This window comes from Stenotrophomonas sp. YJH_SMC_40 (genome assembly GCF_059368615.1).
This window is the reverse complement of sequence record NZ_JCAFRX010000007.1, coordinates 57672-274312: the sequence shown is the minus strand read 5'-3', so window position 1 is coordinate 274312 and position 216641 is coordinate 57672. Positions and strand designations below refer to the sequence as shown.

The 216641-nt window shown below is 66.3% G+C and carries 199 protein-coding genes, 1 rRNA gene, 1 pseudogene and 1 riboswitch (1 of these 202 only partly in view); of the genes and pseudogenes, 109 read left to right on the top strand and 92 right to left on the bottom strand.

Going from position 1 to position 216641, the window contains the following annotated elements:
• A 5S ribosomal RNA gene (gene rrf, locus AC5P6X_RS15505) occupies window positions 1-78 on the top strand; the annotation flags it as partial.
• 317 nt (window positions 79-395) lie between these two features.
• Here the strand turns inward: rrf and AC5P6X_RS15500 are convergent.
• A complete protein-coding gene (locus AC5P6X_RS15500; RefSeq protein WP_099605581.1) occupies window positions 396-2111 on the bottom strand; it encodes a M28 family metallopeptidase in 1716 nt (571 codons plus the stop codon).
• A gap of 86 nt (window positions 2112-2197) precedes the next feature.
• Window positions 2198-2860: a DUF4097 family beta strand repeat-containing protein gene (locus tag AC5P6X_RS15495; protein ID WP_005407780.1), complete on the bottom strand. Its 663-nt coding sequence runs from the start codon at window positions 2858-2860 to the stop codon at window positions 2198-2200.
• A 94-nt stretch (window positions 2861-2954) separates the two neighbouring features.
• Between AC5P6X_RS15495 and AC5P6X_RS15490 the strand changes: the two genes are divergently transcribed.
• Window positions 2955-4256 carry a murein hydrolase activator EnvC family protein gene (locus AC5P6X_RS15490; protein WP_099605582.1) on the top strand — a complete coding sequence of 434 codons (1302 nt, stop codon included), beginning with the start codon at window positions 2955-2957 and terminating at the stop codon, window positions 4254-4256.
• Between the two features lie 108 nt (window positions 4257-4364).
• Window positions 4365-5837 carry a S41 family peptidase gene (locus AC5P6X_RS15485; RefSeq protein WP_099605583.1) on the top strand — a complete coding sequence of 491 codons (1473 nt, stop codon included), beginning with the start codon at window positions 4365-4367 and terminating at the stop codon, window positions 5835-5837.
• An 82-nt stretch (window positions 5838-5919) separates the two neighbouring features.
• Here the strand turns inward: AC5P6X_RS15485 and AC5P6X_RS15480 are convergent, their stop codons facing one another.
• A complete protein-coding gene (locus AC5P6X_RS15480) occupies window positions 5920-6612 on the bottom strand; it encodes a rhomboid family intramembrane serine protease (RefSeq protein WP_005407784.1) in 693 nt (230 codons plus the stop codon).
• 228 nt (window positions 6613-6840) lie between these two features.
• Here AC5P6X_RS15480 and AC5P6X_RS15475 point away from each other — a divergent pair, with 228 nt between their 5' ends.
• From AC5P6X_RS15475 to AC5P6X_RS15465, 3 genes are all read left to right on the top strand, one after another.
• Window positions 6841-8268 carry an outer membrane protein transport protein gene (locus AC5P6X_RS15475; protein ID WP_005407785.1) on the top strand — a complete coding sequence of 476 codons (1428 nt, stop codon included), beginning with the start codon at window positions 6841-6843 and terminating at the stop codon, window positions 8266-8268.
• Window positions 8269-8380: 112 nt separating this feature from the next.
• Window positions 8381-8980 (top strand): nicotinamide riboside transporter PnuC, encoded by a 600-nt coding sequence (pnuC, locus tag AC5P6X_RS15470; RefSeq protein WP_088436385.1) that lies wholly within the window; start codon window positions 8381-8383, stop codon window positions 8978-8980.
• Window positions 8967-10040 carry an AAA family ATPase gene (locus AC5P6X_RS15465; protein WP_108270706.1) on the top strand — a complete coding sequence of 358 codons (1074 nt, stop codon included), beginning with the start codon at window positions 8967-8969 and terminating at the stop codon, window positions 10038-10040. The genes pnuC and AC5P6X_RS15465 overlap by 14 nt, the downstream gene beginning before the upstream one ends.
• 117 nt (window positions 10041-10157) lie before the next feature.
• On the opposite strand, the gene putA is transcribed toward AC5P6X_RS15465, so the two are convergent.
• Window positions 10158-13376 carry a bifunctional proline dehydrogenase/L-glutamate gamma-semialdehyde dehydrogenase PutA gene (gene putA, locus AC5P6X_RS15460; RefSeq protein ID WP_237827035.1) on the bottom strand — a complete coding sequence of 1073 codons (3219 nt, stop codon included), beginning with the start codon at window positions 13374-13376 and terminating at the stop codon, window positions 10158-10160.
• A 274-nt stretch (window positions 13377-13650) separates the two neighbouring features.
• On the opposite strand from putA, the gene AC5P6X_RS15455 reads away from it, so the two are divergent.
• Genes AC5P6X_RS15455 through AC5P6X_RS15430 form a run of 6 tightly spaced genes read left to right on the top strand, consistent with a single transcriptional unit; the run spans window position 13651 to window position 18495 of the window.
• Entirely contained in the window at window positions 13651-14127 is a 477-nt protein-coding gene (locus tag AC5P6X_RS15455) for a DUF2244 domain-containing protein (protein ID WP_329757231.1), read from the top strand.
• Window positions 14128-14138: 11 nt separating this feature from the next.
• On the top strand, window positions 14139-15095 hold the full coding sequence (gene coxB, locus AC5P6X_RS15450) for a cytochrome c oxidase subunit II (RefSeq protein ID WP_005407789.1): 957 nt from the start codon (window positions 14139-14141) through the stop codon (window positions 15093-15095).
• A gap of 59 nt (window positions 15096-15154) precedes the next feature.
• Entirely contained in the window at window positions 15155-16762 is a 1608-nt protein-coding gene (ctaD, locus tag AC5P6X_RS15445) for a cytochrome c oxidase subunit I (RefSeq protein ID WP_005407790.1), read from the top strand.
• An 8-nt stretch (window positions 16763-16770) separates the two neighbouring features.
• Entirely contained in the window at window positions 16771-17019 is a 249-nt protein-coding gene (locus AC5P6X_RS15440; RefSeq protein ID WP_111117859.1) for a hypothetical protein, read from the top strand.
• A complete protein-coding gene (locus AC5P6X_RS15435; RefSeq protein ID WP_005412023.1) occupies window positions 17016-17606 on the top strand; it encodes a cytochrome c oxidase assembly protein in 591 nt (196 codons plus the stop codon). The genes AC5P6X_RS15440 and AC5P6X_RS15435 overlap by 4 nt, the downstream gene beginning before the upstream one ends.
• Before the next feature lie 13 nt (window positions 17607-17619).
• The gene (locus tag AC5P6X_RS15430) at window positions 17620-18495 is read left to right on the top strand and encodes a cytochrome c oxidase subunit 3 (protein ID WP_005412024.1); all 876 of its coding nucleotides are present in this window, start codon (window positions 17620-17622) and stop codon (window positions 18493-18495) included.
• Between the two features lie 20 nt (window positions 18496-18515).
• On the opposite strand, the gene AC5P6X_RS15425 is transcribed toward AC5P6X_RS15430, so the two are convergent.
• Window positions 18516-18734, bottom strand: a complete 219-nt coding sequence (locus tag AC5P6X_RS15425) for a twin transmembrane helix small protein (RefSeq protein ID WP_005412025.1) — start codon at window positions 18732-18734, stop codon at window positions 18516-18518.
• A 57-nt stretch (window positions 18735-18791) separates the two neighbouring features.
• On the opposite strand from AC5P6X_RS15425, the gene AC5P6X_RS15420 reads away from it, so the two are divergent.
• From AC5P6X_RS15420 to AC5P6X_RS15400, 5 genes are all read left to right on the top strand, one after another.
• Window positions 18792-19505, top strand: coding sequence for an SURF1 family protein (locus AC5P6X_RS15420; RefSeq protein ID WP_088436388.1), 714 nt, complete (start codon window positions 18792-18794; stop codon window positions 19503-19505).
• Window positions 19506-19613: 108 nt separating this feature from the next.
• Window positions 19614-20183 carry a redox-active disulfide-containing membrane protein gene (locus AC5P6X_RS15415; protein WP_005412027.1) on the top strand — a complete coding sequence of 190 codons (570 nt, stop codon included), beginning with the start codon at window positions 19614-19616 and terminating at the stop codon, window positions 20181-20183.
• A 10-nt stretch (window positions 20184-20193) separates the two neighbouring features.
• Complete coding sequence (locus AC5P6X_RS15410; RefSeq protein ID WP_005407797.1) at window positions 20194-21357, top strand: COX15/CtaA family protein; 1164 nt, start codon at window positions 20194-20196, stop codon at window positions 21355-21357.
• Between the two features lie 4 nt (window positions 21358-21361).
• Window positions 21362-22255, top strand: a complete 894-nt coding sequence (gene cyoE, locus AC5P6X_RS15405; protein ID WP_005412028.1) for a heme o synthase — start codon at window positions 21362-21364, stop codon at window positions 22253-22255.
• A 146-nt stretch (window positions 22256-22401) separates the two neighbouring features.
• Entirely contained in the window at window positions 22402-23208 is an 807-nt protein-coding gene (locus tag AC5P6X_RS15400) for a calcium-binding protein (protein ID WP_099605588.1), read from the top strand.
• Between the two features lie 116 nt (window positions 23209-23324).
• Here AC5P6X_RS15400 and AC5P6X_RS15395 read toward each other — a convergent pair whose 3' ends face one another.
• From AC5P6X_RS15395 to rpsU, 6 genes are all read right to left on the bottom strand, one after another.
• Window positions 23325-24296 carry a bile acid:sodium symporter family protein gene (locus tag AC5P6X_RS15395; RefSeq protein WP_049396182.1) on the bottom strand — a complete coding sequence of 324 codons (972 nt, stop codon included), beginning with the start codon at window positions 24294-24296 and terminating at the stop codon, window positions 23325-23327.
• A 28-nt stretch (window positions 24297-24324) separates the two neighbouring features.
• Window positions 24325-24825 (bottom strand): protein tyrosine phosphatase family protein, encoded by a 501-nt coding sequence (locus AC5P6X_RS15390; RefSeq protein WP_049448265.1) that lies wholly within the window; start codon window positions 24823-24825, stop codon window positions 24325-24327.
• Window positions 24826-24852: 27 nt separating this feature from the next.
• Complete coding sequence (gene dnaG, locus AC5P6X_RS15385; protein ID WP_012478939.1) at window positions 24853-26592, bottom strand: DNA primase; 1740 nt, start codon at window positions 26590-26592, stop codon at window positions 24853-24855.
• Between the two features lie 61 nt (window positions 26593-26653).
• Complete coding sequence (locus AC5P6X_RS15380; protein ID WP_012478940.1) at window positions 26654-27574, bottom strand: YihY/virulence factor BrkB family protein; 921 nt, start codon at window positions 27572-27574, stop codon at window positions 26654-26656.
• A gap of 105 nt (window positions 27575-27679) precedes the next feature.
• Window positions 27680-28123 (bottom strand): GatB/YqeY domain-containing protein, encoded by a 444-nt coding sequence (locus AC5P6X_RS15375; protein ID WP_005412032.1) that lies wholly within the window; start codon window positions 28121-28123, stop codon window positions 27680-27682.
• 134 nt (window positions 28124-28257) lie between these two features.
• A complete protein-coding gene (rpsU, locus tag AC5P6X_RS15370; protein WP_002808376.1) occupies window positions 28258-28473 on the bottom strand; it encodes a 30S ribosomal protein S21 in 216 nt (71 codons plus the stop codon).
• Between the two features lie 166 nt (window positions 28474-28639).
• Here rpsU and tsaD point away from each other — a divergent pair, with 166 nt between their 5' ends.
• The gene (gene tsaD / locus AC5P6X_RS15365; protein WP_049448268.1) at window positions 28640-29665 is read left to right on the top strand and encodes a tRNA (adenosine(37)-N6)-threonylcarbamoyltransferase complex transferase subunit TsaD; all 1026 of its coding nucleotides are present in this window, start codon (window positions 28640-28642) and stop codon (window positions 29663-29665) included.
• Between the two features lie 33 nt (window positions 29666-29698).
• On the opposite strand, the gene AC5P6X_RS15360 is transcribed toward tsaD, so the two are convergent.
• Window positions 29699-30352, bottom strand: coding sequence for a hypothetical protein (locus AC5P6X_RS15360; RefSeq protein ID WP_049448269.1), 654 nt, complete (start codon window positions 30350-30352; stop codon window positions 29699-29701).
• 354 nt (window positions 30353-30706) lie between these two features.
• On the opposite strand from AC5P6X_RS15360, the gene folB reads away from it, so the two are divergent.
• The 4 genes from folB (at window position 30707) to AC5P6X_RS15340 (ending at window position 35402) form a co-directional block, all read left to right on the top strand.
• Window positions 30707-31060, top strand: coding sequence for a dihydroneopterin aldolase (gene folB, locus AC5P6X_RS15355; RefSeq protein WP_005407807.1), 354 nt, complete (start codon window positions 30707-30709; stop codon window positions 31058-31060).
• A gap of 91 nt (window positions 31061-31151) precedes the next feature.
• A complete protein-coding gene (locus tag AC5P6X_RS15350; RefSeq protein WP_088436393.1) occupies window positions 31152-32423 on the top strand; it encodes a mechanosensitive ion channel family protein in 1272 nt (423 codons plus the stop codon).
• Between the two features lie 128 nt (window positions 32424-32551).
• Window positions 32552-34726 (top strand): glycoside hydrolase family 3 N-terminal domain-containing protein, encoded by a 2175-nt coding sequence (locus tag AC5P6X_RS15345; protein ID WP_123958150.1) that lies wholly within the window; start codon window positions 32552-32554, stop codon window positions 34724-34726.
• A 130-nt stretch (window positions 34727-34856) separates the two neighbouring features.
• The gene (locus AC5P6X_RS15340; protein ID WP_329757232.1) at window positions 34857-35402 is read left to right on the top strand and encodes a hypothetical protein; all 546 of its coding nucleotides are present in this window, start codon (window positions 34857-34859) and stop codon (window positions 35400-35402) included.
• 114 nt (window positions 35403-35516) lie between these two features.
• On the opposite strand, the gene AC5P6X_RS15335 is transcribed toward AC5P6X_RS15340, so the two are convergent.
• Window positions 35517-36686 carry a PQQ-dependent sugar dehydrogenase gene (locus AC5P6X_RS15335; protein WP_262091249.1) on the bottom strand — a complete coding sequence of 390 codons (1170 nt, stop codon included), beginning with the start codon at window positions 36684-36686 and terminating at the stop codon, window positions 35517-35519.
• A gap of 168 nt (window positions 36687-36854) precedes the next feature.
• On the opposite strand from AC5P6X_RS15335, the gene yiaA reads away from it, so the two are divergent.
• On the top strand, window positions 36855-37307 hold the full coding sequence (gene yiaA, locus AC5P6X_RS15330) for an inner membrane protein YiaA (protein ID WP_005407812.1): 453 nt from the start codon (window positions 36855-36857) through the stop codon (window positions 37305-37307).
• An 87-nt stretch (window positions 37308-37394) separates the two neighbouring features.
• On the opposite strand, the gene AC5P6X_RS15325 is transcribed toward yiaA, so the two are convergent.
• From AC5P6X_RS15325 to AC5P6X_RS15300, 6 genes are all read right to left on the bottom strand, one after another.
• Window positions 37395-37718 (bottom strand): hypothetical protein, encoded by a 324-nt coding sequence (locus tag AC5P6X_RS15325; RefSeq protein ID WP_005412038.1) that lies wholly within the window; start codon window positions 37716-37718, stop codon window positions 37395-37397.
• A 110-nt stretch (window positions 37719-37828) separates the two neighbouring features.
• The gene (locus AC5P6X_RS15320; protein ID WP_005407814.1) at window positions 37829-39130 is read right to left on the bottom strand and encodes an APC family permease; all 1302 of its coding nucleotides are present in this window, start codon (window positions 39128-39130) and stop codon (window positions 37829-37831) included.
• Window positions 39127-39888 (bottom strand): L,D-transpeptidase family protein, encoded by a 762-nt coding sequence (locus AC5P6X_RS15315; RefSeq protein WP_329757233.1) that lies wholly within the window; start codon window positions 39886-39888, stop codon window positions 39127-39129. Before AC5P6X_RS15315 ends, AC5P6X_RS15320 begins: the two co-directional genes overlap by 4 nt.
• A 15-nt stretch (window positions 39889-39903) precedes the next feature.
• The gene (locus AC5P6X_RS15310; RefSeq protein WP_099605593.1) at window positions 39904-40752 is read right to left on the bottom strand and encodes a MurR/RpiR family transcriptional regulator; all 849 of its coding nucleotides are present in this window, start codon (window positions 40750-40752) and stop codon (window positions 39904-39906) included.
• A gap of 538 nt (window positions 40753-41290) precedes the next feature.
• Window positions 41291-42385 (bottom strand): dipeptide epimerase, encoded by a 1095-nt coding sequence (locus AC5P6X_RS15305; protein ID WP_495215520.1) that lies wholly within the window; start codon window positions 42383-42385, stop codon window positions 41291-41293.
• Window positions 42386-43822: a C40 family peptidase gene (locus AC5P6X_RS15300; protein WP_099605775.1), complete on the bottom strand. Its 1437-nt coding sequence runs from the start codon at window positions 43820-43822 to the stop codon at window positions 42386-42388. It lies immediately after the preceding gene.
• Between the two features lie 132 nt (window positions 43823-43954).
• Between AC5P6X_RS15300 and AC5P6X_RS15295 the strand changes: the two genes are divergently transcribed.
• The 9 genes from AC5P6X_RS15295 to hglS all read left to right on the top strand — a co-directional run bounded on the left by AC5P6X_RS15295 (window position 43955) and on the right by hglS (window position 55052).
• Window positions 43955-45427 carry a transglutaminase-like domain-containing protein gene (locus tag AC5P6X_RS15295; protein WP_329757234.1) on the top strand — a complete coding sequence of 491 codons (1473 nt, stop codon included), beginning with the start codon at window positions 43955-43957 and terminating at the stop codon, window positions 45425-45427.
• A 51-nt stretch (window positions 45428-45478) separates the two neighbouring features.
• Window positions 45479-48481 carry a TonB-dependent receptor gene (locus AC5P6X_RS15290; RefSeq protein WP_329757235.1) on the top strand — a complete coding sequence of 1001 codons (3003 nt, stop codon included), beginning with the start codon at window positions 45479-45481 and terminating at the stop codon, window positions 48479-48481.
• 63 nt (window positions 48482-48544) lie between these two features.
• Window positions 48545-50098: a serine hydrolase domain-containing protein gene (locus AC5P6X_RS15285; protein ID WP_329757236.1), complete on the top strand. Its 1554-nt coding sequence runs from the start codon at window positions 48545-48547 to the stop codon at window positions 50096-50098.
• Window positions 50031-50744 (top strand): M15 family metallopeptidase, encoded by a 714-nt coding sequence (locus tag AC5P6X_RS15280; RefSeq protein ID WP_329757237.1) that lies wholly within the window; start codon window positions 50031-50033, stop codon window positions 50742-50744. Before AC5P6X_RS15285 ends, AC5P6X_RS15280 begins: the two co-directional genes overlap by 68 nt.
• 398 nt (window positions 50745-51142) lie before the next feature.
• Window positions 51143-51514, top strand: a complete 372-nt coding sequence (locus AC5P6X_RS15275) for a hypothetical protein (protein WP_322534231.1) — start codon at window positions 51143-51145, stop codon at window positions 51512-51514.
• Window positions 51515-51746: 232 nt separating this feature from the next.
• Window positions 51747-52163 (top strand): EF-hand domain-containing protein, encoded by a 417-nt coding sequence (locus AC5P6X_RS15270; protein WP_005407824.1) that lies wholly within the window; start codon window positions 51747-51749, stop codon window positions 52161-52163.
• Between the two features lie 85 nt (window positions 52164-52248).
• On the top strand, window positions 52249-53001 hold the full coding sequence (locus AC5P6X_RS15265; RefSeq protein ID WP_012478958.1) for an HAD family hydrolase: 753 nt from the start codon (window positions 52249-52251) through the stop codon (window positions 52999-53001).
• A gap of 31 nt (window positions 53002-53032) precedes the next feature.
• Complete coding sequence (locus AC5P6X_RS15260; RefSeq protein WP_049448574.1) at window positions 53033-53521, top strand: hypothetical protein; 489 nt, start codon at window positions 53033-53035, stop codon at window positions 53519-53521.
• Between the two features lie 166 nt (window positions 53522-53687).
• Window positions 53688-55052, top strand: a complete 1365-nt coding sequence (gene hglS, locus AC5P6X_RS15255; RefSeq protein WP_049418543.1) for a 2-oxoadipate dioxygenase/decarboxylase HglS — start codon at window positions 53688-53690, stop codon at window positions 55050-55052.
• A 173-nt stretch (window positions 55053-55225) separates the two neighbouring features.
• On the opposite strand, the gene scpC is transcribed toward hglS, so the two are convergent.
• The gene (scpC, locus tag AC5P6X_RS15250) at window positions 55226-56740 is read right to left on the bottom strand and encodes a succinyl-CoA:acetate CoA-transferase ScpC (RefSeq protein WP_005407828.1); all 1515 of its coding nucleotides are present in this window, start codon (window positions 56738-56740) and stop codon (window positions 55226-55228) included.
• Window positions 56741-57162: 422 nt separating this feature from the next.
• On the opposite strand from scpC, the gene glnE reads away from it, so the two are divergent.
• A complete protein-coding gene (gene glnE, locus AC5P6X_RS15245) occupies window positions 57163-59958 on the top strand; it encodes a bifunctional [glutamate--ammonia ligase]-adenylyl-L-tyrosine phosphorylase/[glutamate--ammonia-ligase] adenylyltransferase (RefSeq protein ID WP_169448047.1) in 2796 nt (931 codons plus the stop codon).
• A 520-nt stretch (window positions 59959-60478) separates the two neighbouring features.
• On the opposite strand, the gene AC5P6X_RS15240 is transcribed toward glnE, so the two are convergent.
• From AC5P6X_RS15240 to AC5P6X_RS15215, 6 genes and pseudogenes are all read right to left on the bottom strand, one after another.
• On the bottom strand, window positions 60479-61039 hold the full coding sequence (locus AC5P6X_RS15240) for a queuosine precursor transporter (RefSeq protein ID WP_005407830.1): 561 nt from the start codon (window positions 61037-61039) through the stop codon (window positions 60479-60481).
• A gap of 75 nt (window positions 61040-61114) precedes the next feature.
• Complete coding sequence (locus AC5P6X_RS15235; protein ID WP_329757260.1) at window positions 61115-61627, bottom strand: hypothetical protein; 513 nt, start codon at window positions 61625-61627, stop codon at window positions 61115-61117.
• A 32-nt stretch (window positions 61628-61659) separates the two neighbouring features.
• The gene (locus tag AC5P6X_RS15230; RefSeq protein WP_099605784.1) at window positions 61660-62154 is read right to left on the bottom strand and encodes a hypothetical protein; all 495 of its coding nucleotides are present in this window, start codon (window positions 62152-62154) and stop codon (window positions 61660-61662) included.
• A 19-nt stretch (window positions 62155-62173) separates the two neighbouring features.
• Window positions 62174-63025, bottom strand: a pseudogene (locus tag AC5P6X_RS15225) (DUF2145 domain-containing protein).
• A 48-nt stretch (window positions 63026-63073) separates the two neighbouring features.
• Window positions 63074-63304 carry a hypothetical protein gene (locus tag AC5P6X_RS15220; protein ID WP_329757262.1) on the bottom strand — a complete coding sequence of 77 codons (231 nt, stop codon included), beginning with the start codon at window positions 63302-63304 and terminating at the stop codon, window positions 63074-63076.
• Between the two features lie 210 nt (window positions 63305-63514).
• Window positions 63515-64504 carry a mitochondrial fission ELM1 family protein gene (locus AC5P6X_RS15215; RefSeq protein WP_183153734.1) on the bottom strand — a complete coding sequence of 330 codons (990 nt, stop codon included), beginning with the start codon at window positions 64502-64504 and terminating at the stop codon, window positions 63515-63517.
• A gap of 126 nt (window positions 64505-64630) precedes the next feature.
• On the opposite strand from AC5P6X_RS15215, the gene AC5P6X_RS15210 reads away from it, so the two are divergent.
• Window positions 64631-65221, top strand: coding sequence for a malonic semialdehyde reductase (locus tag AC5P6X_RS15210; protein ID WP_005407836.1), 591 nt, complete (start codon window positions 64631-64633; stop codon window positions 65219-65221).
• Between the two features lie 86 nt (window positions 65222-65307).
• Window positions 65308-66015, top strand: coding sequence for a YceI family protein (locus tag AC5P6X_RS15205; RefSeq protein ID WP_005407837.1), 708 nt, complete (start codon window positions 65308-65310; stop codon window positions 66013-66015).
• Between the two features lie 264 nt (window positions 66016-66279).
• Here the strand turns inward: AC5P6X_RS15205 and AC5P6X_RS15200 are convergent, their stop codons facing one another.
• A complete protein-coding gene (locus AC5P6X_RS15200; protein ID WP_099604730.1) occupies window positions 66280-66681 on the bottom strand; it encodes a hypothetical protein in 402 nt (133 codons plus the stop codon).
• Window positions 66682-66890: 209 nt separating this feature from the next.
• Between AC5P6X_RS15200 and AC5P6X_RS15195 the strand changes: the two genes are divergently transcribed.
• Window positions 66891-67712 carry a hypothetical protein gene (locus AC5P6X_RS15195; RefSeq protein WP_329757263.1) on the top strand — a complete coding sequence of 274 codons (822 nt, stop codon included), beginning with the start codon at window positions 66891-66893 and terminating at the stop codon, window positions 67710-67712.
• Window positions 67713-67805: 93 nt separating this feature from the next.
• Here AC5P6X_RS15195 and AC5P6X_RS15190 read toward each other — a convergent pair whose 3' ends face one another.
• Together AC5P6X_RS15190 and AC5P6X_RS15185 are read right to left on the bottom strand one after the other, a co-directional pair.
• The gene (locus AC5P6X_RS15190) at window positions 67806-68603 is read right to left on the bottom strand and encodes a siderophore-interacting protein (RefSeq protein WP_187757538.1); all 798 of its coding nucleotides are present in this window, start codon (window positions 68601-68603) and stop codon (window positions 67806-67808) included.
• Between the two features lie 59 nt (window positions 68604-68662).
• The gene (locus tag AC5P6X_RS15185; RefSeq protein WP_088435697.1) at window positions 68663-69223 is read right to left on the bottom strand and encodes a PadR family transcriptional regulator; all 561 of its coding nucleotides are present in this window, start codon (window positions 69221-69223) and stop codon (window positions 68663-68665) included.
• A gap of 568 nt (window positions 69224-69791) precedes the next feature.
• On the opposite strand from AC5P6X_RS15185, the gene aceE reads away from it, so the two are divergent.
• Window positions 69792-72479 carry a pyruvate dehydrogenase (acetyl-transferring), homodimeric type gene (gene aceE, locus AC5P6X_RS15180; RefSeq protein WP_285311734.1) on the top strand — a complete coding sequence of 896 codons (2688 nt, stop codon included), beginning with the start codon at window positions 69792-69794 and terminating at the stop codon, window positions 72477-72479.
• Between the two features lie 343 nt (window positions 72480-72822).
• Here aceE and AC5P6X_RS15175 read toward each other — a convergent pair whose 3' ends face one another.
• The 6 genes from AC5P6X_RS15175 to AC5P6X_RS15150 all read right to left on the bottom strand — a co-directional run bounded on the left by AC5P6X_RS15175 (window position 72823) and on the right by AC5P6X_RS15150 (window position 79669).
• A complete protein-coding gene (locus AC5P6X_RS15175; RefSeq protein WP_285311735.1) occupies window positions 72823-74562 on the bottom strand; it encodes a retron Ec67 family RNA-directed DNA polymerase/endonuclease in 1740 nt (579 codons plus the stop codon).
• A 188-nt stretch (window positions 74563-74750) separates the two neighbouring features.
• On the bottom strand, window positions 74751-75665 hold the full coding sequence (locus AC5P6X_RS15170; protein ID WP_285311736.1) for an SRA domain-containing endonuclease: 915 nt from the start codon (window positions 75663-75665) through the stop codon (window positions 74751-74753).
• Between the two features lie 624 nt (window positions 75666-76289).
• Window positions 76290-76658, bottom strand: coding sequence for a hypothetical protein (locus AC5P6X_RS15165; RefSeq protein ID WP_071306540.1), 369 nt, complete (start codon window positions 76656-76658; stop codon window positions 76290-76292).
• A 486-nt stretch (window positions 76659-77144) separates the two neighbouring features.
• Entirely contained in the window at window positions 77145-77360 is a 216-nt protein-coding gene (locus AC5P6X_RS15160; RefSeq protein ID WP_204323380.1) for a hypothetical protein, read from the bottom strand.
• A 92-nt stretch (window positions 77361-77452) separates the two neighbouring features.
• Window positions 77453-78778, bottom strand: a complete 1326-nt coding sequence (locus tag AC5P6X_RS15155) for an XVIPCD domain-containing protein (protein ID WP_329757265.1) — start codon at window positions 78776-78778, stop codon at window positions 77453-77455.
• A gap of 21 nt (window positions 78779-78799) precedes the next feature.
• A complete protein-coding gene (locus AC5P6X_RS15150; RefSeq protein WP_285311738.1) occupies window positions 78800-79669 on the bottom strand; it encodes a hypothetical protein in 870 nt (289 codons plus the stop codon).
• Window positions 79670-79883: 214 nt separating this feature from the next.
• On the opposite strand from AC5P6X_RS15150, the gene AC5P6X_RS15145 reads away from it, so the two are divergent.
• Together AC5P6X_RS15145 and AC5P6X_RS15140 are read left to right on the top strand one after the other, a co-directional pair.
• Window positions 79884-80810, top strand: coding sequence for an XVIPCD domain-containing protein (locus tag AC5P6X_RS15145; RefSeq protein ID WP_285311739.1), 927 nt, complete (start codon window positions 79884-79886; stop codon window positions 80808-80810).
• 166 nt (window positions 80811-80976) lie between these two features.
• Window positions 80977-82122 (top strand): YncE family protein, encoded by a 1146-nt coding sequence (locus tag AC5P6X_RS15140; RefSeq protein ID WP_285311740.1) that lies wholly within the window; start codon window positions 80977-80979, stop codon window positions 82120-82122.
• 66 nt (window positions 82123-82188) lie between these two features.
• Here AC5P6X_RS15140 and AC5P6X_RS15135 read toward each other — a convergent pair whose 3' ends face one another.
• Both AC5P6X_RS15135 and AC5P6X_RS15130 read right to left on the bottom strand, forming a co-directional pair.
• Entirely contained in the window at window positions 82189-82581 is a 393-nt protein-coding gene (locus AC5P6X_RS15135; RefSeq protein WP_049448862.1) for an XVIPCD domain-containing protein, read from the bottom strand.
• Between the two features lie 76 nt (window positions 82582-82657).
• A complete protein-coding gene (locus AC5P6X_RS15130; RefSeq protein ID WP_285311741.1) occupies window positions 82658-83137 on the bottom strand; it encodes a DUF4440 domain-containing protein in 480 nt (159 codons plus the stop codon).
• Between the two features lie 227 nt (window positions 83138-83364).
• Here AC5P6X_RS15130 and AC5P6X_RS15125 point away from each other — a divergent pair, with 227 nt between their 5' ends.
• A complete protein-coding gene (locus AC5P6X_RS15125; protein ID WP_285311742.1) occupies window positions 83365-84177 on the top strand; it encodes an alpha/beta fold hydrolase in 813 nt (270 codons plus the stop codon).
• Between the two features lie 9 nt (window positions 84178-84186).
• On the top strand, window positions 84187-84360 hold the full coding sequence (locus AC5P6X_RS15120; protein ID WP_187757522.1) for a hypothetical protein: 174 nt from the start codon (window positions 84187-84189) through the stop codon (window positions 84358-84360).
• A gap of 91 nt (window positions 84361-84451) precedes the next feature.
• Here AC5P6X_RS15120 and AC5P6X_RS15115 read toward each other — a convergent pair whose 3' ends face one another.
• Window positions 84452-85132, bottom strand: coding sequence for a hypothetical protein (locus tag AC5P6X_RS15115; RefSeq protein ID WP_099604894.1), 681 nt, complete (start codon window positions 85130-85132; stop codon window positions 84452-84454).
• A gap of 133 nt (window positions 85133-85265) precedes the next feature.
• On the opposite strand from AC5P6X_RS15115, the gene AC5P6X_RS15110 reads away from it, so the two are divergent.
• The gene (locus AC5P6X_RS15110; protein ID WP_285311743.1) at window positions 85266-85928 is read left to right on the top strand and encodes a hypothetical protein; all 663 of its coding nucleotides are present in this window, start codon (window positions 85266-85268) and stop codon (window positions 85926-85928) included.
• On the opposite strand, the gene AC5P6X_RS15105 is transcribed toward AC5P6X_RS15110, so the two are convergent.
• On the bottom strand, window positions 85925-87067 hold the full coding sequence (locus tag AC5P6X_RS15105; protein WP_329757266.1) for a hypothetical protein: 1143 nt from the start codon (window positions 87065-87067) through the stop codon (window positions 85925-85927). The genes AC5P6X_RS15110 and AC5P6X_RS15105 overlap by 4 nt on opposite strands.
• Window positions 87068-87163: 96 nt before the next feature.
• Here AC5P6X_RS15105 and AC5P6X_RS15100 point away from each other — a divergent pair, with 96 nt between their 5' ends.
• Window positions 87164-88132: a polysaccharide deacetylase family protein gene (locus tag AC5P6X_RS15100; protein ID WP_495215518.1), complete on the top strand. Its 969-nt coding sequence runs from the start codon at window positions 87164-87166 to the stop codon at window positions 88130-88132.
• Between the two features lie 3 nt (window positions 88133-88135).
• Here the strand turns inward: AC5P6X_RS15100 and AC5P6X_RS15095 are convergent, their stop codons facing one another.
• The 3 genes from AC5P6X_RS15095 to AC5P6X_RS15085 all read right to left on the bottom strand — a co-directional run bounded on the left by AC5P6X_RS15095 (window position 88136) and on the right by AC5P6X_RS15085 (window position 89915).
• Entirely contained in the window at window positions 88136-88978 is an 843-nt protein-coding gene (locus tag AC5P6X_RS15095) for a class I SAM-dependent methyltransferase (protein ID WP_322534457.1), read from the bottom strand.
• Window positions 88979-89105: 127 nt separating this feature from the next.
• Complete coding sequence (locus AC5P6X_RS15090; RefSeq protein WP_322534458.1) at window positions 89106-89429, bottom strand: hypothetical protein; 324 nt, start codon at window positions 89427-89429, stop codon at window positions 89106-89108.
• A gap of 69 nt (window positions 89430-89498) precedes the next feature.
• A complete protein-coding gene (locus AC5P6X_RS15085) occupies window positions 89499-89915 on the bottom strand; it encodes a hypothetical protein (protein ID WP_049459186.1) in 417 nt (138 codons plus the stop codon).
• A 90-nt stretch (window positions 89916-90005) separates the two neighbouring features.
• Between AC5P6X_RS15085 and AC5P6X_RS15080 the strand changes: the two genes are divergently transcribed.
• A complete protein-coding gene (locus tag AC5P6X_RS15080; protein ID WP_012478993.1) occupies window positions 90006-90290 on the top strand; it encodes a hypothetical protein in 285 nt (94 codons plus the stop codon).
• 87 nt (window positions 90291-90377) lie between these two features.
• On the opposite strand, the gene dmeF is transcribed toward AC5P6X_RS15080, so the two are convergent.
• Complete coding sequence (gene dmeF, locus AC5P6X_RS15075; protein WP_049448812.1) at window positions 90378-91352, bottom strand: CDF family Co(II)/Ni(II) efflux transporter DmeF; 975 nt, start codon at window positions 91350-91352, stop codon at window positions 90378-90380.
• A gap of 48 nt (window positions 91353-91400) precedes the next feature.
• Between dmeF and AC5P6X_RS15070 the strand changes: the two genes are divergently transcribed.
• A complete protein-coding gene (locus tag AC5P6X_RS15070) occupies window positions 91401-91685 on the top strand; it encodes a metal-sensing transcriptional repressor (protein ID WP_049448809.1) in 285 nt (94 codons plus the stop codon).
• Window positions 91686-91769: 84 nt separating this feature from the next.
• On the opposite strand, the gene AC5P6X_RS15065 is transcribed toward AC5P6X_RS15070, so the two are convergent.
• Window positions 91770-92144: a MerC domain-containing protein gene (locus AC5P6X_RS15065; RefSeq protein WP_049448807.1), complete on the bottom strand. Its 375-nt coding sequence runs from the start codon at window positions 92142-92144 to the stop codon at window positions 91770-91772.
• 69 nt (window positions 92145-92213) lie between these two features.
• On the opposite strand from AC5P6X_RS15065, the gene AC5P6X_RS15060 reads away from it, so the two are divergent.
• Window positions 92214-93539 (top strand): GTP-binding protein, encoded by a 1326-nt coding sequence (locus AC5P6X_RS15060; RefSeq protein WP_495215517.1) that lies wholly within the window; start codon window positions 92214-92216, stop codon window positions 93537-93539.
• Between the two features lie 104 nt (window positions 93540-93643).
• Here the strand turns inward: AC5P6X_RS15060 and AC5P6X_RS15055 are convergent, their stop codons facing one another.
• The gene (locus AC5P6X_RS15055; protein ID WP_322534490.1) at window positions 93644-95251 is read right to left on the bottom strand and encodes an ATP-binding cassette domain-containing protein; all 1608 of its coding nucleotides are present in this window, start codon (window positions 95249-95251) and stop codon (window positions 93644-93646) included.
• Between the two features lie 225 nt (window positions 95252-95476).
• Window positions 95477-96376: a LysR family transcriptional regulator gene (locus tag AC5P6X_RS15050; RefSeq protein ID WP_005407877.1), complete on the bottom strand. Its 900-nt coding sequence runs from the start codon at window positions 96374-96376 to the stop codon at window positions 95477-95479.
• 229 nt (window positions 96377-96605) lie between these two features.
• On the opposite strand from AC5P6X_RS15050, the gene AC5P6X_RS15045 reads away from it, so the two are divergent.
• Together AC5P6X_RS15045 and AC5P6X_RS15040 are read left to right on the top strand one after the other, a co-directional pair.
• A complete protein-coding gene (locus AC5P6X_RS15045; protein WP_099604748.1) occupies window positions 96606-97784 on the top strand; it encodes a serine hydrolase domain-containing protein in 1179 nt (392 codons plus the stop codon).
• Entirely contained in the window at window positions 97781-98965 is a 1185-nt protein-coding gene (locus AC5P6X_RS15040; RefSeq protein WP_099604747.1) for an MFS transporter, read from the top strand. Before AC5P6X_RS15045 ends, AC5P6X_RS15040 begins: the two co-directional genes overlap by 4 nt.
• 321 nt (window positions 98966-99286) lie before the next feature.
• Here the strand turns inward: AC5P6X_RS15040 and AC5P6X_RS15035 are convergent, their stop codons facing one another.
• Window positions 99287-100903, bottom strand: coding sequence for an EAL domain-containing protein (locus tag AC5P6X_RS15035; protein ID WP_005412097.1), 1617 nt, complete (start codon window positions 100901-100903; stop codon window positions 99287-99289).
• A 230-nt stretch (window positions 100904-101133) separates the two neighbouring features.
• Between AC5P6X_RS15035 and cycA the strand changes: the two genes are divergently transcribed.
• Both cycA and AC5P6X_RS15025 read left to right on the top strand, forming a co-directional pair.
• Window positions 101134-102507, top strand: coding sequence for a D-serine/D-alanine/glycine transporter (gene cycA, locus AC5P6X_RS15030; RefSeq protein WP_049448468.1), 1374 nt, complete (start codon window positions 101134-101136; stop codon window positions 102505-102507).
• 218 nt (window positions 102508-102725) lie between these two features.
• Window positions 102726-103502 carry a lytic transglycosylase domain-containing protein gene (locus tag AC5P6X_RS15025; RefSeq protein WP_005407882.1) on the top strand — a complete coding sequence of 259 codons (777 nt, stop codon included), beginning with the start codon at window positions 102726-102728 and terminating at the stop codon, window positions 103500-103502.
• 48 nt (window positions 103503-103550) lie between these two features.
• Here AC5P6X_RS15025 and AC5P6X_RS15020 read toward each other — a convergent pair whose 3' ends face one another.
• Window positions 103551-105071, bottom strand: a complete 1521-nt coding sequence (locus tag AC5P6X_RS15020) for a tetratricopeptide repeat protein (RefSeq protein ID WP_108270576.1) — start codon at window positions 105069-105071, stop codon at window positions 103551-103553.
• Window positions 105072-105236: 165 nt separating this feature from the next.
• On the opposite strand from AC5P6X_RS15020, the gene AC5P6X_RS15015 reads away from it, so the two are divergent.
• Window positions 105237-107318: an NHL repeat-containing protein gene (locus AC5P6X_RS15015; protein ID WP_123958186.1), complete on the top strand. Its 2082-nt coding sequence runs from the start codon at window positions 105237-105239 to the stop codon at window positions 107316-107318.
• Here AC5P6X_RS15015 and AC5P6X_RS15010 read toward each other — a convergent pair.
• Window positions 107296-107703: a YciI family protein gene (locus tag AC5P6X_RS15010; RefSeq protein WP_010484148.1), complete on the bottom strand. Its 408-nt coding sequence runs from the start codon at window positions 107701-107703 to the stop codon at window positions 107296-107298. The two genes, AC5P6X_RS15015 and AC5P6X_RS15010, sit on opposite strands and share 23 nt — an antisense overlap.
• A 750-nt stretch (window positions 107704-108453) precedes the next feature.
• Between AC5P6X_RS15010 and AC5P6X_RS15005 the strand changes: the two genes are divergently transcribed.
• The 13 genes from AC5P6X_RS15005 (at window position 108454) to AC5P6X_RS14945 (ending at window position 120925) form a co-directional block, all read left to right on the top strand.
• A complete protein-coding gene (locus AC5P6X_RS15005) occupies window positions 108454-108867 on the top strand; it encodes a YciI family protein (protein ID WP_049449785.1) in 414 nt (137 codons plus the stop codon).
• Window positions 108868-108934: 67 nt separating this feature from the next.
• On the top strand, window positions 108935-109357 hold the full coding sequence (locus AC5P6X_RS15000; protein WP_005407887.1) for a VOC family protein: 423 nt from the start codon (window positions 108935-108937) through the stop codon (window positions 109355-109357).
• Window positions 109358-109395: 38 nt separating this feature from the next.
• A complete protein-coding gene (locus AC5P6X_RS14995) occupies window positions 109396-109806 on the top strand; it encodes a VOC family protein (protein ID WP_049395630.1) in 411 nt (136 codons plus the stop codon).
• A 24-nt stretch (window positions 109807-109830) separates the two neighbouring features.
• A complete protein-coding gene (locus AC5P6X_RS14990) occupies window positions 109831-110187 on the top strand; it encodes a DUF1428 domain-containing protein (RefSeq protein WP_005407889.1) in 357 nt (118 codons plus the stop codon).
• Between the two features lie 45 nt (window positions 110188-110232).
• Window positions 110233-111495, top strand: a complete 1263-nt coding sequence (locus AC5P6X_RS14985) for an RNA polymerase sigma factor (protein WP_049449783.1) — start codon at window positions 110233-110235, stop codon at window positions 111493-111495.
• Between the two features lie 107 nt (window positions 111496-111602).
• Complete coding sequence (locus AC5P6X_RS14980; protein ID WP_033833696.1) at window positions 111603-112799, top strand: hypothetical protein; 1197 nt, start codon at window positions 111603-111605, stop codon at window positions 112797-112799.
• Window positions 112790-113890 carry a hypothetical protein gene (locus AC5P6X_RS14975; protein WP_005407892.1) on the top strand — a complete coding sequence of 367 codons (1101 nt, stop codon included), beginning with the start codon at window positions 112790-112792 and terminating at the stop codon, window positions 113888-113890. The genes AC5P6X_RS14980 and AC5P6X_RS14975 overlap by 10 nt, the downstream gene beginning before the upstream one ends.
• Before the next feature lie 97 nt (window positions 113891-113987).
• Window positions 113988-114665 (top strand): hypothetical protein, encoded by a 678-nt coding sequence (locus AC5P6X_RS14970; protein WP_012479008.1) that lies wholly within the window; start codon window positions 113988-113990, stop codon window positions 114663-114665.
• A 16-nt stretch (window positions 114666-114681) separates the two neighbouring features.
• Complete coding sequence (locus AC5P6X_RS14965) at window positions 114682-116328, top strand: CsgG/HfaB family protein (protein ID WP_043033936.1); 1647 nt, start codon at window positions 114682-114684, stop codon at window positions 116326-116328.
• Window positions 116329-116664: 336 nt separating this feature from the next.
• The gene (locus AC5P6X_RS14960; protein WP_049449782.1) at window positions 116665-118314 is read left to right on the top strand and encodes a M28 family metallopeptidase; all 1650 of its coding nucleotides are present in this window, start codon (window positions 116665-116667) and stop codon (window positions 118312-118314) included.
• A gap of 212 nt (window positions 118315-118526) precedes the next feature.
• On the top strand, window positions 118527-119786 hold the full coding sequence (locus tag AC5P6X_RS14955) for a sensor histidine kinase (RefSeq protein ID WP_005407896.1): 1260 nt from the start codon (window positions 118527-118529) through the stop codon (window positions 119784-119786).
• On the top strand, window positions 119776-120546 hold the full coding sequence (locus AC5P6X_RS14950) for a LytR/AlgR family response regulator transcription factor (RefSeq protein ID WP_049449781.1): 771 nt from the start codon (window positions 119776-119778) through the stop codon (window positions 120544-120546). Before AC5P6X_RS14955 ends, AC5P6X_RS14950 begins: the two co-directional genes overlap by 11 nt.
• A 34-nt stretch (window positions 120547-120580) precedes the next feature.
• Window positions 120581-120925 (top strand): hypothetical protein, encoded by a 345-nt coding sequence (locus tag AC5P6X_RS14945; protein WP_049449780.1) that lies wholly within the window; start codon window positions 120581-120583, stop codon window positions 120923-120925.
• Between the two features lie 39 nt (window positions 120926-120964).
• On the opposite strand, the gene AC5P6X_RS14940 is transcribed toward AC5P6X_RS14945, so the two are convergent.
• Complete coding sequence (locus tag AC5P6X_RS14940; protein WP_005407899.1) at window positions 120965-121579, bottom strand: hypothetical protein; 615 nt, start codon at window positions 121577-121579, stop codon at window positions 120965-120967.
• Window positions 121580-121888: 309 nt separating this feature from the next.
• Here AC5P6X_RS14940 and AC5P6X_RS14935 point away from each other — a divergent pair, with 309 nt between their 5' ends.
• On the top strand, window positions 121889-122818 hold the full coding sequence (locus tag AC5P6X_RS14935) for an oxygenase MpaB family protein (RefSeq protein ID WP_049449779.1): 930 nt from the start codon (window positions 121889-121891) through the stop codon (window positions 122816-122818).
• Window positions 122819-122996: 178 nt separating this feature from the next.
• On the opposite strand, the gene AC5P6X_RS14930 is transcribed toward AC5P6X_RS14935, so the two are convergent.
• Complete coding sequence (locus AC5P6X_RS14930) at window positions 122997-123584, bottom strand: TetR/AcrR family transcriptional regulator (protein WP_005407901.1); 588 nt, start codon at window positions 123582-123584, stop codon at window positions 122997-122999.
• A 133-nt stretch (window positions 123585-123717) separates the two neighbouring features.
• Here AC5P6X_RS14930 and AC5P6X_RS14925 point away from each other — a divergent pair, with 133 nt between their 5' ends.
• Together AC5P6X_RS14925 and AC5P6X_RS14920 are read left to right on the top strand one after the other, a co-directional pair.
• The gene (locus AC5P6X_RS14925) at window positions 123718-124932 is read left to right on the top strand and encodes an MFS transporter (protein WP_099604741.1); all 1215 of its coding nucleotides are present in this window, start codon (window positions 123718-123720) and stop codon (window positions 124930-124932) included.
• Window positions 124929-126101, top strand: a complete 1173-nt coding sequence (locus tag AC5P6X_RS14920; protein ID WP_164222947.1) for an MFS transporter — start codon at window positions 124929-124931, stop codon at window positions 126099-126101. The genes AC5P6X_RS14925 and AC5P6X_RS14920 overlap by 4 nt, the downstream gene beginning before the upstream one ends.
• Before the next feature lie 150 nt (window positions 126102-126251).
• Here AC5P6X_RS14920 and AC5P6X_RS14915 read toward each other — a convergent pair whose 3' ends face one another.
• Complete coding sequence (locus AC5P6X_RS14915) at window positions 126252-128363, bottom strand: M13 family metallopeptidase (RefSeq protein WP_088435535.1); 2112 nt, start codon at window positions 128361-128363, stop codon at window positions 126252-126254.
• 176 nt (window positions 128364-128539) lie between these two features.
• Between AC5P6X_RS14915 and AC5P6X_RS14910 the strand changes: the two genes are divergently transcribed.
• Window positions 128540-131602 carry a bifunctional diguanylate cyclase/phosphodiesterase gene (locus tag AC5P6X_RS14910; RefSeq protein ID WP_049449774.1) on the top strand — a complete coding sequence of 1021 codons (3063 nt, stop codon included), beginning with the start codon at window positions 128540-128542 and terminating at the stop codon, window positions 131600-131602.
• Window positions 131603-131696: 94 nt separating this feature from the next.
• Here the strand turns inward: AC5P6X_RS14910 and AC5P6X_RS14905 are convergent, their stop codons facing one another.
• Window positions 131697-132578, bottom strand: a complete 882-nt coding sequence (locus AC5P6X_RS14905; RefSeq protein ID WP_049449773.1) for a LysR family transcriptional regulator — start codon at window positions 132576-132578, stop codon at window positions 131697-131699.
• Window positions 132579-132674: 96 nt separating this feature from the next.
• Between AC5P6X_RS14905 and AC5P6X_RS14900 the strand changes: the two genes are divergently transcribed.
• From AC5P6X_RS14900 to AC5P6X_RS14890, 3 genes are all read left to right on the top strand, one after another.
• The gene (locus tag AC5P6X_RS14900) at window positions 132675-133085 is read left to right on the top strand and encodes a DoxX family protein (RefSeq protein ID WP_005412120.1); all 411 of its coding nucleotides are present in this window, start codon (window positions 132675-132677) and stop codon (window positions 133083-133085) included.
• Between the two features lie 31 nt (window positions 133086-133116).
• Window positions 133117-133905 (top strand): dioxygenase family protein, encoded by a 789-nt coding sequence (locus tag AC5P6X_RS14895; RefSeq protein WP_005407908.1) that lies wholly within the window; start codon window positions 133117-133119, stop codon window positions 133903-133905.
• Between the two features lie 117 nt (window positions 133906-134022).
• Entirely contained in the window at window positions 134023-135672 is a 1650-nt protein-coding gene (locus AC5P6X_RS14890; protein ID WP_285309750.1) for a Na+/H+ antiporter, read from the top strand.
• A 99-nt stretch (window positions 135673-135771) separates the two neighbouring features.
• Here AC5P6X_RS14890 and AC5P6X_RS14885 read toward each other — a convergent pair whose 3' ends face one another.
• Entirely contained in the window at window positions 135772-136020 is a 249-nt protein-coding gene (locus AC5P6X_RS14885) for a DUF3297 family protein (RefSeq protein WP_005415112.1), read from the bottom strand.
• A gap of 90 nt (window positions 136021-136110) precedes the next feature.
• Between AC5P6X_RS14885 and AC5P6X_RS14880 the strand changes: the two genes are divergently transcribed.
• A complete protein-coding gene (locus tag AC5P6X_RS14880; RefSeq protein ID WP_005407911.1) occupies window positions 136111-136653 on the top strand; it encodes a DUF6630 family protein in 543 nt (180 codons plus the stop codon).
• Window positions 136654-136872: 219 nt separating this feature from the next.
• On the opposite strand, the gene AC5P6X_RS14875 is transcribed toward AC5P6X_RS14880, so the two are convergent.
• The 5 genes from AC5P6X_RS14875 to msrB (AC5P6X_RS14855) all read right to left on the bottom strand — a co-directional run bounded on the left by AC5P6X_RS14875 (window position 136873) and on the right by msrB (AC5P6X_RS14855) (window position 140133).
• Window positions 136873-137148: a DUF4031 domain-containing protein gene (locus tag AC5P6X_RS14875; RefSeq protein WP_005412122.1), complete on the bottom strand. Its 276-nt coding sequence runs from the start codon at window positions 137146-137148 to the stop codon at window positions 136873-136875.
• A gap of 13 nt (window positions 137149-137161) precedes the next feature.
• On the bottom strand, window positions 137162-137650 hold the full coding sequence (locus AC5P6X_RS14870; RefSeq protein ID WP_322534345.1) for a hypothetical protein: 489 nt from the start codon (window positions 137648-137650) through the stop codon (window positions 137162-137164).
• Between the two features lie 127 nt (window positions 137651-137777).
• Window positions 137778-138716: a flagellar motor protein MotB gene (gene motB, locus AC5P6X_RS14865; protein WP_329757078.1), complete on the bottom strand. Its 939-nt coding sequence runs from the start codon at window positions 138714-138716 to the stop codon at window positions 137778-137780.
• Window positions 138717-138719: 3 nt separating this feature from the next.
• Window positions 138720-139574, bottom strand: coding sequence for a flagellar motor stator protein MotA (gene motA / locus AC5P6X_RS14860; RefSeq protein WP_005407915.1), 855 nt, complete (start codon window positions 139572-139574; stop codon window positions 138720-138722).
• 91 nt (window positions 139575-139665) lie between these two features.
• The gene (msrB, locus tag AC5P6X_RS14855) at window positions 139666-140133 is read right to left on the bottom strand and encodes a peptide-methionine (R)-S-oxide reductase MsrB (protein ID WP_049449768.1); all 468 of its coding nucleotides are present in this window, start codon (window positions 140131-140133) and stop codon (window positions 139666-139668) included.
• A 140-nt stretch (window positions 140134-140273) separates the two neighbouring features.
• On the opposite strand from msrB (AC5P6X_RS14855), the gene AC5P6X_RS14850 reads away from it, so the two are divergent.
• Both AC5P6X_RS14850 and AC5P6X_RS14845 read left to right on the top strand, forming a co-directional pair.
• The gene (locus AC5P6X_RS14850; RefSeq protein ID WP_043033924.1) at window positions 140274-140651 is read left to right on the top strand and encodes a hypothetical protein; all 378 of its coding nucleotides are present in this window, start codon (window positions 140274-140276) and stop codon (window positions 140649-140651) included.
• 144 nt (window positions 140652-140795) lie between these two features.
• Window positions 140796-140972, top strand: a complete 177-nt coding sequence (locus AC5P6X_RS14845; protein WP_033833709.1) for a hypothetical protein — start codon at window positions 140796-140798, stop codon at window positions 140970-140972.
• A gap of 110 nt (window positions 140973-141082) precedes the next feature.
• On the opposite strand, the gene AC5P6X_RS14840 is transcribed toward AC5P6X_RS14845, so the two are convergent.
• Complete coding sequence (locus AC5P6X_RS14840; protein ID WP_005407919.1) at window positions 141083-141562, bottom strand: Lrp/AsnC ligand binding domain-containing protein; 480 nt, start codon at window positions 141560-141562, stop codon at window positions 141083-141085.
• Window positions 141563-141711: 149 nt separating this feature from the next.
• On the opposite strand from AC5P6X_RS14840, the gene AC5P6X_RS14835 reads away from it, so the two are divergent.
• Window positions 141712-143016: a D-amino acid dehydrogenase gene (locus AC5P6X_RS14835; protein ID WP_005412127.1), complete on the top strand. Its 1305-nt coding sequence runs from the start codon at window positions 141712-141714 to the stop codon at window positions 143014-143016.
• Window positions 142995-144062 carry an alanine racemase gene (gene alr, locus AC5P6X_RS14830; RefSeq protein ID WP_005412128.1) on the top strand — a complete coding sequence of 356 codons (1068 nt, stop codon included), beginning with the start codon at window positions 142995-142997 and terminating at the stop codon, window positions 144060-144062. Before AC5P6X_RS14835 ends, alr begins: the two co-directional genes overlap by 22 nt.
• A gap of 180 nt (window positions 144063-144242) precedes the next feature.
• On the opposite strand, the gene AC5P6X_RS14825 is transcribed toward alr, so the two are convergent.
• The gene (locus tag AC5P6X_RS14825; protein WP_043033923.1) at window positions 144243-144806 is read right to left on the bottom strand and encodes a DUF3016 domain-containing protein; all 564 of its coding nucleotides are present in this window, start codon (window positions 144804-144806) and stop codon (window positions 144243-144245) included.
• Window positions 144807-145050: 244 nt separating this feature from the next.
• On the opposite strand from AC5P6X_RS14825, the gene AC5P6X_RS14820 reads away from it, so the two are divergent.
• Complete coding sequence (locus AC5P6X_RS14820) at window positions 145051-147039, top strand: hybrid sensor histidine kinase/response regulator (RefSeq protein ID WP_049442177.1); 1989 nt, start codon at window positions 145051-145053, stop codon at window positions 147037-147039.
• 43 nt (window positions 147040-147082) lie between these two features.
• Window positions 147083-147373, top strand: a complete 291-nt coding sequence (locus tag AC5P6X_RS14815; protein ID WP_049449766.1) for a DUF3247 family protein — start codon at window positions 147083-147085, stop codon at window positions 147371-147373.
• An 82-nt stretch (window positions 147374-147455) separates the two neighbouring features.
• On the opposite strand, the gene AC5P6X_RS14810 is transcribed toward AC5P6X_RS14815, so the two are convergent.
• Window positions 147456-147719: a hypothetical protein gene (locus AC5P6X_RS14810; RefSeq protein ID WP_005407925.1), complete on the bottom strand. Its 264-nt coding sequence runs from the start codon at window positions 147717-147719 to the stop codon at window positions 147456-147458.
• Between the two features lie 156 nt (window positions 147720-147875).
• Between AC5P6X_RS14810 and AC5P6X_RS14805 the strand changes: the two genes are divergently transcribed.
• From AC5P6X_RS14805 to AC5P6X_RS14795, 3 genes are read left to right on the top strand one after another with little or no spacing between them, the layout of a single operon-like run.
• Window positions 147876-148940, top strand: coding sequence for a class I SAM-dependent methyltransferase (locus AC5P6X_RS14805; protein WP_033833714.1), 1065 nt, complete (start codon window positions 147876-147878; stop codon window positions 148938-148940).
• Window positions 148937-149638: a pseudouridine synthase gene (locus AC5P6X_RS14800; RefSeq protein ID WP_005407927.1), complete on the top strand. Its 702-nt coding sequence runs from the start codon at window positions 148937-148939 to the stop codon at window positions 149636-149638. The genes AC5P6X_RS14805 and AC5P6X_RS14800 overlap by 4 nt, the downstream gene beginning before the upstream one ends.
• Window positions 149635-150318: an HAD family hydrolase gene (locus tag AC5P6X_RS14795; protein ID WP_049449764.1), complete on the top strand. Its 684-nt coding sequence runs from the start codon at window positions 149635-149637 to the stop codon at window positions 150316-150318. The genes AC5P6X_RS14800 and AC5P6X_RS14795 overlap by 4 nt, the downstream gene beginning before the upstream one ends.
• A gap of 116 nt (window positions 150319-150434) precedes the next feature.
• Here the strand turns inward: AC5P6X_RS14795 and fabB are convergent, their stop codons facing one another.
• Both fabB and fabA read right to left on the bottom strand, forming a co-directional pair.
• Window positions 150435-151643, bottom strand: coding sequence for a beta-ketoacyl-ACP synthase I (gene fabB / locus AC5P6X_RS14790; RefSeq protein WP_049402681.1), 1209 nt, complete (start codon window positions 151641-151643; stop codon window positions 150435-150437).
• Window positions 151643-152158 carry a 3-hydroxyacyl-[acyl-carrier-protein] dehydratase FabA gene (gene fabA / locus AC5P6X_RS14785; protein WP_005412134.1) on the bottom strand — a complete coding sequence of 172 codons (516 nt, stop codon included), beginning with the start codon at window positions 152156-152158 and terminating at the stop codon, window positions 151643-151645. The genes fabB and fabA overlap by 1 nt, the downstream gene beginning before the upstream one ends.
• A 190-nt stretch (window positions 152159-152348) precedes the next feature.
• Here fabA and dinB point away from each other — a divergent pair, with 190 nt between their 5' ends.
• On the top strand, window positions 152349-153419 hold the full coding sequence (gene dinB, locus AC5P6X_RS14780; RefSeq protein ID WP_187757514.1) for a DNA polymerase IV: 1071 nt from the start codon (window positions 152349-152351) through the stop codon (window positions 153417-153419).
• A 410-nt stretch (window positions 153420-153829) separates the two neighbouring features.
• On the opposite strand, the gene AC5P6X_RS14775 is transcribed toward dinB, so the two are convergent.
• Together AC5P6X_RS14775 and AC5P6X_RS14770 are read right to left on the bottom strand one after the other, a co-directional pair.
• Entirely contained in the window at window positions 153830-154741 is a 912-nt protein-coding gene (locus AC5P6X_RS14775; protein WP_049448880.1) for an MBL fold metallo-hydrolase, read from the bottom strand.
• Between the two features lie 138 nt (window positions 154742-154879).
• Window positions 154880-155518 (bottom strand): NAD(P)-dependent oxidoreductase, encoded by a 639-nt coding sequence (locus AC5P6X_RS14770; protein WP_329757079.1) that lies wholly within the window; start codon window positions 155516-155518, stop codon window positions 154880-154882.
• 107 nt (window positions 155519-155625) lie between these two features.
• On the opposite strand from AC5P6X_RS14770, the gene AC5P6X_RS14765 reads away from it, so the two are divergent.
• From AC5P6X_RS14765 to gph, 3 genes are all read left to right on the top strand, one after another.
• Window positions 155626-156555: a LysR family transcriptional regulator gene (locus tag AC5P6X_RS14765; protein ID WP_005407934.1), complete on the top strand. Its 930-nt coding sequence runs from the start codon at window positions 155626-155628 to the stop codon at window positions 156553-156555.
• Window positions 156552-157343 carry a class I SAM-dependent methyltransferase gene (locus AC5P6X_RS14760; RefSeq protein ID WP_024957093.1) on the top strand — a complete coding sequence of 264 codons (792 nt, stop codon included), beginning with the start codon at window positions 156552-156554 and terminating at the stop codon, window positions 157341-157343. The genes AC5P6X_RS14765 and AC5P6X_RS14760 overlap by 4 nt, the downstream gene beginning before the upstream one ends.
• Window positions 157344-157408: 65 nt before the next feature.
• On the top strand, window positions 157409-158071 hold the full coding sequence (gene gph / locus AC5P6X_RS14755; RefSeq protein ID WP_049402686.1) for a phosphoglycolate phosphatase: 663 nt from the start codon (window positions 157409-157411) through the stop codon (window positions 158069-158071).
• A gap of 108 nt (window positions 158072-158179) precedes the next feature.
• Here gph and btuB read toward each other — a convergent pair whose 3' ends face one another.
• Window positions 158180-160021, bottom strand: coding sequence for a TonB-dependent vitamin B12 receptor (gene btuB / locus AC5P6X_RS14750; protein ID WP_329757081.1), 1842 nt, complete (start codon window positions 160019-160021; stop codon window positions 158180-158182).
• Window positions 160022-160136: 115 nt separating this feature from the next.
• Window positions 160137-160359, bottom strand: a riboswitch (cobalamin riboswitch).
• Between the two features lie 143 nt (window positions 160360-160502).
• On the opposite strand from btuB, the gene AC5P6X_RS14745 reads away from it, so the two are divergent.
• On the top strand, window positions 160503-161081 hold the full coding sequence (locus tag AC5P6X_RS14745) for a histidine phosphatase family protein (RefSeq protein ID WP_049448888.1): 579 nt from the start codon (window positions 160503-160505) through the stop codon (window positions 161079-161081).
• Between the two features lie 91 nt (window positions 161082-161172).
• Here the strand turns inward: AC5P6X_RS14745 and AC5P6X_RS14740 are convergent, their stop codons facing one another.
• Window positions 161173-161535, bottom strand: a complete 363-nt coding sequence (locus AC5P6X_RS14740; RefSeq protein ID WP_088436420.1) for a TfoX/Sxy family protein — start codon at window positions 161533-161535, stop codon at window positions 161173-161175.
• Window positions 161532-162014, bottom strand: coding sequence for a GAF domain-containing protein (locus AC5P6X_RS14735; protein WP_005407940.1), 483 nt, complete (start codon window positions 162012-162014; stop codon window positions 161532-161534). The genes AC5P6X_RS14740 and AC5P6X_RS14735 overlap by 4 nt, the downstream gene beginning before the upstream one ends.
• A 68-nt stretch (window positions 162015-162082) precedes the next feature.
• On the opposite strand from AC5P6X_RS14735, the gene bioD reads away from it, so the two are divergent.
• A complete protein-coding gene (gene bioD, locus AC5P6X_RS14730) occupies window positions 162083-162775 on the top strand; it encodes a dethiobiotin synthase (protein ID WP_111097716.1) in 693 nt (230 codons plus the stop codon).
• A 64-nt stretch (window positions 162776-162839) separates the two neighbouring features.
• On the opposite strand, the gene AC5P6X_RS14725 is transcribed toward bioD, so the two are convergent.
• The 4 genes from AC5P6X_RS14725 to msrB (AC5P6X_RS14710) form a co-directional block, all read right to left on the bottom strand.
• A complete protein-coding gene (locus tag AC5P6X_RS14725) occupies window positions 162840-164288 on the bottom strand; it encodes an aminotransferase-like domain-containing protein (RefSeq protein WP_049417425.1) in 1449 nt (482 codons plus the stop codon).
• A 256-nt stretch (window positions 164289-164544) separates the two neighbouring features.
• A complete protein-coding gene (msrA, locus tag AC5P6X_RS14720) occupies window positions 164545-165282 on the bottom strand; it encodes a peptide-methionine (S)-S-oxide reductase MsrA (protein ID WP_005407944.1) in 738 nt (245 codons plus the stop codon).
• Between the two features lie 14 nt (window positions 165283-165296).
• Window positions 165297-167063: a cytochrome c biogenesis protein DipZ gene (locus AC5P6X_RS14715; protein ID WP_329757083.1), complete on the bottom strand. Its 1767-nt coding sequence runs from the start codon at window positions 167061-167063 to the stop codon at window positions 165297-165299.
• 2 nt (window positions 167064-167065) lie between these two features.
• Complete coding sequence (gene msrB / locus AC5P6X_RS14710; protein WP_005407946.1) at window positions 167066-167641, bottom strand: peptide-methionine (R)-S-oxide reductase MsrB; 576 nt, start codon at window positions 167639-167641, stop codon at window positions 167066-167068.
• 144 nt (window positions 167642-167785) lie between these two features.
• On the opposite strand from msrB (AC5P6X_RS14710), the gene AC5P6X_RS14705 reads away from it, so the two are divergent.
• Window positions 167786-168505: a response regulator transcription factor gene (locus AC5P6X_RS14705; RefSeq protein ID WP_005407947.1), complete on the top strand. Its 720-nt coding sequence runs from the start codon at window positions 167786-167788 to the stop codon at window positions 168503-168505.
• Window positions 168502-169971 (top strand): sensor histidine kinase, encoded by a 1470-nt coding sequence (locus AC5P6X_RS14700; protein ID WP_088436422.1) that lies wholly within the window; start codon window positions 168502-168504, stop codon window positions 169969-169971. Before AC5P6X_RS14705 ends, AC5P6X_RS14700 begins: the two co-directional genes overlap by 4 nt.
• Here AC5P6X_RS14700 and AC5P6X_RS14695 read toward each other — a convergent pair.
• Together AC5P6X_RS14695 and AC5P6X_RS14690 are read right to left on the bottom strand one after the other, a co-directional pair.
• The gene (locus tag AC5P6X_RS14695) at window positions 169968-171314 is read right to left on the bottom strand and encodes an ATP-binding protein (protein ID WP_049432961.1); all 1347 of its coding nucleotides are present in this window, start codon (window positions 171312-171314) and stop codon (window positions 169968-169970) included. The two genes, AC5P6X_RS14700 and AC5P6X_RS14695, sit on opposite strands and share 4 nt — an antisense overlap.
• Window positions 171311-172000, bottom strand: a complete 690-nt coding sequence (locus tag AC5P6X_RS14690; protein ID WP_005407950.1) for a winged helix-turn-helix domain-containing protein — start codon at window positions 171998-172000, stop codon at window positions 171311-171313. The genes AC5P6X_RS14695 and AC5P6X_RS14690 overlap by 4 nt, the downstream gene beginning before the upstream one ends.
• A 350-nt stretch (window positions 172001-172350) precedes the next feature.
• On the opposite strand from AC5P6X_RS14690, the gene asnB reads away from it, so the two are divergent.
• Window positions 172351-174252 carry an asparagine synthase (glutamine-hydrolyzing) gene (gene asnB, locus AC5P6X_RS14685; protein ID WP_088436423.1) on the top strand — a complete coding sequence of 634 codons (1902 nt, stop codon included), beginning with the start codon at window positions 172351-172353 and terminating at the stop codon, window positions 174250-174252.
• Window positions 174253-175018: 766 nt separating this feature from the next.
• Here asnB and AC5P6X_RS14680 read toward each other — a convergent pair.
• Window positions 175019-175366 (bottom strand): phasin family protein, encoded by a 348-nt coding sequence (locus AC5P6X_RS14680; RefSeq protein WP_049450929.1) that lies wholly within the window; start codon window positions 175364-175366, stop codon window positions 175019-175021.
• 117 nt (window positions 175367-175483) lie between these two features.
• The gene (queD, locus tag AC5P6X_RS14675) at window positions 175484-175846 is read right to left on the bottom strand and encodes a 6-carboxytetrahydropterin synthase QueD (RefSeq protein ID WP_005407953.1); all 363 of its coding nucleotides are present in this window, start codon (window positions 175844-175846) and stop codon (window positions 175484-175486) included.
• A gap of 192 nt (window positions 175847-176038) precedes the next feature.
• On the opposite strand from queD, the gene AC5P6X_RS14670 reads away from it, so the two are divergent.
• Window positions 176039-178678 carry a TonB-dependent receptor plug domain-containing protein gene (locus AC5P6X_RS14670; RefSeq protein WP_024957081.1) on the top strand — a complete coding sequence of 880 codons (2640 nt, stop codon included), beginning with the start codon at window positions 176039-176041 and terminating at the stop codon, window positions 178676-178678.
• A 74-nt stretch (window positions 178679-178752) separates the two neighbouring features.
• Window positions 178753-181347 (top strand): M14 family zinc carboxypeptidase, encoded by a 2595-nt coding sequence (locus AC5P6X_RS14665; protein WP_123958197.1) that lies wholly within the window; start codon window positions 178753-178755, stop codon window positions 181345-181347.
• Between the two features lie 530 nt (window positions 181348-181877).
• Here the strand turns inward: AC5P6X_RS14665 and AC5P6X_RS14660 are convergent.
• The gene (locus AC5P6X_RS14660; protein WP_049450933.1) at window positions 181878-183293 is read right to left on the bottom strand and encodes a DEAD/DEAH box helicase; all 1416 of its coding nucleotides are present in this window, start codon (window positions 183291-183293) and stop codon (window positions 181878-181880) included.
• Between the two features lie 858 nt (window positions 183294-184151).
• On the opposite strand from AC5P6X_RS14660, the gene AC5P6X_RS14655 reads away from it, so the two are divergent.
• Both AC5P6X_RS14655 and maiA read left to right on the top strand, forming a co-directional pair.
• The gene (locus AC5P6X_RS14655; RefSeq protein ID WP_043033907.1) at window positions 184152-185141 is read left to right on the top strand and encodes a fumarylacetoacetate hydrolase family protein; all 990 of its coding nucleotides are present in this window, start codon (window positions 184152-184154) and stop codon (window positions 185139-185141) included.
• A 14-nt stretch (window positions 185142-185155) separates the two neighbouring features.
• The gene (gene maiA / locus AC5P6X_RS14650; protein ID WP_005412156.1) at window positions 185156-185824 is read left to right on the top strand and encodes a maleylacetoacetate isomerase; all 669 of its coding nucleotides are present in this window, start codon (window positions 185156-185158) and stop codon (window positions 185822-185824) included.
• 44 nt (window positions 185825-185868) lie between these two features.
• Here maiA and AC5P6X_RS14645 read toward each other — a convergent pair whose 3' ends face one another.
• The 5 genes from AC5P6X_RS14645 to AC5P6X_RS14625 all read right to left on the bottom strand — a co-directional run bounded on the left by AC5P6X_RS14645 (window position 185869) and on the right by AC5P6X_RS14625 (window position 190813).
• Window positions 185869-187329, bottom strand: a complete 1461-nt coding sequence (locus AC5P6X_RS14645) for a UdgX family uracil-DNA binding protein (protein WP_149500695.1) — start codon at window positions 187327-187329, stop codon at window positions 185869-185871.
• On the bottom strand, window positions 187310-188593 hold the full coding sequence (locus AC5P6X_RS14640) for a putative DNA modification/repair radical SAM protein (RefSeq protein ID WP_149500696.1): 1284 nt from the start codon (window positions 188591-188593) through the stop codon (window positions 187310-187312). The genes AC5P6X_RS14645 and AC5P6X_RS14640 overlap by 20 nt, the downstream gene beginning before the upstream one ends.
• Window positions 188594-188679: 86 nt before the next feature.
• Window positions 188680-188802 (bottom strand): hypothetical protein, encoded by a 123-nt coding sequence (locus AC5P6X_RS14635; protein WP_265411826.1) that lies wholly within the window; start codon window positions 188800-188802, stop codon window positions 188680-188682.
• Window positions 188799-189683, bottom strand: coding sequence for a S1 family peptidase (locus AC5P6X_RS14630; protein WP_149500697.1), 885 nt, complete (start codon window positions 189681-189683; stop codon window positions 188799-188801). The genes AC5P6X_RS14635 and AC5P6X_RS14630 overlap by 4 nt, the downstream gene beginning before the upstream one ends.
• Before the next feature lie 2 nt (window positions 189684-189685).
• Window positions 189686-190813: a PilT/PilU family type 4a pilus ATPase gene (locus AC5P6X_RS14625; RefSeq protein ID WP_004141526.1), complete on the bottom strand. Its 1128-nt coding sequence runs from the start codon at window positions 190811-190813 to the stop codon at window positions 189686-189688.
• A gap of 121 nt (window positions 190814-190934) precedes the next feature.
• Between AC5P6X_RS14625 and AC5P6X_RS14620 the strand changes: the two genes are divergently transcribed.
• The 12 genes from AC5P6X_RS14620 to AC5P6X_RS14565 all read left to right on the top strand — a co-directional run bounded on the left by AC5P6X_RS14620 (window position 190935) and on the right by AC5P6X_RS14565 (window position 205239).
• Window positions 190935-191300: a DUF4398 domain-containing protein gene (locus AC5P6X_RS14620; protein ID WP_005407961.1), complete on the top strand. Its 366-nt coding sequence runs from the start codon at window positions 190935-190937 to the stop codon at window positions 191298-191300.
• Window positions 191297-192181: an OmpA family protein gene (locus tag AC5P6X_RS14615; protein ID WP_005407962.1), complete on the top strand. Its 885-nt coding sequence runs from the start codon at window positions 191297-191299 to the stop codon at window positions 192179-192181. The genes AC5P6X_RS14620 and AC5P6X_RS14615 overlap by 4 nt, the downstream gene beginning before the upstream one ends.
• A gap of 324 nt (window positions 192182-192505) precedes the next feature.
• Window positions 192506-192742, top strand: coding sequence for an HP1242/YdcH family protein (locus AC5P6X_RS14610; RefSeq protein ID WP_005407964.1), 237 nt, complete (start codon window positions 192506-192508; stop codon window positions 192740-192742).
• Between the two features lie 300 nt (window positions 192743-193042).
• The gene (locus AC5P6X_RS14605) at window positions 193043-194413 is read left to right on the top strand and encodes a pyridoxal-phosphate dependent enzyme (RefSeq protein WP_005407965.1); all 1371 of its coding nucleotides are present in this window, start codon (window positions 193043-193045) and stop codon (window positions 194411-194413) included.
• A gap of 133 nt (window positions 194414-194546) precedes the next feature.
• The gene (locus AC5P6X_RS14600) at window positions 194547-195719 is read left to right on the top strand and encodes a cystathionine gamma-synthase (RefSeq protein WP_099604979.1); all 1173 of its coding nucleotides are present in this window, start codon (window positions 194547-194549) and stop codon (window positions 195717-195719) included.
• 73 nt (window positions 195720-195792) lie between these two features.
• Window positions 195793-196623: an ABC transporter permease gene (locus AC5P6X_RS14595; protein WP_197605472.1), complete on the top strand. Its 831-nt coding sequence runs from the start codon at window positions 195793-195795 to the stop codon at window positions 196621-196623.
• Window positions 196613-198016 (top strand): ABC transporter ATP-binding protein, encoded by a 1404-nt coding sequence (locus AC5P6X_RS14590; protein ID WP_108270397.1) that lies wholly within the window; start codon window positions 196613-196615, stop codon window positions 198014-198016. Before AC5P6X_RS14595 ends, AC5P6X_RS14590 begins: the two co-directional genes overlap by 11 nt.
• Window positions 198013-198591: a CatB-related O-acetyltransferase gene (locus AC5P6X_RS14585; protein ID WP_099604982.1), complete on the top strand. Its 579-nt coding sequence runs from the start codon at window positions 198013-198015 to the stop codon at window positions 198589-198591. The genes AC5P6X_RS14590 and AC5P6X_RS14585 overlap by 4 nt, the downstream gene beginning before the upstream one ends.
• Window positions 198588-201851, top strand: a complete 3264-nt coding sequence (locus AC5P6X_RS14580) for a class I SAM-dependent methyltransferase (protein ID WP_495215511.1) — start codon at window positions 198588-198590, stop codon at window positions 201849-201851. The genes AC5P6X_RS14585 and AC5P6X_RS14580 overlap by 4 nt, the downstream gene beginning before the upstream one ends.
• Window positions 201852-201973: 122 nt before the next feature.
• Entirely contained in the window at window positions 201974-203149 is a 1176-nt protein-coding gene (locus AC5P6X_RS14575) for a glycosyltransferase family 4 protein (protein ID WP_158230906.1), read from the top strand.
• A 45-nt stretch (window positions 203150-203194) separates the two neighbouring features.
• On the top strand, window positions 203195-203593 hold the full coding sequence (locus AC5P6X_RS14570) for a hypothetical protein (protein WP_099604985.1): 399 nt from the start codon (window positions 203195-203197) through the stop codon (window positions 203591-203593).
• A 26-nt stretch (window positions 203594-203619) separates the two neighbouring features.
• The gene (locus AC5P6X_RS14565) at window positions 203620-205239 is read left to right on the top strand and encodes a hypothetical protein (RefSeq protein ID WP_143572884.1); all 1620 of its coding nucleotides are present in this window, start codon (window positions 203620-203622) and stop codon (window positions 205237-205239) included.
• Window positions 205240-205402: 163 nt separating this feature from the next.
• On the opposite strand, the gene AC5P6X_RS14560 is transcribed toward AC5P6X_RS14565, so the two are convergent.
• The 9 genes from AC5P6X_RS14560 to AC5P6X_RS14520 all read right to left on the bottom strand — a co-directional run bounded on the left by AC5P6X_RS14560 (window position 205403) and on the right by AC5P6X_RS14520 (window position 214324).
• A complete protein-coding gene (locus AC5P6X_RS14560; protein WP_099604987.1) occupies window positions 205403-205801 on the bottom strand; it encodes a GtrA family protein in 399 nt (132 codons plus the stop codon).
• Window positions 205798-207105, bottom strand: a complete 1308-nt coding sequence (locus tag AC5P6X_RS14555; protein WP_099604988.1) for an NAD(P)/FAD-dependent oxidoreductase — start codon at window positions 207103-207105, stop codon at window positions 205798-205800. Before AC5P6X_RS14555 ends, AC5P6X_RS14560 begins: the two co-directional genes overlap by 4 nt.
• Before the next feature lie 28 nt (window positions 207106-207133).
• Entirely contained in the window at window positions 207134-208078 is a 945-nt protein-coding gene (locus AC5P6X_RS14550; protein WP_099604989.1) for an NAD-dependent epimerase/dehydratase family protein, read from the bottom strand.
• 1 nt (window position 208079) lies between these two features.
• A complete protein-coding gene (locus tag AC5P6X_RS14545; protein ID WP_099604990.1) occupies window positions 208080-208811 on the bottom strand; it encodes an SDR family oxidoreductase in 732 nt (243 codons plus the stop codon).
• Window positions 208812-208813: 2 nt separating this feature from the next.
• Window positions 208814-210127, bottom strand: a complete 1314-nt coding sequence (locus tag AC5P6X_RS14540; protein WP_099604991.1) for an FAD-binding oxidoreductase — start codon at window positions 210125-210127, stop codon at window positions 208814-208816.
• Window positions 210124-211542: a UbiA family prenyltransferase gene (locus AC5P6X_RS14535; RefSeq protein ID WP_099604992.1), complete on the bottom strand. Its 1419-nt coding sequence runs from the start codon at window positions 211540-211542 to the stop codon at window positions 210124-210126. The genes AC5P6X_RS14540 and AC5P6X_RS14535 overlap by 4 nt, the downstream gene beginning before the upstream one ends.
• A 113-nt stretch (window positions 211543-211655) precedes the next feature.
• Window positions 211656-212639, bottom strand: a complete 984-nt coding sequence (locus AC5P6X_RS14530) for a lysylphosphatidylglycerol synthase transmembrane domain-containing protein (RefSeq protein WP_099604993.1) — start codon at window positions 212637-212639, stop codon at window positions 211656-211658.
• Complete coding sequence (locus tag AC5P6X_RS14525) at window positions 212640-213578, bottom strand: electron transfer flavoprotein subunit alpha/FixB family protein (protein WP_099604994.1); 939 nt, start codon at window positions 213576-213578, stop codon at window positions 212640-212642. It lies immediately after the preceding gene.
• A complete protein-coding gene (locus tag AC5P6X_RS14520) occupies window positions 213578-214324 on the bottom strand; it encodes an electron transfer flavoprotein subunit beta/FixA family protein (protein ID WP_008267872.1) in 747 nt (248 codons plus the stop codon). Before AC5P6X_RS14520 ends, AC5P6X_RS14525 begins: the two co-directional genes overlap by 1 nt.
• Window positions 214325-214620: 296 nt before the next feature.
• On the opposite strand from AC5P6X_RS14520, the gene rfbB reads away from it, so the two are divergent.
• The 3 genes in view from rfbB to rfbC are tightly spaced (at most 14 nt apart) and all read left to right on the top strand, a layout consistent with a single transcriptional unit that may run on beyond the window.
• Complete coding sequence (gene rfbB, locus AC5P6X_RS14515) at window positions 214621-215676, top strand: dTDP-glucose 4,6-dehydratase (RefSeq protein ID WP_099604995.1); 1056 nt, start codon at window positions 214621-214623, stop codon at window positions 215674-215676.
• Window positions 215677-215690: 14 nt separating this feature from the next.
• Window positions 215691-216578: a glucose-1-phosphate thymidylyltransferase RfbA gene (rfbA, locus tag AC5P6X_RS14510; RefSeq protein ID WP_012479084.1), complete on the top strand. Its 888-nt coding sequence runs from the start codon at window positions 215691-215693 to the stop codon at window positions 216576-216578.
• On the top strand, window positions 216575-216641 hold the 5' portion of the coding sequence (gene rfbC / locus AC5P6X_RS14505; protein ID WP_099604996.1) for a dTDP-4-dehydrorhamnose 3,5-epimerase. It continues 491 nt past the right edge of the window; the window shows 67 of its 558 coding nt (coding positions 1-67); its start codon is at window positions 216575-216577; its stop codon lies off the right edge, out of view. The genes rfbA and rfbC overlap by 4 nt, the downstream gene beginning before the upstream one ends.

Genomic DNA, 216641 nt, shown 5'->3' with positions numbered 1-216641 from the left:
TCCCGAACTCGGAAGTGAAACGCAGCTGCGCCGATGGTAGTGTGGCTCAAGCCATGCGAGAGTAGGTCATCGCCAGGGTTTACACCCAAAACCCCGCTGCTCACGCAGCGGGGTTTTTCTTTGTGCGCAGTAAATGCGGGTCGTGCCGGCCGCTGGCCGGCAACCCGATGGCATTACATGGCCCGGTAGATCCACGCCATGCGTGGAGGCCCACTGCGAGGAAGCATGGCGCCAACCAAGGTTGGCCGCTACCAATCGATTGCCGGCCAGCGGCCGGCACTACCGGCAGATCCACACCAATCGTGGATCTGCCGCCGACGGTACGCAAAAGAAAAGCGGCGCCCCGTGGGGCGCCGCTCTGCTCTCAACGATGTTCAGTCGAGCATGGCCCGGCTTTACTTTGCCGAAGCCTTGTCCTTCATCATCGCGTCGCGGGCTGCCTTGAACGGGTTGCCTTCGTACCAGTTCGGCCAACGATCGCCACCGGCCAGTTCCTTGCCGACGCCGTACATCAGCTGCAGGTCCTCGACAGTCCCGTCCAGCTTCCAGGTGGACGCGTCGAACTCGTCCTTCGGACCGTGGTAGCGGTTGGCGCCGTAGTCCGCTGCGGCCTTGCGGCCGGCGTCCACGCCACCCTCTCGCAGATCCTCGCCACCATCGGCGTACAGGGCCGGCACGCCGGCCTTGGCGAAGTTGAAGTGGTCCGAACGGAAGTAGAAGCCGCTCTGCACCGAGGTCTCACCATGCAGCGTGCGGTCCTGGGCCGCAGCCAGCGGCTTGAGGATGTCCTCCAGCTCCGAGCTGCCGAAGCCGGTGACGGTCACGTCCTTGGCACGGCCGGCCACCGACATCGCGTCGATGTTGATCACACCGGCGATCTTGTCCAGCGGGAAGGTCGGGTGGGAGACGTAGTACTTCGAACCCAGCAGGCCGGACTCTTCCAGGGTCACCGCCAGGAACACCACCGAGCGCTCCGGTTTCGGATCCTGGTGGGCCATGGCTTCGGCCACCTCAAGGATGCCGGCCACGCCGGTCGCGTTGTCGACCGCACCGTTGTAGATGTTGTCGCCGGTTTCACCCTCATGCTTGCCCAGGTGGTCCCAGTGCGCCATGTACAGCACGGCCTCGTCGGCACGCTTGCTGCCCGGCAGCACGCCCACCACGTTGCGCGACTGCTTCTGCGCGATCTGGCTCTTCAGGTCGACCGTAGCGGTGGCCTTCAGCGGCACCGGCTTGAAGCCGCGCTTGCTGGCGTCCTTGTAGGCCTGTGCCAGGTCCAGGCCGGCGCCTGCGAACAGCGCCTTGGCGGCGTCGGCACTCAGCCAGCCCTGCACCGGAATGCGGGCTTCCGGGTCATCCTTGGCCGGCAGGTCGTACTGCGGGCCGGCCCAGGAGTTCTTCACCACGTCCCAGCCATAGGAAGCGCCGGCGGTGTCGTGCACAATCAGCGCCGCGGCGGCGCCCTTGCGCGCGGCCTCTTCGAACTTGTAGGTCCAGCGGCCGTAGTAGGTCATGCGCTTGCCGTCGAACAGCTTCGCGTCGTCAACATGGAAGCCCGGATCGTTGACGAACATCACGACCGTCTTGCCCTTCCAGTCCTGGCCGGCGTAGTCGTTCCACTTCTGCTCCGGCGCATCAACGCCGTAGCCGACGAACACCAGGTCGCTGGCATCGACTTTCACCTCTGCCTGGCCGGTACGGGTGCCGACCACCATGTCGGTACCGAACTTCAGCTCGGTGGTCTTGCCACCCTGGGTGATCTTCAGCACGGTCGATGCGTCGGCCGTGGTCTCGGTCATCGGCACATCCTGGAACCAGCTGTCACCGTTGCCCGGCTGCAGGCCGATGCGCTGCATCTGGTCGCGGATGTAGTTGACCGTCAGTTCCTCGCCCTTGCTGCCCGGCGCGCGGCCTTCGAATTCATCCGAGGCCAGGGTCTTGACCATCTCGGCGAAGTCGCCGGCGTTGATCTCGGGGGAGAACTGATAAGCCGCCGGCTTCGCGGCAGCGGTGTCGGTGGCTGACGCCGGTGCGGTGGCCGGCGTGTCTTCGCCTTTGCAGGCACTGAGCGCGGCCGCGGCGGCCAGGCACAGGAGGAGTTTGCGGGGCATCGTCGATTCCTGGAAAACAAAGGGCGGCCGCACGTCGTGCACGGCCGGTATCAGCGAGTATCACCGAACCAAGCGGTCCGGTGCGCTCAGTCCGCCGGGGCGGTTTCGGTGTCGAACGGGATCGGTTCGGCGCCGGTGACCGGACCGATGCGCGCGGTGCGATGCACGTAAAGCACCACCTCGCGTTCGAACTGCAGGGGGCCGTTGACCACGGCATTCGGGCCGACGATCACGCGCGGCTTGCGGCTGGCGGTGAGCGAGACGCTGAAGTTCGGCTTGCGCACGTGCACACCGCCGTTGACCTGGGAACCGATGCCGACGGTGATATCGCCGTTGACGGTCTCCACGTCCTTGCCGACGCGGCTTTCGACCAGGCCGATGCCACCGTTCACGGTTTCGACGCCGCCTTCGATCTGGCTGCCGCGATCGGTGAAGATGCTGCCGTTGACGGTGCTGACGCTGCCGTGTGCAATCACCTCGCGGCCCAGGCGTACGCCGCCGTTGACCGTTTCAATCTTGCCGGTACGTGCACGGTCGGCCACCTTGACCCCGCCGTTGACGGTGTCGATGCTGCCGGTCTCGACGCCTTCACCAACCCGGATACCGCCGTTGACGGTATCCAGCTTGCCGTAGCGCTGGCCAGGCTCGGCGCTGATGCTGCCGTTGACCTTGCTGATGTTGTCCTGGGCACCGGCGGGGCCGGCAACGAGCAGGACGCCCAACAACAGCGGAATGGAAAGAGTTTTCATGGGACCTCGATGGATGTGCGGCTGGCAGGCCGCGTGCGGAGATGTCACCATTCCCCGGTACCCCCTGCAACTGCCTGAAGTCACTGGAAAGCCCTTGCGCGACAACGCCTTCCCATCACGCCGACATCACATCGCCGCCATCCGCGGCGGGCGCTGCCTGCTGTTGGGGCTGGCCATCGCCTTGGCGCTGCCGTTGCCGGGCGCCGCACAGACCACCCGCGAGACCGAGCGCAAGCTGCAGAAGCTGCGTAGCGAGTTGAAGGGCGTGGCGCAGGAGCGCAGGCAGATCGAGGGCCAGCGGGGCCAGGCCTCGCAGCAGCTGCGTGAGGCGGACGAGAAGGTGGCCCGCACCGGCCGTGCGCTTGCGCAGACTGAAACTGCGCTGCGCGAGCAGGGAAGGGCCCTGGCCGAGGCCGAACAACGCCGCAGCGCGCTGCAGGCCAACCTCGCCCAGCAGCATCGCGAGCTGGCCGGCCTGCTGCGTGCGGCCTACCAGCTGGGCAACCATGCACCTCTGAAGCTGCTGCTGTCGCAGGACACGGTGGCCGATGCCAATCGTGCCCTGGCCTACCACCGCTACCTGCAACGCGAGCGGGCACAGCGCATCACCACGCTGACAGCCGACCTGAAAGAGCTGGAAGTGCTGCAGGCGCAGATCGCCGAGCGCAAGCAGAAGCTGCAGGGTGCGCAGCAGGACCAGAAGCAGCAGGCTGCGGCGCTGGAAGCCGACCGTCGCGATCGCGCCAGGACCGTCGCCTCGCTGGATGAGCGCTTCAAGGACCAGCGCGAGAAGGAACAGGCGCTGGGCCAGGACGCCAAGGCACTGGAAACGCTGCTGGCCAACCTGCGTGCCGCTGCGGCACGGGCCGAAGCCGAGCGCCGCGCCGCGGCACGGCGGGCGGCCGCTGAAAAGGCCGCCGCCGAGCGTGCCGCACGCCAGGCCGCCGCGCAGGGCCGCCCGCCACCGCCGCCCACCAAGGTCCCGCCTGCCGTTGCCTCTGCGCCGGCGCCGAAGGTGGGTGGCCTGGGCTGGCCGTTGTCGGGCAACCTGTTGGCCCGCTACGGCGGAAAGCTGCCCGACGGCCGCACCAGCAGTGGTGTGTTGATCGGCGCGCCCGCCGGCAGCACCGTCACCGCCGTGGCCGACGGCACCGTGGTGTTCTCCGACTGGATGACCGGCTACGGCATGATCCTGATCGTCGATCACGGCAACGGCTACATGAGCCTGTACGCGCACAACGACACCCTGCTGAAGGATGCGGGTGCCCGGGTCAGCCGCGGCGATGCGGTGGCGAAGGTCGGCAATTCCGGTGGCCAGGGCGTGACCGCGCTGTACTTCGAATTGCGCCGGGGCGGGCAGCCGGTCAACCCGGACAGCTGGCTGCAGCGGCGCTGAATCCGGCGCTGTCGCGTGGCGGACGGATTCAACGGGAATTTAGCTGTGCTTCGCGCATAATCGACGCATGTGCCTTGGGCACGATGCCAACGTCGACAGGAGTGATCCATGCGCGCAGCCCGTACCGCCACCCTCTTGCTGGCCCTGTTGCCAGCGCTGTCCTGGGCGCAGCAGACCGCGCCCGCCCCGAGCAAGGAAACCAGCGGGCAGGCAGCGAACAGCGAGGAGGCGGTGACCTCGAAGGTGCCGCTGGAGGACATCCGCCGCTTCGTCGCCGTGTACAACGCGGTGCGCGCGGCCTATGTCGACCCGGTCGATGACAAGAAGCTGATGCAGTCGGCGGTGCGCGGCCTGCTGCTCGACCTCGACCCGCACAGCACGTACTTCAACAAGGAAGACGCGCAGGCCTTCGACGAGCAGGCCAACGGCGCCTACGAGGGCATCGGCGTGGAGTTGCAGCAGCAGCCCGACAACGCCAGCATGAAGGTCATCTCGCCGATCGACGACACGCCGGCGGCCAAGGCCGGCATCCTCGCCGGTGACCTGATCATCGCCATCGACGGCAAGCCGATCAGCGCCATTGATGCGAGCGAACCGTTGCGTGGCCCAGCCGGCAGCAAGGTGGTGCTGACCATCGTGCGCGCGGGCAAGCCGAAGCCGTTCGACGTCAGCCTCACCCGCCAGACCATCCGCGTGACCAGCGTGCGCAGCCGCCTGCTGGAGCCGGGCTACGGCTACATCCGCCTGAGCACCTTCCAGGCCGACACCGGGTCGGACTTCCAGAAGCACCTGCAGCAGCTGCAGAAGCAGTCCGGTGGCCAGCTCAAGGGCCTGGTGCTGGATCTGCGCAGCAACCCGGGCGGCCTTTTGACTGCCGCCGTGCAGGTGGCCGACGACCTGCTCGACAAGGGCAACATCGTCAGCACCCGCGGCCGCATCAGCATCAGCGATGCCCGGTTCGATGCGACGCCGGGCGACCTGCTGAAGGGCGCACCGGTGGTGGTGCTGGTCGATGCCGGTTCGGCCAGCGCCTCGGAAGTGCTGGCTGGGGCGCTGCGCGACAACAAGCGCGCGCGCGTGGTCGGCAGCCGCACCTTCGGCAAAGGCTCGGTGCAGACCGTGCTGCCGCTGGACAACGGCGATTCGGTGAAGCTGACCACCGCGCGTTATTACACGCCCAGCGGCAAGTCGATCCAGGCCACTGGCATCGTGCCGGAGGTCGAACTGAAGCCTGCGGCGCGCCCGGAAGACGAGGCACTGCCGGCCAGCCTGAGCGATTACAGCGAAGCGACCCTGCCGGGCCATCTGCGTGGCGACGACGAAGGCACCGAGGGCTACCACGCCGGTGCGGTGCTGCCGGGCGATGGCCCGATCAACGACGCGCTGGCCGAGCTGAAGAACCCGGGTTCGGTGGCTGCACGCTTGAAGGCCGAAGCGGCGAAGGCGGATGCGGCCAAGGCCGCGAAGGCCGCTGCGGCGAAGACGGAAGCGAAGGTCGAACCTAAGCCGGAAGCACAGCCGGAAGCAAAGCCGGAAGCAAAGCCGGAAGCAAAGCCCGCACCGGCCCCAGCGAAGCCGTGAGGTAGCGCCGGGCCATACCCGGCGTCGGCTCAAGGGCGGAAGAAGAAACCAAATGCCGGCCAGCGGCCGGCACTACCAGGGGTCAGAAGCCGTGGCGCTTGCGTAGGCGGCGGGCGATGGCCGCGCGCACGTAGACCCCGTACACCAGGCCGAACACGAAGCCGCCGATGTGCGCCCACCAGGCCACCATGCCGAAGCTTGGGCCGATATGGGCGAACACCACCTGCAGTGCGGCCCAGACGCCGATCAGCAGGTAGGCCGGGGCCCGCACGAACTCCAGGAACAGGCCGAGCGGGATCACCACGCCCAGCCGGGCGCCCGGGAACAGGGCCAGATAGGCGCCGATCAGCGCCGAGACCGCGCCACTGGCACCGATGATGATCTGGTCCGGGCTGCCCATGGTGTAGATCGCCACCAGGTTCGACACCGCGCCGCCGACCAGGAACAGAAGTAGCAGGCGCCAGGGGCCCAGCACCCGCTCAGCGGGCAGGCCGAAGATCAGCAGGAACACCAGGTTGCCCAGCAGATGCGACCAGTCCGCGTGCAGGAACAGGGCGGTGAACAGGCGCAGCACGCTGCCGTCCTGCAGCGTCGCCCACCAGTCGAGCGGGTGGGTCAGGCCGGTGGACAGGGCGCCCCAGTCCAGCCAGAGGCTGCCGCGGGCATCGTCCGGGCGCGAGATCGACCACAGGAACGCCAGCCACAGTGCCGCAAACAGCACGGGCGTGGCCCAGCGCAGGGCCGCCTTCTTGCGGGACGGGAGGGAGACGAACATGGGCACTAGCCTAGCGTGCGGGCGCTTGCGGCGGGGATTGTCCTGTTCAGCTTTTGAGACGAAAAATCCGCCTGCGTCGTTATTGTTTCATTAACGGCTCTGGGTAATACTCGCATACGGCGTCGTATGTCGGGAGGGGAATCCGGCGCGCTTCGACGGGCCTCTGGGCCTGCCGGGCGCAGGCGCACTCAGAGCACCATCACCGCTTACCGGAGAGAGAGAACTACGATGCAAACCGCTTCCACCATTGCCCGACTGACCCTGCTGGCCGTCGGCGTTGCCGGTGCGCTGGCCGCCGCCGATGCCAATGCTGCCGCCTTCCAGCTGAAGGAAAACAGCGCCAAGGGCCTGGGCCGCGCGTTCGCCGGCTCCACCTCGACCGAAGGTGACGCCTCGGTCATCGCCACCAACCCGGCCTCCATGCGCCTGCTCGACGGCACCCTGATCCAGGGCGACGTCAGCGCCATCAGCTTCGGCGCCAAGTTCCGTGGCCAGGGCCAGTACGGCAACGGCCAGCCGATTTCCGGCGGCAACGGCGGCGACGCGGGCATGATCGCCCCGGTTCCGGCCGCCTACTTCCACCTGCCGTTCGGCGAGAAGGAGAACATGCACTTCGGTGCATCGCTGACCGTGCCGTTCGGCTTCAAGACCGAATACGACCGCGACTGGGTCGGCCGCTACAACGGCGTCAAGACCGAGCTGCAGGCGGTCGACCTGGGCGTGGCGTTCTCCTATGACGTCAATCCGTACCTGTCGTTCGGTGCGTCGGTGTTCGCCGAGCGCCTGAACGTCGACCTGACCAGCGCTGTCGACACCGGCACCGCGATCAACGCCACTGCCCAGCGCACCGCTGCGGCGCGCGTGCTGGCTGCCGGCGGCACCGCCGCCCAGGCTCTGGCGGCGTCGCAGGCGGCTGCACGCCAGGCTGCCCAGCTCGGCTTCTCGCCGGGTACCGCCGATGGCTACCTGCGCATCAAGGGCGATGAAGTGTCGGTCGGCTATACCCTGGGCATGACCGTCACCCCGGTGGAAGGCACCAACATCGCCTTCAGCTACCGCTCGAAGGTCGAGCACAAGATCACCGATGGCAAGGCGGACTTCACCATTCCGCAGAATGCGGCGGCCTTCCTGGCCACCGCTGCCCCGGGTACCTTCATCGACAGCAACGGTCGCGCGACCATCACCCTGCCGGCCAGCGCCACCGTGGGCTTCACCCACCGCGTGAACGACCAGTGGCAGATCATGGCCGAAGTCACGCGCACCGCGTGGAGCAAGTTCGACCAGGTCACCGTCGACTATGACTCCAACCAGCCGGACAGCGTGCTGCCGTTCCACTACCGCGACACCACCTTCGCGTCGATCGGTACCGATTTCCGCGTGAACGACAAGCTGACCCTGCGTGGCGGCCTGGCCTATGACCAGACCCCGACCACCGACGCCCACCGCGACGTGCGCGTGCCGGACACCACCCGCAAGTGGCTGTCGCTGGGCCTGACCTACGCCGCTTCGGACAAGATGGAATACAGCGTGGGCTACACCCACCTGTTCACCAAGGATCCGAACGTGACCTCGACCTCGGCCACCGCCAACACCGTGACCGGCAAGTACAAGGTCAGCGGCGACGTGCTGGCGGCTTCGATGCAGTACAAGTTCTGAATCGGGCGATTGCCTGAAGCAGTACGAAAGGAGGCCCCGCGCAAGCGGGGCCTTTTTTTTTGCGGAGTGGTGTGGGCCATCCACGCACGTGGATCTACGCGACAATAGCGTCATGAACCTGTCCGACCCGAACTTCCAGCTGGAGCTGGCTGCCAACATCGCCGTCGCCGGCTCGATCCTGCTGGCCGGCCGCAACAACGTGCACACCTGGTGGCTGGGCATCGTCGGCTGCGCATTGTTTGCTGCGGTGTTCGAACGATCGCACCTGTATGCGGACATGGTGCTGCAGTTCTTCTTCATCGCCATCAGCGTGCTGGGCTGGTGGCAGTGGCTGCGCGGTGACCATGGCGCGCCGCTGCCGATCACCGCGCTGCGCCCACGTGCCTGGGCCTGGCTGGTGCCGCTGGCGGTAGTGGCCACCTTCGGCTACGGCTGGATGCTGACCCGACTGACCAACGCCTATGCGCCCTACATCGATTCGGCAGTGCTGGTGTTGAGTGTGATCGCGCAGATCCTGATGATGCGACGCAAGCTGGAATCGTGGTGGGTGTGGCTGCTGGTGAACACCGTTGCGGTACCGCTGTACTACAGCCGTGGCCTGCACCTGACCTCGATCCTGTACGTGGGCTTCTGGGTCAATGCGCTGGTGGCCTTGCGCCACTGGCGGCACCTGATGCGTGACGAGGCCAAGACGGCCGATGCTGCTGCCTGAGCGCGTTGCACGCGGCCTGGTGGTGGGCAAGTTCTGCCCGCTGCATCTGGGTCACGAACACCTGATCGACTTCGCCGCCACGCGCTGCCGGCAGCTGCTGGTGATCGGCTGGTCGCAGCCGGGTTTCCCAGGCTACAGCGCCGAGCGTCGCGAGCGCTGGCTGCGAGCGCGCTTCCCGCAGGCGACGGTGGCGGTGCTTGATGACGCGCGCCTGGCGGCATTGTGCACGCAGCACGGTTTGCCCGTGCGCACGCTGCCGCAGGACAGCGACAACGAGCACGTGCAGCGCGAGTTCACCGCCTGGCTGTGCCTGAGCCTGTTCGGCGGGCCGGTGCAGGCGGTCTACACCGGCGAGGACTACGGCGACGGCTTCGCGCAGGCGCTGGCCACGCACTTCGGCGCGCCGGTACGCCATGAGCGGCTCGAACGCGCACTGGACGTCGGGCAGGCGTGTGGCACCCAGCTGCGCGCCGATCCGCATGCGCACCGTCATGGCCTCGCACCGCAGGTCTATGCCGGCTATGTGCAGCGCGTGGCGTTCATTGGTGGCGAGTCCAGCGGAAAGACCACGCTGGCGCGCGTGATGGCCGAGCGACTGCAGACCGCCTGGGTGCCGGAGTATGGCCGCACGCTATGGGAGCAGCAGGGCGGAGAGCTGACGCCAGATGATCTGCTTCGCATCGCAATGGCACAGCCGCAGCACGAAGACGAGACCGCACGGCATGCGCATCGCTGGCTGTTCTGCGATACCACGCCGCTGGTGACGCTGGGCTACAGCGGCTGGATGTCTGGTACGGCGCCGGAGGCACTGCGGCAGGCTGCATTGCGACCGTATGACCTGCTGTTCCTGTGTGCGCCGGATATCCCGTTCGACCAGGACGGCACGCGGGTGGGCGAAGCCTTCCGGGCGCAGCAGCATGCGTGGTACGTGCGCGAGCTGGAGGCGCGGGGAGTCGACTACGTGCTGCTGGAGGGGGGGCTGGAAGCGCGCATCGCGCGCGTGCAGAGCGAGCTGGCGAAGCGGGCGGACAATCGGTTCAGTGTGGCCCAGCCTCTGTAGAGCGAGCCCACGCTCGGCTGTGCGAGGCAAACCGAGCGTGGGCCCGGCTCTACAGGAAGCAGGGCACAAAAAACCCCGCTTTCGCGGGGTTTTTCGTTCACTGCATCAACCGGGCGATCAGTCGCCCAGGGTCAGCAGCGAGGCATTGCCGCCGGCGGCGGTGGTGTTCACCGTCACCGTCTTTTCGGTGGCGAAGCGCAGCAGGTAGTGCGGGCCGCCGGCCTTCGGGCCGGTGCCGGACAGGCCCTGACCGCCGAACGGCTGCACGCCGACCACCGCACCGATCTGGTTGCGGTTGACGTAGACGTTGCCGACATGGACGCCGTTGCTGATGCGGTCGACGGTCTCGTCGATGCGCGAATGCACGCCCAGGGTCAGGCCGTAGCCGGTGGCGTTGATCTGGTCGATCACCGCGTCGAGCTGGTCGCCCTTCCAGCGGATCACGTGCAGCACCGGGCCGAACACTTCCTTCTGCAGCTGGCCCAGGTCCTTCAGTTCGTACGCGCGCGGTGCGAAGAAGGTGCCGTTGGCGGCCTCGGCCGACAGCTCGGCGGCGGCGATCAGGCGCGCTTCGCGGTCCATGCGCTCAGCGTGGTCCTGCAGGATCTTCAGCGCATCTGCGTCGATCACCGGGCCGACGTCGGTGGACAGCAGGCCGGGGTTGCCGACCTTCAGTTCCTTCATCGCACCGGCCAGCATGGTCATCACCTTGTCGGCGATGTCGTCCTGCACGAACAGCACGCGCGCAGCCGAGCAACGCTGGCCGGCGGAGGTGAAGGCCGAACCGATCGCGTCCTTGACCAGCTGTTCCGGCAGCGCCGACGAATCGGCGATGAAGGCGTTCTGGCCACCGGTCTCGGCGATCAGCACACCGATGGCGGCGTCACGCGCCGCCATCGCGCGGTTGATCGCACGGGCGGTGTCGGTGGAGCCGGTGAAGGCCACGCCGGCCACGCGCGGGTCGGCGGTCAGCGCGGCACCGACGGTAGCACCGTCGCCCGGCAGGAACTGCACCACCTCGGCCGGCACGCCGGCGTCGTGCAGCAGCTTCACCGCGTAGTAGCCGATCAGGTTGGTCTGCTCGGCCGGCTTGGCGATGACGCTGTTGCCGGCGGCCAGGGCGGCAGCGACCTGGCCCAGGAAGATCGCCAGCGGGAAGTTCCACGGGCTGATGCAGACGAACACGCCGCGGCCGTGCAGCTGCAGCTCGTTGGACTCACCGGTCGGGCTCGGCAGCTTCTCGGCGTGGCTGAACTGCTCGCGCGCCTGCTTGGCGTAGTAGCGCAGGAAGTCCACCGCTTCGCGCACTTCGGCGATGCTGTCGGGCAGGCTCTTGCCGGCTTCCTTCACGCACAGCGCCATGAATTCCGGCATGCGTGCTTCCAGCTGGTCGGCGGCGTGCTCGAGGATGGCGGCGCGGCTGGCGGCCGGGGTGCGGTTCCAGGCCGGCTGCGCGGCTACGGCATTCGCCAGGGCCTTCTGCACGGTGGCGGCGTCTGCGGCCAGCCACTGGCCAACCACTTCACGGGTGTCGGCCGGGTTGGTCACCGGCAGCGCGGTGCCGGCCGGGTTGGCACCCGGCACCAGCGGCGCGGCCTGCCAGGGCTTCACAGCCGCGTTGATCTGCTCGGCCAGGGCGCGCAGTTCGTTGTCGTTGGCGAGGTTGGCGCCCATGGAGTTCTTCCTGTCGTGGTTCTGGCTGCGCAGCAGGTCAACCGGCAGCGGGATCTTGGGATGCGGAATCGAAGCGAACGAGGCGACCATCTCGACCGGATCGCGGATCAGGTCGGCGATCGGCACGCGCTCGTCAGTGATGCGGTTGACGAAACTGGAGTTGGCGCCGTTTTCCAGCAGGCGACGCACCAGGTACGGCAGCAGGTCTTCATGCGAACCGACCGGTGCATACACGCGGCAGGGCAGGCCCAGGCGGTCAGCCGGCACCACCTCGGCATACAGGTCGTCGCCCATGCCGTGCAGCTTCTGGTGCTCGTACACGCCGCCGTTGGCGATGCTGCGCACGGCCGCGATGGTATGCGCGTTGTGCGTGGCGAACATCGGGTAGATCGCGTCGGCATGGGTGAACAGCCGCTTGGCGCAGGCCAGGTAGGACACGTCGGTGTTCTGCTTGCGGGTGAACACCGGGTAGCCCGGGTAGCCTTCGATCTGCGCGCGCTTGATCTCGGCGTCCCAGTACGCGCCCTTGACCAGGCGCACCTGCAGGCGGCGACCGGAGCGGCGCGCCATGTCGGCCAGGTGGTCGATCGTGTACGGGGTGCGCTTCTGGTAGGCCTGCACGACCACGCCGAAGCCATCCCAGCCAGCCAGCGAGGCGTCGGAGAACACCTGCTCGATGATGTCCAGCGACAGTTCCAGGCGGTCGGACTCTTCGGCGTCGACGGTGCAGCCGATGCCATAGCTCTTGGCCAGCTGCGCCAGTTCCAGCACGCCCGGCACCAGGTCCTTCAGCACGCGCTCGCGCTTGGCGTGCTCGTAGCGCGGGTACAGCGCCGACAGCTTGATCGAGATGCCCGGGGCATTGTTGACGTCGCCATCCGGACGGCCGCCGCGTGCCTTGTGATCGCCGCCGATGGCGTGGATCGCACGACGGTAGTCTTCCAGGTAGCGCAGCGCGTCCTTCATGGTCAGCGCACCTTCGCCGAGCATGTCGAAGGAGTAGCGGTAGCTGGCGTTGTCGCCCTTGTGCGAGCGCGCCAGCGCTTCGCTGATGGTGCGGCCCATGACGAACTGGTGGCCCATGATCTTCATCGCCTGGCGCACGGCCAGGCGCACCACCGGCTCACCGACGCGGCCGACCAGGCGCTTGAACGCGCTGGGCGCATCGGCGCGGGTGGCGTCGTTCATCTGCACCAGCTTGCCGGTCAGCATCAGGCCCCAGGTGGAGGCATTGACCAGCACCGAGTCGCTGCCGCCCAGGTGCTTTTCCCAGTCGGCATCGGCCAGCTTGTCGCGGATCAGCTTGTCGGCGGTGTCCTGGTCCGGAATACGCAGCAGTGCCTCGGCCACGCACATCAGCAGCACGCCTTCCTCGCTGCCCAGGTCGTACTGGCGCATGAAGGCTTCGATGGCGCCCTGGTCCTTGGCGCGCACGCGCACGCGGCCGACCAGGTCGGCGGCCAGTGCCTGCACCCGGGCCTGCTCGTCGGCGGGCAGGCGGGCCTGCGCCAGCAGCTCGCGCACGTGGGTGGCCTCGTCCTTCAACCAGGCGTCGGTGATGGCCTGGCGGAACGGATTGGGGGGCGCCGGCAGTTCCGGCGACAGCAACGCGCCGGGACGCGGGGCGTCGTGGGCTGCAGGGGAGGAGGAAGGTGCGTTCATGCCGGTCCGGCCAGTGGAAAACTTGGCGATTTTAATCATTTTTGCGGGTTGCGGAAGTGCCCAGCAGCCACCTTCGTGAAGCGCTGATAGCCAATAGCTGCGGTGGATTCAGCGTGTTCAGCAAGTGCGGACGAGTTTATGCCGAATTCGTCATTCGTACCGCCGACCTCATGCTGTGTTGCAGCATCGGAAAATGTGTGAATGCACCCTTGCTACCGGCGAGAGGGCGGGGCTACCATCGAGGCGTTTCCCGCGGCAGGAACGCGGTTGCGACATGATCGAGGTGCTTCCAGCTCCGGATGGGTCAGGTACGCAGCTGCGGCTGCGTCCCCCACGGGCGCTCGATGCCCGGCAGTTCGTCCTGTTGTTCACCGTGTTGTGGGGTGCGATGTGGCTGGTGTCCGCCCTCGGGTGGTTGGCCGGCAATGCATTCGCCCCCCTGTTCGCGCTGCTGTACAGCCTGGTGCTGGCGGCCGCGCTGCGTGCCTTGTGGCGCAGCGGTGAACGGCAGGAGGAGATCCGGGTGGTGCCGGCGTACGTGGAGGTCATCCCCGTACCCGGTGGATCGCCGGTGTTCCGGGCCCATCCCCACTGGGTGCGCCTGCTCACCGACGATGAGAGGGTCCGGCTGGCATCCAGCGGCCGGCAGGTGGAGGTGGGGAGTTTCCTCGCGCCGGCCGAACGTCAGACGCTCGCAGAGACACTTGAAAGCTTGCTCGCCGCCAGCGATGGCGGCAACCGACGACGCTAAGGGTCTAGGCAATGAAGCAAAGCAGCAGGTGGGGCACGAAGTGCGTGAACGCGGTCGCCGCGATGCTGGCGACCGGGGGACTGATGCCGGCGTTGGCCTGGGCCCAGGCGGCCGATCCGAAGCCGTGGCAGCTGAACATGGGCAAGGGGGTGACCCAGACCTCGCGCCTGGCCTGGGAATCGAACAACCTGTCGTTGATCATCTGCACGGTGATCGGCGTCATCGTGTTCGGGGCGATGGCCTACGCCATCTTCAAGTTCCGCAAATCCAAGGGCGCGGTCGCGGCCACCTTCAGCCACAACACCAAGGCCGAGATCATCTGGACAGTGATCCCGGTGATCATCCTGATCGTGATGGCATGGCCGGCCACGGCCAACCTGATCAAGATGTACGACACCCGCGATGCCGAGATGACGGTGAAGGTCACCGGCTACCAGTGGATGTGGAAGTACGAATACCTCGGCGAGAACGTCACCTTCACCAGCCGCCTGGACCGCGAGTCCGACCGGGTGCGGCAGAGCGGCATCGTGCCGACCCGCGAAAGCCATCCGCACTACCTGCTGGATGTCGACAACCGCCTGGTGCTGCCGGTCGATACCAAGGTGCGTTTCGTCATCACCTCCGACGACGTGATCCACGCCTGGTGGGTACCGGCGCTGGGCTGGAAGCAGGACGCCATCCCCGGCTTCATCAACGAAGCCTGGACCAGCATCGAGCAGCCCGGTGTCTACCGCGGCCAGTGCGCCGAGCTGTGCGGCAAGGACCACGGCTTCATGCCGATCGTGGTCGAGGCGGTGTCCAAGGAGGACTTCAGGAAGTGGCTGGCGCAGCGCAAGCCGGCGCCGCCCGCCGAGCCCGCCACGCCTGCGGCACCTGCCGAACCGACTGCACCGACGGGCGAGGCACCGGCTGCGCCTGCTGCTGCAGAAGCCGGCAGCGCGCCTGCCACCGCGGCCAGCGGAGCGTGATGTAAAGCCCGCGGCCGTTCGCGGCCGCGGTGACAACCGATTCTGAGAGGTGTTTTGCAATGGCGCACTCGGCAGTTGGGCACGACGATCACCATCACCACCAGAGCTTCTTCGAACGTTGGTTCTTCTCGACCAACCACAAGGACATCGGCACGCTGTACCTCGGTTTCAGCTTCATCATGTTCATCATCGGCGCGGCGATGAGCGTGGTGATCCGCGCAGAGCTGGCGCAGCCGGGCCTGCAGTTCGTCAAGCCCGAGTTCTTCAACCAGATGACCACCGTGCATGCGCTGGTGATGATCTTCGGTGGGGTGATGCCGGCCTTCGTCGGCCTGGCCAACTGGATGATCCCGCTGCAGATCGGCGCGCCGGACATGGCGCTGCCACGCATGAACAACTGGTCGTTCTGGTTGCTGCCGGTGGCTTTCAGCCTGCTGCTGCTGACCCTGTTCCTGCCGGGCGGTGCACCGGCCGGCGGCTGGACGCTGTACCCGCCGCTGTCGCTGCAGGGCGGCTACAACGTTGCTTTCAGCGTGTTCGCCATCCACGTGGCCGGCATCAGTTCGATCATGGGCGCGATCAACATCATCGCCACCGTGCTCAACATGCGTGCGCCGGGCATCGACCTGCTGAAAATGCCGATCTTCTGCTGGGCCTGGCTGATCACCGCCTTCCTGCTGATCGCGGTGATGCCGGTGCTGGCCGGTGCGGTGACCATGCTGCTGACCGACAAGTTCTTCGGCACCAGCTTCTTCAATGCCGCCGGTGGCGGTGACCCGGTGATGTACCAGCACATCTTCTGGTTCTTCGGCCATCCCGAGGTCTACATCATGATCCTGCCCGCCTTCGGCGTGGTCAGCGAGATCATCCCGACCTTCAGCCGCAAGCCGCTGTTCGGCTACCAGGCGATGGTGTACGCCACCGCCGCGATCGCCTTCCTGTCGTTCATCGTCTGGGCCCACCACATGTTCACCGTGGGCATGCCGCTGGGCGGCGAGATCTACTTCATGTTCGCCACCATGCTGATCTCGATCCCGACCGGGGTGAAGGTGTTCAACTGGGTCAGCACCATGTGGCGGGGCTCGTTGACGTTCGAGGCACCGATGCTGTGGTCGGTGGCCTTCGTCATCCTGTTCACCATCGGTGGCTTCTCCGGCCTGATGCTGGCGATCGTCGCCGCCGACTTCCAGTACCACGACACCTACTTCGTGGTCGCCCACTTCCACTACGTGCTGGTGACCGGTGCGGTGTTCGCACTGATCGCCGCGGTGTACTACTGGTGGCCGAAGTGGACCGGGCGGATGTACAGCGAGAAGTGGGCCAAGGTGCACTTCTGGTGGTCGATCGTATTCGTCAACCTGTTGTTCTTCCCGCAGCATTTCCTCGGCCTGGCCGGCATGCCGCGCCGCATTCCCGATTACAGCGTGGCGTTTGCCGACTGGAACCTGATCAGCTCGATCGGTGCGTTCGGCATGTTCGTCACCCCGTTCATGATGGCCGCGATCCTGCTGTCGTCCCTGCGCAACGGCGAGAAGGCCGAGGCCCGTTCCTGGGAAGGCGCGCGCGGCCTGGAGTGGACGCTGCCGTCGCCAGCACCGGCACATACCTTCACCACGCCGCCGACCATCCGTCCGGGAGATCTGGCGCATGACGACATCACGCATTGAGGTGGGGCATGCATAACGAGAGCCCGCTGCCGATCGGTAGAGTCGACTGTCAGTCGACTCGCGAAGTGCAGCCGACTAACAGTCGGCTCTACCAAAGCCAAAGCCAAAGCCAAAGCCAAAGCCAAAGCCAGACCGAAGCCCAACGCCACGGCATCGAACAGCAACGGCAGCGCGCCAGGCGCACGGCGATGTGGGTCGGCGCCATCGCCGTGCTGGTCTACGTCGGCTTCATCCTCAGCGGGGTGATCGGCCGATGAGCGAGGCACCGGCCAGCACACCGTCACGCAGTGCGGGGCTGCCGCGCCTGATCGGTGTGGCGGTGGCGGTGTTCCTGCTCACGTTCTCGCTGGTGCCGCTGTACCGCATCGCCTGCGAGAAGGTGTTCGGTGTGCGCCTGGAACGCGGCCCCGGTGGCGAAGCCAGTGCAGGCGCCGCCACCGGCAAGCGCACCGTGCGCGTGGAGTTCGATGGCGGCGTCAATTCGCGCCTGCCGTGGTCGTTCCATCCCGAACAGCTGACCATGGACGTGGTGCCCGGCGAACTCAACGAGGCGCTGTACTTCGCGCGCAACGACAGCCAGCAGGCGGTGGTCGGCAGTGCGGTGCCTTCGGTGGCGCCGGCGCGTGCCTCGGGCTTCTTCAGCAAGACCGAATGTTTCTGTTTCACCGCGCAGACGCTGCAGGCTGGCGAGAAGCGCGACATGCCGGTGCGTTTCATCGTCGATCCGGACCTGCCGCCGGAGATCAAGACGATCACCTTGTCCTACACCTTCTATCGCAACGACGCGCTGTCCGATCGGCTGGCCCCGGCCGCCACCTCGGAAGGCGCGCACGCCGCACCCTGACCCGGATACCGACATGGCCCAGACACCGACCGACGCCAACGTGTACTTCGTCCCGGCCCAGAGCAAATGGCCGTTCGTGGGTTCCATCGCGATGATGGTGACCATGGTGGGCGTGGCCAGCTGGCTCAACGATGCCAGCTGGGGACGCTGGACCTTCTACATCGGCATCGCGATGCTGGTGCTGACGTTGTTCTGGTGGTTCAGCGACGTGGTGCGCGAGTCGCAGGCGGGCAACTACAACCACCAGGTCGATGGCTCGTTCCGGATGGGGATGATCTGGTTCATCTTCTCCGAAGTGATGTTCTTCGGCGCCTTCTTCGGTGCGCTGTTCTACACCCGCAACCTGGGCCTGTCGTGGCTCAGCGGCGAAGGCCGCGGGGTGATGACCAACGAGCTGCTCTGGCAGGGTTATTCCGCCGGCTGGCCGACCAACGGCCCCGCGGCGATCGGCGGCGCGTTCCAGACCATCCCGGCCTGGGGCCTGCCGCTGATCAACACGCTGATCCTGCTCACCTCCGGCGTGACCCTGACCATCGCCCATCACGCACTGAAGGCCGGCAACCGCCGCCAGCTGCTGATCTGGCTGGGCCTGACCGTGGTGCTCGGCCTGGGCTTCCTGACCCTGCAGGCGGAGGAGTACATCCACGCCTACAAGGAACTGAACCTGACGCTCGGCTCGGGCATCTACGGTTCAACGTTCTTCATGCTGACCGGCTTCCACGGCGCGCACGTGCTGCTGGGCACGATCATGCTGATCGTGATGTGGCTGCGTTCGGCCAAGGGACACTTCACCCGCGACAACCATTTCGGTTTTGAAGCGGCCGCGTGGTACTGGCACTTCGTCGACGTGGTGTGGCTGATGCTCTTCATGTTCGTCTACGTGCTTTGACCGCGCACGCATCGGTGGCCTCAGCCGCCGATGCCGTGCGGTTTGATCCAGCCCATGTAGATGCTCACGATCACCAGCAAGATCAACGCAACCGACACCGCGATGCGGCGCGTCAGTGCGTTGACCGTGCGCTTGGTCTGGCCGCGGTCGACCAGCAGGTAATACAGGCCGGCGCCCAGATTCCAGACGATGACGATCAGAAACGCGATTACCAGCAGGGTCTTCAGCGAATCACTCATGCGCGGCTCGAGGGCAGGGTGGATGCGCCTATCTGACCGCGTTTGCGCGGACTTGTCATGATGCGCCAGCACACACGCGTGATCGGATGGCTGCTGGCGGTGCTGGCAATGGTTGGTTTCACCGCATTGGGGCTGTGGCAGCTGCAGCGCATGCATGCCAAACAGGCAATGTTGGATGCACAAGGTCCAGCTGTGGCACAGGCGCTGCCACTGGCGCAGGCCCTGGCTGCACCTGGCGCATTGCACGGCGTGGCCGACCACGGCCGTTTCCTGCCCGGCGTGGTGCTGCTGGACAACCAGATCCGGGACGGCCGCGCGGGCGTGAAGATCTATCGCCCGTTCCGCAGTGACGAGGGCAGCGTGCTGCTGGTCGATCTGGGCTGGCGCGCGCTGCCGCCCGATCGCAGGCTGCCGGATGTGCCGTCGCCGCCTTCGCCGGTGGCGGTGCGTGGCCTGCTGGCGCCGCCGCCGTCGGCGGGGCTGGCCTTGGGCCCGGCGTTCTCCGCTACCGATGAGGCCGGGCGTTGGCTGGCCAGCCGCTTGCCCGCCGAGGGCCTGGCGGCGGCGCTTGGCCTGCCGGCATTGCCCGATCGCGTCCTGCGGCTGGACCCGGCGCTGCCATTTGGCGACGAACGCGACCTGGACCTGCTGCCGAACACGCTGCCGCCGCAGCGCCACCTGGGCTACGCCGTGCAGTGGTTCGGCCTGGCCCTGACCGTGCTGGTGGTCGCGCTGGTACTGGAGTGGCGCAGGCGACGTGCTGCCCGGTAGTGCCGGCCGCTGGCCGGCAACCCCCGCATTCCTGGGTGCCGGCCAGCGGCCGGCACTACCGCGGCGTCACACCCGCATCCCTCACCCAACCATGAGAAAATGCCCCGCATGAACACTGCTACGTCCCCGCAGGCGCGCGGCTCCGGCCGCCGGACCCTGGTGCTGCTGTTTGCCGTGTTCTTCGGGGCGATGGCGCTGGCCGCCGTGCTGCGCTTCTCTGGCTGGCAGCCCACCGGGCACCGCAATGCCGGCCAGCTGCTGAAGCCGCCTGTGGACCTGCGCCAGCAGGCGCCGACCCTGGCCAACGGCCAGCCGTACCCGTGGAACCCCGAAGCCCGCACCTGGCGCCTGCTGGTGGCGCCGGCCGGTGCCTGCGACGCCCAGTGCGTCACTTTGTCGCAGGGACTGGGCAAGGTGTGGCAGCTGTTCGGCCATAACGCCGATAATGTCGAAATCCTGTGGCTGGGAACGCCACCGGCGTCGATCGCCTCGCTGCCCGCGCTGCGGCCGCTGGCTCCGTCGCCAGCACTGCGCGCGGCCCTGCCCGGCGTCGACGATCCGGCTGGCCTGCCGGTCTACGTGATCGATCCGAACGGCTTCGTGATCATGCGTCATGCCCCGGGCACCGACCTCGGTGGCCTGCGCAAGGACATGGCCACGTTGCTGAAACTGAAGTGAGTCCCGTTTGATGAGCCTTTCCGCGCGTCCGGCGCTGCACCGCAATTTCCACCGCCTGGCGTGGTTCGCCATGATCATGACCGCGAGCACGATCATGTTCGGCGCCTTCGTGCGCCTGTCCGATGCCGGCCTGAGCTGCCCGGACTGGCCGACCTGCTATGGCCAGGCCACCTGGCCGCAGCACGTGGAGGAGACCATCGGCCACCCGGCGGCGGAGATCCGCCCGCTGGAAACCCACAAGGCCTGGCGTGAACAGGTGCACCGCTTCCTGGCCGGCGCACTGGGCATCGAGATCCTGACCCTGGCGCTGCTGGCCACGCGCAAGCGGCGATTCGGAAGCACGGCGGTGGTGACCGCCTGCGTGCTGGTGGCCGCCGGCATACCGCTGTACATGATGGGCTGGCATGGCACCGCCAGTACCTTGGCTCTGATCGGCGAGGCGATCCTGCTGATCGCGGCGCTGCGCTGGAGCAACATCGACCTGGCGCGCGCTGCACTGCTGACCCTGGCCGTGGTGATCTTCCAGGCCCTGCTGGGCATGTGGACGGTGACCCTGCTGCTCAAGCCCATCGTGGTGATGGGGCACCTGCTGGGCGGCATGCTGATGTTCGCGCTGCTGGTCTGGATGGCCTGGCGCGCCACGCACATGCCGATCACCCTGGCCGAAGCACCGAAGCTGAAGTGGGTGCTGCGCATCGGCGTGGCGGTGCTGGTCACCCAGATCGCACTGGGCGGCTGGGTCAGTGCCAACTACGCGGCGCTGGCCTGCGGCGGCGGCAGCGCCTCGCTGGACAACTTCCCGCGCTGTGCCAACCAGTGGTGGCCGCAGCACAACTTCGTCGAAGGCTTCACCCTGTGGCGCGGCATCGGCGTGGATTACGAAGGCGGCGTGCTGGATGGCGCCTCGCGTATCGCCATCCAGATGGCGCACCGGCTGTTCGCGGTGGTGGTGGCCGTCTACCTGCTGTGGCTGGGCGTGCGCCTGTTCCGCTTGCCGAGCATGCGTGGCTGGGCCAGCGCGCTGATCGCGCTGCTGGTGCTGCAGGTCACCCTCGGCATCCTCAACGTGAAGCTGGCGCTGCCGCTGGAAGTGGCGGTGGCCCACAACGGCGTGGCCGTTGCCCTGTTGTTCGTGCTGGTCAGCCTGCTGGCCCGCCTGCGCGCCCCGGACTGACTCCATGTTTTCCAATTACCGCCAGTACTGGGACCTGACCAAGCCCAAGGTCGTTGCCCTGATCGTCTTCACCGCCCTGGTCGGCATGGTCCTGGCCATTCCGGGCGTGCCGAGCTGGGAGCAGGTGCGCGCCGGCGTGCTCGGTTTCCTCGGCATCTGGCTGGCGGCCTCTGCCGCGGCCGCCATCAACCAGCTGCTGGACGCGCACATCGATGCGCAGATGGCGCGCACCTCGTGGCGTCCGCTGGTGGTGGGCAAGGTCAAGCCATGGCAGGTGCTGGTGTTTGCCGGTGTGCTGATCGTGCTGTCGATGACCATCCTGGTGCTGTGGGTGAACCTGATCACCGCCGTGCTCACCTTCGCCTCGCTGATCGGCTACGCGGTGATCTACACCGTGTACCTCAAGCGTGCGACCTCGCAGAACATCGTCATCGGTGGCCTGGCCGGCGCGATGCCGCCGATGCTGGGCTGGGCGGCGGTGACCGGCATGCAGGGCTCGTCGGACTGGGCGTACTCGTCGCTGCTGGTGCTGATCATCTTCATCTGGACCCCGCCGCACTTCTGGGCGCTGGCGATCTTCCGCCGCGAGGACTACGCCAAGGCGGAGATCCCGATGCTGCCGGTGACCCACGGCGTGGTGCATACCCGCAAGCAGATCATGGCGTATTCGGTGGTGCTGGCGCTGGTCTGCCTGCTGCCGTACCTGGTGGGCATGAGCGGTGCGTTCTACCTGGGCGGCGCGATCGTGCTCAACGCGGTGTTCCTCTGGTATGCCTGGCGCATGCTCAACCCGCCGGACGAATTGTTCTCGATGAAGATGTTCTATTACTCCATCGTGTACCTGATGGCGCTGTTCGCCTTCCTGCTGGTGGACCACTGGATCCTGCCCTGGTTGTGAGGGGCTGCCCTTTGTAGAGTCGAGCCACGGTCGACTCAGGCCCGGTCTGATGGCGGGAGCATCCACGCACGGCGTGGATCTACTTGAACCGCGGTTGCTGCGTCGCCATTGCTGTTCCTGACCGCAAAGGAAAGGAAGGCGCAGGGATGCATTCGATCTTCCGTTGGACCACCGCGCTGCTGCTGGCGCTGGGTGTGGCCCTCACCGCGCATGCCGATGACACCGCCGCGCAGATCCGCCAGCATGCCGGTGAGCACCGCCTGCTGGTACTGGGCGAATTCCATGGCACCCGCGAGACCCCGTTGCTGGTACGCCAGCTGGTGGACGACTACAGCCGCAACGGCCCGGTCCTGATGGCGCTGGAACTGCCACGCGCCGAGAACCCTGTGCTGCGCGACTATCTGGAATCCGATGGCGGGGCCAGGGCGCGCCGGCACCTGCACGGCCGCGCGTTCTGGACCGTGCGCGATGACCAGCATGATGGTCGCCGCAGCCGCGACATGCTGGCGATGATCGAAGGCCTGCGTGTGCTGAAGACGCAGGGGCGCGTGATCGAAGTGGTTGGCTATGACGTCAATGCCAGCAGTGGCGGCAACCAGGCGCGCGATGACTTCATGGCAGCCGAGTTGCGACGGCTCTATCGAGAGTTGCCAGACAATGCACGCATGCTGGTGCTGACTGGCAATGTCCACGCCATGCTGCGGCGACCGGAAGGTATGCCGCCGGAAATGCAGAGGCGGCCCATGGCCTCCCAGCTGCGGGACCTGGATATCTACAGCGTGCGGTTGGGTGCGCTGCGTGGCCAGGCGTGGGCGTGCGCGGACCGTTGCATGGCGCGGCCACTTCCAGAGCAGGTGGCCCCGCGGCCGCGGGGCGATACCCATGCGGAACGGGCGTACGACCTGTGGGTGTGGATGCCGGAGCTGAGCGTCGGCACGCTCGTGGATCCGTAGTGTCAGGCAACCCATCCACGCATGGCGTGGATCTACTGGTGGTTCACGCCATCCGTGGTTTGGAGTAGATCCACGCCATGCGTGGATGGTCTACCCGGAACAACCCGCGTGCCCTGTCAGGGCTTGCGCCGCGCATACCGCTGCGCGATCACACCGCAGACGATCAGCTGGATCTGGTGGTAGATCATCACCGGCAGCACGATCGCGCCGAGGCTGCCGCCGGCGAACAGCACCTTGGCGATCGGCACGCCGGTGGCCAGGCTCTTCTTCGAGCCGCAGAACACGATGGCGATCTCGTCCTCGCGGTTGAAGCGCAGCCGGCGGGCGATGAAGGTGATCAGCGGCATGGCGATGCCGAGCAGCACGGCAGCCACCACGGCCACGGCCAGCAACGAGAGCAGCGGTGTCTTGCTCCACAACCCTTCGGTCACCGCTTCGCCGAACGCCGAATACACCACCAGCAGGATCGTGCCCTGGTCGGTGTAGCGCAGCAGCGCGCGCTGCTTCTCAACCCAGCCGGCAATCCACGGCCGCAGCAGGTGGCCGGCCACGAACGGCACCAGCAGCTGCAGCATGATGCCGCCGATCGCGTGCAGTGGGTCATGCACGCCGCCGGAGGTGCCGGCCAGCGCGGTCAGCAGCAGTGGGGTCAGGAACACGCCGAGGATGCTCGACAGCGAGGCGCTGCACACCGCTGCCGGCACGTTGCCGCGGGCCATCGAGGTGAACGCGATGGACGACTGCACGGTGGACGGCAGGGTGCACAGGAACAGCACGCCCAGGTACAGCTCCGGAGTCAGCAGCCAGCCCGACAGTGGCTTGAACATCAGCCCCAGCAGCGGGAACAGGATGAAGGTGCAGGCCAGGATGGTCAGGTGCAGCCGCCAGTGCAGCATGCCGCCGATGATCGACTCGCGCGGCAGGCGCGCGCCATGCAGGAAGAACAGTGCAGCGATGGCGACGGTGGTGACATCGTCGAGGACGATGGCGGCGGCGCCCTTCATCGGCAGCAGCGAGGCCAGGCCGACGGTGCACAGCAGGGCGAGGGTGAAGTTGTCCGGTCGCAGGCGCGACCACCAGCGGGTCATGGTGGGCAGGGTCCTTGGTGCGGAGGGTTCAGGGCGAGGTGACCGGCGTTGCCAGGCGTTGGCGGGTGGCGGCTTCCAGCGACTTCAGGCCAGCACGCTGGCCCAGCTGAAGGGCCTGTTCGGGGCTGGCATGTTCGTACCGTGCATTGACCAGGCCGAGCACGGCGCCGGCGCGGTTGCCGGACGCACAGTGCAGCAGCACCGGCCCCTGGCTCTGCTGCAGGGCCAGGTGCACGGCGCGCACGTTGGCCGTATCCAGGCCATCGGCGCCGGCCACCGGAATGCGCACGTAGCGCAGGCCCAATGATTCGGCGACGCGGGTTTCATCGAAGCCCCGGTCCTCGCCGGGCTGGCGCAGGTCGATCACGGTGCGCACGCCCTGTGCAGCCAAGGCCTGCAGCTGTGCGGCGCTGGGCTGGCCGCCGGCATACAGGCCGGGGCGGACTTCGTTGAGGGGCGCGTCTTCGGCCAGGGCCGTCAGTGGCAGGCAGAGCGACAACAACAGCAGGCAGGTCAGGCGCAGCAGCATGGTCTTCTCCGTGAAAACGTTCTGCCGCTACAGGCGCAGTCCGGCGCGCGCCTTCAGCAGCTCGCGCAGTTCGTACTTGTCAGTATCGTCCAGGCCCTGCTGGCGCTGCTTTGCCAACAACTCCTCCAGACGTTGCACCAGCAGCTGTTTCTCCAGCTGTGCCACTGCGTCGTGCAGTTCCTGGGTCCAGCTGGCCTCGGTGCCGGGCAGCGTCTGTGCGGCCAGGGTATGCAGCGAGGCCTGTTCCTCGCGCCCGTCGAAGTGTTCCAGCAGGGCGCCGGTGCTGATGTCCGGGCGCTGTTCGACCAGCCCCAGCAGCTCCAGCAGCAGTTCCACGCCGGGCAGGCGCAGGCCCTGGAAGTGGTGCTTGCCGCCCAGCGTCAGCGCCAGCGACGGCTGCTGCAGCAGCACGGCGATCGCGCCGCGCACCAGGCTGCGCTTGGCCACCGGCTGGATCGTCCGCTGCGGCTGGCGTTGCGGCATCGGCGCGCGCGTGGCCTGGGCAGTACCGCCCAGGCCGGTCAGCTGCGCCAGCTGCTGCTTCATCAGGTCGCCGAAGGCGCCGTCGGGAATCTGTGCCAGCATCGGCTTGGCGCGTTCGGCCAGGCGTGCCTTGCCATCGAGCGTGCCCAGGTTGATCTCGCGGGTCAGTTCGTCGAAGAAGAACTGCGACAGCGGCGTAGCCTGCTTCAGGCGCTCGTTGAACGCTTCGGCGCCTTCCTTGCGCACGATGGTGTCCGGGTCTTCGCCATCGGGCAGGAACAGGAAGAAGGCCTGGCGGCCATCCTTCATGCGCGGCAGCACCGACTCCAGCGCCTTCCAGCCGGCGCGGCGGCCGGCGGCGTCGCCGTCGAAGCAGAAGAACACGTCCGGTGCGTTGCGGAACAGCAGCTCGGCATGGTCCGGCGTGGTCGCGGTACCCAGCGTTGCCACCGCCTGGGTGACGCCGAACTGGAACAGCGAGACCACGTCCATGTAGCCCTCGACCACGATCAGCCGCTCGATCTTCTGGTTGGCCTGGCGCACCTGCCACAGGCCGTACAGTTCGCGGCCCTTGTGGAACAGCGCGGTTTCGGGCGAGTTGAGGTACTTGGGGCCGTCGTCCTTCTCGAACACGCGGCCGCCGAAGGCGATCACCCGGCCGCGACGATCGAAGATCGGGAACATCACCCGGTCGCGGAACTTGTCGTAGACATGGCCGCGATCGTTCTTGGAGAACAGGCCGGCACGGTCGAGCAGCTTCATGCGCCGCTCGTCCTTGCCCAGCGCATCGCGCAGGCCGCTGTACCCGTCCGGGGCGTAGCCGATCTGGAAGCGCGCGCGGTTCTCTTCGTCCACGCCACGCCCATCGAGGTAACTGCGTGCCTTGTCGCTGCTTTCCAGGTTCTTCTGGAAGAACCGGGCGGCGGCATCCAGTGCCGAATACAGCTCGCGGCTGTCGTCCTGCTGCTGGGGGCTGCGCGGGTTCTCGTTGCGCGGTACTTCCATGCCCGCGCGCTTGGCCAGCTCATCCACCGCGTCGAGGAACTCGAGGCGGTCGTAGTTCATCAGGAAGCTGATCGCGGTGCCGTGCGCGCCGCAGCCGAAGCAGTGATAGAACTGCTTGGTGGGCGAGACGGTGAACGACGCGGAGCGCTCGTCATGGAACGGGCAGCGCGCGGCGTACTCCTTGCCCTGGCGCTTCAACGGCACGCGGCTGCCCACCACCTCGACGATGTCGGTGCGGGCGAGCAGGTCGTCGATGAAAGCGTCGGGGATACGGGCCATGGGCAACAGGGCAGGGCGCGGTGCAGGACCACGCGACGGAACCGGGGGCGGTCGGCCTAGTTTACCCCCTGTCGGGCACCTGGCTGGCGGTTGCCGGATCAATGCCGGCTGCGGCCAGGTGATGACGCGCGCGCAGGCGCTCATCGATCACCGCCGTCATCAGGGCGCCAACGAAGAACACGACGGTGGCGTAGTAGATCCAGACCAGCGAGATCACCAGCGCGCCCATCGAGCCGTAGGCACTGCCGGGGGCCACGGTTGCGATGTAGACGCCGATGCCGTACCGGCCCAGTGCGAACAGTGCCGAGGTGATGACGCCGCCGATGAAGGCCTGGCGCCACGCCACGCGACGGTCGGGCAGGTAGTGGTACATGAAGGCGAAGCCGACTGCGTACAGCAGCAGGCTCGTGACGTACCCCAGCGCGGGCAGGATCGAGGGCAGTTGCGCGAAGGCCACCTGCAGCACCGTGGTGGCGGTCATCGACAGGATCAGCAGGAAGCCCAGCGCCAGCACCACGCCGAACGAGAACACGCGCTTGCGCAGCCAAGCCTTGAGGCCTTCCAGGCGCTCGCCGCTGGTGCGGAAGATCAGGTTCAGTGCGTTCTGCAGCTGGGCGAACACGGCGGTGGCGCCGACGAACAGCAGCAGCGTGCTCCACACACCCGCCAGCGAGCCGACATCCGGCTGGTTGTCGGCGTTCTTCAGAACGGTTTCGGCCACGGTGGCCGCGCTGCTGCCGGCCACCGAGCTGATCTGGTCGATCAGTGCCTGCTGGGCCGGTGGGTACAGTGAGGCGGTCAGCCACAGCAGCAGCACCAGCAACGGTGCCATCGACAGCAGGGCGTAGAAGGAGACGGAAGCTGCCTGGGTCAGCACGTCGACGTCGACGAAGCGCTTGGCCACCGCCATCGGGAAGCTGTCCTGCAGGCGCTTGATGTACTTGCGCAGTGACACGGGAACGTTGGGCTCGGGTTCAACCATGTGTGCGGTTGTAGCAGGCGACCGACGAAGGTGCGGTGAAGCGGGTGCATCAATGGGGTCAGAGCCCTTCCGTGTCGCGGAAGGGATCCGACCGCAAGTGCTGGATTACGCCAGCAGCTGCTTGACCAGCTTGGAGACCAGGCCCATGTCGGCCTGGCCGGCGAGCTTGGGCTTCAGTGCGCCCATCAGCTTGCCCATGTCGGCCGGGCCGGAGGCGCCGGTTTCGGCGATGGCGGCCTGGATGGCGGCCACGATCTCGGCTTCGCCCATCTTGGCCGGCAGGTAGGCTTCGATGACCACGATCTCGGCGCGCTCGATCTCGGCCAGGTCTTCGCGGTTGGCGGCTTCGTACTGGCTGACCGAGTCCTTGCGCTGCTTGACCATCTTGTCGAGCACGGCGATCACGGCGGTGTCGTCCAGTTCGATGCGCTCGTCCACTTCGCGCTGCTTGATGGCGGCATTGATCAGGCGGATCACGCCCAGCTTGTGCTTCTCGCCCGCCTTCATGGCGGCCTTCATGTCTTCGGTGAGCTGCTGCTTCATGCTCATGAGGAACCTCGTGGTGGTAGGTGGGGCGGGGGCGGATGCCCGAACCCGGAAACGCAAAAAGCCGGCGACGCTCGCGCGTGCCGGCTTCGGCTCCATCGCGACAGGCAGGCCCGCCGCAATGAAGATGCGTCCGATCAGTACAGGCGCTGACGCTTGGTGACGTCGCGCGACGAGCGGCGCAGCTGACGCTTCACAGCAGCGGCGGCCTTGCGCTTGCGCTCCTGGGTCGGCTTTTCGTAGAACTCGCGCTTGCGGGTTTCGGCCAGCACACCGGCCTTTTCGCAAGTGCGCTTGAAGCGGCGAAGAGCAAACTCGAAGGGCTCGTTCTCGCGGACTTTGACGCTGGGCATGGAATCTCCGGGACACAGTAGAACCGGGTCACGCCCGGCGAGCCGCACATTATAGCGGCGAATAGACAAACTGCAAGCGGCCAACCCTGAATACGGGCCGGAAGTTCGAAAGCAGTGAGATCTGCACATCCCCCGAGGGGGCGGCAGGGGCGTCATAATAGCAGGCATGCGAGTCCTTGGCATCGAATCTTCCTGTGATGAGACCGGCGTGGCGGTGTATGACACCGGCCTGTCCGGCAGCGCGGCCCTGCGCGCCCATGCGGTCTACAGCCAGATCGCCCTGCACGCCGAATACGGGGGTGTGGTGCCAGAGCTGGCCAGCCGCGACCACGTCCGCAAGCTGCTGCCGCTGGTGCGCCAGACCCTGGCCGAAGCCGGTCTGGGGGTAGGCGATATCGATGGCGTGGCCTATACGGCCGGTCCCGGCCTGGTCGGCGCGCTGCTGGTGGGCGCGGGCGTGGCGCGTTCGCTGGCCTGGGCGCTGGAGGTACCGGCCGTGGGCGTACACCATATGGAAGGCCACCTGCTGGCCCCGCTGATGGAAGACGACCCGCCGGAAGCGCCGTTCGTGGCCCTGCTGGTGTCCGGTGGCCATACCCAGCTGGTGGCGGTGGATGCGATCGGCCAATACCGGCTGCTGGGCGAGACCCTGGATGACGCGGCCGGCGAGGCCTTCGACAAGACCGCCAAGCTGATGGGGCTGCCGTACCCCGGTGGCCCGCAGCTGGCCAGGCTGGCCGAGCAGGGCACGCCGGGCGCGTACCGCTTCGCGCGGCCGATGACCGACCGCCCGGGGCTGGATTTCAGCTTCTCCGGCCTGAAGACCCAGGTCCTGATGGCCTGGCGCGACAGCGACCAGAGCGAGCAGACCCGTGCCGACATCGCCCGGGGCTTTGAAGATGCGGTGGTCGAGACCCTGTCGATCAAGTGCGAGCGCGCGCTGGAAGCGGCGGGGACCAACGTGATCGTGGTGGCCGGCGGCGTCGGCGCCAACACGCGCCTGCGCGCCCGCCTGCAGCAGATGGCCGAGCGCCTCGGCGGCCGCGCCTGCTTCCCGCGGCCGGCACTGTGCACCGACAACGGGGCGATGATTGCCTTCGCCGGCGCGCTGCGCCTGCAGGCCGGCCAGCACAGTCCGCCGAAGGTGGATGTGACCCCGCGCTGGGACATGGCGACCCTGCCGGCGGTGTGAACCGGTAGCGTCGGGCCACGGCCGGCGGACGCATTACCGATGCACTGCCAACGGCGACGCCGCCAGCACGGTTGTCGCCCGCTCATGGCGCTGCAGCCAGCCCAGCGTGTGCGGGCAGCGGGCATGGATCAGCCGCCCGATCGCGGCCAGGTCGGCGCCGATGTCGCGCTCGAGGATGGGCTCGTGATGGGCGATGCGGTTGCGCAGGTGGCGGATGCGGTCGAGGTCAGCATGGATGTTCCTGCGGACCACGCTGAGAGCATCCTGTGGCGCGTTCGGCAACGCAATCTTCAAGCCCCGCGCCCAGATGGCTCCCTCGAAGCGCCGCGTGAAAAGCTGCTGCCAGAAAGCGAAACGAAGACTGGCGATGATCTCCGGAGTGTCCATCCGAGGATCTGCCTGTCTATGGATATCCTGCAAGGCCGACAACGCGCCATCTGCTGGCATCCGCTGCAGCAGTGCAGGATGCCAGGGCCAGCGCGGCCCGAAGGTATGCGCCAGCGCCGCGGCCACCGCATTGCGGATTACGATTTCACAGACGTGCAGGGGAGATAGCAGCGCGCCGCACATCTGCATGTTCCATACGTAAAGTGAGGCGGCGTCCAAACAGTGCCGGTATGCAATGCGTTTGTACGTCGCCCACCGTGGGCGTGACAGCGCTGCCTGCAGGATTCGTTGCTCTCTCATCAAATACGGGACCACATGGCGGATCACTAGCCTGCGCTGGTTGCCGCAGGCGTGATATCGGGCAATGCCGCCGTGTCAGGCAGCAAAATTCCTGTATCGCCTTGGGCTTCCTCCAGTATGTCGTGATTGACTCTGGACCGTAGAGGAAATGAACGTCACGATCTGCATCGTGTGCTCCGGGACTCGCGGCTGGATTCCAGCTCCCCCCGGGGACGTTGAGAGGTACCAAAGGGCCCCGCTAGCAGGGCCCTTTGTTTTTTCCGGACCGCCCCACGCCGGTGGCCCGCCGCCCGTTCCGGGCAGGCTCACCGCCGTGCCGGTACCATGGCCGTCTGTATTCGGCTGGTAACCGCAATGGACAAGGTTTTCATCGAGGGGCTGACGATCGACGCCCTGATCGGCATCTACGATTGGGAGCGGCGGATCCGCCAGGACCTGGTGTTCGACCTGGAAATGGGCTTCGACAACCGTCGCCCCGCAGCCACCGATGACATCGCCCACACCCTGAACTACAAGGCGGTGAGCAAGCGCCTGGAACAGTTCGTGCGCGAGTCGGAGTTTGGCCTGGTCGAGACCCTGGCCGAGCGTTGCGCGCAGATCGTGCTGGACGAATTCGACGTGAAGTGGCTGCGCCTGAAGCTGAGCAAGCCGGGCGCGGTGCGCGGCGCGCGCGCGGTGGGCGTGATCATCGAACGCACGCGGGACTGACCCGGTCGTGCCGGCCATTGGCCAGCAACCCCGGTAGTGCCGGCCGCTGGCCGGCAACCTTGGCAACAACGAAACAGACAGGAGACAACCGATGGTGGACGCGGTGGTGGCGGTACAGTGGCTGGAACGGCTGCAGAACACACTGGAACCCTATCCTGGCGCCTACCTGGCGTTGATGATCTCGGCGCTGCTGATCGCCGCTGGCCTGGCCAACTGGGTGACCAAGCGCATCCTGCTGCGCGGGCTGCGACGCCTGCTCAGCCGCCTGCCGGGCGCTGATACCGGCAGCGGCAGCCACCTGATGCGGGTGATCTCGCGTCTGTCCAATGTGGTGCCCAGCCAGGTGATCGCCTCGGGCATCCGCATCGTGCCGGACCTGCCGCCGGGGCTGGTGAGCTTCATCATCGGCGCCTGCCAGGCGTGGGCGATCCTGACCGTGGTGCTGGCCATCTCGCATGCGCTGGATGCGGCCAATGATCTCTACGAGCGCCGCCCCGAGGCACGCAACAAGCCGATCAAGGGGTACCTGCAGGTCGCCAAGATCGTCATCTTCGTGATCGCCGGCCTGTCGATCGTTGCCACCCTGGCCGGCGTCGACCTCCGCTATCTGGTCACCGGTCTCGGCGCCGCCACCGCAGTGCTGATGCTGATCTTCCAGGACACCATCCTGTCGCTGGTGGCCAGCGTACAGATCAGTGGCGATGGTCGTGTACGCATCGGTGACTGGATCGAGATGCCCAGCCAGAACGCCGATGGCGATGTGATCGACATCGCCCTGCACACCATCACCGTGCAGAACTTCGACAAGACCATCACCACCATCCCGACCAAGAAGCTGGTGACCGAGTCGTTCAAGAACTGGCGCGGCATGCAGGAGGCGGGTGGGCGCCGGATCAAGCGCGCGCTGTACCTGGACCAGCACAGCGTCGGCTTCCTGGATGAGGGCGACCTGGCCTTCCTCGGTGAATTCGCGCTGCTGCGCGACTACCTGCAGGCCAAGGAGCAGGAGCTGGGGCAGTGGAACGGGCGCCTGCGCGAGCAGGGCGTGGCCGAGGTCAACAGCCGCCGGGTGACCAACCTGGGTACCTTCCGGGCCTATGTGGAGCGCTACCTGCGCAGCCACCCGGGCATCCATACCGACATGACCCTGCTGGTCCGTCAGCTGCAGCCGACCACCGAAGGCCTGCCGCTGGAGCTGTACTGCTTCACCCGCAGCACCGCCTGGGGCGAGTACGAGGCGGTGCAGTCGGACATTTTCGACCACCTGCTGGCGATCCTGCCGGCCTTCGGCCTGCGGGTGTTCCAGGCCTCCAGCGACGCCATGTTGATGGCCGGGCAGCGCCAGTTGGCCGGCTCGGAGTAAGCTGCGGTGCCCCCGGCGGGGCCATACGGACCCCGCTGGTGGCTGAAACTGAATGAACAAACCCCTCGCCAAATCGCCCGGGATCGCTAGAATGCCGGGCTTGTAAACGTTTTCATCAAGGACTGCCGGTGGCCTCCGATCGCATCGAATCCCTCATTGCCCAGATGACCGTCGAGGAAAAGGTCGGCCAGCTGGGTGTCTTCGCGGACATGGTCCGCCCGTTCGCCCCGGATGTGAACCCGGAAGCCAACGTGCGCAATGCCGACCAGGTGCTGCAGCAGGTGCGCGAGGGCAAGGTCGGCTCGCTGTTCAATGGTGTGGGCGCCGAACTGGGCCGCCGCATCCAGCAGGTCGCCATCGAGGAAAGCCGCCTGGGCATCCCGGTGATCCTGGCTGCCGACGTCATCCACGGCATGCGTACCGTGTTCCCGATCCCGCTGGGCGAGGCCGCCAGCTTCGAGCCGGACCTGGCCGAGCGCACCGCGCGCGCCACCGCCATCGAAGCCACTGCCGCTGGCCTGCACTGGACCTACGCCCCAGCCGTGGACATCGCCCGCGACCAGCGCTGGGGCCGTGGCGCCGAAGGTGCCGGTGAGGACGTGGTGCTGGGCTGTGCGTTCGCCGCCGCCCGCGTGCGCGGCTTCCAGGGCAGCGACCTGCGCGCCGCCGATTCGCTGCTGGCCACGCCCAAGCACTTCGCCGCCTATGGCGCGGTGATGGCCGGCATGGAATACAACATGGTGGACATCTCGCCGCAGACCCTGCGCGACGTGCACCTGCCGCCGTTCAAGGCCGCCTTCGACGCCGGCGCGATCACCGTGATGTCCTCGTTCAACGACATCAACGGCGTGCCGGCCAGCGCCAACGCCGAACTGCTGACCGACATCCTGCGCGGTGAGTGGAAGTTCCCGGGCGTGGTGATCTCCGATTACACCGCCGACATGGAACTGGTCGCCCACGGCTACGCCGCCGACGACCGCGACGCCACTGCCAAGGCGTTCACCGCCGGCCTGGATCTGAGCATGCAGAGCGGCTTCTATGCCGAACACCTGCCGGGTCTGGTCGAGAGCGGCGACGTGCCGATGAGTGTGCTGGATGAAGGCGTGCGCCGCATCCTGTGGCTGAAGGAAACCATCGGCCTGTTCGACGACCCGTACCGTTCGCTGGACCCGGCGCGCGAAGCCGATACCTCGTACCTCGCCGCGCATGACGAACTGTCGCGCGATGCCGCGCGCCGTTCGATCGTGCTGCTGAACAACCGTGACAACGTGCTGCCGCTGCAGAAGACCGGGCAGAAGATCGCGCTGATCGGCCCGTTCGTGCAGGACCGCGAGAACATTGAAGGCTGCTGGACCCTGTTCGGCGACAAGCAGCGTTACGTGGACCTGGAAACCGGCGTGCGCGCCGCCATCGGCGATGAAGCGCTGCTGGAGATCGTGCCGGGCTGCGAACTGGAAACTGCCATTCCGGGCGGCACCGAAGCAGCGGTGGCTGCCGCGCTGCGCGCCGACGTGGTGGTGCTGGCGCTGGGCGAACCGCAGCGCTACAGCGGTGAAGCGCAGTCGCGCGTGGAGATCACCCTGCCGCCGGCACAGCAGGCACTGGCCGAGGCGGTGGCGATGACCGGCAAGCCGCTGGTGGTGCTGCTGCGCAACGGCCGCGCGCTGGCACTGCAGGGCGCGGTGCGCAACGCGCACGCGGTGGCGGTCACCTGGTACCTGGGCACGCAGACCGGCCATGCCGTGGCTGATGTGCTGTTCGGAGACTACAGCCCGTCCGGCCGCCTGCCGGTCAGCTTCCCGCAGGTGTCCGGCCAGCAGCCGTACTTCTACAACCACCCGCGCACCGGCCGCCCGGAACTGCCGACCATGTCGGAGTTCAAGGCTCGCTGGCGCGAGATTCCGAACGAGCCGCTGTACCCGTTCGGCCACGGCATCGGCTACACCACCTTCGCCTACGGCGTGCCGCAGCTGAGTGCGGCGCAGCTCGGCTGGGACCACACCCTGACCATCACCACCACGCTGACCAACAGCGGCGACGTGGCCGGCGAGGAAGTGGTGCAGCTGTACATCCACGACCGCGTGGCCAGCCGCGTGCGTCCGGTGCGTGAACTGAAGGACTTCCGCAAGGTGGCACTGCAGCCAGGCGAGTCGACCAACGTGGTGTTCACCCTCACCCGCGAGCAACTGGCCTTCACCGGCCGCGACGGCGTGCTGCGTGCCGAACCGGGCCACTTTGACCTGTGGGTCTGCGCGTCCTCGGCGGCCGGCGAAGCCGTGCAGTTCGAGCTGCTGAAGGCCTGATCGAAGAAAAAGGGGACGGAGGGGATTAAGTCGTTTGTGCCACTAACGACTTAATCCCCTCCGTCCCCTTTTTGTTGTCCTCACCGCGGCGGCGCTACCATCGGGCTCCCTGTTTCGATGGAGTGCGCGCATGCGCCGGATGGCTTGTCTGATTCCCGCCCTGATGCTGGCCGCCTGCTCGCAGCCGGCGGCACCGCCGGCCGGGCCTGCGACGGATGCACCGCCGCCGATGGAGGCCAGCGCCCAGGCAACGCCTGCGGCATCTGCCACTGAACCCGCTGCTTCGGCACCGGCCGCGCCCGCAGCGGAAGCGCCCGCCGAAGACGCACGCGCGCGCATCGAAACGCTGCTTGGCGATGCGGCGCAGTTCGAGAAGGTCTTCAATGCGTTCAAGGCCGCCGTGGTTGGCGGCGATCGCGCTGCGGTGGTGGAGGAAGTGCGCTTTCCATTGAACGTCGGTGGCGGAAAGAAGATCACCGGCCCCGGTGAGTTCCAGCGCAACTACGAGAAGATCATCACCCCGGCGGTGGTCAAGGCGGTGTCCGAGCAGGATTTCGGCAAGGTGTTCGTCAACCAGCAGGGCGTGATGATCGGCAGCGGCCAGGTGTGGTTGAACGGGCAGTGCCTGGATCAGGCCTGCACGAAGACCGAGGTGAAGGTCATCACCATCCAATGAACGCAGACGGCCCCGCGTGCGGGGCCGTTTGGCAAGGTGGTGCCGGCCGCTGGCCGGCAACCGCAGGATGTCGGAAGGATCCAGGTGCCGGCCAGCGCCCGGCACCGGCGGGCATCAGGTCTTCGGGGTGAGCTTCAGCAGGCGCGCCTTGCTGCCGTCTTCCAGCAGCCACAGGGCGCCATCCGGGCCCTGTTCCACTTCGCGGATCCGCTCGCCCATGTTGAAGCGTTCGGCTTCGCGCGCGCTGTCGCCGTCGAAAGCCACGCGCACCAGCGAGGTGGAGGACAGGCCGCCGATGAAGCCGCTGCCCTTCCACTGCGGGAACAGGTTGCCGCTGTAGATCACGAAGCCGGCCGGCGAGATCACCGGCGTCCAGGTCACCTTCGGCGCGGCGAATTCCGGGTGGGTGCTGTGGTCGGGAATCGGCCGGCCGTCGTAATGGTCACCATTGGAAACGATCGGGTAGCCGTAGTTGGCGCCGCGCACGATCAGGTTCAGCTCGTCACCGCCGGCCGGGCCCATCTCGTGTGCCCACAGCTTGCCGTTGGCATCGAAGGCCATGCCGAGGATGTTGCGGTGGCCCAGTGACCACACCTGCGCGGCCACGCCGCCCTGCGAGGCGAACGGGTTGTCGGCGGGCAGGCTGCCATCGTCGTTGAGGCGGATGATCTTGCCGAGGTTGCCGCCCATGTCCTGCGCCGGATCGAACTTCTGGCGCTCGCTGGAGCTGATCCACAGCTTGCCGTCCGGGCCGAAAGCAAGGCGATGGCCGTAGTGACCTTCACCACTCACCTTCGGGCTCTGTCGCCAGATCACCTTCAGGTCCTTCAGCTGGCCGGCACCGTTGGCGTCCAGCGCCAGCGTGGCACGGGCCACGGCAGCGCCGCGGGTGTCCAGCGTGCCTTCCTCGGCATAGCTGAGGTAGATCACGTGGTTGCTCGCGAATTGCGGGTGCAGGATCACGTCACCGAAGCCGCCCTGGCCGCCGTAAGCGACCTTCGGAACGCCGGTAATCTCATGCTTCTGGCCGCTGGCCAGGTCCAGGTGCTGCAGCTTGCCGCGCTTTTCGGTGACCAGCAGGCTGCCGTCCGGCAGGAAGGTCATCGCCCACGGCTGGTCGAAGCGGCTGATTTCGGTGGCGGTGAACGGGCGCTGGTCGGCAGTGGTGGAGGCTGCGGGCGCCGCAGTCTGGGCGCCGTTGGCGGCCGGGTCGGCGGCATTGCAGGCGGAGGTGGCAAGGATCGGCACCAGGCCGAGGGCGAGCAGCAGGGGCGTGCGGGTCATGGGTATCTCCAGGGCGGGGATGCGGATGGCCGGGCTGTCCCTTGTATACCACTGGCGTCGTGAGCGTCGTGGCCCGAAGGTCCTGCGACCCCTGTGCGAGCGCGGCGGGATCGTCTAGGGTGGGCACGCCCGGGCAAAGCGTGCCCGTCTGCCTGCCAAGGATCTGCAATGAACACTGCCATGCCCCACAAGCCCTCCACCGCCTTCATCGCCGCCTCATGGGTGGCCCTGCTGCTGGGTGCAGCGGCCTACCTGATCGGTCTGTTCAACGCCACGATGGCGCTCAACGAAAAGGGCTACTACCTGACCCTGCTGCTGTTCGGCCTGTTCGCGGCGGTGTCGCTGCAGAAGAGCGTGCGTGACCGCGTCGAGGGCATTCCGGTGAGTGGCCTGTACTACGCGCTGTGCTGGTTCGCACTGCTGTCGGCGTTGATGCTGCTGCTGGTTGGCCTGTGGAATGCCACGCTGGCACCGAGCGAGAAGGGCTTCTACGGCATGGCGTATGCACTGTCGCTGTTCGGCGCGGTGGCGGTGCAGAAGAACACCCGCGACCTGATCGCCGCCGGTGGCGGTGAGAGCAAGCGCAGCGCGGTCGTGCCGCCGCTGCCGGAACAGGAGTGAATGTGTAGAGCCGGGCCCATGCTCGGCTGTCCCGCGGCGTTTGCGGAGTCGAGCCGAGCGTAGGCTCGGCCCGACAAAAGCGTGGCGCTATCGCTTCAACAGCGGATCCGCCTGCTGCGCGTCCTCCCAGCCACGGCGCACGGCATTTCGTGCCTGCGCCCATTCCAGCCGGCTGCGGCCACGCTCGCTGGCCCAGCGCGACTCCAGTTCAGCTTCGACCTGTTCGTAGGCGCGGATCATGTCCTGTGCACGCGCGGCATGGCCGATGCGGTAGGCCGGTTCATAGTCCTCGAAGAACAGCTGGTCGTCGTAGTACGGTTCGGCGGTGTAGCGTTCGCGCCAGTAGTTGCTGACCGCATCGCGCGGCGTGCTGTCGTCCGGTACGCGGCCGGGGATCTGGTACTCGGTCATGGAAGGCTCCGTTGTGGACGAAGCCTGATCCTGCCTGTGTGGCGGTTAACGGCCCGGTCCGGCAGCGTGATCACCAGATCAATCCGCCGGGCATGGCCCGGCGCTATCGGTCATCCGGCGTCGGCATCTTTTCGCGGCAGCTTGTAGATCACCGCGCCGATGGCGAACGCCACCAGCGCAGCAGCGATGTTCTGCCAGCTGGCACTGGCGAACAGCGCCAGGCACAGCAGCAGCGCCAGTACCGGAATCAGCGGACCACCCGGCAGTTTCAGTGCGCCCGGCCGGTCCGCATAGCGCTTGGCCAGCACCAGTACCGCAGCGGCCGTTCCGATGTAGGCGAACAGGCGCGTGGTCATCGACAGCAGGGCCAGCTGCACGAACGAACCGGACAGGGCCAGGCCCAGCGCGATCAGGCCTTGGCACAGGATCGACGCGGCTGGCGTGTGGAAGCGCGGATGCACCTGCGCCAGGATCTTCGGCCCATAGCCATCGCGGGCCAGTGCGAACAGGAAGCGTGGGCCCATCATCATCGTGTTGCTGTTGGTGCCGAGGATGGAGATGGTCGCGCCTACGGTGAGGATCAGCGCCAGCGCTTCGCCGCCGAAGCCGGCAGCGGCATCGGCCAGCGGCGTGGCCGAGCTGGCCAGGCCGGCCAGCGTGCCCTGTGCCACCACCTGCACCGCGCCGTAGATGACGGTGACGGTGATGATCATGGTGATCAGCGCGAACGGAATATCGCGGCGCGGATTACGGTACTCGCCGGCGGCGGCCGGGATGTTCTCGAAGCCGGCATAGGCGTACAGCAGCAGCAACGCGGCCTCGCCCATGCGCTGCAGGTCGTGCGGGTCGGGGCGCTGGCCGGAGAAGGCCAGCTGCGGGTCGATGTAGAACGCACCGATGGCCACGAACAGCAGCAGCGGCAACATCTTGCCGATCACCAGCACCACGCCGGTGCGCGCGGCCGAGCGCACGCCGATGATGTTGACGCCGGTGAGGAAGCCCAGCGACACCACGATCACCGCGATGCGCCCCATGCCGGCACCGGCCCACGGCCAGAAACGCGCGACCGCATCGGCCAGCGCGTTGCTGAGTGCGGCCGCCGAGCTGATGCGGGTCAGCCAGATCATCCAGCCGATCTCGAACCCGGCGAAGCGCCCGAACGCCTCGCGTGCATACAGGTAGCTGCCACCGGGCTCGTCGAAATAGCTGGCGGCCTGCGCGTAGCACAGCACCAGCAGCGCCACGACGATACCGGCGGCGACCACGCCCCACAGGCTGAAGGGGCCGAGCAGGGCGACGGTGGCGGCCGGCAGCAGGTAGATGCCGCTGCCGATCACATCGTTGATCGAGAGGCCGACGATCTGCCAGCGGCTGACCGCGCGCTGCAGCTGCGGTTCGTCCTGCGCGCTCAACGGGCGTCTCCGCGCAATGCGGGCAGTTGCCACTGGGCCTGCAGGCGCGTGTACTCGGCGCGCGGCAGCAGCACGAAGCGCGGCGCATCCTGCGGCCGCAACCAGTCCAGCAGGGCCTGCATGCGGGCCTGCGGCATGGCGGTGCAGCCGGCCGTGGCCTCACCGGGTTGGCGCCACAGATGGGCGAAGATGCAGCTGCCCTTGCCGGGCTGGTTGTCCGGGTTGTGGGCGATCACGAAGCCTTCCTGGTAACGCACGTCGCCCTTGTTGTGCAGATCCAGCCGCATCGGCTCGGTGGAGCCTTCCACAGCTGCCTTGCCGACCTTCTTCGCGTCGACGATGCGGTTATAGAACGGCGACGCCGGCACATCCATGCAGTAGCTGCTGTCGAGCATCGGCTGGTAGGGCATGGCGGTGCCGGGGCGGGTGACGGCATAGCCGAACGCGCTGCCGAGCGCGAACACGCCTGCCGGGCTGCGGCCGTCGCCTTCCTGCTTCTGCGGGCCATCGGCCTGCGCCGGGTGCAGGCCCAGGCCCCAGGCGCTGCCGGTGCGGCCCAGTGCCACCGGGAACGCCTCTCCATGTGCGTGCCAGCCCTTGCCATCACGCACAAAGGCCTGCAGCTGGCCCTGTGTGCTGTCCCAGCTTTCGCTGGTGACCACGATCAGCTGGCGCGCACCCTGCAGCGGCGCAGCGTGGACGGATGCCGCCGCGGCAAGCAGCAGTGCAGCGGTAGCGAGACGGACCAGCGATTTCATCAACAGGTGCTCCGGTCAGGAATCCAGCAGGTGGTCGATCCGCTCCAGGTTCACCGCCAGCTGCTGCCGGCGGTCCGGATTGGTGTGGCAGAGCAGCACGAACAGGAAATCGAGCAGGGCGTGCATGGCGCTACGGTACAGCAGCTGCGCGACCTGCGGCGTGCGCTCGTGCGCACACACCACCAGCGCTGCGTCAGCATGCGCGCGCAGCGGGTTGGCGGTATGGCGGGTGATGGAAATCACCTTGCCACCCATGTCCTGGAACTGGCGCGACAGCTGCGAAAGCTGAGGCAGGTTGCCGAATTCGGAGAACACCAGCAGCGCATCACCGGGGCGCGCGGCCGACAGGTTGGCCAGCATCAGGATCGGGTCGGTATGCGGCACCACCAGCAGGCCGAGCAGCGACAGCCGCATGGCGAACTCGCGGGCATACAGGCCGTCGTCACCCAGGCCGTACACGAACAGCTTGGGCGCGCCGTCGAGCAGCTGCACGATGCGCTCGATTTCCTTGCGTGGGTTGGCCTGGCGGGTTTCCTCTTCGGCCTGCGCCTTGCTGCGGCGCAGGGTGTCGCCCAGGCGCAGGTAGTCGTCGCCGCTGTCGGGTTCGCTGGGGGCCTGCTGCGGATCGGCGCCAGCACGGGCGACATCCTGGCCGATGGAGTACTTCAGGTCCGGGTAGCCCTTGAAGCCGAGCTTCTGGCTGAACTTCACCACGCTGGACTGGCTGATGCCCAGCGCGCTGGCCAGTTGCTGGGACGAGTAGTCGCGCAGCAGGTGGGCGTTGTCGAGGATGAAGTCGGCGATGCGTCGCTCGATGGCCGACATCTGCCCGCGCTCGGAACGGATCTTCAGCAGGGGCGGCATGCGGGGTGTCCGAGGGGCGTGCGTTGGAGCATAGGGGAACGCGTTGCGGTTGGCAGCGTAGAGCAGGTCATGGAGTGGGTCGGGCGGGTGGGGTTTGCAGGGGACGCCGTGAATCCGTCCATGGAGGCTTGGCCGCGCCATCCTTGGCGCGGACACCCCTGCAAGCCCCACCCGCCCGACCCCGGACAGATCGCGCGCGTGCCAGCCGCGAAGGGGATACGGGGTAGAGCAGAAGCAAGAGCAAAAGCATCCACGCATGGCGTGGATCCACGGGATGCAGTTGTTGCCTTTGACGTTGAGTCCGCCTTCAAGCGAGCCGAGCACCGCAGGTCCGGCGAGGGCGAAGAGGCGCGGGTGTCTGAGCGCAGCGAGTTCCGCGCCGTCCCTCGACGGACCGAGGAGCGCAGGGTACCGGCGTGCGCAGCACGTCGGCTCGCGGCCGGCGGAGCGTTTCTTTTGGTTACTTTTCTTTCCGCGGAAAGAAAAGTAACGCGCGACCCAGGATCAGTTGAGGACCAAGCCAGCCGCAAGGCGCAAATCACCCCAGCATCTCCAGCCCGCGCACTTCGGTAATGCCCAGCCCCGGCACGTCGCTGATGCTGATCTCCGATTCGTTGAAATGCACGCCGCCGCTGGCCGGGTCGAACTGGCCCAGCGAGGGACCGTCGAGGTCAACTTTGGTGATCACATCACTCTTGGCCACGGCCAGGTGCACGGCGGCAGCCACGCTGATGCTCGACTCGATCATGCAGCCGATCATGCACGGCACGCCGTAGATGCCGGCGATGTCGGCGATGCGGATCGCGTTGGACAGGCCGCCGGTCTTCATCAGCTTGATGTTGATGATGTCGGCCGCGCGCTGCTGGATCAGGTCCATCACCTGGCTGGGGCTGAACACGCTTTCATCGGCCATCACCGGCGTGTTGACGCGATCGGTGACGTACTTCAGCCCGCTGATATCGGCGGCTTTCACCGGCTGCTCCAGCAGCTCCAGCACCACGCCGGCCTCTTCCAGCGTACGCATCGCATGCACCGCCTGCTTGGCGGTCCAGCCCTGGTTGGCATCCAGGCGCAGCAGGGCGCGGCCTTCCACGGCGGCATGGATCGCCTTGACCCGTTCGATGTCCAGGCCGATGTCCTTGCCGACCTTGATCTTCAGCGACTCGAAGCCGCGCTCGATGGCCGACAGCGAATCGGCCACCATCTTGTCGATGTAGTCCACGCTGATGGTGATGTCGGTGGTGATCACCGGGTCGCCACCACCGAGCATCTGGTACAGCGGCGCACCGTGCAGCTGCGCCCACAGGTCGTACAGCGCGATCTCCACCGCTGCCTTGGCGCTGGTGTTGCGCTCCATCGCGGTCTGCACCAGCGTGCACAGATGGTTGAGGTTGACCACGTCCTGGCCGATCAGGCGCGGGGCGATGAAGTGGCGGATCGCTTCGATGATCGAGCCGTGCGTATCGCCGGTGATCACCGCGGTGGCCGGGGCTTCACCGTAACCGGTGTTGCCGGTGTCGGTGCGGATCAGCACCACCACGTCCTCCACGGTTTCCACCGTGCGCAGGGCAGTCTTGAACGGCGTCTTCAGCGGCACGCGCAGCATGCCCAGTTCGATGGCAGTGATCTTCATTCAGGGGGTCTTGGCCCGCAGGCGCTGGATGTTGGTGATGCGGTCGATGTAGCGGACGGTATCGCTGGCCATCATCGGCTCCAGCGGCGTGACCGAAACACCATTGAGATGGGCCTGCACACGTCTGCCGTCGGCACCGAACCAGCTGCCGCCCGCCGTATCGTGGATCACCCAGGTGTGGCCGTCGACGTGGCCAATGGCCATCATCACGTGGCCGGGGATGTAGACCAGGTCGCCGACCTGTAGTTCGGTGACCGCACGGTCGCGCGCGGCCTTGCCGACATTGTCGGTGAACGGCAGGCGATCCAGTGCCGGGCTGACCGCCTGTGCACTGGTATTGCGCGGCAGCAGCACGCCGAAGCTGCGGTAGATCTCGGAGACGAACCCGCTGCAGTCACGGGTGTCGTAGTCATGGCCCCAGCCGTAGCGTTCGCCCAGGAACTTGAAGGCCTGCTGCAGCAGCAGGCGCGGGGTCAGTGGCAGGTAGTCGGCGGCGGTGTCCTGCGAGCGCGGCAGCAGCGCCGGTACGAGCTTCAGACGCCCATCGGCCTCGCGCACCGGCAACTGCACCACCCACGAGGCATGCGCCTGCTGGCCGTTCACCGGCTCTGACGCAGGCCAGTCGGCCAGCACCGGCAGGCGCACGCCCATATCCAGCTGCAGGCGCGAGACGCGCGGTTCTTCCGGGGTGTAGACGGTCTGCGCCGTGGCACCGGTGATGATGCGGTACGGTCCCTTCGCGCCGTAGCCGAGCACCGTGGCCTTGTCGCCGCTGGCGATGGCGTCGGCTTCGATCCACGCGCTGTAGCGCTCGCTGTGCACGAACAGCCAGCGGCCGTCGGCACTGCGGTGAACCACCGCGACCTTGTCGCCGGGGAACAGCGCCGATTCCTGGAAGCGGTCGATGTCGGTGTCACCGGCGGTGCTGAAGACGCGCTCGCGGGTGGGGAAGGTACGCAGTGCCGCGCGCTTCACCACCAGCCCATAGGCCGGTGCCACCTGGGCAGGAATCGCATCGAGGCCGAGGTTGGCTTCGATGCCGCTGCGCAGCGCGGGGGCGATGGCCTGGCCCGTCTCGTTGAACAGTGCACGCGTGGGCCAGCTGGACAGCGCGCTGATGCTGGCACGCACCGTCGCCGCATCAAGCTGGGCGGGCAGTGTGGCGATGTCCTGGATATGGCTGTCCTGCGCCCGCATCCGCGCGTTCTGCGCCTCGACCTGCGCGCGATCCAGAATCGGCGCATCAGCGTTGTCCAGGCGCGCGGCCCAGTACTGCGGGGTGAGGTAGGCCTCGTGCAGGCCGATCACATAGGGCAGCGGCGCACCCGGGTCGGGCGGTGGTGCCGCCTGTGCAAAGGCCGGTGCGGCCAGCAGGCACAGGGCCAGGGTCAACCGGCGCGGCCAACGCCGGTGCGGTTCGCGGGAAGCCAGGCTCATGCGGTGCACACCCTCCTCGAATGCCTGTTGGAATATTTATTCCTTTTGGCATCGAAAGCAAGAATAAATTATTGACCGACATCCCGGCCCGTGTTACACAGCCGTTACCACCCGCGCTGGGGAAGTGTCGCTGTGGATCCTGCCGTTCGCAAACCGCGTCTGCCTGCTGCTGCCGGCCTGTGTGCCGCGCTGCTGCTGTGGGCGTCGGCCACGCAGGCGGCAGACGGGCGCAGCAGCCAGCAGCGTGCGCGCGAAACGCAGGTGATCGACCTGATCGACAGCGGCCGCTTCAGCGACGCCGATGCGCTGCTGGCGGCCGGGAGCGATGCTGCCGAAGGCGCGTTCCAGCGTGAGCGCATGCGCCGCATCCGCCAGGATTTTTCCCTCGACGAAACCGCCGCCAAGGCGGCCGTGCGCCGCTGGATTCCCGACCTGACCGACGAGGAGTTCGCGCGCTGGGATCAACTCGGCCTGATCGAGCATCTCGATATCGATGGTACGCGTTGGTATTTCAAGCGCGCACCGTCGAACCTGTTCCTGCTCAGTGACGAAGCACGCGCACGCCGCCGCGCGGATGCACCGATGCCGGCGCCGGGCCCGAACGAAGTGCTCAACGCGCACCACGCGCGCGTGCTTGCCGCAGCCGAACAGAGTGGCCAGGCGTCCGTACTGCCGCAGCGCATTGAGTTCACCCAGTCGCTCACAGTGAAGGCCGACGCCGTGCCAGCCGGCGAAACCGTGCGTGCCTGGATTCCATACCCGCGCGAGATCCCGGGCCAGCAGGAGCAGGTGCAGTGGCTGGGCAGCGCCCCGGGCAAGGCGCGCGTGGCTCCGGCCAGTACCTTGCAGCGCACCGCCTACCTGGAAGCCAAGGCCGTAGCCGGCAAGACGACCCGGTTCGAGATCCGCTATGCGGTAACGGTCTTCGCGCGACACACCGCGATCGATCCCGCGAAGGTGCAGGCCACCCCGAATGATCCCGCATTGAAGCCCTATCTGGCCGAGCAGCTGCCACATGTGCGCTTCACCCCGGCGCTGAAGCTGTTCTCCGACCAGGTGCTGCAGGGCGAGACGCGCCCCTATGAAGTGGTGCGCAAGCTGTTTGCTGCCGTGGACCGCATTCCATGGGCCGGTGCGCGCGAATACTCGACGCTCAGCAACATCAGCGATTACGGGCTGCGCGCCGGCCATGCCGACTGTGGCCAGCAGACCCTGCTGCTGATTGCGCTGCTGCGCATGAACGGCATTCCTGCACGCTGGCAGTCGGGCATGGTGTTCTCCGACGATGGCAGCGGCTACAACAACCTGCATGACTGGGGACAGGTTTACCTGGCGCCATACGGCTGGCTGCCGATGGACGTGACCACCGGCGCGCTTGCCAGCGATGTGCCTGCACTGCGCGATTTCTATCTGGGTGGCCTCGACGGCTACCGCATTGCTTTCAACGACGATTTCGGCCGGCCCTTCGTGCCGGCCAAGCAGCACTTCCGCTCGGAAACGGTCGACTCGCAGCGCGGCGAGGCCGAGTGGGCAGGCGGCAACCTGTACTTCGACCAATGGAGCTACGACTTCCAGTGGCGGGTACTGCCAGCCAGGCAACGCTAGCGCGACACATCGCATTCCACACCATTCAATTCTTGCAGGAGAGAGCAGGGGATGAAGGCTTACAGCATCAAGCGGGCGGCGTTGTGCGTCGCCCTCGGGGCGTGTCTGGGCGTGATCGCGCCCAACGCATTCGCACAGGATGGTTCGGTGGTCGGCCGGTTGGTCACGGATTCGGGCCAGCGCCTGGAGGCCGCTACCGTAACCGTGCGCAATCCTGCCACCGGTTTCTCGCGTTCAGTGAAGGCCGACGCCAGTGGCAGCTACCGCATACCGCAGTTGCCGGTAGGCACCTACACCTTGGAGGTGGCGGTGGCTGGCGGCGCGCCTGCGCAAGTGGGTGAAGTGACGGTGTCACTGGGCAACGCCACCACGGTCAACGTGCCGGTCTCGGGCATCAGCACGCTGGGCGCCGTGCAGGTGCGTGCACCTCAGGTCATCTCGATGGTGGACGTAACTTCCACCGACTCGTCCATGAACCTCAGCCGCCAGGATATCGAGCGGCTACCGGTCGACCAGGATCTGAAATCAGTGGCGATGCTGGCGCCGGGCGTGGTCTCGGGCAAAGGCTCGCTGGGTGCGCAGGGGATCTCCTTCGGTGGTTCGTCGGTGGCCGAGAATGCGGTCTACATCGATGGCCTGAACGTGACCGACTTCTACAACCGTGTCGGCTTCTCGTCGGCACCGTTCGCGTTCTTCCAGGAATTCCAGGTGAAGACCGGCGGTTACTCGGTGGAGTTCGGCCGTACCACCGGCGGCGTGATCAACGCTGCGACCCGCTCGGGCAGCAACGATTTCCACGCTGGCGTCGAGTACACCTTCGAGCCGCGTGCCTGGCAGTCCAGCAAGAACGATCACTACACCGCTGACGGTACGCCGTACATCATCGGCAGCCAGGACAAGCACACCACCAACCGCCTCAACGTATGGGGTTCGGGTGCACTGGTGCAGGACCGCCTGTTCTTCTTCGGCATGTACGAGATCCGCGACAATCGCGCCCAGTACACCAACAACGATGGCAACGTCTTCAACCAGGGCAGCACCAACGACCCGTTCTGGGGCGGCAAGCTGGACTGGCAGATCAACGACAACCACCGCCTGTCGCTGATGGGATTCTCGGACAAGGACAACTGGGCCTACGACGTCTACGGCTTCGACCTGGCCAAGGGCGAGCCCACTGCCAAGACCAACGAGATCTACACAACCAACGGCGGCAAGAACTGGGCCGCGTCCTACAACGGCCAGCTCACCGAAGGCCTGTCGGTGCGTGCGATGTACGGCAAGAACCAGCGCTATGCCTCGCAGCGTAGCATGACCGACCTGGAGTGCAACCGCGTGGTGGCCGAGAGCGGACTGGCTCCGGCAGGCGTACCGCTGGGCTGTACCACCAACTCTACCGTGCAGTCGCGCGTGGATGACCGCGAGCAGGCGCGGCTGGATTTCGAGTGGCAGCTGGGCGCCCATCTGCTGCGCTTCGGTGTGGATCACGAGAAGAACGTGTCCACCTATGACCGCTATTATCCGGGCCCCGGTGCGTTCTACTACAACGTCTACAAGACCACCCCCGGCTCGATCCTGGAGAACGGCGGCGTGGTACCAGCGGGCACTACCGCCTACGTGCGTGCGCGGCGCAATGAAGTGGGGGGTGAGTTCGAAAGCACCAATTCGGCGTACTACCTGGAAGACAACTGGTCGGTCACCGACAACCTGCTGCTGAACCTCGGCATCCGCATGGAGACCTTCGACAACAAGGACGCCGAAGGTCGCAGCTACATCAAGATGGACAACATGTGGGCGCCGCGTGCCGGCTTCGCCTGGGACATCAAGGGCGATGGTGCAATGAAACTGTTCGGCAACATCGGCCGCTACTACCTGCCGGTGGCCAACGTGATCAACATCAAGCAGGCCGGTGGCCTGCTTGATGAACGCACCTACTATGCCTTCAACGGTTGGGACATCCGCGAGATCAATGGCAGCCGCTATGCCGTGCCGCGCACCGGTGCGCAGATCGGGCCGGTGGACAACTCGCAGGGCGATGGCACCGTGGGTGACCTGCGCTCGGAAGTGGACCGTGACATGGATCCGGTCTACCAGGACGAGCTGATCCTGGGCTTCCAGCAGATGCTCAACGAGCGCTGGTCCTATGGGGTGCGTGGCATCTACCGCAAGCTGCACAACGCCATCGATGACATGCATATCACTGCCAGCGCGCAGTGCGGCAACGCCGAAGTGGGCTGGGTGATGGCCAACCCGGGCAGGAAGGTCACCGTGTGGGGGGATACCAACTGCGACGGCACCTCCGATGGCTGGTTGACCGTGGACACCAGCAAGGAAGGCTTTGCCCAGTACGATGACAAGGGCAATTACATCGGCCAGATCGGTTGGGACAAGCCGCGTCGCGACTACAAGGCACTGGAACTGCAGTTGGACCGTGGCTGGGACGGCAAGTGGGCGATGAATGCCTCGTACACATTGGCCTATGGGCGCGGCAACGCCGAGGGGCCGGTCAACTCCGATACCGATTTCGCCGATACCGGCCGCACCGAGAACTTCGATGATCCATGGGTCAACCGTGGAGGCTATGGTTACCTGGCCAATGATCGTCGCCATCAGTTCAAGCTGCGCGGCAGCTATGCGATCACCGAGAGCCTGCTGGTCGGCGCCACGCTTGATGCCCGTTCCGGCGGCCCGGTCACCGGATTCGGTGTGGGCAACCCCAGCGGCAATACCAAACCCTTCCACAGCTACTACATCTGCGTGCAGAACTGCACGTCCAGTGTTCCCTCCGAGCGTGTCTACGAACATTCCCCGCGTGGCGGCTACGGGCGCATGCCGTGGACCTACGAACTGGGTGCGAACATCACCTGGAACAAGCAGTTCGGCGAGGCCGACCTGAAGGTCAAGCTGTCCATCTACAACCTGACCAACCAGCAGAAGAGGATGTCGGTTGACCAGGAGAAGGAAAACGCCATTGGTCACATCAGCGACACTTTCCTGTGGCCGACCAGCTTCCAGTCACCGCGCTATGCGCAGCTGACCGTGAGCCTGAACTACTGAAGCACGATCCGCGCCGTCCCAATGGGCGGCGTGGGTGCCGGGTCGCACCCGTGAGGAACACCCATGCATCATCTGCTGATCCTTGCGGCCGCATTGGCCGCACCCTCGGCATCGGCCATCGACACCGCTTCAATTGATGCCGATGTCGCCACCGTGGTCCGGGTCGAACATCTGCCCGGGCTTGCGATGGCAGTGGTCGACAACGGGCAGGTGGTCTATCGCCATGCGGAGGGCGCGCGCGGCGATGGCGGCCATATCGACGAGGACACGCTGTTCAAGATCGCCTCCAACAGCAAAGCGATGACCGCAGCGCTGCTGGCGCGGTTGGTGCAGCAGGGCACGCTGCACTGGGATGATCCGGTGCAGCGGCACTTGCCCAACTTCCGCATGCACGATGCGTGGGTGGGCCAGCAGATGCAGGTGCGTGACCTGTTGATCCACAACAGCGGCCTTGGCCTGGGCGCCGGTGATCTGATGCTGTGGCCGGAGCCGAACACGTTCACCCGCGCCGACATCATTGCCGGGCTGGCGCACCTGAAGCCGGTCAGTAGTTTTCGCAGCCACTACGCCTACGACAACCTGATGTATGTGGTGGCAGGTGAAGTGGCGGTGGCGGCGGGTGGCAAGCCATATGACCAGCTGATGCGCGAGCAGGTGTTCGAGCCACTGGGCATGACGCGCTGCCAGGTGGGGGTGTGGTCGGTGAAGCGCGAGGGCAACGTGGCGCAGCCGCATGCCCGGCGTGGTGAACGCAACGAGGTGGTGAACGCCGATGCTGCGATCAGCCCGGACCTGCCCTCGATGGCGGCGGGAGGCATCCGTTGTTCGCTGCGCGACATGACACGCTGGATGCAGGTGCTGCTCGATCCCGCGCTGGTGCCGGACTGGCTGGGCAGCGAGCAGCGGCGCACGCTGTGGACCCTGCACATGCCGATGCCGTTGGGTGAACGCCAGAGGCGCTGGGACAACGCGCATTTCTACGGTTATGGATATGGCTGGCGGGTGTCGGACATGGACGGGCAGTGGAAGGTGGCGCATACCGGCACGTTGTCGGGCATGTACTCGTCGCTGGCATTGCTTCCTGACCGCAGGGTCGGCGTGGTGATGCTGATCAACGGCGAAGGCGAGGATGCACGCACGGCGCTGATGCAGGCCACGCTGAAGCGCTTCACCGCACCAGACGATGCGCGCCCTGCGATGGAGTACCTGGCCGAACTGAAGGCTGACCGGGCAGCGCAGGCAGCATCTGGCCATCAACGGCCAGCGACCACCGCCGCACCGCCGGCACGTGGCAATGACCTGCCGCATTGGCAGGGCCGCTACTCCGACCCCTGGCTGGGCCCGGCTTCGCTTTGCCCGGGCAAGGATGGCCTGCGCTTCAGCGTGGACAAGTCGCCCAGGCTGCAAGCGGCCGTGCTGCAACTGCAGGGGCGCTGGCTGCTGCGCTGGGATACGCTGGGTGACGAGGCGCAGGCGTGGCTGCAGCCGGGCGAGGGCCCGGCACCGACACTGGACCTGCGTGCCATCGATCCGGACATCGACTTCAGCTATGACTTCCAGGACCTGCATTTCACTCGTACTGGCGACTGCCCTGGCGGCGACCGCCAACGCCGCTGAGCCACCGCGCGTTTCGCCGGCCACTGATGCGGCCAGCGCCGGATTGGTGGAGATCCGCACGTTGTCGCCAGGCATCGACATGGACATCCGATACGCCAATGCCAACAACTTCACCGGCGCGCGCGTGCCCGGCTATGAGGCGCCATCCTGCTACCTGCTGGCGCCCGTGGCGAAAGCGCTGGCGCAGGTAGAACAGGATCTGCGCGCGCAGGGCTTTGGCCTGCGCCTCTACGACTGCTACCGGCCGGTGCGCTCGGTGCAGGCCTTCATGGCCTGGGTGAACGATCCGCGCGAACTCTCGCGCAAGGCACAGCAGTACCCGGACCTGGACAAGCTACGGCTGCTGGCCGACGGCTACATCGCCGAGCGTTCTGGCCATAGTCGTGGCGCCACGGTTGATCTTGGCCTGCTGGATTGCCGCACTGGCGGCTGCACGCCGCTGGACATGGGCACCGACTTCGATTTCTTTGGCCCGCGCGCGCATACCCGGACGAGCGGGCTGAGCACTGTGCAGCAGGCGAACCGCCAGCAGCTGGTGCAGGCGATGGCGCGCCGTGGCTTCGTCAACTATCCGCAGGAGTGGTGGCACTACACCCTGCAGCCCGAACCGGATCCCGGCACCGCGTACGACGTCCCGGTGCGGTAGGGGTATCGGCAGGGCTGCGCCCTGCACCCGCGGTAGTGCCGGCCGCTGGCCGGCAACATCAGACCCAACAGCAACAGCGTGCGTTCCGTGGGTTGGCTGGGCGGTGCCGGAGTGCGGGGACGCCGTAAATCCGTCCATGGAGGCTTGGCAGCCGCATCCATGCGGCTGACACCCCGCACTCCGGCACCGCCCAGCCTCTGACAGTTTCCCGCGCGGTCCGTTGTAGAGCCGAGCCCATACTCGGCTGCTCTTTGTTCATCGGCTGCTTTTTGTTCAATCGTCGAGATACTCGATTTCGATGGAGATTCATCCACGCATGGCGTGGATCTACTGTGGCTACCGGATTGGGTCCGGGGCAGATCCCTTACACTGGCCGCCTCTTCATCCCTGCCCACCCGATGAACCTTCCCCTGCACTTCGGCCTGCTCGGTACCCTGGAAGCCGGCGCCATCGCCCTGCTGGTCGGGCTGCTGGTGTACTTCCTGTGGTCGCGGCTGTGCCGGCTCCTGCACTGGACAGCGGGTCACGCGATCGGGTGGTCCTGTGTCATCGCCGTGATCATCTCCGCCGGCATCGATGCATGGAAGCTGTTCTACATGGGCATCGTGCGGCTGGAGTCGCCGCTGTACGCGCGCCTGTTCCTCGCCACCATCCACGATCCGAACGAACTCGGCAGTCGCGTGGTGCTGGAAATCGCCGGCGCGCTCGCCGGTGTTGCGCTCGGCTGGGTGTTGTTCAGTTCGCGGTCATCGGAGAAAACCGTCGACTGACGCAGGTTTTTCGTTGGTTGCCGGTTAAATCCGGCAGCGCTGAATGCGCATCTTATGAGCTGCTCACTTGCTGCTAACCACCGTGCTAATGCATGCGCGGGGGCGAGTGGTTAATGGTGCGTGTTGACGCCGGTCGCGGGGCAAAATCGATTCAGAAACGGGGTGGCAGGGTAGGTGCCGTGCGGAGACAACACGCCGCGCAACACCACCCAATTGGCAGGAGACACCCCTGATGACTATTCGCAACCGCAAGCCCCTGATCGCCCTGATCGTCGCCGCTGGCAGCGTGCTGGCCATTCCGGCGATGGCCCAGTCGGCCAAGCAGCAGGCGGCGCATGCGCAGAACGAGGCCGCACAGGCCCAGCAGGCAGCTGCACAGGCCGGCCAGGCCGCCGACCAGGCGACCAACGCTGCCGCAGCCGCATCGGCGCAGGCCAACGGCGGTGGCCAGACCTGGGCCAGCATCGATACCGATGGCAACGGCACCATCAGCAAGACCGAGGCGCAGGTGAACGCGGGCCTGGCCCAGGTGTTCGACCAGGCTGATACCAACAAGGACGGCGAGCTGAGCGCCGATGAGTACAAGGCCTATGTGGCCGCCCAGCAGGCCGGCGCCGGCGGCGCAGCGCAGGGTGCGCAGGGCAGGTAAGACCTGTATCGGGGCGTATGGGAACCCGGGCGGCTTGGGCCGCCCGGGTTTTTTTTCGTCACCACGGCCCCTGTATCCTTGCGCGATGAACACCTCCACGCCTGCGCCGTCGCGCGCCATCGGCCTGGTCGGTTTTGACGGTGACGATACGCTTTGGAAGAGCGAGGACTACTACCGCAAGGCCGAGCAGGACTACCTTGACCTGCTGTCGCGCTACGTCGACGTGCACGACACCCAGACTGCGCGCCACCTGCTGGAAGTGCAGCAGCGCCACCTGGGTACCTTCGGCTATGGCGTGAAGAGCATGACGCTGTCGATGATCGAAGCGGCCATCGACATCACCGGCCAGCGCATCGAAGCGAAGGACATCCAGCGCATCCTGGATATCGGCCACGACACCCTGCGCCACCCGGTCGAACTGATCGACGGTGTGCGCGAAGCGGTGGCGGCCATCGCCGAGCACTACCCGGTGGTGCTGATCACCAAGGGCGACCTGTTCCACCAGGAAGCGAAGATCAAGGTCGCCAACCTGGGCGAGCTGTTCCCGCGCATCGAGATCGTCTCGGAGAAGGACCCGGAAACCTACGCCCGCGTGCTGGCCGAGTTCGATCTGCCCATGCAGCGCTTCGTGATGGTCGGCAACTCGCTGCGTTCGGACATCGAGCCGGTGGTTACCCTGGGTGGCTGGGGCGTGCATACCCCGTACGCGGTGACCTGGGCCCACGAGACCCAGCACGGCGTGGCCGACGATGAACCGCGCATGGTCACCGCCGACACCGCCCACGACTGGCCGGCCGCACTGGCGGCGATCGAAGCCAAGGCCGCTGCGGCGGCCTGACAGGGCCCGGCGGCTGCGGCAGAATCGGGGCATGAATTACCGACTGCGCGTGTTGCTGTTGTCCCTGCTGCTGGCGCCGGCCACCGTGCTGGCCCAGCAGACCGCCGAGCGTTCGGCTGCGTATGAGGTGGCAACCGGCGACAGCTGGGTTGATGCCCAGCTGCAGGACATCAACCATTACGCCGAACGCTACCCGGATGCCTTTCTCGATGAGGTATCGCGCTATGCCGACGTGCCCCGTGGCTACATCAGCGCGCTGTTCACCACCCATGGCTGGCAGGCCGGGGACATCTACTTCGCCTGCTTCTGGGCCAAGGCCAGCGGCCAGACCTGCCGCGACAGCGTGCGCGCCTTCAGCCAGGACCCGGACGGCGGCTGGGAAGCGGTGGTGAAGCGGATGCCCACCAATCCGGACAACCTGCATTACCGTGCCGTGCGCCACGCCATCGTGGCCAGCTACCAGCATTGGGACCGGCCGATCACCCTGGATGCCACCCTGAAGCGCCAGCTCAAGCGGTAGTGCCTGCCGCTGGCCGGTAATTGCACCCTTCCAGGCATCCGGAGATTGCCGGCCAGCGGCCGGCACTACCTGTTTGTTTCATGTTGCTCTGCATATCGCCGCCACCGCGCGCTCCGGCGACAATACGGGTCCGAGCTGTTCCCCCGTTCCCGTAATCGAGTGACTGATGAGCGCCTCTTTGGTTTCGCCTGATGTGATCCGCCGCCTGTTCGCACAGGCCATGTCCCGCATGTACCGCACCGAAGTGCCGCTGTACGGCACGCTGGTGGAACTGGTGGAGCGGATCAACGCGCAGGTGCTGGAGCAGGACCCGGCGCTGGCCGCGCAGCTGCAGCGCAACGACGAGCGCGCACGCCTGGATGAAGAGCGCCACGGCGCGATCCGCGTGGGCACCGTGCAGGAACTGGCCACGCTGCGCCGCCTGTTCGCCGTGATGGGCATGTACCCGGTCGGCTACTACGACCTGTCGGTCGCGGGCGTGCCGGTGCATTCCACCGCGTTCCGCCCGCTCACCGGCGCGGCGCTGGCGCAGAATCCGTTCCGCGTGTTCACCTCGCTGCTGCGCCTGGAGCTGATCGAAGACGAAGCGCTGCGTGCCGAATCGGCGAAGATCCTTGCGCGCCGCCGCATCTTCACCGACGGCGCGCTGGCACTGATCGACCAGGCCGAGCGTGACGGCGGCCTGTCGCAGGCCGATGCCGAACGCTTCGTCGACGAAGCGCTGGAAACCTTCCGCTGGCACGGCGATGCCACCGTCGACCTGCCGACCTACCACGCGCTGCACAACGCGCACCGCCTGGTGGCCGACGTGGTCAGTTTCCGTGGCCCGCACATCAATCACCTGACCCCGCGCACGCTGGACATCGACGCTGCGCAGGCGGCGATGATCGAACACGGCATGGCCGCCAAGGCGGTGATCGAAGGCCCGCCGCGCCGCGCCTGCCCGATCCTGCTGCGCCAGACCAGCTTCAAGGCATTGGAAGAGGCCGTGCATTTCCCGGGCGGCGAAGGCGGCGATGCCGGCACCCATACCGCGCGCTTCGGCGAGATCGAACAACGCGGCCTTGCGCTCACCCCGAAGGGCCGCGCGCTGTACGACCAGCTGTTGTCCCAGGCCCGCGATGCCGGTGGCGAAGGCAGCACCGGTGGCGACTACGGCCAACGCCTGCAGGCGGTGTTCGCCAGCTTCCCGGATGACCATGACACGCTGCGCCAGGAAGGACTGGGCTATTACCGCTACCAGCTGACCGACGCCGGCCGTGCCGCGCCCGAGCGCGTGGCGGATCTGCCGGCTGAAGTGCTGGTGGCCGCCGGCCTGGCCACGGCCGACCCGATCGTCTATGAGGATTTCCTGCCGGTCAGTGCCGCGGGCATCTTCCAGTCGAACCTGGGTGGTGAAGAACAGCGCGCCTATGCCGCACATGCCAACCGCGAGGCCTTCGAGCAGGCGCTGGGCGTGGCGGTGCATGACGAGTTCGAGATCTACGAGCGGCTGCAGGCTGAGTCGCTGGCGAGCCTGCGCATCGCGTGAAGGTAGAGCCGGCCGCTGGCCGGCTGCTGGGGAAGCCGGCCAGCGGCCGGCTCTACCCGATTCCGTAGCTGGGGTCAGAGCCCTTTCCTGTGGAAAGGGATCCGACCCCGACGTTGCGCATGATCGGGGTCAGATCCCTTTTCGGCAGAAAAGGGCTCTGACCCCCTACGCAATCAGCCCTTCATCGTTCCGGTATCCAGCCAGCGCTGGTGCCACGACAGCGCTTCCGGCAGCAGGTGCGGGGTGTGTTTGCCGTAGCTCTCGCGGCTGGCGCGGTCGAAGTAATCCTGCAGCTGCGGACGGAAATCCGGATGCGCGCAGTTGTCGATCAGCACCTGCGCGCGCTTGCGCGGGGTCAGGCCACGCAGGTCGGCCAGGCCCTGTTCGGTGACGATCACCGACACGTCGTGCTCGGTGTGGTCGACATGGCTGGCCATCGGCACGATCGCCGAAATGGTGCCGTTCTTCGCGGTGGACGGGCTCAGGAACGCCGACAGGAAACCGTTGCGGGCGAAGTCGCCGGAACCGCCGATGCCGTTCATGATCCGCGTGCCCATCACGTGCGTCGAATTGACGTTGCCGTAGATGTCCACCTCGATCATGCCGTTCATGCCGATGCAGCCCAGGCGGCGCACCAGTTCCGGATGGTTGGAGATTTCCTGCGTGCGCATGATGATGCGCTCGCGGTAGAAATCGATGTTCTCCTTGAACGTCTCGTTGGCCTGCGGGCTCAGCGCGAAGCCGGTGCACGAAGCGTAGCTCAGCACGCCATCACGCAGCAGGTCGAGCATGCCGTCCTGGATCACTTCGGTGAACGCGGCCAGGTCGCGGAAACCGCTCTTGGCCAGGCCGGCCAGCACCGCGTTGGGAATGTTGCCCACGCCCGACTGCAGCGGCAGCAGGTTCGGCGGCAGGCGGCCCTTCTTCACCTCATGCTTGAGGAACTCGATCAGGTGCGAGGCGATCTGTTCGCTGGTCGCATCGATCGGGCTGAACGGGCTGTTGCGGTCGGGGCCGTTGGTACGCACCACCGCCACGATCTTGTCCGGGTCGCAGCGCAGCGCGGTGTCGCCGATGCGGTCGTTGGCGTTCACCAGCGGAATCGGCTTGCGGTGCGGCGGCAGCGCGGTGCCGTAGTAGATGTCGTGCATGCCGTCGACGCCGGCCGGCTGCCATTCGTTGACCTCGACGATCACCTTCTTGGCCAGGTCCAGCCAGGTCTTGTTGTTGCCGACCGAGGTGGAGGGCACCAGCGAACCGTCCTCGCGGATGGCCGAGACTTCGATCACGGCGGTATCGATCTCGCCGTAGAAGCCGAACCACACGTGCTGGGCAACGTGGCTGAGGTGGATGTCGATGTAGTCCAGCTTGCCCTCGTTGATGCGGTTGCGCGCATCCGGGTCGCTCTGGAACGGCATGCGCATGGCGATGCCATCGGCCTTGGCCAGCGCGCCATCGAGTTCCGGCGCGGTGGAGGCGCCGGTCATCAGCTTGATCTGGAAAGGGTTGCCCTGGGCATGCACCGCTTCGATGCGGCGGGCCAGTTCGACGGGAACGGCCTTGGGATACCCGGAGCCGGTAAAGCCGCTCATGGCCACGGTTTCACCGGGCTGGATCAGCGCGGCTGCGGCCTCTGCGGAGACCACGCGGTCACGGAGACGCGCGTTGGCGATGCGATCAACAGACATGACGACACGTGTTGCTGGGGGGAATTCCGATTATCGGCCATCCTCATCCGTACGGGGGGTTCTACCTTCGTGGAATGGCTTTTCCCCGCAGGGGTCACCCAAACCCGTCGGTTTTGTTTTGCAGTGCAGCGTGCAAAGTGCTTTCGCAGCCCGCACGATGGTCCTGCATCCCGACGTGGGGGAGGGAGCAGAGCCCGCTGGCAGTTCGCTGCAAGCGGGCTTTTTTATTGCCTGTCGCCCAGTATGAATACGCGGCCTCCATTGTTGGTAATGCCGGCCGCTAACCGGCAGATCCGTTGACTTGGTAGTGCCGGCCGCTGGCCGGCAGATCCGATGATGCTGCCGAAGGTTACCGGGGTTGCCGGCCAGCGGCCGGCACTACCGGGTCCGTTGCGCCCCGGCCGGGTCGATACAATCAGTGCATGACCCTCGCCCCCGCTGATCTGCCCGTCTCCCTGCAGCCTCTTGTCGACCGCGCCCTGGCGCGCCTGGCCCAGGTCCTGCCAGAGCCCATCCCGTCCGACCTGCTGCCGTTGCTGACCCGGCTGGCGGTGGCCAGCGACTTCGCGCTGGACACCCTGGTGCGCCAACCCGCGCTGCTGGCGCAGCTGGCCACGCCCGGCTGCCCGCCGATCCCGGCGCCGGTGCTCGATCCGCTGCAGCCCAGCGACTGGCCTGCACAGCTGCGGCGCTGGCGTGCGGCGATGTCCACACGGTTGATCTGGCGCGACCTTGCCGGGCTGGACGACGTGGCGCAGACCCTGGCCGGCGCCACCACCCTGGCCGAAGACTGCCTGCGGCTGGCGCTGGAGGCCCTGCAGCAGGAATTCGTCCAGCGCCATGGCGTCATCGCCGATGACCAAGGCACGCCGCAGCAGCTGGTCGTGTTCGGCCTCGGCAAGCTGGGCGGCGGCGAGCTCAACTTCAGTTCCGATATCGATCTGGTCTACGCCTATCCGCACGGCGGCGAATCCGATGGCCCGCGCGCGCTGGCCGCCGAAGAGTACTTCGCCCGCCTCGGCCAGCGCCTGGCCAAGCTGCTGGACGAAACCACTGTCGATGGCTTCAGCCACCGTGTCGACCTGCGCCTGCGTCCGTTCGGCAGCGCCGGCCGCGTCGCGCTGTCGTTCGCGGCGATGGACCAGTATTTCCAGCGCGAGGGCCGCGACTGGGAACGCTACGCGTGGCTGAAGGCGCGCGCTGTGGCCGGTGATATCGCCGCCGGTGAAGCATGGCTGCAGACCCTGCGCCCGTTCGTGTACCGCCGCTACCTCGATTTCACCGCGCTCGATGGCCTGCGCGAAATGAAGGCGGCGATCACCGCCGAGGTCGCGCGCCGCGAGTTGCACGAGGACATCAAGCGTGGCGCCGGTGGCATCCGCGAAATCGAATTCCTGTGCCAGGCGTTGCAGCTGATCCGCGGTGGCCGTGAGCCGGCACTGCGCGAGCGTCGCCTGCTGGTGGCGCTGGATGCACTGGTCGCCGCCGGTCAGATCGCGCCCGAGGATGGCGCCGCACTGCGCGAGGCTTACCTGTTCCTGCGCCGGCTGGAGAACCGCCTGCAGATGCTGCGCGACGCGCAGACCCACGTACTGCCCAGCGACGCGCTGGACCGCGAACGCATCGCCGTCGGCCTCGGCCATGCGGACTGGAACGTGCTGCGCGCGGCGTTGGCCGAACAGCAGCAGCGCGTCAGTACTGAATTTGCCGCGCTGCTGGCGCCGCGCAAGGGCCAGGCCGCGCCTGACGCGCTGGCCAACTACTGGCGCAGCCTGCCCGAAGGCAGCAACGCACCACTGCTGGCCGAAGCCGGGTTCCTCGATGCCAACGGCGCTGACCAGTCGCTGCGCGATTTCGCCCAGGGCACCGGCGTGAAGTCCTTGTCCGATGCGGCGCGTGCGCGGCTGGATCGCGTGCTGCCGGCACTGCTGCATGCGGCCACGCGCTCGCCACAACCCGACGCCGCGCTCAAGCGTGTGCTTGGCCTGCTGCAGGCGGTGCTGCGCCGGACCAGCTATCTCGCGCTGCTGGACGAGCAGCCCAGCGCGTTGGCGCGGCTGGTCGATGTGCTGGCGCGCAGCGCGCTGCTGGCCGAGCGCCTGGCGGCGTATCCGCTGCTGCTGGACGAACTGCTGGACGTACGCGTGTCCGGTCCGATGCCGGATGCCGCCGGCATGCTGGCCGAGTGCCAGCAGGTATTGGCGGTGGAGGATCCCGAATCCGCGCTGCGCTGGCTCAACGAGACGCGGCTGGCGCTCAGCTTCCGCATGGCGATGGCCACGCTGGATGGCCGCCAGGGCGCGGTGGACAGCACCCGGCAACTGGCCGAGCTGGCGCAGGCGGTGGTGGTCACCGTGCTGGCGATGGCCGAAGCGGACATGCATGCCGCACACGGCGGAATTCCCGGCGGACGTTTCGCGATCATCGGCTACGGCAGCCTGGGTGGGCTTGAACTGGGCTTCGGTTCCGATCTGGACCTGGTGTTCCTGCACGACAACCCGGCCGGCGTGGATGCCAGTGATGGCGCGCGCCCGCTGGAGCCGGGCCGCTGGTATGCACGCTTGGCGCAGAAGGTGATGGCGCTGCTCGGTGCAGTCACGGCTGCCGGGCGCCTGTACGACATCGACGTGCGCCTGCGCCCGGACGGTGGCAAGGGTTCGCTGGTGTCTTCGCTGGCCAGCTACACCGAATACCAGCGCGAACGCGCATGGACCTGGGAACACCAGGCCCTGGTGCGCGCACGCGGCGTGGCCGGTGATGCCAGCCTGCTGGCCGACTTCGAGCAGGTGCGTGCACAGACGCTGGGGCGTGAGCGCGACATGGGTGTGCTGTATGCCGACGTGCTGAAGATGCGCGGCCGTATGCGCACCGAGCTGGACCGCAGCGATGCCGCACGACTGGACCTGAAGCAGGGTGCTGGCGGCGTGGTGGACCTGGAGTTCCTGCTGCAGACCGGCGTGCTGGCGCGCAGTGCGCAGCATGCGGCGCTGCTGCAGCCTCGCGATACGCCGTCGTTGATCGATGCGCTGGCGGTTGCCGGTTTCCTGCCGGATGCCACCGCGCAGGCACTGCATGGAGCGCATGCCACGCTGCTGGACGTGGGCCTGGCCTGCACGCTGGATCGGCGCCCGCGGTTGGCGCCGACCACGCCTGCGATTGAAGACGCGTGTGCCGCGATTACGGCAGCGTGCAGAGCCGCAGGGTTGCCGTTCGCCTGAGCGGGGGCAAATGCTGCAACAACTTTGGGTGGGTGCGGACCGTTGGTCGGCACCCACCGGATCAATGGCCCTGCGATGGCCCGCTTCTGGTAGGTGCCGACCGTTGGTCGGCACAATCTGTCGGCAGCGATGAGTTCTGCAGGGCGTGCCGACCAACGGTCGGCACCCACCGGATCAATGGCCCTGCGATGCCCGCTCCTGGTAGGTGCCGACCGCTGGTCGGCACAATCTGTCGGCAGCGATGAGTTCTGCAGGGCGTGCCGACCAACGGTCGGCACCCACCGAATCAATGGCCCTGCGATGCCCGCTCCTGGTATGTGCCGACCGTTGGTCGGCACAATCTGTCGGCAGCGATGAGTTCTGCAGGGGGTGCCGACCAACGGTCGGCACCCACCGAATCAATGGCCCTGCGATGCCCGCTCCTGGTAGGTGCCGACCGTTGGTCGGCACAATCCGCCAGCGGTAATGAACTCCGATGGAGCGTGCCAACCAAGGTCGGCACCCACCAGAGCATGTGCGGTCAGCTGGTGGCCCGCAGCGGCGCCATCTTCCACAACAACGCGCGGAACGGGGCCAGCAGGCAGACGCCGATCGCCAGCTTCACCGCCAGGTCGCCCGCTGCCCAGCTCACCCACGGCAGGGCGGAACCGGCAAACGCGATCGACCAGAAAATGGTGGTATCCACCGTCGCGCTGCAGGTGGTGGCCACCATCGGTGCGCGCCACCAGCTGCCACGACGCAGGCGGTCGAACACGGTGATGTCCAGCAGCTGCGCCACGATGAAGGCCGAGCACGAGGCAATGGCGATGCGCGGCGTGGCCACCCACACCGACAACACCACCGCCACCAGGAAGCCGATCCACGCCACGCGGCGCGCCGGGCCCGGGCCGAAGCGGCGGTTGATCAGGTTGCTGACCAGGAACGCGACTGGATAGCTGAAGGCACCCCAGGTCAGCCAATCGTTGATCGGGTACTGCACCAGTACGTTGGACAACAGCACCACCGCGCCCATCGCCAGTACCGCCAGCACCAGGGCGCGCGGGGTCAGCGGGGCAAAAAGAGGGGCAGGACGCACGGACATGGCGAGCCAGGGGGACAAAGGGGATCGCCCATTATCCGCCCGGCCCGCGGCAAAGCCAAAACCGGTCGTTCAGCTTTACAGCGCTTCGCTCATCACATCGCCAGCGGCGTAGGCGGTGGGCACGTAAGCCAGTGCCTGGCCCTGCGCGCTTTTCACGGTCCAGCCGGCACCGGCTTCGGTGGGGTCGAAGTGCACCTGCTGGCCGACCACGAAGCCTGCCGCCTGGTCTTCATGCACGCGCGCCAGCCAGCGCAGGGTGGCGGTCTGGTCGGCCTTGTCCGGCACCTGCAGCTGCACCTGGCGCTCGCCCTCCGGCGTGGTCTCCACCTTCTTCACCTCCATCGGCGGCAGCGGCACTGCCTTGGTGCGCGTGGCCCGGCCGTTGCGTTCGCTGGCCTTGAACGGCGCCTTGGACAGTTCGGACAATCCCATCGAGGCCGCCAGTGGCAACGACAGCACCACGAACGACGTCACGATCACGCTGGCCTCGCTGCTGTTCAACTGCGGCGCGGCGCCAGCATGGACAGTGGGCACCAGCAGCGCCGAGAGCAGCAGGGCGGACGCGGGAATGCGCAGGCAACGGAACATGGAGACCTCCTGGTCAACGTGGGGGCGGCGGCTCAGCGCCGGGTATCGAAAATGTCGCGCGGGCCGGTGGCCTCGGGCAGGTATTCCAGTGGGCGGCCCTGGTTGTCCTTCACCTGCCATCCCTGGTCGGTGCCGGTCGGCTCGAAGTTCACGGTCTGTCCCACGGTGAACTGCACGGCGGGATCGCCGGGGCGCTTCGGCCACTGCATCGACGCGGTGTTCTGCGGGTTGTTGGCATCACGCAGCAGTACTTCGCGGCGGCCGTCGACGGTGGTGGCGATGGCGCTCACCTGCATCTGCGGCAGCTTCACCGATGCGCCGTGGCCGGGCGGCAGCCCGGCATCCCGGGCTTCCTTGGCAGCGGCGGCGCGCGCCGAAGCAACCAGGGGCGCGGACATTTCCAGGCTCGGCCCCTGCGGACCCGGGTCCTGCAGGATGATGATGCGGCGTTCGGCATGGGCGGTGTTCGCGCCGAGCAGGCCGGCAATGATCACCATCGACATCAGGGAAACAGGCTGCGGACGCATATCGTTCTCCTCGCGGGATTCAGGGCGTGGCGGCAGCAGCACCGGCCACCGGCACATGGGGGATCACCAGTTCCTGCTGCAGCTGGCTGCGCTGGTGCAGGAAGTCGAACACCGATTCCACCGTCACCACCGAATAGTTGCCGGAGATGCGTTCGCCGGCCGGATGGTCGGTGGTGGTGGCGTTTGCAATGAACAGGCGTGCACCCACGCGCTTGCCCAGGCCGATATGCAGCACGCTGGGCTGGTACTTCTACTGGCGCAGCCACTGCTGCGCCTGTTCGCGCTTGACGATGGCCGGCGCGCCTTCGATCTGTGCCATCGCCGCGGTCAGCACTTCCAGCACCCACTGGTTGGAGTTCTGGTAGTCGGTGGCGAACGGGTAGGCGACCACGTTGTACCTGGTCTCGTGCAGCGCCTTGGGCTGGATCGACGGCGACACCAGCATCGCCTTCAATGCAGCACGCAGCGGCGCCGACGGCACGCCGATGCGCAGGTCGGTATGCCCGCCGCTCTCGCCGACGAAGTTGCCCAGGCCCTCGTGGTACAGCTGCGAGCTGTCGGTCTTGCAGCGGTTGAGCAGGTGCATCGCGCGCCAGCGGCCGTCGTCCTCGCGCAGCAGGAAGGCCAGGTGGCTGTGGCGCAGGCCGTAGCGGCTCAGGTCCTGGCCACCGCGCGCGGCCACCGCCACGTCCACATCGGGCAGCGCATCGAGACGCTCGGCGGTGGTCCAGGCCACGTCCAGCATCGCCGCCTGCGCGGCCACGCTCGGGTAGCGCTCGCGGCATTCGGTGCTGTTGGCCCAGGCCGGTGCAGTCGCCAGCAGGCTGGCGATCAGCAGCGCGGCGCGGGGCAGGCGGGAAAAACGATCCATGTCGATACCTTCAACGGCGGGCAGGCCCGCGCGCTGATCATACGCCGGTCAGCGCAGCGGGCGGTCCAGGCCCTTGCGCTGGAGTTCCTTGTCGCAGGCGTCGCTGATTGGGGTCACCGGCAGCGGCGGGCGCTGGCCAGTCTTCGGATCGCGCAGCGCCGGCTGTTCGCGGTACGCGTCAAGCTGCTGCTGGCATTGATACGAGATCGGATCCAGCTCGGTGGGCGTGGTGGAGCAGGCAGCGAGCAGGGCCAGAGGCAGCAGGAGCAGGGTGCGCATGAAGACGTTCAGCGTGATGGGCGACGCTGGACTCTAACCGTACAGTCGGATCGAAATGTTCAGAAAATGCTGGGCGATCGGGTAACGGCGGGCCAGGGCCGCGTCGCGGGGCTTGGGCCGCTGCGCGGTAGAGTCGACTGGTAGTCGACTATCGCGCGCAGCGCGGGGTTTTCAGCGGTATCGCCAACAGCAGTCGACTAACAGTCGACTCTACAACTCCTTCGCTGTTTTCCCGGGCTCTTGCGAAAAGCCAAGCCGCGCTTTCACTTCCGCGGCCACCCGCGCGGTCTCGCGCAGTGGTTCGATGCGGTCGTACTGCCAGTCCAGCCAATGCGCCTGCAGCCGCCCGCGCTCGCGCAGCTGCTGCTGGAAGCGCGCCAGCCGGCCCTGCGCGGTATCGGCCAGCGCCACCATCACCGGCATGCGCGTGGCGCAGGCTTCAGACAGCAGGTTCACCGAATCGGGCGAGACCACCACGCGGTTGGCCCAGCCGAGCAGGCCGCCATAAGGATTCGTACCGTCGCCGCCGTCGCCCCAGATCACATGCGGCAGGTCGGCGAACGTCGCGCGCAGGATCTCGGCCAACGCCGGCGGCGTGCGTCGCGAGGTGGTCGCCAGCAGGCTGCCGCCTTCGCTGCGGATCTGCCCGGCCAGCGCCTGGAACACGCCCACCATCGCCGTTTCATCCCACGGCGCCAGCGGCGTCGGTCCACCGACAAGCAACGCGGTGCGCGGGCCGGGCAAGGTACTGAAGCCGGCGAACGCGGCGCGGCCCCAGGCCAGCCAGTCGTCGTCCACCGGGTTGAGGCTGCCGAGCAGGGTCAGCACGTTGCTGCCACGCAGGGCATCGTGTTCGGGCACCACCACCACATCCCAGTGGCGTGCGCCGATGCGCGGGTCGAGGATCTGCACCACCTGGCTGCCACGTGCCCGCAGGACGCGCAGTGCGCCGGCGGCCTGGCGGCCACAGCCGATCGCCAGCGCCGGGGCCTCGGCGGCCAGTGACGCGAAAGCCTCGCCATAGCCGTTCACATCACCCGGCAGGCGCCGCGGCGACAGCCAGCGCCAGGGTGCGCGGGGCTGCAGGACCAGCGGTCGGTGGGTGCCCTGGCGCAGCGCCGAGGCCAGCGCGACCGCCTGGCGGACATTGCCCGCACGGCCGTCAGTGACCGTCCATGGCGCGCTCGATCGTTTCACCATTGGCATTAATTCGTTTCAGCCCTGCTGGGTGTTGCAACAGTCGCGACACTCTACACTGCGGCTCGTCGTTTCGCCCCGCGCCGCCCGCGGGCACTGACTTCCCTTAGCCGCCCTGGAGATCCACCGATGTCCCACGCGCTCGACGCTGCTGCCCTCGACCAGCTGTTCCGTACTGCCCGCACCCAGAACGCCTTCCTCGACAAGCCGGTCCCGGCCAGCCTGCTGCAGGAACTGTACGACCTGGTGAAGTGGGGGCCGACCGCCGCCAACACCACGCCGGCCCGCTTCGTCTTCGTCACCTCGAAGGAAGCCAAGGCCAAGCTGGCCCCGGCCCTGTCCGAAGGCAACCACGACAAGACCATGGCCGCTCCGGTGACCGCCATCATCGGCTTCGACCTGGATTTCCACGAGAAGCTGCCGTACCTGTTCCCGCACACCGATGCCAAGGCCTGGTTCGACGGCCCGCAGGAAGGCCGCCACGAAGCCGCCCTCCGCAACGGCAGCCTGCAGGGTGCCTACCTGATCCTGGCTGCGCGCGCGCTGGGCCTGGATGCCGGGCCGATGTCCGGCTTCGACCCGGCCAAGGTCGACGAAGCCTTCTTCGCCGGCACTTCGATCAAGTCGAATTTCCTGGTCAACCTGGGTTACGGTGACCCGGCGGGCCTGTTCCCGCGTCTGCCGCGCCTGTCGTTCGACGAAGCGGCGCGCATCGCGTAAGTCGTTGTATCGGTTTCGGGCCTGCTGTCCCGTGGCAGGCTCTTGCTGCACCGTGTACCCACCCTACGATCCGGAGAGTTCCTCAGATGAGCGCCACCCGTAAACTGCTGCTGCCGCTGGCCCTGACCCTGGCCATCGCCGCCTGCTCCAAGCCGGCCGACACCGCTGCCCCGGCTGCCGATGCCGCCGCCCCGGCCACCACCGAGCAGGCCGCCACCCCGGCCGCCGATGCCGCCGCTGCCGCGCCGGCCGCCGAAGCGATCAAGATCGCCTCGGGCACCTACAAGCTGGACCCGACCCACACCGACGTGCTGGCCCAGTGGAGCCACTTCGGCTTCTCCAACCCGAGCGCGCACTTCGGCAACGTCGAAGGCACCCTGGTGTACAACGCCGAAGACGTGACCAAGTCCACCGTGGAAGTGAAGCTGCCGCTGAGCGGCCTGAACAGCTTCACCGCCAAGTTCGACGAGCACCTGAAGAGCGCCGACTTCTTCGACGCCGCCAAGTTCGCCGATGCCACCTTCAAGAGCACCAAGGTGGAAGCCGCTGGCACCAACAAGCTGACCGTCACCGGTGACCTGACCATCAAGGGCATCACCAAGCCGGTCACCCTGGACGTCACCGTCAACGGCGGCGGCGAGCACCCGATGGCCAAGGTTCCGGCCGCCGGCTTCGATGCCACCACCACCCTGAAGCGCAGCGATTTCGGCGTCGGCGCGTACGCCCCGAACGTCAGCGATGAAGTGAAGATCCGCATCACTACCGAAGCCACCGGCGAAAAGCCGGCGGCTTGATGCACCCCGCTCACTCGTCGTGAGAAGGCAGAAGGCCCGCTGAAAAGCGGGCCTTCTTTTTGCGAATTCGATCCGCGTCGATGGCGCCCGGAAACTCCGCACTGCGCGGAAAACCTGCCTTGGTAGAGTCGACTGTTAGTCGACTATCGCGCGCAGCGCGGGGTTTTCAGGCACCGCGCCGGGAGCAGTCGACTAACAGTCGACTCTACCACTGCTCGGTTCCATCACACGCTGGTCGGTTCCATCACATCGTGGGCGGCGCGCTCAGCGCAACGCGCCCAACCATGCCACGCACGCTTCGCTCGGGCTCTGCTTGGCCTTCACTGCCAGCCCGCTCACGCGCACGAAGGTCTGCGCGGCCTGCGCCACCACCTGGCGTGCGATCAGCGCCGCCTGCTTGGTCGCGGCCTGCTGCTTGCGCAGCTGCACGATGTGCACCGACGGGCGGCCCACCGGCGCGTACTTCTGGTCGCGGCGCAGTACATCGGCCACCTGTGCCACTTCGAATTCGGCCTGCAGGTAACGGTGCTGTGCCGCCACCAGCTCGCGCAGCGGTACGCGCAGTGCAGCGGTGTCGGCAAAGGCGGCCAGGGCCGCATCGCAGGCGGCGTCATCGGCGAAGCGGGTACGCAGCGCATCCACGCTGGCCAGGGTCAGTTTGGCCATGTGGGCCTCGTTGCTGCAGGAAAGGAGCGCGATTGTCGCATTGCTTGGCGTGTTCCGGAGCGGCGGTCTTCCGTTTGGTAGAGTCGACTGTTAGTCGACTGCTCTTGGCGCGATGCCGGAAACCCCCGCGCTGCGCGCGATAGTCGACTAACAGTCGACTCTACCTGGCTGGCGTTTCAGGCGCAGCCGCACCCACGGAAGGAAGACCCATGCAGGACGCGCAGTACTGGTTGAACGAATTCTGGTCGGGCCTGAGCGTGCTCGATCTGGTGGGCGGCAGCGTGCTCGGTACGCTGCTTGGCCTGGTGCTGGGCATTCTCGCCTGGCGCGGGCTGCACCGCCGGGGTTGGTTGCAGCGGCGCAAGCGCTGGCATCACTGGCTGCTGGCCAGCTATGTGGTGGTGCTGCCGCTGGCCACCGCCTTCTTCGGGCTGCAGCTGGGCTTCACCGCCGGTGCGCACCGCGCGCTGTTCAAGCAGCTCGATCATTTCCAGCCGCACCTGCAGACCCTGGTGGAAGGCTGGAGCGAGGGCTTCACCGACTCGCTGGACGACCCGCGCATGCGCGAGGCATTGCGCAGCCAGGGCACGGTGGGTGATGTCGCCGACACCATTGCCTCGGCCTATCTCAGCGAACACCCGTTGCCCGGCCTTGATCGTCTTGGCAACGGCCCGTTGGCGCGCGGCACCGGCTGGGTGATCGGTAAGGTGCGCGAAGGCCTGCTGCGCGGCATGGTGGAAGACACGCTGGTGGACAAGGCCGGCACGGTCGGGCTGGAGCCCGAGGTGGTGCGCGAGGCGCTGACCATGCATGTGGATGAGCTGCTGCACACCCGTGGTGTGCTGCGGCTGGTGAAGGCGCAGATCAACGGCATGATGCCCGGCGTGTACTTCGGGCTGCTGTTGCCGTCGCTGGTCATCGCGCTGCTGGTGGCGCTGGAGATCTGGGCCGCGCAGCGGTTCGGGTGGGCGCAGCAGGTGGTAGTGCCGGCCGCTGGCCGGCAATTTCAGGTTCCTGTCGAAGGTTCATGAGGTTGCCGGCCAGCGGCCGGCACTACCTGTTGCAGGGCGTGCGGACCAACGGTCGGCACCCACCAAGCGGGGGCCGCACCCACCGTCTTGGGATCAATCGCCGTCGGTTTCGTCCGGGTGGGCCTTCCAGTAGCCGGTCGAGCGGATCCAGTCGCGCGGTACGCCCAGGTGGCCTTCGATGAACTTGCGCATCATCCGTGCGCGGCGCGATTCGGTGGCGATCCAGTAGAAGACATCGCCGTCCGGGGCCTCGAAGTCGGTCAGCATGTCTTCCAGCAGCGTGCTGGTGGCCGCCGGGAAGCCATTGCGCTCCAGCCAGTGGATACGCACGTTCTCGTACTGCGGCAGGTCCTGGCGTTCGGCCTCATCGCTCACTTCAATGAAGGCCTGCACCTCGGCACCGTCCGGCAGCACGTCCAGCCAGCGGGCGATGGCCGGCAGCGCGGTTTCATCGCCGATCAGCACATAGGCATCGTAACTGTCGGCCACCACGAAGGAGCCGCGCGGTCCGCCGATCACCAGCATGTCGCCCGGCTGCGCGCGCTCGGCCCACGGCCCGGCAATGCCCTGGTCGTGCAGGACGAAGTCGATGGCCAGCTCGCCGGTTTCGTGGTCCCACCAGCGCGGCGTGTAGTCGCGGGCCGGGGAAGGCTCCTTGCCGGCCGGATAGCTGCGGCCTTCGGCGGTGACCACCGGCAGCACCATCTCGCCCGCAGCGTTGGGGAAGAACAGCTTGATGTGGTCGTCGGCGCCGGGCGAATCGAAACCGGCCAGCTCGGCGCCACCCAGCACGATGCGGCGCATGTGCGGGGTGACCTCTTCGGTGCGCAGCACGGTCAGTTCACGGAAGCGCACATCCAGGCGCAGGCGCGTGTTGTTGTGTTCGGTCATGGGGTTACCTGCAAAGGTGTCGCGCGGGGGCGCGCGGCGTAGGGGAGACCTGGCTGGAGTCAGTCTGGCTGGGTCGTTGAAATGGGTGGGCTCTCGCTACCGGCCGTACCGTTGAGCAGCGCGGATGCCCGCGTCAGCAGCGCCGCTACTTCTTCCGCTTCGCCCTCGGCCCAACGGCCGTGGTGGTGCACCAGCGCCCGCTTGAACTCGCGCAGGGCACCGGCCAGCGGAGGCGGCAGCGAGGCCTTCGTGATCTCGCGGGCGCGGTCGAAGGCACGCCGCTGTGCCAGGCGCACCTGGGTGCGCTGCACCTTCAGCTCGAACTCGCCGGCAGCGGTGATGCGGAAGATCCGCTTGCCGTCCACTTCCTCGGCCTCGATCCAGCCGGCCTGCTCGAAGCTGGCCAGCAGCGGGTACATGGTGCCGGCGCTGGGCGTGTAGGCCTGCATGAACTGGTTGCTGATCAGCTGCATCAGCTCGTAGCCATGGCGGGGTTGCTCGCCGATCAGGGCCAGCACCAGCAGGCGCAGGTCGCCGCGGCTGAGCACCCGCGGCTGGCCGTTGCGGCGCGGCACTTCCGGATTGGTGGAACGGGCTCTGGGAGGAGCGGTACGGCTCATTTCGATATATCGGTAAACGAGTGTGCAAACGATATATCGATATATCGAAGACGACAATCACCGATCCGGCCACAAGCGGGTCAGTTTTGGGCCACGGCCAGCCCCGCGCACAGCAAAAGGGGCGCCCCTTGCGAGGCGCCCCGGGCGACGCTGTGGAAGGGAGCGAGGCAGGGCCAGACGGCGGACCGAAGCGGGCGAGGCCAACACTCGAGGCCTACCCTGAGGGCAGGGTGGGGGCCAATCCAGAGGCAGGTGCGACACGTTGTCGCCGGTTCAGCGCCGGCACGCGCAGCCGATACAGGTGGGCATGGCGCTGCCCTACAACCGTCATCGGTAGCGGTAACACTGCGTCCTGCACATGGGCGCAGCGGCCCGCAAGCGACAGCCCGCGCAGCCGCCAAGGCCCGCCGCAGGGCCTTCAGCGGCCCCGGCAAGCCCCTTGCGGACACTGGCCGGTTGCATCCATACGCCTGCGTAGCCAAGTGACGAAAGCCCTTGGTGCGCTACACTTTGCGGTCTAGAAATCTATACAACAGTCGCGCGCGTGCGTGCGGTTATGGGAGCGCTAATGAACTGGTTGAACGAGGTGCTGAACAACGACCCGAATCCTGTGGAAACCCAGGAGTGGATCGAGTCGTTGAAGGCCGTTATTGATGTCGAGGGCTCCGAGCGCGCGCATCAGCTGCTGGAAGGCATGGTGGAACTGACCCGTCGTTCGGGCGCCTACCTGCCGTTCTCTCCCACCACCGAATACGTCAACACCATCGAGCCGCAGTTCGAGGCCAAGAGCCCGGGCAATGCCGAGCTGGAATGGCGCATCCGTTCGATCATCCGCTGGAACGCGATGGCCACCGTGGTCCGCGCCAACCGCAAGCCGGGTGACCTGGGCGGCCACATCGCCTCGTTCGCCTCCGGCGCCACCCTGTACGACGTGGGCTTCAACCACTTCTGGCGCGCTCCGAGCGAGAACCACCCGGGCGACCTGCTGTTCATCCAGGGCCACAGCGCCCCGGGCATCTACGCGCGTTCCTTCCTGGAAGGCCGCATCAGCGAAGAGCAGCTGGACAAGTTCCGCATGGAAGTGGACGGCGGTGGCCTGTCCTCCTACCCGCACCCGTGGCTGATGCCGGACTACTGGCAGACCCCGACCGTGTCGATGGGCCTGGGCCCGCTGGCCGCCATCTACCAGGCGCAGTTCATGCGCTACCTGGAAAACCGTGGCCTGATCGAGAAGTCCGACCGCAAGGTGTGGTGCTTCATCGGCGACGGCGAGAGCGACGAGCCGGAAACCCTGGGTGCCATCGCGCTGGCCGGCCGTGAAGGCCTGGACAACCTGATCTTCGTGGTGAACTGCAACCTGCAGCGCCTGGACGGTCCGGTGCGCGGCAACGGCAAGATCATCCAAGAACTGGAAGGCGTGTTCCGTGGCGGCGGCTGGAACGTGATCAAGCTGCTGTGGGGCGGTTACTGGGATGCCCTGCTGGCCAAGGACACCAATGGCGTCCTGAAGAAGCTGATGATGGAAACCGTCGACGGCGAATACCAGAACTGCAAGGCCTTCGGCGGCGCGTATACCCGCGAGCATTTCTTCGGCAAGTACCCGGAAACCGCTGCGATGGTGGCCGGCCTGAGCGACGACGACATCTGGCGCCTGAACCGTGGTGGCCACGACCCGCACAAGGTGTACGCCGCCTACCACCAGGCCGTGAACACCAAGGGCATGCCGACCGTCATCCTGGCCAAGACCGTGAAGGGTTACGGCATGGGCAGCGCCGGTGAGGCACTGAACCCGACCCACCAGACCAAGAAGCTGGACGACGAAGCGGTGCGCCACTTCCGCGACCGCTTCAACATTCCGGTGACCGACGCGCAGCTGGCCGACGGCCAGGTGCCGTTCTACCACCCGGGCCCGGATTCGCCGGAAGTGCAGTACCTGCAGGAACGCCGTGCCGCGCTGGGCGGTTACCTGCCGCAGCGCCGCCGCAAGGCCGACAAGACCTTCGTGGCACCGAAGCTGGAAGCGTATGAGCGCCTGCTGAAGAGCAGCGGCGAGCGCAGCTACTCCACCACCATGGCCTTCGTGCAGAGCCTGAACATCACCCTGCGTGACAAGGAACTGGGGCCGCACATCGTGCCGATCGTGGCCGACGAAGCCCGTACCTTCGGCATGGAAGGCCTGTTCCGCCAGATCGGCATCTACGCGCCGTTCGGCCAGAAGTACAAGCCGGTCGACGCCGACCAGCTGATGTTCTACCGCGAAGACCAGAGCGGCCAGGTGCTGCAGCAGGGCATCAGCGAGCCGGGTGCGATCAGCTCGTGGATGGCCGCCGGTACCAGCTACTCGGTCAGCAACGTGCCGATGCTGCCGTTCTACATCTACTACTCGATGTTCGGCTTCCAGCGCGTGGGCGACATCGCCTGGCAGGCCGCCGACATGCGTACCCGCGGCTTCCTGCTGGGTGGTACTGCCGGCCGCACCACGCTGAACGGTGAAGGCCTGCAGCACGAAGATGGCTTCAGCCATCTGGTGGCCGGTGGCATCCCGAACGTGCGCAGCTACGACCCGACCTTCGGCTTCGAAGTGACGGTGATCCTGCAGCACGGCACCAAGGCGATGATGGAAGATCAGATTGACGAGTATTACTACGTCACCCTGATGAACGAGAACTACACCCACCCGGAAATGCCGGAAGGTGCGGCCGAAGGCATCGTCAAGGGCATGTACCTGCTGACCGACGCCGGCAAGCCGAAGAAGGGCGAGCTGCGCGTGCAGCTACTGGGTTCGGGCACCATCCTGCGCGAAGCCATTGCCGCCGCCGAGCTGCTGGACAAGGACTTCGGCGTGACCGCCGACATCTGGAGCTGCCCGAGCTTCAACGAACTGCGTCGCGATGGTTTCGACGTGGAACGTGCCAACCGCCTGCATCCGGAAGGTGAGCAGCGCAAGGCCTATGTGACCGAGCTGCTGGACGGCCGCCAGGGGCCGGCGATTGCCGCCACCGACTATGTGCGTGCGTATGCGGACCAGATCCGTGCGTTCGTGCCGATGTCGTATACGGTGCTGGGTACGGATGGCTTCGGCCGGTCGGATACGCGTGCGAACCTGCGCCGGTTCTTTGAGGTTGATCGGTACTACATCGCGCATGCCGCGATTGCGGCGCTGGCGAAGGAAGGGAAGATGACCGCGAAGGATGTGGCCCGGGCGATCAAGCAGTACAAGATTGATCCGGAGAAGGCTAATCCTGTTGGGGTTTGATTAACTACATCACAATAGGTGAAGAAGTAGGGCGGCCCGTGGGTCGCCCTATTTGCTTTTGACACTATTGGGTGTCTGCGCCGGACTGCTTCTCAAGTAGCTCTCCAAGCGAACTGTCAACCACGCGGGCGAAGTTCGGGGCGTTTGGAGGCTGCCTGAAGATGTGATGATGTTGGTCCAGCGATGGCCAATCTGAGAGCCAATGTGTGCAATTTCGACCTCAGCGAGTGCATTGAGTGAATAATTAAGCGGAGTTTGTGCCGAGGAAACTATAAAAGCGCCGGGTATAAAGAGCTTTTCAGTGGTGGAGCTAAGAATTCGATAGAGTCTTTAGCTATAAATACTAGGGCGACGTGGGGGGCGTAAGGATAGGGAGTGCTGCAAGCTTTGAAACTGTCGATCCGGAGTGCCTTGAAACTATGTCGGTGATAGCTGAGAGGATTTTGTGAAACCCAGAGAAGTCGATGGATGCGGAATTTGGTTTAACTACTTTTTCTGCTAGCCATTCCTTCCCATAATACAGGCTTGCATCAAAGTTGTTGCTTTTGTTGAAAGATTTGGATCCGAGTTTTGTTGCAAGGACCGCGGGATTAAAGCAGTCCTCGATGCAATGCTTTGGACCGCCGAAGGGGCTGCTCAAAAGAATGTACAAGTTATCAAAGACATGAATGTACTGGTCGCCGTTTGCAAACTTCAAATTGTGGCGGTTAAGCAGCATCTTCTTCGTTTCGATGAAACCGTCGTCATTGTCCATGACGATGATGACTGGTCTCCCCCCCTTGGGGCCCTGAATCTTTGAGAATACCGCCTTATAATCCTTGATGAAGTTCTTTAGAGGATCTCCGCCACTAGATAAATTGAATAATTTCTTCATCACCATCGATTCTCGATGCAGCTTCACGTGAAGCCGGAAGCTTGATCCGGAGCCGGTGGAGAGAAGTGGGAATGATGCGCCGCTCCTGCGAATTGCTTCGCGCAGATATACTGAGTCTGTCTTTCCCTCAAATATAATTGCGGGCAGGGTTGGTGCTGCAAATTCCTTGTAATAAAGGAATCGTTTGAGAAGTTTTTCCATTGCGCTGTGAGCGCCTGCTACCGGAGTGTCATGCCGAGATCGCCAGCGTTCAACTTGATATGCATATCCGAGCATGCCTTGCAATTGGGCAGGTGTTCCTGAAATCTTCTTTCCCGTCGATGAATCATACTTTTGAAGTAAAAATTGGCCTGTCGAGCAGAAATGATGGACCATAGAGCGAAGGGTCCTTCGATACTCGATTGGAGTATTCAGATGTTGGTTGACTACTATTCCAGTAACATCCTGCCGCGATCGAGAATATTGTACTCTCGTCTTCAGGCTGTTGATTTTGAAGCCTGAACTGTGAATGGCCTTCTCCAGCTCGCCGCCAGGAAGCCATAAAGGTTCATCTTCTTCTGGTTTGTAGGCGAGCTCTTTCGGGAAAACAACTCTACTAGTTGAGAAGCTCAGGTCGTCCGCATATCTTGTATAAGAACATCCGTGCCTCTTTGCGAGGGCAGACAATCGCATGTCCAGAACGTTGCCAATGAGATTGGATATCACTGGCGAGCAAGGACTCCCTTGGGGTAGTACACCCTCATGACATGCAATTTGGGCAAGCACCAATGCTGTATCTGGGTCCAGTCTAAAATCTCGACTGAACTGAAAGAAGCCCCTAATTCGCCCAAAGTGGATTGTTCCAAAAAAATCGGACAAATCAACATTCAAGACAAAACGTCTACGTCGATGGACATCTGCATTAGTGAGAATTGAGTGGTGCTTGCGGAATCCGTGCGCAACGTGTCGCTTTACTGAGCGTTGCTGTGCGATCTCTTGATCGCACTCAGTCAGTAGATCAGCCAGTCGTGACTGAAGTAGTGACAACTTTTTATTTGGGGCGCAGATGCGGCGCTTCCCACCGGATCTTTTAGGAATGTGAAATTCGCTATAGCGAGCGGCTGGAGGAGTAACCCTTACTATGAAGGAAAGCGCCTTTGGCTTAAATCCAAGAAGGTGCGCTATGTCACTCAAGCCTTTCGCCGATCTGAGCCTTTTTAATGCGGACATTCCATATCCTCAAGAGACGGGGCTGCAGGTACTCATTCGCTATGGCGCGCGACGATCGCTACTACGGCGCCATTCAGAGCAATCCACCCAACAATTGTTTCATATGTCGCAGAATCAACGACAAAAGGATCTACCTGCAGCCCCTGCCTCAGATGCTAACAGCTGTGACGTTGTTTGCAAGGGGCTCGCTACGGTCGGTGCCCTGGTGAATCTGACGGGGGATGACGCCTATCAAAAACAACGTCTCGGTGAAATTCCAAGAAGCCGAGCTGCGTAGAGGAGAAGATTCCATATCGAAGAGATGTATCCAAGTTCAGCCCGAGGCTAGCTTGTACGTTTGTAGGTAGGTCGTTCGAAATTAGTAGGCGACCGCTCGCCGAAAAGCTAATCCACCCTCGATCAAACAGCAGGTCCGCATGCGGAGCCAGCAGAAGACCGTTCTCGCCATCAACGCGCTCGCTGTCAGTACTGTTTGCCCATGGTTTGATATGGCTCGCGCGAAGGAATCTCAGATCTTCAATGCGGGTCAGTCGGCAACCCTTCTCAACGCCGATCAGGCGCTCACGGAACAGGCGTTGTTTTGTCCGCACCTCGGTTTCGCGTCTTGTGCTGGTTGCGCCGACGTCATCGATTGCGGCATCGATCTCAGCCTGGTCCTTCTCACTTGCCGAGAGGCCCAGCGAAGTTTCCAGTGATCTCAAGCGGAACACGATCGCAGATCTAGGCTGTCCTTTTCCATCTGGCATGCCAGGTTGAACGTAGGAGGACAGGCACATGAACCTACCAAGGTATCGGTAAGGCCGCCCCTTGCCCATCATCTGAAACACTACGAGCGTCTTGCCATCCTTGACGTGCTCGCCAATCGCTCGGTTGCCCGCCACATACTTCATGTCTCCGACTTGACCCTCGCCGAAGTAATGAAAGACTTCGCCGTCGTCCCAAAAGTCATGGTAGCCGTGAGACACGCCGGCCTCGCCAGTGAACGCGATGACTAGCGGATGCTCCTTGGGTGTCGAAATGCCGCCTTGCTGTTGCCCGCCAAATACACCGTGGATCTGCTTTTGGCGGTTGTAGAGCGCGCCCACCTCGAATGGGAGTTCCATCCTAGATCCCTGTCCCAGAAGCTAAGTGCCCAGGATTTTAGCCAGAACCAGGTTCCTTGTGTCATTGGTTGACGCGCTTGGCCGCCAGGAGAGGGTGCAGATGGCGGGCTATTGGGACGTAGACCTAGAGCAGCTGTTCTCAGGTGCGCTCAAGTTCCTCCTGCGTCTCTCTGGTGAGCCCCAACCATCTTTCCAGCGCTGTAGCTCTATTGCATCGCTTGCGCCCGTAGACATATTGACTATCAGAAGACTCGGCCCAGAGTTGTCCACGAACAGAACGGCATCGCCGCGTACGCTGATATCAAAGAAGCGTCTACTGGAATCATGCTTTCCGATGATGACGCCTTGGCAAGCCAATGCTTCGGCGAAGCTCTCGGCTTCGGCCTGAAACAGGGCAAACTCCGAGTCAGTGAGTCTTGGGTAGTTCTCAAGACTCATTGTGGTGGCTGGCGCGTACGTCCCTCCAATGATCAATCCCGATAGCGCTGCCGTCGTCAGGGCAAGCAAAGTCCGGCTCGGCATAGTGAGGCCAGTGTTGGAGGCTAAAGGCTCAGACAGCGGAGAATGCTTCGGACCGTGCATACGATCCGCGCATTGCATTCGATGTGCGCAGCGAGGCGCGCTCTACTCCCGCACATGCAACCGCTCAGCAACCTGTGCAGTCAGCGCCACACACGCCATCTTCAATCCTTCCATCACCCGATCCCCCAGGTACTCCTCGGGCGCGCCGTTTTGCCGCGTGCGCTCCGCAGCCAGCATCAGCTCCGCCACCACGCGCAGCCCGGCCAACGCGCAATCCGCATCCGCCAGCTGAAGGCAACGCCCAGGCAGTTGATGCCGCTCCGGCCAAGGCTGGCCGTCCGCAGCCGCACCAGTGCCGATGCGATGCAACGTGGCGACGAAGGCGTTGGGATCGATGGACCGTTCGCGGTCGGGTTCGGCGTTGTCCGGATCGTACTGCGCGTGCAGGGAACGGAAGTCCGATGTGTTCATGGCAATGCTCCGTACAGGACAGACAGCAGCGCCACCGATAAAAGTGGCGGACGATGCGAGGCTCGAAAACCGGTCAACAACCAATCCGGCGGGTCCGAAGACCCCCACGCACCGCCCGCCATGGACCGCGAACGGATTGCCAGCCGGCGTCACACGAACGTGACGCCGGCTGACAAGCGCAAACACATGGTTGTTGACCGGGTTTTCGACGCCCGTGCCACCCTGTGTGAGGTGGCATGCCAAGGTGTACTCGCATGGCTGCGAGATGCCAAGAAACCGTAGGCCGCAGAGGCCGCAAATGCTGACGCTTACAGCATTGTTGCATGGGGCGCGCGTGGCAGAACCCTTGCGGTGCAGTGGTTTCGGCCGGTGTTAAGTTACCGCCCGAATGCGCATTGAAAAGCACGGTTTGCAGCTGTTCGGGATCCCAAAAGCGACACGTAGCCCACAGGGCCCATTCGCGCAGCGTGCCGATTGCGACACAACTTAACTTTGCAGCGCCACGCCCGGCCGAGGCCACAGCGCATCGTCGCGCTCTAGGTCGTAGTCGCTGCCGAACGCCAGCGCCGCGTCGTGTGGAGGAAGGTCTGCGTAGCAGCCCAGCAGGTACTCATCCATGCCTGCGTCACCATGATCGATGGCGAACAGGTAGAGAAGCTCCTTGTCGAAAGCTTCCAGCCATGCAGGGTCGATCTTGGTCATGGTCATCCTCCCGAAGCAGGGGAGGATGACCTGGGAAGGTCTCAGGGACTGAGATCTCTGGCGCCGAGGGAGGCCGCCTCAACCTGGGGCGCTCAGCCCATGCGCATGGCGTGGCTCTGCTGTTCCTGCGTACGTGCATCCAGCGCCTGCTGCTCATTTTGACGGGCGAGCTCGCGCTGATCGCCAACCACAGCCAGTTGCTGCAGCGACTCAGCCACCGGCGTTTGTGCAGCCACGGCAGTGGGCATTCCTGCACGCAGGTGCGCAGGGTCAGATAGGTCGCCTTGTACAACAAAGATGGTGTGACCCGCCGCCTGATTGGCTGTGGCGTTGCTCAGCACCACATGGTCCACCTGTTCCAGACCCTGCTCGCGTGCCCTCACTGTCAGGCTGGCGGCGAGGTTCTCACTGGTCGCGTCGAAGGGGCGGCCGTGCTTCTCGTCCAGTGCAGCGACGCCCTGGCGAATCTGCTGATGGAGGGCATAGTCCGGGCTGCCTGGCTCTATCGCCGCGATGCGGCGTCCTTCCGCAAAGAGAGGCTCGGGCTCCTGCGTAGACACCACGCGCGGGCTCTTGGCGATCTCTCTGTAGGGATCTTCAGGATGAAACTGCTTCGCCTTGACCTCGCGTTCCAGGCGAACCTCGCGGGTCTCGTTCAACGCGGAAATCTCGGCGGGATCGGTCTCTTTGGTTGTTCTATCGAGCGGGGGAACGCCCACTGTGCGGTTCCAGCTGCCGTCTTTGGCGTCGTAGCTGTGATAGTCGAACTTGGTACCAATCACGTTCGGATCTACGGCGTCGCGCTGCAGGAGCGCTGCGCCCTCGAACTTGCTCAGCTCAACGAAGTAGAAATGCCCAGCGGGCTGCGGCATATCCAGGTGCACGCTGACGGCCGTCTTGCCAGCACGGAATGCGCCGGCAGCGCTGTTGTCGAGCATGTTCTGCCAGACCTTTTCGGCTGCCTGCTCGCCGCGTTTGTGCTCCGTGGACACCAGCAGCAAGCGTGGCGTCCAGCAGTTCACATTGAGGTCGTTCTTTTCGAACGAAACATCGTGGGATTTGAGCGTGCTGGTGTAGGGCAGGTTGAGTGCCAGATCGGGCCTGCCGGCCTCCATCCAACTTCTGCGCTCCGCCAGGTCGTTCCTGATCAGATCCTGGCCGAAGGCTTCTTGCCTGCGCTCGGTGAACGCTACGTTCTTCTCGTTGCCGAACAGCGTGGCCTGTTGCTCGGCAACGGCGGTTGCAAAGCTGTTGGCCACCCGGCCGGGGAGGCTGTCGTTGCGCACAACACCCAACGCAAGCAGGCCGTAGCCATCATTGTCGGGAAGCTGCGCGAGATAGTTCCAATACAGCTCGCGATTTCCCTCCTTCGCGTAGGAGGACAGGACACGAATATCCTTATCGGTAAGTCCGCTCATGATTCATCCTTGAGATGCGGTTTACGGCTGAACGCGATAGCGGCTCAGAAGATCACGCACGCTGGTTTCCAGACGCTGCCAGTCGCTCAGCATTACGCGTGCATAGTTCATCTCGATGGCTATGCTGTCGCCCACATCCACGATGGAATGGCGGCACATTGCGATCTGGCCTTCTCCGACGCGTTCAAGTGTCTTTCCCTGAGCTACAAGTCCGTCAGGAATGCGATCTGCCGGGTCGCAGCTGATGAACGTTGTCAGTTGCCCCTCCGCCGAGCGGGCCACATACCAGTCTGGCTCCATCCCCGGGTTGTGCACGTAAGGCCTGCCCAGCGCAGCCTCTGACTCCTTCGCATAGGCTTCCATCAACGATGGGTCGATCGAATAGGGCGTCAGGCCCCATCGCTCGGGTTCTGCAACGCGTAGCGCAAGATTCTCTACCGGGTCTCTTCGCTCCAGCGACCCCGGCGCGCTGGTGGCCTCACTGCTGGACCGACGTGCCAGATAGTTCTGGATGGGAACGCGATCGATGTACCTAAGCTCGACCAGTACCTGCCGCCGGCTGTCCTGCGTGCTGCGCACCGGGCGATCACCAGGAGGCGCTGCATCGAAATCAGGCCAGAACACAGTGAGCATGACGCCCCCATCGGCCAAGGGGCCCGTCTGGTTGTAGTAGAGGTTGGCCGGGAACATGAAGCGGTGCGGGCCAAGCCGAGCTTCCACCGGCTGCATTGTGTAGGTCTGTCCGCCCACCGTACGTGGGCTGGTTGCGGTTTCGGACATGGGGGTTCCGTTCGGGTCCTTTTCCGTGGATGGGGCCTTCGCGCAGGCGGTGGTGCTCAGCACGGCCACCAGGGCGAAGGAGGCAAGCCGGCAAGCCGGTGCTCTGCTCATGGGCGATTCCCTTGCATGATCGAAACGACTATAGAACGGTGGGATGGCAAGCTCCAGTCGCAGCCGGGACCGCGGCCACCGCGGGGTCATTACTGCATGCTGGCTCACATATTCGGCAAGTCGCGATCGGCGTCCTCTATTCCTCCACCTGCCCCCCATACCACCTATGCCATCATCCGGCCAGGACCGCAGCACCCATCAAGGCTGAACAGGCATGGAGCAGGCAACACGCTACACCGCAACGCTGTACCTGGCCGCGCCCGGCACCCCGCTGAAAAGTGGTGGCATCTCGCCGCGCGGCCATATGTACCTGCAGGTGGCCGCGGGCGACGAGACCCACAGCTACGGCTTCGCGCCACCGCGCCACGCGCCGGGCGAAGCCCGCACCGGCGTGCAGTACGCGCAGGTGCGCCACGATGATGCCGACGAACATCTGGACCCGTACTACAGCCGCACCCTGGAAATATCCGAGGAGCATTACGGCTGCCTGCGTGATTTCGCCGAGGAGCCGGCCGAGTTCGAATTCGATGTGGATCGCCCGGCCACCATCAACCGCTGCAGCGATTTCGTCTGGGCCGCGCTGCACTACGCCGGGCTGCATCCGCTGCCGGCGCCGCTGGATGGCGGCAGCAACCTGGGCGAGTTCGCGGTGCTGTTCAACCTGCCGGAAATCCAGTGCATTGCCGCGCCGTTCCCGGGCAGCGATCTGAATGCCGAAACCCACCACGCGATGCCCGAGCGCGAGGCCGAGCATCATCGCCAGGGCGACCGCGCGATCGATGAACCGCCACCGACGCCGATCGAAGTGGCCGGCACGCTGCTGGACCCCTCACATCCGGACCATCGCCTGTTCTCGCAGCTGATCCAGAAAGTGGCCGAACTGGATGCCGCGCACGGCCGCCCGTTCGATGCGGCCAGCCAGCGCATCAGCGCGAGCCTGCTGGTGCTGGCCAAGCAGAACAATCTCTCGCGCGTGGACCACGTGCTGCTCAGCCGGCCGACCCAAAGCAGCCATGCGGCAGAGAGCATCTTCATCGTGCAGGGCGACCGCAACGACCCCGGGCACCGCCGCGCCAGCATCGCCACTGAAGTGGCGGCCAAGACGGATGTGGCCGATTCGCTGCGGTTGAAGGAGCAGTAATCCGCGCGCCTGCCATACGCGCGCCGGCGCACGCCACGCCCCCCACCTGCTACCATTCCCCCGCAAACCCAGCCAGCCCACCCCGCGCAGACAGATGCAGGTCGGGCCGTCGTAGAGCGGCCCAGCGAGCCAGGACACCCTCCCGTGCCCATTCAAGGACGCTCGCATGTTCCGTAATCCTCTCTTCCGCTCGGCCGCCCTGGCCGTGGCCGTTTCGCTCAGCCTCGGCGCGGCCTCCGCATTCGCCGACAACGCACCCGCCGCCAGCGCCACCACTGCCGTGCAGCGCCAGGCCGTGGCCAAGGGCCTGTACGAGCTGGCCTACAGCCCGAAGCAGAACGCCGTGTTCGTAGCCTCGTCCGGTGGCTTCGGTGATGACGCCGGCCCGGCCCAGGTGCTGCGTCTGAACCCGGCCACGCTGGCCGTGGAAACCCGCATTCCGCTGGAGCGCAAAGCCTTCGGTGTGGTCCTCGATGACGCCCACAACCGCCTGTACGTGGGCAACACCGTGGACCTGTCGGTGACCGTGGTCGACACCGCGCAGAACAAGGCGGTCGGCACCATCCAGCTGATGGAAAAGAAGACCGGCAAGGACGGCAAGGCCGCTTACACCCACGACCTGCGCGAGCTGGTGGTCGACAGCGCCGCCAACCGCCTATACGTGACCGGCCACAGCAGCCAGCCGGACGTGAGCAGCGTGCTGTTCGTGATCGATACCACCACGCTGAAGGTGATCAACACCATTGATGGCCTGGGCAATGCCAAGGCGCCGGGCCTGGCGCTGGATGCGGCCAACAAGCGCGTCTACACCAGCAACCTGCTGGCCAACCTGGTGGTGGTGGGCACCGATTCGAACAAGGTGGTGGCGCAGCACAGGATCGCCGCCGAGCAGCCGATGAACATCGCGCTGGACCCGGCCGGCAAGCGCCTGTTCGTGACCGACCAGGGCTCGGAATTCCTGCGTGGCTACCAGGCCAAGAGCAGCGGCCTGGTCAGCAAGCATCCGGGCCAGCGCGTGCTGGTGCTGGACCGCAGTACCGGCAAGGAACTGGCCAGCATCCCGACCGGTGCCGGCCCGCTGGGCATCCTGCTGGATGCACCGCGCAAGCGCCTGTACGTGACCAATCGCGAAGCGGGTACGGTGACGGCGTACAACAGTGACACCTACCAGAAGGTGGCGACCTACAAGGTGCCGACCCACCCGAACAGCCTGGCGCTGGATGCGAAGAACAACGTGCTGTTCGTGAGCATCAAGAACGGCGAGAAGGATGACAAGGGCGCTGACGAGAGCGTCGCGCGCATCCAGCTGTAAGCGGTGCCCAGGCTGTAGACGCGGGGGCAGGGCGCGATGCGCTGCCCCCTTTTCAAGCTGCAGCGCTTATCCCATCCGCGGCGCAGGATTCTGCATTTCCTGCGCCTGCACCTCGACCTGCGGCTGCACACCCAGCCCCAGCTTCTGCATCGATTGCTCCACCGGCGTCTGCGCCGCCATAGCCGTCGGCATCATCGCGCGCAGGTGCGCCGGATTGGCCGGGTCGCCCTGCACGACGAAGACGTTGTGCCCGGCCGGATGATTGGCCGTGGCGTTGCTGACCAGCACGTGGTCGACCTGCTGCAGGCCCTGCTCGCGGGCCAGCACGGTCAGGCTGGCGGTGAGGCGTTCGCTGGTCTGGTCGAACGCACGGCCGTGCTGGGCATCCAGTGCGGCCACGCCCTGGCGGATCTGCTGGTTGAGGCCGTAGTCGGGGTGGTTGGGGGTGATCTCTGCCATGGCCATCGAACGGTAGCGGTGGGTCGTGGGTGAACCCCCCAAGTATAGATCCGACCCGTGAAGCGCGCCCGAGGGGTCAGTCTGCCGGCCGATGGTCGTAGCTGATCACCCGCTCGGCCAACCAGCGCCCGTCCACGCGACGCCAGACTTGGATGAAGCGGGCCTGGCCCACCCAGCGCTCCACGCCGTCCTTGCCGCGTTCATGGAAGCGGTGGTCGCCGATCTCCAGCGCCCGCTCCTCGTGTAGCGGGAACACCTGCAACGAAGGCTCCACCCGCTCGCGGCGCAGGCTCCAGCCGCCCTTGCGCGCATTGCCGCACATGGTGGCCACGCTGCGGCGGAAGTCTTCGCGGCTGCTGGCCGACTTGCCATCCTTGTCATGGAAGAACTCCATGTCCTGGGTGGTCATCGCGGCGGCCTTGTCGGCATCGCAGGCCTCGAAGGCGGCGGCAAACAGCTGGGTGTCGGCCTGGCGGATCTGCCCGCGCAGGTCATCGGAGGGCGCGGGGGCGGCGGCGAGGCCGGCGGCCAGCAGGGGCAGGGTGAGCAGCAGCATGGCGAGTCTCCAGGGAGGGTTCACGCAGGCTCGCATGGCGTTCGGGGCGCTGCAGGCGGCGTCCGACGAAACGGCCCTTCCACGGAGTGAATGCCCGCATTGGCGGCTCGGCTCCAGCGCCAGGGCTGCCGTCTGTGCAGGGGATGTCATGGCAACCGGCGATTCCATCACGGTCGCGATAGGGGCCGGCCCGTAGCCTGAAATCCTCCCCTTCCACAGGAGGTTCCATGCCTGCTTCCCGCATCCGCCTGCACGTTGAAGACACCGGTGGCGACGGCCGCCCGGTCATTCTGATTCACGGTTGGCCGCTGTCCGCCGATGCATGGAAGACGCAGGTGTCGATCCTCCGCGACGCCCAACACCGGGTGATCAGCTACGACCGGCGCGGCTTCGGCCGTTCCGACAAGCCGGCCGAGGGCTACGACTACGACACGCTGGCGGCGGATCTGGCCGGGGTGATCGAGGAACGTGACCTGCGCGACGTCACCCTGGTCGGCTTCTCGATGGGCGGTGGCGAGGTGGCCCGATACGTGGCCAACCATGGACAGGATCGTCTGCACAGCGTGGTGTTCGCTGCGGCGGTGCCGCCGTTCCTGCTACGCAGCGACGACAACCCGGAAGGCCCGCTGACCCAGGACAAGGCTGACGAAATGCGCAGCGGTCTGGAGAAAGATCGCGAGGCGTTCTTCGATGGCTTCACCCGCGATTTCTTCAGCGCCAATGGCCAGCTGATGGTGACCGAAGAGACGCGTCAGGCGGCCATCGCGCTGTGCCATCAATCCGACCAGACGGCGGCGCTGGGTTGCATGCAGGCGTTTGCCACTACCGACTTCCGCGACGATCTGAAGAAGATCACAGTGCCAACCCTGATCCTGCACGGTGACAGCGATGCCATCGTGCCGTTTGAAGGCTCGGGCCAGCGCACGCACCGGGCCATTCCGGGCAGCGAAGTGGCGATCCTGGAAGGCGCACCACATGGGTGCAATACCAGCCATGCGGACCGCTTCAATCTGGCGCTGCTGAACTTCCTGAAGCGGTAAGCTGCAGCCATGCGCCAGACCAAGACACCCCCGTGGAAGAAGCCCAACCCCAAGGGCCAGACCTCGCAGCCGCTGTCGCCTGCGCAGAAAGAGGCGGCGCGGCAGCGGGCGGAAGAGAATGGGCGGCGTTATCCGAATCTGGTGGACAACATGTGGGCCACGAAGCTGCCGCGCGGGTCCTGATCTGTAGGATCGAGCCGTGCTCGACCCCGCACGGTGCCCATCCACGCATGGCGTGGATCTACTGCAACAGCAGCCTGGCCTGGTCCGGCATCTATATGCCGTCCAGCGGCTTCCAGCCGGGTTCCAGCCAGGGTGAGATCTCGCGCTGGCGGACGTTGATTGCCGCCGTCGGCAGCCCAGCCAAGCGCGCTAGGTCTGAACGCAGCAGTTCGGAATCCACCGGCACGGCCGTAGCCACCTGCAGCCGATTACCCTGATGTCTCACCTGCACCGGTAGCGTGGCGTGCGCGTCATGCTGGCCGCCGGTGCGCCCGATCGGGTAGCGCATTGTTACCGGCCGTGACAGCTGCGCCAGTGCGGGCTGCCACGCCTGCAGCACGAGGGGCTGCCCGGCAGCGGGAACATGTACTTCAGCAATCGTGGCCGGGTAGCCTGTAAGGCTCTCGACCAGCACCTGGAAGCGCGCGCCATCCGGCATGACCAGCACGGCGGCGATCAACGCAGAGAACGAAACGAACACCGCCGCGAGGTTCCAGCTGCGCGGCGCGGTGGCCGGGCGCGTTGCGGTGCGCAGGCCCGGTTTGCGCCGCAGCTTGCGCGCATAGATGCGCCGGTCCTTCCTGCGTGGGCTGCTGCTGTGCTCGGGCAGGTTCAAGGGCACCCGTGGAAGGCGCGCCACGCGGGCCTTGATCAGGCGCGACAGCAGCATCCACGCGATCACGAACGCCAGCAGCGGAAGCAGCGTTCGCACCCATAGATACAGCGTGACCATCCACAACACCTCTACATACGACCATCCATGCTCATCCACATCCTACCGGGACCAGGCGGCGGTTGTCGTATCCGCCCGCCGACAAGCACAGGGCGCTTGGTTAGGATGGTCCTTTGTTGTCACGGATGAACCGATGGTCTCTGCTGCTACCCGCTTCTGTCGTATCTGTGGTCCTGGCCCGATTCTGCTGGCACTGCAGGTGGTGGCGCTGCTGGCGGTAGCCCTTGCGGCCGGTTTCTTCCACTACCGCGTGGGATTGCTGCTGGAGCCGGTGGATGACGCATGCGGTGGGCCCGATCCTGTCGCACGCATGCAGGTGGCCGAACAGCTGCTGGCGCGGTCCGCTGCGCTTGCACCATGGCAACCGTTGCAGTGGATTCCGATGGCAGGCGTGGTACTGGCGTTGCTGGGCGCGATGTCGATCAGCGTCTACCGTCTGGGGCGTCTGTCCGAACGCCTGCGACGCGCCAACTGGGGGGTGATGGCCCTGCACGCCGCGATCCTGGCGCTGGCGCTCAGGGCATTGCACCTGTACGACATGGCGTGGACCAGCGTGGCCAAGCTGTCCCCAGCGGCGTGCCTGGTGGAACTGGGCGAACAGGGCCGGCTGCCGCTGGCACAGGCGCAGCAAGTGGTGTTCGAGATCCTCACCCATGAGCATGCGCCGCTGCTGCGCAATCCCGATGACCTTGCCCTGGTGCTGGTCGCGTTGATGCTGGTGGCAATGGCTGCAGGATTCATGCTGTGGCGGGCGATCGTGAGGGCCAAGTCTCGAGATGCGCCAGGAGAATGCTAGGGCCTGGAATGCCTGGCATCCGCCTTGATCATGTCATCGGCCTCTCTGCACGACAGGCTCTGACGCAGATCCTTCCGATCGAGCATATAGACAGGAGAAGACTCTCCCGCAAGCTTCAACTGCAGTGATTCACCGAATGGAATGACCCGACCCAAGGGTTTCGTCCAGACGACGGGCGCGTCGCGCTGTAGCGTTCGGTCAATTAGCGATGCCATTGGCTTGGCCTGAGCATCGATCGCAAGGCGAACACATCCCGCTGTTCCAGTGCTGCCCATGCTCAGGATTGCGCGCGTGATGGGGGCGGACGTAGTGGGAAAGATGCACGCCAGTGAGACCGTCAGTAGTCCTCCCCAGAATGCTTGCCTGACTACACCAAAGTGGCTGCTGCGCACGATTGCCAGAACGGTAGCGAATTGCAGAAGCGCAACAAGCAACGTACTCAGGGCAATAGTCAGGAGAACCATGACTGTGCCGTACCCAGCTCCATCAGCGGCATTGGCGGCTACAAAAGCAACCAGAAACATGGCGAGAACTTGCAGGATGCCCGAAGGAAGATTCGAGAGGATTGAGGAATGCTTGAAGCGATGCCGGTGAGGTCGGCGTATCAGTCGGACACACAGCGTTAGTACCGAAAGACTGGTGAGCGCCCATAGGATCATGATGATTGCGGACGCCGTATCATCTGTATTGAAAAGGAGCATCCCTGTGGCCGCGGCGGGGAAGAGCAGCCCTGGCGACCAGAGGAGAAGAAGCCATTGGGGCGAGTTACTTTTCACGAAATTCTGAACTGGCCTTCGAAAGAAAGAGCCGCGGTCCGGAATGATGGCGACGGCCATGAGCCGGCCTCTCTTGCTCTTGGCAGCGCCTTCCATTACCAATGTGCAGATGTAGCCAAGGAATGCGCCGATCACGGCAATCAGTACAATGATGATTGCAAAGAAGAGCGGTATGAATGCTACGAAGTCAGAGGAAAGGACATTGATGGCAATTCGTTCCTGCATGCAGAAGTTCGCGATGGATGCGCCGCAGAGAAATACAATGCCTCCGACAAAGAACGACGTATTCTCGCGGATTGTAGCCGCGATTTCCTTTAGGTCAGTCTGCCAGGAAGATTCGTTTGTTCTGCTTGTTTTGTCCATGAAAACCCTGGTCTGGTTGGCTGAGCATGAATCGTCGTCCAAACAGCCTGTCACGGGAATCAGGGTAATCCCTACAGTTTAGGTGAGGAGAAGCCAATGCGTTGGTTGCTGCGCGCTGTACCGCTACTGCTCTGCTCGTTGGCGGTACACGCCGCTGAAGTGGATCGCCGAATCGCGGTGACCATCGACGACCTGCCCTGGGCGCGGGTGGACGAGATCGTTCCGCCGGATCTTCAGTCGCGGCACGAAGCGCTGATGGCGCAGCTGCATCAGGCAGACGTGCCGGTGGTCGGCTTCGTCAACGAGAACAAGCTTGAGATCGATGGGCAGGTGCAGCCGGCGCGGGTGCAGATGCTGCGCGACTGGCTGGACGCCGGTTATGTGCTGGGCAACCACACCTACTCGCACATGGACCTGAACGCCAAGGGCGTACCTGCGTTCCAGCAGGATTTCCTGCGTGGCGAGGCGGTGCTGCGGCCGTTGCTGGCCGAGCGCGGGCTGAAGCCGCAGTGGATGCGTCACCCCTATCTGCGTGCCGGGCGCACGCCGGAAGAACGCGCGCAGATGGACGTGTTCTTCAAGCAGCATGGCTACCGCGTGGCACCCGTGACGGTCGACAACGGCGAGTGGGTGTGGGCGTTCGCTTATGCCAACGTAATGAACGAGCAGCCGGATTCCCCGGCGCGCGAGGCGACGCTGGCGCAGCTGCGCAAGGGCTATGTGCCGTACATGCTGAACAAGCTGGACTACTACGAGAAGCAGTCCCAGGCGCTGCTGGGCTACGCGCTGCCGCAGGTCTGGCTGATGCACGCGAACGAACTCAATGCAGCCACGTTCGCCGAACTGGTGGCGGCGACGAAGCGGCGCGGCTATCGCTTCATTTCGCTGGACGAAGCGATGCGTGACCCGGCCTATGCGCGGGGCGCCGAGGGCTACAGCGGTCGCTACGGCCCGAGCCGGCTGCACCGCTGGGCGATGGCGGAGAAGAAACCGAAGGACTTCTACGCCGGTGAACCGGAAGTGCCGAAGTGGGTGATGAAGCTGGCGAAGGTGGACTCGGAATGAGGCTCAGCGCTTGACGGCCAGCACGCCGTCAAGCGCCAGTTCGGCCTTGAACCCCGCCTTTTCCAGGCGCTTGGCCACTTCACGCGGCACGTCGCGGCCGCTGGTCAGCTTGTTCGGCGCGCCGGTGTAGTGGAACAGGCGCCCGCCCTTGCGGATGACGCGGGCGAGGTGGTCGTAGAACACCTGCGAGTACAGTTCGCCGGCGATGCCGAAGCGCGGCGGGTCGTGCAGGATCGCGTCGACGCTGTTGCTGGCCACCTGTTCGATCTGCTGCGAGACATCGCCGTGGCTGAACTGCAGCCGGCCACCAGCCGCAGCCGATTCCGGATCCGGCGACCACGGGTTGAGCGTGCGCAGCCACATCACGTCGGCATTCTTCTCGAACGAGCGGATCTGGCCGACGCCGGCCTCCAGCGCGCAGGCGGCGAAGTAGCCCAGGCCACCGCAGGTATCGAGGATCACCTTGCCGGCCGGGGCGACCAGCTCGACCTTGCGGCGCGCGTCCTCGAACGGTGACAGCTTGGAGGTCGGCAGCATCTTGATGCCGTCGATCTCGAAGGTCGGTGCGCCCCATTCGGTCGGCACCAGCTTGATCAGCGAGCCGCTGTAGCGCGAGATCGGTGCGAAGTCCTCGCCGTCCCAGTAGTACAGCGTGCGGTCCTTCAGCTTGCCCGGCCACGGGTAGGGCTGGCCACGGAAGCGGAAGCCGTCGGCATCCAGCACCACGCTGTCCTCGCTGCGGCCGAGGTCGAGCGAGCCCTGCCAGTCGGCAGCGCCCTTGTCATGGGCACGGCGCAGGGTATCGGCGCTGTCGCGGGTCAGCAGGGGGCCGGTGTAATGGGGCACGGCGGGTACCGGGGCGGTTCGGGGGAGGGCATGGTACCGCAGCTGTTACCGGGGCCACGTGTGGCTGCTGCAGTAGATCCACGCCATGCGTGGATGTAGACGGGAGGAGCCGAGCGTGGGCTCGGCGCTACCGCTGGCGGGTGCAGCTGTAGCCGTGTGTGGTCCCTTCCCCCGAGAGCATGCCGACGCCACGCGACGGCTGCATGCCTACACGGGCGCACGACCGACGATGGGCGTCCTGGGTTTCTGGTGGCTGCCGATCAAAGTCGTAGCGCAGGCTGCCGTCTTCCTGCAGCAGCCAATGCACGGTAACGCGCTCGTGGCGACCATCACCGAGATCCCAGTCCAGGGTGCGCATGATCAGGGTCTGGCCATCGGGCAGCTGCCGGACTTCGTCATAGGCCCCCTGGGTCTTCGGCGAGCTTACCGCAAGCAGCAGAAACAGCAGCATTGGCATCGCTCCTCAAAGAAGACAGGATGCGCCCATAGTGCCCTGAGCCGCCATCAGAATCATTGCGTCTTACGGGCACTTCACCGCATACACCGGCCCAGCACCGATCAGCATCAACGCCATGTAGTCACTATCGCTGGCCTTGCCCTTCAACGTCGCGTCCTTGTTGAAGTGGAAGATGCCGAAGCCGCCCGCCATGCGGATCAACGCGCTGTCGATCTGCTCGGCGTCATCGCGGAAGTAGCGGCTGATCTCGCTGCGGGTGGCCTTGTGCAGGGCATTCGGCTCGCGCTGCCACTGGTCGCCGCGGCTGAAGGAGACGAAGTACTGGCCGCCTTCCCTGTCGATGCGGAAGTCGGCCGGTTTGCGCGCGCCGGTGGCGAAGCAGCCCTGCAACGGGTCGGCGCTGAAAGGAAGCCCGGCATCGCCACTGCAGGCGGTGAGCAGCAGGACGGCACCGGGCAGCAGCAGGCGAAGCATGCGCATGGGATGTCCCTACAGGGCAGGTGCGGCTAGTGTAGGCGGCACTCGGGCGTCGCCCGTACAGAAATTCGGCAAGAACAAAGGGGTTTTCGGATGGCGCAGGGCAAGGCACCGTGGTGCGGTATGGCCAGTTGGCTGGGGATCGCTGTGGGTTGGGGAGCCGGCACATTGGCGGCGCAGGCGGCGGTGGCCGCAGGCGGCAATGGCATGGCTGCGGGATTGGGCGTGGGCGTGCTGGGCGCGGCACTGGTGGGCTGCGGCCTGGCGGTGGCCTCGCGCGTGCGCGGCGAGCGCTGGCCGTGGATCGGCATCGGTGGTGCGGTGCTGAGCGCGCTGCCGCTGCTGATGTACCTGCTGCGGATGATGTTGAAGCTCTAGGGTAGTGCCGGCCGCTGGCCGGCAACGCTGGATTGTTTCCGAAGCCCATGAGGTTGCCGGCCAGCGGCCGGCACTACCGGATGCGGGTCAGGTGCTGCGGTGGATTTCCACGGTGACATGCACCAGCTCTTCATGGATCGCCAGTGCATTGCGCACGGTATCGGCATCCAGACGGGCGTCGCTGGTAACCACACTGGCGCTGACCGCGTACTTGCCGCGACCGACCTGCCAGACGTGCAGGTCGGCCAGGCGCGCCGGCCAGGGGCCCTGTTCGATCACTTCGCGAACTTCGGCCACCACCGGTGCGTCCATCTGCGCGTCGAGCAGGATGCGGCCACTGTCGCGCAGCAGGCCCACCGCCCACACCGTCACCAGCACGGCGCCGACCAGGCCCATCACCGGGTCCAGCCAGGTCAGGCCCAGCAGCTTGCCGCCGAGCAGGGCGACGATGGCCAGCACCGAGGTGGCGGCGTCGGCCAGCACGTGCACGTAGGCCGAGCGCAGATTGAGGTCGTGACCGTGCGCATGGCCGTGATCGTGGTGTTGGTGGTCATGCCCGTGATGATCGCCATGGTCATGCCCGTGGTGGTGATGCGCGTGGCCCGGGCTGTCGTGCAGCCACCATGCGCAGAGCAGGTTCACGCCCAGGCCGACCGCAGCGATGGCGATGGCTTCGTTGTAGTGGATCGGCGCCGGTACCCACAGCCGCTGCAGTGACTGCACGGCCATCAGCGCGGCGACGCCGAGCAGGGCGATGGCGCTGGTGTAGCCGGCCAGGATCTCGATCTTCCAGGTGCCGAAGGCGAAGCGCGGGTCGTGCGCGTAGCGGCGCGCGCAGCGGTAGGCGAACACCGCCAGGCCCAGCGCCAGCGCGTGCGAACTCATGTGCCAGCCGTCGGCGAGCACGGCCATGGAGTTGAACCACCAGCCGCCGACGATCTCCACCAGCATCATGCCGACGGTCAGCCACAGGGCGCGGCGGGTATTGCGTTCGGCCAGCGGGTTGCCGTCGTCGAAGCGGTGTTCGTGGCGACGGGCGGCGGCGAGGGCGTCCAAGTGCATGGTGGCGGGAGCTGGAGTGGATACCCCCATAGGGTATATGATCCGGCCATGGCGCATGTACACAGGAATCGAAAGCAGCTGCTGACCCGGGTGCGCCGCATGGCGGGCCAGGTGGCGGCGTTGGAGCAGGCGCTGGACCAGCCCGAGGGTGAAGCCGGCGACTGTGCGGACGTGCTGGTGCAGGTTGCCGCCGTGCGCGGCGCCGCCCACAGCCTGCTGATGGAGCTGCTGCACGAGCACCTGCAGGAACACGTGGTGGGTGCCGATGACCCGCAGCAGCGGGCGGACGAGGCCGAAGTGCTGGTGGAGCTGCTGCGCCGCTACGGCAAATAGGCCGGGGGGCGGTAGAGTCGACTATCGCGCGAAGCGCGGGGTTCTATGCAGCCCGAGCGAAGAGCAGTCGACTAACAGTCGACTCTACCCCGCGTGCCGGTGCCGCGCGTTCCAGATATGCGTTGCGGCCAGCAGCAGGCTGCCGGTGACCGTCATCGGCGTTTCCCAGTCATGTGAGGGCAGCGCAAGCGCGCCGGCCAGCAACAGGCCCAGACCGACGCCAGCGGCGGCCCAGGCCAGCACCGGCAGCGGGTGACGGCGCTCGGCGCGCCATAGCGCGTAGCCGGTCAGTGGCAGGGCGATGGCCACGAACAGCAGGTGCACCCATTCCGCCTCGGCCCAGGTGCCGAACAGGGGAAGCGCGGCGGCCAGCAGGGGCAGCGCCAGGCAATGCAGCAGGCACAGGCTGGACAGGGCGACCGCGCCGGCATCAAGCAGGGCGGCAGAAGGCGACTTCATCGGGGGAGGTTCCTTGCGCAACAATTGTTATATAGTAACATTTCCGTTCCGCAGCCAACCCGCTCCGACATGAACACTGTTTCCCGCGCCGACCGTCGCCTGCCGGTCACCGTGCTGTCCGGCTTCATGGGGGCCGGCAAGACCACCCTGCTCAACCAGATCCTGCGCAACCGCGAGGGCCTGCGCGTGGCGGTCATCGTCAACGACATGAGCGAGGTCAACATCGATGCGCAGCTGGTGCGCGAAGGTGGCGCCGAGCTGCGCCGCACCGAAGAGACGCTGGTGGAATTCAGCAACGGCTGCATCTGCTGCACGCTGCGCGACGACCTGCTGCAGGAAGTGCGGCGCCTGGCCGATGCCGGTCGCTATGACTATCTGCTGATCGAATCCACGGGCATCGGCGAGCCGATGCCGGTGGCGGCCACCTTCGCGGTGCGCGACGAACATGGCTTCAGCCTGAGTGATATCGCGCGGCTGGACACGATGGTGACGGTGGTCGACGGCAGCGCGTTCCTTGCCGACTTCGGCTCGACGTCGCGACTGGCCGAGCGCGGCCAACAGGCCGGCCCGGAGGATGATCGAGGTGTGGTTGACCTGCTATGCGAGCAGGTCGAGTTCGCCGACGTGATCGTGATCAGCAAGGTGGACCAGGTGGATGACGAAGCGTTGCAGGACACGCTGGCCGTGTTGCGTGGCCTGAACCGCGACGCGAAGCTGCTGCTGTCCAGCTTCGGCGATGTGCCGCTGGCCGAGCTGCTGGATACTGGCCGCTTCGACATGGAGCGTGCGCAACGTGCGCCGGGCTGGGTGAAGGAACTGCGGGGCGAGCACACACCGGAAACCGAGGAGTACGGCATCGGCAGCTTCGTCTACCGCTCGCGACGTCCGTTCCACCCGGCGCGCTTCGCCCGCGCGCTGCAGTCCGGCATGCCCGGCGTGATCCGCAGCAAAGGCTGGTTCTGGCTGGCCAACCGCATGGACTGGGTGGGTGAGCTGAACACCGTGGGTGCCGCGACGCGGACGCAGGCGGCGGGCTTCTGGTACGCCGCGCGCGATCGCGTGCGTGCGGGCATCGAGGACACCACACCGCTGTTGCCGCCGACACCGCTGCCTTACAGCGACCTGGGATGGGCGCGGCAGCAGGCCGACTGCTGGAGCGCGCCGCCGCCGGGGCCGGAAGAATTCCCGGATTCGGCCGCGCACGCGGCGATGCAACGGCTGTGGCATCCCTTGTGGGGCGACCGTCGCCAGGAACTGGTGGTGATTGGCGTGCACATGGATGAGCGCGCGGTGCGTGCGGAGTTGGATGCGTGCCTGCTCAACGACCAGGAGCTGCGTGCGGGGCCATTGCTGTGGCAGCAGTTGCCGCAGGCGTTCCCGGTGTGGAAGCGTTGACGGTGCATTGAGGATCCATGGGTTGCCGGCCAGCGGCCGGCACTACCCCTGGTCGATACGTCATGCGTGGATGGATGCATGGCGGAGTCGAGCATGGCTTGACTCTACGGACTGTCGCGCCATTGCCAGTGGTTGGCGGTGACCTGCAACACCTGCGTCGGTCGCAATGCCTGCAGCAGGTGCCGGTCGTGGCTCACCATCACCAGCGCGCCCGGCCACGCCGCAAGCAGTTCCTCCAATGCCTGCAATGCGCTCAGATCCAGCGCATTGCCGGGTTCGTCCAACAGCAACAGCTGGGGCGCGGGATCGGCGTACAGCACGCTGGCCAGCGCACCTTTCACGCGTTCGCCATCGCTGAGGCTGTGGGCTGCCCGCTGGATGCGCTGTGCATCCAGCCCGAGCAGGGCCAGCCGCGTGCGCAGCTCGCCTGGGTCCGCGCCCGGGTTGGCGGCCTGCACGGTGTCGAGGATGCTGCGCTCGCCGGACAGCCCCAGCAGCTGCTGGTCGAGCAGGGCCAGTGGCGCATGCCGTTGCACGGCGCCACTGCGTGCAGGCAGCTGGCCGGCCAGCACACGCAGCAGGGTCGATTTGCCGCTGCCGTTGTCACCGACCACGGCGATGCGCTGGCCGCGGCGGATCTCCAGCTGCAACGGTGCACTGCAGCCATGTGGCAGCACCAGCGCCTCGGCCTGTAGCAGGCGCATGCTGCCACGGTCACCCGCACCGGCGAACAGTGCCAGTTCCGGCGCCGCGTGCACCGCCGATGCCGCTGCGCGCAGATGCTCTGCGCTGGCCTGCAGGCGTTCGGCCTGCACCTGTTGTGCGCGGCCGTGGCTGGCCTCGGCGCGCTGCTTCTGCCGGCCGAGCAGGATCGGGGCCTGGTTGGCCTGCTTCGCATCGCGGTTGCCACGCGCCTGGCGTTGTTGTTGCCGTTCGTGCTGTTCGCGCGCGCTGCGTTGCTGCTGGCGGTGCTGGGCGCGCGCATGATCGAGCTGGGCGGCGGCAGCTTCGCGCTCGGCGGCGCGCGCATCGGCATAGTGCTGCCACGGTCCGCCGTAACGATGCAGCCCGCGCCCACCGAGTTCGACGATCTGCTGCATGTGCGCCAGCAGCTCGCGATCATGACTGATCACCAGCAGGCCACCGCGCCACTGCTGCAACTGCTCGTACAGCTGTTGGCGATGGCGTGCATCGAGGTGGTTGCTGGGTTCGTCCAGGATCAGCCAATCGGCACCGCTGGCCCAGGCACCGGACAGCGCGACCTGCATGGCCTGGCCACCACTGAGGCGCGCGGCCGGCTGGGCGGGATCGAGATCGTCGGGCAGTCGAAGCGCCTGCCATTGCTGCTGCAGGCGTTCGCGCAGATCCCAGCGGTCGCCGACGCAGGCGAAGTCGGCCTCGTCCACGCTGCCGGCTTCGATGCGTTGCAGTGCAGCCAGTTCCGCGCCGACGCCGGCCAGTTCACCGACCGTGCCGGCGGGCGGATAGCCGGGCGTCGGCAACAGGAACACGCGGCCACTGCCGCGCACCTGGCCAGTGTCGGGCAGCAACCGTCCGACCAGCAGGCGTGCGAGCACGCTCTTGCCGGCGCCATTGGCACCGACCAGGCCGGTGGCGACCGGTTCGAAGGAAAACGTCAGATCGGAAAACAGCGGGCGGCCGTCGGCCAATCGATACGACACGCGATCGAGCGTGAGGGAATGCGGGGTCATGCGACCTCCATGGATGCCGGGTTCTCCCCTGCGCGCAGGGGCGGGAAGAGTCAGGCCGTCTGGTGGGAAGACGGCGGCATCAATGGCGCATTGGTCGCGAGCCTCTGGGAGGAATGAGCGGCCAGTATAGCGGGGCTGGCTGAATGGTTTGATGGCGCGACTCTACAAAGGCATCCACGCATGGCGTGGAACTACTGTGGGCCGGGCATGGGGTGGATCGATCTCCTACGGCACGGTTTCCAGGCGCGCGCTGACGAAGTCGATGAACACCCGCAGCTTCGGAAGCACGTGGCGGCCGGAGGGCCACAGCAGGTGGAAGATGCCGCAGGAGTGCACGTGCTCGTCCAGAACGGTGACCAGGCGGCCATCGGCCAACGCATCGCGCACCGAGTGCACGGGCACGAAGGCCAGGCCGATGTCACGCAGGGCCAATGCCACGCGCGCTTCGATGGTGTTGGCCACCATGTGCACCGGCAGCTCCTGCGGTGTTTCATGGTCGGGCCAGTGGATCGGCCACAGTTCCAGCTTGCCGGTACTGGGGAAGCGATAGTGCAGCAGCGTGTGCTGCATCAGATCGGCCGGTGTGCGCGGCGTGCCGCGCCGCTGCAGGTAGGCGGGTGAGGCGACGATGCGGCGTGGAAACACACCCAGGCGTCGTGCGTTCATGCGTGAGTCGCTGGGCTCGCCGACGCGCAGCACGGCATCGAATCCTTCCTCGATGACGTCGACCAGCCGATCGCTGAAATCGAGGTCGAGGCGGATATCGGGATAGGCCGCCATGAACTCGGCCATCAGCGGCAGGGTCAGGTCGCCCACCAACGGCAGGCCGATGCGCAGCGTGCCGCGAGGCGTGGCGTGCGGCTGTGCCAGCTCGGTGCGTGCGGCATCGCGCTCGTCGAGGATGCGCCGGCAACGCGCCAGGAACAGCTGGCCTTCGGCGGTGAGGGTGATGCTGCGCGTGCTGCGGTGGAACAGGCGCACGCCCAGCGCATGCTCCAGGCGGGCAACGCATTTGCCAGCGGCCGAGGCCGAGATGCCCTGCAGGCGCCCGGTCTCGACGAAGCTGCGGGTATCGGCCGCGTGCACGAAGGTCTGCAGGTTGGCGAGGTTGTCCAGGACTGACATGGGCGTGTGGGCGATGAAAGCGGCAGGGTAGGTCGGCGCGGCCGTAGTGGACGGCTCCGCCATCGCAACACTGTGGTGCGGGGTGGCGTTGGGACCGTTGCGGCCTTGCAGTTCCGGCCATCATGCCGATTGCGGACTGCACGGTCCATGATGCCCGGAGCGGCAACCGGCTTTTTGCGCTGCGCCGTGCTGCCTAACGTGGCGGGCCTCTCCCCCACGGATTCCCGCGATGAATGCCGCTCCTTCCCTTGAACCCACGCCGACACTGCCATCGGTGCAGCGGCTGCTGCAGCAGGTGCACCCGCAGCGCCTGGTCGGTGCGGTGGTGCTGGTGCGCGAGCACGGTGTGCTGCGCCACGCCAGCGCGACCGGGCTGGCCGATCGCGAGACGGCCACGCCGATGCAGCGCGACCAGTTGTTCCGGCTGGCATCGGTGAGCAAGCCGCTGCTGACCACGGTGATCCTGCGCCTGGTAGCAGAGGGCGTGCTCGACCTCGATATGCCGGTGCAGCGCTGGCTGCCGGACTTCCGCCCGGCACTGGCCGACGGCAGCACGCCGCCGATCAGCCTGCGCCAACTGCTCAGCCACAGTAGCGGGTTGGGCTATCGCTTCCTCGAAGCAGATGCCGACGGCCCGTATGCGCGCGCTGGGGTCAGCGATGGCCTGGATGCGAACCCGCTCTCCCTGGCCGACAACGTGCGCCGCATCGCGCAGGCGCCACTGCTGTTCGCACCGGGCAGCCAATGGCTCTACTCGCTGGGCGTGGACGTTGCCGGTGCCGTTGCCGAAGCAGCGACGGGTGAAACGCTGCAGGCACTGTACGAGCGCTTGCTGGCCGCACCGCTGGGCCTGCGCGACACCGCCTTTGCTGCGCGCAACGCGGCACGCTTGGCCACGCCCTATGTAAGCGACGCGCCGCAGCCGCATCGCCTGCAGGAAGGCGAGGTGGTCGCTCCGTTCGAGGGTACGGTCGGCATCGAATACAGCCTCGCGCGCGCCACCGATGCCAGCCGTTTCCCCTCGGCCGGGGCCGGCCTGGTCGGTACCGCCGATGACGTGATGGCGGTGCTGGAAGCCTTGCGTGATGTGCAGCGTTCAGGCCTCCTGCCGTCCGCACTGGCAGCGGAGATGGCCAGCCCGCAGGTCGGCGAGCAGGGACCGCCGGAACCGGCCGGCTGGGGCTTCGGCCTGGGCTTTGCGGTGCTGCGCGATGCGGCCGCAAGCGGCACGCCGCAGAACGCAGGGACATGGCGTTGGGGCGGTGCCTACGGGCACAGCTGGTTTGTCGATCCTGTGCGCGGGCTGAGCGTGGTGGCGCTGACCAACACCCTGTACGAAGGCATGGACGGTGCCTTCGTCGATCAACTGCGCGATGCTGTGTATACCGATGTGGGGACCGTGCGATGAGCGGCCATGCCATCGATGCAGCCAGTCCCGCCGGTGAAGCCACGCGCCTGCCATGGGCCGGCCTGCTGGCGTTGGCCGGTGGCGGCTTCATCACTCTGCTGACCGAGACCCTGCCGGCCGGTGTACTGCGGCCGATGGGCGACAGCCTCGGTGTGAGTGATGCGGCGGTCGGCCAGCTGGTCAGCGTGTACGCACTGGGCTCGGTGATGGCCGCCTTGCCGATGACCGCACTGACCCAGCGCCTGCCGCGACGCCCCTTGCTGCTCGCTGCGATTGCCGGCTTCGTGCTGGTCAACACGCTGACCGCACTGAGCAGCAGCTATCCGCTGATCCTGGCCGCGCGTTTCCTGGCCGGCGTGAGTGGTGGCCTGCTGTGGTCGCTGGTGGCCGGTTACGCCGCGCGCATGGTGGTGCCGTCGCTGCAGGGCAGGGCAATCGCGGTGGCGATGGTCGGATCGCCGTTGGCGCTGTCACTGGGCGTACCGGCGGGCACCTTGCTGGGCCAGCAGATCGGCTGGCGTTGGGCGTTCGCGCTGATGAGCGTGCTGGGCGTGGGGCTGCTGGCGTATGCGCGTTGGGCACTGCCGGCCTTGCCCGCCGCCGGTGCTGGCCGGCGCATAACGCTGGGCACGGTGTGGCGCATGCCGGGCGTGCGCAGTGCACTGCTGGTGATGGTGCTGTACGTGCTGGCGCACAACGTGCTCTACACCTACATCGAACCGCTGGCGGTGGAGGCCGGCGCCGGCCCGTGGCTGGACCGCCTGCTGTTGGCCTTTGGCGTGGCCGCCATCGCCGGCATCGGCATTGCCGGCTGGGGCGTGGACCGTCATCTGCGCACGCTGGTGTGGGCGGCGGTGATCGGCTTCATCGTGCCGGTGCTGGCGCTGCTGCTGTGGCCGGGCGACGCGACCGCGCTGCTGCTGGCGACGATCCTGTGGGGCGTGGCCTTCGGTGCGGTGCCTACGTTGTTCCAGACCGCATTGGCACGGCGCGCGGGTGCCGCCGCGGATCTGGCGCAGTCGATGCTGGTGACCGGCTGGAACCTCGCCATCGCCGCCGGAGGCGTTGCAGGGGGTGTGCTGCTGCAGGCGGGCGGCCCGAACCAGTTGGGATGGCTGCCGTTGCTGCTGCTGGCGGTGAGCGTGGCGTGGCTGCTGGCACGGCCGAAGGCCTGGGTGTAGGCCCAGAGCAAACGTTACGGAGGTGCCGGCCAGCGGCCGGCACTACCGTGGTCCCCGCCATCCACGCATGGCGTGGATCCACCGAGCACAGCGACCCGCGTTTGCCTTTGCTTTTGCCTTCTTCCGTTGATTCCGTGGCGGGACGCCGCCGGAACCTGTCAGAGGCCGGGACGGTCGGGTTCGCGGGGGTGTCCGCGGCATGGATGCCGCGGCCAAGCCCCCACGGACGGGTTTACGGCGTCCCCCGCGAACCCGACCGTCCCGGCCAGCCCTGGGATAGCAATACGCGACCCGCCACGAGGGGCTCCGCCGTTCGCCGTCCTACTCCACTCCCTCACGCTCGATCGGCACGCTGCGCGGATTCTGCATGTGCTCCCGCGCCGCGCCATAGCGCTGCTGCCGCTTGTGATGGAACGCCACGAACTCATCCCGTGGCAGCGGCCGCGAGAACAGCCAGCCCTGCGCGAACTCGACCTTCCGGGTATGCAGGTACGCCAGCTGTGCCTCGGTTTCCACGCCCTCGGCCACCACCCACAGGCCCAGCTCCTTGGCCATGTCGATGATGTGCGGCGTCACCGGGCTGGTCGCGCTCTCGGTGCCGATCGCATCGATGAACGACTTGTCGATCTTCAGCGCATCCAGTGGCAGCTGCTCCAGGTACTGCAGGCTGGAGAAGCCGACGCCGAAATCATCAATGGCCACGCTGTGCCCGGCCCGACGTGCCTGTGCCAGCATCGTGCGGGCGCGGTCCAGATCGAGGAAACCGCGTTCGGTGGCTTCCATCCAGATCTGCTGCGGCAGGATGCCGCTGCCGGCCATGTGCTTGGAGATCATCTTCAGCGCACGGCCGCTGCTGATGTCTTCGGCGGCCAGGTTGATCGCAATGTGCGCGCTGCGGTCGGCCACCAGCAGTTCGCGCATGTCGCGCACCACGTTCTCGATCACCAGATCGGTGACTGCGGCGATCATGCCGGCCTCTTCGGCCAGCGGAATGAACAGGTCCGGCCGCACCTGGGTGCCATCCGGGCGCTGCCAGCGTACCAGCGCCTCGGCGCCGACGCAGATGCCGGTATCCAGTTCGATGATGGGTTGATAGTGCAGGTACAGCTCGCGGCGGCGGATCGCCGTGGCCAGCTCGCCGCGCAGGGACAGGCGGCGACGCGACAGCCAGATCACCAGGCCGGCACCGATGGCGGCCAGCAGAACGCCGATCGGCACGAACAGCCAGGCCTGCTGGCGGAAGGTCGCGGCAAGCGCGGTACGCGGCGTGGTTGCGATCGCCAGCCACTCTTCGTTGCGCGCGGTGGCGTACAGGGTGTTGTGGTCCAGGCCCTCACCGGGCGCGCGCAGCAGGGTCTCCAGCAATGCCGGATCCATGCCGTCCTGCCTGGCCAGGAGGCGGCCGTCCGGGCTGGCCAGGGCAAGGCGCACGTTCGGGTCGGCGATGACATCGACGAAGCGGCGCGGATCGACCAGCACGTCGTAGTTGCCATACAGGATCGACAGGACCTGGCGCCGTCCGCTTGCCTCGGGGCGCACATCCACGGCGATGCCGGCGCCATCACTGGTGACGTGGTCGGACCTGGGCTGGTTGACGTCGGACAGGAACGGGCCCCACGACGTGCAGCGCAGCTTGCCACCCTCGAAGTAGCCCATCTGGTCGACCGACGGCGAGGTCATCACCAGCGTCTGCATGCGCCGGATGTGGTCCGGCCCGCACGGATCGTAGGCGCCGGCCTCGGCGGACTTCAACGCGGCCAGCGCTTCCAGGTAGGACTGGTCGGCGCGGCGCAGGGTGCGGCCGGCGATGTCGCGCAGGCGCTGCTGCTCGACACTGACCGCACGGTCCCAGGTTGCATAGGCCATCACCGCGATCGGCACGGCTGCGGCCAGCAGCGCCAGTGCGGTGCCGCCGATGATCACGCGCAGCCGGCTCATGGCCGGGGCTCCAGCGGGGCGGGCAGGGCAGGGCGCATGGTCGGGCCGATCCTTGGGCAGGTGCGGCTATCTGAGCATGGCGCCGGGCCGGGCGGAATGGGATGAATCCGGTATTCGGTCACATTGTGATGAAAGCGGCCAAGTTTGACGGGATTGGCCCATCCGACGCTGGCGCTCCGGCCTGCGGAGGACTACCGTCGAACGCTTCGCCCGCCCTTTTGCCCGCGCCCATGACCGAGCCCGCAACGCCCCCCGAGCACCTGCGCCGCAGCCTGTCCAACCGCCACCTGCAACTGATCGCCATCGGCGGTGCCATCGGTACCGGCCTGTTCATGGGGTCGGGCAAGACCATCAGCCTGGCCGGCCCGTCCATCGTCTTCGTTTACCTGATCATCGGCGCGATGCTGTTCTTCGTGATGCGCGCGATGGGCGAGCTGCTGCTGTCCAACCTGCAGTACAAATCCTTCATCGATTTCTCCACCGACCTGCTCGGCCCCTGGGCCGGCTTCTTCTGTGGATGGACGTACTGGTTCTGCTGGATCGTCACCGCCATCGCCGATGTGATCGCCATTGCCGCCTACGCGCAGTTCTGGTTCCCCGGGCTTGAAGCCTGGAAACCGGCGCTCGCGTGCGTGATGCTGCTGCTGTCGCTGAACCTGGTGACGGTGAAGCTGTTCGGCGAGATGGAATTCTGGTTCGCGCTGATCAAGATCGTGGCGATCTGCGCGCTGATCATTACCGGCGCCGGGCTGGTGGCGTGGGGCTTCACTTCACCCAGCGGCCACACCGCGTCGCTGTCGAACCTGTGGAATGACGGCGGCATGTTCCCGATGGGCCTGGTCGGTTTCTTCGCCGGCTTCCAGATTGCGGTGTTCGCCTTCGTCGGCATCGAGCTGGTCGGCACCACCGCCGCCGAAACCGCCGACCCCGAGCGCAACCTGCCCAAGGCGATCAACTCGATCCCGGTGCGCATCATCATCTTCTACGTGCTGGCGCTGATCGCGATCATGGCCGTCACCCCGTGGCGCCAGGTGGTGCCGGACAAGAGCCCGTTCGTGCAGCTGTTCGTGCTCGCCGGCATCCCTGCCGCCGCCAGCCTGATCAATTTCGTGGTGCTGACCTCGGCCACGTCCTCGGCCAACAGCGGCATCTTCTCCACCAGCCGCATGCTGTACGGCCTGGCCGAAGAGGGCCACGCCCCGCGCGGGTTGTCGAAGTTGTCACGCGCCGCCGTGCCCGCCCGTGGCCTGCTGTTCTCGTGCCTGTGCCTGCTCGGTGGCACGCTGCTGATCTACCTGATTCCGAACCTGGTGACCGCCTTCACCCTGGTGACGACGCTGGCCACGGTGCTGTTCATCTTCGTCTGGTCGCTGATTCTGGTGGCCTACATGGCCTATCGCCGTCGCTACCCGGAGCGTCACGCTGCCTCGATCTTCAAGATGCCCGGCGGTGTTGCCATGTGCTGGGCCTGCCTGGTGTTCTTCGCCGCCGTGCTGGTGCTGCTGAGCCTGCAGGACGACACCCGCCAGGCGTTGATCGCCAGCCCGGCGTGGTTCGTGCTGCTGGGCGTGGGGTATTGGGTGCGCCGCAGGACCGCGAAATGACCGGGGATGCGGGGGCGGCAAGGCCGAAATCGGGAACGTCGGAAGCGTCGACTGTTAGTCGACTGCTCTCCCGTGGGCTTCCGGAAAACCCCGCGCTGCGCGCGATAGTCGACTGACAGTCGACTCTACCGGCGCCGGCGCCGGCGCCGGCGCGGGTGCAGCCCTGCCGGCCCCCATTCACCCAACATTAGCGGGCGCGGCCGGATGATCCGGCCGCCATGCCCCGTCACCCTCTCCTGCTTGCGCTGTTGCTGCTGCCCAGCCTGTGGCCCGGGCTGGCCGCCGCGCGCACCGTCTACCGCTGCGTGCAGGGCAACACCGTCAGCCTGGCCACCGCGCCGGAACCCGGTTCACGCTGCACCCCGAAGGAAATCGACGACAACGCCATCCAGACCCCGAACCTGTGGGGCAACATGGGCGTGTTCAGCGGCGTGCTGTACGAGCGCGAGCAGGATGGCGCGCTGGTCTACTCCACCCGCAACCTGCCCGGCTCGCGGGTGTTCCTGAAGTTCACAGTGGCCACGCCGCCGGGCGAACCTGCCCACGAAGGCCTGGGCAAGGTCGGCAAGCCGCAGTTGGCGCAGCACGCCAAGCAGTTCAAGGCCGCGGCCAAGGCCACGGGTGTCGATGACGCATGGCTGCGCGCGATTGCCCATGCCGAAAGCAACTTCGATGCGCTGGCGGTCTCGACCAAGGGCGCACAGGGCGTGATGCAGTTGATGCCGGAGACCGCACAGGAATATGGCGTGCGCGATCCGTTCTCGCCGCAGCAGTCGATCGAGGGCGGCGCGCGCTACATGCGCGCGCTGCTGCGCCGCTACAACGGCGATCGCCCGTTGGCGGCGGCCGCCTACAACGCGGGCATCGGTGCAGTCACCCGCTACAAGGGCGTGCCGCCCTACGCCGAAACCCTGGCCTATGTGGACAAGGTGATGGCCCTGTATGCACGCTACCGCGAAGCGATGGGCATCCGTACCGAGGTGCCAGCCCGCTAGGCGGAAGGTGTAGTGCCGAGCCCACGCTCGGCGCCACAGAAAATCGGCTCAGCGCGAAGTGGAAGCGCTGACCAGGTCGTAGCGCTCAATGCGGCCGACGCGTGCCACCTCGGCCTGCACGTCGGCGCGCTGCTTCAGCGCACGCCAGGCCGCATCGATCTTCACGTCACCGGGCAGCGAGGGGTAGGTGCGCATGTCCTGCAGGGAGGCCAGCGCCTCGCCACGGTCGGTGGGGGAGCGCAGCTGTTCGATCAGCACTGCGGCTGCGCCGTCCAGGTTGCCTTCGTCCAGCAGCATCTCGCGATGGAATAGGCGTGCGTCGTCGCGCTGGGCAAGGATCACCGAGCGGGCGGCTTCCACTGCCTGGGCATCGCCGCGTTCGCGGGCGGCAGCGAACTGCAGCAGTGCCTGGGCCGCCTTGCCGTAACCGGCCAGGCCTGGCATGTCATTCACTGCGGCAGCAGCGTCCTGCATGCGGCCCAGCGAACTGAGCACGAAGCCGACGTTGAACTGGTGCTCGGCACCATCCGGGCCCAGCGCACCGATGCGTGCGGCCAGCCTGGCTGTGGCCAGCGCATCGTCGGTACGGCCCAACCGGCGCAGCGCCGTAAGCCGGCTGTTGAGCAGCCATGCCACCCATTCGGCTTCCGTCGCCGAGGGCGACTCACCTTCGGCCGCCGCACCGGCCATGCCATCGGTCAGTGCCAGCACTTCCTCGTTGCGGTCCAGCATCAGCAGCGTACTGCTGAACTCGGCCATGCGTGCGTCCAGCGCCCGGTCGAGCAGGCCGGAGACCCGCAGTTCGTCGAGGTGTTTCTGTGCAGCCTGCACCGGATCGAAGCGGGCATCGGCGCGGTCGACATAGCGATCAAACCGCTTGTCACTGCGCAGGCGGATGATCTCGGCGGGGCCGGTGATGCGCGCCAGCGTGGCGGGAATCCTGTCGCCACGGCCGTTGTCGGCCTGCAGCGTGGCCAGCGCCAGCCACAGCCCGGTGGGTTCCAGGCCGCCGCTCTTCCAGCCGTTGTCGAACAGCGCCTGCAGCAGTTCCATGCGCTGCTGGGGCTGGTCCCGCAGGCGGAACTGCAGGTAGTTGATCGCGTGGTGGTCCACCGGCAACGGCGCGTCGGCATGCTTCAGCGCCTGCACCAGGTGCTTCGTGGCAGGTGCCGGTTGGTTCTCGGACAGTTCCACCGAGACCAGGGTCAGCAGGATCTGCGCGTCGTCCGGCAGTGCTTCCTGTGCGCGCTGCAGGTAGCGGCGCGCCTGGTCCGGCTTCTTCTGCACCATTGCGGTCCAGCCGGCCACCTGCGCGGCGCGGCCGCGGTGTTCGGCATCGAAGTCATCCAGCATCGGATCTTCCATCAGCCGTTCCATCGCGATCAGCGCACCCAGCGTGTTGCCACTGCGCGACTGCTGGATGGCTTCATCCCATCGCGTGGCATAGGCCTGGTGCATCGCATCGGCGGTGACGGACGGCTTCTGCGGCACCACCGTGATCGAAGCAGTGGCGGATGTGCTGGCCAATGCGGCAAACAGCAGGGCGGCGACGGTGAGGATGCGGGGCATGGAGGATTTCCATCCGTGGGAACCGCATTGAACCCGCTGCAGCCAGCGAGAACAAGCGCGATGGATGGAACTCTGGCGTTTGACCGCACGATTGGCCATGGCGGATCGTGCGTTCAGCGACTATTGTCGGTGCCTCTTCAGACAGCAGGCAGGCAGCGCAGCACGATGGCACGGTGGCAATGGATGGCGGCAGGCGTAGCATTGGCGACGGTAGTGGCATTGGCCGCAACCTGGTGGGAGACACCGCTGCATACGCTGGGTGAACCGGCGGGTCCGGTTCCAACGCCGCTGGCGTGGACCGCGCAGATCGAACCGCTGGCCGGCGATGGCCACCCGGGTGACCGCGATGGCGCGTCCGCGCAGGCACGTTTCGCCGATCCGTACGCGTTGCTGCGCAGTGCCGATGGCAGCGTCTATTTCACCGATGCCGGTGACAACAACCGGATCCGCCGCCGCTTGCCCGATGGCCGCGTTGAAACGGTGGCCGGGCAGGGCGAGGGACGCGTTGATGGCCCGGCACTGCAGGCCAGTTTCAATACGCCTTCGGGCATTGCCGCCGACGCGCAGGGCAACCTGTATGTGGCCGACACCGGCAACCATGCCATCCGCCGCATCGGCATCGATGGCCAGGTGACCACGCTGGCCGGTGGTGAACAGGGCCACGCCGATGGCCCTGCCGCGCAGGCACGCTTCGATGCGCCGATGGGCATCGCAGTGGATGCGCAGGGCCAGGTCTACGTGGCCGATACCTTCAATGACCGCATCCGGGTGATCGGTACTGATGGCAACGTGCGCACCCTGGCCGGCGGCGATCGGCCCGGCCTGGCCGATGGCACGGGCGCCACTGCGCGCTTCGATACGCCGGTGGCGCTGGCCTTCGATGCGCAGGGCGCGCTGCTGGTGGCCGACCTTTTCAACAACGCGGTGCGCCGCGTAGGCGCCGACGGCACGGTGAGCACCGTGGTCGCCGCCGGTGGCGTGATCAATGGGCCGCTGTCGCTGGCCACCACGCACGACGGTGTGCTGTACGTGGGCGATCTTGATGGCCGCATCGTGCAGGTGACGCCGCAGGGCCACCAGATCGCGCTGGTCGGCAATGGCCGCCTGCCGCGCCTGGCCCGCCCGAGCGGGTTGGCGCTGGATGCCGATGGCAGCGTGCTGGTGGCCGACGCCGCCAGCTACCGCCTGCATCGCCTGCGCCCGCTGCCGGTGGGCGAACTGCCGGCACCGGCACTGGTCGGCCCGGCTGCCGATGCGGCGTTGCCGGAGACGGGCGGTCGCTGGCCGCTGGCACCGCAGGACGGTTGGCATGAAGTGGTCGGTACGTTGGGTGAGGTGCGCGGCAACTTCACCGGCGAGAGCCGCCACCACCTGCATGGCGGTTTCGACGTGCGCGGTGATGTGGGCCAGACCGTACTGGCGATTGCCGAGGGCAAGATCAGCAGCCCGGTGGCCGCCTGGAACCTGGGCGAGCAGGCCGAGGGCCTGGCCGTGGACCGCCTCAAGTACATCCACATGCGGGTCGGCCGCACCCCGCGCGATGAGCCCTACGATGCGCGCTGGCAGGCGTTGTATGACGAGCAGGGCAAGCTGGAGCGGATGCGCGTGCGCCGCGGCATGCGCATCCACGTCGGCGACCGCCTGGGCAGCATCAACAACCAGGCGCACGTGCACCTGGCCGTGGGCACCGGTGGTTTCGAGACCAATGCCGTGGCGCTGGGCTTCCACAACTACGCCGACCACTTCGCACCGCGCATCACCGATGTGGCGCTGCTGGACGACAACGACCAGCCGATGGCCGCCGGCAGCGATGGCGTGGTGATGGTGGCGCGCCAGGGCCGCGGCGTGCAGATCGTGATCGAGGCCTGGGACCAGGTCGACAACAACCTGCCGCGTCGTCGCCTGGGCATGTACCAGGTGGGCTACCAGATCCTCGATGCCGGCGGACAGCCGCTGCAGGGTTACGAGCAGCCGCGCTGGAACATCGTGTTCAACCGCATGCCGCCGCAGAAGGAAGCGGTGCGCGTGGCCTACGCACCGGACAGCGGTATCACGGTGCATGGCAGTGCGGTGACCCGGTTCCGTTACCTGGCCACCAACACCGTGCGTGATGGCCTGATGGAGACCGGGCGCTGGCAGCCGGCGGCGCTGCCGCCGGGCGAGTACATCGTGCGCGCCAGCGTGCGCGACTACAGCGGTAACGAAGGCGTGGGCCCGCGCGAGCTCAGGGTACGGCTGCTGCCATAGCCGCAGCCGGGGCGCCGCAGCGCTCGCGCTCGGCGTCCATGTCTTCCAGCGGCCGCACCTCGATGCTGCCGAAGCGCGCCCACGGGAAGTCGCGGGCGATGCGCATGGCTTCGTCGCGGTCGCGGGCGACGATCAGGTTGAAGCCGGCCAGCAGTTCACGGGTTTCGGCGAACGGGCCATCCAGTACACGGCTGTGGCCATCACGCACGCGCAGGGTCTGCGCGGTGTCGACCGGCTGCAGTTTCTGCGCGGCCAGCAGCGTGCCCTCGGCCTGCAGTTTGTCTGCGTGGGCCAGGCAGTCGCGCATCAGCGCATTGAATTCTTCGATGGGTAGGGCCTGCAGCAGGGCAGGCTCGATGTAGATCAGAAGCAGGTACTGCTGCATGGCACGGTCCTGGCGGGGGCGGGGGCGGGGGCGGGGGTCCATGATGGCGCAGGATTGCGCACGGGCATGTTGCAGCGCGGGAGGCGGCGCCTTCGGCGGGGATCGGCGAACGGCGGAGCCCCTCCGTGGTGGGTTGGGTTGGTCGCTGAAAGCGGGTTTCCTGAGGGTGGGCCGGGCGGGTGGGATTGGCGGGGACGCCGTGAATCCGTCCTTGGAGGCTTAGCCGCGCCATCCATGGCGCGGATACCCCGCCAATCCCACCCGCCCGGCCCCAGACAGATTCCGGCGGCCGATCCACCACGGGAAATCAACAACAAGAGCAAAAGCGGGTCGCTTCGCTCGCAAAGCCGAGGCCGCCAGCCAACCGCCGTTGCCGTTGCTTTCGCTGTTGCTGTTGCTTTTGCCTTTTCTCTTGATCTTCCCGTGGTGGGTACCGGAGGCAGGAAACTGTCCAGGGCCGGGTGGGTAGGCGGGGCGGGGGTGTCCGCGGCATGGATGCCGCGGCCAAGCCCCCATGGATGGGTTTACGGCGTCCCCCGACCCGCCTACCCACCCGGCCAAACCCATGAACCCGAGCTTTCAGCGACCAAACCCACCCCACCACGGAGGGGCTCCGCCGTTCGCCGACCCTCGCCGAAGGCACGCTTTCCGCGCAAGAAAAAAATTTCCAACAGACGTGTCGATTCCCAGCCCCCTGGTTCGTTGTACCCAGTGAAGGGCACGCACCACGCGTCCCCACGGGAGACCGCAATGAAAGTGATGGTGATCGTGAAGGCCAACGCCGACTCCGAAGCCGGCCGCATGCCCAGCGAACAGGAACTGTCCGAAATGGGCGCCTTCAACGAGCAACTCGTGGCCGCCGGCATCATGCTCGCCGGTGAAGGCCTGCACGCCACCCAGCGCGGTCGCCGCATTCACTTCGGCAGCGGCGCACCCAGGGTCGAGGCCGGTCCGTTCGGCCCCGCCGGCGACCAGATCGCCGGCTTCTGGCTGTGGGACGTGCGCTCGCTGGAGGAGGCCGTTGAATGGGCCAGCCGTGCGCCGTTCAACAGTGGCGGCACGCTGGAGCTGCGTCCGCTGATTTCAGCCGAAGACTTCGGTGAAGCCTTCACCCCCGACTTACAGCAGCAGGAACAGCGTCTGCGTGCACAGCTGGAAGGTTGACCCGATTCATCTCCCTGCCGGGCCCGACCCGGCACTACTGCCCTGAACCGCACAACGGAGTATTGCCATGAAACTGATTCCCTTCCTCGGCTTCAGCGGCCAGGCCCATGAGGCGATGGCGTTCTACGCCAAGGCACTGGGTGGCCAGGTCACCTCGGAAATGAAGTACCGCGACATGCCGCCCTCCGATGGGTCGCCCGGCTGCAACGAGATGCCGCCGGAAACCCTGGACCACGTCGCGCACAGCCAGCTGGAAATCGGCAGCGCCATCGTGATGGCGGCCGACGGTCCCGGCGGTGGCGAGGGTGGTTCGACCACCATCAATGTCGACGTCGACAGCATCGAGGAAGCCGAGCGCGTGTTCGCGGCGCTGGCCGAAGGTGGCCAGGTGCAGATGCCGATCGCTGAAACGTTCTGGGCGCACCGCTGGGGCATGCTGATCGACCGCTACGGCAAGCCGTGGATGGTCAACTGCATGAAGCAACCCTGATTCCTCTCTCTCTCTTTCATCCACAAGGAGCTTCACCGATGAGTGCACCGCAACCGCAGATGATCTTCGTCAACCTGCCTGTGCAGGATCTCAACGCATCCAAGGCCTTCTTCGCCGCGCTGGGCTACAGCTTCAACCCGACCTTCACCAATGACGATGCGGCCTGCATGGTCATCAGCGAGAGCATCTTCGTGATGCTGCTGACCCAGCCGTTCTTCAAGCAGTTCACCAACAAGGCGATTGCCGATGCGCACAGCCACACCGAGGTGATCACCTGCCTGTCGGCCGACAGCCGCAAGGCGGTGGACGTGATGGTGGACAAGGCGCTTGCGGCGGGGGCCAGCGAACCGCAGCCGGCGCGCGACTACGGCTTCATGTACCAGCGCGGCTTCCAGGACCTGGATGGCCATCTCTGGGAAATCGCACACATGGACGGCGAGCCGGGCTGACGGCCGCCGCAAGGGAGAACCCTCATGGCTTACGTGGATGCTTACGTGCTGCCGTGCCCACAGGACAAGGTGGCGGCCTACCGCCGCCTTGCCCGCAAGGCCGGTGCGGTGTGGAAGGACCATGGCGCGCTGCAGTACATGGAATGCGTGGCTGACGATGTGGAACCGGGCAAGAGCACCTCGTTCCCGCGTGCGGTCAAGGCAAAGCCCGGCGAAACGGTGATCGTCGCCTTCGTGGTGTTCCGTTCGCGCGCGGCGCGCGACCGCATCAACGCCAGGGTAATGGCCGACCCGCGGCTGGCGTCGCTGGGCCCGAAGGACATGCCGTTCGATACCAGGCGCATGTTCTGGGGTGGCTTCAAGCCGATTGTTGAAGCGTGAGCTGCGGCGCTTGTGCGGGCCGGGCGTGCGTGCTGTGATCGGCGCATGCCCGATCCCGCACTGACGCAGCGTCTGGAAACCCTCTGGCGGATGGAATCGCCGGTGTTGATCGCGCGCCTGGCGCGGCTGCTTGGGGGCGATGTCGGCCGTGCCGAGGAGCTGGCCCAGGACACCTGGCTGGCCGCGCTGGAGCGCTGGCCGGAACAGGGCATCCCGGACAACCCCGGAGCCTGGCTGATGACCACTGCGCGCAACCGTGCCATTGATGTGCTGCGCCAGCACCAGCGGGTGGCGCAGCAGCATGCGCAGTGGGGCGAGGAACTGCACCCAGCGGCGCTGCCGGCACCGGATGACAGCCAGGCGCTGGAGGATGACCTGGGTGACGATCTGCTGCGGTTGATGTTCGTGGCCTGCCATCCGGTGCTGCCGGCCGATGCGCGGGTGGCACTGACCCTGCGCCTGCTCGGTGGCCTGACCACCGTCGAGATCGCACGTGCGTTCCTGCAGCCCGAGCCGACCATCGCCCAGCGCATCGTGCGCGCCAAGCGCACCTTGGCGCAGAAGCAGGTGCCCTATGAGGTGCCGCGCGCGGACGCGATGCCCGAGCGACTGGCTTCGGTGCTGGAGGCGATCTACCTGGTCTTCAATGAAGGTTACGCGGCCAGCGCCGGCGATGACTGGATGCGTCCGGCGCTGTGCGAGGAGGCACTGCGGCTCGCGCGCATCCTGGCGCACCGGCTGCCGGTGCCGCCGGTGCTGGGTCTGCTGGCACTGATGGAACTGCAGGCATCGCGTGCTGCGGCACGGACCGACGCGCAGGGCGCGCCGGTGCTGCTGGACCAGCAGAACCGCGCGCGCTGGGACTGGCTGCAGATCGAACGCGGGCAGCAGGTGCTGGCCCGCGCGCTGGCCGCCGGTGGTGCTGATGATCCCTATGTACTGCAGGCGCGCATCGCCGCCTGCCATGCGGCTGCGCGTCGGGCTGAAGCCACCGACTGGCCACGTATCGCTTCGCTCTATACCCGGTTGCTGCAGGTGATGCCTTCGCCGGTTGTCGCTTTGAATCGGGTCGTGGCGGTGCTGCGCAGCGAGGGCGCGTTCGCTGCGTGGGCACAACTGCAGCCGCTGCTGGTGGATGCACGCCTGCGCGACTATGCCCCTCTGGAGGTCGTCCGCGCGGAGATACTACAGGCGCTGGGGCGCGACCTCGACGCACGTCAGGCTTTTGCCGAAGCCGCCAGACTCAGCCAGAACCAGGCGGAGCGGGGCCTGCTGCGCCAACGGGCCGGACTGCCGCCCCAGGAGTGACTGCGACGAACGCAGCACTTGTCGGCAGGCGCCTGAGCGGCTATGTTTCGCGCCCAGCGGACGCATCAGCGTCCGCATTCCGTGCGTATTGACCGAGGAGCGGTTGGATGTATTCAAGGACGAAGAGCGCATCGCGCGCTTTTGCGCGCCTGCTTGCCTGTGCCCTGTGCCTGGCCGTGTGGCCGATGGCTGCGCAGGCGGCTGACAAATCGCAGCAGGCCTACTGGGCCGGTTTTGCCTATACCGCGGATGCCGCTGCCGTGCAGGCGACCACGCCGCATGCGCATGCCGTGCTGGAAAAGCGCGGCCTGATCCCGCTGAACCAGACCCTGGCGCAGGCGCTCAAGCGCCGGCCGCCGGCGAACCTGGAGCTGATCGACCAGCCGGTGGCGATGCTCGACGGCACCACCAGCGCGACGGTGCTGGCCGCCGCACTGGACCGCGAACTGGTCTCGGTCGAGCCGATCGGCAACCAGTACAAAGTGCTGGTGGAAGTGGCCCTGCAGGCACTGTTCTTCGATTTCCGCGAGCGCCAGGTGATCGCGTCCTATCCGCTGACCCTGCAGCGCATCGACGTGCAGGATTACCGGCCGGACAACGACGATATCGACGCGATCGTCGCCGATCTGCTGTACGGCAGCGCCGATACCAGCCTGTCGCAGGTGCTGGCCGCCAGTCTCGCCCAGGCCAAGCTGCCCGATGCCGCCGTGCGTCGCCTGCAGGTCGGTGGCGTAACCCTGTCCGACGCGGTCCGCGCCAAGCTGCCCGACCCGAAGTGGGAAACCCCGCTGCGCGCCACGCTGGCCCATGAACTGTCCAAGACGCTGTCGTCCAATACCGGCGTCGGCCTGCTGCCGCCGGCCTCGGGCCAGGCGATCGGTGGTGCGATGGCCGCCCGCTTTGCCGACGGCAAGGTCTACCAGCTGAAGATCCCCGAGCCGGACTACGTCATCACTGTGCAGGTCGATGCGCTGAAGAATGGCGTCATCAATGAAACCCCGGCGATGAAGACGATGCTGTTCGGCGCATTCTTCACCGCCAAAGTGACCGAACCGTTCTCCGGCAAGGTCTATTTCGAACAGCCGCTGCGCAAGGGCGCCACCAAGGTGGTGCCGGTGACGCAGTGGCAGGTCGACCAGTGGTCGGCCAGCTACGAAACCCTGCTGGCCGGCTTCGATGCCTTCGCCGGCGCCGCCGCCAAGCGTGCCGATTCGCGCGCATGGCTGGACGAACAGAAGCCGGGCGGCCGCCCGTTGCAGCAGCAGACCCAAGCCCTCCAGGAGTTGATCAAGTCATGTCGTTGATGCGTACCATCCTGCTCATCCTCATCGCGCTGGTGGTGGCCTCGCCGGTCGCCGCGCAGACCGCGAGTTCGCGCGGTACCGGTTCGGCCAGCTACGGCCTGCGCCTGAGCGCCGACACCCGCGCCCAGGCCCTGAACAAGGCCAAGGTCAATGCACTGGAGGCGTACATCGCTGAAACCGGTGCGGCGAAGCTGCGCCTGTTCGAAGCCCGCCGCGCCGAGTTCATCGGCGAGATCGACCGTTATGTGCTCAGCGCCGTGCCGCTGTCGGACACCGAAGACAAGAAGGCCAAGACCTACACCGTCACCGTCCGCGCCGAGATCAACACCACGCTGCTGCAGACCAAGCTGGATGCAGGTTCGGCCGTGGCCGGTGCCACCGCCGCGCAGCGTTCGCTGCTGACCTTCCTGTTCATGGCACGCTCGCAGGACACCGTGCAGTCGTTCCAGGACAAGGAATACCGCCGCGTCGACGCCAGCAGCAGCTACAGCGAGAACACCCGTGAAGGCGACAGCTTCCGCGGCAACTCGGTCAGCACCAACGGCAGCATCAACCAGAACGGTTCGGTGTCGGTCACCAGCGGTGGCAGCACCACCCAGCGCAGCGACAACATCAGCTGGAAGGTGGCCAACGCCGCTGAAGTGAACACCGCGATGACCGGTGCCTTCAGCGCCGCCGGCTACGAAGTGGTTGAAGCCGAGTACGTGGAAGGCGAATCGCGCGGCCTGCTGAGCATCGAGCGCATCCGCAAGGACTTCAGCACCGGCAACGACCTGTCTGCCGCCACCCTGCGCGATACCGCCAACGGCATCCGTGCGGCCAACATCCCTTACATCGCCGTCGGTACCCTCGACGTCGGCATGCGCGACCGCGATCCGGCCAGCGGCAACACCCGCGTGTTCGTCACGGTCACCGGCAAGGTGCTGGACGTGACCGGTCGTTTCCCGCGCACCGTGTCGTCGGTGGGCCCGGTGCAGTTCTCCGGCACCGGCCCGAATGAAACCGTGGCCCGTACCAATGCCCTGCAGCTGGCTGCCGAGAAGGCCGCCCAGCAGATGATCAACGAACTGAACGTCAAGGCAGTCCGCTGATCCGCCACCCGGTGGGTGCCGAGCTCGCTCGGCATCGCGCTGGGGTTGCCGATTCCCACGTGCCGCTTCGCGGCCGTCTCTCCCAAAGGACACTCATATGATCCGCAATACCGCTCTTGTCGTGGCCATCGCTGCCGCCACCCTGTCGATGCCGGCCCACGCGGGCCTGGGCAAGCTGAAGGACCTGGCCGGTGCCGCCACCGGCACCTCCAGCAGCAGCGCCTCCAGCGCCGCCGCTCCGGACGAAGCCGCGCAGGAAGCGCTGGTGCGTCGTTTCGTCAGCTCGCAGTCGCACTCGCTGCAGGCACAGACCTCGTTCGCCCGTGCCTTCGGCCTGGCCGAGCAGGTGCAGCTGCTGGAAGCCGAGCGCCAGGCGCTGTCGTCGGGTTCGGTCAGCGTCGATGCGATGAAGAAGTCGGTGTCGGTCAGCGAAGCTGCGCAGGCCGCGATCAACGAGCGCCAGGCCGCTCAGCCGGAACTGAACGCTGAATCCAAGCAGCACTACGCCGAAGGCCTGGTCTCGCTGCTGGCGTCGGCAGCCGAAGCACAGAAGCTGGGCGGCGAAGCCAGCAGCTTCACCGCCGGCATGAAGAACCTGGGCGCGACCCAGCTGGCCACCGTTGGCCGCAAGCTGGCAGCGGGCGCATGGGTGGCCAAGGAATCGCCGGGCTTCATCCAGGGCTTGTACGGTTCGACCAAGTCGGCCGTGACCTTCGCCAGGAAGAGCAAGGTGAAGGTGCCGTCCAACGCCGACTCGATGCTCGACTCGATCTGATCCGAGGCGAATCTCCATGCGTATGACAACCCGTTTGATCGGCCTGGGCCTGGCCGCCGCGCTGCTTGCAGCCTGCGGCAAGCAGGACACCCCGGCCGCCGCGCCCGCCAAGGACAAGGCAACCAGTGCACTGGCCAGCAATGCGCCAGTGGAAGCAGCGCCCCTGCGTGGCACGCCGGATTTCGGCGGCACCACCCAGGTCGCGCGCGAAGCCGACGGCATCGGCAGCACCCCGGAACTGGCGGTGCTGGCGGCGCTGCAGTCGGCCGTGGCGCAGGTCAACGGCGTACGCGTGGCCAGCCAGATGCAGGGCCTGCGCGCAGGCCTGCATGTGGATGTGGATGGCGAACACGTCGGCGATATCCGCGCCGACGCGTTCACCCAGCAGATGATCGCCGGCTCGCAGGGCGCGGTGCTGGGCTATGAAATCCTGTCGCAGGATGAAGTGCGGCAGCTGGACGAGGAAACCATCGCCCGCGTGCGCGCCAGCGATGAAGGCTGGAGCTTCAAGGGCTCGGCGTCGGCCACTGCGTCCGGCGAAGCCTCGGCCAAGAGCGGTTCGGCCTCGGCCAGCGTCAGGGAAAGCTACGACGAGAAGGTCAGCGTCGATGCCAAGCGTGGTGCAAGCTCGTTCGATTCCGACGTGACCCACCGCAGCATGCGCAGCTACTGGAAGGTGCGCGTGCGTGCACAGATCGCCCAGTACCGCGCACCGGACGAGCAGGGCAAGCCGAAGATCGTGGTTGCACTGCCGCGCACCAAGGCCGGCAGCTACGCCGTAGGCGATGGCCGCGTGGATGCCGATGAAGTGGCCGACGCGATCCGTGCGCGCCTGTCCGACACGCTGACCCAGACCCAGCGCTTCATCGTGCTGGACCGCGAGTTCGGCGACGAACTGCAGGCCGAGATCGACCACATCAACAGCGGCAACGTGCGCCTGCAGGACACCGCGCGCGTGGGCCAGCAGCTGGCGACCGATCTGATCCTGATACCGACCATCGAACGCTTCGAGTACCCGCGCAGCGTGCGCAACCTGCGCATGTCCGACCGCCAGGTGACCTCGTACTCCGGTGGCGGCCGCATCACCCTGCGCCTGATCAACGCCACCACCGGCCAGGTGGTGATGTCCGACAGCTTCGACCACCAGCTGGCCTCGACCGGCCCCAGCACCCTGCCGCGCGTGGTCAACGGCCGCAACATGGCCGCGGCGATGATGGAATCGCTGTCGGGCCAGATCGGCACCAGCATCGTCACCACGCTGTTTCCGGTGTCGGTGGTCTCGGTGGACGGTGACCAGGTGGTGCTGAGCCAGGGCGGTGACACCGTGCAGGCCGGCCAGCGCTGGCAGGCCGTGCGCCTGGGCGAAGAACTGAAGGACCCGCAGACCGGCCGCTCGCTGGGCCGCAGCGAACACCCGTGCTGCACCATCCGCATCGACCGCGTCGCTGCACAGACCTCGTACGGCACCATCGAAGACGGCGTCGACGCGATGCGCGGCGGTTTCCGTCCGGGCCAGATCGAGCTGCGCCAGAAGCTGGGCAGCAAGCCGGCTGCCGCCGCCGCAGGCGCGACTGCCTCGGCCGCTCCCGCAGCTGCCGCACGCCCGGCCGCCAAGCCGAAGCCCAAGCCCGCTGCCGCGCCGGCCGAAGACCCGAACTGGTAACAGGCTCAAGCAACACACCGATGGGGTCAGAGCCCTTTCCCGCCGGGAAAGGGATCTGACCCCTTCGTGTTTTCCATGCGTGTCGACCAAGGTCGACACCTACCAACAGCACCGGGAAGCTGTCGAAGGCGGGGTGGGTCCGGTTGCGGGGGTGTCCGCGGCATGGATGCCGCGGCCAAGCCCCCAAGGACGGGTTTACGGCGTCCCCCGCAACCGGACCCACCCCCCCGTCCCACCGAATGCCTGCTTCTGCTGTTGCTCTGGCATCGGCAGGTGCAGGGCGCAGCCCTGCCGAATCCCATTACACTCCAGAAGGATTTCCTGCTGGAGAGAGCAATGAAACGAGTAGCACTGGGCCTGCTGGCCCTGTCGGTGTCGAGCGCACTGATGGCGGCGACCCCGAAATTCGATGGCGCGCGGATCTCCGCCGACGTCAAGGAACTGGCCTCCGACGCCTACGAAGGCCGCTCCCCGGCCACCGCCGGCGAAGAAAAGACCATCGCCTTCCTCAGCAAGCAGTTCGCCGACGCCGGCCTGCAGCCGGGCGGTGACCTCAAGGACGGCAAGCGCCTGTGGACCCAGGCCGTGCCGCTGCGCAAGGGGGACATCGTCGGCGCGCCGCAGTTGGCATTGCACCAGGGCGGCAAGACCCTGCCGCTGGAACAGGGCAAGCAGATTGCCGTGCGCGCCGCCATGAACGGGGCCAGCAACGTCGACATCAGCAAGGCCCCGCTGGTGTTCCTCGGTTACGGCGTGAAGGCCCCGGAGCGCAACTGGGACGACTTCAAGGGCGTGGACCTGAAGGGCAAGATCGCCGTCGTGCTGATCAACGACCCGGACTTCGAGACCGGCCAGGGTGACTTCGACGGCAAGGGCATGACCTACTACGGCCGTTGGACCTACAAGTACGAAGAAGGCGCCCGCCAGGGCGCGCTGGGCGTGCTGATCGTGCACGAGACTGCACCGGCGTCGTATGGCTGGGCCACCGTGGCCGGCTCCAACACCAACACCATGTTCGATGTGGTGCGCGACAACCCGGCCGACAGCCACCCGCTGCTGGAAGGCTGGATCCAGCGCGACCTGGCCGTGGAGCTGTTCCGCTCGGCCGGGCAGGATTTCGAGGCGCTGAAGAAGAAGGCGCAGCAGCGCGACTTCACCCCGGTGCCGCTGACCGGCGCCAGCCTGGACGCGAAGTACGCGGTGAAGACCGAAGTGATCACCTCGCACAACGTGGCCGCACGCCTGGAAGGCAGCCGCCACCCGGACGAGACCATCGTCTACAGCGCGCACTGGGACCACATCGGCGTGGGCGAGCCCGACGCACGTGGCGACCGCATCTTCAATGGCGCACTGGACAACGCCAGCGGCACCGCCTCGCTGATCGAACTGGCCCGCGGCTTCGCCAAGGCCAAGCGTCCGGAGAGGTCAGTGCTGTTCCTGGCGGTCACCGCCGAGGAAAAGGGCTTGCTGGGTTCGGAGTACTACGCCACCCATCCGCTGTATCCGCTGGAAAAGACCGTGGCGGTGATCAACATGGACGGCATGGCGCCGTTCGGGCCGTCGCGTGACTTCGGCATCTACGGTGCCGCGCGTTTCGAGCTGCTGGACCAGCTGAAGGACGTGGCCAAAGGCTGGGATATCCGCTACACGCCGGACCCGAAGCCGGAAGCCGGCCTGTTCTTCCGCTCCGATCACTTCCCATTCGCCAAGCGTGGCGTTCCGGCACTGTCGTGGTCGGCCGGCCAGGACTGGGTGGACGGTGGCGTGGCCGCAGGCAAGAAGGCCTCCGAGGACTACACCGCCAAGCGCTACCACCAGCAGGGCGACGAATGGCAGCCGGACTGGGTGTTCGCCGGTGCCGCCCGCGACCTGGAAGTGCTGTACACGCTGGGCAACCAGCTGGCCAACACGCGCAGCTGGCCGAACTGGAGCAAGGACGAATCGTTCCGCGCCGTGCGTGACGCCAGCGCCGACCAGCGCAAGTAAGGGCATGCGCCGGGTTCGCCCGGCGCCTCCCGGGTAGTGCCGGCCGCTGGCCGGCATCCCTGTGATGCATGCGGAGATGGTGGGGAGCCGGCCAGCGGCCGGCACTACCAGATGGCTTTCCATCCCCACTTTTCCGGCCTTCGTCGCAGCCCGCTTGTTTGCCCGGCGGGCCGCCCTATGCTCGGCTCACCCCCTTCCTCCAAGGCGCCGCCGTGTTCGCCAGCCTCTCTCTCCTGATCCGCCACCTGCTGGCCTGGGCCGCCGCGCTGGTTGTCGCCGGCATGGTCTGGAGCGGCATCTTCAGCGGCATGAACGATGGCCCGGGCTGGGTGTTCGGCCTGCTGGCGATGTTCCTGATGATCTCCGCGCTGGGCAGCGCGATCACCCATGTGCGCCGGGTCTGGCTGGTGGCCGGCCGATTGGATTCGACCACGTTGTCCGGGCGCCAGCGCCGCCAGGTGGAACTGCCGATGGATGCCGGCCAGGCCTATGCCGTGGTGGAAGCGGCGATTGCCGAACTTCCGCGCGTGGAAGATGTGGAAAGCTCGGCCGGCAGCCTGCAGGTGCGCGCCTACGTGCGCCGGGTCGACCTCTGGAATGGCCGCCAGCCCTCGCGCTGGAACCTGCCGGCGCGGCTGGCGATCAAGCGCAACAGCGTGCTGGCGACGGTCACGCCGGGGCAGGGCACCAGTACCGTCACTCTGCTGTTCGAACCGGATGCCGGCTGGTGGGCCGATCTGCTGGCGCTGGATGAGGGCAGCAACTTCGAGAACGCCGAAGCGGTCACCCGCGCGATCAGCCGCCGCGTGGCCGACCAGCGCCGCGATGAGCAGGCCGCCGCCGAACAGACCCAGGTGGAAAAGGAACTGTCGGTCGCGCGCTTGAACCTGCTGCATGCGCAGGTGGAGCCGCACTTCCTGTACAACACGCTGGCCAATGCGCAGGTGTTGACCCGCACCGACCCGGCACGTGCCGAGCAGATGCTCGGCCACCTTATCCAGTACCTGCGCAGCTCGTTGCCGCAGGTGGACGAGTCGGTGTCGACACTGGGCGTGGAGCTGGAACGCACGCGCGCCTACCTGGAGATCCTGCGTATCCGCATGGGCGCACGGTTGGCGGTGGAAGTGCAGGTACCGAATGAGCTGCATGGCGTGCACCTGCCGGCGATGGCACTGCAGACGCTGGTGGAGAACGCGATCAAGCACGGCCTGGAACCCAAGCCCGGCGGTGGCACGATCTGGATCCTGGCGCGTGGCTTCGATGACCATGTGACCGTGACCGTCGCCGACGACGGGCTCGGCTTCGGCCAGGGCACCAGCGGCACCGGCATCGGCCTGAAGAACCTGCGCGAACGCCTGCGCCTGACCTGTGGCGAGCAGGCCGGCGTGGCGATCGTTGCCAACTTCCCCAGCGGTGTGGCCGCGACCATGACCTTGCCGCAGACACACAAGGAGCGCAGCCATGCCGCTTGAAGCCCTCATTGCCGAAGACGAGGAACTGCTGCGGCAGTCACTGGTGGAACAGCTGCACCGGTTGTGGCCGGAGCTGAAGCTGGTGGCCGAGTGCGAGGACGGCGCCAGTGCGCTGGAGCAGCTGGCCGAGACGCAGCCGGACATCGCGTTCCTCGACATCCGCATGCCCGGCATCAGTGGCATCGAAGTTGCGCGCTCGCTGTCCGAGCTGAGCCCGCGCACCCAGGTGGTGTTCGTCACCGCCTATGACCAGTACGCCATCGACGCGTTCGAGCAGGGCGCGATGGATTACCTGCTGAAGCCGGTCAGTGACGAACGCCTGCTGGCGACGCGTGAGCGCATCCTGTCGCGGCTGCCATCGACGCGCCAGGATGACGCCGTGCTTGAACGCCTGCTGCAGCGGCTGGGTCCATCGCAGGGTGCTGCCGAGCGCCCGCCGCTGGCCTGGATCACCGCCAGCAACGGCCGCGAGACGCAGCTGATCATGCTGGAAGATGTCGCCTACTTCCGTGCCGACAACAAGTACACCACCGTGGTCACCGCTGCCGGCGAGAGCCTGTTGCGCACACCATTGCGCGAACTGCTGGAAGTACTCGACCCGCAGCACTTCCGCCAGATCCACCGCTCGACCATCGTCAACATGAAGGCGGTGGCGGCGGTCAGCCGCGACGATACCGGGCGCGGCGTGCTGCGGCTGCGGGGTCGGACGGAAACACTGGTGGTCAGCCAACCATTCATGAGCCTGTTCCGCGGCATGTAGCCGCACCGCACCTTTCCGCTACCAGGAGCATTGCATGCGTCCTTTCCTGCTTGCAGGCCTCGCTGCACTGGCGCTTGCCGGTTGCCAGAAGTCCACCGAAACCGCGATCACCCGCACCACTGCCAATGGCGTGGACACGCTGTACAGCAAGCGCACGATAGTGGACGGCGTGGCGCGTTTTGAGTGCATGGCCAGCCGCAGCGGTCAGTGCCATTACCTGCTGCTGGACCCGGCCTGTCGTCCTGACGCCGCGTGTGCGAAAGCGCCGATACGGTCGTTTGCGTTGGCGGTCGGCACCACCCAGGAGTTCAGGGACCTGCCGAAGGGCTTCGCCCAGTGCGTCAGCGAGGATCGGAAAGAACAATGCCACCGTGAGTGATCACGGTGGCATTGTGGGTCCCCCCGCTTCCCTGAAGGGTCAGTAGGCAGGCTGCAGTGTCAGGTCGTGGTGGTGCTCGTTCTCGCCCACGTGGTTGAGGCGGCCGACCAGTTCGGAGTGCTGCTTCATGCGCCCGATCTCGGTCATGATGCGGATGTCCTCGTGGCGCAGCTCGCGCTTGGCGGTGACCGCCTGCTTGTAATCGAGCACTTCCGGGTAATGCTCCGCCAGTTCCAGGGCCTCGGCCACGTGCTCGACGCTGTCGGCCTTGGAGCTGATGCGTGCGCGACTGTTGAACGCCTTCATCCAGCGCTCGAAACCGGCCTGCTGATCGAACATGTTGGCCATGAACCAGATCACGAACAGGATCGAGACCCACGAGCCGAACACGACTACCACGCGGGTGAACGTGATATGGAAGTCGTCACGCCACAGGTAGTTGGCGATCAGGCCAAGAATCAGCAGCGAGGCTGCCTGCCAGCCGACGATCGAGGCGATCAGCCATTGGCACTTGGCCTGCGCCAGCACGGCTACTTCATCGCGGATCTGCTGCTCGCTGAGATTGCGCCAATGCGCAACCTGTTTATCGAACGGGCTGCTGTAGAGCTCGTTGTCGCGAAGCAGAATTCCCAAACCCTTGAACAAAGCAATCATGGCTGGCTCCTTGTGGAACGTGCGTCGATCAGCATTGGACGGTGTGGCGAGTCCAGTTCTAGCACTTCCAGCGAGCCGTGCAATGGGCGCAATGCCAAGCCGCGTAAGGGCCTTCTCTGAATCGGTGAATGTTGCTGCATCGCAGCATCGAGGCCGGAGCCTGCGACAGGATGTCGCAGGGTGAAATGTGCTGCGGCCGCACATGAAACCGTGGCTGAGTGCGAAGACTCGCCGCCGGCGTCGTGATCGCCCAGAATCGGGGCCGACCGCGCAACTCGCGGCCACTCTTTCGCTTTTCCTGGACCTGTGATGCCGGCTCTGCTGCAGCGACTCTCCCGCCCCGTCACCGCGCCGATCCGGCGCTGGGTACTGGAGGCCTTCCCGCGTGGCCAGAGCGGCATCGATTACGACCAGCCGCTGGGTGACCCGGGCTGGTTTGGACCTGACAGCGTGACCTGGCGCCTGCACGCGGAGTTCCCCTCGATGCTGGCCGGGGGCCTGTGTGCGCTGATGCTGCAGACCCTGCATCCGCGCGCGCTGGCCGGGGTCTACGACCACTCCAATTTCCGTCAGGACCTGGTGGGTCGCCTGCGTCGCACCACCGCGTTTGTCGCCGGTACCAGCTATGCACCCAGCGGGGAGGTAGAGGCGCTGGTGGCCAAGGTGCGCCGCATCCATGCACTGATCCGCGGCCAGACCGCGCAGGGCGAGCCCTACGCGGCGGACGATCCACAACTGCTGACATGGGTGCACGTGACTGAGGCGTTTGGTTTCCTGCAGGGCTTTCGTCGCTACGGGCGCGAGGTGCCGGCGCACATCGCCGACCGCTACTACGACGAGTACCGCCACGTGGCCGAAGCACTGGGTGCGGTGGATGTGCCGCGCAGTGAAGCCGAGGTGGCAGCGTACTTCTGCGCGCGGCAACCGGAGCTGCGTGTGGACGAGCGCTCGCGTGAAGTGCTGGAGGTGTTGTCCGGCGTGCGCCTGCCGGTACCGGTGCCGGGGCTGTCGCGCGAGGTATTCCTTGGCGCCGGTGCGGCACTGCTGCCGGACTGGGCCGAAGGCATGCTTGAACGCAGCGGCCGCCAGCGTGCGCAGGCGGCCGCTTCAGCGAAGCTGATGCAGGGCATGGCGCCGCTGTTCCGCCGTGCGCTGCCCGATGGCCTCGCCAGCCGCGCCTGTGCGCGCATGGGCGTGCCGGTGTCGGTGCTGCGCGAGTGGCCCACCGTTCCCCGGTAGGTGCCAACCTTGGTTGGCACGCGCTGCGCGATAAAGCTTCATCCACGCATGGCGTGGATCTACTGATGCCATGGTTCTGGTTGGCACGCGTTGCGCGCGATGCCGCAGAAGGGCCAACCAAGGTTGGCCTCCACCAGAGCGGATGCCGCAGTAGATCCACGCCATGCGTGGATGGGCCTCACCCGGCCGACTTCAAGCCACGCAACAGCATTTCCAGCGCCGTCGTCGCCTGCCGCAGGCGCGCGTCGCCATCCTCGCCCTCTGCAATCCAGAACGCGGCCTCGGCCAGGCTACCGTAGATCAGCGATGCCAGCGCCTGCGCATCCACCGGCATCGCTACGCCCTGCGCGATCAACTGTTCGATCAGGCGCTGCATCGAGTGCACGCAGTGGCGCTGCGATTCCGGTGAGGCGCCACCCAGCACCGCGCGCGCGTCACGCAGCACGATGCGCTGGATCTCCGGTTCCAGCGCCATCTCCAGATAGGCACGGCAGCGCTGTACGAAACCGTCCCAGGCATCATCCGCGCCATCGCTGATCGCCTGCAGGCGCAGGTCGGTCTCGGCATCGAGCTGGGCGACCACCGCGGCCAGCAGGCCCTTCTTGTCGCCGAAGTGGTGGTAGAGCGCACCCCGGGTCAGGCCGGCCTGGGCGGTCAGGTCATCCATCGAGGTGGCGGCATAGCCATGCTCGCTGAACACGCGGCGGGCGGTGGCCAGCAGGCTGGCACGGGTTTCTTCCATCTCGGCGCGGGTGCGACGGACCATCCGGAACTCCTTACATACGCAGTGCATGATTATTTACATACGACGCGTATGAATGTAGGCTCTTATTCATACGCTCTGTATGTATTGTCGTGGCGCCGGTAGCGCCAGGCAAGCCGCTGCCTTGGAGATCCCGATGGCCACCCCCTACCGCGACCTGTTCGCCGCCCCTGGCACCGCCGGCCTCGCCCTGGCCGGCCTGCTGGCCCGCCTGCCGCTGCCGATGACCGGCATCGGCATCATCACACTGCTGTCGCAGCTGCGCGGCAGCTATGCCTTGGCCGGTGCGGTGTCTGCCACCTTCGTGCTGACCTATGCGCTGCTGTCGCCGCAGGTATCGCGCTGGGTCGACCGGCGCGGGCAGGGCAGGGTGCTGCCATGGGCTACTGCGGCCAGTGCGGCAGGGTTGCTGCTGCTGCTCGCGTGCACGCTGCTGGCTGCGCCAGACTGGGCGCTTTTCGTCGCCGCCATGCTGGCTGGATGCATGCCCAGCGTGTCCGCAATGGTGCGCGCACGCTGGACTGCGATCCATCGCGGTCGCCCGCAGCTGCAGACCGCGTATTCGCTGGAAACCGTGTTCGATGAGGTGACCTTCATCGTCGGTCCACCGTTGTCAGTGGGGCTGTCGGTGGCGGTATGGCCACAGGCCGGCGTACTGGCGGCCGCCCTGTTGCTGGTGGTCGGCGTCGCCGCATTGGTGCTGCAGCGGGGCACCGAGCCGCCGCTGCAGCAGCACGAAGGTGCAACTCCCTCGGGCTCGCTGCTCCGGCACACGGAGATCCGCCTGCTGGCGTTGCTGATGCTGGCGATGGGCGTGATTGTCGGTACGGTCGACATCACCAGCGTGGCCTTCGCCGAACAGCGGGGGCAGCCGCTTGCCGCCAGCGTGGTGCTGTCGGCCTATGCGCTGGGCAGCTGCGCGGCGGGCCTGCTGTTCGGGGCACTGAAGCTGCAGGCACCGTTGCGGCGCCTGTTGCTGGCCGGCGCAGTGGCCACCGCACTGACCACGTTGCCGCTGCCGTGGGTCGGCAGCCTGCCCGGGCTGGTCGTGGCGGTGCTGCTGGCCGGGGTGTTCTTCGCGCCGACGATGATCGTGGCGATGTCGCTGGTCGAACAACGCGTGCCCGAATCGCGCCTGACCGAGGGCATGACCTGGCTGCTGGCCGGATTGAACATCGGCGTGGCGCTGGGCGCGGCGCTGTCCGGGCAGAGCGTCGATGCGGGGGGCGTGCGTAGCGGCTTTGTCGTTGCACTGGTGGCAGGCGGGGGCGTGCTGCTGTTGGCCGTACTCGCGCGACGTGCCTTGCGCCCGTCTGCTGCATCCACCTCCCCTGAAGGGATCATCCCGTGAGCGCTTCATCGCCTGCGCATGCAGCGCCTGTGCATCGCCATCCGTGGTGGGCGGTTTCTGCGGTTGGCCTCGCCATCTTCTCGGTGGTCACCACCGAAATGCTGCCGGTGGGCCTGCTGACCCCTGTCGCCGAAGATCTCGGCGCGTCCACCGGCACCGCCGGCCTGATGATCTCGCTGCCGGCCCTGCTGGCGGCCCTGTTCGCACCGCTGGTGGTGATCGCAGCCGGCGGCATCGATCGTCGTCGCATCCTGTGCGTGCTGCTGGGGCTGCTGCTGGTCGCCAACGTTGCTTCGGCGCTGGCACCGGGCATCGGCTGGCTGCTGGCCGCGCGCGTGCTGGTGGGGTTCTGCATGGGCGGGATCTGGGCCATCGCTGGTGGGCTGGCAGCACGCTTGGTGCCGGCGCATCGCATCGGCATGGCCACCTCGATCATCTTCGGGGGCGTGGCCGCAGCATCGGTTCTGGGGGTGCCGCTGGGTGCACTGATCGGCGACGCCCTGGGCTGGCGCTTCGCGTTCGCAGCGATGGCGCTGTTCAGTGCGGCGGTGATGCTGCTGCATCTGTGGGTGGTTCCCGCGTTGCCGGTGGTGGCGTCGGTGCGCCCGGCGCAGTTCGTGCAGCTGCTCGGCCACCGTGGCCTGCAGCGCGGCCTATGCCTGACGCTGCTGCTGGTAGCGGGTCACTTCATTGCGTTCACCTATGTGCGCCCGTTGCTGACCCTGCGATCGGGCGTGGATGCCGCTTGGATCAGCGCGCTGCTGTTCGCCTATGGCATGGCGGGCATCGCGGGCAACTTCATCGCCGGACCACTGGCCGCTCGTCATCCGCGCGGAATGCTGCTGGCGATCTCTTGCGGCCTGCTGCTGACGCCGTTGTTGTTCCTGTGGCTGGGCGGCACACCCTCCGGCGGCATTGTGGTGCTGTTGCTGTGGGGCCTGGCCTATGGCGGCGTGTCGGTCGGCCTGATGAGCTGGATGATGAAGGCAGTGCCGCACGCGGTGGAGATCGCCACCGCGCTGTATGTCGGTGTGTTCAATATCGGCATCGCAATGGGCGCGTGGGGCGGTGGACGGCTGCTGGATGGCGTGGGCCTGCATGCGAATCTGTGGGTCGCGGCCGGGCTTGCCATGGTCGCCACGCTGGTGATCGCCACAACGCGCCGGTAGATCCACGCCATGCGTGGATGGCTTGTAGTCCTGTAGATCTGTAGATATGCCGACCAACGTCGGCATCCACCCGAGCGGGGCATTTGCCAACCAAGGTTGGCAGCTACCGGGAAATGAAACGGGCGCCTCGCGGCGCCCGTTCCGGTTACATCACCACACCTTGACCCGCTTGTCCGGGGCCAGGTACAGCTTCTGGCCTTCCTTTACTTCGAACGCCGGATACCAGGCGTCGATGTTGCGCACGGTGAGTGCGCGGAACTGGCCTGGCGCATGCACATCGGTCAGCAGCGAGTTGCGCAGCGCCTGCTCGCGGCTCTTGCTGCGCCACGCCTGGGCGAAGCCGAGGAAGAAGCGCTGGTCCGGCGTGAAGCCTTCCAGGGTCTGGCCCGGCTTGCCCTGCAGCGAAAGCTGGTAGGCATCGTAGGCAGTGCCCAGGCCGGCCACGTCGGCGATGTTCTCGCCCAGGGTCAGCTTGCCGTTCACATGCACGCCCGGGAACGGCTCGTAGCTGCTGAACTGCGCGGCCAGCGCATCACCGGCGGCGTTGAACTGCTTCAGGTCCTCGGCGGTCCACCAGTTGTGCAGCTTGCCGGTCTCGTCGAACAGCGCGCCGGCATTGTCGAAGCCGTGGCTGATCTCATGGCCGATCACCGCGCCGATCGCACCATAGTTCACCGCGTCGTCGGCGGCACCGTCGAAGAACGGCGGCTGCAGGATCGCGGCCGGGAACACCAGGCGGTTTTCCAGCGGCACGTTCATCGCATTGATGGTCTGCGGCAGCATCGCCCACTCGCTGTGGTCGACCGGCTTGCCCAGCTTGGCGATGTTGCGCTGGTATTCGAACAGCTCGGCGCGCTGTGCGTTGCCGAGCGCGTCATCGCGGCGGATCTCCAGGCCGGTGTAATCACGCCACTTCTCCGGGTAGCCCATCCCCACGGTCAGGCCGGCGACCTTGGCCTTGGCATGCGCCTTGGTCTGCGGCGACATCCACGACAGTGCGTCAATGCGCTTGGCGAAGGCGGCGATGATGTTCTTCGCCATTTCGTCCGCACGCTCCTTGGTCCTGGCGTCGAAGTGCTTCTCGACATAGCGCTTGCCGATGGCCTCGCCGACAGCGTGGTTGGCATCATCCACGGCGCGCTTCCAGCGGTCGCTCTGTTGCGGCGTGCCGCTCAGCGCGGTGCCATGGAAGGCGAAGCGGGCGTCGGCGAACTTCTTCGGCAGGTAGGCGGCGGCACGGTCCAGTGCGTGGAAGGCCAGGTAGTCCTTCCACACCTCCAGCGGCTCGGTGGCGACCAGCCTGGACAGGCCGGCCACGGCCTTGGGCTGCCACACGATGAAGTCCTGCTGCTCGCCCAGCGCGGCCGCATCAAGGAAGGCGTTCCAGTCCATGCCCGGTGCCTTGGCGTTGAAATCGGCCTGGGTCCACGGATTGGCACCCTTGGTCACGTCGTTGGTTTCTTCCTGGGTGGCATGCGCCTGCGCGATCTTCGTCTCCAGCGCAAGGATGCGCTGTGCCTTGCCGGCCGGGTCGGCCACGCCGGCCAGCTGCAGCATCTGCGCGATGTAGCCCTGGTACTGCTTGCGCAGTTCGGCCATGCGGCCGCCGCCCAGGTAGAAGTCGCGGTCGGGCATGCCCAGGCCGCCCTGCACGAGGTACGGCGCGGTGCGGTCCGGCTGCAGCATGTCGACCGAGACCCACAGGCCGAACAGGCGGTCGGTGTAGAAGTTGGTGGCATTGAGCAGGTCGACGTCGGCGCGCATGTCGCCGCCGAGGGCACGTGCCAGGCCAGCCTTGTCGGCGATGGTCTCGATGGCCTTCAGCTGCGGCTGCACCGGGGCGATGCCGTGCTGCTCGATGCCGGCTTCGTCCATGTAGGCAGCGTAGTAGTCGCCGATCAGCTTGTCGTCACCGCTGGCCTGCGCATTGCCGGCCGCACCCTCGAGGATGGCGCGGGTGTCGGCCAGGGTCTTTTCAGCGATGACGTTGAAGCTGCCGAAACGCGAACGGTCGGCCGGAATCTCGGTGTTCTTCACCCAGGTGCCGTTGGCGAAGCCGAAGAAGTCATCGCCGGCCGCGATGCTGCGGTCCATGCCGCTGGCATCGAAGCCGAAGCTGCCCAGCATCGGCTTGGCGGCAGCGGGTGCAGCCTCGGCGGGTTTGGCGGTGCCAGCGGCCGGATCGGCCGGACGGTCGCAGGCAGCCAGGGACAGGCTGGCAACGATGGCCAGTGCCAGGGTGGGACGGCGCAGCTTGGACATGGACTTCTCTTGCAGCGGAAAACCCCAAGTCTAATCCGCCGCAGCCCGGCTGGCCGTCCCTGTGGCTGGCCGGTCCTGTGCAGGATCTGGCTGAACGCGCCGAAGCGATCTTCACGCCGTCACCGGGGTGGTGCATGCTGGGCCCTGGAGCCGTGCGCGGACACGGGGAGGTGGCCATGCAGGACGGGGTCAGGCGTCAAGAATGGCGTCCGCCGGCCGTTGAGGTCGGGGATGTGGAGGATTCGTTCGCGCATGAAGCCAGCCGACTGCACAAGGAAGATCGACCGATGCCCGCGTTGAAGCGGGCGTTGGCCCGTCCGTTGCGCGCCATCACCTGGGGCGGCGTGCTGCTGGGCCTGTTGCTGGTGGCCGGATTGGCCACCATGCTGGCCAACGACCATCACCGCCGCCTGGAGGCGGCGCAGCGGCAGAGCCGTGCGCTGGCGGTGGGGAGCGAGCGCCTGCTGGCGCTGGAACTGCGCAATCTGGAGCGGGCGATGACCGGCATCGCCGGCGATGCCGGTGAGTTGTTCCGCAGCGTGCCGTCACAGGCCCCGGTACTGCTGGATGCGGCCATCGGTGGCGTGCTGCGCCGCCACGCTGAACTGCACAGCATCGTGGTGCTGGACCGCCACGGGCGCGCGCTGACCGGCGGGCGCGGCGACCTGCAGCTGCCGCTGTGGACCGACCCGCTGCGCCGGGGGCAGGGCAGTGCCCTGTACATCGGCCCGCCGCAGCGGGCCAGCGATGGCGACTGGGTGGTGCCGCTGGCACTGCCGATGGCCGGTGAACGCTGGCTGTTGGCGCGGCTGCGCTGTGGTGAACTGCAGCGCATCGCCGGCGGCCTGGATGTTGGTCCCAACGGGCTGGTCTCGATCACCGACGCCGAGGGTTACATGCTGGCGCGCGTGCCCGATCCGCATGGCACGGTCGGTCGCCGCTACGACCTGCCGCGGCGTGACCTGCTCGGCAAGCAGGCGGTGGTCGAGCTCGGCAGCCTGCCCGGCGTGGTCGATGGTGTGCCGCGCATCACGACCATCAGTACGCTCGACCGCAGCCCGCTGGCGGTGCAGATCGGCCTGGCCGATGAAGACGTGCTGGCACCCTGGTGGCCGTACCTGCAGGCATCGGTGGCGATCGTGCTGGCCTACATCGTGGTGCTGCTGGTGCTGCTGTATGCGGTGCGCCGCAGTACCCGCAGCCAGCAGGCGATGGCCGAGGAACTGAAGGCGGGCCATGCCGAGCTGCGTCTGGCCCATCAGGTCGGGCGTGTCTGCACGTGGTACGTGGATGAGGACGCCGCGCTGCTGCGCTGGTCCCCCCTGGCGCGCGAGATCTTCGGCGTGCAGACCGATGCGCTGCCGGTAGCCGACTTCTTCGCTCGCGTGCATCGCGATGATGCCGCGCGCCTGCAGCAGGCTTTCGACCAGGCCTTTGCCGGCGGCGCAGTGCTCGACCAGGTGTTCCGCCTGGTGCTGCCCGGTGGTGAAGTGCGCTGGGTGGGCGCGCGCGGACAGCGGGTGGAGGTGGCCGACAGCGAACGACGCATGATCGGCGCGTTGACCGACCTGAGCGAACGCTACCAGGCGCGCGAGCAGATGAGCGAAGTGGAACGCCGCTTCCGCCTGCTGTTCGACCGCAACCCGGCGCCATTCTGGGTGTTCGACCCGGACACGCTGCGCTTCATCGAGGTCAATGACGCGGCGGTGCGCCAGTACGGCTACAGCCGCGAGGAGTTCCTGGCGATGAGCATCCTCGACATCCGCCCGCGCGAAGGCTGGGACGAGGTGCGTGGTGCCATCCAGCGCGCGCAGGTGGGCGATCCCCCCGACGCAACCGTGCGCCTGCACCGGCGCAAGGACGGCAGTGTGTTCGAGGTGCGCGCACACCTGTCCAAACTCGATTTCGACGGACAGCCCGCGTGCCTGGTGCTGGCCGAGGATGTGAGCGAACGGCTGGCCTACGAGCGCGACCTGGCCTACCAGGCACGGCACAACCCGGCCACCGGCCTGCTCAACGTGCGTGCATTGACCGACCAGCTGGATGAGCAGGGCGAGGGCTATACCATCGCCTTCGTGCAACTGCGCGGACTGCAGCTGGTGGCCGATACGCTGGGCCGTGAGATCGGTGATGCCGTGCTGCAGTCGATGGCGACCCGCCTGGGCGGGTTGGGCGCACGCTGCGGCACGCTGGCGTTCCAGCCGGCGGAGGACTTCGTGTTCGCCATCGGTTCGGAGCACGATACCCAGCGCGTGCTGGACGACCTGCTGCAGATCGTGTCGGCGCCGATGCGTGGCAAGGATTCACTGCACCAGTTCGAGCCGCGCATCGGCGTGGCGGTGCATGTGGCCGGTGACGGCCACAGCGCCGAACAGGTGATCGGCATGGCCGCGCAGGCGGCGCACGCGGCGCGTGCCGAGGGCAACGTGGTGGTCTGGTTCGACGCAGCGGTGACCACGCGGCTGGCCGACCGGTTGCGCCTGGCCGGGCGCATCCATGCGGCCATCGACAACGAGTTCCAGCTGTACTTCCAGCCGATCCGGCATGCCAGCGATGGCAGCCCGGCGGCATTGGAGGCATTGCTGCGCTGGCCGCAGGCTGATGGCAGCTTCATTCCGCCCAATGAGTTCATCCAGCTGTGCGAGGACACCGGGCTGATCCTGGCACTTGGCCGCTGGGTGATCCGAGCGGCAGCGAAGGCGCAGCGGCGGTTGGTCGAGGCCGGGTGGGGCGAGCTGCCGATTGCGGTCAACGTCTCGGCCGTGCAGTTCTTCAACAGCGACCTGGTGGCCGAGTTCACCCGCGCCCAGCAGGAGTTCGGGTTGGCGCGGGGTGCGCTGCATGTGGAACTGACCGAGAGCAGCCTGATGCGCAAGCCGGGGCAGGCGATGCAGACCATGCAGCGCCTGCACGAGCAGGGCATCAGCGTGTCGCTGGATGACTTCGGCACCGGCTATTCCAGCATGTCCTACCTGCAGCACCTGCCGCTGGACATCCTGAAGATCGACCGCAGCTTCGTGGCGGACGTGGAAACCAATCCACGCAACGCCTCGATCTGCCGCGCACTGCTGTCGCTGGGCCACAGCATGGGCCTGACCATCATCGCCGAAGGCGTGGAGACGCCGGGACAGCTGGACTGGCTGGCTGCGCACGGCTGTGACCAGGTGCAGGGCTACCTGCTGGGACGGCCGGCACCGCTGGAACGGATCATCGACGCGCTGGATGAGGTCGCCGCCTAAGTGGTAGTGCCGGCCGCTGGCCGGCATTCGCCCAGGACCGGGAGGTGTCTGATTGCCGGCCAGCGGCCGGCACTACCGCAAACGCCAGGCTCGGCTACACCCCGGTTTCCACCAGGTGGTCGATGAAGCTGCGCACCTTCGGTGCCAGGTGGCTGCGGCTGGTGTAGACCGCGAAGATGCCGATCGGCTCGGCTTCCCACTCGGGCAGGACGCGCACCAGACGGCCATCGGCCAGTGCGTCTTCCAGCAGGAAGTCCGGTTGCAGGATCACACCCATGCCGGCGATCGCCGCTTCGCGCAGCACGTCGCCGTTGTTGGCGTGCAGCAGGCTGCTTACCGCCACCTTCACTTCACCGCCGGGCCCCTGCAGCGGCCAGTGATCACCGGCGGCCCAGTAGCTGTAGCTCAGGCATGCGTGTGCCTGCAGCTCCTGCGGGGTCTGCGGGGTGCCGTGTGCGGCCAGGTAGGCCGGCGCGGCGCACAGGCTCACCCGCGATTCGCCCAGGCGACGTGCGATCAGCGTGGGACCTGGCTCGCGGGTGATGCGGATGGCCACGTCGTAGCCTTCCTCGACCATGTCCACCAGCCGGTCGGACAGCGCCAGGTCCAGCTCCACCTGCGGGAAGCGCTGGCGATAACTGGCCAGCAGCGGGCCGAGGCGGGCAATACCCCAGCTCACCGGTGCGTTGATGCGCAGCGTGCCCGAAGGCTCCAGCGCCTGCGCGCCGATACTGGCTTCCAGCGCGTCGAATTCGGCCAGCAGGCGCACGCACTGGGCGTAGTAGGCGGCGCCGGCACTGGTCGGGCTGACCCGGCGCGTGGTGCGGTGGAGCAGGCGGGTGGACAGGCGCTTTTCCAGCGCCGCGACCTGGCGCGTGACGCCGGCGGTGGACATGTCCAGGGCCTGGGCGGCGGCACTGAAGCCGTTGCGCTCGACCACCGCCACGAACACGCGCATCGCTTCCAGGGTGTCCATTGTTGCGCCTTATGAAATAAATACGGTCAAACGATCGTATTTATCGTCCCGTGAAGGCGCAATAACCTGTGTCCACTCCCTTCAAGGTGCTTTCCGATGCACACCACCGCTGCTCCTGTTTCGCCGCTGGCGCCGTATGGCGCCACCCTGCTGCGCCTGGCTCTGGGCGTGCTGTTCCTGGTCCACGCACTGACCAAGCTGCTGGTGTTCACCCCGGCCGGTACGGCGGCGTTCTTCGAGTCTCTGGGCCTGCCCGGTGTGCTCGGCTACCTCACCATCGGCGTCGAGCTGGTGATCACCGTCGCGCTGCTGCTGGGCATCTACGCACGCTGGGTGGGCCTGGTCGGCGTGCCGCTGCTGCTGGGCACCATCGTCACCGTGCACGGCGCCAACGGCTTCGGTTTCGCCAATGCCGGCGGCGGCTGGGAATACCCGGCGTTCTGGGCATTGGCGCTGGTGGTGCTGTTCCTGCTCGGCGATGGCAAGTGGACCCTGCGTTCGCGCTGATCGCCGCCTGATCCTGCAACTGGAGAATTCCATGTCCCGCCTGCCTTCGCTGTACATCTCCCATGGTTCGCCGATGACTGCCCTGCAGCCGGGCCAGGTTGGCGTGCGCCTGGCCGAGCTGGCGCGCGATCTGCCGACGCCGCGCGCCATCGTGATGGCTTCGGCGCACTGGCTGGGCCGGCAGCCGCTGGTTGGCGCGCATCCACAGCCGCCGACCATCCACGACTTCGGTGGCTTCCCGCGCGCGCTGTTCGAACTGCAGTACCCGGCACCGGGTGATCCGGCACTGGCCGAAGAAGTGGCCGGCCGCATCGCCGCCGCAGGCCTGCCAGTGGCCATCGACCCGCAGCGTGGCCTCGACCACGGCGCGTGGGTACCGCTGCGGCTGTTGCGCCCTCAGGCGGACATCCCGGTGGTGCCGGTGTCGATCCAGCCGCTGCTCGGCCCCGAGCATCAGTTCGCGCTGGGCCGTGCGCTGGCGCCGCTGCGCGAACAGGGCGTGCTGCTGGTCGGCTCCGGCAGCATCACCCACAACCTGCACGACTGGGGCGACTACCAGGACGGCAAGGAAGCGCCGTACGTGCGGCCCTTCATCGAATGGGTGGAGCAGCGCCTGGCCGCTGATGACCGCCAGGCCCTGCTGGATTACCGCCGGCAGGCGCCGTTCGCCGAACGCGCGCACCCGACCGACGAGCACCTGCTGCCGCTGTTCTTTGCAATGGGCGCGGCCGGCGAGGGCGGTTTCGGTGCGCGTCGCATTGATGCCGGCATCGATGCCGGCTTCCTCGCCATGGATCTGTACCGCTTCGACGGGGCATGAGCCGGGGCTGACGCGCGGCGGCCCCGGCCGTCGCGGCCATGGCCGCATGTGGTAGTTTTTTCCGGGTTTCCGGCGCTGGCCTCCAAGCCTCCCCACGCGCCGCTTCCTGGAAGAAGCATGCATACCATTGAAGTCGTCCTGGCGATGCTGGTGGCCGTTGTCGCCAGCGGCTACCTGGTTCGCGTCCTGCCGTTCTCGTTGCCGCTGCCGCTGGTGCAGATCGCCCTGGGTGCGGTCATCGCCGGGGTGTTCAACCGTGGCCACGCGCTGGAGCCGGAAGTGTTCTTCCTGCTGTTCCTGCCGCCACTGCTGTTCCTCGATGGCTGGCGCATTCCCAAGCAGGGCCTGTTCCGCGACAAGGGCGCGATCCTCGAACTGGCGTTCGGCCTGGTGGTGTTCACCGTCATCGGCGCCGGCTTCCTGATCCACTGGTTGATTCCGGTGATGCCGCTGGCGGTGTGCTTCGCGCTGGCGGCCATCGTCTCGCCGACCGACCCGGTGGCGGTGGGCGCGATTGCTTCGAAGGCGCCGATTCCCAAGCGCCTGATGCACATCCTGGAAGGCGAGTCGCTGCTGAACGATGCCTCGGGCCTGGTCTGCTTCCGCTTCGCGGTGGCGGCGGTGATGACCGGCACCTTCTCGCTGGCCACGGCCTCGCTGACCTTCGTGTGGGTGGCGGTGGCGGGATTGGCGGTGGGCGTGGCGGTGACGCTGGGTGTGTCCACCTTCCAGCGCTGGCTGTGGCGCCGCTTCGGCGAAGAGCCCGGCGCGGCGATGCTGGTCAACCTGCTCATTCCGTTCGCGGCCTACCTGCTGGCCGAAGAGATCCATGCCTCGGGCATCCTCGCCGCGGTCGCCGCCGGTATCGCGATGAGCTATGTCGAGCTGACCGGTCGCGTCTCCGGCAGCATGCGCGTGCAGCGCGCCGGGGTCTGGAACATGCTGCAGTTCAGCTTCAACGGCATCATGTTCGTGCTGCTGGGCGAGCAGCTGCCGGGCATCGTCGAACGCGCCACCACCACCATGAACGAGACCGGCCACCAGAGTGCGTGGTGGCTGCTGGTGTATGTGGTGGTGATCAATCTGGCACTGGTCGTGCTGCGCCTGTTGTGGGTGTGGTTGTCGCTGCGCTGGAACCTGCTGCGCGCGCGCCGTCGCGGCCTGGAGCGGGGCGAGGCACCGAACTGGCGCATCGTGGTGGCGACCTCGGTGGCCGGCGTGCGCGGTGCGATCACCCTGGCCGGTGTGTTGACCCTGCCGCTGTTCCTGCCCGACGGCAGTGCGTTCCCGGCGCGTGACCTGGTGATCTTCCTGGCCGCATCGGTGATCCTGTTCTCGCTGCTGGGCGCCAGCATCGCGCTGCCACAGCTGCTGAAGGGCCTGCAGCTGCCGGCTGACTCGGGCGAGCGCAAGGAAGAGGACCTGGCACGCCGGCTGTCGTCGAAGGCCGCGCTGGCCGGGGTCGAGCGCATGCGCCAGCAGCTGGTGATGAACCAGAACACCGAGAACGTGCAGCTGTACAACGACGCCGCCTCGCGGGTGAGCCTGCTCTACCAGCGGCACCTGGAGCGCGACAGTGAGGGGCCCGACGTGGACCCGGAGAAGGTACGGCGCATGGAAATGGGCTACCGCCAGCTGCGCAGCGCCGGCCTCAATGCCGAGCGCGAGGAGCTGTTCCGGTTGACCCGGCGCGGGGTGATCTCCGATGAGATCTCGCGGCGCCTGATCCGCAACCTTGATCTGCTGGAATCGCGCAAGCGCGAATGACCGTGTACCCCGGGTGGGTGCGGACCTTGGCCCGCGTTGATCGGGGTCAGATCCCTTTCCGCAGGAAAGGGATCTGACCCCAGGATCCGGGAGCCGTGCTTATTCCGGCTTCTGGTCCAGGAAATACACCTCGACCTTGCCCTTGACCTTGATGGTCATCGGGTTGCCGCGGCGGTCGCGGGCCTTGCCGGCCTGCACGCGGATCCAGCCTTCGCTGACCGAGTATTCCTCGACGTTGTCACGCTCGACGTCGTTGAAACGCACGCCGACGCCGCGCTCCAGCGCCTGCGCATCATGGAAGGGGCTGGCCGGGTTGATCGCCAGGTGGTCGGGAGGGGTATCGCTCATCGCTTCATTCACAGTGACGGCCACCAAGGCCGGCTTCAGCGGCACAGGATAAACCGTAGAATGCCGGCCTGCCCCAGAGGAAGTTCCGCCATGCCCGACAACAGCGACTATTTCGACTTCGAGGAAGACATCCACGACTTCGACGAAGATGGCTTCGAGGCACGGGTCTGGAACCTGCTGGTGCTGATCAACCCAGGCGACGAGGAACTGGCCCTGCAGCAGTTCAACCGCTGGCGCGAGCACCTGGCCGAGGACGGGCAGCCGCTGGAAGCGGACAGCGACTGGCTGCCGGCCCTGTTCACGGCCATCGCCTGGCAGTCCGGTTTCGAGGTCGAGCGTGATGATCTGGAATCGCTGCAGTCGGCAGTGAACGAGCTGTCGGCGCGCTTCAACCTGCAGCTGGACTGGGGCGGCGACCTGGATGACGAGGACTTCGCCGAAGACCTGGACGGCGTGCAGCTGATGTCCACCGCCTTCGACCGCCTGCGCGAGCACAACTACACGCTGTGGAGCGTGGATGCCGGCAGCGACGGCTTCACCGGCGTGATGGCGCTGACCCGCGACGACGACGCAATGTTGGCGCTGTGCTCGCTGCTGAACGTGGAAATCCGCCTGGGCAGCGACCCGTTCTGAGCGATGGGCCGATCCGCCCGGCACGACCCGGCGGGGACGTTCTGCTGGGCGCGGCCTGATGGGTTGATCCGCTGGAGACGACCCGACGGGGTAGAGTCGACTGTTAGTCGACTATCGCGCGCAGCGCGGGGTTCTCGCGGCCGGATGGGAGAGCAGTCGACTGACAGTCGACTCTACCCGGTCGGTGCCGGTTGGTGTCCGGCGAACCCGCGACGTGGCCTACGGCCGGTACTGCGCCCTGGCGTTGGCAATCACCGTTTTGACCAGTTCACGGTCGGTGTGCCGTGAGATCGCCCGCGCACCGAGCGCGATCGCCTGTGCGCGCAGCTCGGAAGTGACATCGTAGTGGGCACCGCTGGCCTTGTTCTGGAAGGCCCGCGGGGGAATGCCGAGCTGCGCCGCCATCGCGTGCAGCTCGGCCAGGGTGTCGGCCATCAGGTGCGCCCAGCGCTGTCCGCGCCAGGGATGCACCGCGTCATCGACGTAGACCGTCACCGCCGCGGCCGGTTCAGGCCTGCGGCTTGCTGTCGCTGTCAGCGGCCGGAGCGGCCTCGGCAGCGGCTTCTTCGGCCACGTTGCCCTCGGCGGCTTCGCCTTCCTCGCCTTCAGCAACGTCGACGCCTTCGAACTCGGCGACCAGCTTGTCCAGGTACTCGTCAGCGGTCTGCTCGGATTCGGCCGCCAGGGTGTCCAGCAGCTTCTGCAGCAGTTCGGAGTACTCCAGGTTGACCTTGCGGCCTTCCTTCTCCTGCACGTTGGACAGGTGCTTGAGCATGGCCAGCATCGGTACCGGATTCTCGGCGTTGCCCATGGTCTGGCCGCCGATGGCCAGCAGCCACTCACGGCCCTGCAGGCCGATGGCCGCGACCACCTGGCCGTCTTCGTTGGTCAGCACGGCATGGTTCTGCACCTGCTGCTGTGCGTTCAGGCGCAGGAACGGGCGCTTGGCCTGCTGCTTCTTGCGCTTGTCGCGCTTGGCCTTGGAGTTCTGGGACATGGGGTGGGATCACCTGGAAACGGAAAGACCGCCATTGTAGCGGGTGCGCCGGGTGATGCCCCTGGTGGGTGCGGGCCCTGGTCCGCACGCTTTCCCGGATGTGCGGACCAGGGTCCGCACCCACCGTCTACTTTGCCTCAGCCTGCGCGGCCTGCACGTCCGGGTCGGCGGTGGGCGCCGACAGCCCCACCTGCGGGCCGGCACCGGCCAGGGCGGCCTCCTCCGCGGCCTTGGTCATTACCACGATGCTGATGCGGCGGTTGATCGGGTTCTGCGGGTCGGTCTTGTCGAACAGTACCGACGAGGACAGGCCGACCACGCGGGTGATCTTGCTGTCCTCCAGGCCGCCGTCCACCAGTGCGCGCCGTGCGGCGTTGGCACGATCGGCGCTCAGTTCCCAGTTGCCATAGCCGCGTGCGGCCGAATAGGCGGTGATGTCGGTGTGGCCGGTCAGGCTGATCCGGTTCGGCACATGGTTCAGGTACTCGGCCAGTTCGTGCAGGATCTGCTGCGTGTACGGCTTCAGCGTGGCGCTGCCAAGGTCGAACATGGGCCGGTTCTGCTTGTCCACGATCTGGATGCGCAGGCCTTCCGGGGTCAGGTCCAGCAGCAGCTGGTCCTTGAACGGCTCCAGCGCCTGGCTCCTGCTGATCGCCTCCTGCAGCTCCTTCATCAGCGCTTCCAGCTGCTGCTTGTCGCGCTGCTGCTGGTCCACCGGCTGCGGCACAGCCTCCTTCTGGTTCTGGAAGGGATCGTTGCTGTTGCCGCGCGAGATGTCGGTGGCACCGCCCAGCTTGATCATCGAGGTGCTGGCGCCGCCCGGGCCTGCCATGCCGGGCGCCGGCGTGGCGTTCTGCCCACTCAGCGGGCTGGGGTTGCGGAAGTACTCGGAAATGGCCGCACGGTCGTTCTTGTTGGTGGTGGCCATCAGCCACAGCACCAGGAAGAACGCCATCATCGCGGTCACGAAGTCGGCGTAGGCCACCTTCCACGAGCCGCCGTGGTGGGCGGCGTGGCCGGCCTTCTTGACCCGGCGGACGATGACGGTGGGCTTGTTCTCGGCCATGGCTTACTTGACCGTCTTCAGGTGCTGCTCGAAATCGGAGAAGGCCGGGCGCACGTTCGACGGCAGCGTCTTGCGGGCAAACTCCAGCGCGATCTTCGGGTTGTAGCCGCGCAGGCAGGCCAGCAGGGCGGTCTTGACCGATTCGTAGATGCGGCTGTCCTGTTCGGCGCGGGCTTCCATCGCCGCCGCCATCGGGCCGACGAAGCCGTAGCCCAGCAGGATGCCGAGGAAGGTACCGACCAGCGCACCGGCCACATGGCCGCCCACTTCGACGATGTCGCCGCCGATCGAACCCATGGTGATGACGATGCCCAGCACCGCCGCCACGATGCCGAAACCGGGCAATCCGTCGGCGACCTTGGTCAACACCTGCGACGGCGCCATGGCTTCGGCATGGTGCTTTTCCAGCTCCAGTTCCAGCAGCGGTTCCAGCTCGTGCGGCTCGATGTTGCTGCCGATCATCAGGCGCAGGCAGTCGGTGATGAAGTCGATCAGGTGGTGGTCGGCCTGCACCTTGGGGTAGTTGCCGAACAGCGCGCTCTCGGCCGGCCGCTCGACATGGTCTTCCAGCGCCATGAAGCCTTCGCGGCGCGCCTTGTTGAGCAGTTCATAGAGCAGGCTGAGCACATCGATGTAGTCCTGCTGCTTGTAGCGCGGGCCCTTGAACACGCCCACCATGGCCTGCAGGGTCTGCTTGACGGTCTTGGCCGGGGTACCGACCAGGAAGGCGCCGAGCGCCGCGCCGCCGATGATGACCAGCTCGTAGGGCTGCCAGAGGGCACCCAGGCGGCCGTGGGCACCGAGGTAGCCCCCGATCACGCTGATGATGACGACCAGGAATCCAACGATGATGAGCATGGGGCGACGCAGGGAGAGGGGATATCTCCTTGTCGGCCCGTCGCCCGGTTTTCTGAAGAGGGAATTCTGTGAAATCGGTCAGCGGGGTGTTTCAGCCCGCCACACCGCTTTCTGCGCCGCCACGCTGCAGTGGATCGGGCCACGGGTCACCATTGCCAGTGAATGAAAGTGAGACGGAATTCAGGCAGTGACGCTCGTAGGTGGGCGGCGGACCGTCCGGGAATACGTGGCCGAGGTGGCTGCCGCAGCGCGCGCAGGTGATCTCGGTGCGCACCATGCCGTGGCTGGTATCGCGGATCTCGCGTACGTGTGCGGGGTCGAACGGAGCAAAGAAGCTGGGCCAGCCGGTGCCGGAATCGAACTTGGTGCTGGAGCGGAACAGTGGCAGCGCGCACAGGCGGCAGCAGTAGACACCCTCGCGCTTGTTGTCGAGGAATACCCCGCAGAACGGTGCTTCGGTGCCGTGCTGCAGCAGCACGCGGCGTTCCTCGCTGCTGAGACCGGCGACCAGCGCCTCGGTCTGGGTGGCAGTGGGGGGCGTCAGATCGAAGGCGGTCATGGCGGCACTCCGTGGGGTCGATGGCCTGGGGATGCCGGAAAACGTGGGGGTGCTGGCGCCCGCTTGCAAGTGTGATGGCCGTTCATGGGCGGCACACAGGCGCTGGCGCATGGTGAAGACGATCCACGTCGGAGCGTGCCATGAAACCGATCCCTCCCCTGTTGTTGATGGCCCTGCTGCCGCTGGTCGCGCAGGCCCAGGTACCGACGTCGTCGAGCCCGACCGCCACCCGCAGTGCCACCACCGTGGCACCGCAGCCGGTGGTGCCGCCGCCACAGGCCGCGCGCCCGCAGCCGCAGGTACTGCCCTCGCCACAGCCGACGCAGCCGATCAAGTCCACCGGTCCGGCCCAGGTCGCGCCGGCGCCGGTCCCGAAGCCTGCCGACAAGGTCTATGACCGCAATGGCCGCATCGTTCCCGGGGTGCGCCCGGCCGGCCCGAACCGCGTGTTCGACTCGCGCACCGGCCGCTATTACGACAGCGTGCCGGCCGGCGATGGCCAGCAGATCAAGCGCTGACCTCCAATGCCAACCGAGGTTGGCGGCTAGCGCACGCCGTTCGGCCTGAACGCACGAAAACAACCTGCTACAGATCACTGCTTTTTCGCCTGCGATTAACCGTTCCGGGACCAACGTGACCGTGCGCCGGCATTTCGCCGCCGCATGTCCTTTGTCCACTGGATCGCGATCATGAAAAACCAGCAGAACCGTCATCCCGGCAAGGAACCGCAGGGCCGCAACCCGCAGCAGCAACAGCAACAGCAGATGGACCCGCAGCAGCCGCACAAGGGCGGCAAGCAGCAGGAACAGCGCTCGCAGAAACATCCACAGCAGCGTTGACTGTCACCATGGTCGGGGGTCAGAGCCCGCTGCGCGGGATCCGACCCCTTGCCGAATCCTGACCGGGGTCGGATCCCGCAACGCGGGCTCTGACCCCGATCGCAACTGCCTCAATCGGGAATCGGCAAGCTCAGCGTTTCCTTCACTTCTTCCATCACGATGTAGCTTTTCGACTCGCGCACGTGCGGCAGTGTCAGCAACGTGCTGCCGAGCAGCTTGCGGTAGGAGGCCATTTCGCTGATCCGCGCTTTCAGCAGGTAATCGAAGTCGCCCGACACCAGATGGCACTCCAGCACGTTGGGCAGCTTCAGCGCCGCGCGCCGGAACTCCTCGAAAATGTCGCCGGACTTGTAGGCCAGGCTGATTTCCACAAACACCAGCAGGCTGGCCTTCACTGCGGCCGGGTCGAGGTGGGCGTGGTAGCCGGTGATCACCCCTTCGCGTTCCAACCGGCGCACGCGCTCCGTGCACGGCGTGGTCGACAGGCCGACCCGCTCGCCCAGTTCGGTGAAGGAAATACGGCCCTCGGCCTGCAGGATGCGCAGGATCTTGCGGTCGATCTTGTCCAGTTCGCGGGTACGGGTGGCCATGGTCGTCAACCTTGGGGAATGAATTGCAGGAGAACATCCTGCCGGTTGATTTCAAAACAGGCAAATCAACTGGGAATGGCTGTCTATACTTCCCCAATTATGGTCCCTGTGCGCTCCAGTGCAGGGAATGATCGGGTTGGAGAAGTCCCATGCGAGTCCTAGTTCTCGGCAGCGGCGTGATTGGTACCACCAGTGCCTGGTACCTGCGACAGGCCGGGTTTGAAGTCACGGTCATCGACCGCCAACCCGGCCCGGCGCTGGAAACCAGCTTCGCCAATGCCGGCCAGCTGTCATTCGGCTACACCTCGCCGTGGGCGGCCCCGGGCGTGCCGAAGAAGGCCATCGGCTGGCTGTTCGAGAAGCACGCGCCGCTGGCGATCAAACCGGGCATGGACCTGGCCCAGTACCGCTGGCTGTGGCAGATGCTGCGCAACTGCACCCACGAGCGTTATGCGATCAACAAGGCGCGCATGGTGCGCATGTCCGAGTACAGCCGCGACTGTCTGAACGAGCTGCGCGCGCAGATCGGCATCGAATTCGAAGGCCGCGACCTGGGCACCACCCAGCTGTTCCGCACCCAGCAGCAGCTGGATGCCTCGGCGCAGGACATCGAGATCCTGGCCCAGTACGGCGTGCCGTACGAGGTGCTGGACCGCGCCGGCATCATCCAGGCGGAACCGGCCCTGGCGCATGTCGATGGCCTGGTCGGCGCGCTGCGCCTGCCGCGTGACCAGACCGGCGACTGCCAGCTGTTCACCCGTCGCCTGGCGCAGATGTGCGTGGATGCCGGTGTCGAGTTCCGCTTCGACCAGGACATCACCGGCCTGGAGTTCGATGGCGACCGCATCACCGGCGTGCGCATCGACGGCAAGCTGGAAACCGCCGACCGCTTCGTGGTCGCGCTCGGCAGCTATTCGCCGGCGCTGGTCGCACCGCTGGGCATGCGCCTGCCGGTGTACCCGCTGAAGGGCTATTCGCTGACCCTGCCGATCACCGACCCGGCGATGGCGCCGACCTCGACCATCCTCGACGAGAGCTACAAGGTGGCGGTCACCCGCTTCGACGACCGCATCCGCGTCGGTGGCATGGCCGAAGTGGCCGGCTTCGACCTGTCGCTGTCGCAGCGCCGCCGCGAGACCCTGGAGCTGGTGGTCAGCGACCTCTACCCGAAGGGCGGCGACCTGTCGCGCGCGCAGTTCTGGACCGGCCTGCGCCCGGCCACGCCGGACGGTACGCCGGTGATCGGCGCCACGCCGTTCCGCAACCTGTACCTCAACACCGGCCACGGCACCCTGGGCTGGACCATGGCCTGCGGCTCGGGCCGCTACCTGGCTGACCTGATGAGCGCGCGCCAGCCGCAGATCAGCACCGAAGGCCTGGATATTTTCCGCTACGGCCAGTACGGTCACGCGCCGCAACAAGAGAACCGCACATGCGTCCTGCCCGCGCGCTGATCGATCTGGGCGCCCTGCGCAGCAATTACCGGCTCGCCCGTGAACTGGGCGGTGGCAAGGCCCTGGCGATCATCAAGGCTGATGCCTATGGGCATGGCGCGGTGCGCTGTGCGCAGGCGCTTGAAGGCGAGGCCGATGGCTTCGGCGTGGCCACCATCGAAGAGGCGCTGGAACTGCGCCAGGCCGGCATCCGTGCGCCGATCCTGCTGCTGGAAGGCATCTTCGAACCCAGCGACATGGCGTTGGTGGCCGAGCATGATTTCTGGTTCGCCGTGGGTTCGCCGTGGCAGCTGGAGGCCGTCGCCGCCTTCGACAGCCCGCGCCCGTTGACGGTGTGGCTGAAGCTGGACAGCGGCATGCATCGCCTCGGCCTGGACGTGGACAGCTTCCGCGCGGCGCACGCGCGCCTGTCAGCGCTGCCGCAGGTCGAGCGCATCGTGCTGATGACCCACCTGGCGCGCGCCGACGAGCTGGACAGCGAACGCACCCACGAACAGGCGGCGACCTTCGCGCGCGCCATCGACGGCCTGCACGGCGAGACCAGCGTCTGCAACTCGCCGGCGCTGCTGGGCTGGCCGGACGTGCGCAGTGACTGGGTGCGCCCGGGCCTGATGCTGTATGGCGCGAACCCGCTGCCGGACGACACCACGCTGACCGAGCGCCTGCGCCCGGTGATGACGATGCAGTCGAAAGTGATCGCCGAACGCTGGATCGAAGCGGGTGAGCCGGTGGGTTATGGCGCGCGCTTCGTGGCCAAGGCGCGCACCCGCGTGGGTGTGGTTGCACTGGGCTATGCCGACGGTTATCCGCAGTTCGCCCCGAATGGCACGCCGGTATTGATCGATGGCCAGCCCGGCGCACTGATCGGGCGCGTGTCGATGGACATGCTGACGGTGGACCTGACGGCGCATCCGCAGGCCGCGGTGGGCAGCGTGGTGGAACTGTGGGGCAGTGCGCCGACGTTGGCGGAACTGGCGCCGCGATGCGGCGTGAGCGCGTACCAGCTGCCGTGCGCGGTCAAGCGCGTGGCGAAGGTGTACGTGTAACGCCGAGCCCACGCTCGGCTTCGGTGGCGGCCGACCTTGGTCGGCTAATGCGTGTCGACCAAGGTCGACACCTACCGGGGGGCCTGGCGCGCAGCGGTCGCCATGCGCGGCTCTGGTCGCGGCCGACCTTGGTCGGCGCGGTGAATGCGTGTCGACCAGGGTCGACACCTGCCGAGGGGCCTAGCGCGCAGCGGTGGCCTGGCTGGCCAGCTGGCGCTTCACCCAGTCATCAATCAGGCGCTTCTCGTAGCGCAGCGGATCGCTGTTGGTCAGCAACCCACTGCCCTGCAGGTAGCCGGAGTCGCTCAGGCGGGCGTCGCCTTCGCTCACAATACGGCCGTCGGCGTCCTTCAACGTGTACTGCAGGGTGATGCGGGGCGGGTAGATATCACGCATCACGCGGATGTCGCGCGCACGCGGGCCGTGCCACGGCTCGTAGTCACCGGCACGCTTGATGTCCACCAGAGTGACATCGAGGGTCTGCCCAGGCTGCAGCGGCTTGGCAGCGGTGGTCTGCAGGTAGCGGGCCAGCTGCTGTACCCAGTCACCGCGTTCGGCCTCGAAGCGGTTGGTGCTCTGGCGGATCTCGGTGAACGTGGCCGGATCCTCCCATTTCACGCTGACCGGGCCATTGGCCTGCAACGCACGCGGCGCGTCCGTACCGGTTACGTTGCGCGCTGCAGCGTTGGCGCCGCTCACCACCAGGGCGCCTGCCAGCAGGGCAATCACGAGTGCGCGTTTCATGACGGTCTCCTGCGTCCCCGCGCTGGGGACGATGTTGATCACGGATCGAGTGTGATCCTGTGGCCGGGTCACTGCAATGGCCGGCTGCGTCGTATGCAAGGGGGGTTACCGCCAATTCATCGTCGTCAACCCTGACTGACGGCGCTTGACGCTGTGAATACGCTCTCTGGAACATGCTGTGTCTCCAATCCGGCCCGTCCAGACGCCCTTGTCCACACTGCCGCCCCTAGTGGAGCGCCCACCGATGATGGTGCCGGCGCCCGAACCCGACCTGCATCATGGCGTGCTTGAGCGCATCAACGCCGGTTTCTGCGTGATCCAGGTGCTGTTCGAAGGCGACCGCGCGGTGGACTATCGTTTCATCGAGGTCAACGACGCCTTCGAGCGCCATACCGGCCTGAAGGACGCACGCGGTCAGCGCATGAGTGCGCTGGAACCGAACCACGAGGAAGACTGGTTCCGCATCTACGGTGAAGTGGCCCGCAGTGGTCGCCCCGCCCAGTTCGAGATGGAAGCGCGCGCCCTGGGCCGCTCGTTCGCGGTTGATGCGGTGCGCGTTGGTCGTCCGGGCGAAGACAAGGTCGGCATCCTGTTCTTCGACATCACCGCGCGCAAGCAGATGGAAGTGGAGCTGGGCGAAAGCGAAGCCCGCTTCAGCGCACTGGCCGATGGCCTGCCGATGCCGGTATGGGTGCTCGACGAGCGCGGCCACGCCCGCTTCGTCAACAGCGCCTTCAGCGAGTTTTTCGGTGGCGACGAAACGCGCGTTCCGGAAGATGTCTGGCGCGGCCTGGTACATCCAGACGATGCGTCCGTATTCGAGTACGAGCTGCAGGAAGCACTGAAGGCGCAGCGTTCGATGCATGCGCTGGTACGTGCGCGGCGCGCCGACGGCCAGTGGCGCTGGCTGGAGATGAACGCGCGGCCGCGCTTCTCGCGCATGGGCCGCTTCATCGGCCTGGCTGGCAGCAGTCCGGACGTGACCGAGCGCCGCGAGATCGAACTGGCACGCGAGGAACTGCTGCAGTCCGAGCGCGCCGCGCGCAGCGCCGCCGAGAACATGGCGCGGCTGAAGGACGAGTTCCTGGCCACGCTGTCGCACGAGCTGCGCACGCCGCTGACCACCATCCTCGGTTGGAGCGAGCTGCTGCTGCAGCGCGTGGACAACACCAGCCCGCTGTACAAGGGCCTGAACGTGATCGCCAACAGCGCCGGTGCGCAGAAGCGGCTGATCTCGGACATGCTCGACCTCAGCAGCATGCTGCTGGGCAAGGTACAGCTGGAGGTGGAAGTGCTGGACCTGCGCACGCTGCTTGGCGAAGCCATCGGCGCGCAGGAACTGGTGGCCGAAGGCAAGGCGCTGGACGTGAACCTGCAGCTGCCCGAGCAGCCCAGCCTGGTATTGGGCGATGCCACGCGCCTCCAGCAGGTGTTCTGGAACCTGCTCTCGAATGCGATCAAGTTCACCCCGGCCGAGGGCCGCATCGACGTTCAGCTGCAGGCCGACGGCACCCACTGGGTGATTACGGTGCGCGATACCGGCGATGGCATCGCACCGGAGTTCCTCAACCACCTGTTCAGCCGCTTCCGCCAGGCCGATGGCACCACCACGCGCCGCCATGGCGGCCTCGGCCTGGGCCTGGCGATCGTGCAGCAGCTGGTCGAACTGCACGGCGGCACCGTCGCCGCCGCCAGCGAAGGCCATGGCCACGGCGCCACGTTCACCGTGCGCCTGCCCCAGCACCTGCCGGATGCCGAGCGCCGGCCGCTGCGCGAAGTCATCAGCGGGCCGATCCTGGAGCCGGTGATCGTCGAACCGTATCCGCTGCGGGGCATGCATGTGCTGGCGGTGGAAGACCAGCCGGAGGTGCTGGAGTACCTGCGGCGCATGCTGGAAGAGCAGGGCGCCAGCGTGTCGGCGGCCAGCTCGGCCGGCGAGGCACTGGCACTGCTGGCCGACACCGGCCATCTGCAGTACCACGTGATGCTGACCGACATCGGCATGCCGGGCATGGATGGCTATGGGCTGGTGCGCACGCTGCGCGAGGACATGGGCGTGGACGCGGCAACCTTGCCTGCGGTGGCGGTGACTGCACTGGCGCGTGCCGATGACCGCCGCCGCGCGCTGGCGTCGGGCTTCCAGGAGCATGTGGCCAAGCCATACTCGGTGGCGCAGCTGGTGGCTGCCGTACGCAAGGTGCAGGTGCCGCGCGCGGACAGCGCGCTGCACTGAACATTCACGGCCGATCGGCGACCCTGCAATCAGGAGGTCGCCGATGTCCCGTATAGCTCCACGTATCCACACCGATCCGGCGCAGATCGCGCGCCTGGAAGCCCTGCTGCCGCAGCTGGATGGCGAAACGCAGGTGGAACTGAATCTGCGCGATGGCCGCCGCCTGCTCGGCACGGTGGCCGTGAGGCCAACCGTGCAGCAATACCGCAACGTCGCTGGCGATGAAGGCAGCAACGGCCAGCTGCGCCTGGATGACTACGACACGCCGGTGCAGCAGCACCATGTGTGGCTGGATGAAATCGCCAGCATCCGCAGGTTGCCGCCGAGGGTTTGACGGCAACCTGCCGGGCCCATCCCCGCTTGGCGTGGATCTACCAGAGGTTGCAGTAGAGCCACGCCATGCGTGGCTGCTGCGCTCAGTGCTCGAACAGAGTCGGCGTCGCCTCGAACCGGCGTGCATACGCCCGCTCCTCCGCAACCCTCGCCACCTCGTCATCGGCCAGGTCCGGCGCGCCATACACCGCATAGGCCACGCTGCCGTCGGCACCATGACCGACCTGGTGCAGCCGGTAGCGCGAGTGGCCGCCGCCGGTGTCCTCGGGGTAATGCACGGGCGGATGGCTGCCTTCCAGGTCCATTTCACTGTTGTCGACCACGCCACCGACGAACAAGGCTCGCATGCAGGTTCTCCTGGGTTTCCGGGGGAGCCTCTACCCTGAACGTTCCAATGTTGCTGGCAGATCAAGGCCCCGTTCGGGTTTCGCAAAGCGGCTGCCGGGGCCGGCCCGGTCAAGCCGGTACAATGGACGGCCCTCACGCTTGAAGTACCCGCGCCGATGGCCTCCAGCGACGACGCCCCCCTGCAGACCCTGTTCCTGCCGTTCTCCCAAGGCGCCCTGCGCTGGCCGGAAGGCCCCGTGGCTTTCCTGCGGGCCCGCGACGGCTGGCCGCTGCGCGAAGTGGCCGGCAACCGCGAGGTGCATTGCGAGCAGAGCTTCGCCCCGTTCGCGCAGCCGCTGCAGCAGGCCACCGGCTGGACCGTCAGCGGCCAGCTGGATGATGTGGCCGGCAAGGGCCGCTACCCGCTGGTGCTGGTGCTGCCGCCGCGCCAGCGTGAAGAAGCCCGCGCGCTGTTCGCCCGCGCGCTGGCGCTGGTCGCCGACGGCGGCCGCATCGTTGCCTGCCAGTCCAACAACGAAGGCGCACGCTCGGGCGAGGGTGACCTCAAGCAGCTGACCGGCCTCGGCGGCAGCCTGACCAAGAATCACTGCCGCGTGTACTGGACCGCGCCGATGCAGGGCCAGCACGACGCCGACCTGGCCAAGCGCTGGTCGGCACTGGATGCGGTGCGGCCAATCGTCGGCGGCCGTTTCCTCAGCCGCCCGGGCGTGTTCGCCTGGGATCGCATCGACCCGGCGTCGGCGCTGTTGGCCGAACACCTGCCGGCCGACCTGGCCGGGCGTGCCGCCGACCTCGGCGCGGGTTACGGCTACCTGTCGCGCGAGCTGCTGGAACGCTGCCCGAAGATCACCGCGCTGGACCTGTACGAAGCCGAGCAGCGCGCGCTGGCACTGGCCGAACTCAATCTGGCGCCGCCGCCGCGCCCGCTGCCGCTGCGCTTCCTGTGGCAGGACGTCACCGCGGGTATCGAACCGGGCTACGACGTCATCATCAGCAACCCGCCGTTCCACACGCCGTCGCGCGCCGATCGCCCGGACATCGGCCAGCGCTTCATCGCCGTGGCCGCGCAGGCGCTGCGCCCGGGCGGGCGCCTGTACGTGGTGGCCAACCGCCACCTGCCGTACGAGTACACGCTCAACGAGAGCTTTGGCGCGGTGCGCGTGATCGCCGAGCGTGATGGCTTCAAGCTGGTGGAAGCGGTGAAGGGGAAGGGCAAGTGAAGCTGGTCAAGCTCATCGCCAACCTGGGCTATGGCAGCCGCAAGCAGGTGCAGTGGATGTTCCGCGAAGGCCGCGTCACCGACGCCGACGGCGAGGTGCTGTATGCCGACGACCAGGTGCCGCACGAGGCGATCCGTGTCGACGGCGAGCCGCTGGACCCGCCGGTGGGCCTGTCAATCGCGCTGCACAAGCCGGCCGGCTACACCTGCTCGACCAAGGACACCGGCCGCCTGATCTACGATCTGCTGCCGCCGCGCTTCCGCGATCGCGATCCGGTGCTGTCCACGGTGGGCCGCCTCGACCGCGAGACCAGTGGCCTGCTGCTGCTGACCGACGATGGCGGCCTGCTGCACCGGATCATCTCGCCGAAGTCGAAGCTGCCGAAAGTCTATGAGGTCGAGTTGAGCGACGACCTGCGCGGCGACGAGGTAGCGTTGTTCGCCAGCGGTACGCTGATGCTGGAGTCCGAGAAGACGCCCCTGCTGCCGGCTGAACTGGAAGTGCTGGATGCGCGCCGCGCGCGCCTGGTGCTGCACGAAGGCCGCTACCATCAGGTACGCCGCATGTTCGCCGCCACCGGCAACCACGTGCAGGCCCTGCACCGCAGCCGCGTCGGCGGGCTGGATCTGCAGGGGCTGGACGAAGGGCAATGGCGGCAGCTCACCTCCACCGACCTGGATACGCTGTTCGCTCCATGACCACCATCGCTGCGCTGCCGTTCCTCCCCGACGCCGTCATCTTCGACATGGACGGCCTGATGATCGACAGCGAGCGGGTCTCGCTGGCCTGCTGGAGCGAGGCGGCCGACGCGTTCGGGCTGGGCCTGGACGAGGCGGTGTTCCTGCGCATGGTCGGCCTCGGTGACCGCGACACGCACGCGCTGCTGCGTGCGCAGGGGATCGAGGACAGCGTGATCGAGGCGGTGGCTGCACGCTGCCATGAGCTGTACGAGGCACGCACACAGACCGGCCTGCCGCTGCGTCCGGGCATCCTGGAGCTGCTGGAGCTGTTGAAGGCGCACGCGGTACCGCGTGCGGTGGCAACCACCACGCGGCAGCCGCGCGCCAACCGCAAGCTGGCCGCTGCCGGCCTGCTGCCGTACTTCGATGCGGTGATCACCAGTGGCGACGTCGCGCGACCGAAGCCGGCGCCGGATATCTACCTGCTGGCCGCGCAGCGGCTGGGCCAGGCGCCGGAACGCTGCCTGGCGCTGGAAGACTCACCGGCCGGTACGCGTGCGGCGCTGGCGGCCGGCATGACCGTGATCCAGGTGCCTGACCTGGTGCATCCTGACGAAGAACTGCGCGCACTGGGCCACCGCATCGTCGGCTCGCTGGTGGACGCGCACGCGCTCCTGCTGCCGTTGTTGCCGAGGTAACCGGTAGGTGCCGACCGTTGGTCGGCAGACCCCAACGCCCCGGTGGGTGCCAACCTTGGTTGGCACTCTTTACTGCCCTGGTGGGTGCCGACCGTTGGTCGGCACACCTGTCCCCCTCACACCCGCCCGAACACCAGCGCGGCGTTGGTGCCACCGAAGCCGAAGCTGTTGGACATCACCGTATCCAGCTTCTGCTCGCGGCTTTCGCGCAGGATCGGGAAGCTCTTCACCTTCGGGTCCAGCTCGCCGATGTTGGCCGAACCGGCAACGAAGCCATCGCGCATCATCAGCAGGCAGTAGATCGCCTCGTGCACGCTCGCCGCACCGAGCGAATGGCCGGACAGCGCCTTGGTCGAGGACAGCGGCGGCACCGCATCGCCGAACACTTCGCGGATCGCGTTGAGCTCGGTGACGTCGCCCAGCGGCGTGGAGGTGCCGTGGGTATTGAGGTAGTCCAGCGGGCGGTCGACGCCCTGCAGCGCCATCTTCATGCAGCGCACCGCGCCTTCGCCGGACGGAGCGACCATGTCGGCGCCGTCGGAGGTCACGCCATAGCCGATCAGTTCGGCGTGGATGTGCGCGCCGCGCGCAACGGCGTGGTCGTAGTCCTCCAGCACCAGCATGCCGCCACCACCGGCGATGACGAAGCCGTCGCGGTCCTTGTCGTACGGACGCGAGGCGCTGGCCGGGGTTTCGTTGAAGCTGGTCGACAGCGCGCCCATCGCATCGAACATCACGCTCATCGACCAGTGCAGGTCTTCACCGCCACCGGCGAACATGATGTCCTGCGCGCCATGGCGGATCATGTCCGCGGCCGCGCCGATGCAGTGCGCCGAGGTCGCGCAGGCGGCCGACAGCGAATAGCTGACGCCCTTGATCTGGTAGGCCGTGGCCAGGCAGGCCGAGACCGTCGAGCACATCGTGCGCGGCACCATGTACGGGCCGACCTTGCGCACACCACGTTCGCGCAGCAGGTCGACCGCGCCGATCTGCCATTCGCTGGAGCCGCCACCGGAACCGGCGATCAGGCCGGTGCGCAGGCTGCTGACCTGCTCGGCGCTGAGCCCGGCATCGGCGATGGCATCGCGCATGGCCAGATAGGCGAAGGCCGCTGCATCGCTCATGAAGCGCTTCTGCTTGCGGTCGATCAGCGCCTCCAGATCGAGGTCGACACGACCGCCGACCTGGCTGCGCAGGCCCGCTTCGGCGTGGTCGGCCAGGGCGGTGATGCCCGAGCGCCCTTCGCGCAGCGCGGCCGAAACGGTATCCAGATCATTGCCGAGGCAGGACGTGATGCCCATGCCGGTGATGACGACGCGACGCATCAGAAGCTCCCGGTTTCGGTGAACAGGCCGACGCGCAGGTCGCGCGCGCTGTAGATTTCGCGGTCATCCACATACATGCGGGCGTCCGACTGGGCCATCACCAGCTTGCGGTTGATGACGCGGCTGATGTCGATCTCGTAACGCACGAGCCTGGCTTCCGGCAGCACCTGGCCGGTGAACTTCACTTCGCCACAGCCCAGCGCGCGGCCCTTGCCGGGGGCGCCCAGCCAGGTCAGGAAGAAGCCGGTCAGCTGCCACATGGCGTCCAGGCCCAGGCAGCCGGGCATCACCGGGTCGCCGATGAAATGGCAGCCGAAGAACCACAGGTCCGGGCGGATATCCAGTTCGGCGCGTACCATGCCTTTGCCATGCGGTCCGCCGTCCTCGCGGATGTCGGTGATGCGGTCGAACATCAGCATCGGGTCGTTGGGCAGACGGCCGGCAGCGGTGCCGAACAGTTCACCGCGTGCGCTGGCCAGCAGCTGTTCGCGGTTGAACGCGTGGAGACGGGTCATGAAGCACAATCCTGGAAGCGAAGAACAGGGAAACAAGCGCCCGAGAATGCCCGTGGAAACTGCGCCGATCAAACATTTCAACCGTACGCAACCGTAGTGTTTTCAAGGGAATACGCGCATCCTGTTGATGTGCAACGACCATACTTCGGCGTGTGGCCCACCCGGCCCGGCCCCGCCTTTCCCACCTGACATGACCCGACTGCGCAAGATCATCCACGTTGACATGGACGCGTTCTACGCGTCGGTGGAGCAGCGCGACGATCCGTCACTGCGCGGCAAGCCGGTCGTCGTGGCATGGCGTGGCGCCCGCTCGGTGGTGTGTGCGGCGTCCTACGAGGCGCGCGTGTTCGGCGTGCGTTCGGCGATGCCCGCCGTGCGTGCCGAGCGCCTGTGCCCGGACGCGATCTTCGTGCCGCCGGACTTCGCGCGTTACAAGGCGGTGTCACAGCAGGTACGCGCGATCTTCCTGCGCCATACCGACCTGGTCGAGCCGCTGTCGCTGGACGAGGCCTACCTGGACGTGACCGAGCCGAAGAGTGGCATCGAACTGGCCACCGACATCGCCCGCACCATCCGCGCGCAGATCCGCGAGGAAACGAACCTGACTGCTTCAGCCGGGATCGCGCCGAACAAGTTCCTGGCCAAGATCGCCTCGGACTGGCGCAAGCCCGACGGCCAGTTCGTGATTCCGCCGCAGCGCGTGGATGCGTTCCTGGCGCCGCTGCCGGTGAACCGCGTGCCCGGCGTCGGCAAGGTCATGGAAGGCAAGCTGGCCGCGCGCGGCATCGCCACCTGCGGCGACCTGCGGCAGTGGGCCTTGATCGATCTGGAAGAGGCATTCGGCAGCTTCGGCCGCAGCCTGTACAACCGCGCACGTGGCATCGACGAGCGGCCGGTGGAACCGGACCAGCAGGTGCAGTCGATCTCCTCGGAGGACACCTTCGCCGAAGACCTGCTGCTGGAAGACCTGACCGAGGCGATCGTGCAGCTGGCCGGGAAGACCTGGAACGCCACGCGCAAGACCGAGCGCATCGGCCACACCGTGGTGCTGAAACTGAAGACCGCGCAGTTCCGCATCCTCACCCGCAGCTTCACGCCAGAGCGCCCGCCGGAATCGATGGAAGAACTGCGTGACATCGCCCTGTTGCTGCGCGCGAGGGTCGATCTGCCGGCCGAGACGCGTTACCGCCTGGTCGGCGTCGGGCTGGGTGGCTTCCGCGAAAAGGAGCCGGTGGTGCAGGGGGAACTGTTCGAGCACTGATCATTGCCGTGTCGACCAACGGTCGGCACCCACCAACAGCAGCAGGTTCCATCAGCAGCAGGAAACTGTCGAAGGCGGGGTGGGTCCGGTTGCGGGGGCGTGAGCCGCATGGGCCCGAGGCATGCCTCGGGCGGGTTGGGCAGGACGCCCAACCCCGGTCTTGCCGTGTGCGCAGGACAGCGCACACGAGCAAGCCGCGATCGAGCTTACATGGGTGAGGGCGCTTTGCTTGCGAAGCACTGCTTCGCAAGCGCCCGAACGCACAGCCGCCAGCGGCTGGGCCGGACCCCGGAGGGGGACTTGCAGCGTCCCCCGCAACCGGACCCACCCCGCCATCCCACGGATAGCCAGCTGTTGCTGTTGCCTCTGCGGGTGCAGGGCGCAGCCCTGCAAAAAGAAAACTCCCTACCTCACGGCCAGTGCATCTCGCCCTTGGCCACCTTCGCACTCAGCTCCAGCGACGCCACGCCCGCCAGCTTCGGATAGCGCGCCTGCATCGCCTTCACCAGCGCCGCACTGTCCTTGGCCTTGGCTGTCTCGGCATCGAACGCGCGGATGTAGTCCGCCGTGAACACCAGCGCACTGGCATCCAGTGCGGCACCCGGCGCGTAATGCCCCGGCACCACCACCTTCGGCTTCAGCGCCTGCAACCGCTGCAGGGTCTGCAGCCAGTCGGCATGCGACTTCGGCGTCTGCGTGTCGGCCATCCACACGTGTTCACCGGCCACCACCGGAATGCCGCCGACGATCGCGCGCAGCGACGGCACCCACAGCACCGTGCGGTCCGGGGTCGGGCCATCCAGGCCGATCAGCGGCAGGCGCTGGCCTTCCAGCTGCAGGGCATCGCCATCCAGCACCTGCGGCACCACGATGCGCGACGGCACGTCGGCACCCATCTTCGGCCCCCAGTAGGCCAGCTTGCCGGCCTGGGTCTGCTGGATGTGGGCAACGGTCTGCGCAGTGGCAACGATGCGTGCCTGCGGGAACGCGTCCTGCAGGGTTGCCAGGCCGAAGTAGTAGTCCGGATCACCGTGGCTGATGTAGATCGTTGTCAGCTGCTTGCCGCTGGCGCGGATCAGCTCGACCAGCTTGCGCGCATCGCTGGCGCCGAACTGCGCGTTGACCAGGATCGCATCGCGGCGGCCTTCGATCAGCACCGAGGACACCGAGAACATCGCCTGCGGACCGGGATGGAAGGTCTGCAGGTGCAGCTGGGATTTTGTCGCTGCCGCGGGCGCCGCGGTGGCCGGTGCGGCCAGCAGCGGCGCACTGGTGAAGCTGGCGGCCAGGGCGAGGGGAAGCAGCAGGGCAGCGGTGCGCATGGGAAATTCCTTGTGTCGAATGGGGAGCCGAACGTGGGCTATGCCGGGCGTCCTTGCCCGGGCCCCTGCGGGCCGTCGCAAGCGACGTTGGCAACGGCTCCTGCCGTTGCCTTCGGCTCTACAGGGCACGCGCGTCGATCAGTACGCCGCGGTGATGATCTGCTTCGGGTACTGGTGCGCTTCCAGCTCGGCGACGAACGCGGCGCCGTAGTCGGCATAGCTGATGCGGCTGTGGCCGCTGGCGTCGGCCAGGAAGGCCTTGGGCTGCACGCGGTACTGGCCGCGCTCTTCACCCGGGCCGATTTCGGCCGCCGGCGAGAAGAAGGTCCAGTCCAGATCGTCCGCCGCCTGCAGTCGATTGAAGGCTTCACGATGGGCCAGCGCGTACGGCTTGTAGGCCTCCGGGAAGGTGGGGGTATCGACCAGCTGCACGCCGGGCGCGACTTCCAGGCTGCCGGCGCCACCGACCACCACCAGGCGCGGTACACCGGCCTTGCGCACGGCGGCGGCCAGCTGTGCAGCCACGTCGCCGACGCGGCCGATGTCATCGCCCGGGCGCGGGCCATAGGCGCTGGCCAGCACGTCGTGGCCGGCGATGGCGGCGACCAGCGCGTCCTGGTCATCCAGCGGGGCGACCACCGGATGGGCGCCGTCCAGTTCGGCCGGAAGATCCTGCGCGTTGCGCACGATGACAGTGAGTTCGTGGCCGTTGGCCAGCGCGTGGCGGGCGATCTGGCGGCCGATGTTGCCGGTGGAACCAACGAGGGCGATCTTCATGGCAGGACTCCGTGGGGTGGTATGGGTGGGAATGGGGCCACTCTAGGCCGCTGCAGTCGCTCGAAAAACAGCGTATAACGCGCTTGTTTGTTGCATGGATCGAGCATATGGACCGACTGACCGCCATGACCGTATTCGTCGAGGTGGCCGAGCGCGGCAGCCTCACCGCCGCCGCCGAGGTGCTGGACATGTCGCGGGCGATGGTCAGCCGCTACCTGGCCGAGGTCGAGGCTTGGCTGGGCGCGCGCCTGCTGCACCGGACCACGCGCCGGGTCAGCCTGACCGGCCCCGGCGAGGCGGCGCTGGCGCGCTTCCGGCAGATGCTGGCCATCGGCGAGGAACTGCAGGGTGAGCTGGCCAGCGATGATCCGGAGCCGCATGGCACGCTGCGGGTGACTGCCAGCGTGTCGTTCGGGCAGAGCCACCTGGCGCGGGCGGTGGCCGGCTTTGTTGCGCGCCATCCGGCGGCACGCATCGAGCTGCTGCTGGTCGACCGCATGGTGAACCTGGTGGAAGAGCGGGTGGACCTTGCCGTGCGCATCGCCCGCCAGATCGATCCCAGCCTGATCGCACGACGGCTGGCCACCTGCCGCTCGGTGCTGTGCGCGACGCCGTCGTACCTGCAGGCGCGCGGTACGCCTACCGCCCCGGAACACCTGGCCGGGCACAACTGCCTGACCCATCACTACGTGGGCAAGAGCCTGTGGCAGCTGCACCGCGATGGCCGTTCGCTGTCGGTGGCGGTGGGCGGCAACATCAGCGCCAACGAAGCGTCGCTGTTGCTGGAAGCGGTGCGTGCGGGCGCCGGCATCGCGATGCTGCCGACCTACCAGGTGGCGCCACTGCTGCGCAGTGGCGAGCTGATCGAGTTGTTGCCCGAGTTCAGTCTGGACGAACTCGGCATTCATGCCGTGTACGCATCACGGCGCCAGCAGCCCGCTATCATGCGGCGATTCCTGGACTTCCTGGCCGAGTGTTTCGCCAGCCCGGCCTTCCAGGATCTGGATTGGCGCCCACCGGGCAAGGAGAACACATGAACCACGGACAGGCCTTGATCGACCACAACCGTGCTGCCTGGGACCGCCAGGCCAGCGAAGTGCGCGAATGGTCGCGCCCGGTGGAAAGTTCAACCGTTGCCGCCGCGCGCGAAGGACGTTGGCAGGTGCACCTGACGCCCCGCGCCCTGCCGCTGGACTGGCTGGGTGATGTGCGCGGCCGCCGGGTCCTGTGCCTGGCCTCGGGCGGTGGCCAGCAGGCACCGGTGCTGGCGGCGGCCGGGGCCGACGTCACTGTGTTCGATCTGTCCGATGGGCAGCTGGAACAGGACCGCAGCGTGGCGGCGCGCGACGGCCTGCGGCTGCGCACGGTGCAGGGCGACATGCGCGACCTGCACGCCTTCGCCAACGACAGCTTCGATGTGGTGTTCCACCCGATCTCCAACCTGTATGTGCCCGACGTGCGCCCGGTGTGGACCGAATGCCGCCGCGTGCTGGCGCGCGATGGCATGCTGATGGCCAGCTTCTACAACCCGGTGCTGTTCGTCGGCGCGCGCGATCCGCAGCTTGATGCACAGGGCCTGATCCGGCCGCAGTACGCCATTCCCTATTCGGACCTGGAAGACCTGCCACCGGCCGAGCGCGAGGCGAAGCTGGCGCGGGGCGATGCGCTGACCTTCGGCCACAGCCTGACAGAACTGATCGGTGGACAGCTGGATGCCGGCTTCGTGATCGATCGCTTCATGGAAGACTGGCAGCCGCAGCCGCGCTTCCTGATCGACCGTTACCTGCCCACGTTCCTGGCTACCCGCGCGCGCCGGATCGGCTGAGGCGGATCGGTGCAAAAACCAGCGGCGTACAATGGACGGTCCCACGTCGCACAGGTGCCGTTCCCTTGTCGTATCCCTATCCGCTGGTCGTGTTCGACCTCGATGGCACGCTGGTCGACAGCGCTGCCGATATTGCCGAAGCACTGAACCGCACGCTGGAAGACATCGGCCTGGCGCGCGTGCCGGAAGCCACGGTTCTGGGCTGGATCGGCGACGGCGTGCGTCGTCTGGTCGAACAGGCGGTGCAGGCCGCCGGCAGCGAGGTGGACCTGGCCGAGGTGATGCCGGTGTTCATGGTGCACTACCGTGAGTGCCTGCTGCGTAGCCCGCGCCTGTTCGACGGCGTGGGCGAAGCGCTGGCGCAACTGCGTGCGCGCAACGTGCCGCTGGCGATCTGCACCAACAAGCCCGAAGCACTGGTGCCGCCGCTGCTGCAGCACCTGGGTATCGGTGATGCATTCGCGCTGGTACTGGGGGGGGATTCGCTGCCGCAGCGCAAGCCCAGTGGCGAGCCACTGCGGCACATCGCCGCGCACTTCGGGCTGCCGGTGGAGTCCTGCCTGATGGTGGGTGATTCGTTGACCGACTACCGCGCCGCCGAAGAGGCCGGCATGCCGATCGCGCTGGTGCGCTACGGCTATCCGCGCGGCCTGGACCTGGCCACCGCGCACGCGGTGGCGGTGATCGACGACCTGCGTGAACTGCCGGGGTTGGCCGCCGGCCGGTAACCCGGTCAACGCAATGGGTAGTGCCGGCCGCTGGCCGGCAACCCGGGATGCGTTGCCGAAGGTCATGATGTTGCCGGCCAGCGGCCGGCACTACCATGAACGTTGCGCTCACTTCGGCTGGTAACGCACGCTCAACTGGTACTCGCGGCCGGGCTGGTTGAACCATGCCACCGTTTCGTAGCGACGGTCGAAGACGTTGGCGGCACGTGCCAGCAGCGACCACGATGGCGTCAGTGCGTACTCAGCGCGCAGGTCCAGCGTGCCGTAACCTCCCACCTTCACCGCGTTGGCGGCATCGTCGTAGCGCTTGCCGGCACCCTGCACAGTCAGGCCTGCGCGGAAATCGCCGAAGCGACGGTCGATGTCCAGGCGCGCGGTCTGCTGCGCGCGGCGTGGCAGCCAGTTGTCGAACTGGGTGCTGCCGCCGGTGCGGTTGCGCGGGTCGGTGTAGCTCAGCTGCGCGTTGATGTCGAAGCCGGCCAGCAGCACGCCACCGGTCAGCTCGGCACCGCGGATGCGGGCCTTCTCCACCTGCTGCATCTTGAAGGTTGCCGCATCGTAGGTGATCAGGTCATCGATGCGGGTTTCATACACGTCCAGGCCCCAGTGCCAGCCCTGGCCCTGCTGCGAAACGCCGAGGTTGGCGCTCTTGGACTTCTCCGGCTTCAACGTCGGCACGCCGCTCCACGGGTCGTACAGATCGCTGAAGGTCGGTGCCTTGAACGCCGTGCCATAGCTGGCGTTGAGGCGCAGGCCGTGGCCCAGCTCCATCGCCCAGCCAACGCTGCCGGTGGCGTGGTTGCCGAACTGCTGGTTGTCGTCGTTGCGTGCGCTGGCCTGCAACTGGTGGCGGCCGAAGCGGCCCTGGTACTGCACGAACACGCCGGTGTTGCGGCGGCTGTCGACCAGGTAACCCGCGCTGCTGCCATCCAGGTTGTCTTCGCTCCAGTCCACGCCTGCGCTCAGCAGCTGGCCCTCGGCCACGCCGAAATCGCCCTGCAGGGAGGCGCTGTCGCGGTGGGTCTGTGCGCTGCCACGTGCACCGAAGTCGCCGAAGTTGTCCGACTCGTTGTCACTGCGGCCGACGTTGGCGGTGAATGCCAGGCGCTCGGAGGGGGTGTAGCGCACCTTGCCGGCCAGCACCTGCTGGCGGGTTTCCGAATAGTTGTAGTAACCGTCGTAATGGTTCTTGCCGTCGGCGCGCAGGGCGCTGCCTTCCACGTTCCACTGCTCGTTGAAGGTGTAGCCACCGCGCAGGCTCTTGGACAGGTTGCGGTAGCCGTCGCGGTCGGGCTCGTCGGCGAAGCAGCCGGTGAACAGCGTGGCCGAGCCGCGGCAGGCATCGATGCCATCGGAATGCTGGTAGGCGATATCCGCACCGAACCAGCCGCGTTCGGTACCGCCGCCAATGCCACCGCTGGCTTCACGCAGGCCGTTGCTGCCACCGCCAAGCTGGAAGTGCGGGGCGAAATCGCCCTGGTTGCGGCGGGTGAAGATCTGGATCACGCCACCGATGGCGTCGGCGCCGTACAGGCTCGACTGCGGGCCGCGCACGATTTCGACGCGCTCGATCTGCGCCAGCGGCAGGTCCTGGTACATGGCCAGGCCGAGGTCGGCGCTGTTGATGCGCACGCCGTCCACCAGCACTACGGTGTGGCCGGAATTGGTACCGCGCAGGAACAGCGAGCTCTGCTTGCCGAGGCCGCCGGCATTGGCCAGGTTGATGCCGGCGCGACCGCGCAGCAGTTCCTGCAGCGAAGTGGCCTGGCTGGATTCGATCTGGGCGCGGTCGATCACCTGCGCCGGCGCGATGCTGTCCTGCAGGGCGATCGGGGTGCGGGTGGCAGTGACCAGGATCTGGTCGAGCGCGGTGGTGTCATTGGCGGCCTGGGCCAGCGCGGGCAGGGCGGCCAGCACGGCCAGGGACAGCATTCGGGACTGCAGCTTCATGGGGGACTCCGGGTGCCACGCACGCCCGCGTGGCGAAGGGGAGGAGCCGCGAAGGCAGGCGTGCGCCGATGCCGCAGCGCACGCCACGGTCATCCAGCGCCATGCCCACCGCATCGCGACCTGAGGCTTCCGGGCCGGTCTCCGGGCTTGCCGCCGGGTGGCGCGAGGCCACCGTCCAGGCGCCTTCCCATGCCTGCGGCACAGTGGCGGTGTTGCCTGGAACTGACGTGCTTACCGTTGCGGGGGCAGCGCCGGCCTGGCGTGGAATCACGCGTCACCGGCTTCCCGTTTCAACCTGCCGGCCATGGCCGCAGGTCACCTGGAAGTGGGCGCAGTCTACGGCATCGCAGGCCGTCCCGTTGCGTCGCGCCTGCGCGACTGCCTTTGCTGTGCCTTTAGAATGGTTGCTCGATCCCGTGGTGCCGTTGCCGATGTCCGCCCGTTTTCCGCTGTACCTGCGTCGCCCGTCCGGGACGCGCGCATGATCCTCGACCTGGTCCGCCATGCCGGCAACGGTCGCGATGAGTTCCTCGATGGCCGCAGCGATCCACCGCAGCTGGCCCGCCTGCCGCAGGAACTGGTCGAGGCCTATGCCGGGCAACGCTGGGAGCGGGTGATCAGTTCGCCGCGGCTGCGTTCGCTGCACACGGCAATGGCCCTGGCCACCCCGCGCGGACTGGACGTGGAAGCGGACGAGGAATGGGAAGAACTGGACTTCGGCGATTGGGACGGGCGGTCGCTGTTCGACCTGCCGGAGGATGCACTGGCGGCCTTCCATGCCGACCCGCACGCGTTCCCGCCGCCCAATGGCGAGAGCTGGGGCCACTTCGAGCGGCGCATCGCGCGCGCGCTGGATCGCCTGCTCGATGATGACGATCCGGTGCCGACGCTGGTGGTCAGCCATGGCGGCCCGTTGCGCATGGTGCTGTCGCAGGTCTGCGGCCTGCCCATGTCGCTGTGCTGGGCGCTGCGCATCGACCACGGCACGCGCCTGCGGGTGTGGCTGGAGCGCGGCGAGATCGGGCTGGTGGGTGAGCTGCTGGAGCTGCAGCAGCCCTGAGCGCACTCGCCGGGCATGGCCCGGCGCTACCGATCCAGCATCACACTGGTAGTGCCGGCCGCTGGCCGGCATCCCCATGAACGCGGAGGCCTCAATCCTCGTCCGCGCCCTCGGCCACGCTGTCCTCAGCGTCATCGTCGGCATCGAAGCGCTGCTCATGCACCGGGCCCGACGCCGGGCCGGCCGCCTTCAGCGGATGCGCGGCGATGCGTGCTTCGTAATCCTGCACCAGCGCCTCACGCTGCGGCTCGCTCAGTTCCTGCCAGTGGCAGTCCAGCAGCGCGCCTTCCAGAGAGTACAGCAGGTTCAGGCTGGGCTTGAAGCCGGCACGCTTGACCTTGACGAAGGCACCGACCGCTCCGATCGCGACCAGGTCGTCGCGGCTGCGCAGGCCGACCTGGCGCAGCCAGGCCGCGCTCTTGGGGCCGATGTTGCGCAGCTTGGGTGCGTTCATCCCAGCGCCTCGACGAACACGCGGGCGATGGCTTCCAGGCCGGCTTGGTCGTCGGCATCGAAGCGGCCGACCTTCGGGCTGTCGATATCGAACACGCCGATCAGTTCATCACCGCGCAGCAGCGGTACCACCAGCTCCGAACGCGAGGCCGAATCACAGGCGATGTGGCCGGGGAAGGCGTCGACATCCTCCACGCGCTGGGTGACCCGCTGGCTGGCGGCGGCACCGCACACGCCCTTGTCCAGCGGGATGCGCACGCAGGCCGGCAGGCCCTGGAACGGGCCGACCACCAGTTCCTTGCCATCGTACAGGTAGAAACCCACCCAGTTCAGGTCGGGCAGGGCGTGGTAGACCAGTGCGGAGAGGTTGGCCGCGTTGGCGATGCGGTCGGACTCGGCGTAGACCAGGCCACGGGCCTGTTCCAGCAGCTGGGCGTATTGTTCCGGCTTGCTGCCGGTGAGCGAGGCATTGGCGAACATGCCCGCAGTCTAGCAAGCGCGACGGGCCGGCGATAATGCACGCTCTGTTGCCCTGTTGGAGCCAATCGATGCCGTTGCCTGCCACGCTGCCGCCCGCCCTGTTCGTTACCGGCACCGACACCGAAATCGGCAAGACCGCGGCCAGCACTGCGCTGCTGCATGCGCTGCGCCGGCGCGGCCTGCGTGCAGTCGGCATGAAGCCGGTGGCCAGTGGCAGCGAAGACCTGGGGCAGGGCCTGCGCAACGAGGACGCGCTGGCACTGCAGGCGGCCAGCTGGCCGGTGCCGGACTATGCCGACCTGAACCCATATGCGCTGCGGCAGCCGCTGGCACCGGAGCTGGCGGCGGCCGAGGACGGCGTGCAGGTGGAACTGGCGCCGATCGTGGCCGCGTTCGCGCGACTGCGCGCGCAGGCCGATATCGTGGTGGTGGAGGGGGTTGGCGGTTGGCTGGCGCCGGTTTCGGCCACGCTGGACCAGCTCGACCTGGTGCGTGCGCTGCAGCTGCCGGTGCTGCTGGTGGTGGGCATGCGGCTTGGCTGCGTCAACCATGCGCGGTTGACTGCGCAATCACTGCAGGCCAGCGGCGTGGACCGCCTGGGCTGGATCGGCAACCACATTGATCCTGCGATGCAGCGCCAGGACGAGAACATCGCCACGCTGCAGCAGCGCCTGCCGATGCCGTGCTGGGGACGGCTGCCGCATCTGCCGGGGGCGGATGGTGAAGCGTTGAGCGCGCATCTGTTCGACGACCTGGGGTAGTGCCGGCCGCTGGCCGGCAACCTCGATGAATCACGTCCATGCAGTTGCCGGCCAGCGGCCGGCACTACCGTGCTGCGGCCGCCAGCTCCCGCGCGATCGCACCCAACCGCTCCACCGCGCCGATGAAGCGTGCATCCAGCGTCTGGCAGCACGACAGCCGCAGGCAATGGCGATACCGCGCGCCGCGTGAATACACCTGGCCGGGCATGAAAACGATGTCCTCCTGCAGGGCACGCTCGAACAGCTCGCGCGTGTCCACGCCGGGCAGTTCCAGCCACAGCAGGAAGCCACCCTGCGGTTCGGTGGCGCGGGTGCCGGCCGGGAAGTGTTCGGCCACTAGCTGGCGCAGCCGTCCGACCTGTTCGCGGTACAGCCGGCGCATGCGATGCAGGTGGTGCTCGTAGCTGCCCGCCTCCAGATAGGCCGCCACCGCGTCGCCCAGCAGCTGCGGCTCGCCGCCGGTGGACTGGAATTTCAGCAGCGCGATGCGCTCGGCGAAGCGGCCGCCATCGAGCCAGCCGATGCGGTAATCCGGCGCCAGCGTCTTGGAAAAGCCGCCGACCACCATCACCCAGCCATCGCGATCGAAGGCCTTCAGGAGCGGTGCCGGCGGTTCGCAGAACTGCAGCTCGGCATACACCGCATCTTCGATCAGCGGCAGCTGGCGTGCGTTGACCAGTTCGGCCAGGCGTTGCTTGGCGGCGGTCGGCATGGTGCAGCCGAGCGGGTTGTGCACGGTCGGCATCACCACCAGTGCGGCCAGCGGCGTGTGCTCCAGCAGCGCGTCCAGCGCATCCACATCCAGGCCGAGCTGCGGATGGGTGGGCAGTTCGATGGCCTGCAGGCCGAGGTTGGCCAGCAACGGGTAGAGGTTGAAGTAGGACGGCGCCTCGATGCCGACCGCATCACCGGGCTGGGTGACCGCGCGTAGCGCCAGCTGCAGCCCTTCCATCGCACCGTGGGTCAGCAGCAGGCGTTCGCTGTGGGTATGCAGGCCCATGCGCGGGCCGCGGCGCACGATCTGCGCCAGCAGCCGTGGCGAGCCGTTGGGGCGAGCGTAGGTCTCCACGGTCTGCTGGCCATGGCGCAGTACCTGCGCCGTGTGCTTGGCCAGCTGCGCGCCGGGGTAGAACTGGCGACCGCGCGGGCCGGCAAAGGCCAGGTCGATCACGCCGGGGCGGCGCTGTGCTTCCAGCACGCGGGCCATCAGTACCTGCTGCAGCGGCGCAGTGGGCGCAGAAGGTGTGTCGCGCAGCGAACGTTCCGGCACCGACAGCCGCGGCGCGACCTCGAAGCCGGCCTTGGGCCGCGGAATGACCAGACCAGCGTCTTCCAGCTGGCGGTAGGCGGCGATCACCGTGTTCAGGCTGAGCCGGCGCTGCGACGCCATCTGCCGCAGCGAGGGCAGGCGGCTGCCTACCGGAAGCCGGCCGCCATGGATGGCCTCGGCCAGTTCGTCGGACAGCCGTTGGTAGCGGGGGGGGATCATTGCGCTCTGATCATCTGTATCCATCGAGTTTCCCGCCATCTGGTGCTGTACCCATGATGACGGCGAGCCTAGCATGTCGTTGTCGGCCGGGCCTGATCGGGGCACGGCCGGTACTTTCCAAGCGCACGGCTGGATGGCCGTGCGTCCTTTTTTTGGTAGTGCCGGCCGCTGGCCGGCAATCCTTGGAACCGCAGGAGCCGGCCAGCGGCCGGCACTACCCGGGGCGTTACCGCATTGGCAGGAGCGTCACCGAGCGCCAGCCGGCCCCACGGAAATGCCGTCAGCGCATCGGCACCAGCACCGCATCGCGCCGGTACAACGCCGGGAACTGCCTGCCCAGCGCGGCCAGCTTCGGCGCGTCGTAGTAGCGGATGTAGGCGGCCTGCGGGTAGTTGGTCATGTAGTTCTGGTGGTAGCTCTCGGCCGGGTAGAAGCGCTGGCCGCTGACCAGCTGGGTGACGATCGGTGCGCGGTAGCTGCCGGCCTGGCCGAGCTGGGCGATGTAGGCGCGGCTGGCTGCCTGCTGGCGGGCGTCATCAGTGAAGATCGCCGACCGGTACTGGCTGCCGTGGTCGGGCCCCTGGCGGTTGAGTTGGGTCGGGTCGTGCACCACCGAGAAGAACACCTGCATCAACTGCCCATAGCTGACCTGGCGTGGGTCGTAGTCGACCTTCACCGCTTCGGCATGACCGGTCTGACCGCTGCTGACCCGCTCATAGCGGGCATTGGCAGCGCTGCCACCGATGTAGCCGGACACCGCATTACTCACGCCTTTGACATGCTGGAACACGCCCTGCACGCCCCAGAAGCAACCGCCGGCAAACACCACGCTGGCGTGGGTGGCGTCATCGCGGAACGCAGCGTCGCCCGTGGGTACAGGGAGTGCCTGGGTCTGCGCGCTGGCTTCGACCGGTGCCGCGATGGCGCCATGGTCAACGAGCAGCACGCCGGCGATGAGTGCCGTGGCCACCAGTCCGGCAACGCCAGCGGCAATGCCCTGTTCAAAGGAGAATTTCATCGTGTCCTCCCGGTTCAACCGAAGGTGAAGGCATAGGCCTGCACGCCCGCATCGAGGAATTCGATCTCGAAGCGGTGCGGGCTGACCGTGCCGCGTTGGCGCACCAGCTGGTAGAGGCGGTGCTCGTCGACCACGCCGCTGCCATCGACGCCGACATCAGTGCCGGCATCGGTGGCGGGCAATGGCTTGCCATCCAGCAGGACGCGGAAGCGCACCGGCTTTCCTTCCTGGCCCGGTGCCAGCACCAGGTGCAGGTCGCGCGCATGGAACTGGAAGGCGATGCGGCCACCGGCCTGCTGCAGCTGCGCAGCCTCGTCGGTAACGGTCCAGCGTCCGGACAGGCCCCACTGGTTCAACGCCAGGGTGGCCGGCAACGTGTAGTCGAACGCGGCGTCGCTGCGCTGCCCACCGGGCGAGGCGAACTGCTCGGCACGGGCGTGGCCCAGATAGGTTTCCGGCGAGCGCAGATTGCCCATGTCGGCCTGCGCAGCCACGCCCTTCAGATCGGCGGCGGCCGGATCGGCCGGCGGTGGCAGGTTCGTCTGGCCGGCCTCGGTCAGCAAGCGGCGGATCACCTGTTCCGAACGCGCATAGTTGCCCTCGCCGAACTGGTGGCCGCGGATGTTGCCCTGCGCATCGACGAAGTACTGCGCCGGCCAGTAGCGGTTGTTGAACGCGCGCCAGATCGTGTACTGGTTGTCCAGCGCCACCGGGTACTCGACCTTCAGCTGCTGCACCGCCTTCATGACGTTGCGCGGGTCACGCTCGAAGGCGAACTCCGGGGTGTGCACGCCGATCACCACCAGGCCGTGGTCGCGATAACGGCGCTCCCATTCGTGCACGAACGGCATCGCGCGCAGGCAGTTGATGCACGAGTACGTCCAGAAATCGACCAGCACCACCTTGCCGCGCAGCTGCTGGGCCGTCAGCGGCGGGCTGTTGAGCCAGCCGGTGGCACCATCCAGCGCGGGCAGGGTGCCTTCCACTGGCAGCGGTGCATTGGCATTCGCATCGGGGCCCGCCATCATCATCGACGGTGCTGCCGGCTGCGCACCGGGAACGGCATCCAGCAGGCCCTGCTCGATGCGCGCGGTGCTGACCGTAGACAGGCGGGTCAGCAGGCCGGTATCCCAGCCCAGCCCGATCGCCACCACCGCCAGCAAGGCGGCCACGCCCAGCACCTTGCGCAGCACATCGCCCAGGCCGAGCCGCGCCTGCAGCGCGCGGAACACGCGGCCACCTACCCATACCGCCAGCGCCAGTGCGGTAATCGCGCCCAGTGCGTAGGCCAGCAGCAGCGTGCTGGTGCCGGCGCTGGCCCCGTGCAGCGCGGCACCGGTCAGCACCAGGCCGAGGATCGGCCCGGCGCAGGGCGCCCACAGCAGGCCGGTGGCGATGCCGATCAGCAGCGAGGTCCACGCACCGCCACGCCCCGCTGCGTCGGTCGCATCGGCACGCGCGCTCAAGCGGGCACCCACGCGCTGGAACGGCGCCAGCAGATGGTCGGCCAGTCGAGGCCAGAGCAATGCCAGTGCGAACAGCGCCATCAGCAGCAGGGCGATCCAGCGTCCGACCTGGTTGGCCTGTGCCACCCATTGGCTGCCCACCGCAGCCAGGCTGGCGACCACGGTGAAGGTGAGTGCCATGCCCAGCAGCAGCGGCAGCGTGCTGCGCAGGAAGGGGCGGTCGGCACGGGCGAACACGAACGGCAGCACCGGCAGGATGCAGGGACTGAGCAGGGTCAGCGCGCCCCCCAGGTAGGCAAGCAGCAACAGCAGCATCGTCAGGCTCCGGAAGCAGGGGAAGAACCGACCGGCACCCGCCAGCCATCGGCAGTACCGCCCTCAGCGGCACCGGGAACGAACACCATCGCTGCGCCGTTCATGCAGTAGCGAAGTCCGGTTGGGCGAGGCCCGTCGTTGAACACATGACCGAGGTGGCCACCGCAGCGGCGGCAGTGCACCTCCACCCGCAGCATGCCGAAGGTGACGTCGCGGTCTTCGCCGATGGCGTTGTGCAGCGGCGCCCAGAAGCTGGGCCAGCCGGTGCCGCTCTCGAACTTGGTGGAGGAGGAGAACAGCGGCAGCGCACAGCCGGCGCAGGCAAACGTGCCCTGCCGGTGTTCCTTGTTGAGCGGGCTGCTGTACGGGCGCTCGGTCGCCTGCTGGCGCAGCACTGCGTACTGCGCCGGGGTCAGGCGCTGGCGCCAGTCGGCATCGCTGCGCATGACCTCGAACTGTCGCGACGGGCGCGCTTCAGCGGCGGCCGGGGCGGCACGGCTGCAGGCCCCCAGGCCGAGCAGGCCGGCGGCGGTGGCAACACCGCCCAGGCCCAGCAGATGGCGTCGGGTAAGGGACATGGCGGACTCCGGGAAGGGGCGACGGGGCCATGCTGCGCCCGCCCGGGTCAACGAATCCTCACGCAGGATTCAATTTTTCGTGAGGTATCGGCGTCCATCCCGCGCCACAATGCAGCCAGCCTCCCCACTGGCCCCGAGCTGCCGATGTCCACCAAACGCGTGCTGATCGTTGAAGACGATGCCCACATCGCCGACCTGCTGCGCATGCATCTGGGCGATGAGGGCTACGACGTCGCCCATGCCGCCAGCGGCGATGCCGGCCTGCGCCTGCTGGAGCAGGAAGGGCCATGGGATGCGCTGGTGCTGGACGTGATGCTGCCCGGCGTGGACGGCCTGCAGGTGTGCCAGCGTGCACGCGCGATGGCGCGCTATGTGCCGATCATCATCATCAGTGCGCGTGGCAGCGAAACGCAGCGCATCGTCGGCCTGGAACTGGGTGCGGATGATTACCTGGCCAAGCCCTTCTCGATGCCGGAACTGGTGGCCCGCGTGCGTGCGCTGCTGCGCCGGGCCGAGGCGATGGCGCAGAGCGCGCGCATCGATGCCGGCGCGATCGAGCTGGGCGGCCTGCAGCTGGACCCGGTCGCGCGTACCGCCTCGGTGGATGGCAACGCACTGGAGCTGACCCCGCGCGAGTTCGACCTGCTGCTGTTCTTCGCCCGTCATCCGGACCAGGTGTTCGCGCGCATGGAACTGCTCAACCAGGTCTGGGGCTACCAGCACGATGGCTACGAGCACACGGTCAACACTCACATCAATCGCCTGCGCAGCAAGATCGAGCCGGACCCGGCCAATCCACGGCGGCTGCTGACGGTGTGGGGCCGTGGCTACAAGCTGGTCGATCCTGCCGGGGCGGCGGCATGATCAAGCCGAACCTGTGGCAGAAGCTGGCGGCGGTGATCGCTGCGCTGATGCTGATGTGCTGCATGGCGTTGCTGGCGCTGCAGATGCGCGCCAACACTCGCCACGAGCAGGAAGTGGTGCAGCGGTTGTCGCTGGGCCTGGCCGAGCACATTGCCCAGCGCAGCGAACTGATGGATACCAGCGGCATGCGTGATGCCGCGGTGCGCGCGCTGTTCGGCCAATTGATGGCGGTCAACCCCAGCGTCGAGGTCTACCTGCTGGACGACCAGGGCCGCATCCTCGGCCACGATGCGCCGACAGGCCATCTGGTGCGCAACCGGGTGGACGTGGCACCGCTGCGCCGGCTGCTGGCCGGTGCGCCGTTGCCGATCCTGGGCGATGACCCGCGCAGCACGGACGGCCGCAAGGTGTTCAGTGCCGCGCCGCTGATCGTGCAGGGTCGCCAGGCCGGTTATGTGTACGTGGTGCTGGTCGGCGAACACCGTCAGATGCTGTCCGACGACCTTGCCGCCGGCAGCCAGTGGAACACCACGCTGTGGTCGGTGATGCTGGTCGGCAGCCTGGGCCTGCTGGCCGGGCTGGTGGCCTTCTACTGGGTGACGCGCCCGCTGCGGCGGCTGACCCGGCGCATCCAGGCCTTCGACATCGACGCACCCACGCCGTTGCCGCCGCCGGAGCCGCTGCGCCCCGGTGAGCGCGACGAGCTGGTGATCCTCGAGCACGCACACGCGCAGATGGCGCAGCGGCTGGGCGAGCAGTGGCAGCAGCTGCGCCAGCAGGACCTGCAGCGCCGCGAGCTGGTCGCCAACATCTCGCACGACCTGCGCACGCCGTTGTCGTCGCTGCACGGCTATCTGGAAACGCTGGCGCTGAAGGACGCCACGCTGTCGCCGGACGAGCGCCGCCGCTACCTCGGTATCGCGCTGGCGCAGAGCGCCAAGGTTGGCCGGCTTGCGCGTGCGCTGTTCGAGCTGGCGCGGCTGGAACATGGCGAAGTGCGCCTGGAGTGGGAGGTGTTCGCATTGCCGGAGCTGCTGCAGGACGTGCTGCAGAAATTCGAGCTGGCGGCGCAGGCTCGCAACCAGTACCTGCACGCGGACTTCCCGCCCGGCCTGCCGCTGGTGCGCGCCGATCTGGGCCTGGTCGAGCGGGTGCTGACCAACCTGCTCGACAACGCGCTGCGGCATGCGCCCGACGGCGGGCGGATCGATGTGCGCCTGCGTGCGACGCCGGACAGCGTGGAGGTGAGCGTGGCCGATGATGGACCTGGTGTTGCCCCTGCACTGCGCACGCAGCTGTTCCAGGCACCGGCCGCGCTGGGCGCGCGACGTGGAGAGAACGGCGGGTTGGGCCTGCTGATCGTGCAGCGCATCGTGCAGTTGCACGGCCGTCGCATCGAACTGCGTGACAGCGAGCGCGGCGCGTTGTTCGCGTTTGCGTTGCCGCGTGCGGAACCAGCGGCCTAGCAGGCCGCATCGCACTCCACGGCAGCGCCACTTTCCAGCGGCAGGTGCAGTCGGATGCAGGCACCACCCAGCTCCGAATCGGTTACTTCGACCTGGCCGCCATGCTTGTCGGCCACCACCTGCACCAGCGCCAGTCCGAGGCCGAAACCGGGGCTACCCGGATCCAGCCGCACATAGGGTTGCAGCACCTGGCCGCGCAGTTCGGGTGCGATGCCGGGGCCATCGTCCTCCACCTGCAGGCACAGCCAGCCGTCGTTGACCGTGCTGGCGATACGGATCTGCCGCCGCGCATAGCGCAGGGCATTGCCGAGCAGGTTGCGCAATGCCAGTTCCAGCATGTGCCGGTTGACGTTGACCAGGCCCGCTGGCGACAGCACCTGCTGTACCGGCATCGGCAGCGGTGCGAACTGGGCCACCACGCCACGTACCAGTGCCGCCAGCTGCAGGCGCTGGCGGGTCAGCTGATGGCAGCGGCCCAGTGCGGCGTACTCGACGCCGGCATCGGTGAGGTGCTGCAGCCGATCGACATCAGTGCGCAGGCCGCCCAAGGCATCGCGCTGGATCTCGTCCAGCGCGGTGTCCTCCAGGTCGGCCAGGCCGAAACGCATCCGCGCCAGCGGCGTGCGGACTTCGTGCGCCACTGCCTGCGCCAGCACGCGCTGGCTTTCCAGCAGCTGCTGCAGCTGCTCGGCCATGTGATTGAAGGCATTGGCCAGCGGCCGCACCAGCGCTGTGCCGGCGCGCGGGGCGCGCGTGTCCAGCTGTCCGTCGCGCATCTGCCGGGCGGCCTGTGCCAGCTGCGAGACGTCGCGCCACAGGCGGTAGACCATCACGTACATCGGCAGCGCCACGGCCACCATCAGGATCAGCAGCAGGATCGCCACGCCTGACACTTCGCTGTCCTGCCAGCCCTCGTCAGGCAGCGCTTCGTCCAACGGCCCAAGCATCACCGCGTAGTCGCTGTCGCCGATCCGCTGCAGGCTGCGCATGTGCTCTAGGTCGATCTGCACCCGGCCGTTGCTGAAGGGGGGGCGCTGGCTGGCCGGCAGCGCCTTCATCGCCTCTGCCAACGGCACCATGCGCAGGGCATAGGCGAAGTCGGCGTCCAGTTCGCGCGCCAGCGTCGGCCACTGCTCGCGCGGGGTTTCGGCGAAGCGGTGCTGCAGCAGGGCATGGGTGCCACGCATTTCGGCCTGCAGTCCGGCTTCGGTGCGGTCTTCCAGCAGCGCATCCCAGGCCCATAGTCCCAGCACGATCAGCAACAGATGGGCAACCAGGAAGCCGATGCCGTAGCGCAGGAAGTGGAAGGCGTGGCCGCGCATCGCCGAGGGCGTGCGCTTCATCCCCATGCCGAGCGGCTGAACAGGTAGCCGCGGCCCCGCACGGTCTTGATCCGTTCCGGCTGCTCCGGGTTGTCGCCCAGCTTGCGGCGCAGGCGTGAGATGCGGGCATCGATCGAACGGTCCAGGCCGTCGAAGGCGATCCCGCGCAGGCCGCGCAGCAGCGCATCGCGGTCCAGGATCTGGCCGGCATTGCTGGCCAGCAGGAACAGCAGGTCGAACTCGGCAGTGGTGAGCTCCAGCAGCGCGCCCTGCAGGTGCACATTGCGGGTGGACGGGTCGATGCTCAGCTCGCCGAAGCGGAGGCTGCCGTCGCGTGGTTCGACCCGGCGGTGGCGGCGCAGGTGGGCGCGCAGGCGGGCCAGCAGCACCCGTGGTTCGATCGGCTTGCCGATGTAATCATCGGCGCCCAGTTCCAGTCCCAGCACCTGGTCGATGTTGTCGGTGCGGGCGGTCAGCACGCAGATGATGCCGTCATAGTGGGGGCGGATCTGCCGACACACTTCGAAACCATCCTGGTCGGGCAGGCCGACATCGAGCAGGACCAGGGCGGGCTTGTCGGCCAGGATCCGGGCCACCGCACGCTCACCGCTGCGCTCGTGGGCCACCTGGTAGCCATGCCGCTGCAGATAGTCGCTGACCATCGTACCCAGGCGGGCATCGTCTTCGACCAGTACGATATCCAGCATTTTCAAGGCCTCCGTGGACGCACACGTACCGCCACGGCACGAGCGCGGCGATGCTATCCCAGCCTTCGGGCCGCCCGGGTCCCGGGGGCGGGCGCCATTCAGCCGGGGTTGCTGGCGCACGGGCCGGGCCTCAGGCCTGGCAACAACTTGGCGTCCAGCATAGCCTGATGCTGTTACAAAACGTTACCTTCGTGATACGCACGGTGACCATCGCTGACAGCAAAGCGACTGACGCAGGGCCGAGGGCGGGCCGAGCATGGAGTCTCCTCCGCTCCGCGTGTCGCTCCCATGTCGCCCGCCGCCGCCTGCCTGCTGAACCCGTCCCGCCGCTGCCGCTGCGGAGGTGCCCGATGAGCGGCGTGGTCGGGGCCTGGCTGCCGCCCGCCGAGGACGAACACCTGCTGCAGCAGCTGGCGCCAATGCTGCGCGCCCTTCAGCAGCGCGGCCGGGGGCGCATCGGCTACTGGACCGACGCCGAGGCCGGCCTGGCGCTGGGCCACTGCCGGGCGCCAACCGATACGCCGTTGCAGCCCCTGAGTTCGGACTGTGGCCGTTACGTGCTGTGCCTGGATGGCCGGTTGTACAACCGGGCCGACCTGCAGTCGCAGCTGCGCGATCTGCCACGCAGCTGCAGCGATGCGCGGCTGCTGCTGCAGGCGATCATCGAATGGGGCGTGGAACGGGCGCTTTCCCGCATCGAGGGCGCGTTCGGTTTCAGCGTATGGGACCGCGAGTCGCGCGAACTGTGGCTGGCCCGCGACCCGGTTGGCGAGCGGCCGCTGTACTACGGCTGGTACCAGGGCCGGTTCCTGTTCGCCTCGGAAATGAAGGCACTCCAGGCCTTTGCCGGTTTCGCCCCGAGCATCGACCAGGATGCGCTGAGCCTGCTGCTGCGCCATGACTACGTGCCGGCACCGCACACCATCTACCGCGGCATCCACAAGCTGGTGGCAGGCGCGATGCTGCGCATCGATCTGAATGACCATGCGGCTGGCGGCTCCAGCCAGGCCGCACAGGGTGGTTCACGCTACTGGTGCGCACGCGATGCGATGCAGAGCGCACTGCAGGAACCGCTGCAGCCGGCGCCGAGCCTCGAGCAGGCGACCGACCAGCTGGAAGCTGTGCTGCAGAAGGCCATCGCCGCACGCATGCATTCGCCGCTGGCCTGCGGCGCGTTCCTGTCCGGCGGCACCGATTCCTCGCTGGTGACGGCGATGATGCAGGCACAGTCGACGCTTCCGATCGAAGCGTGGACGGTTGGCTTCGACGATCCCGGCCATGACGAGAGCGATTGGGCCTCGCAGGTCGCGCGGCATCTGGGCGTGCAACACCACCTGCACCGGATGGACGCGCGACAAGGCCTGGATCTGCTGCAGCGGCTGCCGCAGGTCTGGTGCGAACCGTTCGCCGATGCCTCGCAGCTGCCGACCCTGCTGGCCAGTGAACTGCTGGGCGCGCGCAAGCCGGTGGCCCTCACCGGCGACGGTGGCGATGAACTGTTCTTCGGCCACCCCAGCTATGGCCGCGCGCTGCGCAATGCGCGCCTGTGCGGTGGCCTGCCGGACTGGGTGCGTGATCTGGCGCGGCGCAGCGGCAACCGCATGAATGTCGAGCGCGGCCGCCTGGGCGGCTGGCGCGCACTGGTGGCGGAAGTCGCCGCCAACGACGTGGAAGGTCACTACCTGCAGCGCGTGACGCGCTGGCGGCAGCCGGCGCAGGTGGTGCTGGGTGCACGCGAGCCGATGACGATCTTCCAGCAGCAGGACACGGCGCTGCCGGCCGAGGCCCGCATCCAGCTGCTGGATTTCCGCATGGACCTGGCCGAAGGCATTCTCGCCAAGGTCGATCGTGCGGGCATGGCGGCGGGCGTGGAGACGCGCGCGCCGCTGCTGGACATGGAGGTGGTGCGGTTGGCCTGGCGCCTGCCGCAGCACCTGAAGTACCACGATGGGGAGCACAAGCGGATCCTCAAGCATCTGCTGGCACGCTATCTGCCGGAGCCGCTGGTGTATCGCCCCAAGCGCGGCTTCGGACCGCCGATGGCGCGCTGGTTGGCGGGCCCGCTGCGCGATTGGGCGGAGGCACTGCTGGACCCGCAGCTGCTGCGCAACCAGGGCTGCTTCGATGCGGCACGCGTGCGCGGCATCTGGGAAGCGTTCCTGCGTGGCGAACGCAAGTGGCACACGCACCTGTGGAACGTGCTGATGTTCCAGGCGTGGCACCAGCACTGGCACGTCAATCGCGGGCGTTGAGATTCCTTCGCGGTTTGTTCTGCGTGGCGCAGGGCGTAGGCCCTTGCGTACGAATGTCCTCCGGCGCCGGCCGTTGGCCGTCACCTCCCCCTTTACTTCGTACGCAAGGGCCTACGCCCTGCGTTCGGAGTTCGTCGACGCCTCGTTGAAAGGCGCCGCGAGCGCTGCGCTTTTCCTTTCCTGCCGCAAGCCGAGCCTCGTCGGGGCGGGCAGGGGTTTGGGCAAAGTAAAGGAGGAGGTGACGGCCAACGGCCGGCGCCGGGGGACATTTGCCCAGGCCCATGCCTGTCTCGGCGGGGCCCGTCAGTTCGCGGGGAATCGGACGAAGACACGCGTGTGGCGGATTCATTCTGCGTGGCGCCGGGCGGATGCCCTTGCGTACGAATGTCCTCCGGCGCCGGTCGTTGGCCGTCACCTCCCCCTTTACTTCGTACGCAAGGGCCTACGCCCGGCGTTCGGAGTTTGTCGGCGCTTCCTTGAAAGGCGGCCGCGCGTGCTGCGCTTTCCTCACCGCACGCCGAGCCTCGTCGGGGCGGGCAGGGGTTTGGGCAAAGTAAAGGAGGAGGTGACGGCCAACGGCCGGCGCCGGGGGACATTTGCCCAAACCCCTGCCTGCCCCGACGGGGCCCTTCAGCTCGCAGAGACGTCGGGCGAAGACGCACTTCGGTAGCCAAACGCGAGGCAAAAAAAGACCCGGCAGAGGGAGGGATCTGCCGGGTCCGGATTGCGTGGGGGGAGGGACCCACGCAATGAGCGTTGCGTCGCGTCAGTGGTTGTTCGCGTCCGCCGTTGATTCGTTGTAGCCCTGCACCAGTTCGGACCAGGCCTTGCCGGCCTGCAGGCCGAGACCGACCACGTCCTGATGGGCCTGGCCCAGCCGCTGCAGGTTGTCCTGCCACAGCAGTGCGCCCTTGTTGAGCATCCCGGCCGTGTCGTCACTACGGGCCAGTTCACCCAACCAGCCGCCGGTCGCGGTCAGGTTGCGCTCCATCGCCTTCAGCTGCACGCCGAACATGCTTTCCGCGTTCTCCAACGCCAACCGGTTCGCGCGCGTTGCCGCGGCGGCGAGCTGGCGGGTGGCATCACTGAAGCGATCGCTGAAGGCGGCGGCCATGGGGGCATCAGGGAGTGGCTTGATGCATTGCAGCATACGCCGTTGATGCGGCAATGCAACAAAAATAACAAAGGCGCCCAAGGCGCCTTTGAAACACCTTTCAGATCAATGGGTTGATCAGGCCGTCGGGCCGCGGTAGCGGCAGCCGGAGGTGCAGGTTTCGTGCACGGTGATCTCGCTCAGCGCCGGCAGGCTGGGCTTGAGTTCGTTCCAGATCCACACCGCCAGGTTCTCGCTGGTCGGGTTCTCCAGGCCGGGGATGTCATTGAGGTAGTGATGGTCCAGGCGGTCGTAGATCGGCTGGAAGGCCGCCTTCACGTCGCCGAAGTCCATGATCCAGCCGGTCTGCGCCCCCGGCTCGCCCTCGACCTTCAGTTCCACCCGGAACGAGTGGCCATGCAGGCGCGCGCACTTGTGCCCCGGCGGCACGTTGGGGAGGCGGTGCGCCGCCTCGAGCATGAAGACTTTGAAGATTTCCATGGCGCGATTGTACGCCGCAGGTGGCCGGCCATCCTGAGCGGATGTTGGGCTTTCGTGAAGTAACTCTTTCCATCCGGATGAAGAGATGATAGTTTCTCTTATATCCGTATGAAGAGATGTTATTGGCCGGACCCCGGCCAGACATGGACTACTGCGGAACTACGTCGCCCTTTCCACCTCCCCCACATCGTCATGCCCAAGCACACCCTGCTCGTGGCGGCCCTGGCCGTCGCTCTGGCCGCGCCTTTGTCCGCCGCCGCCGAAACCTCCGCCGATGCCAGTGGCGAAGCCAGTACCCTGGCCGCCGTGCGCGTCACCGGTTCCAACATCAAGCGCACCGATACCGAGGCCTCCAACCCGGTGCAGGTGATCGGCCGCCAACAGTTGGAACAGACCGGCAAGGCCACCGTGGCCGATGTGCTGCGTTCGATCTCGGCCAACACCGGCAACGCCAGCAACGAAACCACCAACAATGGTTGGGCGTCCGGCTCGGCCGGCATCGGCCTGCGTGGCCTGTCGCAGAAAAACACGCTGGTGCTGCTCAACGGCCGTCGCCTGGCCAACTACGGCTTCCCGGCCGGTGGCCTGTCCGACACCTTCGTCGATCTCAATGCGCTGCCGCTGGTCGCGGTCGAGCGCATTGAGGTGCTCAAGGACGGCGCCTCGGCGGTGTACGGCTCCGACGCCGTGGCCGGTGTGGTCAACATCATCACCCGGCAGAACTTCGAAGGCGCCGAGATCGGCGGCAGCTTCGGCGGTGCCGACCAGGGCGGCCTGCACGAGCAGAACCTGAAGTTCGTCGGCGGCCTGGGTGATCTCGACACCGATGGCTACAACATCCTCTTCAGCCTGCAGGGGTACAACCGCGAGCGCCTGGACCAGGACGAACGCAACCTGACCAGGAGCGGCATCTACACCGACAAGCCGGGTGGCCGCTGGAACGGCTGGTCGGCCAAGGGCGCGCGCTACCTGGTCAACGGCGTCTCGGTGCCGATGCTCGATGCCAACGGTAACTGCCCGACCGGCACCACCCGCGTGGCCAGCGCACCGATCGACGGCCTGGCCGGCGACACCTGCGGCTTCAACCAGGCACCGTTCACCACGCTGATCCCCTCGACCAAGCGCTACCAGGCCTACGCCAACGGTACCTTCCGCCTGAACGACAACGTCGAAGCGTTCGGCGAAGTGCTGTACAGCCAGATCAAGAGTGCTGCGTGGTTCGGCAGCAGCCCGTTCTTCACCCTGGAGAGCGGCCGCTTCGCACTGAACGCGAACAGCGGACTGGCCGAGCCGGTGTCGTCGCTGCTGCCGGCCAACAATCCGTACAACCCGTACGGCCGCGCGATCCCGATCGAGTACACCTTCTTCGACCTGGGCGGCACGATCAAGACCAACCGTTCCACCGCCTACCGCGGCGTGTTCGGCCTGCGTGGCACCACCGCGTCGTGGGACTGGGAAGTGGCCGCGTTCGGTGCACGCAGCAGCGAGCGCGAGAGCGTGTCCGGTGGCTTCGCCAACCGCTGGGCGCTGGCCGATGCGCTGGCCACGGGCAGCTACAACCTGCTCAACCCGGCAGCCACGCCGCAGTCGGTGCGTGATTCGATCAACATCGCCACGCTGCGTCCGGCCGAATCCAAGCTGCAGGGCATCGATGCGAAGATTTCCGGCAGCCTGGGCCATACCTGGGCCGGCGAGATCGGCTTCGCTGCGGGTGCCGAGTGGCGCCGCGAAAAGCTCGACTCCAACAACCCGTGGCAGATCGATGCCGGCCTGCAGGTGCGCCCGGCCATTGCTGAAGTGCACGGCAAGCGCCAGGTCAGCGCGGCCTACGCCGAAGTGAACGTGCCGCTGGCCTCGACGCTGGAGCTGTCCGCCGCCGCGCGCGCTGATCACTACGATGATTTCGGCGATGCGTTCTCGCCGAAGATCGGCCTGCGCTGGCAGCCGCTGGATGTCCTGCTGGTGCGTGCGTCGGCGTCGAAGGGCTTCCGTGCACCGTCGCTGTCGGAAAACTCCAACAGCACCAGCATCGCCTACGGCAGCGTGGTCGACCCGCGTGATCCGGACGTGCCGGGCTCGCGCCAGAACCCCACCTTCTTCACCGTCGGCAACAACGAACTGAAGCCGGAGCGCACCAGGAGCGTCAACTTCGGTGTGGTGCTGTCGCCGTGGGCCAACACCAACCTGAGCGTGGACTACTACCGCATCCAGCTGGACAACCTGGTCGGCACCAACAACACCCAGACCCTGGTCAACGACAACGTGGCCGGCGCCGTGCAGCGCGATGAGCGCGGCAAGCTGCAGGCGGTCTACAACCGCTACCAGAACCTGAGCGAGCTGAAGACCTCGGGCATCGATGTCGAGCTGCGCCAGCGCATCCCGACCGCGGCGCTGGGTGACTTCACCGTGTCCTCGGCCTACACCCACGTGCGCGACTACCGTCGCCCCACCGTGGTCGGTGGGCCGCTGGTCGACTACGCCGGCAGCAACCTGGGCGCGACCCTGCCCAAGGACAAGGCCACCACCACGCTGGACTGGAAGTACGGTGATTTCAACGCAGCCGTGACCTGGTACTACACCAGCAGCTACCGCCAGGAGGCCAGCACCGCCGCCAAAGCCGTGCAGCAGCGCGTCGGCAGCTACAGCCAGTACGACCTGTACCTGGCCTACACCGGCATCGACAAGCTGACCGTGTATGCCAAGGTGCAGAACCTGGCCGACAAGACGCCGCCGTACGACGCCTCGTTCCCGGGCATCCGCGCGCCGTACGACTTCAGCCAGTACGACCTGCGTGGCCGCTACTTCACGCTGGGGTTCGATTACCGCTTCTGATCCATCCGCCGCGGCCGGTCACCTGAGGGGACCGGTCGCGCGATCGTCTGCCGTTGTGTTCCAGGGGAGTCACCGTGTCCTTGCATCGCCGTGCCGTTCTTCCGTTGCTGCTTGCCACCGCTACCGCACTGTCCTCGCCGCAGCCGGCGCAGGCACAGAGCGCGTACTTCTTTCCGCAGGTCACCGACGCAGCGGCGTTCGATGCAGCGGTGCCGACGCCGGAGCAGTTCCTCGGCTACCCGATCGGCAGCCGTTACACACGGCACGACCAGCTGGTGGCGTACTTCCAGGAACTGGCGAAACGCTCGGACAAGATCAGCGTGCGCGAGATCGGCCGCAGCTATGAAGGCCGCCCACTGTTGATCGCCACCGTCACCGCTGCAGGCAATCATGCGCGGCTGGAACAGATCCGCCAGCAGCACGCGACCCTGGCCGATCCGGCGCAGCCGCGCAGCGCCGCCGGTGACAGCCCGGTGGTGGTGTGGCTGGGCTACAGCGTCCACGGCAACGAGACCTCCAGTGCCGAGGCAGCGATGCTGACGGCGTACTACCTGGTGGCCAACCACAGCGCAGAAACCCAGCAATGGCTGCAGCAGGCGGTGGTGCTGTTCGATCCGGCGCAGAATCCGGATGGTCGTGACCGTGCTGCCAACTGGCACAACGCCTGGGCCTCCGACCCAGCTTCTGCCGACCCCGCCGACAAGGAACACGTCGAGCCGTTCCCGCAGGGTCGTACCAACCACTACTTCACCGATCTCAACCGCGACTGGCTGGCCCTCACCCAGCAGGACTCACGGCCGAAGGTGGAGGTGTTCCACCAGTGGTACCCGAACGTGCAGATCGACTTCCACGAAATGGGCAAGGACAGCACCTACTACTTCGAGCCCTCGCCGAAGAGCATGCACAGTCCGCTGATTCCGGCGGCGTCGTATGAATTCAACAAGACCCTCGCCAAGTACCACGCGCAGGCGCTGGATGCGCTGGGGTCGCTGTACTACACCGGCGAGAATTTCGACAACTTCTCGCCGGTGTACGGTTCCACCTATCCGGACTTCCATGGCGCTGTCGGCGTTACCGTCGAGCAGGCCAGCTCGCGCGGCCGCGTGCAGGAATCGGTGAATGGCCTGCTGACCTTCCCCTTCACCATCCGCAACCAGGTCGCCACCGGGCTGGGCACGGTGCGTGGCGCGGTGACCGAGCGCAGCGGCCTGTTCGACCTGCAGAAGCAGTTCTTCCAGAGCGCGCTGAAGCAGGCTGCGCAGCAGCCGGTGAAGAGCTTCGTGTTCGGCGATGCGCATGACCCGGCCCTGACCCGTCGCCTGCTGGAACTGCTGCTGTTGCACCGGATCGAGGTGCGCGCACTGGACCGTGCCGTCACTGTCGATGGGCAGCGCTTCGATGCCGGCAGCGCCTACGTGGTGCCGGTGCAGCAGGCGCAGTTCCGCCTGGTGCATTCGATCTTTGCCGAGACGCCGCCGATCAAGGGTGATGTGTTCTACGGCAGCACCAGCTATGCGATCGCACCGGCCTACGGCGTGGCCTTTGCGGGCAGCCGCAGCCGTATCGAAGGCGGCGCACGCGTGGCCGCGCTGCCGGTGGAGCAGGGCGCGGTGCTGGGCGGCGAGGCCGGATTCGCCTACGCCATCGACTGGCGCGACTACAACGCCGGGCGTGCGCTGGCCGCGCTGCAGGGCAAGGGCGTGAATGCACGCGCGGCATTCCAGCCGTTCACCACCGCGACCGCGCAGGGCGACATCAGCTTCGCCGCCGGCAGCCTGGTCATTCCGGTTGCCGGGCAATCGCTGCAGGGCGCGGCGCTGCTCGAGACAGTGACATCCGCCGCGCGCGAGGCGGGCGTACAGGTCCACGCGCTGTCCAGCGGCCGCAGCCGCGAAGGCATCGACCTCGGCAGTGACGGCGTCAAGGCGCTGCGCAAGCCTGCGGTGGCACTGGTGATGGGCGAGGGCGTGGCCGCCACCGAAATCGGATCGGCGTGGTTCCTGCTCGACCAGCAGCTGCAGTTGCCAGCCAGCAAGCTGGATCCGCAGCAGCTGGGCAAGGTACCGCTGGACCGCTACACCACGATCGTGCTGTCCGGTGGCACCTACACGGGCGTCGATGCCACGACGGTGGCTGCACTGAAGCGCTGGGTGCAGGCCGGAGGTTCACTGGTGACCTACGGCAGTGCCTCGAAGTGGGCGATCGAGCAGAAGCTGGCCGACGGCGAAAAGCTCGGCAAGGAAGAAGACGCTGCTGATGCAAGCCGCCGCGCGTTTGGCGACCAGCGCGACATCGCTGCGATCGAGCGGGTCAGCGGCAACATTCTCAGTGCCGACGTGGATACCAGCCATCCGCTGGCATTCGGCGTGCCGCGCCGGCAGCTGGCGATCAACAAGGAGAACACGGTGACGCTGCAGCCGAGCGCGAACCCGTTTTCCACGGTGGTGCGCATCGACACGCCGCCGCGGGTGAACGGTTACTTGTCCGAGCGCAACCGCACGCGGGTGGCGGGTAGTGCGTGGCTGCTGGTGTCGGCGCAGGGGCAGGGCAACGTGGTGCTGTTTGCCGATGACCCGGCACACCGCAAGTACTGGCACGGAACGGACCGACTGCTGATCAACGCGATCTTCTTCGGGAATCTGGTGAATCCGAGTAAAGCGCGGGGTTGAGGGTTTGCGCGCCTTGATTGATGCGTGTGGGGGAGGCCGGGTGGGCTGCGCAGGACACGCCGTAAACCCGTCCTTGGGGGCTCGATGGCGCCATCCATGGCGCCAACGGTCCTGCGCAGCCCGCCCGGCCTCCCCAAGACAGTTTCCAGCGGGCGCGGACGCGTCAGACCCCAAGGCGGGAGCGAGGGCAAAAGCAAAAGCAAAGCCAGGAATTGCGACTTCGGCTTTTGCCTTTGAATTTGAATTTGATTTTTCTTCTCCCGGCTACCCGGCGGGAGAAGAAGGCGCAGGCAATGCTTGAAGCGGATGGGCATGGGGGCAGCGCAGAACCGTTGGCGCCATGGATGGCGCCATCGAGCTTACATGGACGTATTTACAGCGTGTTCTGCGCTGCCCCCATGCCCATTCGCCCTCGGTACTGCCACCGCGTGCTTTATCACCCGGTAGCCCGCAACAAAAAAGGACGGCGCGTCAGCGCCGTCCCTCGATAGCCCCCGCGCAGCGGGAAGCACCCTCCATGTCAGCTGGGATCAGCCGGCGCGACCGCCACCGTTGCCACCCTGGCCACGACCGCGGCCGCCACCATTGCCGCCACCACCACGGCGCTGGCCCTGGCCGGCACCTGCACGCTGCTGGCCATTGCCACCGCCTTCGCGGCGGCCACCGCCGGCCTTCTTCGGGCCTGCGTGCGCGTGGCGCGGCGTATCACCGTGCGGACGGCGCGCATGGCTCTTGCGCGGTGCGCGCTCGCCAGTATCGTGCTCGGCCTTGCCCGGTGCACTGTTGCCCCAGCGGATCGGCACCTGCAGCTCGAAGCCCGGTACATCGCGGATGTCCATGTCGCGGCCCAGCAGGCGCACGATGGCACGCAGCAGCTTCACTTCATCCTGTGCCACCAGCGAAATCGCCTGGCCGGTCGCGCCGTTGCGGCCGGTACGGCCGATGCGGTGCACGTAGTCCTCGGCCACCATCGGCAGGTCGAAGTTGATCACCTTCGGCAGCTCGTTGATGTCGATGCCGCGCGCAGCGATATCGGTCGCCACCAGCACGGTCACGCGGCCGGCCTTGAAGTCACCCAGTGCACGCAGGCGCTGCCCCTGGCTCTTGTTGCCGTGGATCGCCGCGGTCTTGATGCCCGACTTTTCCAGGAACGAGGCCAGCTTGTCGCTGCCGTGCTTGGTGCGGGCGAACACCAGGGTCTGCTCGCGGCTGTCCTGCGCCAGCAGGTGCAGCAGCAGGTCGCGCTTGCGACCGGCATCGACCGGGTGCACGCGGTGGGTGATGGTTTCGGCCACGGTGTTCTTCGGCGTCACCTGGATCTGTTCCGGGTTGCGCATGAACTCCAGCGCCAGCTGGCGGATGTTGTCCTCGAAGGTGGCCGAGAACAGCAGGGTCTGCCGGTTCTGCTTCGGCAGCTTGGCCAGGATGCGCTTGATCGACGGCAGGAAGCCCATGTCGAGCATGCGGTCGGCTTCGTCCAGCACCAGCAGTTCAATGCCGGACAGGTCGATGCTGCGGCGCTCCAGGTGGTCGATCAGGCGGCCCGGGCAGGCCACCAGCAGGTCCACGCCACGGCGCAGGATGTCCAGCTGGTTGCCCATGCCGACGCCGCCGTAGATACAGGCGCTGGGAATGCGCAGGTACTTGCTGTAGCCGCGCAGGCTGTCGTGCACCTGGGTGGCCAGTTCGCGGGTCGGGGCCAGGATCAGCGCGCGCGGCTTGCGCGGGCCGCTGCGCACTTCCTGCGAGGCGGTGCCCAGGTGCTGCAGCAGCGGCAGGCCGAAGGCGGCGGTCTTGCCGGTGCCGGTCTGTGCGCCGGCCAGCAGGTCACGACCGGCCAGTGCCAGCGGGATCGCCTGCTGCTGGATCGGGGTCGGGTTTTCGTAGCCCTGCTCGGCAAGCGCACGCAGCAGGAAGGGCGCCAGGCCCAGCGATTCAAAAGACATTGAGTTTGCTCCAAGTACAAGAAACGCCTGTCCGAACGGACAGACGGGGGCAGATCAAACTGATCGGCTGACTCGGAGCGTTCCCGTGAACCGCGCTGCGAGAATTGGGTGCAGCCGGCACGAAGCGCAGGCTGGAATGCGTGACGAACGGCGTCGGAGTGGGGGCGGGCGAAGAGGGCGGACCCTGGTCGCCGGCGATCCCGGAGGGAAACGGACGGCCGCTGCAGACCGTGCAAGTCTAAACGATGTTTGAGACTTCACGCAAAAAGACCTGTTCAGGTAGGGGTTCTCTCTGCAGGGCTGCGCCCTGCACCCGCAGAGGCTGAAGCAACGTCAAAGGCCGGGTTCCTGTGGGAGGCGGGGTGGGTCCGGTGGCAGGGGGCGCTGCAAGTACGTCCATGTAAGCTCGGTCGCCGCATCCATGCGGCTCACGCCCCTGTCACCGGACCCACCCCGCCTTCGACAGTTTTCCGCGATCTGTCGAATCTCATTCGATCAATTTCGGTGTCTGACGGATCTCGACGATGAATGATGTGGATGTTCGATCAGTCATTGGGAACCTGTCGGGGGTGGGGCGGTGTGGGTGGGCAGGACCGTTGGCGCCATGGATGGCGCCATCGAGCCCCCATGGACGGGTTTACGGCGTGTCCTGCCGGCCCACACCGCCCCGCCCAACCAGCAGAAAGCCAGAGCCGCTTTTGACGTTGCCGTTGCTGTTGCATTGAGCAGGTGCAGGGCTGCAAGCCCTGCCGAACCCCCCACTACGGTAGGGTGGGCCGATGCCGCGCTGCAGCTTGGCGTCGCCGCAGATTTGATTACACTTGAAACTTGTTTGCCCACGACTCCGGACACCCACCCATGAAGCTTGGTTCTTTGAAGGAAGGCGGCCGCGACGGCACCCTGATCGTCGTCTCGCGTGACCTGCGCCACGGCGTGCGCGCCACCGGCATTGCCGCCACCCTGCAGCAGGCTCTGGAAGACTGGAGCCACATCGCGCCGCGCCTGAACGCCCTGTACGAATCGCTCAATGCCGGCGACGCCGACGGCGTGTTCGACCTCGACCCGCAGGCCCTGGCCGCGCCGATGCCGCGCGCCTATGAATTCGTCGACGGCAGTGCCTACCTGCCGCACGTCGAGCGCGTGCGCCGCGCCCGTGGCGCCGAGGTGCCGGAGAGCTTCTACACCGATCCGCTGATGTACCAGGCCACCAGTGCCGGCTTCTACGGCCCGCGCGATGCGGTCAAGGTGGTCAGCGAGGAGTACGGTATCGACCTGGAAGCGGAGATCGTGGTGATCACCGACGACGTGCCGATGGCGGCCACCCCGGAACAGGCGGCGGGCCACATCCAGCTGGTCGGCCTGGTCAACGATGTCTCGCTGCGCAACCTGATTCCGGGCGAGCTGGCCAAGGGCTTCGGCTTCCTGCAGTCCAAGCCGCGCTCGGCGCTGTCGCCGGTGTTCGTCACCCCCGACGAACTGGGCGCTGCGTGGCAGGACAGCAAGGTGCACCTGCCGCTGCTGACCCACATCAACGGCAAGTGGTTCGGTGCACCGGAAGCGGGCGTGGACATGCAGTTCAATTTCGCCCAGCTGGTCGCGCATGCGGCCAAGACCCGTCCGTTGGGCGCCGGCACCATCGTCGGCTCGGGCACCATCGCCAATGAAGACACCAGCAAGGGTGCGTCGTGCTTCGCCGAGCAGCGCGTGGTCGAAACCCTGCGCGACGGCAAGCCGAGCACGCCCTTCATGTCGTTCGGCGACGTGGTCCGCATCGAGATGCTCGATGCCGCCGGTAACAGCATCTTCGGTGCGATCGAGCAGCGCATCGAACAGGCCGCCAAGCCCTGAGCATGGAGGCGGCCATGGAGATTCCGGTCGACGACGGCATCGTGCTGTACACCTACTGGCGATCCAGCGCCGCCTACCGCGTGCGCATCGGTCTGGAGCTGAAGGGCTTGGCCTGGGAGGCGCGGCCGGTGCATCTGGTGCGCGACGGCGGCGAACAACACCTGGACGCCTATCGCAGGCTCAATCCGCAGCAGCTGGTGCCGACGCTGCTGCACGAAGGGCATGCGCTGACGCAGTCGCTGGCGATCGTCGAGTACCTGGACGAGCGCTTCCCGCAGGTGCCGCTGCTGCCGGCCGATGCCGCCGGCCGTGCGCGGGTGCGGGCACTGGCCCAGCTGGTGGCCTGCGACATCCACCCGATCAACAACCTGCGGGTGATGCAGTACCTGGAGCGCAGTCTGCAGCTGCCGGCCGATGCACGCACGCAGTGGACGCTGCACTGGATTGCCGAGGGCTTTGCGGCGATGGAAGCGCTGTTGGCCAACAGCCGTGACACCGGCACCTTCTGCCACGGTGACCGCCCCGGGCTGGCCGACCTCTGCCTGCTGCCGCAGCTGTACAACGCCCATCGTTTCGGCCTCGACCTTGCGCCGTACCCGACCCTTCGCCGCATCGAGGCCGCCTGTCAGGCGCTGGACGCTTTCGACCGCGCGCGCCCGGAAAACCAGCCCGACGCAGCCTGAAAGTAGAGGGACGGAGGGGATCAAGTCGCAAGTGCATTCACGACTTAATCCCCTCCGTCCCCTTTTTGCAGCAGTTGCGCGAGATCATCGCGGAACAGTGCATAGGCCCGTTCGCGGCGCGCGCCATCGCCTTGCCGCAGCACCCACGCCGGGTGCACGGTGGCGTAGCCGCGGGTGCCTTCCTCCAGCGTGTGCCAGCGTCCACGGTCGCGCGACAGATTGAAATCACGGCCAAATACCGAGGCTGCCGCGGTTGCGCCCAGGCAGGCGATGAGCTGCGGCCGCACGCGCGCGATCTCGCCCATCAGCCACGGCCGGCAGGCCTGGATGTGGCGGCTTTCCGGCCGCTTGTGCAGCCGCACCTTGCCACGCCGCTCATGGTGAAAGTGCTTCACCGCGTTGGTCAGGTACAGCGTGGCGCGATCGATTCCCAGCTCGGCCAATGCGCGGTCCAGCAACTGGCCGGCAGGGCCGGCGAACGGCTGGCCGCGCAGATCCTCGGTATCGCCAGGCTGCTCGCCGATCACCATCACCCGCGCATCGGCCGGCCCCTGGCCGAACACCGTCTGCGTGGCGGTCTCCCACAGCGGGCACTGGCGGCAGGCGCTGGCCTGCTGTCGCAGCGTCTGCAGGCTGGCGGTATCTGGGCGCGCTGTCGCAGCGTCCCCTCGCATGGGAATTCTGCGCTGGGGTGCCTGCGCGGGCCGGTCATGCATTTCCTGCACGCGATCGCCCGCATCGCGCACCAGGCGCGGCAGCAGCTGCGCCTCGGGCAGGTGGCGCCAGTATCTGGCCGGCATCTCCTGCATCATCATCCGGGTGTTGAGCCGGGCCGGATTGAAGATGCTGGCGTAATAGGTTTGCCACAGGGCCTCGCGCGCATCCTCGGCCGGAGCGTCCTCGCGGCGTGCGCCGGGGCCGAAGGCCAGCGCCTGTCCATCCCAGGCGACGCTGCGCGAAGGAGTGAGGATCGCCCAGCGCATGCCGGTGAAGCGGCGTGCGAAGAACGGCGCGACCCGGTCGACGATGTGGTGCTGTGGCTCGAACCAGGCGATGAACGCATCAGGTTGGCCGGGCAGCTCGCGGAAGCGCACGAATGCCTTCATCTTGTGCGTGTCACGGCGGACGGCCTGGGCCAATGTCATCGCACGCAGCACATCGGCATCGGCGGGATTGGTCAGCACCGTGCGTTCGCCATGGGTGATCCGCCACAGCAGCCGGTACAGCAGTGACAGGCGCTGCGGTTCGCCATGGCACAGGCAGGTGGCGGCCAGCTCCAGGAATTCGCGCGGGACGCCGGGAACGCTTGCCTGTGCCGCCACCGGTGCCTGCTGCACCGGCGGCGCATCCAGCAGCGATGCCTCGCCGCCTTCGAGCCAGTCCAATTGCTCGGGCCGCACGCCCCGCAGCAGCGCATCACGCGCGCCGTCGCGCCAGGCCTGCAGCGACCACGGCGGATCCACCCGCTGCGACCAGCGCGGCGCGTCAGGCTGCCGGCGGTGCATCGAACAGTGATCCCTGGCGCGGCGGCGGGGCCAGTTGTGCTCGCAGCGCGGCCGGGTCATCCAGTGCCTTGCGCGGGTGATGGTCGGCCAACAGCACGAACGGTAGCAGTTTGCTCATCGGCGCCTTCAGGCGGGCGATATCCGCCACGCGCAGGCGCCCGTGCCGGCGCGCCATCAGCAAGCGCTCTGCATTGCGCACGCCCAGGCCGGGCACCCGCAGCAGCATTTCCTTCGGTGCACGGTTCAGATCGACCGGGAAGCGTTCGGGATGGCGGATCGCCCAGGCCATCTTCGGATCGATCTCCAGATCGAGCATTCCGCCCTGGGTGGTGTCGGTGATCTCGTCCACGCCGTAGCCATAGAAACGCAACAGCCAGTCGGCCTGGTACAGCCGGTGCTCGCGTTGCAGGGGTGGGGGCTGCAGCGGCAGCTGCCGGCTGGCATCGGGAATCGGGCTGAACGCAGAGTAGTAGACCCGGCGCATCCGGTAACTGCCGTACAGGCTGTCGGCGCTGGCCAGGATCTGCTGGTCGTTGGCCCCGTCCGCGCCGACGATCATCTGCGTGCTCTGCCCGGCCGGGGCGAAACGGGGAGGGCGCGGGCGTGCGCTGCGGCTGGCCGTCGGCGCCACCGCTGCGGGGGCCTTGCGCGCCTCCTTGGCTTCCTCGATGCGCCAACGCAGTTCGCCCATCGCGCCGCGTATCGAATGCACCGTCTTCTCCGGCGCCAAGGCGCTCAGCCCGGCTTCGGTCGGCAGTTCGACGTTGATCGACAGGCGGTCGGCGTAACGCCCGGCGCTGGCCAGCAGTTCCGGCGAGGCCTCGGGAATGGTCTTGAGGTGGATGTAGCCGGCGTAGCGGTGTTCTTCGCGCAGTTGCCGCGCTACTTCCACCATCTGCTCCATGGTGTAGTCCGCATTGCGGATGATGCCGCTGGACAGGAACAGGCCCTCGATGTAGTTGCGCTTGTAGAAGTCCAGCGTCAGCGCGACCACCTCGTCCACGCTGAAGCGCGCGCGGGGCACATTGCTGGACACCCGGTTCACGCAGTACGCGCAGTCGTAGACGCAGAAGTTGGTCAGCAGGATCTTCAGCAACGAAACGCAACGGCCATCCGGCGTATAGCTGTGGCAGATGCCCATGCCTTCGGTGCTGCCGATGCCGCCGCTGGTGCGTGAGTCGCGCTTGCCCGAGCCGCTGGAGGCGCAGGAGGCATCGTACTTGGCGGCGTCAGCCAGGATGGCAAGCTTGCGGATGGTTTCCATTGCGGAAACCTACGGATCAGCGGTCTCATTGGATGAGACCGCCGCTGAATCCTTCAGGCTTTCGCCGGGCATGGCCCGGCGCGCGGTCAAAACCCGTGGGTGATGCTCGGCGCGCCGGCCGAGAAATCGGCGTACGGGTCGTGCTCGCCGCTGCTGCCTTCGGACAGGCGGAACTTCAGTGCACGGCTGTCGCGCGAATCGTATGTCAAGCGAGGGTTCCGCCAACGGTAATCTTGGGTTGGCCATAGGGCCGCCAGCCTTGTGGCTTGATGGCTTCGTCGATAAGCGCCCTCAGCTGTCGGATTGAGATGGCGACACCGAGGTTGTTGGGAATGCCTGTGACTGGAAGAAGTGAATGTCCGCTTGGAGACGGGGATTGCACCAGTCGTCCCTCTGTATTGTGAACGTATACTGCGCGGTTGACCCCGATAAGTAACAGTCGGCTCCCTATGACAATGCCTTCAGGGCTTGAGTATGACCCCTCGTTGAAGATGAAAACAGGCGACCCACTCGATCCGCCGAAGATGGCGGCGTCGATCAGGAATTCATCTCTCCCTTGCCATTTTACATGTGGAGTTGTCGCCGTTATGCCTCTTCGAAAAATTGGCCGATTATTTGTGTGATCCCATAGCCCGGTGGGATATCCAACTAGGACGATATCCGAAATGGGTGACAGCGCCTTAAATTGATCTGAGCTGGGGATTATTGAGGCGTCCAACCAAGTGAACGCGGGCTTCAGTTGATTGCGGCTGAAGAAGTTAAGCACCACCCCAATGTTTAGACACGCGAGGTCTACGCCGTTTGGGTGAGTGGTGAGTCGCAGTTCGGCTGTCGTGTGCGAAAACTGGTGATGACTAACTTTACCCGCTGAATCAGTTGCTGAAATGACAAAGCGAATTGTGGTGCTGCTGCCGATGACGTGCTGATTGGTAATGATTAACGGTACAAATGGCTCGCCATCTTGTGGGATCTTTCCGGATTGCCCAACGGCGAAGAAGAATCCCGTTCCAACCCCAGAGTCGCACTCAATTCGCACGGTGCACTGATCCAGGTGCTGAACAATGCTCATCTCTTTCTCGGGCGTGTTCATTGTCAGAACCCGTGGGTGATGCTGGGTGCGCCGGCCGAGAAATCCGCGTATGGGTCATGCTCGCCGCTGCTGCCTTCGGACAAGCGGAACTTCAGTGCCAGGCCATCGCGCGAGTCGGCCGCGCGCAGCGCTTCCTCCTGCTCGATGGTGCCGGCCTTGGCCAGCCGGAACAGGCACTGGTCGAAACTCTCCATGCCCTCTTCCAGCGATGCTTCCATCGCCGCCTTGATCTCGTGCACCTGGCCGCGACGCAGCAGGTCGCGGATCATCGGCGTGTTGAGCAGCACTTCGGTGGCCGGCAGGCGACGGCCTTCCTTGTTCTTCACCAGGCGCTGGCTGATCACCGCACGCAGGTTCAGCGCCAGGTTCATCAGCACGTTCTTGTGCGCGCTTTCCGGGAAGAAGTTGAGGATGCGCTCGATGGTCTGGTCGGCGTTGTTGGAGTGCAGGGTGGCCAGGCACAGGTGACCGGTTTCGGCGAAGGCGATCGCCGCTTCCATCGTCTCTGCGTCCAGGATCTCGCCGATCAGGATCACGTCCGGCGCCTCACGCATCGCGTTCTTCAGCGCGTTGTGGAAGGCATGGGTATCCAGCCCGACCTCGCGCTGGTTGACGATCGACATCTTGTGCTTGTGCAGGTACTCGATCGGGTCTTCGATGGTGAGGATGTGACCGGTGGTGGTGCTGTTGCGGTGGTCGATCATCGACGCCAGCGAGGTGGACTTGCCGGAACCGGTGGACCCCACCACCAGTACCAGCCCGCGTGGGGTCATGATGACGTCCTTCAGCACCTGCGGCAGGTTCAGCTCCTCGATGCTCGGAATCCGGCTGCGGATGGCACGGATGACCATGCCCACTTCGCCGCGCTGCTTGAACACATTGACGCGGAAGCGACCGGCATCGGGCAGGGCGATGGCCATGTTGAGTTCCAGCTCGCGCTCGAACTGCGGCACCTGGCCTTCGTCCATCAGCGAGTAGGCGATCTTCTTGACCATGCCCGGCGGCAGGCCGGTGTTGCCCAGCGGATAGAGCTTCCCCTCGATCTTGATGTAGACCGGTGCCCCGGTGGTCAGAAACATGTCCGAAGCGTTCTTTTCGGTCATCAGCTTCAGGAAGTAGCCGATATCCATTGCGAATTTTCCCCAACGAAACGGCCGACGCCCGTTGCCAGCACGGTGTCGGCTTGACGACAATGGCCGTGAACCGACAACCGGTACGGCCTCCCCAATGAAACGACTTAGCTTCGCACGAATGCGCCACAGCCTGTATGTGATGGCGTTTGCATTCGCACTGTCTGCCCCCGCCTGGGCGCAGGATGGCGCGATGGAACTGGCCCAGGCCCGGCAGGCGGTCGACAAGGCCACCCAGGCCGATGCCGACCAGTACGCCCCGGACCTGATCGGGCTGGCCCGGCAGGGGCTGGAGCAGGCCCAGCGCGCCGCCGGCGACCGCCGCGAGCGCAAGAATGCCCCGGCCATGGCCCTGCGTGCCGCCGCCGATGCCGACCTGGCCCGCGTGCGCAGCGAGGAAGCCACCGTGACCGCCCAGCTGCAGCTGCGCCGCAACGAGGTCAACCAGCTGCAACGCCAGCTGTCGACCGGGGAGGATCGCCGGTGAAGCCGATGACTGCCGCAACCCTGGCCGCGCTGCTGGCGCTGCCGACCCTGGCCGTGGCCGCCGACAACCCGATGGTGGCGCAGCTGAGCCAGCGCCTGATGGCCATCCAGGCCAACCCGGATACCGCTGAGCTGGGCGCCTTCGAGCGCATGCAGGCCCAGCAGGCCATCGCCACCCTGGACAAGGCCAAGCGCCGCGACCAGGAGCTGGCCACCTACCTGGCCGAGCGCCGGGTGGAGATCGCCGAGACGGCGGTGCGTACCGCGCTGGCCGCCCGCGAGGTCGACCGCCTGGAGCGGACCCGCAGCGACCTGCTGATCGAGGCCAGCCGCCGCGATGCCGCGCGTGCCCGGCAGGAAGCCGAACAGCTGCGCATGCAGGCGCAGATGCAGGCCGAGGAGGCTGAACGCCTGCGCCAGGCCGCCGAGGCCGAGACCCTGGCCCGCCAGGACGCCGAGAACGCCCTGACCAGCGTCGCCGGCAAGCAGCAGCAGCGCCTCAGCGCCGCCCAGCAGAACGCCGCCAAGCTCGCCCGCGAGGAAGCCGAGCTGGTGTCCGGTCAGAAGCTGCCGGGCTCGAAGTTCGATGGCCGCGGCGAGGTCTTCACCTTCCGTGGCGATGCGTTTGCCGCCGGCGCCTCCAGCCTGTCCGGCGGCGCCCGCAACCAGGCCAAGGCGTTGGCCGAATACCTGAACATCGGCAAGAAGGGCCGCCTGCGCATCGAGGCTTACGACAGTGCCAACGGCGTAGGCCAGAAGCGTGCCGAGGCCCTGCGCGATGCCCTGGTTGCGGCGGGTGTCGCGAGCAACCGGATCCAGCTTGCCGGCAAGAAGGCGGCCTCCACCCAGGCACGTTCGGCCGAGGTCATCATCGCCCCGTAATTGCTTGATATTGTTTGTTTTTCGTTGTGATGAGCATTCAGCCTGAACCCCGCCTCGGCGGGGTTCGGTCTTTTTGACGCAGGGGTCTTGTACCCCGCCTTTAGCAGGCGTAGGGTCAATCGTCCGGGACGCAATGCCGCGGACCGGACGATGGGAGGGCCGGGCCGATGCAAGCAGGGCGCGAACCGCAGCAGATCGACGTGCGCAGGCCAGTGCTGCAGGTCGTTGCAGGCGTCCAGGTGGCCATCGACCGGCGCTCCTCCATGAACAACGCCCCGTGCCTTGCGGCCGGGGCGTTCGTGTATCTGTCGAAGGAGGTCCATCATGTTTGAAGATCAGCCCCAGAGCGAGATCGACGCACGTCGCGCGCGTGATCCGGAGTTCAGGGCACTCCATGACCAGCACCGCAAGTTGAACAAGAAGTGCATGGACGCGGAGTTGGGTGTACTCCCGATCGATGATGTCACCCTGGGTCGCATGAAGCGCGAGAAGCTGCTGGCCAAGCAACGACTTCTGCGAATGTACGAAACACCGCTCCCAACGACGTCCCCCACGCTTTGACGCACCCCGTCACGCCTGGAACGGCGTGACCCGGCCATCGATGGCCCCGCCGGGCGCTCCTGCCCCGGCATCGCGGCACCGCCGATGAGGCGGCCGCGCCAAGGCACCACAGGCGGTGGTGCCTTGGCCTGCAGGCACAACTCACCGATGCGGGCGGTACCGGTCTCCTCGTCGATCCGGGGCCGTCCGCATCTCTTTCTGCGGGCTTGCGGCCCGTCTCCGCGCCGACCTGACATTCATCGCCATCCGACGGATAATCATCGGTCCGGCCCCCTGCGGCGCGAACCGAAAGTCCTCCGAATGCCCATTCATTCTTCCGTCCTCGAACTCATCGGCCAGACCCCGATCGTCAAGGCCCAGCGCCTGGACACCGGCGTCTGCGAGCTCTACCTGAAGCTCGAAAGCGCCAACCCGGGTGGATCGATCAAGGATCGCATCGGCCTGTCGATGATCGAGGCGGCGGAGCAGCGCGGCGACCTGAAGCCGGGTGCGACCCTGGTCGAGGGTACCGCCGGCAACACCGGGCTGGGCCTGGCCCTGGTCGCGCAGCAGAAGGGTTACAAGCTGATCCTGGTCGTTCCCGACAAGATGAGCCGCGAGAAGATCTTCAACCTGAAGGCGATGGGCGCCGAAGTCCGCCTGACCCGCTCGGACGTGGCCAAGGGCCATCCGGAGTACTACCAGGACCTGGCCAAGACCATCGCCGAGCAGACCCCGGGCGCCTACTTCATCAACCAGTTCGGCAACCCGGACAACCCGGCCGCGCATGAATTCGGTACCGGCCCGGAGATCTTGGAGCAGATGGGCGGCGACCTCGACGCCATCGTGTTCGGCTGCGGCAGCTCCGGCACCATGACCGGCCTGTCGCGTGCCTTCGCCAAGCTGTCGCCGAAGACCGAGCTGGTGCTGGCCGATCCGGTCGGCTCGATCCTGGCCGAATACATCAATGACGGCGTGCTCAACGACAAGTCGGGCAGCTGGCTGGTGGAGGGCATCGGCGAGGACTTCCTGCCGTCGATCTCCGACTTCAGCCGCGTCAAGAAGGCCTATGCCATCAGCGACGCCGAGAGCTTCCACACCGCGCGTGAACTGCTGGGCAAGGAAGGTATCCTCGGCGGCTCGTCCACCGGCACCCTGCTGGCCGCTGCGCTGAAGTACTGCAAGGAGCAGACCACGCCGAAGAAGGTGCTGGTGCTGGTCTGCGATACCGGCAACAAGTACCTGTCGAAGATGTACAACGACTACTGGATGCTGGACAACGGCTTCCTGGAGCGCCCGCAGCACGGTGACCTCCGCGACCTGATCCTGCGCCCGTACGGCCAGCGCGACACCGTGGTGATCGGCCCGAACGACCTGCTGACCACCGCCTACCAGCGCATGAAGCTGTACGACGTGTCGCAGCTGCCGGTGATGGACGGTGACCAGCTGGTCGGCATCGTCGACGAAAGCGACGTGCTGCTGCACGTCTATGGTGACGAAGCGCGTTTCCGCGACACCGTCGCCACGGCGATGGTCAGCAAGCTGGACCGGCTGGACGTGAAGTCGCCGATCGAGGCGCTGCTGCCGGTGTTCGACCGCGGCCAGGTGGCGATCGTGATGGACGGCAACGCCTTCCTGGGCCTGATCACCCGTATCGACCTGCTGAACTATCTGCGCCGTCGCGTGCAGTAGACCGAAGATACATGCAGATCGTCACAGATCGCTGCTGAATTCAGGTTTATCTGCGTCAAAGGTCATTAAGGCCCCGCTGGTAGACTCCCGATCCTTTGACGGCGCCGCAGGTCGGCGCCATTCAGGAAACGACATGTCCAACTCCTCTTCGACCGACCGTGCGCTGGCCCTGGCTACCCTGGCCATCCACGGCGGCCAGTCGCCCGATCCGAGCACCGGCGCAGTGATGCCGCCGATCTATGCCACCTCGACCTACGCCCAGTCCAGCCCGGGCGAGCACCAGGGTTTCGAGTACTCGCGTACCCACAACCCGACCCGCTTCGCCTACGAGCGCTGCGTGGCATCGCTGGAAGGCGGCACCCGCGGCTTCGCGTTCGCGTCCGGGATGGCGGCCAGCTCGACGGTGATCGAGCTGCTGGATGCCGGCAGCCACGTGGTGGCGATGGATGACATCTACGGTGGCAGCTTCCGCCTGTTCGAGCGCGTGCGTCGCCGCACCGCCGGGCTGGATTTCAGTTTCGTCGATCTGACCGATCTGGCTGCGTTCGAGGCATCGATCACGTCGAAGACGAAGATGGTCTGGATTGAGACCCCGACCAACCCGATGCTGAAGATCGTCGACATCGCCGCGGTCGCTGCCATCGCCAAGCGCCATGGCCTGATCGTGGTGGTGGACAACACCTTTGCTTCGCCGATGCTGCAGCGCCCGCTGGAACTGGGGGCCGATCTGGTCCTGCATTCGGCCACCAAGTACCTCAATGGCCACTCGGACATGGTCGGTGGCATGGTGGTGGTGGGCGACAACGCCGAACTGGCCGAGCAGATGGCCTTCCTGCAGAACTCGGTGGGGGGCGTGCAGGGCCCGTTCGACAGCTTCCTGGCCCTGCGTGGCCTGAAGACCCTGCCGCTGCGCATGAGGGCGCACTGCGCCAACGCGATGGCCCTCGCCCAGTGGCTGGAGAAGCACCCGGCGGTGGAGAAGGTGATCTATCCGGGCCTGCCGTCGCACCCGCAGCATGCGCTGGCCGGCAAGCAGATGGCCGGCTATGGCGGCATCGTCTCGATCGTGCTCAAGGGCGGTTTCGAGGCGGCCAAGCGCTTCTGCGAGAAGACCGAGCTGTTCACCCTGGCCGAGTCGCTGGGCGGCGTGGAAAGCCTGGTCAACCACCCGGCGGTGATGACCCACGCCTCGATCCCGGTGGCGCGCCGCGAACAGCTGGGCATCAGTGATGCGCTGGTGCGGTTGAGCGTGGGTGTGGAGGAACTGGGGGACCTGCAGGTGGATCTGGAGCGGGCACTGGCGTGAGCGCGCTTTCCTCGGCAACTGCAACGCCCGCCTTCTCTGCTCAAGTCGGCCGCCCGAACCCCAAGACGAACTCATGACTGACATGCATACCCATTCAGCAGGGCCTGCCGCTCTTCTGACCTCGCTGTTGAAGCACGGTTCGCTGATCTATCAATTGGCCAAGCGTGAAATTGCCGCCCGCTACCGTGGCTCCCTGGCTGGACTTGCCTGGTCGTTCTTTACGCCGCTTCTGATGCTCGCGGTCTACACGCTGGTGTTCTCTTCGATCTTCAAGGTTCGTTGGGCAAGTGGTGCGGCACAATCCACGGGTGAGTTTGCCTTGATCCTTTTCGTTGGCTTGATGATCCATGGGTTCTTTGCCGATTGCATCAATCGCGCCCCGGCCCTGGTTCTGTCCAATGTCAGCTACGTGAAGAAGGTAGTCTTCCCGCTGGAAATCCTTCCGTGGGTTTCCGTTGCATCGGCGCTGTTCCATCTGTGCATCAGCGTGGTGGTGCTGCTGGTGGTGCAGTTCGCCATGGTCCAGTACCTGCCCTGGACTGCGCTGTTGCTGCCGGTACTGTTGCTCCCTCTGTTGTTGATGACGGTGGCATTCACCTATCTCTTCGCTGCCGTCGGCGTCTACCTTCGCGATATCGGCCAGCTGACCGTGATGATCACCACGGTGCTCTTTTTCCTGTCACCCATCGTGTATCCCACCTCCAGCCTCCCGGAGCAGTTCCGTGGCTGGATTCAGTTCAGTCCCATCACCTATCCGGTGGAGCAGGCACGCAGGATTCTGATCTTCGGCGAACTCCCGGAAATCTCAGGGTGGTTCCTGTCCATGGCGGTTGCGTTGGTACTGCTGAGCTTTGCTTTCTATGTCTACCAGAAGACCCGCCGAGGATTTGCTGATGTCCTCTGATACCAATGCAGCCGGCAGCGTGCAGGCGTTGCAGGAGCGGCCCGTGGCCATCCACGTGGAATCGCTGTCCAAGCTTTACCAGATCTATGAGCATCCGCGTGACCGGCTGAAGCAGTTCGTGCTGCCCCGCGTATCCGGGCTCATGGGGCGGCCACGACGCGACTATTTCCGTGAGTACTGGGCATTGCAGGATGTCAGCTTCGACGTGCGCCGCGGAGAGGCTGTCGGCATCGTCGGCCGCAACGGCGCGGGCAAATCGACGCTCCTGCAGCTTATCTGTGGAACGCTGACACCAACGGCAGGCAGCGCGCATATCCACGGGCGCGTGGCGGCACTGCTTGAGCTCGGCGCAGGCTTCAACCCTGAATTCACCGGGCGCGAAAACGTCTACATGAGTGCCACTCTGTTGGGCCTGACCCGGCAGGAGATCGACGAACGTTACGAAGATATCGTTGCCTTCGCTGATATCGGTGATTTCGTCAATCAGCCGGTGAAGGTGTATTCGAGCGGTATGTATGTGCGGCTCGCCTTCGCCGTGATTGCTCACGTCGACGCCGATATCATGATCGTGGACGAAGCCCTGGCTGTCGGCGACAGCGTATTCGTGCAGAAATGCATGCGATTCCTGCGCTCGTTCCGCGAGCGCGGAACCCTGCTGTTTGTAAGCCACGATACCGGCTCGGTCCTGAATTTCTGCGACCGCGCAATCTGGCTCGACAAGGGCCACGTTCGCATGCACGCATCGGCACAGGACGTGGTCACCGAGTACATCGAGTACTGTGCTCAGGAAGTGTACGGCGAAGCAGTCAAGCTCAAGAGCATCAAGAACGAGCGACGCAAGGACGACGCGTCTCCGGAGCGCCGGAAGGAAAGCCAGGTTGAGGAAGAAACCAAGCTCACGCTGTTCTCCAACATCCACAATTCCGACGGCTGGACATCCGAGGCTGCCCGGATCGAATCGGTCGAGCTGTTGGATCGCGACCTGCGGCCCCTGAACGTGTTCCGTGGCGGCGAACAGGTAACGCTGAGGATTCGTGCGTCGGCCGTTCGCGCCCTCGAAAGCACCATCATCGGCTTCTTCGTCAAGGACCGCCTGGGGCAGTCCCTTTTCGGTGAGCACACCTATACCTATGTCCCGCAGCCCTGTTCGATGGCGGCGGGGGAGACGCTGGAAGCCGAGTTCGATTTCAGCATTCCACTGCTGCCTGACGGTGACTATTCGATGACGGTTTCCATTGCAGAGGGCAACCCCTGGGATAATGTCCAGCATCATTGGCTGCATGACGCCGTATTGATCAAGGTCGCATCGACCAAGCTGCGCTATGGCCTGGTCGGGATCCCGTTCGAGCGTGTTGCGGTGAAGTCGCTGGGCGTCGGTGGGGAGTCCGCATGACCACTTCCCATATTCCTGAAACCATCGTGCATGACCCGCGCATCCAGGTAGGTCGGTTCACCTACGGAAGCCCGAACTTCCGCATCTGGGCAGAGCATGAATCCATCACCATCGGTGCGTTCTGCTCCATCGCTGACGAAGTTGCCATTTTCGGCGGCGGTGAGCACAACGCGCAGTGGGTCACGACGTTCCCCTTGCGGATCGCGCTTGGCCACCCGGATGCGCTGGCCGACGGTCACCCTGCCACGCGTGGCCCAACCCGCATTGGCAACGATGTGTGGATAGGGCATGGCGCGACGATCATGTCAGGGGTGACCGTGGGTAACGGTGCCATCATTGGCGCACGGGCGGTCGTGGCCAAGGACGTTCCGCCCTACGCGGTCGTGGTAGGCAATCCCGCCCGTGTGGTTCGCTACCGCTTTGATGACGAGCAGATCCAGGCTCTGCAGCGGATCCAGTGGTGGAACTGGCCGATTGAGAGAATATCCGAGATGGTCCCATTGCTTTGCGGTGGGGCGGTAGAGCAGTTCATTGCCAGTGCGCAGGCCAAAGAAGAACAGGAAAACGGACGATGATCGAACTGAACAATTCTGCCTTCATCAGGCCGTTGAAGCTGCCGCCGAGTGCCTGGCATGGCCATATCCCGTTTGCGGGCTGGATAACCGAGGCGCTGCGTCCGGCGATGTTTGTTGAGCTGGGAACCCACTACGGTGCGTCCTATCTCAGCTTCTGCCAGACGATCCAGGAACTGGGCCTCGACTCGCGCGCCTATGCCGTGGATACCTGGGAGGGGGATGAACATGCCGCTTTCTATGGGAACTCTGTCTACGCAGGACTGAGCGAATACCATGACAGCAAGTACGATGATTTCTCGAAGCTGCTGCGCTGCACGTTTGATCAGGCGTTGGGGAAGTTCGAAGATGGCAGTGTCGATCTCCTGCACATTGACGGTCTCCATACCTACGAGGCCGTTCGCCACGATTTTGAAAGCTGGAAGCCCAAGCTTTCCAGTCGCGCGGTAGTCCTGTTCCATGACACGCAGGAGCGTCAGGGTGACTTCGGGGTCTGGCGCCTGTGGGCCGAGCTCTCTTCCCAGTATCCGTCCTTTGAATTCAGGCACTCGCATGGGCTTGGTGTCCTGGTGGTCGGTGAGAATGCTCCGGACGCTGTAAAGGCGCTGGGAACACTTGATGGTCACCAGCGCAATCTCGTTACCCATCTGTTCGCAGCACTGGGCCACGCCGTTGCGATGGCCTACGCACGAGACTGGTGGCGGAACGAAGTGCACGCGCTTGGCGGCAAGGTTGCAAACCTTGAAGGCGAGCTGGCGTATGTGCGCGCCGAACACGAGCGCAGCATCGCCGCGGTGAACGAGAAAACCCAGCAGTTGCATCACGCAGGTGAGCAGCTGGCAGCATTGCAGGGTGCCGCCGATGACTCGCACGGGCGGCATGAACTTGCAACGGCCATTGCCGCGCTGGAAGCGGAGCTGGAGAGCGCCGAGGCAGAGCGGGACGTCTTGCTGCGCAAGGTCGAGGAGATCTCGCACAACCTTGGCAAGGAACGCGAACAGGCGGTTGCCGCCCAGGCCGAGTGCCGCGCCAAGGTGCTGGCACTGGCTGCTCTAGAGGCGGAAAAGGCCTCGGCACTGGCTGCGCTGGAGGCGGAAAAGGCCTCGGCGCTGGCTGCATTGGAGGCGGACAAGTCTTCGGCGTTGGCTGCGCTGGAAGCGGACAAGGCGTCTGCGCTTGCCGCGCTGGAAGGGAAGATTGCCCAGGAGCGTGAGGCGCACGCTGCTGTCGCTGCCAGTCTTGAGGCAGAGCGGGCCGCCCACCAGCGTTCCATCGCGGCCCATGAAAGCGAATCGGCCTTGCGGCTGCGGGAACGCGAGCAGGGACTGCAGGAGGTCGGCATGCGGCGCAAGCGACTCCTCAGTGACATCAAGGACCGTGATGATCTCATTGCATCGCTCACGCGGGATCTTCATCAGGCGCAGCAACGTTCCGAGACAATTGGCGCCAAAGTCGGGCGCGCGTTCGAGCGCATCCACCAGCGCTGGAATGCGCAGGGCGGGTTGCGGGCGCGGGCGCTGAACTGGGGCATCCGCAAGGCCGAGGCACGTTATGCCCGTTCATTGGGCCGTGAGCAGCAGTCTGCCGGGGGCGTTGCATTGACCCGGGCGCAGGCAGGGTTCAACCCTGCGCTGCGTGCGGATTGTCAGGATCTCGCGGATTACATCGGTGCCACCGAATTGTCTCCGCAGGCATTGGCCGAGCAGGCGGTCGCCGCGAAGGCGTTCACCTATCGCCCGCGGGTGTCGCTGATCATTCCCATCTACAAGGTTCCGCGCCAGGTGCTGGACGAAACACTGCAGAGTGTCGAGTTGCAGACCTATGGGGAATGGGAGACCTGCCTGGCGTGGGCCGATGTGGACGACCTGGATGGTTGGGAATGGTTGAAGCAGCGCTGCGCGTCCGAGCCGCGGCACAAAGCGATACTGCTGGCCGCCAACGGCGGTATTTCAGAGAACTCCAATGCCGCCCTCGAACATGCGGAAGGGGAGTTCGTCGCGCTGCTCGATCATGACGACACCATCACGCCCTGGGCGTTGTACGACATGGTGGCCGCACTGCAGCAGGGTGGGACCGACGTCGACTTCCTGTACTCGGACAAGGATTCCATCAACGCCGACGGCACCTGCCGGATGAATGCACTGTACAAGCCGCAGTGGAGTCCGGAAATGCTGCACTCGGTGAACTACCTGACCCATTTGAACCTCATGCGAACCTCGGTGGTCCGCCAGGTAGGTGCCTGGGACAAGGAGACCGATGGTGCCCAGGATTGGGACATCTTCTTCCGCGTGACCTCTGCCGCGCGCAGGATCGTGCACGTGCCGTCGATTCATTACCACTGGCGCATCCTGCCGACGTCCACGGCATCCGGGTTGCAGACCAAACCGTACGCGATCATGGGCCAGCTGCGTACGCAGAAGAACTATTTCGCCAGCCGTGGTCTGCCTGCGCAGGTGAAGCGGACCGATCAGGGGTTGTTCCACATTACTTGGCCGAAGCTTGCCTCGGCTTCCGAGGTGGTGGTCATCCAGCACGGTACCGCAGAGCAGCTGGTACATACTCTGAACCTTCTGCTGGTGTCCGATCTTTCCAGCATCAGCCGCATTCATGCTGTTCACGTGGGCGAGGCCGGTGCCGAACTGCAGGCATTTGCGAATCTGCCCGACAGCCGTTTCGTGCTTCGCCGGCAGGATGCGTTCACCTGGTCGGCGGTGGCCGATTGGCTGGACGCTTCCTCGGCAGGCGTCGTGCTGATTGATGGCCGGGCTGTGGGTCTGTCGGAGGGGTTGCTGAACGAGCTGCTGGGTTGGGTTCATCACCACCCGGACATTGCATGGACGTCTGCCCTGGCGGTGAGCGAGGACGGCCGGGTGGTCGAGGCTGGTCGCGTCGTAGCGGCCGACGGGAGCAGTGCCCCGCTGTTCAATGGGGCACATCCCCATGAATATGGCTGGTTTGGTGGCGCCCAGTGGTATCGGAACATGAGAGCGGCGTCCCCATTTGCGATTGCGTTTAAGATGACGAAGTTCCAAACTGTGTCACGTTTTCTGGGCGGAGACGGCGAAATGCGACACGCATTCACGCGCATCTGTACCGGGAGCATCGAATCGGGCGGCGGAAGAGGCTTGATCGATCCATTTGCTGTGGTCTACATGCCTCCCGGCACGCAGGCTGCCTGGTCCAACGACGGCGAACAGTATCGAGATGACCCTTATTTCAACCCGGCGTTCCGACAGGTCAGTCCGCTGAGGCTCAACAAATGAAAAAAAGGATTCTTTCGGCCGTTCGCGCGCTGCGTGGTGATCGTGTCGTTCCTGCAAACGCGTCGATCTGGGCGGGTTATACCAATGATGCACTGGCCCTGGCGCAGATCATCGATCTGGATGTGGCCAATCTGTCGCAGCAGCAGCAGCATCCCGAGCGCGTTGCCGCAGATCCTTCCAGTCGCGTGTGCGCCTGGTATCTGCCTTATTTCGACAATCCGTTCTACGGCGGGGTGATGACCATTCTTCGCCTTGCTGAAAGCCTGCACCGCCGTTCCGGGATGAAGCAGCGCTTTCTCATCTGCGGGCAGGCCGAGCCTTTGGCGATGCAGGCCAGCATTGGCAAGGCGTTCCCCGGATTGGCAGGCTCGGAAGTGATCGTGCTGGACAGTGCCGAGAAGATCCGCCAGATTCCGCCCTCGGACTACTCCGTGGCCACCCTGTGGACCACTGCCTATGTGTTGGTTGGAGTGCAGAACACCGGTCTGAAGTTCTACATGATGCAGGACTTTGAACCCGCGTTCTATCCGGCAGGCAGTACCTACGCGCAGGCGGAATTCACCTACAGCTTTGGATTCCTGGGTATCTGCAACACGCAGACGCTCAAGGAAATCTATGAACAGCAGTACGGCGGTTCCGCAGTGCTGCTGCAACCCAGCGTTGATACCACGGTGTTCCACCCTGGTAATGGCGAGCGTGATGACCATGCATCGGTCAAGCGCCTGTTCTACTACGCCCGCCCCGGCACCCCGCGCAATGCATTCGAGTTGGCCGCAGCCGCGTTGCGCAAGGTCAAGGCGCAGATGGGCGATCGTGTGCAGATCATCTGCGCCGGTACCGGCTGGGATCCGGCAGAATTCAATCTGGTCGGAGTGGTCGAAAGCGTGGGGCTGTTGCCCTATCGCGAGACGGGCAATCTCTACCGCAGCTGCCATGCCGGCTTTGTCATGATGATGACCAAGCATCCGTCGTACCTGCCGTTCGAGCTGATGGCATGTGGGACGACGGTGGTGACCAATCACAATGAAGCCAATACCTGGCTGTTGCGCGACGGCAGCAACTGCTTGCTGTCGCCGCCTACGGCCAACTGCCTGGCACAGACCCTGGTCTACGCCTTGGAGAACCACGTGGAGCTGGAGGGTATGCGCCAGACCGCCGCAGAGGAAATGAAGCAGCGCTCGGGTTGGGAGGAAAGCCTTTCCCGCGTCGCCAGCTTCATGGATGCACCGGTGTTCGCTCCACCGACAGCCTCGATTGGTACCCGTTTCCATGCTTTGGCCAATCGCAAAGCTGGTTGATTCAGACGCGTTGCAAAAACCACTCACTTAAGGGGAATTAGTTCGATGAACCACATCAGGAATGGCGCGGTAGTGCTGGTTGTTGCCTTGGGCCTGGCCGCCTGCGGCAAGTCGCCGGACGAACGCGCGGCGGATGCTGCCCAGCAGGCTCCGGCATCCCAGGCTCCGGCCGCGGCGGCCGCGGCGGCCGCACCGGCAGCGGCAAATCCCGTTGCCCAGAAGTACGAAGGCAAGGTCGTGCGTCGCCCTGCAAGCGACGGTAGCAAGGAAGATGGCTGGTTCTATGTCGAGCAGGGCCAGCGCCACTGGATCGTCGACGCCAACTGGTTGCAGGTCAAGAATCTGAAGCCCGAGGATGTCATCGAGATCACCGCTGAGGAACTGAGCCAGATTCCGGAATCGCCGGACGCTCTGGGCGGTGCTGCGGCCAATCCGTCGAACTGAAGCAACGTTCCTTTCCCACTCAGTCCGTGTCCAAAAGCGTGCAACGATCAATTCCGGCCCTTGCTGAACGAATTTCCCGCCATTCGCGCAGTGGCATTGGCCTGACTGCTCTTGCATTTGGAATTGCAATTGTTGCCGTTCTGGTCCGCATCACGGATTGGAATGGCATCGCCGGACGGATGCTGTGGGGCGAAGACGGTCATGTGTTCATTCGCGGAGCAATGGAGGGGGGCTGGCGTACGCTGGCCTCGCCTTACGCCGGCTATCTTCATCTGTACCCGCGCGCCGTCTCGTTGATCGCAACGGCGTTCGGTGCCCACGCGTTGGCACCGATCATGGCAGGCAGTTGGTTCCTCGCTTACGGGGCTGCCGTGGTCGTTTGCGTCCAACGGCTACGGGCCTTGGACGTTCGTCTGCTTCCCGCACTTTGTTTCGTGGTGTTGTTGGGAGTATTGCCGACAACCTCCGAGACGCTGTTCACCGTCACCAATGCACAGTGGTACCTGGCGATCGGGTTGGCGGCGTGCGCGCTTCTCCCGCCCCGGGAGAGCGACAGCTGGCCTCATCTGGCCTTTGCTGCGCTTGCCTCCGTTACCGGGCCTTTCTGCATCATCGTTCTTCCCGTGGCAGTGCTGCAGGCCATTATTCTGAGGCAGTTGGGGCGCCGGCAGTGGATGCTGCTCATCCTGCTGGTTGCGTCGCTCGTCCAACTTTCCTTCTTCGTTGAATCCGACCGGCTTGCCGCGTCGGCAAACCATGATGCAGGTGCTTGGCTGCAAGGGCTGCAGTCCTTCCTGGCATTCGGATCGCTGTCTGCGGTGAGCAAGGTTGTTGCTCTGATCTTTTGGCTTTGCCTTGTGGCGGCGCTTTCAATTGTCGGACGCGAACGAGGATGGCTGGGGCGCGAATTCCTGACCACGCTCTCGGTGCTCGCTGGCGCTGGCATGTTCGCGCTGGCCGGATTCTACGCAATGCGTGACCAGCCAGAGATTGCTTCGCCCCTGGGATTTGGTGCTCGATACTTCGTCATCCCATATGGGATTGTGTTGATGGCGCTGCTGACAACCATTCCGTACGCGCGCCGAACTGCATGGGTGGCCATTGCCGCCTATCTGGCCATCTCGCTGCTGAACTATCGCAGCTTTGATCGCCCTGATCTTGGTTACGACCGCTACCTGAGATTCTCCGAGGTTCATCGGAGTGTGTTCGTTCCAATCAATCCGCAGTTCGATAATTTCCGCGGCGGCTTCTGGTTGAACGCGGAGATTCGGCCTGATCGGGGCATTGCCCCGGTGCAGCTTGATCTGGTGGGCACGCCGACGACATCCAGAACTCCCGCAGGAGGACTGGTCAGGTCCTATGTCGTAGCGCCTGACGCATCCCGTTGTGGCCCAGGAACTGAAGTTCTCGGAGTGGATCTCGCCCTGGATGGGAATTCGGGCCCCGCGAAGATCCAGGCGTCGTGGGCCGCCACGCCTACGGCCCCGCCGGCCACAGGCCCGGTCCTGTCCATCTATCCCGGCGAGAGGCATGCGCAGCTTGCGCTGCCAGCCCCTGCAATTACTGGGAAGACCCTGCATTTTGCACTTGAATCTGCAGAGCAGGCGCAGGTGACCGGCATTTCGCTTTTCTGCATCGGTCGTTGACCACTGCGGTGCTGCGCTGACTCCGGCGAGCGAGACGCTGAATGAACAAGGCCGCCGCGCGGGTGTTCGGGTTCACACAGCGCGGTGGCATGGCGATGAACGGCAAAGGGACCGGGTGCCGTTCAAGCAATGGCTGGTAGGGGAAAGGGCAATGAACTCGGTTTCAATTGTCCTGGCGGAACGACAGATACTTGTGACCGAAGTAGCTGGTCAGCACCGGTACTGCCACACCGACCGCATGTGCCAGGGTTTCATTGTGGTAATTGACATTCAGCAAGGGCAATAGCCAACGTGCCAACACCAGGCTGATGACGATCGTCTGCAATACCGCGGCGAGATTGACGATGACAAACCAGAACGCCTGGCTGCGAACGCCGTTGGTTGCCGATTGGAAAACCAGGGCACGGTTCAGAAGGAACGCGGTGGTCATGCCCAGGCAGTAGGCGATGACGATCGCTGGCACGTAGTGGAGCCACTGGCTGAGGACAATCCTGGAGCCGAAGTTGACGCAGGCGGCAAGGCCGCCTGCGATCAGGAACAGCAGGAACTGGCGGGAAATCACCTGTTGGGCGCTCCAGTGCCGGCAACGCGTGCGAGCTCGCTACCCACAGCGATGCTCTCATTGATCGAACGGTCTTCAGGGTAGTAGTACGCCGTATCAGCCATGTAGAAGCCCTCGACCGGGGTCTTCATTGGCGGCAGCATGTCCTGGAAACCAGGCGGACAGATGGTCTGGGCAAACTCATAGCGATGGCAATGCGTAGCCCGGATCCACTCAGGCTTGAATGCAGGGTTGATCATCGGGAGGTAGCTGATGACCTCATCGATCAACTGCTGATTGCTCCACTGCCACTTGGGATGCGTCTTGGGCATGTAGTACGGCGCATACACGATATGCTCGCCGGGACCCTTGCCTGTATTGAGGTTGCTGTACTCGATCAGGCCCGGGATGGTGATCCGATCGTCGCTGATGTTCATCCAGAAGTTCTCGCTGACCGGCTTGGACAGCTTCAGGATCACGCAGGCGACGGGGATGTTCTCGATTGCGCCAACCTTGTCAGCGAAGGCCTTCGGAAGCCCCGGGACCATCTTCGGTACATACTGGATCGGAGCGGTGGATACGACCGCGTCATACGCCTGGTGGCCATCGGCGGTGCGGATGCCGGTCACCTTGCCGCTCACCGACACCACTTCCTCGATCGGTTTGGACAGCAGGATGCGCCCACCGAGACGCTCGACCTCGGCAGCCATCTTCTGCAGCAGCACGGCCGAGCCGCCTTCCAGGTAGCCCATGCTCTCATTGAGCAGGTTGCGGCGCGACAGCGCCACGCGCTTGATGCGCGTGCCAATCCAGGAAGCCGACAGCTTGTCCTGGTACTCGAAGAACTTCAGCGCGAACGCTTTCTCCCACATCACCTTGTACGCCTTGGGGCCGATCCAGCGGGTGATCCAGTCGCGCGCATTCTCCTTGTCCAGGGCCGTCCAGTCCTGGATGCCCTTGGTGTGCATGACATGCAGGGCATAGCGGATCTTGTCGATGATCCCCAGGTGCGGGAACCCCAGCAGCGCAAACGGCGTGCCCCATTTGTGCAGCTTGCCCTGGTAGTAGTAGCCCATCTTCGTATCCGTCCAGTGCAGGCGATCGGACATCTTCAGCTGTTCTAGCAGCTTGAACAGGGGGTAGTCGGTCTTGCAGATGAAGTGGTAGTAGCGCTCGATGCGCAGACCGTCGAAGTCAAAATCAGCCGACATCCCGCCAATGCGATCGTCGCGCTCGTAGATGTCGACCTTGTGCCCCTGATTGAGCAGCTCCATGGCTGCCATAAGGCCCATGGGGCCGCTACCGATGATCGCAAAATTTCGCATGTGAGAAGTCTTCTTCAGTTCCAGGGGATCAGCGCTGCAGAACGATCTTGCAGTAGCGCGGGTCGGTGTAGCTTTCGCGGATGGCCTCTTCAAACGGCGTCTGCTTGACGCCGAACACAGCTTCGGTGTCGATGCCCTTGAAGTCATCGCCCGCACTCAGCGCCTTGAGCTGGTCCGCGGTGAAGGGCGGTTTGCTGCTGAACAGGCTGTAGACCTTCAGCAGGAAGGCGAAGAAGCCGATCGGGATGTGCACGATGACGGTGCGCAGCTTTTTCACCCGCTTGATGGTGCGGATGATATCCACGTAGTCCACCCGGGTGTCGCCAACGATGTCGAACACTTCGCCGTTGGGCTCGGTCGCGATGCATTCTGCGATGCAGCGGCAGAAATCACGCTCGTACAGGGGCTGCCGCATGAATTTTCCATCGCCGGGGATCGGGAACACCGGCGTGCGTGCCATGAAGCGTGACAGCCAGCCGAGGTGCTTGGGATCGAACCAGCCGAACATCAGTGTCGGGCGCAGCACGCAATGGCGTTGACCGCTTGCGACTACCATCTCCTCCTGCTCGCGCTTGGTGTTGGTGTAGTCATCCTTGGCCACCGAGTTCACCACCGAGGAACTGATGTGGACCATGTAGGGCACGGCAGCATCCTGGGTTGCCTTCAGTACATGGCTGGTAGCGGTGATGTTGTTGCGCACGAACAGGTCGGTGGTCTTGCCGGTGATCTGCGCATGCAGCTGCACCACACAGGCCGCGCCGTTGAACTCATTGGCCCAGGCACCTGGCTCGGCCAGGTCGGCCAGCACCACGCGGACATCCGGGTGCAGATTCTTCAGGATGTCCAGGTTGTGCGCGTGCTTGTCGATGGCCACCAGCTGGCTGTAGCCCTGCTGCTTGAGCTCGACGATCAGGTTCTGCCCGACCAGTCCGGCGGCCCCGGTGATGACGATCTTCGAGTGCTTGTCGGTCATGTCAGAGCTTGATCCTGCGGAAGACGAATTCGGGAATGTTCTTGATGATCATCATGATCGCCCACCAGAAGCCGGGCAGATAGACGACGGCCTTGCGCTTGCCGATGGCCTTGAGGATGCCGGTGGCCACCTTGTCCGGTGTCGCCCACAGCGCTCCCTTCTTGAAGGCAGCCGTCATCGGGGTGTCCACGAAGCCGGGCTTGATGACCAGCACGTTGATGCCGACCGGACGCAGGCGCTGGCCCAGCCCGCTGAGGTAGGCGGTCACTGCGGCCTTGGCGCTGCCGTAAAGGTAGTTGCTGGCGCGGCCACGGTCACCTGCCACCGAGGAGATGACCGCCAGGCTGGCGCCGGACTGCAGGCGCTGGGCCAGGGCGGCCGCCAGAGCGATGGTGGACGTGCCATTGGTGGCGAATTCGCGCAGCGAAAGCGCTACCGATGCATCACAGGCCGCCTGGTCAGGCAGCGTGCCATGGGCGATGAGCACCGTATCCACGCTGCCCAGGGCCGACCAGGCCTCGTCCAGCAGCGCGCTGTGTGCGGACAGGTCGTTCACGTCCAGCACGCCGGTATGCACGTGCTGGGCGCCACGCACGCGCAGGTCGGCGGCGATGGCGTCCAGCTTGTCGGCACTGCGGCCCACCAGGTAAAGCGCGGCGGCACGCCCGGCGTACAGGCGCGCGACGGATTCGGCGATGGCCGAGGTGGCGCCGATGATCAGGATCTTCTGCATGCTTACTCCATCACCCGGCGCCAGAAGCCGGATGAGAATCGGGGGTCGATGAAGCGGGAGAATGCTTCCCAGGCCGGGTAGGCCTGGCGGAACAGCGCGCCGGACATCCGCGCGTCCTTGGCCGGATAGACGGCACCACCGGCCTCGCTGACGATGCGGTCCAGGCGGTCGAGCATCTTCAGCAGTTCCGGCCCGTCATTGGGGAAATCAAGAGCCAGGGTGGTACCTGGCCGCGGGAACGACAGCAGCCCTGGCGAAGGGCGGTCTCCAAACTCCTTCAGTACCGCCAGGAACGAACCGCGTCCGCTGCGCGCGATCTCCGCCAGCAGGGCGGCGGTGGCATCGCGGGCGACTTCGGGCGGCAGGACGCACTGGTGCTGAAGGAAGCCGCGTGGACCATACATGCGGTTCCAGTGATTGATGCCGTCCAGGGGATAGAAATAGCTCTGGTAGTGCGACAGATGGCGGGTGCGACGCGCGGGCTGGCGCCAGTAGTACAACGTATTGAACGGGCGCAGGGTGAGCGGATTGACCAGCGATACCGGCGGTACGACGGGCATGCTGCGACGAGGAGCCGAACTGGGCGTGGCCGCCTGTGCATTGCCCGGCGCATGATCGCCACGCAGGAAGTGGCCGCGGCCGAGTTTCGCTCCACTGGCCAGACAGTCGATCCAGGCGACGGTGTATTCGAAGTCGCTGGCAGAGTCACGCGACAGCTCGAAGAAGGCATCCAGGTTGTCGAAGCGGATCGACTCGGTTTCGATCCAGGGCCCTGGCACACGCCGCAGCTGCAGCTCGACCCAGGTGATGAACCCGGTCAGGCCGAGCCCGCCCAGCGTTGCGGCGAACAGGCCGCTGTCATCGGCAGGCGTGAGCTGCTGGCGTGAACCATCGCTGCGCAGCAGCTCCAGGCAGCGCACGTGATGGCCAAAGGTACCGGCGCGATGGTGGTTCTTGCCGTGTACATCGTTGCCGATGGCCCCGCCCACGGTGGCATATCGGGTGCCAGGCGTGACCGGCAGGAACCAGCCGCTGGGCAGGGCGATGTCGAGGATGTCGGCGAGGGTGACGCCAGCCTCGCAGCGCACGACGCCTGTGGCTGGATCGAAGCCGATGAACCGGTCCAGTGCGCGGCTGGTCAACAGCACGGCACCCGGGTTGAGGCAGCTGTCGCCATAGCTGCGGCCATTGCCACGCGGCAGTACCGTGCCGCCTTCAGGCGGCATCGGCAGCACCGACGCGCGGTCGAGCACCGGAATGATGTGCTGCTCGACGCGTGGGTAGCGCCCCCAGGATTGGCCGGGTGCTGCACTCATATCGCTAGAAGCACGATCAGCACACACAGGCCGATCACGATCTGGCTGCCGCGGTCGGTGGCAGCGAACACGATCGGATCGTCATGCATGTCACCACGGTGGGAGACGATCCACATGCGGCTGATCCAGTAGAGCAGGATCGGGCACAGCAGCCATAGCAGTTTGGGGTTGCCGTACAACGCGAGGCTTTCCGGGCTGTTGATGTACAGGGCGAACACCAGTACGCCAATGTAGCCGGCAGCCGCACCCAGCGACTGCACCAGCGGCAGGTCAGCCACCGAGTAGCCGCGGCCGATCGCCATTTCCTTGCCGTTGGCCAGCGCCGACGCCAGTTCCGTATAGCGCTTTAGCATGGCCAGGCTGAGGAACACGAACATGGAGAACGCCAGCAGCCAGAACGACAGTTCGGAGTTGATGGCTACCGCGCCGCCGATGATGCGTACGGTGTAGAGCGCAGCCAGCAGCACGACGTCGATCATCACGATGCGCTTGAGCTTGAGCGAATAGCTCAGGGTCATCACGTAGTAGCACAGCAGCACGCCGGCGAAGGCCGGGCTGCAGGCCAGGGCGAGGGCGAAACCGGCCAGGGTGATCAGTGGAGCCATCAGCAGGCCATGCAGCAGCGGCAACGTGCCGGCCGCGAATGGCCGCTTGCGCTTGCGTGGATGCATGCGATCCGGGGTCAGGTCGAGCAGATCGTTGAGCAGGTATACGCCGGACGCACACAGGCCGAAGGCGAGGAACGCCGCGCCTGCATCGATGATTGAATCGAGATCGAAGAAGCGGTGCGCCGTCAGCAACGGGACCAGTACCAGCAGGTTCTTCAGCCACTGGTAGACGCGAAGCGCCTTGATCCAGGTGATCAGGCCGCCGTTCTGCGAGGGCAGGTGGGCCAGTACTTCGGTCTGCTTTGCAGCGGCGTTGGCCAGCGCGGCGCCGTTGTTGACCACGATCGCACCACCGGCATGGGCCCAGACCTTCAGGTCGACCTGACCATTGCCCATGTAATCAAAGCTGCGTTCGCCGAAGCGGGCGGCCAGTGCCTGGCCCTTGTGGCTGCCTGACAGGTTGGTGTGGCCATCGCTGGCCATCACTTCTTCGAACAGCCCAAGATGATCGGCGATGGGCTGGACCAGCAGGCGGTCGGAGGCAGTGCACAACACGCGCGGGCGCTGCGTGGTGGTGCGCAGGATCTCCAGCACACGCTCGTCGTAGGGCAGTGTCTCGGCCGGCAGTTTCACGCGGGAGGCCAGCTGCCGCTTCACATGGGCCTTGCCTTTGAGCAGCCAGAAGGGAAGCAGGAAGACGTACAGCGGGTTGTGGGCCAGCAGGGCCAGCAGTGACTCGTACAGGATGTCCGAGCGCAGCAGTGTGCCATCGAGGTCAACGCAGAGCGGGCGATTGGACACCGTCACAGCGCGCCGGCTCCATTGTTGGTTGCATCCAGATTTCGCATTGAAGTGATCTTCATGTCCCTGATAACCCGACGATGATAAGTGATGGAAGCGTCGCGGGCAGCAGCGAGGCTTCAGTGGCTCTGCCGGGCCGAAGAACCGGAGGACTCGAGGATGGCCATCGCCAGCACCCCGACCAGGACGGCCAACCACAGACTGACCAGGCGGATGCCGATGGCGATGGCCAGCGCCGCGTTGGTGTCGACACCGCCCGCGTTCAGCATCACCACGATGGATGCCTCGGTTGTGCCAACCCCGCCTGGTACGAAGGAAAGTGCGCCCACCAGCATTGCCAGGGGATAGATGCCAAGTGCGAGTGGCCATGGCAGGTCGATGCCGGAGGCATGGCACAGCCATGCGAAGGCCATCGCGGTAAGTCCCCAGGCGCCCGCACCCCAGCCGCAACTGGTGGTCAGCAGGCCGGGACGCATCAGCAAACCCAGGGCGCCAGCGCCGTCAACCAGGAAGTGGCCCAACCGGCGCAGGGGGCTGCCCGGCACCAGATCGATCGCACGTCGTGAGGCGCGCGCCAGCGGTGGCCAGCAGGCAAATGCAACCAGCCCAAGCAGGACCAGCAGGATGATCATGGCCAGGACGCCGAAGATGGGCACCAGAGCGGCCGCCCCGACTGCCAGCAGGGTAATGATCAGCAGGTCGATGGCCCGTTCGAAGATGAACGAGCTGAGCGTGGATCTGGCGGGGACGTCCAGCCATCCGAAGTAGCGGATTCGCAGCAGTTCGCCGGCCTTGCCGGGCGAGGCCGTGAAAGCAAAGCCTGCGAGGTAGGCCAGCAGCCCCTGCCGCCACTGCGGAAGCAGGAAGCCTTGGGCGCGCAGAATACTGCGCCATCGCAGGTAACGCAGGAGATAGCTCAGAAGTACCAGCAGCGTGCAGACGCCGAGAGGCGCTGCCATGTCAGCGAGGCGGGACAGAACATTTCTGTCGCGATCGACGTAACACAGCGCGACGACATAGATCGCCGCGATGACGATGACCCAACGGGCTGCCCGTCCCCGGCGGTCCGGCGACGCCGGTACCGGGGACGCGCTTCCACTCATTTACAGTGCCTTTTCCAGCTCCGGCAGGATCGTGAACAGGTCCCCGACCAGGCCGATATCTGCGATCTCGAAGATCGGTGCGTCGCCGTCCTTGTTGATCGCCACGATGGTGCCGGCGTCCTTGATGCCGGTCAGGTGCTGGATCGCGCCGCTGATACCGACGGCCACGTACAGCTCCGGCGCGATGATCTTGCCGGTCTGGCCGACCTGCAGGTCACTGGGCACATAGCCGGCATCGACCGCGGCGCGCGAGGCACCGACGGCAGCGCCGAGCTTGTCGGCCAGCTGGAAGATGACCTTGAAGTTCTCCTCCGAGCCGACGCCACGGCCACCGGAGACCACGCGCTTGGCGCTCTGCAGGTCCGGGCGGTCGCTGGCACCGGCGGCCAGGCCGACGAAGCGGGTGTGGGTCGGCAGCGGGGCGTCGACGCTGGCCGCTTCGATGGCGGCACTGCCACCCTGGGCGGCTTCCGGCCACGACGCGGCACGCACGGTGGCGACCACGACCTGGTCGGCCGGGGCTTCGACGGTGATGATCGCGTTGCCGGCGTAGATCGGGCGCTTGAAGGTATGGCTGCCTTCCACGCTCATCAGGTCGGAGACCTGGTTGACGCCGAGCAGGGCGGCCACGCATGGCATCAGGTCCTTGCCGAAGGTGGTCGACGGGCCGAACACGTGCGTGTAGCCCTTGGCCAGCTGTGCGATCTGCGGCGCCAGTACCTGGGCGATGGCCTGTGCATTGGCGGCGTTGGCCACGGTCAGGACCTTGGCGACGCCGGCGATCTTCGCCGCTTCCGCAGCGACGGCGGCCGGATCGGCGGCCAGCACCACCACGTCGATGCTGGCGCCACTGATGGCGGCGGCGGCGCTGACGGTCTTGGCGGTGGCGGCATTGAGCTTGCCGTCGTGGTGCTCGGCGATGACGAGAATCTTGCTCATTACAGCAGCCCCTTCTGCTTGAGTGCGGCAACCAGTTCGGCTGCGTCCTTGACCATCACACCCTTGCTGCGCTTGGACGGCGCGGCGTAGTGGGTGGTCTTGAAGGTGTCGGCGGCTTCAACGCCGAGGTCGGCCAGCTGCAGGGTCTCCAGCGGCTTGGCCTTGGCCTTCATGATGTCCGGCAGCTTGATGAAGCGCGGCTCGTTCAGGCGCAGGTCGGTGGTGACCACCGCCGGCAGGTCCACTTCGAGGGTTTCCAAGCCGGCATCGACCTCGCGGGTGACCGTGGCCTTGCCGTCAGCGATCTCAAGCTTGCTGGCGAAGGTTGCCTGCGGACGGCCCCAGAGCGTGGCCAGCATCTGGCCGGTCTGGTTGGCGTCGTCGTCGATCGCCTGCTTGCCCAAGATCACCAGGTCCGGCTGTTCCTTCTCGATCAGCTTGAGCAGGGTGCGGGCTGCGGTCAGCGGCTGGATGGCCTGGTCGGTGACCACATGGATGGCACGGTTCGCGCCCATGGCCAGGCCGTTGCGCAGGTGCGCCTGGGCGTCGGCCGGTGCAATGGTGGCAACCACCACTTCGCTGGCGATGCCCTTGTCGCGCAGGCGCAGGGCTTCTTCCAGCGCGATTTCGTCGAAGGGGTTGGGGGACAGCTTGACGCCGTCGGTGACCACGCCGGAACCGTCCGGCTTGACCTGAATGCGGACGTTGTAGTCCACCACGCGCTTGTACGCGACGAGGATTTTCATCTGGTACGGGGTCCTTGTAGTGCCAGCCGCAGGCCGGCTCACATTTGCTGGGGGAACATCCGGTCCTGCAGCAGCAACCGGTTCGGGGGTGGGATCCCGATTCTAGCTGGCCCGGCACGACCATGCGAATGCGTATGGTCTGCTGCATCGCAGCATGACGCGGGATGAATGCGTGGCTGAACGTGTCATTTTCACGTAACTCGAGCAGTCTGGGCGAAGTCTGCGATGTATCCTGTGTCGCTCTATCGGGCGCAGGGTGCGCTCCGGTAATGGAATATCGAAAAGGAGAACAGGTAGTGCCCACATGGCTTGTCACCGGCGGCGCCGGTTTCATTGGCGGAAATTTCGTTCTCGAGGCGGTTGCTCGCGGCGTCAAGATCGTCAATCTCGACGTATTGACCTACGCCGGCAATCTGAAAACCCTGTCCAGCCTGGATGGCAACCCCGACCATGTGTTCGTACAGGGTGACATCGGTGACCGTGCTCTGGTGGCCCGCCTGCTGTCCGAGCACCAGCCCGACGCGGTGCTCAACTTTGCTGCTGAAAGCCATGTCGACCGTTCCATCGACGGCCCCGGCGCGTTCATCCAGACCAATGTGGTTGGCACGCTGGGTCTGCTGGAAGCGGTGCGCGACTACTGGAAGGCGCTGCCGGCCGAGCAGGGCGCGGCGTTCCGCTTCCTGCATGTGTCCACCGACGAGGTGTACGGCACCCTGGGCGAGACCGGCAAGTTCAGCGAAACCACGCCGTATGCCCCGAATTCGCCGTACTCGGCGTCCAAGGCCGCCTCGGACCACCTGGTGCGCGCCTTCCACCACACCTACGGGTTGCCGGTACTGACCACCAACTGCTCCAACAACTATGGCCCGTACCATTTCCCGGAGAAGCTGATCCCGCTGGTGATCGCCAAGGCGCTGGCCGGCGAGCCGCTGCCGGTGTACGGCGATGGCAAGCAGGTGCGCGACTGGCTGTTCGTGTCCGACCACTGCGAAGCGATCCGCACCGTGCTGGCCAAGGGCCAGGTTGGCGAGACCTACAACGTCGGCGGCAATTCGGAAAAGCAGAACATCGAAGTGGTGCAGGCCATCTGCGCACTGCTGGACCAGCGCCGCCCGCGCGCGGATGGCCAGCCGCGCAGCAGCCAGATCACCTACGTCACCGACCGCCCCGGCCATGACCGCCGTTACGCGATCGATGCCTCCAAGCTGAAGAACGACCTGGGCTGGGAACCGGCCTACACCTTCGAGCAGGGCATCACCTTTACCGTTGACTGGTACCTGGACAATCAGGAATGGGTCAACGGCGTGCTCGACGGCAGCTACCGTCTGCAGCGCATCGGCACCGCGGCCTGAACCCAGGAGACACCATGACCCAGCGCAAGGGCATCATCCTCGCCGGTGGCTCCGGCACCCGGCTGTATCCGATCACCAAGGGCGTCAGCAAGCAGCTGTTGCCGGTGTATGACAAGCCAATGATCTACTATCCGCTCAGCGTGCTGATGCTGGCGGGCATCCGTGAAGTGCTCATCATCAATACCCCGCACGAACAGGCGTTGTTCCAGCAGTTGCTGGGCGATGGCTCGCAGTGGGGCATGGACATCCAGTACGCGGTGCAGCCCAGCCCCGATGGGCTGGCCCAGGCGTATCTGATCGGCAAGGAGTTCGTCGCCGGCAAGCCGAGCTGCCTGGTGCTGGGTGACAACATCTTCCATGGCCATGGCCTGCGTGAAGTCCTCAAGCGTGCCGATGAGCGCGTGGACGGTGCCACCGTGTTTGGCTATTGGGTGAATGATCCGGAACGCTATGGCGTGGCCGAGTTCGACAAGAGCGGCAAGGTCATCGACCTGGTGGAGAAGCCGGAGAATCCGCGTTCGAACTATGCAGTGACCGGCCTGTACTTCTACGACGGCAACGCCAGCGCGCATGCCGCTGAACTGAAGCCGTCGCCGCGTGGCGAACTGGAGATCACCGATCTCAACAAGCGCTATCTGGGCGAGAGCAACCTGCACCTGGAAGCGCTCGGCCGTGGCTATGCCTGGCTCGATACCGGCACCCACCAGTCGCTGCTGGAAGCCTCCAACTTCATCGAGACCATCCAGACCCGGCAGGGCCTGCAGGTCTGCTGCCCGGAAGAAATCGCGTTTGGCCAGGGCTGGATCACCGCCGAACAGCTGGAGGCACTCGCCGCGCCGCTGATCAAGAATGGCTACGGCCAGTACCTGCACAAGCTCGCCCTGCGTGGAGTTGTTCCGTGAAAGTGATTGAAACCAAGTTGCCTGGCTGCGTGGTGATCGAGCCGGCGGTGTTCGGCGATGCCC

Coding starts and splice junctions, on each gene's coding strand:
- AC5P6X_RS14740 (WP_088436420.1), bottom strand. CDS start 161,535: ATGAACGCACCCAAGCTGCGCAACATCGGCCCCAAGAGCGCGGCCTGG.
- AC5P6X_RS15395 (WP_049396182.1), bottom strand. CDS start 24,296: ATGACCCGCTGGTGGTCGCGCCTGCGACCGGACAACTTCACCCTCGCC.
- AC5P6X_RS15435 (WP_005412023.1), top strand. CDS start 17,016: ATGAGCGAGGCACCGGCCAGCACACCGTCACGCAGTGCGGGGCTGCCG.
- aceE (WP_285311734.1), top strand. CDS start 69,792: ATGAACTGGTTGAACGAGGTGCTGAACAACGACCCGAATCCTGTGGAA.
- AC5P6X_RS15290 (WP_329757235.1), top strand. CDS start 45,479: ATGAAGGCTTACAGCATCAAGCGGGCGGCGTTGTGCGTCGCCCTCGGG.
- AC5P6X_RS14985 (WP_049449783.1), top strand. CDS start 110,233: ATGCCCGATCCCGCACTGACGCAGCGTCTGGAAACCCTCTGGCGGATG.
- AC5P6X_RS15340 (WP_329757232.1), top strand. CDS start 34,857: ATGCGCCGGATGGCTTGTCTGATTCCCGCCCTGATGCTGGCCGCCTGC.
- AC5P6X_RS15000 (WP_005407887.1), top strand. CDS start 108,935: ATGAAACTGATTCCCTTCCTCGGCTTCAGCGGCCAGGCCCATGAGGCG.
- coxB (WP_005407789.1), top strand. CDS start 14,139: ATGAAGCAAAGCAGCAGGTGGGGCACGAAGTGCGTGAACGCGGTCGCC.
- msrA (WP_005407944.1), bottom strand. CDS start 165,282: ATGAAATTCTCCTTTGAACAGGGCATTGCCGCTGGCGTTGCCGGACTG.
- AC5P6X_RS15080 (WP_012478993.1), top strand. CDS start 90,006: ATGGCGCAGGGCAAGGCACCGTGGTGCGGTATGGCCAGTTGGCTGGGG.
- glnE (WP_169448047.1), top strand. CDS start 57,163: ATGACCCTCGCCCCCGCTGATCTGCCCGTCTCCCTGCAGCCTCTTGTC.
- AC5P6X_RS14705 (WP_005407947.1), top strand. CDS start 167,786: ATGTCCACCAAACGCGTGCTGATCGTTGAAGACGATGCCCACATCGCC.
- AC5P6X_RS15335 (WP_262091249.1), bottom strand. CDS start 36,686: ATGACCCGCACGCCCCTGCTGCTCGCCCTCGGCCTGGTGCCGATCCTT.
- AC5P6X_RS15305 (WP_495215520.1), bottom strand. CDS start 42,385: ATGAAGATCACTGCCATCGAACTGGGCATGCTGCGCGTGCCGCTGAAG.
- AC5P6X_RS15045 (WP_099604748.1), top strand. CDS start 96,606: ATGAATGCCGCTCCTTCCCTTGAACCCACGCCGACACTGCCATCGGTG.
- AC5P6X_RS15380 (WP_012478940.1), bottom strand. CDS start 27,574: ATGGTTGAACCCGAGCCCAACGTTCCCGTGTCACTGCGCAAGTACATC.
- AC5P6X_RS15420 (WP_088436388.1), top strand. CDS start 18,792: ATGATGCGCCAGCACACACGCGTGATCGGATGGCTGCTGGCGGTGCTG.
- AC5P6X_RS14520 (WP_008267872.1), bottom strand. CDS start 214,324: ATGAAAATCCTCGTCGCGTACAAGCGCGTGGTGGACTACAACGTCCGC.
- AC5P6X_RS14595 (WP_197605472.1), top strand. CDS start 195,793: ATGACTGACATGCATACCCATTCAGCAGGGCCTGCCGCTCTTCTGACC.
- AC5P6X_RS14805 (WP_033833714.1), top strand. CDS start 147,876: ATGGCCTCCAGCGACGACGCCCCCCTGCAGACCCTGTTCCTGCCGTTC.
- motB (WP_329757078.1), bottom strand. CDS start 138,716: ATGGCCGAGAACAAGCCCACCGTCATCGTCCGCCGGGTCAAGAAGGCC.
- AC5P6X_RS14590 (WP_108270397.1), top strand. CDS start 196,613: ATGTCCTCTGATACCAATGCAGCCGGCAGCGTGCAGGCGTTGCAGGAG.
- AC5P6X_RS14925 (WP_099604741.1), top strand. CDS start 123,718: ATGGCCACCCCCTACCGCGACCTGTTCGCCGCCCCTGGCACCGCCGGC.
- AC5P6X_RS14680 (WP_049450929.1), bottom strand. CDS start 175,366: ATGGCCGCCGCCTTCAGCGATCGCTTCAGTGATGCCACCCGCCAGCTC.
- ctaD (WP_005407790.1), top strand. CDS start 15,155: ATGGCGCACTCGGCAGTTGGGCACGACGATCACCATCACCACCAGAGC.
- dnaG (WP_012478939.1), bottom strand. CDS start 26,592: ATGGCCCGTATCCCCGACGCTTTCATCGACGACCTGCTCGCCCGCACC.
- AC5P6X_RS15315 (WP_329757233.1), bottom strand. CDS start 39,888: ATGAAATCGCTGGTCCGTCTCGCTACCGCTGCACTGCTGCTTGCCGCG.
- AC5P6X_RS14965 (WP_043033936.1), top strand. CDS start 114,682: ATGCGTATGACAACCCGTTTGATCGGCCTGGGCCTGGCCGCCGCGCTG.
- AC5P6X_RS15120 (WP_187757522.1), top strand. CDS start 84,187: ATGCGCCAGACCAAGACACCCCCGTGGAAGAAGCCCAACCCCAAGGGC.
- AC5P6X_RS15475 (WP_005407785.1), top strand. CDS start 6,841: ATGCAAACCGCTTCCACCATTGCCCGACTGACCCTGCTGGCCGTCGGC.
- AC5P6X_RS14760 (WP_024957093.1), top strand. CDS start 156,552: ATGAACCACGGACAGGCCTTGATCGACCACAACCGTGCTGCCTGGGAC.
- AC5P6X_RS15200 (WP_099604730.1), bottom strand. CDS start 66,681: ATGGCCAAACTGACCCTGGCCAGCGTGGATGCGCTGCGTACCCGCTTC.
- bioD (WP_111097716.1), top strand. CDS start 162,083: ATGCCGTTGCCTGCCACGCTGCCGCCCGCCCTGTTCGTTACCGGCACC.
- AC5P6X_RS15035 (WP_005412097.1), bottom strand. CDS start 100,903: ATGAGCCGGCTGCGCGTGATCATCGGCGGCACCGCACTGGCGCTGCTG.
- AC5P6X_RS14975 (WP_005407892.1), top strand. CDS start 112,790: ATGTCGTTGATGCGTACCATCCTGCTCATCCTCATCGCGCTGGTGGTG.
- AC5P6X_RS15265 (WP_012478958.1), top strand. CDS start 52,249: ATGAACACCTCCACGCCTGCGCCGTCGCGCGCCATCGGCCTGGTCGGT.
- fabA (WP_005412134.1), bottom strand. CDS start 152,158: ATGACCCGTCTCCACGCGTTCAACCGCGAACAGCTGCTGGCCAGCGCA.
- AC5P6X_RS15230 (WP_099605784.1), bottom strand. CDS start 62,154: ATGCGTCCGCAGCCTGTTTCCCTGATGTCGATGGTGATCATTGCCGGC.
- AC5P6X_RS15195 (WP_329757263.1), top strand. CDS start 66,891: ATGCAGGACGCGCAGTACTGGTTGAACGAATTCTGGTCGGGCCTGAGC.
- cycA (WP_049448468.1), top strand. CDS start 101,134: ATGACCGAGCCCGCAACGCCCCCCGAGCACCTGCGCCGCAGCCTGTCC.
- msrB (WP_049449768.1), bottom strand. CDS start 140,133: ATGACCGCCTTCGATCTGACGCCCCCCACTGCCACCCAGACCGAGGCG.
- AC5P6X_RS14940 (WP_005407899.1), bottom strand. CDS start 121,579: ATGATTGCTTTGTTCAAGGGTTTGGGAATTCTGCTTCGCGACAACGAG.
- AC5P6X_RS14945 (WP_049449780.1), top strand. CDS start 120,581: ATGCGTCCTTTCCTGCTTGCAGGCCTCGCTGCACTGGCGCTTGCCGGT.
- AC5P6X_RS15160 (WP_204323380.1), bottom strand. CDS start 77,360: ATGACCAAGATCGACCCTGCATGGCTGGAAGCTTTCGACAAGGAGCTT.
- fabB (WP_049402681.1), bottom strand. CDS start 151,643: ATGCGTCGCGTCGTCATCACCGGCATGGGCATCACGTCCTGCCTCGGC.
- AC5P6X_RS15140 (WP_285311740.1), top strand. CDS start 80,977: ATGTTCCGTAATCCTCTCTTCCGCTCGGCCGCCCTGGCCGTGGCCGTT.
- AC5P6X_RS14725 (WP_049417425.1), bottom strand. CDS start 164,288: ATGGATACAGATGATCAGAGCGCAATGATCCCCCCCCGCTACCAACGG.
- AC5P6X_RS14735 (WP_005407940.1), bottom strand. CDS start 162,014: ATGTTCGCCAATGCCTCGCTCACCGGCAGCAAGCCGGAACAATACGCC.
- AC5P6X_RS14825 (WP_043033923.1), bottom strand. CDS start 144,806: ATGAAACGCGCACTCGTGATTGCCCTGCTGGCAGGCGCCCTGGTGGTG.
- AC5P6X_RS15125 (WP_285311742.1), top strand. CDS start 83,365: ATGCCTGCTTCCCGCATCCGCCTGCACGTTGAAGACACCGGTGGCGAC.
- AC5P6X_RS15210 (WP_005407836.1), top strand. CDS start 64,631: ATGTCCCACGCGCTCGACGCTGCTGCCCTCGACCAGCTGTTCCGTACT.
- AC5P6X_RS14850 (WP_043033924.1), top strand. CDS start 140,274: ATGAAACCGATCCCTCCCCTGTTGTTGATGGCCCTGCTGCCGCTGGTC.
- folB (WP_005407807.1), top strand. CDS start 30,707: ATGGACAAGGTTTTCATCGAGGGGCTGACGATCGACGCCCTGATCGGC.
- AC5P6X_RS15110 (WP_285311743.1), top strand. CDS start 85,266: ATGGTCTCTGCTGCTACCCGCTTCTGTCGTATCTGTGGTCCTGGCCCG.
- AC5P6X_RS14885 (WP_005415112.1), bottom strand. CDS start 136,020: ATGAGCGATACCCCTCCCGACCACCTGGCGATCAACCCGGCCAGCCCC.
- maiA (WP_005412156.1), top strand. CDS start 185,156: ATGGAGATTCCGGTCGACGACGGCATCGTGCTGTACACCTACTGGCGA.
- AC5P6X_RS14765 (WP_005407934.1), top strand. CDS start 155,626: ATGGACCGACTGACCGCCATGACCGTATTCGTCGAGGTGGCCGAGCGC.
- AC5P6X_RS15280 (WP_329757237.1), top strand. CDS start 50,031: ATGACTTCCAGGACCTGCATTTCACTCGTACTGGCGACTGCCCTGGCG.
- AC5P6X_RS15220 (WP_329757262.1), bottom strand. CDS start 63,304: ATGCGCACCCTGCTCCTGCTGCCTCTGGCCCTGCTCGCTGCCTGCTCC.
- AC5P6X_RS15100 (WP_495215518.1), top strand. CDS start 87,164: ATGCGTTGGTTGCTGCGCGCTGTACCGCTACTGCTCTGCTCGTTGGCG.
- AC5P6X_RS15165 (WP_071306540.1), bottom strand. CDS start 76,658: ATGAACACATCGGACTTCCGTTCCCTGCACGCGCAGTACGATCCGGAC.
- AC5P6X_RS14600 (WP_099604979.1), top strand. CDS start 194,547: ATGTCCAACTCCTCTTCGACCGACCGTGCGCTGGCCCTGGCTACCCTG.
- AC5P6X_RS14655 (WP_043033907.1), top strand. CDS start 184,152: ATGAAGCTTGGTTCTTTGAAGGAAGGCGGCCGCGACGGCACCCTGATC.
- AC5P6X_RS15070 (WP_049448809.1), top strand. CDS start 91,401: ATGGCGCATGTACACAGGAATCGAAAGCAGCTGCTGACCCGGGTGCGC.
- AC5P6X_RS14910 (WP_049449774.1), top strand. CDS start 128,540: ATGCAGGACGGGGTCAGGCGTCAAGAATGGCGTCCGCCGGCCGTTGAG.
- AC5P6X_RS14570 (WP_099604985.1), top strand. CDS start 203,195: ATGAACCACATCAGGAATGGCGCGGTAGTGCTGGTTGTTGCCTTGGGC.
- AC5P6X_RS15270 (WP_005407824.1), top strand. CDS start 51,747: ATGACTATTCGCAACCGCAAGCCCCTGATCGCCCTGATCGTCGCCGCT.
- tsaD (WP_049448268.1), top strand. CDS start 28,640: ATGCGAGTCCTTGGCATCGAATCTTCCTGTGATGAGACCGGCGTGGCG.
- asnB (WP_088436423.1), top strand. CDS start 172,351: ATGAGCGGCGTGGTCGGGGCCTGGCTGCCGCCCGCCGAGGACGAACAC.
- AC5P6X_RS14960 (WP_049449782.1), top strand. CDS start 116,665: ATGAAACGAGTAGCACTGGGCCTGCTGGCCCTGTCGGTGTCGAGCGCA.
- AC5P6X_RS14845 (WP_033833709.1), top strand. CDS start 140,796: ATGTCCTTTGTCCACTGGATCGCGATCATGAAAAACCAGCAGAACCGT.
- AC5P6X_RS15135 (WP_049448862.1), bottom strand. CDS start 82,581: ATGGCAGAGATCACCCCCAACCACCCCGACTACGGCCTCAACCAGCAG.
- btuB (WP_329757081.1), bottom strand. CDS start 160,021: ATGAAGCTGCAGTCCCGAATGCTGTCCCTGGCCGTGCTGGCCGCCCTG.
- AC5P6X_RS15020 (WP_108270576.1), bottom strand. CDS start 105,071: ATGCCCCGCATCCTCACCGTCGCCGCCCTGCTGTTTGCCGCATTGGCC.
- AC5P6X_RS15360 (WP_049448269.1), bottom strand. CDS start 30,352: ATGAGAGAGCAACGAATCCTGCAGGCAGCGCTGTCACGCCCACGGTGG.
- AC5P6X_RS15485 (WP_099605583.1), top strand. CDS start 4,365: ATGCGCGCAGCCCGTACCGCCACCCTCTTGCTGGCCCTGTTGCCAGCG.
- AC5P6X_RS15040 (WP_099604747.1), top strand. CDS start 97,781: ATGAGCGGCCATGCCATCGATGCAGCCAGTCCCGCCGGTGAAGCCACG.
- AC5P6X_RS14905 (WP_049449773.1), bottom strand. CDS start 132,578: ATGGACACCCTGGAAGCGATGCGCGTGTTCGTGGCGGTGGTCGAGCGC.
- AC5P6X_RS14715 (WP_329757083.1), bottom strand. CDS start 167,063: ATGCTGCTGTTGCTGCTTGCCTACCTGGGGGGCGCGCTGACCCTGCTC.
- AC5P6X_RS15085 (WP_049459186.1), bottom strand. CDS start 89,915: ATGCGCATGCTTCGCCTGCTGCTGCCCGGTGCCGTCCTGCTGCTCACC.
- AC5P6X_RS15060 (WP_495215517.1), top strand. CDS start 92,214: ATGAACACTGTTTCCCGCGCCGACCGTCGCCTGCCGGTCACCGTGCTG.
- AC5P6X_RS15480 (WP_005407784.1), bottom strand. CDS start 6,612: ATGTTCGTCTCCCTCCCGTCCCGCAAGAAGGCGGCCCTGCGCTGGGCC.
- AC5P6X_RS15185 (WP_088435697.1), bottom strand. CDS start 69,223: ATGAGCCGTACCGCTCCTCCCAGAGCCCGTTCCACCAATCCGGAAGTG.
- AC5P6X_RS15190 (WP_187757538.1), bottom strand. CDS start 68,603: ATGACCGAACACAACAACACGCGCCTGCGCCTGGATGTGCGCTTCCGT.
- AC5P6X_RS15155 (WP_329757265.1), bottom strand. CDS start 78,778: ATGAGCGGACTTACCGATAAGGATATTCGTGTCCTGTCCTCCTACGCG.
- AC5P6X_RS14775 (WP_049448880.1), bottom strand. CDS start 154,741: ATGCGCACCGCTGCCCTGCTGCTTCCCCTCGCCCTGGCCGCCAGCTTC.
- AC5P6X_RS14915 (WP_088435535.1), bottom strand. CDS start 128,363: ATGTCCAAGCTGCGCCGTCCCACCCTGGCACTGGCCATCGTTGCCAGC.
- AC5P6X_RS15235 (WP_329757260.1), bottom strand. CDS start 61,627: ATGTTCCGTTGCCTGCGCATTCCCGCGTCCGCCCTGCTGCTCTCGGCG.
- AC5P6X_RS14935 (WP_049449779.1), top strand. CDS start 121,889: ATGCCGGCTCTGCTGCAGCGACTCTCCCGCCCCGTCACCGCGCCGATC.
- AC5P6X_RS15455 (WP_329757231.1), top strand. CDS start 13,651: ATGATCGAGGTGCTTCCAGCTCCGGATGGGTCAGGTACGCAGCTGCGG.
- AC5P6X_RS14900 (WP_005412120.1), top strand. CDS start 132,675: ATGCACACCACCGCTGCTCCTGTTTCGCCGCTGGCGCCGTATGGCGCC.
- queD (WP_005407953.1), bottom strand. CDS start 175,846: ATGGAAATCTTCAAAGTCTTCATGCTCGAGGCGGCGCACCGCCTCCCC.
- AC5P6X_RS15170 (WP_285311736.1), bottom strand. CDS start 75,665: ATGGAACTCCCATTCGAGGTGGGCGCGCTCTACAACCGCCAAAAGCAG.
- AC5P6X_RS15240 (WP_005407830.1), bottom strand. CDS start 61,039: ATGTCCGTGCGTCCTGCCCCTCTTTTTGCCCCGCTGACCCCGCGCGCC.
- AC5P6X_RS14645 (WP_149500695.1), bottom strand. CDS start 187,329: ATGCACCGCCGGCAGCCTGACGCGCCGCGCTGGTCGCAGCGGGTGGAT.
- AC5P6X_RS14620 (WP_005407961.1), top strand. CDS start 190,935: ATGCGCCACAGCCTGTATGTGATGGCGTTTGCATTCGCACTGTCTGCC.
- motA (WP_005407915.1), bottom strand. CDS start 139,574: ATGCTCATCATCGTTGGATTCCTGGTCGTCATCATCAGCGTGATCGGG.
- AC5P6X_RS14840 (WP_005407919.1), bottom strand. CDS start 141,562: ATGGCCACCCGTACCCGCGAACTGGACAAGATCGACCGCAAGATCCTG.
- AC5P6X_RS15050 (WP_005407877.1), bottom strand. CDS start 96,376: ATGTCAGTCCTGGACAACCTCGCCAACCTGCAGACCTTCGTGCACGCG.
- AC5P6X_RS14770 (WP_329757079.1), bottom strand. CDS start 155,518: ATGAAGATCGCCCTCGTTGGTTCCACCGGCAACATCGGCCGCCAGATC.
- AC5P6X_RS15410 (WP_005407797.1), top strand. CDS start 20,194: ATGAGCCTTTCCGCGCGTCCGGCGCTGCACCGCAATTTCCACCGCCTG.
- AC5P6X_RS15065 (WP_049448807.1), bottom strand. CDS start 92,144: ATGAAGTCGCCTTCTGCCGCCCTGCTTGATGCCGGCGCGGTCGCCCTG.
- rfbA (WP_012479084.1), top strand. CDS start 215,691: ATGACCCAGCGCAAGGGCATCATCCTCGCCGGTGGCTCCGGCACCCGG.
- AC5P6X_RS14585 (WP_099604982.1), top strand. CDS start 198,013: ATGACCACTTCCCATATTCCTGAAACCATCGTGCATGACCCGCGCATC.
- AC5P6X_RS14580 (WP_495215511.1), top strand. CDS start 198,588: ATGATCGAACTGAACAATTCTGCCTTCATCAGGCCGTTGAAGCTGCCG.
- AC5P6X_RS15130 (WP_285311741.1), bottom strand. CDS start 83,137: ATGCTGCTGCTCACCCTGCCCCTGCTGGCCGCCGGCCTCGCCGCCGCC.
- AC5P6X_RS14640 (WP_149500696.1), bottom strand. CDS start 188,593: ATGGAAACCATCCGCAAGCTTGCCATCCTGGCTGACGCCGCCAAGTAC.
- AC5P6X_RS15005 (WP_049449785.1), top strand. CDS start 108,454: ATGAAAGTGATGGTGATCGTGAAGGCCAACGCCGACTCCGAAGCCGGC.
- AC5P6X_RS15375 (WP_005412032.1), bottom strand. CDS start 28,123: ATGAGCATGAAGCAGCAGCTCACCGAAGACATGAAGGCCGCCATGAAG.
- AC5P6X_RS15400 (WP_099605588.1), top strand. CDS start 22,402: ATGCATTCGATCTTCCGTTGGACCACCGCGCTGCTGCTGGCGCTGGGT.
- AC5P6X_RS14540 (WP_099604991.1), bottom strand. CDS start 210,127: ATGAGTGCAGCACCCGGCCAATCCTGGGGGCGCTACCCACGCGTCGAG.
- putA (WP_237827035.1), bottom strand. CDS start 13,376: ATGAACGCACCTTCCTCCTCCCCTGCAGCCCACGACGCCCCGCGTCCC.
- alr (WP_005412128.1), top strand. CDS start 142,995: ATGCGTCCTGCCCGCGCGCTGATCGATCTGGGCGCCCTGCGCAGCAAT.
- AC5P6X_RS14880 (WP_005407911.1), top strand. CDS start 136,111: ATGCCCGACAACAGCGACTATTTCGACTTCGAGGAAGACATCCACGAC.
- AC5P6X_RS14700 (WP_088436422.1), top strand. CDS start 168,502: ATGATCAAGCCGAACCTGTGGCAGAAGCTGGCGGCGGTGATCGCTGCG.
- AC5P6X_RS15300 (WP_099605775.1), bottom strand. CDS start 43,822: ATGAGCCTGGCTTCCCGCGAACCGCACCGGCGTTGGCCGCGCCGGTTG.
- AC5P6X_RS15415 (WP_005412027.1), top strand. CDS start 19,614: ATGAACACTGCTACGTCCCCGCAGGCGCGCGGCTCCGGCCGCCGGACC.
- AC5P6X_RS14990 (WP_005407889.1), top strand. CDS start 109,831: ATGGCTTACGTGGATGCTTACGTGCTGCCGTGCCCACAGGACAAGGTG.
- scpC (WP_005407828.1), bottom strand. CDS start 56,740: ATGTCTGTTGATCGCATCGCCAACGCGCGTCTCCGTGACCGCGTGGTC.
- AC5P6X_RS15145 (WP_285311739.1), top strand. CDS start 79,884: ATGGAGCAGGCAACACGCTACACCGCAACGCTGTACCTGGCCGCGCCC.
- AC5P6X_RS15025 (WP_005407882.1), top strand. CDS start 102,726: ATGCCCCGTCACCCTCTCCTGCTTGCGCTGTTGCTGCTGCCCAGCCTG.
- AC5P6X_RS15015 (WP_123958186.1), top strand. CDS start 105,237: ATGGCACGGTGGCAATGGATGGCGGCAGGCGTAGCATTGGCGACGGTA.
- AC5P6X_RS15425 (WP_005412025.1), bottom strand. CDS start 18,734: ATGAGTGATTCGCTGAAGACCCTGCTGGTAATCGCGTTTCTGATCGTC.
- AC5P6X_RS15055 (WP_322534490.1), bottom strand. CDS start 95,251: ATGACCCCGCATTCCCTCACGCTCGATCGCGTGTCGTATCGATTGGCC.
- AC5P6X_RS15105 (WP_329757266.1), bottom strand. CDS start 87,067: ATGGACAAAACAAGCAGAACAAACGAATCTTCCTGGCAGACTGACCTA.
- AC5P6X_RS14815 (WP_049449766.1), top strand. CDS start 147,083: ATGTCCCGTATAGCTCCACGTATCCACACCGATCCGGCGCAGATCGCG.
- AC5P6X_RS15350 (WP_088436393.1), top strand. CDS start 31,152: ATGGTGGACGCGGTGGTGGCGGTACAGTGGCTGGAACGGCTGCAGAAC.
- rpsU (WP_002808376.1), bottom strand. CDS start 28,473: ATGCCCAGCGTCAAAGTCCGCGAGAACGAGCCCTTCGAGTTTGCTCTT.
- AC5P6X_RS14930 (WP_005407901.1), bottom strand. CDS start 123,584: ATGGTCCGTCGCACCCGCGCCGAGATGGAAGAAACCCGTGCCAGCCTG.
- AC5P6X_RS14550 (WP_099604989.1), bottom strand. CDS start 208,078: ATGACCGACAAGCACTCGAAGATCGTCATCACCGGGGCCGCCGGACTG.
- AC5P6X_RS14545 (WP_099604990.1), bottom strand. CDS start 208,811: ATGCAGAAGATCCTGATCATCGGCGCCACCTCGGCCATCGCCGAATCC.
- dmeF (WP_049448812.1), bottom strand. CDS start 91,352: ATGCACTTGGACGCCCTCGCCGCCGCCCGTCGCCACGAACACCGCTTC.
- AC5P6X_RS15500 (WP_099605581.1), bottom strand. CDS start 2,111: ATGCCCCGCAAACTCCTCCTGTGCCTGGCCGCCGCGGCCGCGCTCAGT.
- AC5P6X_RS14995 (WP_049395630.1), top strand. CDS start 109,396: ATGAGTGCACCGCAACCGCAGATGATCTTCGTCAACCTGCCTGTGCAG.
- AC5P6X_RS15495 (WP_005407780.1), bottom strand. CDS start 2,860: ATGAAAACTCTTTCCATTCCGCTGTTGTTGGGCGTCCTGCTCGTTGCC.
- AC5P6X_RS14690 (WP_005407950.1), bottom strand. CDS start 172,000: ATGCTGGATATCGTACTGGTCGAAGACGATGCCCGCCTGGGTACGATG.
- AC5P6X_RS15325 (WP_005412038.1), bottom strand. CDS start 37,718: ATGACCGAGTACCAGATCCCCGGCCGCGTACCGGACGACAGCACGCCG.
- AC5P6X_RS15465 (WP_108270706.1), top strand. CDS start 8,967: ATGCTGCTGCCTGAGCGCGTTGCACGCGGCCTGGTGGTGGGCAAGTTC.
- AC5P6X_RS14555 (WP_099604988.1), bottom strand. CDS start 207,105: ATGCGAAATTTTGCGATCATCGGTAGCGGCCCCATGGGCCTTATGGCA.
- AC5P6X_RS15090 (WP_322534458.1), bottom strand. CDS start 89,429: ATGCTGCTGTTTCTGCTGCTTGCGGTAAGCTCGCCGAAGACCCAGGGG.
- cyoE (WP_005412028.1), top strand. CDS start 21,362: ATGTTTTCCAATTACCGCCAGTACTGGGACCTGACCAAGCCCAAGGTC.
- AC5P6X_RS15175 (WP_285311735.1), bottom strand. CDS start 74,562: ATGTCCGCATTAAAAAGGCTCAGATCGGCGAAAGGCTTGAGTGACATA.
- AC5P6X_RS14870 (WP_322534345.1), bottom strand. CDS start 137,650: ATGTCCCAGAACTCCAAGGCCAAGCGCGACAAGCGCAAGAAGCAGCAG.
- AC5P6X_RS14745 (WP_049448888.1), top strand. CDS start 160,503: ATGATCCTCGACCTGGTCCGCCATGCCGGCAACGGTCGCGATGAGTTC.
- AC5P6X_RS14890 (WP_285309750.1), top strand. CDS start 134,023: ATGCATACCATTGAAGTCGTCCTGGCGATGCTGGTGGCCGTTGTCGCC.
- yiaA (WP_005407812.1), top strand. CDS start 36,855: ATGAACACTGCCATGCCCCACAAGCCCTCCACCGCCTTCATCGCCGCC.
- AC5P6X_RS15205 (WP_005407837.1), top strand. CDS start 65,308: ATGAGCGCCACCCGTAAACTGCTGCTGCCGCTGGCCCTGACCCTGGCC.
- AC5P6X_RS14605 (WP_005407965.1), top strand. CDS start 193,043: ATGCCCATTCATTCTTCCGTCCTCGAACTCATCGGCCAGACCCCGATC.
- AC5P6X_RS14950 (WP_049449781.1), top strand. CDS start 119,776: ATGCCGCTTGAAGCCCTCATTGCCGAAGACGAGGAACTGCTGCGGCAG.
- AC5P6X_RS14625 (WP_004141526.1), bottom strand. CDS start 190,813: ATGGATATCGGCTACTTCCTGAAGCTGATGACCGAAAAGAACGCTTCG.
- AC5P6X_RS14895 (WP_005407908.1), top strand. CDS start 133,117: ATGTCCCGCCTGCCTTCGCTGTACATCTCCCATGGTTCGCCGATGACT.
- AC5P6X_RS14530 (WP_099604993.1), bottom strand. CDS start 212,639: ATGAGTGGAAGCGCGTCCCCGGTACCGGCGTCGCCGGACCGCCGGGGA.
- AC5P6X_RS14980 (WP_033833696.1), top strand. CDS start 111,603: ATGTATTCAAGGACGAAGAGCGCATCGCGCGCTTTTGCGCGCCTGCTT.
- AC5P6X_RS15390 (WP_049448265.1), bottom strand. CDS start 24,825: ATGCTGCTGCGCCTGACCTGCCTGCTGTTGTTGTCGCTCTGCCTGCCA.
- AC5P6X_RS15010 (WP_010484148.1), bottom strand. CDS start 107,703: ATGCAGCAGTACCTGCTTCTGATCTACATCGAGCCTGCCCTGCTGCAG.
- AC5P6X_RS14525 (WP_099604994.1), bottom strand. CDS start 213,578: ATGAGCAAGATTCTCGTCATCGCCGAGCACCACGACGGCAAGCTCAAT.
- AC5P6X_RS15430 (WP_005412024.1), top strand. CDS start 17,620: ATGGCCCAGACACCGACCGACGCCAACGTGTACTTCGTCCCGGCCCAG.
- AC5P6X_RS15260 (WP_049448574.1), top strand. CDS start 53,033: ATGAATTACCGACTGCGCGTGTTGCTGTTGTCCCTGCTGCTGGCGCCG.
- AC5P6X_RS15440 (WP_111117859.1), top strand. CDS start 16,771: ATGCATAACGAGAGCCCGCTGCCGATCGGTAGAGTCGACTGTCAGTCG.
- msrB (WP_005407946.1), bottom strand. CDS start 167,641: ATGTCCCTTACCCGACGCCATCTGCTGGGCCTGGGCGGTGTTGCCACC.
- AC5P6X_RS15150 (WP_285311738.1), bottom strand. CDS start 79,669: ATGAGCAGAGCACCGGCTTGCCGGCTTGCCTCCTTCGCCCTGGTGGCC.
- dinB (WP_187757514.1), top strand. CDS start 152,349: ATGACCCGACTGCGCAAGATCATCCACGTTGACATGGACGCGTTCTAC.
- AC5P6X_RS14610 (WP_005407964.1), top strand. CDS start 192,506: ATGTTTGAAGATCAGCCCCAGAGCGAGATCGACGCACGTCGCGCGCGT.
- AC5P6X_RS15275 (WP_322534231.1), top strand. CDS start 51,143: ATGAACCTTCCCCTGCACTTCGGCCTGCTCGGTACCCTGGAAGCCGGC.
- AC5P6X_RS14630 (WP_149500697.1), bottom strand. CDS start 189,683: ATGAACACGCCCGAGAAAGAGATGAGCATTGTTCAGCACCTGGATCAG.
- pnuC (WP_088436385.1), top strand. CDS start 8,381: ATGAACCTGTCCGACCCGAACTTCCAGCTGGAGCTGGCTGCCAACATC.
- AC5P6X_RS14670 (WP_024957081.1), top strand. CDS start 176,039: ATGCCCAAGCACACCCTGCTCGTGGCGGCCCTGGCCGTCGCTCTGGCC.
- AC5P6X_RS14810 (WP_005407925.1), bottom strand. CDS start 147,719: ATGCGAGCCTTGTTCGTCGGTGGCGTGGTCGACAACAGTGAAATGGAC.
- AC5P6X_RS14660 (WP_049450933.1), bottom strand. CDS start 183,293: ATGTCTTTTGAATCGCTGGGCCTGGCGCCCTTCCTGCTGCGTGCGCTT.
- AC5P6X_RS15115 (WP_099604894.1), bottom strand. CDS start 85,132: ATGGTCACGCTGTATCTATGGGTGCGAACGCTGCTTCCGCTGCTGGCG.
- AC5P6X_RS15215 (WP_183153734.1), bottom strand. CDS start 64,504: ATGGTGAAACGATCGAGCGCGCCATGGACGGTCACTGACGGCCGTGCG.
- AC5P6X_RS14695 (WP_049432961.1), bottom strand. CDS start 171,314: ATGAAGCGCACGCCCTCGGCGATGCGCGGCCACGCCTTCCACTTCCTG.
- AC5P6X_RS14820 (WP_049442177.1), top strand. CDS start 145,051: ATGATGGTGCCGGCGCCCGAACCCGACCTGCATCATGGCGTGCTTGAG.
- AC5P6X_RS15285 (WP_329757236.1), top strand. CDS start 48,545: ATGCATCATCTGCTGATCCTTGCGGCCGCATTGGCCGCACCCTCGGCA.
- AC5P6X_RS14970 (WP_012479008.1), top strand. CDS start 113,988: ATGATCCGCAATACCGCTCTTGTCGTGGCCATCGCTGCCGCCACCCTG.
- hglS (WP_049418543.1), top strand. CDS start 53,688: ATGAGCGCCTCTTTGGTTTCGCCTGATGTGATCCGCCGCCTGTTCGCA.
- AC5P6X_RS15310 (WP_099605593.1), bottom strand. CDS start 40,752: ATGCCGCCCCTGCTGAAGATCCGTTCCGAGCGCGGGCAGATGTCGGCC.
- AC5P6X_RS14795 (WP_049449764.1), top strand. CDS start 149,635: ATGACCACCATCGCTGCGCTGCCGTTCCTCCCCGACGCCGTCATCTTC.
- AC5P6X_RS14835 (WP_005412127.1), top strand. CDS start 141,712: ATGCGAGTCCTAGTTCTCGGCAGCGGCGTGATTGGTACCACCAGTGCC.